The organism is Paenibacillus eucommiae (genome assembly GCF_017874215.1).
Classification (GTDB): Bacteria; Bacillota; Bacilli; order Paenibacillales; family NBRC-103111; genus Paenibacillus_AI; species Paenibacillus_AI eucommiae.
Genome location: NZ_JAGGLB010000002.1, coordinates 345,318 through 576,003 on the forward strand (window position 1 = coordinate 345,318; position 230,686 = coordinate 576,003).

At 44.4% G+C, this 230,686-nt stretch carries 215 protein-coding genes, 1 tRNA gene, 1 other RNA gene, 2 pseudogenes, 2 riboswitches and 1 other annotated feature; of the genes and pseudogenes, 70 read left to right on the forward strand and 149 right to left on the reverse strand.

Features of this window, described 5'->3' with window-relative positions; genetic code table 11:
* Positions 1 to 220 precede the first annotated feature (220 nt).
* Entirely contained in the window at positions 221 to 604 is a 384-nt protein-coding gene (locus tag J2Z66_RS03935) for a helix-turn-helix domain-containing protein (RefSeq protein ID WP_209970050.1), read from the forward strand.
* 4 nt (positions 605 to 608) lie between these two features.
* Here J2Z66_RS03935 and J2Z66_RS03940 read toward each other — a convergent pair whose 3' ends face one another.
* Positions 609 to 3,176, reverse strand: coding sequence for a hypothetical protein (locus tag J2Z66_RS03940; RefSeq protein WP_209970051.1), 2,568 nt, complete (start codon positions 3,174 to 3,176; stop codon positions 609 to 611).
* Positions 3,177 to 3,344: 168 nt separating this feature from the next.
* Between J2Z66_RS03940 and J2Z66_RS03945 the strand changes: the two genes are divergently transcribed.
* Positions 3,345 to 4,193: a sugar phosphate isomerase/epimerase family protein gene (locus J2Z66_RS03945; protein ID WP_209970052.1), complete on the forward strand. Its 849-nt coding sequence runs from the start codon at positions 3,345 to 3,347 to the stop codon at positions 4,191 to 4,193.
* Positions 4,194 to 4,375: 182 nt separating this feature from the next.
* Here the strand turns inward: J2Z66_RS03945 and queD are convergent, their stop codons facing one another.
* Together queD and J2Z66_RS03955 are read right to left on the reverse strand one after the other, a co-directional pair.
* Entirely contained in the window at positions 4,376 to 4,855 is a 480-nt protein-coding gene (queD, locus tag J2Z66_RS03950; protein ID WP_209970053.1) for a 6-carboxytetrahydropterin synthase QueD, read from the reverse strand.
* A 101-nt stretch (positions 4,856 to 4,956) separates the two neighbouring features.
* Positions 4,957 to 5,232: a hypothetical protein gene (locus tag J2Z66_RS03955; RefSeq protein WP_209970054.1), complete on the reverse strand. Its 276-nt coding sequence runs from the start codon at positions 5,230 to 5,232 to the stop codon at positions 4,957 to 4,959.
* 160 nt (positions 5,233 to 5,392) lie between these two features.
* On the opposite strand from J2Z66_RS03955, the gene J2Z66_RS03960 reads away from it, so the two are divergent.
* Positions 5,393 to 6,022: a nitroreductase family protein gene (locus J2Z66_RS03960; protein ID WP_209970055.1), complete on the forward strand. Its 630-nt coding sequence runs from the start codon at positions 5,393 to 5,395 to the stop codon at positions 6,020 to 6,022.
* Between the two features lie 685 nt (positions 6,023 to 6,707).
* Here the strand turns inward: J2Z66_RS03960 and J2Z66_RS03965 are convergent.
* Positions 6,708 to 7,781, reverse strand: coding sequence for a hypothetical protein (locus J2Z66_RS03965; RefSeq protein WP_209970056.1), 1,074 nt, complete (start codon positions 7,779 to 7,781; stop codon positions 6,708 to 6,710).
* 199 nt (positions 7,782 to 7,980) lie between these two features.
* Between J2Z66_RS03965 and J2Z66_RS03970 the strand changes: the two genes are divergently transcribed.
* A complete protein-coding gene (locus J2Z66_RS03970) occupies positions 7,981 to 8,070 on the forward strand; it encodes a YjcZ family sporulation protein (RefSeq protein ID WP_209970057.1) in 90 nt (29 codons plus the stop codon).
* Positions 8,071 to 8,194: 124 nt separating this feature from the next.
* On the opposite strand, the gene J2Z66_RS03975 is transcribed toward J2Z66_RS03970, so the two are convergent.
* On the reverse strand, positions 8,195 to 8,995 hold the full coding sequence (locus tag J2Z66_RS03975) for a Cof-type HAD-IIB family hydrolase (protein ID WP_209970058.1): 801 nt from the start codon (positions 8,993 to 8,995) through the stop codon (positions 8,195 to 8,197).
* Between the two features lie 311 nt (positions 8,996 to 9,306).
* Between J2Z66_RS03975 and J2Z66_RS03980 the strand changes: the two genes are divergently transcribed.
* Complete coding sequence (locus tag J2Z66_RS03980; RefSeq protein ID WP_209970059.1) at positions 9,307 to 9,516, forward strand: hypothetical protein; 210 nt, start codon at positions 9,307 to 9,309, stop codon at positions 9,514 to 9,516.
* A 20-nt stretch (positions 9,517 to 9,536) separates the two neighbouring features.
* Here the strand turns inward: J2Z66_RS03980 and J2Z66_RS03985 are convergent, their stop codons facing one another.
* The 4 genes from J2Z66_RS03985 to J2Z66_RS04000 all read right to left on the reverse strand — a co-directional run bounded on the left by J2Z66_RS03985 (position 9,537) and on the right by J2Z66_RS04000 (position 20,109).
* Positions 9,537 to 16,034, reverse strand: coding sequence for a PKD domain-containing protein (locus J2Z66_RS03985; protein WP_209970060.1), 6,498 nt, complete (start codon positions 16,032 to 16,034; stop codon positions 9,537 to 9,539).
* 32 nt (positions 16,035 to 16,066) lie between these two features.
* Positions 16,067 to 17,275, reverse strand: coding sequence for an S-layer homology domain-containing protein (locus tag J2Z66_RS03990; protein ID WP_209970061.1), 1,209 nt, complete (start codon positions 17,273 to 17,275; stop codon positions 16,067 to 16,069).
* 363 nt (positions 17,276 to 17,638) lie between these two features.
* A complete protein-coding gene (locus J2Z66_RS03995) occupies positions 17,639 to 18,382 on the reverse strand; it encodes a pseudouridine synthase (protein ID WP_209970062.1) in 744 nt (247 codons plus the stop codon).
* Positions 18,383 to 18,384: 2 nt separating this feature from the next.
* Positions 18,385 to 20,109, reverse strand: coding sequence for an RsmB/NOP family class I SAM-dependent RNA methyltransferase (locus tag J2Z66_RS04000; RefSeq protein ID WP_209970063.1), 1,725 nt, complete (start codon positions 20,107 to 20,109; stop codon positions 18,385 to 18,387).
* A 156-nt stretch (positions 20,110 to 20,265) separates the two neighbouring features.
* Between J2Z66_RS04000 and J2Z66_RS04005 the strand changes: the two genes are divergently transcribed.
* Positions 20,266 to 20,775, forward strand: coding sequence for a thioredoxin family protein (locus tag J2Z66_RS04005; RefSeq protein ID WP_209970064.1), 510 nt, complete (start codon positions 20,266 to 20,268; stop codon positions 20,773 to 20,775).
* Positions 20,776 to 20,897: 122 nt separating this feature from the next.
* On the opposite strand, the gene J2Z66_RS04010 is transcribed toward J2Z66_RS04005, so the two are convergent.
* The 3 genes from J2Z66_RS04010 to J2Z66_RS04020 are packed head-to-tail and all read right to left on the reverse strand — an operon-like array spanning position 20,898 to position 23,251.
* Positions 20,898 to 21,320 (reverse strand): DUF309 domain-containing protein, encoded by a 423-nt coding sequence (locus J2Z66_RS04010; protein WP_209970065.1) that lies wholly within the window; start codon positions 21,318 to 21,320, stop codon positions 20,898 to 20,900.
* A gap of 4 nt (positions 21,321 to 21,324) precedes the next feature.
* Positions 21,325 to 22,128 (reverse strand): GTP diphosphokinase, encoded by an 804-nt coding sequence (gene yjbM / locus J2Z66_RS04015; protein ID WP_209970066.1) that lies wholly within the window; start codon positions 22,126 to 22,128, stop codon positions 21,325 to 21,327.
* Positions 22,129 to 22,156: 28 nt separating this feature from the next.
* Positions 22,157 to 23,251, reverse strand: coding sequence for a quinone-dependent dihydroorotate dehydrogenase (locus J2Z66_RS04020; protein WP_209970067.1), 1,095 nt, complete (start codon positions 23,249 to 23,251; stop codon positions 22,157 to 22,159).
* Positions 23,252 to 23,457: 206 nt separating this feature from the next.
* Between J2Z66_RS04020 and J2Z66_RS43325 the strand changes: the two genes are divergently transcribed.
* The gene (locus J2Z66_RS43325) at positions 23,458 to 23,589 is read left to right on the forward strand and encodes a hypothetical protein (RefSeq protein ID WP_281068788.1); all 132 of its coding nucleotides are present in this window, start codon (positions 23,458 to 23,460) and stop codon (positions 23,587 to 23,589) included.
* Between the two features lie 47 nt (positions 23,590 to 23,636).
* Here J2Z66_RS43325 and J2Z66_RS04025 read toward each other — a convergent pair whose 3' ends face one another.
* The 8 genes from J2Z66_RS04025 to J2Z66_RS04060 all read right to left on the reverse strand — a co-directional run bounded on the left by J2Z66_RS04025 (position 23,637) and on the right by J2Z66_RS04060 (position 34,077).
* The gene (locus J2Z66_RS04025; RefSeq protein ID WP_209970068.1) at positions 23,637 to 25,208 is read right to left on the reverse strand and encodes a L,D-transpeptidase family protein; all 1,572 of its coding nucleotides are present in this window, start codon (positions 25,206 to 25,208) and stop codon (positions 23,637 to 23,639) included.
* A 170-nt stretch (positions 25,209 to 25,378) separates the two neighbouring features.
* Positions 25,379 to 26,116: an HD-GYP domain-containing protein gene (locus J2Z66_RS04030; protein ID WP_209970069.1), complete on the reverse strand. Its 738-nt coding sequence runs from the start codon at positions 26,114 to 26,116 to the stop codon at positions 25,379 to 25,381.
* A 309-nt stretch (positions 26,117 to 26,425) separates the two neighbouring features.
* Positions 26,426 to 28,030: a stalk domain-containing protein gene (locus J2Z66_RS04035; protein WP_209970070.1), complete on the reverse strand. Its 1,605-nt coding sequence runs from the start codon at positions 28,028 to 28,030 to the stop codon at positions 26,426 to 26,428.
* A gap of 23 nt (positions 28,031 to 28,053) precedes the next feature.
* Positions 28,054 to 29,946: a FecR family protein gene (locus J2Z66_RS04040; RefSeq protein ID WP_209970071.1), complete on the reverse strand. Its 1,893-nt coding sequence runs from the start codon at positions 29,944 to 29,946 to the stop codon at positions 28,054 to 28,056.
* A gap of 17 nt (positions 29,947 to 29,963) precedes the next feature.
* A complete protein-coding gene (locus J2Z66_RS04045) occupies positions 29,964 to 31,799 on the reverse strand; it encodes an adenylate/guanylate cyclase domain-containing protein (protein WP_209970072.1) in 1,836 nt (611 codons plus the stop codon).
* Between the two features lie 175 nt (positions 31,800 to 31,974).
* Entirely contained in the window at positions 31,975 to 32,208 is a 234-nt protein-coding gene (locus J2Z66_RS04050) for a ferredoxin (protein ID WP_209970073.1), read from the reverse strand.
* 70 nt (positions 32,209 to 32,278) lie between these two features.
* Positions 32,279 to 32,758, reverse strand: coding sequence for a molybdopterin-guanine dinucleotide biosynthesis protein B (mobB, locus tag J2Z66_RS04055; RefSeq protein WP_209970074.1), 480 nt, complete (start codon positions 32,756 to 32,758; stop codon positions 32,279 to 32,281).
* 23 nt (positions 32,759 to 32,781) lie between these two features.
* Positions 32,782 to 34,077, reverse strand: coding sequence for a DNA polymerase IV (locus tag J2Z66_RS04060; RefSeq protein ID WP_209970320.1), 1,296 nt, complete (start codon positions 34,075 to 34,077; stop codon positions 32,782 to 32,784).
* A gap of 364 nt (positions 34,078 to 34,441) precedes the next feature.
* Between J2Z66_RS04060 and cimA the strand changes: the two genes are divergently transcribed.
* Complete coding sequence (gene cimA / locus J2Z66_RS04065) at positions 34,442 to 36,061, forward strand: citramalate synthase (protein WP_209970075.1); 1,620 nt, start codon at positions 34,442 to 34,444, stop codon at positions 36,059 to 36,061.
* 414 nt (positions 36,062 to 36,475) lie between these two features.
* On the opposite strand, the gene J2Z66_RS04070 is transcribed toward cimA, so the two are convergent.
* Complete coding sequence (locus J2Z66_RS04070; RefSeq protein ID WP_209970076.1) at positions 36,476 to 37,015, reverse strand: TlpA family protein disulfide reductase; 540 nt, start codon at positions 37,013 to 37,015, stop codon at positions 36,476 to 36,478.
* Between the two features lie 139 nt (positions 37,016 to 37,154).
* Here J2Z66_RS04070 and J2Z66_RS04075 point away from each other — a divergent pair, with 139 nt between their 5' ends.
* The gene (locus tag J2Z66_RS04075) at positions 37,155 to 38,459 is read left to right on the forward strand and encodes an MFS transporter (RefSeq protein ID WP_209970077.1); all 1,305 of its coding nucleotides are present in this window, start codon (positions 37,155 to 37,157) and stop codon (positions 38,457 to 38,459) included.
* Positions 38,460 to 38,572: 113 nt separating this feature from the next.
* Positions 38,573 to 39,001 carry a M67 family metallopeptidase gene (locus J2Z66_RS04080; RefSeq protein ID WP_209970078.1) on the forward strand — a complete coding sequence of 143 codons (429 nt, stop codon included), beginning with the start codon at positions 38,573 to 38,575 and terminating at the stop codon, positions 38,999 to 39,001.
* Here J2Z66_RS04080 and J2Z66_RS04085 read toward each other — a convergent pair.
* The 3 genes from J2Z66_RS04085 to J2Z66_RS04095 are packed head-to-tail and all read right to left on the reverse strand — an operon-like array spanning position 38,995 to position 42,272.
* Positions 38,995 to 39,729, reverse strand: coding sequence for an exonuclease domain-containing protein (locus J2Z66_RS04085; protein WP_209970079.1), 735 nt, complete (start codon positions 39,727 to 39,729; stop codon positions 38,995 to 38,997). The two genes, J2Z66_RS04080 and J2Z66_RS04085, sit on opposite strands and share 7 nt — an antisense overlap.
* A gap of 37 nt (positions 39,730 to 39,766) precedes the next feature.
* Complete coding sequence (locus J2Z66_RS04090) at positions 39,767 to 40,846, reverse strand: DUF294 nucleotidyltransferase-like domain-containing protein (protein ID WP_209970080.1); 1,080 nt, start codon at positions 40,844 to 40,846, stop codon at positions 39,767 to 39,769.
* 43 nt (positions 40,847 to 40,889) lie between these two features.
* Positions 40,890 to 42,272 (reverse strand): ammonium transporter, encoded by a 1,383-nt coding sequence (locus J2Z66_RS04095; protein WP_209970081.1) that lies wholly within the window; start codon positions 42,270 to 42,272, stop codon positions 40,890 to 40,892.
* A gap of 635 nt (positions 42,273 to 42,907) precedes the next feature.
* Between J2Z66_RS04095 and J2Z66_RS04100 the strand changes: the two genes are divergently transcribed.
* Together J2Z66_RS04100 and J2Z66_RS04105 are read left to right on the forward strand one after the other, a co-directional pair.
* Positions 42,908 to 43,348, forward strand: coding sequence for a MerR family transcriptional regulator (locus J2Z66_RS04100; protein WP_209970321.1), 441 nt, complete (start codon positions 42,908 to 42,910; stop codon positions 43,346 to 43,348).
* A gap of 19 nt (positions 43,349 to 43,367) precedes the next feature.
* Positions 43,368 to 44,048, forward strand: a complete 681-nt coding sequence (locus J2Z66_RS04105) for a zinc metallopeptidase (protein WP_209970322.1) — start codon at positions 43,368 to 43,370, stop codon at positions 44,046 to 44,048.
* 87 nt (positions 44,049 to 44,135) lie between these two features.
* Here the strand turns inward: J2Z66_RS04105 and gltC are convergent, their stop codons facing one another.
* Positions 44,136 to 45,041: a glutamate biosynthesis transcriptional regulator GltC gene (gltC, locus tag J2Z66_RS04110; protein ID WP_209970082.1), complete on the reverse strand. Its 906-nt coding sequence runs from the start codon at positions 45,039 to 45,041 to the stop codon at positions 44,136 to 44,138.
* Between the two features lie 143 nt (positions 45,042 to 45,184).
* On the opposite strand from gltC, the gene tpx reads away from it, so the two are divergent.
* The gene (tpx, locus tag J2Z66_RS04115) at positions 45,185 to 45,703 is read left to right on the forward strand and encodes a thiol peroxidase (protein WP_209970083.1); all 519 of its coding nucleotides are present in this window, start codon (positions 45,185 to 45,187) and stop codon (positions 45,701 to 45,703) included.
* Positions 45,704 to 45,805: 102 nt separating this feature from the next.
* Here the strand turns inward: tpx and J2Z66_RS04120 are convergent, their stop codons facing one another.
* The gene (locus J2Z66_RS04120) at positions 45,806 to 46,195 is read right to left on the reverse strand and encodes a DUF1499 domain-containing protein (protein ID WP_209970084.1); all 390 of its coding nucleotides are present in this window, start codon (positions 46,193 to 46,195) and stop codon (positions 45,806 to 45,808) included.
* Positions 46,196 to 46,438: 243 nt separating this feature from the next.
* Here J2Z66_RS04120 and xylB point away from each other — a divergent pair, with 243 nt between their 5' ends.
* Positions 46,439 to 47,965: a xylulokinase gene (gene xylB / locus J2Z66_RS04125; protein WP_209970085.1), complete on the forward strand. Its 1,527-nt coding sequence runs from the start codon at positions 46,439 to 46,441 to the stop codon at positions 47,963 to 47,965.
* A gap of 208 nt (positions 47,966 to 48,173) precedes the next feature.
* Here the strand turns inward: xylB and glpX are convergent, their stop codons facing one another.
* From glpX to cshA, 5 genes are all read right to left on the reverse strand, one after another.
* Positions 48,174 to 49,202: a class II fructose-bisphosphatase gene (gene glpX, locus J2Z66_RS04130; RefSeq protein WP_209970086.1), complete on the reverse strand. Its 1,029-nt coding sequence runs from the start codon at positions 49,200 to 49,202 to the stop codon at positions 48,174 to 48,176.
* A 60-nt stretch (positions 49,203 to 49,262) separates the two neighbouring features.
* Positions 49,263 to 49,919 (reverse strand): fructose-6-phosphate aldolase, encoded by a 657-nt coding sequence (fsa, locus tag J2Z66_RS04135; protein ID WP_209970087.1) that lies wholly within the window; start codon positions 49,917 to 49,919, stop codon positions 49,263 to 49,265.
* Positions 49,920 to 50,027: 108 nt separating this feature from the next.
* Positions 50,028 to 50,209: non-coding RNA, 6S RNA (gene ssrS / locus J2Z66_RS04140), on the reverse strand.
* Between the two features lie 108 nt (positions 50,210 to 50,317).
* On the reverse strand, positions 50,318 to 51,127 hold the full coding sequence (locus J2Z66_RS04145) for a YesL family protein (RefSeq protein WP_209970088.1): 810 nt from the start codon (positions 51,125 to 51,127) through the stop codon (positions 50,318 to 50,320).
* Positions 51,128 to 51,279: 152 nt separating this feature from the next.
* Positions 51,280 to 52,881: a degradosome RNA helicase CshA gene (gene cshA / locus J2Z66_RS04150; RefSeq protein WP_209970089.1), complete on the reverse strand. Its 1,602-nt coding sequence runs from the start codon at positions 52,879 to 52,881 to the stop codon at positions 51,280 to 51,282.
* 420 nt (positions 52,882 to 53,301) lie between these two features.
* Here cshA and J2Z66_RS04155 point away from each other — a divergent pair, with 420 nt between their 5' ends.
* The 3 genes from J2Z66_RS04155 to J2Z66_RS04165 all read left to right on the forward strand — a co-directional run bounded on the left by J2Z66_RS04155 (position 53,302) and on the right by J2Z66_RS04165 (position 55,265).
* Positions 53,302 to 53,496 (forward strand): hypothetical protein, encoded by a 195-nt coding sequence (locus tag J2Z66_RS04155; protein WP_209970090.1) that lies wholly within the window; start codon positions 53,302 to 53,304, stop codon positions 53,494 to 53,496.
* A gap of 177 nt (positions 53,497 to 53,673) precedes the next feature.
* Entirely contained in the window at positions 53,674 to 53,859 is a 186-nt protein-coding gene (locus J2Z66_RS04160; RefSeq protein ID WP_209970091.1) for a twin-arginine translocase TatA/TatE family subunit, read from the forward strand.
* A 227-nt stretch (positions 53,860 to 54,086) separates the two neighbouring features.
* The gene (locus J2Z66_RS04165; RefSeq protein ID WP_209970092.1) at positions 54,087 to 55,265 is read left to right on the forward strand and encodes a putative glycoside hydrolase; all 1,179 of its coding nucleotides are present in this window, start codon (positions 54,087 to 54,089) and stop codon (positions 55,263 to 55,265) included.
* Positions 55,266 to 55,365: 100 nt separating this feature from the next.
* Here the strand turns inward: J2Z66_RS04165 and pfkA are convergent, their stop codons facing one another.
* The 4 genes from pfkA to J2Z66_RS04185 all read right to left on the reverse strand — a co-directional run bounded on the left by pfkA (position 55,366) and on the right by J2Z66_RS04185 (position 58,547).
* Positions 55,366 to 56,334, reverse strand: coding sequence for a 6-phosphofructokinase (gene pfkA, locus J2Z66_RS04170; protein WP_209970093.1), 969 nt, complete (start codon positions 56,332 to 56,334; stop codon positions 55,366 to 55,368).
* 112 nt (positions 56,335 to 56,446) lie between these two features.
* Positions 56,447 to 57,472, reverse strand: a complete 1,026-nt coding sequence (locus J2Z66_RS04175) for a tetraprenyl-beta-curcumene synthase family protein (protein ID WP_209970323.1) — start codon at positions 57,470 to 57,472, stop codon at positions 56,447 to 56,449.
* Between the two features lie 31 nt (positions 57,473 to 57,503).
* A complete protein-coding gene (locus J2Z66_RS04180) occupies positions 57,504 to 58,178 on the reverse strand; it encodes a hypothetical protein (protein ID WP_209970094.1) in 675 nt (224 codons plus the stop codon).
* Positions 58,179 to 58,232: 54 nt separating this feature from the next.
* Entirely contained in the window at positions 58,233 to 58,547 is a 315-nt protein-coding gene (locus J2Z66_RS04185) for a hypothetical protein (protein ID WP_209970095.1), read from the reverse strand.
* A 146-nt stretch (positions 58,548 to 58,693) separates the two neighbouring features.
* Here J2Z66_RS04185 and J2Z66_RS04190 point away from each other — a divergent pair, with 146 nt between their 5' ends.
* Genes J2Z66_RS04190 through J2Z66_RS04215 form a run of 6 tightly spaced genes read left to right on the forward strand, consistent with a single transcriptional unit; the run spans position 58,694 to position 65,116 of the window.
* On the forward strand, positions 58,694 to 60,022 hold the full coding sequence (locus J2Z66_RS04190; protein ID WP_209970096.1) for an MATE family efflux transporter: 1,329 nt from the start codon (positions 58,694 to 58,696) through the stop codon (positions 60,020 to 60,022).
* Positions 60,023 to 60,051: 29 nt separating this feature from the next.
* On the forward strand, positions 60,052 to 61,209 hold the full coding sequence (locus J2Z66_RS04195) for an MFS transporter (RefSeq protein WP_209970097.1): 1,158 nt from the start codon (positions 60,052 to 60,054) through the stop codon (positions 61,207 to 61,209).
* Positions 61,210 to 61,237: 28 nt separating this feature from the next.
* The gene (locus J2Z66_RS04200) at positions 61,238 to 61,930 is read left to right on the forward strand and encodes an ABC transporter ATP-binding protein (RefSeq protein ID WP_209970098.1); all 693 of its coding nucleotides are present in this window, start codon (positions 61,238 to 61,240) and stop codon (positions 61,928 to 61,930) included.
* Positions 61,927 to 63,309 carry an ABC transporter permease gene (locus J2Z66_RS04205; RefSeq protein ID WP_209970099.1) on the forward strand — a complete coding sequence of 461 codons (1,383 nt, stop codon included), beginning with the start codon at positions 61,927 to 61,929 and terminating at the stop codon, positions 63,307 to 63,309. Before J2Z66_RS04200 ends, J2Z66_RS04205 begins: the two co-directional genes overlap by 4 nt.
* A gap of 13 nt (positions 63,310 to 63,322) precedes the next feature.
* A complete protein-coding gene (locus J2Z66_RS04210) occupies positions 63,323 to 64,435 on the forward strand; it encodes an efflux RND transporter periplasmic adaptor subunit (RefSeq protein WP_209970100.1) in 1,113 nt (370 codons plus the stop codon).
* A gap of 30 nt (positions 64,436 to 64,465) precedes the next feature.
* The gene (locus tag J2Z66_RS04215; protein ID WP_245375256.1) at positions 64,466 to 65,116 is read left to right on the forward strand and encodes a nitroreductase family protein; all 651 of its coding nucleotides are present in this window, start codon (positions 64,466 to 64,468) and stop codon (positions 65,114 to 65,116) included.
* Positions 65,117 to 65,903: 787 nt separating this feature from the next.
* On the opposite strand, the gene J2Z66_RS04220 is transcribed toward J2Z66_RS04215, so the two are convergent.
* From J2Z66_RS04220 to J2Z66_RS04235, 4 genes are all read right to left on the reverse strand, one after another.
* The gene (locus tag J2Z66_RS04220) at positions 65,904 to 68,150 is read right to left on the reverse strand and encodes an MMPL family transporter (RefSeq protein ID WP_209970101.1); all 2,247 of its coding nucleotides are present in this window, start codon (positions 68,148 to 68,150) and stop codon (positions 65,904 to 65,906) included.
* Between the two features lie 556 nt (positions 68,151 to 68,706).
* A complete protein-coding gene (locus J2Z66_RS04225; RefSeq protein WP_209970102.1) occupies positions 68,707 to 69,447 on the reverse strand; it encodes a YebC/PmpR family DNA-binding transcriptional regulator in 741 nt (246 codons plus the stop codon).
* A gap of 143 nt (positions 69,448 to 69,590) precedes the next feature.
* Complete coding sequence (locus J2Z66_RS04230; protein WP_209970103.1) at positions 69,591 to 69,788, reverse strand: cold shock domain-containing protein; 198 nt, start codon at positions 69,786 to 69,788, stop codon at positions 69,591 to 69,593.
* Positions 69,789 to 69,892: 104 nt separating this feature from the next.
* Positions 69,893 to 70,609 carry a class I SAM-dependent methyltransferase gene (locus J2Z66_RS04235; RefSeq protein WP_209970104.1) on the reverse strand — a complete coding sequence of 239 codons (717 nt, stop codon included), beginning with the start codon at positions 70,607 to 70,609 and terminating at the stop codon, positions 69,893 to 69,895.
* 418 nt (positions 70,610 to 71,027) lie between these two features.
* Here J2Z66_RS04235 and J2Z66_RS04240 point away from each other — a divergent pair, with 418 nt between their 5' ends.
* The gene (locus J2Z66_RS04240; protein WP_209970325.1) at positions 71,028 to 71,219 is read left to right on the forward strand and encodes a hypothetical protein; all 192 of its coding nucleotides are present in this window, start codon (positions 71,028 to 71,030) and stop codon (positions 71,217 to 71,219) included.
* 289 nt (positions 71,220 to 71,508) lie between these two features.
* Positions 71,509 to 72,345 (forward strand): TerC family protein, encoded by an 837-nt coding sequence (locus J2Z66_RS04245; protein WP_209970105.1) that lies wholly within the window; start codon positions 71,509 to 71,511, stop codon positions 72,343 to 72,345.
* A gap of 59 nt (positions 72,346 to 72,404) precedes the next feature.
* On the opposite strand, the gene J2Z66_RS04250 is transcribed toward J2Z66_RS04245, so the two are convergent.
* Positions 72,405 to 72,563 carry a hypothetical protein gene (locus J2Z66_RS04250; RefSeq protein WP_209970106.1) on the reverse strand — a complete coding sequence of 53 codons (159 nt, stop codon included), beginning with the start codon at positions 72,561 to 72,563 and terminating at the stop codon, positions 72,405 to 72,407.
* A gap of 309 nt (positions 72,564 to 72,872) precedes the next feature.
* Here J2Z66_RS04250 and pepF point away from each other — a divergent pair, with 309 nt between their 5' ends.
* Together pepF and J2Z66_RS04260 are read left to right on the forward strand one after the other, a co-directional pair.
* Positions 72,873 to 74,663, forward strand: coding sequence for an oligoendopeptidase F (gene pepF / locus J2Z66_RS04255; protein WP_209970107.1), 1,791 nt, complete (start codon positions 72,873 to 72,875; stop codon positions 74,661 to 74,663).
* Between the two features lie 85 nt (positions 74,664 to 74,748).
* Positions 74,749 to 77,154 carry a beta-propeller domain-containing protein gene (locus J2Z66_RS04260; RefSeq protein WP_209970108.1) on the forward strand — a complete coding sequence of 802 codons (2,406 nt, stop codon included), beginning with the start codon at positions 74,749 to 74,751 and terminating at the stop codon, positions 77,152 to 77,154.
* Between the two features lie 265 nt (positions 77,155 to 77,419).
* On the opposite strand, the gene J2Z66_RS04265 is transcribed toward J2Z66_RS04260, so the two are convergent.
* Positions 77,420 to 78,226, reverse strand: coding sequence for a DUF92 domain-containing protein (locus J2Z66_RS04265; RefSeq protein WP_209970109.1), 807 nt, complete (start codon positions 78,224 to 78,226; stop codon positions 77,420 to 77,422).
* Positions 78,227 to 78,389: 163 nt separating this feature from the next.
* Between J2Z66_RS04265 and J2Z66_RS04270 the strand changes: the two genes are divergently transcribed.
* Positions 78,390 to 79,586 (forward strand): HD domain-containing phosphohydrolase, encoded by a 1,197-nt coding sequence (locus J2Z66_RS04270; RefSeq protein WP_209970110.1) that lies wholly within the window; start codon positions 78,390 to 78,392, stop codon positions 79,584 to 79,586.
* A gap of 286 nt (positions 79,587 to 79,872) precedes the next feature.
* Here J2Z66_RS04270 and J2Z66_RS04275 read toward each other — a convergent pair whose 3' ends face one another.
* From J2Z66_RS04275 to J2Z66_RS04285, 3 genes are all read right to left on the reverse strand, one after another.
* The gene (locus tag J2Z66_RS04275) at positions 79,873 to 80,511 is read right to left on the reverse strand and encodes a fumarylacetoacetate hydrolase family protein (protein ID WP_209970111.1); all 639 of its coding nucleotides are present in this window, start codon (positions 80,509 to 80,511) and stop codon (positions 79,873 to 79,875) included.
* A gap of 56 nt (positions 80,512 to 80,567) precedes the next feature.
* Positions 80,568 to 81,911, reverse strand: coding sequence for a CapA family protein (locus J2Z66_RS04280; protein WP_209970112.1), 1,344 nt, complete (start codon positions 81,909 to 81,911; stop codon positions 80,568 to 80,570).
* Positions 81,912 to 82,230: 319 nt separating this feature from the next.
* Positions 82,231 to 82,869 (reverse strand): O-methyltransferase, encoded by a 639-nt coding sequence (locus J2Z66_RS04285; protein ID WP_209970113.1) that lies wholly within the window; start codon positions 82,867 to 82,869, stop codon positions 82,231 to 82,233.
* Between the two features lie 149 nt (positions 82,870 to 83,018).
* Between J2Z66_RS04285 and J2Z66_RS04290 the strand changes: the two genes are divergently transcribed.
* Entirely contained in the window at positions 83,019 to 84,242 is a 1,224-nt protein-coding gene (locus J2Z66_RS04290) for a THUMP domain-containing class I SAM-dependent RNA methyltransferase (RefSeq protein ID WP_209970114.1), read from the forward strand.
* A 94-nt stretch (positions 84,243 to 84,336) separates the two neighbouring features.
* Here J2Z66_RS04290 and J2Z66_RS04295 read toward each other — a convergent pair whose 3' ends face one another.
* Positions 84,337 to 84,717, reverse strand: coding sequence for a hypothetical protein (locus J2Z66_RS04295; RefSeq protein WP_209970115.1), 381 nt, complete (start codon positions 84,715 to 84,717; stop codon positions 84,337 to 84,339).
* A gap of 178 nt (positions 84,718 to 84,895) precedes the next feature.
* A riboswitch (cyclic di-GMP riboswitch) is annotated at positions 84,896 to 84,988 on the reverse strand.
* Between the two features lie 252 nt (positions 84,989 to 85,240).
* On the opposite strand from J2Z66_RS04295, the gene J2Z66_RS04300 reads away from it, so the two are divergent.
* Complete coding sequence (locus J2Z66_RS04300) at positions 85,241 to 86,137, forward strand: TIGR01777 family oxidoreductase (RefSeq protein ID WP_209970116.1); 897 nt, start codon at positions 85,241 to 85,243, stop codon at positions 86,135 to 86,137.
* A gap of 99 nt (positions 86,138 to 86,236) precedes the next feature.
* On the opposite strand, the gene J2Z66_RS04305 is transcribed toward J2Z66_RS04300, so the two are convergent.
* Entirely contained in the window at positions 86,237 to 86,539 is a 303-nt protein-coding gene (locus J2Z66_RS04305; RefSeq protein WP_209970117.1) for an iron-sulfur cluster assembly accessory protein, read from the reverse strand.
* A 258-nt stretch (positions 86,540 to 86,797) separates the two neighbouring features.
* On the opposite strand from J2Z66_RS04305, the gene map reads away from it, so the two are divergent.
* Both map and J2Z66_RS04315 read left to right on the forward strand, forming a co-directional pair.
* Entirely contained in the window at positions 86,798 to 87,544 is a 747-nt protein-coding gene (gene map / locus J2Z66_RS04310) for a type I methionyl aminopeptidase (protein WP_209970118.1), read from the forward strand.
* Between the two features lie 52 nt (positions 87,545 to 87,596).
* Positions 87,597 to 88,691, forward strand: coding sequence for an AI-2E family transporter (locus tag J2Z66_RS04315; RefSeq protein ID WP_209970119.1), 1,095 nt, complete (start codon positions 87,597 to 87,599; stop codon positions 88,689 to 88,691).
* Positions 88,692 to 89,258: 567 nt separating this feature from the next.
* Here the strand turns inward: J2Z66_RS04315 and floT are convergent.
* Positions 89,259 to 90,878, reverse strand: coding sequence for a flotillin lipid rafts scaffold protein FloT (gene floT / locus J2Z66_RS04320; RefSeq protein ID WP_209970120.1), 1,620 nt, complete (start codon positions 90,876 to 90,878; stop codon positions 89,259 to 89,261).
* Positions 90,875 to 91,432 (reverse strand): NfeD family membrane protein, encoded by a 558-nt coding sequence (locus J2Z66_RS04325; protein ID WP_209970121.1) that lies wholly within the window; start codon positions 91,430 to 91,432, stop codon positions 90,875 to 90,877. Before J2Z66_RS04325 ends, floT begins: the two co-directional genes overlap by 4 nt.
* A 274-nt stretch (positions 91,433 to 91,706) precedes the next feature.
* On the opposite strand from J2Z66_RS04325, the gene J2Z66_RS04330 reads away from it, so the two are divergent.
* Positions 91,707 to 91,883: a hypothetical protein gene (locus tag J2Z66_RS04330; protein ID WP_209970122.1), complete on the forward strand. Its 177-nt coding sequence runs from the start codon at positions 91,707 to 91,709 to the stop codon at positions 91,881 to 91,883.
* A gap of 887 nt (positions 91,884 to 92,770) precedes the next feature.
* Here J2Z66_RS04330 and J2Z66_RS04335 read toward each other — a convergent pair.
* From J2Z66_RS04335 to J2Z66_RS04355, 5 genes are all read right to left on the reverse strand, one after another.
* Positions 92,771 to 93,571 carry a LutC/YkgG family protein gene (locus J2Z66_RS04335; RefSeq protein ID WP_209970123.1) on the reverse strand — a complete coding sequence of 267 codons (801 nt, stop codon included), beginning with the start codon at positions 93,569 to 93,571 and terminating at the stop codon, positions 92,771 to 92,773.
* A 178-nt stretch (positions 93,572 to 93,749) separates the two neighbouring features.
* Positions 93,750 to 95,306 (reverse strand): LutB/LldF family L-lactate oxidation iron-sulfur protein, encoded by a 1,557-nt coding sequence (locus J2Z66_RS04340; protein ID WP_209970124.1) that lies wholly within the window; start codon positions 95,304 to 95,306, stop codon positions 93,750 to 93,752.
* The gene (locus J2Z66_RS04345; protein WP_209970125.1) at positions 95,287 to 96,033 is read right to left on the reverse strand and encodes a (Fe-S)-binding protein; all 747 of its coding nucleotides are present in this window, start codon (positions 96,031 to 96,033) and stop codon (positions 95,287 to 95,289) included. Before J2Z66_RS04345 ends, J2Z66_RS04340 begins: the two co-directional genes overlap by 20 nt.
* Before the next feature lie 140 nt (positions 96,034 to 96,173).
* Positions 96,174 to 96,884, reverse strand: coding sequence for a FadR/GntR family transcriptional regulator (locus tag J2Z66_RS04350; protein ID WP_209970126.1), 711 nt, complete (start codon positions 96,882 to 96,884; stop codon positions 96,174 to 96,176).
* 154 nt (positions 96,885 to 97,038) lie between these two features.
* Complete coding sequence (locus J2Z66_RS04355) at positions 97,039 to 97,248, reverse strand: hypothetical protein (protein WP_209970127.1); 210 nt, start codon at positions 97,246 to 97,248, stop codon at positions 97,039 to 97,041.
* 228 nt (positions 97,249 to 97,476) lie between these two features.
* On the opposite strand from J2Z66_RS04355, the gene J2Z66_RS04360 reads away from it, so the two are divergent.
* On the forward strand, positions 97,477 to 98,178 hold the full coding sequence (locus J2Z66_RS04360) for a pirin family protein (RefSeq protein ID WP_209970128.1): 702 nt from the start codon (positions 97,477 to 97,479) through the stop codon (positions 98,176 to 98,178).
* Between the two features lie 14 nt (positions 98,179 to 98,192).
* Entirely contained in the window at positions 98,193 to 98,528 is a 336-nt protein-coding gene (locus J2Z66_RS04365) for a hypothetical protein (RefSeq protein WP_209970129.1), read from the forward strand.
* Between the two features lie 38 nt (positions 98,529 to 98,566).
* On the opposite strand, the gene J2Z66_RS04370 is transcribed toward J2Z66_RS04365, so the two are convergent.
* The 5 genes from J2Z66_RS04370 to J2Z66_RS04390 form a co-directional block, all read right to left on the reverse strand.
* The gene (locus J2Z66_RS04370; protein WP_245375257.1) at positions 98,567 to 99,445 is read right to left on the reverse strand and encodes a M14 family metallopeptidase; all 879 of its coding nucleotides are present in this window, start codon (positions 99,443 to 99,445) and stop codon (positions 98,567 to 98,569) included.
* A 214-nt stretch (positions 99,446 to 99,659) separates the two neighbouring features.
* On the reverse strand, positions 99,660 to 100,469 hold the full coding sequence (gene racE, locus J2Z66_RS04375; protein ID WP_209970131.1) for a glutamate racemase: 810 nt from the start codon (positions 100,467 to 100,469) through the stop codon (positions 99,660 to 99,662).
* A gap of 96 nt (positions 100,470 to 100,565) precedes the next feature.
* Complete coding sequence (locus J2Z66_RS04380; protein ID WP_209970132.1) at positions 100,566 to 101,603, reverse strand: polysaccharide deacetylase family protein; 1,038 nt, start codon at positions 101,601 to 101,603, stop codon at positions 100,566 to 100,568.
* A gap of 689 nt (positions 101,604 to 102,292) precedes the next feature.
* Complete coding sequence (locus J2Z66_RS04385; protein ID WP_209970133.1) at positions 102,293 to 103,591, reverse strand: alpha-glucosidase/alpha-galactosidase; 1,299 nt, start codon at positions 103,589 to 103,591, stop codon at positions 102,293 to 102,295.
* Positions 103,592 to 103,705: 114 nt separating this feature from the next.
* The gene (locus J2Z66_RS04390) at positions 103,706 to 104,143 is read right to left on the reverse strand and encodes a disulfide oxidoreductase (RefSeq protein ID WP_209970134.1); all 438 of its coding nucleotides are present in this window, start codon (positions 104,141 to 104,143) and stop codon (positions 103,706 to 103,708) included.
* 144 nt (positions 104,144 to 104,287) lie between these two features.
* Here J2Z66_RS04390 and J2Z66_RS04395 point away from each other — a divergent pair, with 144 nt between their 5' ends.
* Together J2Z66_RS04395 and J2Z66_RS04400 are read left to right on the forward strand one after the other, a co-directional pair.
* The gene (locus tag J2Z66_RS04395) at positions 104,288 to 105,151 is read left to right on the forward strand and encodes an AraC family transcriptional regulator (protein ID WP_209970135.1); all 864 of its coding nucleotides are present in this window, start codon (positions 104,288 to 104,290) and stop codon (positions 105,149 to 105,151) included.
* A gap of 266 nt (positions 105,152 to 105,417) precedes the next feature.
* Positions 105,418 to 106,068 carry a helix-turn-helix domain-containing protein gene (locus J2Z66_RS04400; RefSeq protein ID WP_209970136.1) on the forward strand — a complete coding sequence of 217 codons (651 nt, stop codon included), beginning with the start codon at positions 105,418 to 105,420 and terminating at the stop codon, positions 106,066 to 106,068.
* Positions 106,069 to 106,173: 105 nt separating this feature from the next.
* Here J2Z66_RS04400 and J2Z66_RS04405 read toward each other — a convergent pair whose 3' ends face one another.
* A complete protein-coding gene (locus J2Z66_RS04405) occupies positions 106,174 to 106,494 on the reverse strand; it encodes a YtxH domain-containing protein (RefSeq protein ID WP_209970137.1) in 321 nt (106 codons plus the stop codon).
* A 182-nt stretch (positions 106,495 to 106,676) separates the two neighbouring features.
* Between J2Z66_RS04405 and J2Z66_RS04410 the strand changes: the two genes are divergently transcribed.
* Positions 106,677 to 107,312, forward strand: a complete 636-nt coding sequence (locus tag J2Z66_RS04410) for a bifunctional 4-hydroxy-2-oxoglutarate aldolase/2-dehydro-3-deoxy-phosphogluconate aldolase (RefSeq protein ID WP_209970138.1) — start codon at positions 106,677 to 106,679, stop codon at positions 107,310 to 107,312.
* A gap of 168 nt (positions 107,313 to 107,480) precedes the next feature.
* Here the strand turns inward: J2Z66_RS04410 and J2Z66_RS04415 are convergent, their stop codons facing one another.
* Positions 107,481 to 111,341 carry an S-layer homology domain-containing protein gene (locus tag J2Z66_RS04415; RefSeq protein WP_209970139.1) on the reverse strand — a complete coding sequence of 1,287 codons (3,861 nt, stop codon included), beginning with the start codon at positions 111,339 to 111,341 and terminating at the stop codon, positions 107,481 to 107,483.
* 315 nt (positions 111,342 to 111,656) lie between these two features.
* On the opposite strand from J2Z66_RS04415, the gene J2Z66_RS04420 reads away from it, so the two are divergent.
* Positions 111,657 to 112,541: a helix-turn-helix domain-containing protein gene (locus J2Z66_RS04420; protein ID WP_312894391.1), complete on the forward strand. Its 885-nt coding sequence runs from the start codon at positions 111,657 to 111,659 to the stop codon at positions 112,539 to 112,541.
* Between the two features lie 268 nt (positions 112,542 to 112,809).
* On the opposite strand, the gene J2Z66_RS04425 is transcribed toward J2Z66_RS04420, so the two are convergent.
* The 3 genes from J2Z66_RS04425 to J2Z66_RS04435 form a co-directional block, all read right to left on the reverse strand.
* Positions 112,810 to 113,442 (reverse strand): helix-turn-helix transcriptional regulator, encoded by a 633-nt coding sequence (locus J2Z66_RS04425; protein ID WP_209970141.1) that lies wholly within the window; start codon positions 113,440 to 113,442, stop codon positions 112,810 to 112,812.
* Positions 113,443 to 113,531: 89 nt separating this feature from the next.
* Positions 113,532 to 113,993, reverse strand: coding sequence for a DUF86 domain-containing protein (locus J2Z66_RS04430; RefSeq protein WP_245375258.1), 462 nt, complete (start codon positions 113,991 to 113,993; stop codon positions 113,532 to 113,534).
* A 100-nt stretch (positions 113,994 to 114,093) separates the two neighbouring features.
* A complete protein-coding gene (locus J2Z66_RS04435) occupies positions 114,094 to 114,762 on the reverse strand; it encodes a tetratricopeptide repeat protein (RefSeq protein WP_209970142.1) in 669 nt (222 codons plus the stop codon).
* A gap of 180 nt (positions 114,763 to 114,942) precedes the next feature.
* Here J2Z66_RS04435 and J2Z66_RS04440 point away from each other — a divergent pair, with 180 nt between their 5' ends.
* Positions 114,943 to 115,221 (forward strand): hypothetical protein, encoded by a 279-nt coding sequence (locus J2Z66_RS04440; RefSeq protein ID WP_209970143.1) that lies wholly within the window; start codon positions 114,943 to 114,945, stop codon positions 115,219 to 115,221.
* A 216-nt stretch (positions 115,222 to 115,437) separates the two neighbouring features.
* Here J2Z66_RS04440 and J2Z66_RS04445 read toward each other — a convergent pair whose 3' ends face one another.
* The 10 genes from J2Z66_RS04445 to J2Z66_RS04490 all read right to left on the reverse strand — a co-directional run bounded on the left by J2Z66_RS04445 (position 115,438) and on the right by J2Z66_RS04490 (position 123,073).
* Entirely contained in the window at positions 115,438 to 115,956 is a 519-nt protein-coding gene (locus J2Z66_RS04445; RefSeq protein WP_209970144.1) for a VanZ family protein, read from the reverse strand.
* Positions 115,957 to 115,962: 6 nt separating this feature from the next.
* The gene (locus J2Z66_RS04450) at positions 115,963 to 116,184 is read right to left on the reverse strand and encodes a hypothetical protein (RefSeq protein ID WP_209970145.1); all 222 of its coding nucleotides are present in this window, start codon (positions 116,182 to 116,184) and stop codon (positions 115,963 to 115,965) included.
* Positions 116,185 to 116,444: 260 nt separating this feature from the next.
* Positions 116,445 to 117,239 carry a VOC family protein gene (locus tag J2Z66_RS04455; RefSeq protein WP_209970146.1) on the reverse strand — a complete coding sequence of 265 codons (795 nt, stop codon included), beginning with the start codon at positions 117,237 to 117,239 and terminating at the stop codon, positions 116,445 to 116,447.
* Positions 117,240 to 117,313: 74 nt separating this feature from the next.
* Positions 117,314 to 118,507 (reverse strand): VOC family protein, encoded by a 1,194-nt coding sequence (locus J2Z66_RS04460; protein ID WP_209970147.1) that lies wholly within the window; start codon positions 118,505 to 118,507, stop codon positions 117,314 to 117,316.
* A 19-nt stretch (positions 118,508 to 118,526) separates the two neighbouring features.
* Complete coding sequence (locus tag J2Z66_RS04465) at positions 118,527 to 118,949, reverse strand: VOC family protein (RefSeq protein WP_209970148.1); 423 nt, start codon at positions 118,947 to 118,949, stop codon at positions 118,527 to 118,529.
* Between the two features lie 193 nt (positions 118,950 to 119,142).
* A complete protein-coding gene (locus tag J2Z66_RS04470) occupies positions 119,143 to 119,466 on the reverse strand; it encodes a hypothetical protein (protein WP_245375259.1) in 324 nt (107 codons plus the stop codon).
* 79 nt (positions 119,467 to 119,545) lie between these two features.
* Entirely contained in the window at positions 119,546 to 120,298 is a 753-nt protein-coding gene (locus tag J2Z66_RS04475) for a DUF3891 family protein (RefSeq protein ID WP_209970149.1), read from the reverse strand.
* 12 nt (positions 120,299 to 120,310) lie between these two features.
* Positions 120,311 to 120,763: a DMT family transporter gene (locus J2Z66_RS04480; protein WP_209970150.1), complete on the reverse strand. Its 453-nt coding sequence runs from the start codon at positions 120,761 to 120,763 to the stop codon at positions 120,311 to 120,313.
* Positions 120,764 to 121,064: 301 nt separating this feature from the next.
* The gene (locus J2Z66_RS04485; protein WP_209970151.1) at positions 121,065 to 122,240 is read right to left on the reverse strand and encodes an aminotransferase class I/II-fold pyridoxal phosphate-dependent enzyme; all 1,176 of its coding nucleotides are present in this window, start codon (positions 122,238 to 122,240) and stop codon (positions 121,065 to 121,067) included.
* Positions 122,241 to 122,286: 46 nt separating this feature from the next.
* Positions 122,287 to 122,527 (reverse strand) — a binding site (T-box leader).
* A 198-nt stretch (positions 122,528 to 122,725) separates the two neighbouring features.
* On the reverse strand, positions 122,726 to 123,073 hold the full coding sequence (locus J2Z66_RS04490) for a YmaF family protein (protein WP_209970152.1): 348 nt from the start codon (positions 123,071 to 123,073) through the stop codon (positions 122,726 to 122,728).
* A gap of 240 nt (positions 123,074 to 123,313) precedes the next feature.
* Between J2Z66_RS04490 and J2Z66_RS04495 the strand changes: the two genes are divergently transcribed.
* A complete protein-coding gene (locus J2Z66_RS04495) occupies positions 123,314 to 123,631 on the forward strand; it encodes a winged helix-turn-helix transcriptional regulator (RefSeq protein WP_209970328.1) in 318 nt (105 codons plus the stop codon).
* A 15-nt stretch (positions 123,632 to 123,646) separates the two neighbouring features.
* Positions 123,647 to 124,564, forward strand: a complete 918-nt coding sequence (locus J2Z66_RS04500; protein ID WP_209970153.1) for a DsbA family protein — start codon at positions 123,647 to 123,649, stop codon at positions 124,562 to 124,564.
* 93 nt (positions 124,565 to 124,657) lie between these two features.
* Here J2Z66_RS04500 and J2Z66_RS04505 read toward each other — a convergent pair whose 3' ends face one another.
* From J2Z66_RS04505 to J2Z66_RS04545, 9 genes are all read right to left on the reverse strand, one after another.
* Positions 124,658 to 125,014, reverse strand: coding sequence for a VOC family protein (locus J2Z66_RS04505; RefSeq protein WP_209970154.1), 357 nt, complete (start codon positions 125,012 to 125,014; stop codon positions 124,658 to 124,660).
* 218 nt (positions 125,015 to 125,232) lie between these two features.
* Positions 125,233 to 125,649 carry a VOC family protein gene (locus J2Z66_RS04510; RefSeq protein WP_209970155.1) on the reverse strand — a complete coding sequence of 139 codons (417 nt, stop codon included), beginning with the start codon at positions 125,647 to 125,649 and terminating at the stop codon, positions 125,233 to 125,235.
* Positions 125,650 to 125,845: 196 nt separating this feature from the next.
* The gene (locus J2Z66_RS04515; protein WP_209970156.1) at positions 125,846 to 126,241 is read right to left on the reverse strand and encodes a GNAT family N-acetyltransferase; all 396 of its coding nucleotides are present in this window, start codon (positions 126,239 to 126,241) and stop codon (positions 125,846 to 125,848) included.
* A gap of 153 nt (positions 126,242 to 126,394) precedes the next feature.
* Entirely contained in the window at positions 126,395 to 126,973 is a 579-nt protein-coding gene (locus J2Z66_RS04520) for a histidine phosphatase family protein (RefSeq protein WP_209970157.1), read from the reverse strand.
* Between the two features lie 482 nt (positions 126,974 to 127,455).
* Entirely contained in the window at positions 127,456 to 127,941 is a 486-nt protein-coding gene (locus tag J2Z66_RS04525; protein ID WP_209970158.1) for a DinB family protein, read from the reverse strand.
* Between the two features lie 45 nt (positions 127,942 to 127,986).
* Positions 127,987 to 128,337 (reverse strand): VOC family protein, encoded by a 351-nt coding sequence (locus tag J2Z66_RS04530; RefSeq protein ID WP_209970159.1) that lies wholly within the window; start codon positions 128,335 to 128,337, stop codon positions 127,987 to 127,989.
* Between the two features lie 18 nt (positions 128,338 to 128,355).
* On the reverse strand, positions 128,356 to 128,844 hold the full coding sequence (locus J2Z66_RS04535; RefSeq protein WP_209970160.1) for a DinB family protein: 489 nt from the start codon (positions 128,842 to 128,844) through the stop codon (positions 128,356 to 128,358).
* A 6-nt stretch (positions 128,845 to 128,850) separates the two neighbouring features.
* On the reverse strand, positions 128,851 to 129,234 hold the full coding sequence (locus J2Z66_RS04540; protein WP_209970161.1) for an NUDIX hydrolase: 384 nt from the start codon (positions 129,232 to 129,234) through the stop codon (positions 128,851 to 128,853).
* 17 nt (positions 129,235 to 129,251) lie between these two features.
* On the reverse strand, positions 129,252 to 129,947 hold the full coding sequence (locus J2Z66_RS04545) for an IMP cyclohydrolase (protein ID WP_209970162.1): 696 nt from the start codon (positions 129,945 to 129,947) through the stop codon (positions 129,252 to 129,254).
* A 294-nt stretch (positions 129,948 to 130,241) separates the two neighbouring features.
* Here J2Z66_RS04545 and J2Z66_RS04550 point away from each other — a divergent pair, with 294 nt between their 5' ends.
* The 3 genes from J2Z66_RS04550 (at position 130,242) to J2Z66_RS04560 (ending at position 133,770) form a co-directional block, all read left to right on the forward strand.
* Positions 130,242 to 130,856, forward strand: a complete 615-nt coding sequence (locus tag J2Z66_RS04550) for a hypothetical protein (protein WP_209970163.1) — start codon at positions 130,242 to 130,244, stop codon at positions 130,854 to 130,856.
* Between the two features lie 354 nt (positions 130,857 to 131,210).
* Positions 131,211 to 132,902, forward strand: coding sequence for an extracellular solute-binding protein (locus tag J2Z66_RS04555; protein WP_209970164.1), 1,692 nt, complete (start codon positions 131,211 to 131,213; stop codon positions 132,900 to 132,902).
* A 19-nt stretch (positions 132,903 to 132,921) separates the two neighbouring features.
* Positions 132,922 to 133,770 (forward strand): phytanoyl-CoA dioxygenase family protein, encoded by an 849-nt coding sequence (locus J2Z66_RS04560; protein ID WP_209970165.1) that lies wholly within the window; start codon positions 132,922 to 132,924, stop codon positions 133,768 to 133,770.
* Positions 133,771 to 133,885: 115 nt separating this feature from the next.
* Here J2Z66_RS04560 and J2Z66_RS04565 read toward each other — a convergent pair whose 3' ends face one another.
* From J2Z66_RS04565 to J2Z66_RS04580, 4 genes are all read right to left on the reverse strand, one after another.
* The gene (locus tag J2Z66_RS04565; RefSeq protein WP_209970166.1) at positions 133,886 to 134,437 is read right to left on the reverse strand and encodes a hypothetical protein; all 552 of its coding nucleotides are present in this window, start codon (positions 134,435 to 134,437) and stop codon (positions 133,886 to 133,888) included.
* 177 nt (positions 134,438 to 134,614) lie between these two features.
* On the reverse strand, positions 134,615 to 135,058 hold the full coding sequence (locus tag J2Z66_RS04570; protein WP_209970167.1) for a DUF4362 domain-containing protein: 444 nt from the start codon (positions 135,056 to 135,058) through the stop codon (positions 134,615 to 134,617).
* Positions 135,059 to 135,337: 279 nt separating this feature from the next.
* Positions 135,338 to 135,730: a DUF6220 domain-containing protein gene (locus tag J2Z66_RS04575; RefSeq protein WP_209970168.1), complete on the reverse strand. Its 393-nt coding sequence runs from the start codon at positions 135,728 to 135,730 to the stop codon at positions 135,338 to 135,340.
* A gap of 19 nt (positions 135,731 to 135,749) precedes the next feature.
* Positions 135,750 to 135,938 (reverse strand): DUF5957 family protein, encoded by a 189-nt coding sequence (locus J2Z66_RS04580; protein WP_209970169.1) that lies wholly within the window; start codon positions 135,936 to 135,938, stop codon positions 135,750 to 135,752.
* A gap of 174 nt (positions 135,939 to 136,112) precedes the next feature.
* Between J2Z66_RS04580 and J2Z66_RS04585 the strand changes: the two genes are divergently transcribed.
* A complete protein-coding gene (locus tag J2Z66_RS04585) occupies positions 136,113 to 136,799 on the forward strand; it encodes a response regulator transcription factor (RefSeq protein ID WP_209970170.1) in 687 nt (228 codons plus the stop codon).
* Complete coding sequence (locus tag J2Z66_RS04590; protein ID WP_209970171.1) at positions 136,796 to 138,157, forward strand: sensor histidine kinase; 1,362 nt, start codon at positions 136,796 to 136,798, stop codon at positions 138,155 to 138,157. The genes J2Z66_RS04585 and J2Z66_RS04590 overlap by 4 nt, the downstream gene beginning before the upstream one ends.
* Before the next feature lie 40 nt (positions 138,158 to 138,197).
* Here the strand turns inward: J2Z66_RS04590 and J2Z66_RS04595 are convergent, their stop codons facing one another.
* Positions 138,198 to 140,033: a UbiD family decarboxylase gene (locus tag J2Z66_RS04595; protein WP_209970172.1), complete on the reverse strand. Its 1,836-nt coding sequence runs from the start codon at positions 140,031 to 140,033 to the stop codon at positions 138,198 to 138,200.
* Positions 140,034 to 140,274: 241 nt separating this feature from the next.
* Between J2Z66_RS04595 and J2Z66_RS04600 the strand changes: the two genes are divergently transcribed.
* The 3 genes from J2Z66_RS04600 to J2Z66_RS04610 all read left to right on the forward strand — a co-directional run bounded on the left by J2Z66_RS04600 (position 140,275) and on the right by J2Z66_RS04610 (position 142,247).
* Positions 140,275 to 141,129 (forward strand): helix-turn-helix domain-containing protein, encoded by an 855-nt coding sequence (locus J2Z66_RS04600; protein WP_209970173.1) that lies wholly within the window; start codon positions 140,275 to 140,277, stop codon positions 141,127 to 141,129.
* A gap of 179 nt (positions 141,130 to 141,308) precedes the next feature.
* Positions 141,309 to 141,737: an alpha/beta fold hydrolase gene (locus J2Z66_RS04605; RefSeq protein ID WP_209970174.1), complete on the forward strand. Its 429-nt coding sequence runs from the start codon at positions 141,309 to 141,311 to the stop codon at positions 141,735 to 141,737.
* A 72-nt stretch (positions 141,738 to 141,809) separates the two neighbouring features.
* Positions 141,810 to 142,247: a hypothetical protein gene (locus J2Z66_RS04610; RefSeq protein WP_209970175.1), complete on the forward strand. Its 438-nt coding sequence runs from the start codon at positions 141,810 to 141,812 to the stop codon at positions 142,245 to 142,247.
* 112 nt (positions 142,248 to 142,359) lie between these two features.
* Here the strand turns inward: J2Z66_RS04610 and J2Z66_RS04615 are convergent, their stop codons facing one another.
* Positions 142,360 to 142,629 carry a DUF2277 domain-containing protein gene (locus J2Z66_RS04615; RefSeq protein ID WP_209970176.1) on the reverse strand — a complete coding sequence of 90 codons (270 nt, stop codon included), beginning with the start codon at positions 142,627 to 142,629 and terminating at the stop codon, positions 142,360 to 142,362.
* A 414-nt stretch (positions 142,630 to 143,043) separates the two neighbouring features.
* Here J2Z66_RS04615 and J2Z66_RS04620 point away from each other — a divergent pair, with 414 nt between their 5' ends.
* Positions 143,044 to 143,976: a macrolide 2'-phosphotransferase gene (locus J2Z66_RS04620; protein ID WP_209970177.1), complete on the forward strand. Its 933-nt coding sequence runs from the start codon at positions 143,044 to 143,046 to the stop codon at positions 143,974 to 143,976.
* A gap of 100 nt (positions 143,977 to 144,076) precedes the next feature.
* Here the strand turns inward: J2Z66_RS04620 and J2Z66_RS04625 are convergent, their stop codons facing one another.
* The 22 genes from J2Z66_RS04625 to J2Z66_RS04730 all read right to left on the reverse strand — a co-directional run bounded on the left by J2Z66_RS04625 (position 144,077) and on the right by J2Z66_RS04730 (position 166,829).
* Entirely contained in the window at positions 144,077 to 144,475 is a 399-nt protein-coding gene (locus J2Z66_RS04625) for a DUF1801 domain-containing protein (protein ID WP_209970178.1), read from the reverse strand.
* A 30-nt stretch (positions 144,476 to 144,505) separates the two neighbouring features.
* Complete coding sequence (locus J2Z66_RS04630) at positions 144,506 to 145,582, reverse strand: ankyrin repeat domain-containing protein (protein WP_209970179.1); 1,077 nt, start codon at positions 145,580 to 145,582, stop codon at positions 144,506 to 144,508.
* 263 nt (positions 145,583 to 145,845) lie between these two features.
* The gene (locus J2Z66_RS04635; protein WP_209970180.1) at positions 145,846 to 147,282 is read right to left on the reverse strand and encodes a M56 family metallopeptidase; all 1,437 of its coding nucleotides are present in this window, start codon (positions 147,280 to 147,282) and stop codon (positions 145,846 to 145,848) included.
* Positions 147,279 to 147,638, reverse strand: a complete 360-nt coding sequence (locus tag J2Z66_RS04640; RefSeq protein WP_209970181.1) for a BlaI/MecI/CopY family transcriptional regulator — start codon at positions 147,636 to 147,638, stop codon at positions 147,279 to 147,281. The genes J2Z66_RS04635 and J2Z66_RS04640 overlap by 4 nt, the downstream gene beginning before the upstream one ends.
* Positions 147,639 to 148,091: 453 nt before the next feature.
* The gene (locus J2Z66_RS04645; RefSeq protein WP_209970182.1) at positions 148,092 to 148,505 is read right to left on the reverse strand and encodes a VOC family protein; all 414 of its coding nucleotides are present in this window, start codon (positions 148,503 to 148,505) and stop codon (positions 148,092 to 148,094) included.
* A 220-nt stretch (positions 148,506 to 148,725) separates the two neighbouring features.
* A complete protein-coding gene (locus J2Z66_RS04650) occupies positions 148,726 to 149,319 on the reverse strand; it encodes a TetR/AcrR family transcriptional regulator (RefSeq protein ID WP_209970183.1) in 594 nt (197 codons plus the stop codon).
* Positions 149,320 to 149,644: 325 nt separating this feature from the next.
* A complete protein-coding gene (locus J2Z66_RS04655) occupies positions 149,645 to 150,235 on the reverse strand; it encodes a TetR/AcrR family transcriptional regulator (RefSeq protein WP_209970184.1) in 591 nt (196 codons plus the stop codon).
* A gap of 15 nt (positions 150,236 to 150,250) precedes the next feature.
* Complete coding sequence (locus tag J2Z66_RS04660; protein ID WP_209970185.1) at positions 150,251 to 150,682, reverse strand: VOC family protein; 432 nt, start codon at positions 150,680 to 150,682, stop codon at positions 150,251 to 150,253.
* 163 nt (positions 150,683 to 150,845) lie between these two features.
* Entirely contained in the window at positions 150,846 to 152,234 is a 1,389-nt protein-coding gene (locus tag J2Z66_RS04665) for an ABC transporter substrate-binding protein (RefSeq protein ID WP_209970186.1), read from the reverse strand.
* Between the two features lie 20 nt (positions 152,235 to 152,254).
* The gene (locus J2Z66_RS04670) at positions 152,255 to 153,673 is read right to left on the reverse strand and encodes an ABC transporter substrate-binding protein (protein ID WP_209970187.1); all 1,419 of its coding nucleotides are present in this window, start codon (positions 153,671 to 153,673) and stop codon (positions 152,255 to 152,257) included.
* A gap of 51 nt (positions 153,674 to 153,724) precedes the next feature.
* Positions 153,725 to 154,141 carry a hypothetical protein gene (locus J2Z66_RS04675; protein ID WP_209970188.1) on the reverse strand — a complete coding sequence of 139 codons (417 nt, stop codon included), beginning with the start codon at positions 154,139 to 154,141 and terminating at the stop codon, positions 153,725 to 153,727.
* A gap of 401 nt (positions 154,142 to 154,542) precedes the next feature.
* A complete protein-coding gene (locus tag J2Z66_RS04680; protein WP_209970189.1) occupies positions 154,543 to 155,718 on the reverse strand; it encodes a hypothetical protein in 1,176 nt (391 codons plus the stop codon).
* Positions 155,690 to 157,177, reverse strand: coding sequence for a sensor histidine kinase (locus tag J2Z66_RS04685; protein ID WP_209970190.1), 1,488 nt, complete (start codon positions 157,175 to 157,177; stop codon positions 155,690 to 155,692). Before J2Z66_RS04685 ends, J2Z66_RS04680 begins: the two co-directional genes overlap by 29 nt.
* A 2-nt stretch (positions 157,178 to 157,179) precedes the next feature.
* Complete coding sequence (locus J2Z66_RS04690) at positions 157,180 to 157,872, reverse strand: response regulator (RefSeq protein ID WP_209970191.1); 693 nt, start codon at positions 157,870 to 157,872, stop codon at positions 157,180 to 157,182.
* Between the two features lie 49 nt (positions 157,873 to 157,921).
* Positions 157,922 to 159,070 carry an efflux RND transporter periplasmic adaptor subunit gene (locus tag J2Z66_RS04695; protein ID WP_209970192.1) on the reverse strand — a complete coding sequence of 383 codons (1,149 nt, stop codon included), beginning with the start codon at positions 159,068 to 159,070 and terminating at the stop codon, positions 157,922 to 157,924.
* A 29-nt stretch (positions 159,071 to 159,099) separates the two neighbouring features.
* Positions 159,100 to 159,906: a carbohydrate ABC transporter permease gene (locus tag J2Z66_RS04700; protein ID WP_209970329.1), complete on the reverse strand. Its 807-nt coding sequence runs from the start codon at positions 159,904 to 159,906 to the stop codon at positions 159,100 to 159,102.
* Between the two features lie 85 nt (positions 159,907 to 159,991).
* The gene (locus tag J2Z66_RS04705; protein WP_209970193.1) at positions 159,992 to 160,864 is read right to left on the reverse strand and encodes a carbohydrate ABC transporter permease; all 873 of its coding nucleotides are present in this window, start codon (positions 160,862 to 160,864) and stop codon (positions 159,992 to 159,994) included.
* Between the two features lie 378 nt (positions 160,865 to 161,242).
* On the reverse strand, positions 161,243 to 161,401 hold the full coding sequence (locus tag J2Z66_RS04710) for a hypothetical protein (protein ID WP_312894377.1): 159 nt from the start codon (positions 161,399 to 161,401) through the stop codon (positions 161,243 to 161,245).
* An 8-nt stretch (positions 161,402 to 161,409) separates the two neighbouring features.
* On the reverse strand, positions 161,410 to 161,640 hold the full coding sequence (locus tag J2Z66_RS04715) for a hypothetical protein (protein WP_209970194.1): 231 nt from the start codon (positions 161,638 to 161,640) through the stop codon (positions 161,410 to 161,412).
* A gap of 220 nt (positions 161,641 to 161,860) precedes the next feature.
* Positions 161,861 to 164,317, reverse strand: a complete 2,457-nt coding sequence (locus tag J2Z66_RS04720) for an excinuclease ABC subunit UvrA (protein WP_209970195.1) — start codon at positions 164,315 to 164,317, stop codon at positions 161,861 to 161,863.
* On the reverse strand, positions 164,314 to 166,026 hold the full coding sequence (locus tag J2Z66_RS04725; RefSeq protein ID WP_209970196.1) for an RNA polymerase sigma factor: 1,713 nt from the start codon (positions 166,024 to 166,026) through the stop codon (positions 164,314 to 164,316). The genes J2Z66_RS04720 and J2Z66_RS04725 overlap by 4 nt, the downstream gene beginning before the upstream one ends.
* A gap of 209 nt (positions 166,027 to 166,235) precedes the next feature.
* Positions 166,236 to 166,829 carry a 5' nucleotidase, NT5C type gene (locus J2Z66_RS04730; protein WP_209970197.1) on the reverse strand — a complete coding sequence of 198 codons (594 nt, stop codon included), beginning with the start codon at positions 166,827 to 166,829 and terminating at the stop codon, positions 166,236 to 166,238.
* Positions 166,830 to 166,907: 78 nt separating this feature from the next.
* Here J2Z66_RS04730 and J2Z66_RS04735 point away from each other — a divergent pair.
* Positions 166,908 to 167,243: pseudogene (locus J2Z66_RS04735) on the forward strand (Rpn family recombination-promoting nuclease/putative transposase); the annotation flags it as partial.
* 148 nt (positions 167,244 to 167,391) lie between these two features.
* Here J2Z66_RS04735 and J2Z66_RS04740 read toward each other — a convergent pair.
* Complete coding sequence (locus J2Z66_RS04740) at positions 167,392 to 167,982, reverse strand: hypothetical protein (RefSeq protein WP_209970199.1); 591 nt, start codon at positions 167,980 to 167,982, stop codon at positions 167,392 to 167,394.
* Between the two features lie 42 nt (positions 167,983 to 168,024).
* Positions 168,025 to 168,732: a helix-turn-helix domain-containing protein gene (locus J2Z66_RS04745; RefSeq protein ID WP_209970200.1), complete on the reverse strand. Its 708-nt coding sequence runs from the start codon at positions 168,730 to 168,732 to the stop codon at positions 168,025 to 168,027.
* 175 nt (positions 168,733 to 168,907) lie between these two features.
* Here J2Z66_RS04745 and J2Z66_RS04750 point away from each other — a divergent pair, with 175 nt between their 5' ends.
* Positions 168,908 to 169,525 (forward strand): NAD(P)H-dependent oxidoreductase, encoded by a 618-nt coding sequence (locus J2Z66_RS04750; RefSeq protein WP_209970201.1) that lies wholly within the window; start codon positions 168,908 to 168,910, stop codon positions 169,523 to 169,525.
* 95 nt (positions 169,526 to 169,620) lie between these two features.
* Here J2Z66_RS04750 and J2Z66_RS04755 read toward each other — a convergent pair whose 3' ends face one another.
* Positions 169,621 to 170,175, reverse strand: coding sequence for a PadR family transcriptional regulator (locus tag J2Z66_RS04755; protein WP_209970202.1), 555 nt, complete (start codon positions 170,173 to 170,175; stop codon positions 169,621 to 169,623).
* A 117-nt stretch (positions 170,176 to 170,292) separates the two neighbouring features.
* Here J2Z66_RS04755 and J2Z66_RS04760 point away from each other — a divergent pair, with 117 nt between their 5' ends.
* Positions 170,293 to 171,474: a serine hydrolase domain-containing protein gene (locus J2Z66_RS04760; protein WP_209970203.1), complete on the forward strand. Its 1,182-nt coding sequence runs from the start codon at positions 170,293 to 170,295 to the stop codon at positions 171,472 to 171,474.
* A gap of 79 nt (positions 171,475 to 171,553) precedes the next feature.
* Here the strand turns inward: J2Z66_RS04760 and J2Z66_RS04765 are convergent, their stop codons facing one another.
* The 9 genes from J2Z66_RS04765 to J2Z66_RS04800 all read right to left on the reverse strand — a co-directional run bounded on the left by J2Z66_RS04765 (position 171,554) and on the right by J2Z66_RS04800 (position 180,849).
* A complete protein-coding gene (locus J2Z66_RS04765) occupies positions 171,554 to 172,444 on the reverse strand; it encodes an RNA polymerase sigma-70 factor (RefSeq protein ID WP_209970204.1) in 891 nt (296 codons plus the stop codon).
* A gap of 20 nt (positions 172,445 to 172,464) precedes the next feature.
* Positions 172,465 to 173,751, reverse strand: coding sequence for a phytoene desaturase family protein (locus tag J2Z66_RS04770; protein WP_209970205.1), 1,287 nt, complete (start codon positions 173,749 to 173,751; stop codon positions 172,465 to 172,467).
* A 180-nt stretch (positions 173,752 to 173,931) separates the two neighbouring features.
* Entirely contained in the window at positions 173,932 to 175,671 is a 1,740-nt protein-coding gene (locus tag J2Z66_RS04775; protein WP_209970206.1) for an ABC transporter ATP-binding protein, read from the reverse strand.
* The gene (locus tag J2Z66_RS04780) at positions 175,652 to 177,496 is read right to left on the reverse strand and encodes an ABC transporter ATP-binding protein (protein ID WP_209970207.1); all 1,845 of its coding nucleotides are present in this window, start codon (positions 177,494 to 177,496) and stop codon (positions 175,652 to 175,654) included. Before J2Z66_RS04780 ends, J2Z66_RS04775 begins: the two co-directional genes overlap by 20 nt.
* Positions 177,497 to 177,603: 107 nt before the next feature.
* Positions 177,604 to 178,548 (reverse strand): ABC transporter substrate-binding protein, encoded by a 945-nt coding sequence (locus J2Z66_RS04785; RefSeq protein WP_245375262.1) that lies wholly within the window; start codon positions 178,546 to 178,548, stop codon positions 177,604 to 177,606.
* 137 nt (positions 178,549 to 178,685) lie between these two features.
* Positions 178,686 to 179,570 carry a helix-turn-helix domain-containing protein gene (locus tag J2Z66_RS43745; RefSeq protein ID WP_209970208.1) on the reverse strand — a complete coding sequence of 295 codons (885 nt, stop codon included), beginning with the start codon at positions 179,568 to 179,570 and terminating at the stop codon, positions 178,686 to 178,688.
* A gap of 110 nt (positions 179,571 to 179,680) precedes the next feature.
* A complete protein-coding gene (locus J2Z66_RS43330) occupies positions 179,681 to 179,809 on the reverse strand; it encodes a hypothetical protein (protein ID WP_281068789.1) in 129 nt (42 codons plus the stop codon).
* A gap of 81 nt (positions 179,810 to 179,890) precedes the next feature.
* The gene (locus J2Z66_RS04795; protein ID WP_209970209.1) at positions 179,891 to 180,163 is read right to left on the reverse strand and encodes a hypothetical protein; all 273 of its coding nucleotides are present in this window, start codon (positions 180,161 to 180,163) and stop codon (positions 179,891 to 179,893) included.
* A gap of 107 nt (positions 180,164 to 180,270) precedes the next feature.
* Positions 180,271 to 180,849, reverse strand: coding sequence for a TetR/AcrR family transcriptional regulator (locus J2Z66_RS04800; RefSeq protein ID WP_209970210.1), 579 nt, complete (start codon positions 180,847 to 180,849; stop codon positions 180,271 to 180,273).
* A gap of 166 nt (positions 180,850 to 181,015) precedes the next feature.
* Between J2Z66_RS04800 and J2Z66_RS04805 the strand changes: the two genes are divergently transcribed.
* Positions 181,016 to 182,245, forward strand: coding sequence for an MFS transporter (locus J2Z66_RS04805; RefSeq protein ID WP_209970211.1), 1,230 nt, complete (start codon positions 181,016 to 181,018; stop codon positions 182,243 to 182,245).
* A gap of 343 nt (positions 182,246 to 182,588) precedes the next feature.
* Here the strand turns inward: J2Z66_RS04805 and J2Z66_RS04810 are convergent.
* The 3 genes and pseudogenes from J2Z66_RS04810 to J2Z66_RS04820 all read right to left on the reverse strand — a co-directional run.
* Positions 182,589 to 182,804: pseudogene (locus J2Z66_RS04810) on the reverse strand (IS4 family transposase); the annotation flags it as partial.
* A 334-nt stretch (positions 182,805 to 183,138) separates the two neighbouring features.
* Complete coding sequence (gene dld / locus J2Z66_RS04815; protein ID WP_209970212.1) at positions 183,139 to 184,821, reverse strand: D-lactate dehydrogenase; 1,683 nt, start codon at positions 184,819 to 184,821, stop codon at positions 183,139 to 183,141.
* Between the two features lie 732 nt (positions 184,822 to 185,553).
* Positions 185,554 to 185,626, reverse strand: a tRNA-Ala gene (locus J2Z66_RS04820).
* A gap of 283 nt (positions 185,627 to 185,909) precedes the next feature.
* Between J2Z66_RS04820 and J2Z66_RS04825 the strand changes: the two genes are divergently transcribed.
* From J2Z66_RS04825 to J2Z66_RS04860, 8 genes are all read left to right on the forward strand, one after another.
* The gene (locus J2Z66_RS04825) at positions 185,910 to 186,272 is read left to right on the forward strand and encodes a hypothetical protein (protein WP_209970213.1); all 363 of its coding nucleotides are present in this window, start codon (positions 185,910 to 185,912) and stop codon (positions 186,270 to 186,272) included.
* On the forward strand, positions 186,238 to 186,627 hold the full coding sequence (locus tag J2Z66_RS04830; protein WP_209970214.1) for an ABC transporter transmembrane domain-containing protein: 390 nt from the start codon (positions 186,238 to 186,240) through the stop codon (positions 186,625 to 186,627). Before J2Z66_RS04825 ends, J2Z66_RS04830 begins: the two co-directional genes overlap by 35 nt.
* A gap of 84 nt (positions 186,628 to 186,711) precedes the next feature.
* Positions 186,712 to 187,713: an ABC transporter ATP-binding protein gene (locus tag J2Z66_RS04835; RefSeq protein ID WP_245375263.1), complete on the forward strand. Its 1,002-nt coding sequence runs from the start codon at positions 186,712 to 186,714 to the stop codon at positions 187,711 to 187,713.
* Entirely contained in the window at positions 187,706 to 189,430 is a 1,725-nt protein-coding gene (locus J2Z66_RS04840) for an ABC transporter ATP-binding protein (protein WP_209970215.1), read from the forward strand. Before J2Z66_RS04835 ends, J2Z66_RS04840 begins: the two co-directional genes overlap by 8 nt.
* 1,058 nt (positions 189,431 to 190,488) lie before the next feature.
* The gene (locus tag J2Z66_RS04845; RefSeq protein ID WP_209970216.1) at positions 190,489 to 192,831 is read left to right on the forward strand and encodes a helix-turn-helix domain-containing protein; all 2,343 of its coding nucleotides are present in this window, start codon (positions 190,489 to 190,491) and stop codon (positions 192,829 to 192,831) included.
* A gap of 194 nt (positions 192,832 to 193,025) precedes the next feature.
* The gene (locus J2Z66_RS04850; RefSeq protein ID WP_209970217.1) at positions 193,026 to 193,979 is read left to right on the forward strand and encodes an ABC transporter permease; all 954 of its coding nucleotides are present in this window, start codon (positions 193,026 to 193,028) and stop codon (positions 193,977 to 193,979) included.
* Between the two features lie 27 nt (positions 193,980 to 194,006).
* Positions 194,007 to 194,891, forward strand: a complete 885-nt coding sequence (locus tag J2Z66_RS04855; RefSeq protein WP_209970218.1) for a carbohydrate ABC transporter permease — start codon at positions 194,007 to 194,009, stop codon at positions 194,889 to 194,891.
* Between the two features lie 93 nt (positions 194,892 to 194,984).
* The gene (locus J2Z66_RS04860; RefSeq protein WP_209970219.1) at positions 194,985 to 196,601 is read left to right on the forward strand and encodes a type 2 periplasmic-binding domain-containing protein; all 1,617 of its coding nucleotides are present in this window, start codon (positions 194,985 to 194,987) and stop codon (positions 196,599 to 196,601) included.
* A gap of 834 nt (positions 196,602 to 197,435) precedes the next feature.
* On the opposite strand, the gene J2Z66_RS04865 is transcribed toward J2Z66_RS04860, so the two are convergent.
* The 5 genes from J2Z66_RS04865 to nrdR all read right to left on the reverse strand — a co-directional run bounded on the left by J2Z66_RS04865 (position 197,436) and on the right by nrdR (position 203,682).
* Positions 197,436 to 198,245, reverse strand: a complete 810-nt coding sequence (locus J2Z66_RS04865) for a CAP domain-containing protein (protein WP_245375264.1) — start codon at positions 198,243 to 198,245, stop codon at positions 197,436 to 197,438.
* Positions 198,246 to 198,250: 5 nt separating this feature from the next.
* A riboswitch (cyclic di-AMP (ydaO/yuaA leader) is annotated at positions 198,251 to 198,385 on the reverse strand.
* 296 nt (positions 198,386 to 198,681) lie between these two features.
* Complete coding sequence (locus J2Z66_RS04870; protein ID WP_209970220.1) at positions 198,682 to 199,614, reverse strand: SPFH domain-containing protein; 933 nt, start codon at positions 199,612 to 199,614, stop codon at positions 198,682 to 198,684.
* Positions 199,614 to 200,048: an NfeD family protein gene (locus J2Z66_RS04875; RefSeq protein ID WP_209970221.1), complete on the reverse strand. Its 435-nt coding sequence runs from the start codon at positions 200,046 to 200,048 to the stop codon at positions 199,614 to 199,616. The genes J2Z66_RS04870 and J2Z66_RS04875 overlap by 1 nt, the downstream gene beginning before the upstream one ends.
* Positions 200,049 to 200,208: 160 nt before the next feature.
* Positions 200,209 to 202,581 carry an RNA polymerase recycling motor HelD gene (gene helD / locus J2Z66_RS04880; protein WP_209970222.1) on the reverse strand — a complete coding sequence of 791 codons (2,373 nt, stop codon included), beginning with the start codon at positions 202,579 to 202,581 and terminating at the stop codon, positions 200,209 to 200,211.
* Positions 202,582 to 203,226: 645 nt separating this feature from the next.
* A complete protein-coding gene (gene nrdR, locus J2Z66_RS04885; RefSeq protein ID WP_209970223.1) occupies positions 203,227 to 203,682 on the reverse strand; it encodes a transcriptional regulator NrdR in 456 nt (151 codons plus the stop codon).
* Between the two features lie 104 nt (positions 203,683 to 203,786).
* Here nrdR and J2Z66_RS04890 point away from each other — a divergent pair, with 104 nt between their 5' ends.
* A complete protein-coding gene (locus J2Z66_RS04890) occupies positions 203,787 to 204,011 on the forward strand; it encodes an alpha/beta-type small acid-soluble spore protein (protein WP_209970224.1) in 225 nt (74 codons plus the stop codon).
* Between the two features lie 86 nt (positions 204,012 to 204,097).
* Here the strand turns inward: J2Z66_RS04890 and J2Z66_RS04895 are convergent, their stop codons facing one another.
* From J2Z66_RS04895 to polA, 5 genes are all read right to left on the reverse strand, one after another.
* The gene (locus J2Z66_RS04895; protein WP_209970225.1) at positions 204,098 to 204,682 is read right to left on the reverse strand and encodes a lytic transglycosylase domain-containing protein; all 585 of its coding nucleotides are present in this window, start codon (positions 204,680 to 204,682) and stop codon (positions 204,098 to 204,100) included.
* Positions 204,679 to 205,275, reverse strand: a complete 597-nt coding sequence (coaE, locus tag J2Z66_RS04900; protein WP_209970226.1) for a dephospho-CoA kinase — start codon at positions 205,273 to 205,275, stop codon at positions 204,679 to 204,681. The genes J2Z66_RS04895 and coaE overlap by 4 nt, the downstream gene beginning before the upstream one ends.
* Positions 205,276 to 205,329: 54 nt before the next feature.
* Positions 205,330 to 206,082, reverse strand: coding sequence for an MntP/YtaF family protein (locus tag J2Z66_RS04905; protein WP_209970227.1), 753 nt, complete (start codon positions 206,080 to 206,082; stop codon positions 205,330 to 205,332).
* Between the two features lie 65 nt (positions 206,083 to 206,147).
* On the reverse strand, positions 206,148 to 206,999 hold the full coding sequence (mutM, locus tag J2Z66_RS04910) for a DNA-formamidopyrimidine glycosylase (protein WP_209970228.1): 852 nt from the start codon (positions 206,997 to 206,999) through the stop codon (positions 206,148 to 206,150).
* A 19-nt stretch (positions 207,000 to 207,018) separates the two neighbouring features.
* Positions 207,019 to 209,670 (reverse strand): DNA polymerase I, encoded by a 2,652-nt coding sequence (polA, locus tag J2Z66_RS04915; protein ID WP_209970229.1) that lies wholly within the window; start codon positions 209,668 to 209,670, stop codon positions 207,019 to 207,021.
* Between the two features lie 138 nt (positions 209,671 to 209,808).
* Between polA and J2Z66_RS04920 the strand changes: the two genes are divergently transcribed.
* On the forward strand, positions 209,809 to 210,558 hold the full coding sequence (locus J2Z66_RS04920) for an HAD family hydrolase (protein ID WP_209970230.1): 750 nt from the start codon (positions 209,809 to 209,811) through the stop codon (positions 210,556 to 210,558).
* Positions 210,559 to 210,608: 50 nt separating this feature from the next.
* Here the strand turns inward: J2Z66_RS04920 and J2Z66_RS04925 are convergent, their stop codons facing one another.
* From J2Z66_RS04925 to J2Z66_RS04950, 6 genes are all read right to left on the reverse strand, one after another.
* Positions 210,609 to 212,402 (reverse strand): GGDEF domain-containing protein, encoded by a 1,794-nt coding sequence (locus tag J2Z66_RS04925; protein ID WP_209970231.1) that lies wholly within the window; start codon positions 212,400 to 212,402, stop codon positions 210,609 to 210,611.
* 36 nt (positions 212,403 to 212,438) lie between these two features.
* Positions 212,439 to 213,098, reverse strand: a complete 660-nt coding sequence (gene phoU, locus J2Z66_RS04930) for a phosphate signaling complex protein PhoU (RefSeq protein ID WP_209970232.1) — start codon at positions 213,096 to 213,098, stop codon at positions 212,439 to 212,441.
* Between the two features lie 53 nt (positions 213,099 to 213,151).
* On the reverse strand, positions 213,152 to 213,910 hold the full coding sequence (gene pstB / locus J2Z66_RS04935; protein WP_209970233.1) for a phosphate ABC transporter ATP-binding protein PstB: 759 nt from the start codon (positions 213,908 to 213,910) through the stop codon (positions 213,152 to 213,154).
* On the reverse strand, positions 213,911 to 214,768 hold the full coding sequence (gene pstA, locus J2Z66_RS04940; RefSeq protein WP_209970234.1) for a phosphate ABC transporter permease PstA: 858 nt from the start codon (positions 214,766 to 214,768) through the stop codon (positions 213,911 to 213,913).
* Positions 214,765 to 215,700 carry a phosphate ABC transporter permease subunit PstC gene (gene pstC / locus J2Z66_RS04945; protein WP_245375265.1) on the reverse strand — a complete coding sequence of 312 codons (936 nt, stop codon included), beginning with the start codon at positions 215,698 to 215,700 and terminating at the stop codon, positions 214,765 to 214,767. The genes pstA and pstC overlap by 4 nt, the downstream gene beginning before the upstream one ends.
* A 162-nt stretch (positions 215,701 to 215,862) precedes the next feature.
* Complete coding sequence (locus J2Z66_RS04950) at positions 215,863 to 216,795, reverse strand: phosphate ABC transporter substrate-binding protein (RefSeq protein ID WP_209970235.1); 933 nt, start codon at positions 216,793 to 216,795, stop codon at positions 215,863 to 215,865.
* Positions 216,796 to 217,038: 243 nt separating this feature from the next.
* Here J2Z66_RS04950 and J2Z66_RS04955 point away from each other — a divergent pair, with 243 nt between their 5' ends.
* Positions 217,039 to 219,024, forward strand: a complete 1,986-nt coding sequence (locus J2Z66_RS04955; protein ID WP_209970236.1) for a methyl-accepting chemotaxis protein — start codon at positions 217,039 to 217,041, stop codon at positions 219,022 to 219,024.
* 68 nt (positions 219,025 to 219,092) lie between these two features.
* Here J2Z66_RS04955 and J2Z66_RS04960 read toward each other — a convergent pair whose 3' ends face one another.
* Both J2Z66_RS04960 and J2Z66_RS04965 read right to left on the reverse strand, forming a co-directional pair.
* Positions 219,093 to 220,040: an aldo/keto reductase gene (locus tag J2Z66_RS04960; protein ID WP_209970237.1), complete on the reverse strand. Its 948-nt coding sequence runs from the start codon at positions 220,038 to 220,040 to the stop codon at positions 219,093 to 219,095.
* Positions 220,034 to 220,834: an SDR family NAD(P)-dependent oxidoreductase gene (locus J2Z66_RS04965; protein WP_209970238.1), complete on the reverse strand. Its 801-nt coding sequence runs from the start codon at positions 220,832 to 220,834 to the stop codon at positions 220,034 to 220,036. Before J2Z66_RS04965 ends, J2Z66_RS04960 begins: the two co-directional genes overlap by 7 nt.
* A gap of 236 nt (positions 220,835 to 221,070) precedes the next feature.
* Here J2Z66_RS04965 and J2Z66_RS04970 point away from each other — a divergent pair, with 236 nt between their 5' ends.
* On the forward strand, positions 221,071 to 221,535 hold the full coding sequence (locus J2Z66_RS04970) for a DUF2691 family protein (RefSeq protein WP_209970239.1): 465 nt from the start codon (positions 221,071 to 221,073) through the stop codon (positions 221,533 to 221,535).
* 339 nt (positions 221,536 to 221,874) lie between these two features.
* Here J2Z66_RS04970 and J2Z66_RS04975 read toward each other — a convergent pair whose 3' ends face one another.
* Together J2Z66_RS04975 and J2Z66_RS04980 are read right to left on the reverse strand one after the other, a co-directional pair.
* The gene (locus J2Z66_RS04975) at positions 221,875 to 222,636 is read right to left on the reverse strand and encodes an SDR family NAD(P)-dependent oxidoreductase (RefSeq protein WP_209970240.1); all 762 of its coding nucleotides are present in this window, start codon (positions 222,634 to 222,636) and stop codon (positions 221,875 to 221,877) included.
* A gap of 12 nt (positions 222,637 to 222,648) precedes the next feature.
* Complete coding sequence (locus J2Z66_RS04980; RefSeq protein WP_209970241.1) at positions 222,649 to 224,139, reverse strand: M81 family metallopeptidase; 1,491 nt, start codon at positions 224,137 to 224,139, stop codon at positions 222,649 to 222,651.
* Between the two features lie 176 nt (positions 224,140 to 224,315).
* Between J2Z66_RS04980 and J2Z66_RS04985 the strand changes: the two genes are divergently transcribed.
* Both J2Z66_RS04985 and J2Z66_RS04990 read left to right on the forward strand, forming a co-directional pair.
* Entirely contained in the window at positions 224,316 to 224,981 is a 666-nt protein-coding gene (locus J2Z66_RS04985) for a GntR family transcriptional regulator (RefSeq protein WP_209970242.1), read from the forward strand.
* A 776-nt stretch (positions 224,982 to 225,757) separates the two neighbouring features.
* Positions 225,758 to 226,237, forward strand: coding sequence for a DUF4871 domain-containing protein (locus tag J2Z66_RS04990; RefSeq protein ID WP_209970243.1), 480 nt, complete (start codon positions 225,758 to 225,760; stop codon positions 226,235 to 226,237).
* A gap of 70 nt (positions 226,238 to 226,307) precedes the next feature.
* Here J2Z66_RS04990 and J2Z66_RS04995 read toward each other — a convergent pair whose 3' ends face one another.
* The 3 genes from J2Z66_RS04995 to J2Z66_RS05005 form a co-directional block, all read right to left on the reverse strand.
* Positions 226,308 to 227,468 carry a mandelate racemase/muconate lactonizing enzyme family protein gene (locus J2Z66_RS04995; protein WP_209970244.1) on the reverse strand — a complete coding sequence of 387 codons (1,161 nt, stop codon included), beginning with the start codon at positions 227,466 to 227,468 and terminating at the stop codon, positions 226,308 to 226,310.
* Between the two features lie 64 nt (positions 227,469 to 227,532).
* Positions 227,533 to 228,609 carry a zinc-dependent alcohol dehydrogenase gene (locus J2Z66_RS05000; RefSeq protein WP_209970245.1) on the reverse strand — a complete coding sequence of 359 codons (1,077 nt, stop codon included), beginning with the start codon at positions 228,607 to 228,609 and terminating at the stop codon, positions 227,533 to 227,535.
* A 155-nt stretch (positions 228,610 to 228,764) separates the two neighbouring features.
* The gene (locus tag J2Z66_RS05005; protein ID WP_209970246.1) at positions 228,765 to 229,466 is read right to left on the reverse strand and encodes a PIG-L deacetylase family protein; all 702 of its coding nucleotides are present in this window, start codon (positions 229,464 to 229,466) and stop codon (positions 228,765 to 228,767) included.
* A gap of 222 nt (positions 229,467 to 229,688) precedes the next feature.
* On the opposite strand from J2Z66_RS05005, the gene J2Z66_RS05010 reads away from it, so the two are divergent.
* Positions 229,689 to 230,342, forward strand: a complete 654-nt coding sequence (locus tag J2Z66_RS05010) for a GntR family transcriptional regulator (RefSeq protein ID WP_209970247.1) — start codon at positions 229,689 to 229,691, stop codon at positions 230,340 to 230,342.
* A gap of 87 nt (positions 230,343 to 230,429) precedes the next feature.
* Here the strand turns inward: J2Z66_RS05010 and J2Z66_RS05015 are convergent, their stop codons facing one another.
* A complete protein-coding gene (locus J2Z66_RS05015) occupies positions 230,430 to 230,660 on the reverse strand; it encodes a YczO family protein (RefSeq protein ID WP_209970248.1) in 231 nt (76 codons plus the stop codon).
* Between the last annotated feature and the right edge of the window lie 26 nt (positions 230,661 to 230,686).

The following is a 230,686-nucleotide window of genomic DNA, read 5'->3' on the forward strand; positions in this document are numbered from 1 at the left end:
CCATTATATCACTTTATTTCACTTATGCAACCAAATTTGTTTACTTAAGTATTACACATTTCAGGAGTTATTCAATGAGAAATAACTGAAAGCTGATAGGAAAAGGCGATTGTCATCACTAATGTAAACTGTTATTATAGTATTGTTAACTAATGTTTACTTTATCTTATTTATCTTATCTATCTTATCTATCTTAATTATCTTAAATGAGGGTGACTCTATGTATTTTTATGATAAATTGAAGGATTTGCGCAAGATGAAGGGCTTCACCATCCGTGATTTAGCGGATCGCTCCGGTGTGTCTGCAGCGTACATCTCTCAGCTTGAGAATGGAAACCGCGGAGTTCCTTCGCCTGATGTATTGATGAAGCTTTCTGAAGGACTGAATACTTCCTATTCGGAACTTATGGAAATTGCCGGATATTTGGAATCTCAGCATACAGATCGGGAAGTAGTCAACAATCCGGTTAACTTGAGAAGGTTTATCCGCGAGAATCAACTGATGTTCGACGGCTCCGTACTTACTGACGCCGATAAGGAATGGGTAGAACGTATGCTGACTGTGCTTTTCTGGAAGGAACGGCATAGAAATGAGGAAGCCTGATGGATTACTCCGGGCTTCCTTCTTCATTTAGCTTATAGGTCATATAGGTACTTGCCGACTGCTTATCGTTTGTATTCACCGAATCGAAAAGCGATCTAAGCACAATCACATGATCTTCTCTAATTTGCTCTGTCGTAAAGCCAGCAGGAATTAGAGTCCTCCCGCATGTACCCGTGCTTGTTCGACAAGCAACCAGCTCATTATATGTATCCGCCGCTCCGTATCCGTTATTGGTATACAGCGTGAAATACAACACACCGCGATCAAGCAGCAGCTTTCCCAGGTTCGTCTGAAGCTGCCGGAATAATAGGCTCACCTCTCCGCTTGCCAAATCAATTTGCAAAACATTATACCCCTGAATCAAATAAAGTCTGCCCTGCTCCTCATCTAACACATAGGAATTCTCACCCGTAACCGTAGTTGCATAAATGGCATCCGGCCTCGTTCTTGGAAACAGTATCTGGCGCTGCCACTGACCTGAGCTGTTAAACACATGAATGCGGTCGTCAAGAACGACGAGCACTTGATTTTCATACAGGATCAGCTTGGGATGTCCGTAAAGATTAGACATAGGTCCGATAAAATGAGAAATCAAAGTTTTCTTCTCGCTATCTACAATATAAAGCCTGTCTTCAAACAAGGTCCATTCGATAGACGGGGATTGCTTAAAATAACTATCAGCTAAAAGCGTTACCTTTTGCATCGGGCTCTGTTGAATAGGTACTGCCTCCGCTTGTAATGACGTTTTAAGCTTTAGTTCGCTTGTGAAACGCATAGTTCCGTGAAGTCCCTTGACTTCAATCTCGCCTCTACCCAGATCCATGATTCCAGAAGGAACAGTTACATACGTCTCGCCCACAATATCCAGCTTTTCGTTCAGCTTAAGAATCCGGTTTCCGAAAGTATCCGCCACATACCAAAAACCATCCTGAAGGATATAATCCTGCGCCGCGGTGATCTTGACATCATTGCCTGTCGAAGTATGGGCCGATACTGGCAGCTGGCCTAATTCTTTGAAACCTGCTTTGTCCCATTGCTCCAGACGGTCTACGGTTAGTATGTACCATGCTTCACCAAATTTGCGGAGCTTATTGCGGGAAGCGAGATCTTCACTCCCTTTGCCGTTGCTATTGCTATTGCCATTGCGCTTGCCAAGCTCAGCCAGCAGAGCTTCAGGAGCTTGCCCCTGCTTCACTTGCTCAGCATGCAGGTCCAGCAAGGTTAACGGCAAGGAGATTTCCATTGTCACTGGCAATGGCTGTGCTTCGGAAGCGGTTTCACCAGGCAGAAGCTGCTTCATCCATAATGGCTGCGGATCCTTCATCCGGTTATTGATCAAATCATAATGTGAAAGAAAGACCCTCGCTCCATCCTGAACTCCTTCCCACATCGAACCTTTCCTGTTAAGATCAGTAATAGCACCTACAGACAAAGATATGACATGATCTTGTAGGGGAGATACCGCATCCTCAGAGGAAAAAGAAATGGTATCGATAAGACCATCAGCCGCTTTCACAAAGCTTAAACCGTTAAAGACCTCCCAGCCTTCCTCCAGCAGCTTTGGCTGATCTTCCATAATAAATGCTTGATTGGAGGTTAAAAGCACCATATTTCGTGCACCTGCATGATTATTTACCCTTAACAGTACATGCGCATCACTTGCAGCTCCTGAACGATAGCCCGCTGCCTGTGCGTGATCTGTACTCAACACTTTACTCTGTTCCAGCTTGAAGCCGGAAAATCGGTAGGCACCTGCATAAGAGCTGTTATTTTGATAAATCAAAAGACCTTCTGCATCTTCCATAACAAATAAATTTGTGCCCGTAACATTCAGTTTCGTCACTTTGTCAAAGGATAATGTCCCTGCATCCCGGGTAGAAGCTATCCATCGGTCCGTTGCTTCCATACTTTTGTAGGGAGAATAATCATTAATGAGCAATGGACCCTTGCCTGTAGAATCAATCATAAATTCAGCATATGTGCCATTATTATTAACAAGCACTGCCGCCGCTGCGGGTTCCTCAGAAATTGACATTGCAGCTACACGTGCAGGGGAAAGCGGGAGCTCACCCAATCTTTTTAAAGGATTTGGATTTTCGCTGGCAAGGTTGATCTCGTACCATTCGCCTTTTGACGACTCCTCGTCCGGGCCAATGGGAAACCCTATGTAAGCTACCTGTCCGCTTCGCCAAACGTAGCCATCCCTTTTAGTTGGAAAGACGATAGGAATGCTAGGATAGTTGGTTTCTCCAACCTTCTCATAGAGCAATTGATTACCTTGTAAATAAACAACCTCCCGGTTGCCCTGAACGAGGGTGATAGGCTCTATGGAATCTGTGGAAAATAGGCGGTCTGCCTGCTTCCAACTATTGATCTCATTCATGCGCACCTGCAAATTGGCCTCTGCTAACTCTCTATAGTCAGGAGTGGCTTCAGGCTGTACGGTTGATATTACAAGGGGAGGCGCTTCCAATTCAGGTTTCTCTTCATGCGATACAACGAAATAAGCCGTTATGCACGCAGCGACCAGAATCAAACCGGCCAAGCCACCTAGCCTTACTCCTAAATTCATATAAATCCTCCCTATTGGACAGGAAAAGTAATGGATTCATGCTTTTGGCGAAAAAATGAGACATTTTTAGAAAAAATGGCACGTTTTTCATCCGCTTATATTCTACCATAGGAACGAACAGGATAGGCGAAAAAAGATTAATAATTATGTAAAGGACTGGTGAATCTATTGATTAAAGGATTAACAAGAGCAGGAATTGGCAACGTTGGAGATTTCCAAAACTTCGTGAAGCTGGCCTCACAATACGGCTTTGCAGCCGTTGATGCCGCAGGCAGTGAGCTTGAAGCACTGATTGCCGATAAAGGGCAGGAAGGCGCTTCCGGGTGGCTTAAGGAGCAAGGCGTGCAAGTTGGCACTATCGGACTTGCTCCCGAGTGGAGAAGCACGGAGGAACAGTTTCGCAGCGGATTAATCCGCTTGACGCAGGATGCGGCCGCAGCCGCGGCGCTAGGATGCACAACATGCTGCACTTATGTGCTCCCTTCAACCGATTATAATGCAGCTCATTTTATGGCTCTTGCAACACGACGGATGCGCATTTGCGCTCAAATCCTAGGCGCTTACGGTATCAGACTTGGACTTGAGTTTGTTGGCCCTCATCATCTTAGAACCGCCTGGAAGCATCCCTTTATTTGGGATCTGGATAGTACCTTGGATTGGATTGAGGCAATTGGTGAACCGAACGTCGGCCTTCTCTTTGATGCTTATCATTGGTACACCAACGAGCATACACTTGAAGATATATACAAGCTTAAAGCCTCACAAATCGTACACGTACATATTAATGATGCAGCAGACCTGCCCATTCCTGAAGTGCTGGATAATGCACGTGTATATCCTGGAGAAGGCGTTATCGATCTCGGAGGCTTTCTTGGCGCACTGAAGCAGATTGGGTACCAGGGTGTCATTTCTCAAGAAATCTTGACCCGTGAGCCATCTGATGAGCCTGCCGAAGTGCTGCTGAAGCGTTCCCAGGATGGCTTTAACAAAGTTTACAGCCTAGCAGGACTGAATTAATCATCACTTTCCGTAAAAATCAAATCCACAACCGCAGTAAGCGAACAAGCTCTACCCGGTTGTGGATTTACTATTGCTAGGCAATCGGATCCTGGGCGCCAAGAAACCCTACACGGGTCTCTTCCTATCCACAATCCCGAAGATCGCTACCATTGGTAATTGGTATCTCCGAAAGAACCGCATCAAACCACTTCTTCTTCCTCCATCATCGCTCTAGTGACAGCAGCGTAGCTGGTAGGAGTTTCCCAAAGTCGCACTTCCTCAAGTTGAATGCTCGGATACAGGGCTTCCTCGACTAGAGCACCCTGAATTTCCTCATACATCCAAACCACCATATTTTCAGCCGTTGTGTTCATGGGCGGCAAAACCTCATTTAAATATTTATGATCCAAACGGTCGATAACCCGTTCCTTGGTGATTCTTTTGACATCTCCAAAGTCGATAGAGATACCTCTCGCGTCCGTCTTACCACGCATAATTACCTGTACCTTGTAAGTATGACCGTGCAAGCTTTTACACTTGCCTTCATAATTATGCAAATGATGTGCGCTATCAAAAGTAAATTCTTTGGAAACCAATACCGATTTGTTATGATATTTAAGTTGATGCTCTTGGATGTCGCGTCCCAACAATTCAATGTTTTTCGGGATTTCATAACCCATATCTCTCACCTCATCTATATAAAAACATCGAATAGAAATCAAATATGATTCATTGTATCACGGCACATGAAAATAAGGAATAATGAGAGTTTATCCTTCATTCATTCCAACGGTTGCCTCCGGCTTCTTGGAGTCCAGTCCAAGTGTCCCCTGATATCATGCCCCCTTTCATTCTCAATGCGCAGATCAGCTTCGATTTTGGCAATCAACTGGTCGATCTGGTCAACAACCATATCTGGAAGATCCACTTCTTCCAATGATTTGACGATATACAGCAGGCATCTCAAGGTTTCGTCCATAAGTCCCTTCTTCTTCCCCTCAATGACCACTTCCGTTAGAAAAATGAGATGATTCAGTTCCTCCTGCATAAGCTTCATAGGGCATGTCCCCTTTCTACTTATAATTATCTTACATTTTTCCAGGATTAGAAAGAAGCTTGACAACAAATACTGTAATACTTATTATTATATAAAGAATCTGTTATTGAATTGAGTACAGTTAAGAACTAATACAAAGAGAATGCTGGAGGGAAATAACATGTCAACCCAAGTTCATAATGAAATTATTAAGGTAATGGAAGAGCGGCACGCAGTAAAGGAATATCAAAAAGGAGTTAAAATACCTAAAGAACATTTGCAGCAGCTGCTTCAAGCTGCTACACTGGCCCCTTCCGCCTGGAATCTTCAACACTGGAAATTCCTTGTTATTGAAGAAGATGCCTACAAAGAAAAATTGCTTCCCATTGCATACGGACAGAAACAAATTGTAGAAAGCTCCGTTGTTGTCGCCGTTCTTGGCGATTTGCAAGCTAATTTAAAAGTTGATTCTGTATTTGGTCCGCTTGTTGAAGCAGGTTTTCTACCACAAGAGACCAAAGATGCTCTCGCCGGCCAAATTAATGGCGCATATCAAAATAGTCAGGTTGCTCGCGATGAAGCCATACGCAACGCTTCCCTTGCAGCCATGCAGCTAATGCTTGCCGCCAAAGGCCTTGGTTATGACAGCGGCCCAATGGGCGGTTTCGACCCTGCGAAGCTAATTCAAGAATTTAATATTCCTGAACGTTATTTGCCGGTCATGCTCATTGCAGTCGGGACTGCCGCAACACCAGCCAGAGCTTCATCAAGATTATCGCTAGATGAAGTAGTTGTATCCAATACGTTTTAATTAGCAAACATATAGCACATCAAAGGACGCCTTGCGGCGTCCTTTGATGTGCGTGTTCGTGACTTGGGTGCGTTGCGGAGGGAATGGCTGTAGGCTCCAGCCCTGTTAAAGATTTGTTACCTGAATGGAATGGATGAGTAGGAAGGAACAAATCATTAAAGGCGGACGCTACCGCTCTTCTGCCCACACCATACCCTCTTCTCAGCTACAATCGTTCGAATGGCACGAACACCAAGCTCAAACTTACTGCCAGCCTAGCGGCGCAGGCGCTGGAGATGAAGAGCCCGCGCAACTGAGAAGGAGCTGATGCTTTAATGATGTTTTTCATCGTTAAAAGCATCAGTTCCTCTCCACACCCTTACTTTAACGATGAAAAACATCGTTAAAATCCCTTTTAACCACCCTAAGAGGCCATCCGTCCTCTTTTAACGATGAAAATCATCATTAACGTGACGGATTGACCTGGAATTCTTGCTTTAGCGATGAAAAACATCGTTAAGTGGAGTACACGCTCATTTCGGCGGAGGGCGGGCTGCCAAAAGGATTCTACAATCGATCATCCTCCCCACATCACTTCCCGATCAGCTTCAAAGTGCCGAACGTGTCTCTCTCAAAAAGACGACTGCCAGCAGAAGTTGCTTTCCTGAGTTTTAAAGATGTTTGTTAAAAAGGATCTGGCTATCCCTCAATGAAGTTGGTCAGTTTCGAACAGAAGCTCATCAATCAGCTTGTTACGGAATAGAACTGAAATGTTAACCGATTCAAATTCCTTTTCTTTCTCCAGCTCTTCAAGCAGAAGCATAGTGATTAGCTCACGATCGTCAGCATTCCCCGGTTCACGCAGATCAACGTAGCCAGTTAACTGCCTGCGGCTCATATCGATTGTAGCCGTACCAATCGGCAGCCCACCATACGACTGCTGATAAATTTCATAAGTAATCGTATCTTCATCATCCCGGGCAAGAACAAACGTATACTCATTGCGATCAGGAGCGCTTCGGTGTTCAAGGATATCATCGATCTCATTATCCGTGTCTTCCAGGTCTTCCATGCTTCCTATAAATTCTAAATCCGTGGTGAGCTCATTATGCAGCAAATCATAAGTATCAATAATCTCAGCGTTAAAAATCATATTCAAATAATAAGAATCGATTTCATCCTCATCAAACTCTGATACGATGACCTCCGCTGCCCGTTCCATCTCTTCTTCAACCGGATACGTTTTCCAATTGATATTTCCAGAAATATCTGGCCCATGAATATAAAGCGTAACTTCGGCAATAAGCTCTGAATTGTGGTCATAGATATAGTATTCAACAGCATTGTTTTGTTCAGTAATCATGACCAGCTCGTAATCTGCTTCTGTTAGCTCCGTTTCCGCTATATCCATGTAATCACTGTCGTCGGGGTTAATATCTTCAAAGAAGGTTTCATCTTGAACCCACTCGAACGAGGCTATTTCCTCCGCTTGATTATCTATTGTCACGATATGATCGTAAGAGCTGCACGTAACCACTACCTCACAATCCATCACGCCAAGTGATTCAATTAAATGCTGCACATGAGTCTGCAAGAAATTAACAATATACGTCTTATCAGAGGCGGATAAAGATTCCTGCTCCAACTGAATCGCGCCGCACAACCGATCGGATTCTCTATATACAAGCGTTAGTGTACCTACGAACTGATTATTAAGTACAATATCACTAACTTCTCCTCCAGCAGTTTTCAGATTGGGTCTTAGCGTCAATCCGGTCATCTGTTCAAACGCCTCCTTTACATAATTTCAATCCGTATATTGTCCAATTAAAGCCCAAATTATTACTCCACGGGGCAAAAGACTATACACAAATGACTACAACCACATATGTTGTAATTAACCGACAACGATTATACGTGATAGACCAGTTCTACAAATACTAACTGTCGGAAACAATATGAGCAGGGGAGGTTTTCCAATGTCTGCTGTAGGAGCGCACACATCAACTGGAGCAATTCTGGTATTGTTCATTTTGTTAGTCATCATTTCCAGTTCATTCATGATCTAACCTAAGTAAATATCAACCAACCGTAGTCTTTCGGTGAAAGACCACTTTTATATTGGTGAAACACAAAGGACAGCCCATAGTGAGGCTGTCCTTTGTTTCAAGCTTAATTTACTGCTTTTACTGCTTATAAACAATATTTCACAATTGCCTCATACACACCATCATCGTTATTTGAAGCTATGACAGCATCCGCTGCCGCCTTGACACCATCAGGGGAATTTGCAACAGCCAAGCCTAATCCGGCGTAGCTCATCATCTCTATATCATTGTAGTAGTTACCAACTGCCATCACATGCTTGGCATCAATATTCCATGATTCCGCCAAATCCTTAAGCGCATTGCCTTTATTAGCCAAAGGATTCATTAAATCAATAAACAAGTCTCCACTTCGAATCATTCTCAAGCTTCCATAGAGCTTTTGCTCTTCCCAAACCTGCTGTACACGATCCAAAACTTCAGGCTGACCAAAGAGCGTAAACTTCACAATCGGCAGCAGCAGATCTGTCACATTAGCAACAATTTGCGGATCAATCAGAAATTTCTTGTACATTTGCTTCTCATACTCTTCCAGTTTTTCAATGTACATATCAAAAGGCGTATTTACATCAAAGTGGATATTTTCACTACGGACATATTGCAGCATCGATTGAATGTCATCCAAAGAAAAAGGATACTGATGAAGTAATTGCTTTCCAGAGGAATCCGAATGTACGGTTGCAGCCCCGTTATGTGTAATAACTGTACCCTCGAGCCCTAGCTCATCAAGTATAGGCAGTGTGCTCGCAGGTCCCCTGCCTGTACATAGTACGATCTGGCTGCCTTCTTCATGAACCCTGCGAATAATTTGCTTCGTTTTATCCGAAATTTGATAATTATCATTCAATAAAGTGCCATCGACATCCAATGCAATCAATTTGTAGTTCACTTTCTCTCCCGCTCCCTTTATCTTTATCTATAATTCTTCATGCTTACTTTGTCATATTGTATCATAAGAATCAGAATCAGATAACGAGCTAGCAAGAAACAACATAATTTGCTAAAGTAAAGCTATGAATTGAAACTAGGCTTCCACCCCGGCTTCTAACAGAACTTTTTTACTAAAATCCATCTTCTTAAAAGAAATGAGAGGCGATTACCATCGAAAGAATATTAAAATTTCTAAGCGCAGCTTCCATAATCGGAGCATTATTAACAGGCATCCTAATTGGACTTTACGATGGTACCGGTTATGGATGGTTGATTGCCATCACCTGGTGGGCGGGCGGAATCGTAGCAGGTATACTATTCTATGCATTTGCCATGATGCTGGAGCTGCTGTTAGACATATCTCAGGATTTAAAAGCAGTAAGAAAAAACTTCCCGAATACCAATATGCCGCCAAAGCTGGGCAACTCCAAAATGAAATTGGATTCACTAAAAGGTTATAAAATGAATGCCAAGGATTAATACATCCTGTCTTGATTCAATCAACGGACACGATGAACACCAAAGGATTTTTGCACATTTCCTATTATATGAACTGGAATATCCTGCTTTCTTACCGTCCCATTCAAATAGCGAATTTGAAAATGTATCATTTGTACTCCTGGAGGCAATCCTCCCGTCATAGATTGAAGAATAGGATCGAATAGCTCCCCTTTAAACTCCAATGGATCCCCAGAGGATACTAATATATCCTCTATAAATATGGCTTTGCCATCTAACCCGACTGTATCGAGCCAGGCTCTTGCTTCTGCAACGGGAGCCGGTGAACTGCGTGTAGCAACAACAAAAATCTCCCCGGAATAGAAATCCTTAGGCGGCTGTAATGTATTGTGTCCTCTCTCCTCGTGAAGCTGCAGCCATCGTGACGTGTATGTAACGTCAGATTGTATGGTCAATGGAGCCGTTTTAATGGTTTTCGTAATACTATGAACTGCAATTCCATCTGAAGCTGTCAAAGTAACTTTATAATCCCCTGGTAAATCAAAGCGATTTGTCCAATGTACGACATCGGTCATTACTACACTACTGTCCGGGCGGACTATCTTCCAGGTGTAAGTTAAAGCATCTCCATCAGGATCTGAGGATTGATTCGATAACGAAACCATGTCCCCCTCCCAAACAGGTTTTGGACTCCAATCAAAAGCTGCTACTGGCGGCCGATTGATGTACATCCAGGTTTGTGGCGAATAACTGGACCAAACATATCCATCGTGGACTCTTACCCATACGCGCAGCTTTACACCCGTTGGTAAATCGCTATTCACGATCCAGCTGCCCGTTGTGGAAGTGGTCGATTTGGCTATGATACCGGAATCTTTGACGATAACATTATTCGCTTCATTTGTTATTTGAACTTGAAATTGAGTAAAGGTCGTACCTGGATCTGGATCGGTCTGACTCCATTTTAGTTCTGGCCGCGTTGTACTGAATAGGGTCGGAACGGCTTGTTTACCGCTTGGAACAGTCATCGTCGCCGTTGGCGGCCGGTTCGTAATCATCCATCCGACATTCGACCAGTTTGACCAGGCGTTCCCATCACTAACACGAACAACGACCTGATACAAGGAGCCCAGGGTCAAGTTCTGACTTACTACCCAGGAGGCTGAATTCGCTGTCGTTCCTTGCGGTTTAGTCCCTGAGTCAACAAGCACTGTACCTGCCGCATTTTTAATTTGAACTTGATAGGCTGCAAAAGTCGTATTTGCATCCGGATCCGCCTGGTTCCAGGTGATCGTAGGCTGCAGTGTATTCACATAGCTTGGGTTTGCCTGCGTTCCGTTAGGAAACGTCAGAACAGCCGTAGGAGGGCTATTGGGAACAGGGATGTTGATATTAATCGTCTGCTCTACCCAATCGCTCCAGGCTCCATATTCGTCTTTCACAGCCAACCTTACTATATAGGTCCCAGTGATCTCAGGTCTTGTTAATTTCCCAAACTGAGTATTTCCAGCTGGATCCGTATAACTATACCTTCGGTCCACGACCCCTTTTGTTGTCCTGTAGTTAATCCCTGTCGCTTCGGTAGAATACTTAGTCGTACTTAGCCAACGATCAGGATCGTAACTATTATCTGTCCAATTGACAGTATTATCTCCTGCGACTGACAAAGTGAAAACGGCAATTGGCTTCCTATGAATTATGACGGTTTGTTCTGCCAAATCAGAATACTTCCTGTAGTCAGCAAATACGTTATTAGGAAATTTATAGCCAGCTGGTGCAGGATCATCTGGAATCTTGTAAGTTAACTTATACTTACCGACCTTATCTAATTCCAAATACGGTGAAGTAACCGTTTGACCATGCAATGCTGATAAACCAGAATAACCGTCCAATGCATCTAAGAACTTATTGGGTTCTGTGTGAGTAAATGACCAACTACTCAAACTAGCGATAGCCGGGTCATTCTCTGGATCAGAATAAGTTTTGTTATAGGTTAATGACGAGCCAACCAAACCAACATTCTCGATCAAAGAATCCGATCCCACATAGGTTGTTATAGCAAAGTTTCTAAATAAGCTATTAGCAGCTTCCGAGAAAGGTCCTATTTTGCCCGTCGTATACGTAGTGTCTGTTTTATCAATAATAGGTGTTCCACCTAAGTAGATACGTATCCTGGAACCATTAACTTTAACTTTTAAGCTATAGTATTGCTCATAATTTAAATTAAAGTTAGTCTCTCCTAAAATTGTTCTAACTCCAGCAACAACCTTAACAAGTCTTGTCTTTGTCGGTGTAACCTCGGCTCTATACATATTAAGATTATTAAAAATCTTAAAGCCCAAACCTATCGTTGTTGTGTCAGATTGCCTGGTGTTAAACTTGACATCCAAACTAGCTTCCCCATCTTTGAAAGTCACACTATCATTTATTAATTGCCCAAAAGAAGCTCTATCTGAGTCACCTGAAAAGACATCTGATTTGAACGACAGAACTGTAACACTAGTATCACTGTAAGAACTTTCAGCAGACCTAGACACTGTCTGATATTGCGCCTTCAATTCTCCGTCAGCTGAAAGAAACAAACTTGGCATAGGTAAAGTATGTCTAGAATTACTGCCATCTTGCCAACTAGTATCCCCGGGATCATTGCTCATAGCCGGAATATCCGCTAATTGATTTCCAAGTAGATCATAAACTAGAATATTTTTAAAGAAATTTTGTACAATAATTTTATTATCAGCTGAAACTATAGCATTTAGATATGGTAAGTAGTCAGCATATCCATTAGAGTAGGTTTCCTTACTTTTATAAGTTTTTACAAGATGTGTGGCTATTATAGCTCCAGTGGATGTGTTATAAAATCTAAGTTTTATCCTCATATCACTTCCCCAATAACTTATCGGTGGACTTTTCTCTGCAACAACAGATGTGTTTCCCACAGAAATAACGTGAGATAGTCCGACAGAGCTCATATCTGCTTGTGATTGCTCCACTAAAACAGTACCATTAGATCTCAATATTACAAATCCGCCTAATTGTGAGTTTGTTCCAATCGAGGGTGTTCCTAATACTATCCGGTCCTTTGTCCTGTGAAGCACACCCACTAAATGGTTACCAGTGTTAAATTTAGAGCTAGTAGTTATGGTTGTTCCAGAAGGATTAACAGTAAGTAATGAACAGATAAACCCTGTAGTAGACCTATGGCAATTCATATTATAAGAATTTCCGTTCTCATCCTTATCATAACCATAAGTACCATAATCCGTAAAACTACCAGTGTACCCAGTTTGGGAATCATAAAGCCTAACCTTCCCGGACCTCGGGGCTCCTGCAAATGGGAGTTCTGTAAATCTATCCGGAGGAGGATTGAATCCAGGCGGAGGAACTGTCCTATCTCCAGTTGTTGAAGATATAGGGGTTGGTTCATATGCGTTAGCCCATGTGGTAGGTATGGAATTTATGACATCAGATATTCTATACAAGTAATTTATATAACTGTAAACAAGAACACCGTTCACATAATAAGTAGTTGGGGCAGTCACCCATATTAACCCTTGCTCCCTATTCACAAACCTATAATACTCACTATATCCGTTTCCTATATTTTTACTATTAAGGGTCCCTGGAACTGGATTTGTTGCATAGGTTGCTGCCAGATTATGCCATTTCACAGCATAGCTTCCGTTATCCCATCCATACGAACCATAAATATTTGGTCCGATTTGCAATTGTGGTTGAATGGGCCCACACCCTTGTAACTGATATTGGGAGCAATACATGCTAAAGGTTGTTTTAACTACATTATTGGGTCCAATTGATTTGTAAGGCTCAATAGTCTCAGTTGTTTGAATCGCATTTTCAACTGAATTATACTTAAACCTTTTTATGTCCGAAATATCCTTCCAAGTTGTGCTAGTTGATAGCGTTGTAGCTGGATAAGTTGTAGTAGTTATGATTGGAGGCTCAGGATTATTACCACTAACAGTAAAATCAGCTGTAGGAGAATCATTAACCACCTCGAAATAAAAAGTGCCCGTTGCAGATTTCTGATACCCTAGTCCTTCCTTGATAAATATATCAATCTTACATTTCCCTACTTGTGTAGGCGTAAAATTGTACCTACCCTGCGAGTCTAGAGTCATATTCAACACCGTATCGTCTGCATAAGAACTATTATTGTTTTTATCGCAAGTGATCTTATGGGTTAGTGCTGATATTGGATCACCATCAGGACTGTGTGAGGTGTCCTTTATTGGTACAGCTGATCCACGAACCATCAAGCTCTGATAGTTTACTGATGCTATAGGAGGCAAATCCTCCTTTACTTGTAGCTGATGATTAGCAACATTTAATGATTTTAAACCATCACTATCATAAACCATCAGCGTAATATTTTGTGTTCCAGGGGTGTAATAAATATCTTGTTTATTAGTCCACTCATTCATACTATGATTAATGGATCGGCCCATCGGGCTGTAGCTCCCTGCAGCACTCCACGGTGTACTTATCGCTCTACCCTCTACCACGGTGCTAGGCCCAGAAATAACAGCCACAGGATTGGGTGGGACCACATTCAAAGTTACATATTTGGTTGGAGCAGCAGCACCTCTTGTATCGTTACCATTTAATACAACGGTATGAGAACCCAAAACATCTGCTTTAATCCACCCATAATATTCCTCTTTCTCATACCCAAAGTTATCCCAAAGAGACTTAATCCAGGGGTCCGTGCTGTTTTTGAAATCCCAATGATACATGATACCATCGCCATCTGGATCATAGGGCTCAAGTGGGTTCGTTGAGGGATCTTTAACAATTCCTAGGCCCACATAATTTCCAACTACCACTTCTTGAATCGGTGGATACGGGTACGTACTGCCTCCCATAAACCAACCACCACTAAAGACCGGCGGACGATTCGGGTTTGCTGGATCATCTATCATTTCGAACGTTTTGGGACCAATTACCTTGACGGTTCCACAAGTAGAAGTTATTTCTAACCTTACTTCGACAGTTCCTATGACTATATTTCCAGGGTAGGGAGGGCCATTAAAATCTTGTGTAGTGGGCCCACTCGGTTTTGTGCCATACCACCAATCCTTTTTGGTTCCTTGCTGCACTTGCCACTCGTAAGCACTTAATGTACAGCCCCCACCGGACACTGACACACCGACTGCAGTAAATTTATTGGTTTCCTTGTACTTGATAATAGATTTTTCAATCGTGAAATCACCTGTTATAGTTTCCGGTCCATTTGGTGTGGGTGTTGGAGTTGGTGCACCACAAGCCGCCGTTTGAGCCGTAAACGAATATTGCTCGTTGTTATCTGTTGTACTTTCTCCAGGTATGGGGTCTATCTTGATATGTATTGTCTTTGTTACGGTGTCGCTAAATATATAATTGAAGCTGCCACTCTTGGTGGCTCCTCCAGCTATATTGGAAAAGGGTATGGATACAAGTTCAGTAGATCCTATGAATATTTTAACATTGACTGATCCCGTATATGCTGTTGCCCCGTTATTGGTAAAGGAAAAATTGAATGTCTTCATGACTCCAGTTTGAACACATTGACCTGCTTGAGCGAGTGTGATGCTGCCGAGATCTGCTCCGCCGGTTCCGTTCTCGTAGGTTACGTAAACACGATCTGGGTATTGATAGGTGTGGGCTTTGAGGTTTACCTCAAAAGCTGCATAATAGACCATCATTCTTGCACCTAGAGCAGCGTGATCCTTATAATACCCTTCATGATTGAAGTTTTGGCTATACCTTACTGTAAATTGATCTGCACTAGTTGTAGTTACAGAAACAACTGTGGTAGTGGGATCGGAAAATCCAAAAGGAATCCCTGCAGGTCCATTAATCAAGATACCTGCTTTAGGAACTGCAGTATTTACAGCTTGACTAATGTTTACTACTGAGGCATCCATGTAATTTGTGGTCCCTTCTAAAACATACCCCTTATCCCTTACAGCCGGTACAGTTAAATTATTATCTGTACAATTTGGATACTTAGGCATGGCCACTCCAGCAAATACTTCGGTAGGAGCTCCAGCACCGCAAACGTTAGTTTCACCATTTGCTTTTTCCATGTGCCAATCAACTCCCCTAGTTCCTCCCGGAGAATACCTGTCCCAGGCATAATATCCCATGGCAGCAGTGTTCTTCATTGACTCAATACCAACTTTTTTGCCAGAAACATTTGGTATGTTTCCTGTCCAACTAGCATTACCGACCGCTCCTGCTAATGTAATGACCTGAGGGGCACCCATGTCTTTAGCCCACTTCACTTCTTTTATTACCTTCCCTGGAACTCCCTGGATAGTGAAATTATTGCTATTTAATGTGGTATTCTTATCATAAAATGATTCGTACCCAGCCTTCGCTGTTGTAGAGTTGTAATTGAATGTAACTACGGTATCCCCAGGAGCCGCATTAGCTTTATTCCACAGATTATCCAAGTATGAAATCGGTAAATTTTCCAAAACAATCAAACAAACAAAGAAAAAACAAATAATCCTTATATACTTCCTTTTATACAATTAATATCCACCACCTTCCATGTCTTTATTTGCTACTTTTTATTAATCAAAACCCGTAATATCATTTTAGACAAATAATTGCTTCTTGCAGGAGTATCAAGATTTATTGCCACGCTAGAATCGAGAACATATCCTTTTTTAGGGATGATCATTGCTGGAGTATCCCCTATTTGATTCTTAAAAACTAAAGTTGGTGTGTTGAGTGTGTTCTTATAGTAAAAAGCTTGTATGTCTGGACTGTTTATTCCGGACAAACTAAGACTAATATACTTGGAATAATCATTATAAAGAGACTTATCATTATTGTAGTCAACATGTGATTTGTAATAAAGGATGTAACTTTTTTTAAAGTCTTTAATATAGGGACTTGTTTCGTTACTCACATTGTTATGCCATTTCAACTTACTAATATCGCCCAATAATCCCAAATTAGGATCATTTGGATCCTCTAGGTCAATTAGAATAAGTTTGTCCAACGTGGCTTTATACTTTCCATCCTTAGACTCTACAAATAGATTACCAGGATTCCATTGACCATCTGAAAATTGCTCACCACCAAAAATCTCAGGTAGCATGCTGAAAATGTTAGTATTCTTCAAATCCAATTCTGCGTTACTCAAAGCATATTTATCGACCGGCAACTTACCACCTTCAGTGGTAGTTAAGATCCGCTCGATGATTGTAACTGATTGGGCACGAGTAGTTGGTTTCTCTGGGGCCAATTCGCCACGGGATAGTCCTTGAATAAGCCCCGTCTTGGTTGCGTTATACATGACAGATTTATCGTCAATTTGAACTGCCCTATCTTGAAATGTTTTATCAGAGGCACGAACAGAAACACGGGCCATTTCAAGGCGCGAAATTGGTTTATTGATATCTTCCAGGCGGAAATCATTGGTGCGCAAAATCCCCTTTTCTGTAGCAGCTACTATATAGGGCTCATACCATTCAGATCCTGTTACCTCGCCGGCGACTGGAAGCTTCATTGCTGTGACAGTCATTTTTATAAATTCTGCACGGCTTACATTTTTCTCTGGCCGGAAGGTGGCGTCTTCATAACCATCCACGTATTCCTTTTGGATAGCTGTGTGAATCGAATTTGCAGCCCAATGGCCAGTTACATCTGTCAGTGACACTGTCTTTTTGAGCGTTATGTCTTGAACAGAATCAGCAGCTATCTTTTGTGAATCACAAGCGGTTAGTAAGGAAGCAGCAAGTAATGCAATAAACATCTTTTTCATTTTTTTATCCCCTTCATTTGTGAACCAACATTGGTTGGTAGATTTTTTAACGGCAGTTGTCTGAACGATAACATATTATAAGCTTCCTCTTTCTTCTTAGAAGAAGAAATGCATATTTAGATGCTGATGTTTATAGTCAATTACCTCCTCAACTCAAAAATGGATAAATATTCAACTCTTCTAGTATGGCACAATATTTCAGGGAATGTATATCTAATTATCCATAAAAATACATAAAAAAACCACCCTTCATGCCGTTTAATAACGACACAATGGGCGGTTCCTCCGCACAATGTTTTCTTCACCATTTAAAATTATCATAAAATAACATATTTTTCAATACTATTTTATTTATTCTTATTGTCATTGCTTTGCCTGCTGAAGAGCTTGCAGTTCTAATGCAGTCAGCTCTCTTATTTCACCCAATGCAAGCTCATTATCTAATTGCAGTGGCCCCATCGATATACGTTTAAGGTACACTACTTTCTGACCTACTGCCTGCAGCATTCTTTTGATCTGGTGGAATTTCCCTTCCTTGATCGTCAGATGAATCTCAGCAGGTATTTGCTCCAAGGAGCTGCCTGACCGTAGAATAGCAAGTTCGGCTGGCATGGTGACGTAACCGTCCTCAAGGGTTACACCTTTTGCGAATGCCTCGATCTCTGCCTGTCCAACTTCCCATTCTACTTGCGCAAAATACGTTTTCGAGACGTGTTTACGCGGTGAAAGCAGATTATGAGCCAGCTTACCATCGTTAGTGAGCAGTAATAGTCCCTCCGTATCCTTATCCAATCGGCCGACCGGAAATAGCTCAAAGGACAGGTAAGCCGGATCCAAAAGATCTATAACCGTTCGATCACGATTATCCTCTGTTGCCGACACGACACCCTGAGGTTTGTTCATCATCAAGTATACAAATTCCCTGTAAATCACAGGCTCACCGTCAATAGTAATCTGATCAATCTGAGGATTTACCTGAATGCCACTGTCCTTGATCTTCTTTCCATTGACTGAAATCGAGCCCGATTTCGTTAACCTTCTCAGCTCGGAACGGGTTCCGAAGCCCATATGAGCAAGGATTTTATCAAGCCGCTGTGTTGTTTTCATTGTTATGTCCACCTCCAACCAGAAGGATACTCATTCTTCAGCATCCCTTCGCTCCATTTACCCCAACCGACAGCAAACCCATCGACACAGATGAGGCAGTAGCCACGGGCTCCCAATGCGGGGTCATCGCGAACAACTTCATGCTCGGCCACCTCAAGTGTCTCTCCTTTTAAATATCGAATCACTCTACCATCTGAGGTCAAAAGATTGATCGTACGCGTAGCGTCCTCCATCAAGAGACCCATAGCCATCGCATGGGATGGCTGAAAGCGCCCGCGGTGCAGCGCGCCCAAGTACCAGCCCGGCCTCACGATCTTCACGCCGTTCAGCTCGGGCAAGCCCTCCGGCGCCGCGTACGCGTGCTCGCCGAAACACACGAGCCGCTCGGCGGCTTCGGGCACCCTGCCGCTGCGCAGCAGCTCACGCCCGAACGCCTGCAGCGGCTCCAGGCTCACGCCCGCTTGCGGCGCTGCCGCGCGGGCTTCACGCAGCGCGCCTCCGCGCCCGCTGCGCTTGCTGGTTGCCGCGACAGGCTGCGCCGCGGCGCTTTCGACAACAGCTGCGCTTAGCGCCGCAGCTGTTCCCGTCTGCCGCAGCACGGCGACAAAATGGCCCTCGCCTTTAAGGCGATGGGGCCACAATCTGACCGTGTCGGCGACGGCCGCAACTGCTCGGGCCGAGTAAGCGCCCTCGCTGCACCAAGGCATACGCAGCCAGTCAGGTCTGCCTGAAGAAAAACCAACGCCAGCCGATTTTCCTTTTATTCTGTCTCTGATCTCGTCTCTGATCTCGTCACTGATTTTGTCACTGATTTTGTCATTGACTTCATCATTCATCCCATCATTGATCTTGCCTTTGAATTCATCATTCATTCCGTCATTGATCTTGCCTTTGACCTCATTATTCATCTCATCATTGACTTCATCATTCATCTCATCATTCACAAAAACCCTAACAACCTCAAAATCTTCGTGACTATCCAAAAATTCAGCAATCTGAGCCTCATTCTCCTCCGGTGAGAAGGTGCAAGTCGAATACACAAGCCTGCCGCCTGGGGCCAGCATCTGGGCAGCTTGTCCCAGCAGCTCATGCTGCATGAGCGAGCATTCCGTCACGGAGTGGCGCTCCCACTGGGCCATCATGCCCTCTTCCTTGCGAAACATACCTTCACCGGAGCACGGAGCATCAATCAGAATTTTATCGAAAAATCCGGCAAAAGGAGCCAGCATCCGTTCCGGCTTTTCATTCAGCACAACCGCATTGCGGACGCCGAACAGCTCCAGATTTTTAACTAATGCCTTTACACGGTCGGAATGATTATCATTGACTACAAGCACACCTCTGCCCTGCAGCTTTGCGGCAATTTGCGTTGACTTTCCACCCGGGGCGGCACATAGATCGAGCACACGCTCCCCGGGGTGTACATCCAGTAGTTCAACTGGAGACATCGCACTTGGTTCTTGAATATAGTAAAGGCCTGCATGATAATAAGGATGTTTGCCTGGCCTCTCTCCTTCTTCATAGTACAAACCTTCTGCAGCCCATGGAACAGACGTAACGGCAAAAGGCGATTTCTCCAAAAATTCATTCATACCAACCTTAAGCGTATTTACTCTAATTCCAAAAGCCCGAGGCTGCTCATAAGAATCCAAAAATTCCTTAAGCTCCCCGCCTAATAAGTCTTTCATCTTACTCACAAATAATTCGGGTAATTCACTTCTGCTCATCCCATCTTCCTCTCCAGCTTCCTTACCGGAAGCAGCATATCGGTATTATAGCTGACTTGTCACCAAACAGCCAATCTTTTTCTGATCCGTTAGAAGGAAACAGGACATTTGTATAGAAACTATAAATAAGTACGCAAATAACCAACGAGGTGGAACATGAAAAAACTACTTATTTATTTAGGTATTGTCGTTATTTTATTTGGAGCTTTATATGTCGTGAATCAGCAGTCCAAGAAAGTGGATGATGCTAAATATGCCGACAATCCTTACGGTGTAGCCGCTTCTAAGCTGAATCCCGCTACAGTTGCCCTTCTGAACGATCCGAATTACCAAGACATTATCCTGCCCAAAAAGCTTGAGGAAAAAATAGCAAACAAAGAAAGCTTCTTTGTCTACTATTTCAAATCGGATTGCTCTCACTGCATGATAACCACACCAGTTATTAAGCCAGTTGAAAAAGAAGCAGGTGTCACTGTCCATCAATTCAATCTTCTGGAGTATGATAAAGGCTGGCAGAAATATAACATCAGAGTAACACCTACACTCGTTTACTACAAAGATGGCAAAGAAGTAGAGCGTATGGAAGGCGGAGTACCCGAAACACCAGGTGGACCAGGCAACACCCCGGCAACTTTTAAACAATTTTTCGAAAAATACAAAAGCTAGGGAAATCGACCATAAAAAACAGCTTAACAGCCACAACAGCAGCAAAATAACAGCAACAACAAACACAAGCACCTTGACCACATTTCTCAGTGGATGCAAGGTGCTTGTTTTCTAATTATGAATCAGACAAAATCCTTATGTGGAGCTGGCGGATTGAGCTTCATGTCCACAAGAAGCTGTTCCAAGTTCGGGTCAAGCACCTTAATATCCAGATCGTAAGGCTCAAAGGGAGCCGAACTGTACTGCTGGAGCCTCTCTACATAGTCGCGGCTGTCGTCTAACAGCTTTTCAAGGTCAATACCCATAATGTCACGCGGATACGGACTCAGCTTCTCCAGTGCCGCAGTAAACAGCTTAAGAGAGCCATTGCTATTGCCGTTGAAATGATGATAAAGGCCTACTGCAACCTGCAGCAGACCTTGATATAACGTGTTGCGTCCTTCCTCCAGCCACAGTTCTTCCATCACTTCATGACACTCAAAGTAGTCTCTGGCCTCGTTAAAATAGTAAAGAAACTCCACATACAGACGATCATAAATAGCCATAAGGTCAAGCATGCTCCCCTTTTTTCGCTCGTGCAATCGCTGCTTCTATATCAGAAGACAATTCATTCAGACCTCTTGAGTCTTCTTGCTCCCATATTTCATTAAACCGAAGTTGAAATTGAGCTGCTTCCCTGATGCGCCGGTAAAAGTAAAGCTCCTGAATGTGATTAAGCACCTTATTGATCAGGCTGGAATTATCTTCAAAAAGCTTTTGGGCCTCCACAATTTCCTCGCGAATGCTCGACATCTCCTGATCCAGCAAAAAAGCCGCTTCACCCGCTTTACTCAAACGTATTCTTACATCATCGGGCAAGGTTTCTTTATATTTATAGTTCAATGAATGCTCTATCGTCGCCCAGAAATTCATGGCCAATGTCCGAATTTGTACCTCCGCCAGCAGTCTTTTCATTCCCAGCGCCGTTTGTACCGGATATTCGATAATAATGTGATAACTGCGATAGCCGCTTTCTTTTTTGTTGACGATATAGTCCTTTTCATAAACAACCTTCATATCTTGTCTAGCGCGGATGAGCTCAGTTAAATATTCAATATCCTCAACAAATTGACACATAATGCGGATACCGGCAATATCCTCAATTCCAGTCTCTAATTGGTCGCCTGGCACATTTAATTTTTTGGCTTTGTCCAAAATACTGGAAATCTTTTTAACACGGCCTGTAACGAATTCTATAGGAGAATATTCCTCACGGCTTTTCAACTCGCCGCGCAGCGTTTTGAATTTAACCTTTAGCTCTTCTATCGTTTGCTCATAAGGAAGAAGAAACTTCCTCCAGTCACGTCCATCCATTTATCTGCCTCCATTCCAGATGAAGTCACTACTGATCTGCACCAATTGCTTCAGAAATATGGGTAAATCCATCTCTTTCAAGCAGAGCCTTCAGCCCTTTATTCAATGTACCGAGAAGCTCCGGACCTTCGTAGATCAAAGCCGAATATACCTCTACGAGACTTGCGCCAGCCCGTATTTTGTCATAAGCGTCCTGAGCTGTGAAAATGCCCCCCGAACCAATAATCGGAAGCTTCCCTTCAGTAAGACGGTATATAGTTCTTATGATCTCTGTTGAACGCTTGGTTAACGGCCTGCCGCTTAAACCGCCTGCCTGCACCTGATTAGGATGGTTAAGCCCTGCCCTGCTAAGCGTCGTGTTCGTCGCAATGATTCCGGATATTCCATTGTCCATAATGGAGCGAACCGTCAGTTCCAGCTCTGCATCTGTTAGATCAGGAGCAATCTTGACCAGCACCGGCTTGCCAGGATGATTATGCTTATCCTTCTGCAGTCCCATCTCATCCCTTACGGCATGAAGCAGTCTGTTTAAATCATTCCCATGCTGCAGATTACGTAAATCTGGCGTGTTCGGTGAACTGATATTGACCACAAAAAAATCACCCCACTCAAAAAGCCTGCGAATGCAAGAACGATAATCATCCTCTGCATGCTCATTTGGTGTCAGCTTGTTCTTCCCAATATTGACAGCCACCGGAATAACCCGCCGGCCTGCCTTACGCAAATTATCGGCCATCTCTTCAATACCGACGTTATTAAAGCCCATTCTATTGATTAAGGCCTCATCCTCAGGTAAGCGGAACAGCCTTGGCAGCTCATTACCTTCTTGAGGCTTAGGCGTAATCGTCCCAACCTCCATAAACCCAAAGCCCAGCCGGGAAAATGCCTTGACCGCTTTCGCATTTTTATCCAGTCCTGCGGCTAGTCCAATTGGATTCGTGAATGTAATATCCCATAGTGTTTGCGATAAAACAGATGAATACGGAACCCCATACATCGATTGTATCAATTGTTTGCCACCAGGAAAAGCCCCAACCGCCTGAAGCCCGTTAAGGGTAAGATGGTGAGCCTTTTCTGGGTCCATTCGAAATAAAATCGGCTTCCCCAGTTTTTTATATAACATGTACACGCACCCCGTTCTTTATCAATACTCTAACAGTCAGTTTATCCGACTCCGGGAAATTATGCAATCATATTAGGCTTATTTATCCATACCAGAGACAACAGGGACGCATCATGAAAGCGCTAAACATTGTTGTACTAATCTCCTCCGGAAATGTGATATGATAAGCCTATATCCTCATTCCTACTTAAAGAAAGGTGATTGTCATGTCAAGAAGAAAACCTGTTCAAACTCAAAGAAAAAACAAAGATGAAATTAACAAAAAAGCGCTGATCTGGACGGGCTCGATCATGTTGGCTATCATCATATTTATGGCCCTGTCGTTAATTTTGAAGTAGCTTATTTTGAAGTAACGTAATCAACAGGCACTTTATAGTTTTTATTTTTAGTTCAGCCATTTGTATTTTTTTCGGGGGTTAGTTTCCTCTGTCTCTACAGGCAGCTGGAATGATTTGCCCGGTTTACCTACTCCCTTGTCGCCTTTTGATGGTTCTGGCGAGCCCGGGTTTGATGGATCTGAGTCTTCGGGAGAAAGCTTCTTGCCAATCTTCACCTTTGTCTGGTGAGGAACCATATCGTACAGCTCTTCAAGGTCCGCTTGCAGCATTCGCACACACCCAAGGGATTCATCTGCGCCAATGCTGCTGGGCTTGTTCGTGCCATGGATCGCATAGAGGGTATCCGACAGCGTCATGCCCCTGCTTCCAAACTCCCCGTTTGATTTACCATTCGGATTTCTAACCTTTTCAGAGATGATAAATTCTCCTTCCGGCGTCTTATCTCCTCCTAAACCAACCGGATAACTGCGAACGATAAAGCTGCCGCTGACTAACAGCAACCGATGCTTCTCTGTGTCGATGAGAATTTCTAACGGCTTCCCCAGTGGAGAAGACAGCATTTCCATGCTTTTGGCACTTTGTGGCTCTTTAGGCGGCTTCTCTTCCGTTGCAGCAGTGGGATCGTCCGTATTCGACTTTGGAGGCTGCCCGGAAGCTGGCACTCCGCTGTTCGTTTCCCGCTGCTCTTTAAGCACCTCAGGGAACATTGCTTTCATCCGCGGCGTCATGCCGGGCAGCAGATTTTCCGGATAAGGGCTGCTTAATTGTTCCGCTTTGTTAGGCATTACACCATTCTTTTGCTTATACGCCGTTATAGCCGAGCTTAACACGATAGCTTCTTCACGTTCCGCACGCCAATTTTCAACAACCGGCACAACCTCATCAACACTGCTTGCATCGCATGAGCATAATTCTGGATCGTAATACTGAACGAGTGATTGGCTTTTATTGTCCTCACTATGCTCCACTCCGAGTAAAATCTTCGGGGCTTTGAACCACTCGATCCATTGCCCATCGGCCGTTCGTTCACCTTCTACAACAAGCGCCTTTTCCCAAACCTTTTCCTGGGGCGCTATCATCTCCGCCAGCTCATCTTTCCAGCTTCTTTGGGAGTAGTAAATTTTCGCGCCCGTCTCCATGGGCAGTGGAATCACAGATTCAGGCTGCAGCACAGTAAGACCCGAATTTGTTGGTTCAACAGAAGGCACAGGAGCAGAGCTCCCTTCCTCCCTAGACTTTTCCCTGGCCATATCCATAGAAGCTGGAATATATAAAAATAGCAGCAATGCTGCCAAAATAGCCCATCGCCATCTTGAGCTCTGCTTTTGCTTCTGCTTGCTCTCAATTTGTAAATTTGCCAGTAGAACCTTATCCAGGTTATCCTTGTCAAAAACAATTTGCTGGCGCTCAAATGCTTCATAGATTTCACCAGCCTTGGCAAAGCAATAATTTGCCTTTGCTTCCTTGCCCTTTGCAGCGTATTCTCTACCGAGCAAATACCAGCCCATCTTATGCTCGGGATGTTCTTTTACATAATTTTTTAAATATAGAGGATCCTCGATCGGATTATGCTGAAAAAACCGTTCAACCTGCTGCAGATTTCTCCGCTTATCATTCATTGAATGTTCCTCCAGTCTCTAAATTGACTTCTACGTATCCTTTTATCAGTGAATGGGCGTCCGCGCGCAATTGCCCTTCTTTTTTTATCGGCAGCATTTGCTCATTTATGAAGAAAAAAGACGAGCCTCAGGGAGATCATGCCTCCTCCAGCCCGCCATACTTAGCCCCTTTAGTTATCCAATAAATCAGTTATTGAATGCCACTGCTCGTTGGTTAAATAATTCCGGTCTTCCATAACCAGAGCGAACGCGTTCACGACTTCCGGATCAAAATGTGTGCCTTTACATCGGATTAGCTCATGGACACCTTCCATATAGCTTCTTTCATTCGCATAAGGTCTAAAAGTAGTCATCGCATCAAAAGCATCTGCAACCGCAACGATTCGGGCAAAAAACGGGATTTCCGCCCCTTTCAGCTTATCCGGATAACCTGTACCATCCATTCTTTCATGATGATGCTTAGCAACCTGAGAGGCCTGTATCATTCGTTCCCTAGGCTCTATTTTGGATAAAATACGTGCTCCAATAAGGGTGTGTGAAATCATAATTTCAAACTCTTCCTCGTTCAGACTTTCGTCTTTAAGCAGCACACGATCTGGAACTCCAATCTTACCGATATCATGCATTAACGCAGCCCTGTGAAAATGACGGCACTCCTTCTCGTCTACACCCATGCGGCGCGCAATCCACAGTGAATAAATCGCCACACGTGAGGAATGCCCTGCTGTGTATGGATCTTTTGAGTCCAAAGCAAGGATCAGGGTTTGAATAGCACTCATAGAAAAAGTATGCGACTCTTTGCCAGCATCTTTTTGCAGCTCTAATGAAGATTCCAGCAGAAGCGTCAGTTCCCTATTTTTTTGCTCAAGCTCAACAATTCGCTCCTCAAGCTTCCTTACATGAGTCACAGGCTGTCCCCCCACTGTGCTAATCATTGTAAATATCATAATCTAAAGAAGCTGTTGTTGTGAAGCATAAATATGAAACGACAGCGCCTGCTCAGCACAGGATGTGTAGAGTAGGCGCTGCATATTTCATATATACATGGAACATTCATTTGGAGAAAAACGCCTCGTTGCGCCCTTTGAGGTGCGTGTTAGTGACGCAGTGCTTGAGTGGTAAGGGGTGTGGGCTCCAGCCGCTGTTAAAGATTTGTTCCTTGAATAGAATGGATGTGGGTTTCGGAGGGTGGGCTGCTGCCAGGTGCCACTATCACCTTATCGGATGATAGCTGTTCTATGCTGCTGATCCCACTGTACATCCTTGCCGATCTGTTCTGCGAAAAAGCGTACCGGCACATAGGTGTTGTCTTTCTTAATGTAAGGCGCTGCATCTGTAGCCAGTGAAACGTCCGGTTTGTTTGGTTCCATTCGCTTGATGCCAGTTTTGTCTATATACAGCTCAATCGTTACATTACCCTTCTTTAATTGAACTGTTCTGGCTCCGTTCACATTGGAATAAGTAACCTCGTAGCCAAGGGCTTCACTGATTGCCCTCACCGGAACCATTGTGCGTCCATTTACGATTTCGGGTTGAACCTCGAATTTGATCACACTGTCCCTGTGAACAACTTTAACCGAGTCATTTACAGGCAGGCTCTGTGGTAGCTGATACGGGGTAATTTGACGGATTTTATTATTAAAGGCATCCGCCACCAGAATCGTTCCATCTCCAGCAACAGCGACGTTGCTAGGATTATTGAATCTGGCTTCACCTTCGACGCCATTAGTCTCACCAGTTTCAATTGTTCCTGTTAATGTGGAAACTTTGCCATTTAGCAAATAACGAACAGCATGGTTGAGACTGTCTGCGATCAGAAGTCCGCCTTCAGAAGTGACAGCTATCCCTTTTGGAAAATCGAATTTAGCCTTTAGAGCATCGCCATCCGCATAATCTCCTGCTGCATAAAGGGCGTTGGCCGCGAATAAGCTTTTGCCGTCAACCTCCATGCCGGAGCCTGCTACTGTAGTAACTACTCCCAAGCTAAAATCAATATAGCGAATCCGTTGATTTCCAGTATCACTTACGAATAAGTTGCCCTTAGAATCAACCGCCAAACCGGAAGGCTCGTTAAATTTAGCTTCCTTAAGGCTGCCGTCTTTATAGTCACCTGCAATGACGGCTGCGCCTGGCCTAACCTGAATAGCCCGATCTGATGCTGAATTCAACGTAGATACTTTTCCATCCAGTGAAATTTTACGAATGACATTATTTTTAGTGTCTGCTACATACAAGGTTCCGTCTGCAGCGGCGACAACATCTGAAGGATGATTGAAACGGGCTGCCCCGCCTTCTCCATCAACCAGACCGAAAACACCATTACCTGCAAGTGTAGTGACTTTTCCTTTGCTATCTATTTTACGGATCGCATTGTTGCCTGCATCTGCTACATATACATTGCCTTTAGCATCAGCTGCGAGACCCATGGGCTCGTTGAAGAACGATTCAGAGGCTTGGCCATCTAGAAGCCCTCCTTCTGGAAAGCCTTGCTCGTTAAAAGTGACAACAAGCTCTGGTCCAGCAAATGTTGAGACTTGTCCAGCAGAAATTTTGCGGATCACATGGTCCCGCGTATCTGCTACGAGAACGCTGCCGTCTGCTAAGACGACGATGCTTCCTGGTGAGCGGAAGGTCGCATTCAAAGCATTCCCGTTCTTGAGATTGAAATCACCAATTCCGGCGTAGGTTGTAATATCAGCCATGATTCGACCATCAACATTCAGCAGGGCATCTGCTTTCAGGCCGGCAGCCCCGGCCACGGAGCTGCCCAAAAGAGCTGCAGCCAAAAGCGAAGAAACAACAATTTTTTTAAATGGTTTCATGTACTTCTCCTTTTTGTCTGTACTTAAGGTTCAAGAATAAAAGAACTGAAAGGTATAATCGTTTGAGTTGGAGACGGCAGTGTCACTGGGATACGAGTCCCATTCTTAGTAACGAGAATGATACCATTCGCAGGTATTGTTATTTTGCTTTCACTAGAGACACCAGGCCTGGAATCAGGGCTGATTTGGAAATTAAAGGTGACAAGCGTCTTTGTGCCGGAAACTGTGATCGCTGGGTCTGAATTATTATAATTTGTTATCGCGTAAACTAACTCTCTTAACTGAGCTTCTTGATTTTGAGGGTATACAGCAATGTGCTCCACACTATTTTGAGGCCCAAATACAGGGTTAGCATTGGTTGCGATATAAGAAGCATTGATCTTATCGGCGGTAATATTACCGTCATAAAGTAAATGAACCTCTGCGCCAAAAATGGCATTGGCACCGGCAAAATCCTTCAATTCCAAAGTCAGCTTAAATTTACCGAGACTATCAGGCTCTGTCGACTTGAAGCTCACAGTTGGCGTCAATACAGGTGGATTGGTCCCAGGGTCTGGATTTGGATTGGATGTTGAAGGCGTAGAAGGCGTAGTTGTGCTTTGATCTTTCTTATCCAGCTTCGCTTTCTCCTCCAAGAACTTCTTCTTAGCTTCATTATCCAGCTTCTTCAGCAATTCAGCCTCTGCCTTTGCTTTTGCTTCTGCTTCAGCTTTTTTGTTAGCTTCCTCAATTCTTTTCTTCTCTAACTCCAATTTTTCAAGAGCATCCTTCAACTTATTTTTCTGCTCCTGTAATTTCTTAAGCTCCTCTTCCTTCTTTAATTTCTTCTGAGCTTCCAATAGTTTTAGCTGTTCTTGCTTTTTCTTCTCCAGCTCAGCGTCAACACCTGCAGTTTTATCAATAGGCTTAACCTTATCAAGATCAAGCTTCTTAGCTGGATCTGTAATCAGTTTATTTATATCTTCAATAATTTTGTCAATCGCTTGCTTATCTACTTTTTTATCCGCTATAGCAGCTTTAACAATATTTCCAATCAGATTGTCAAGGTTTGCCTTCACTCTATCAAGCTCTGCCTGATCTTTAATAACTAGAGTAGAATCACCCAGCTCACCGATTGCTCCCTCGGCGATTTTTTTCTTCATTAGTGCAATGAATTCCTCATTTTCCAAGTCAATCGAAGCTTTGTCGCGAATAATAGCCTCAATTATAGAACTGGAAACCTGACTAATGAGGTCATTTACATCGACTATGGAAACCTTTAGTTCCAAATCATTAACTTCATCGCGGGAATCTAATGAAATCTGCTGCGAAGGATTTAGGATGGTAACACTATCTGATTGCTGCTCATCATCTTGATTGTCATTTTGAACCGTAGTTTCCACTTTACCGGCGGCAACACTAACATATGTTTGACCTGTTACTGGATCAACAGAAGTTAAAACCTTTGTTCCCCGGACTGCCATAACCGCAGTTGGTGTTTCCATTTCAAACTTGTCACTCGTGCCTGCAAGTGATTTCACTTTAACCCAGATAGAACCTGCCCACACTTTAAATTTTGACTTTTTACTGCCGTTTGAAGTAGATAAATCGGAAACATTTAATTCTGCATTGCTGCTTAATGTAACTTCAGCATCATTGCTGCTGACATTCAGCTTTACTGAACCATTCGAGCCTGTATACAACGTATCGCCCTGATTTAAGCTCATACCTTCATAAGCATCATACTTCTGGGAGCCGCCGCCCTTCTTAACTGTCACATCGCCACTCAATGAAGATACGATAGCGACACGGACTGTCTTGGCTTCTGCTGTTCCAGCCAGGGCGGATGATAGCAGCCCAAACACCAGAACACAGCTCATCAGCATGGCTACAAATGATTTGTTCTTAAAGCATCTGTTATGCAAAAACAATTCCACAATAAGTTCCTCCTCTTTTACAGCTCTCCCATGACTTCATACACCATGACAGGCTTTTCTTTCCCTTTTACTTTGATTTCCCCGACAGGTTCAATACGGAAAATATCCTTAACTCGGGCATATGTATGTTCACTAATTAGAATTTGGCCGGGCTTTGCATTGGATTCCAGCCTTGCAGATAGATTCACCGTGTCGCCGATGGCCGTGTAATCCAGCCTTAGGCCTTCAGATCCTATATTTCCTACAACAGCAGGACCGCTATTAATCCCTAATCCGAATTTAACCCCAATGCCATAATCACGGATAAGCTTCTGCTCTAGAATATCGGCCTGCCCTTTCATTTCAATCGCAGATCTAACGGCCATTTCGGGATGATTATCAAACTCTATCGGAGCTCCGAACATTGCCATTACACCATCACCCATAAACTTGTCCAAGGTTCCATTGAACTTAAAGATGGCTTTCGTGCATACATCCAGGTATTCATTCAACACTTGGATGACCTGTTCCGGCTCAAGCTTCTCAGACATTGGAGTGAAGCCGCGAATATCAACGAAAATCAGCGTAATATCTTTGCGGCTGCCGCCAAGCTTGACATCTTCTCCGGACTGCAGAAGCTCATCGACAACGCTTTTGGCTACAAAACGGCCAAAGATGCCTGTAACGCGCCCGCGTTCCTTGCGTTCTGCCAAGTAATGGCTGACAATCGACCAAATATAAATCGTGACCATGGCAAAGACCGGATAAATTAAGGGTGTAAGTATGGATACAAAGAAATACAAGCTGAACCAAAGCAGCGCATATAAGACCAAAAATCCGAGAAATACGAAGGTGGCTATACGGCCTTTAAATCTTTCAAACAGAAAAATAGATAGTAACGAAATGATAAAGATGATAGCAATACTTGCTGCCTTGCCGCTTTCCTTATAGAACTTATTCTCCAACAACGTTTGAATCATATTGGCATGAATTTCAATCCCAAACATCTTTACCGAGCTCACAGGTGTGGGGTATTCATCCAACATGCCGGTAACATAGGGGCCAATAAGAGCAATAGTGCCTTCTGGGAAGGGAATATCTTTATTTAATACATCCACAAAAGAGATGGTCTCATAGCCGGTATTCGCGTCAATTTCCTGGCGTGGTACCGAATAAAATTCAGTCGCAACCTGATGCTTGCCGCTGGTTGGAATGACTTTACTTCCGCGCATCCATTGTTCAGATACATCGTCCCATCTCACCTGTTCTTCTTCCGGAAGCACCAGGTTTATCAAGGCTGCACTAAATGCAAGAATCATATTATTATTTTCATCAGGTAATCCTACGGGCAATTTACGAGCCTTCCCGTCTTTGTCTACAAATACATTCACATGTGCCATTCTTTGTTTATCCGTAGTCAAGTTGGGAGATGGGTAATCGATCCTCTCGGGGATCAGCTGACCAGCCTCTAACTGCTTCGCAGGATAATTGATTTGTACAGGCATGATGATGTTATCGTAAGCTGCAAGAACGTCAGCTAATTTTTTGTCGTCATCTGAATTTTTGGAGGGCTCCGCCATCACAACGTCGAGCCCGATCGCTGCTACGCCTGCGTTCTCCAATTTTTCAATAGCCGCTGCGTAAACCGAGCGGTCCCAAGGAAACTTGCCTATTTCCTTTAATGATTTGTCATCTATCTTAATAATTTTGATCCGGTCGTCCGGCTGCCTCTCCGTAATCGATTTCGTATTTCGCATAGAGTCCTGCAAAGGCCCTTCTATAAAATACAATTTGTTCGCGGTGTAGAGAAATGTCGAAAAAAGCATCAACACCAAACCGGCCGCAATAGTCTGTAACCAGTTTTTCTTACTCATATGATCCTCCCTATTATTTACTAGCTTCATTGTAAAGTCACATCCTACAATTGGCAATGAATTGTTGTCTTAATCTACAAATTGTATCAATAAAAAAGCCCTGCTCCAGCTAAGGAGACAGGACTTCTTCTACATAATGTGACAAAATCTACAAATCAAGGAATTCATGGATTAATTAACTAAATGGAGAGTCAGCCACTTTAATGGAGTCAGTAGGACATCCATCTTGAGCATCCTGCAGGTCATCGTACAAATCATCCGGTATTTCTGTTACCCCTTTGTTATCATCACCTTCAAAAATCACTTCTGCAATCCCTTCATCATCATAGTCGTAAATGTCAGGGGCAGTAGCACCGCAAGCTCCGCATGCGATACAAGTATCTTTGTCCACATATGTGTATTTTGCCATTTCTCATTCCTCCTCCACGATAGCCTTAATGTACCCTCACACTAGAATATAATATAAAAGGTTCTAAAGTTCAAACTTTTTCAATAAAAAGGGCAATACTTTCAGCATCATCCAAAGATAGCACCCTAATATTGGAAGACTCATAATTCATATTTGTTGCAATAGCCAATGGGGCTGACTTCAAGTTATGAATAATTCTGCTTTGCTCCTCATTTCGAAATACGGCTATCTGCGGATAACTCTCCATCTTAAAGCCTTCTATTAATATATAATCCATGGCTTCCAGAGAAGTGATAATTGCTGCAAGATCCTCTGCTGCTTTCTTTTCAAAGCGATGGATGTAACCCGGAGAAACCGTAACGACAGTATCCGCGCCTTCTCCAATAAATAAAGAAGAATCTGTATGAGGAGCTTCTTTATAATGCCCATGTGCGTCATGTTTGATAACAGCAACCTGGTACCCCTTCTTCTTCAGAACAAGGAGGACATTCGCAATCACTGTTGTCTTCCCGCTATTGGCATATCCTACAAAACCAACGACAACTGCCATTTAGGGCCCACACTCCCCGCTCCTCATTTATTTTCATCCAAAGGGTTATTCTTGAGATGATCCATTTGCAGGGAAGTCCCTCTGGCTTTATGATTTCTTAGCAGAGTTGAAGGATCGTCACCCAGCATACCGGCCGTAAGTATGGCATCCTCGCCAAATTTATCGCGGAGCGAGTCCATAATTTGATTCAAACGATCTTTTTTGGGCTGCTTGTCAAAGTCAAACAAGTCCAATTGAATCGCTGTGTCTTCTTTTGCCGTCAAATTCTGCAAAGTAATCCCCAAAAGCCGGATTGGCTTTCCTTTACCCCAATGCTGATCAAACAGCCTGCAGGCCGTTTTGTATATTTCATCCATATGCTCTGTTGGCGATTGTAGTGTCAGTGAACGGGTAATTGTCTTCATTGCCGGGTCCCGAATTGTAATCTGAATGGTTGTAGCTACTAGCTTTTGTTTTCTAAGCCGTCTGGCTACTTGATCTGATACGTTCAGGAACACCCGGTATACTTCCTCGCTTTCCGTATAATTGCGAGGGAGAGTCGTAGTGTGACCTATGGATTTACTCTGTTCCTGCTCCGGATTTACCGATGAATGGTCTATTCCATTTGCTGAGAGCTTTAATAACGTCCCCATGACGCCAAAATGCCTGTTTAATGCCGCCTCGTCCGCTTTAGCGAGCTGTCCGATCGTATGAATGTTCAGCTTGGTTAGCTTATCAGCCGTTTTTTTACCAATTCCGTATAAATAGCCGCAAGGCTTGTCCCATAAAACGTTGGGCACGTCCCGCAGCCGTAACACAAAGATACCTTTGGGCTTTTTCATATCTGATGCCATCTTGGCCAGCAGTTTGTTGGGAGCAATGCCGATAGAGCAAGGCAGTGACAGCTCCTCATATATTTGACGCTGCATCATGTCGGCGATTTCAAGCGGTGTTCCAAATTGCTTGGACCCGGTAATATCTACAAAGCATTCATCAATAGACATGGATTCGACCAGCGGCGAATAGCTGTAAGCAATCTGCATGAACTTTCGTGAATACTGCCTATAAAGATCAAAATTGGGCTTTATCAGCGTTAAATTCGGACATAGCTGTAGCGCCTGTCTGACCTGCATACCGGTTTTGACACCCTTGGCACGTGCAGCATAAGAAGACGTTACGATAATACCTTTGCGAAGCTCTACACTCCCTGCTACTGCGATTGGTTTCCCCTGGTAAAGCTCTGGCTCCGCGGCTTCATGGACGGAGCAATAAAAAGCATTCATATCTATATGAAGAATTACACTACCCTGCTTGGGGTAATGCTCACTTCCCGGCTTCATGCTCAGCACGTACTATCTTCAATTCTATTATGGAAGGGGTGCGTATATATTTAATAGTAATGGTATCCAAATCTGGCGCCAATAATGTCCTTAATGGTTGAGTAGACAAAATAAAAACACCTCCAGATAATTAAAGCCACTTCCAGCATACAATTACACCGCTTCGAAAGCAAGCAAGCAGACATGGCTATTTTTTGAAATATCGGACAGGGTCCGCTTAAATATGGTATAGTTATTCATTATAGATTAACCTAATTCCCGGAATCTGTCCGACAAAACTAAAAAAAGAATGAATCATTTAGGATTGCTCATGGTTAATTGTTACGATGAAAGTTTTTCTGCGAAAAACTCAAGGAGGATACTTATGTCAAATTCAGTAAAAATCTTCGATACCACCCTAAGAGACGGGACCCAAGGAGAAGGAATCAGCCTTTCCGTTGAAGATAAAATTAAAATCGCCCGCAAGCTGGACGAGCTTGGGGTTCATTATATTGAAGGCGGCTGGCCTGGCAGCAACAGCAAGGACATTGAGTTTTTTGAACGGGCCAAGCAAATGACTTTCCGCAATGCCAAGATTACAGCCTTCGGCAGCACTAGAAGGAAGGATTCCAAAGCAGAGGAAGACATTAATTTAAACAGACTGATCGAATCAGGAGTCAGCGCAGCCACCATTTTCGGAAAGTCCTGGGATTTCCATGTGCATACCGCGATCCAGACAACACTTGAAGAGAATTTAGCGATGATTTTCGATTCGGTGAAATATTTGAAAAGCAAAGGTTTAGAAGTCGTTTATGATGCAGAGCATTTCTTCGACGGTTACAAAAACAATGCGGCTTACGCCCTGCAAACGATTCAAAAGGCACAAGAGGCAGGCGCCGACTGGATTACGCTGTGTGACACAAATGGCGGCTCGCTGCCTGGCGAAATCACTAGTATCGTAAGCGAAATTCAAAACCACATTTCAACACCTATAGGCATTCACGCCCATAATGACTGCGAGCTGGGAGTGGCCAATAGTCTAGCCGCGGTGACGGCTGGAGCCAGAATGGTTCAAGGCACTATTAACGGTTATGGGGAACGCTGCGGCAATGCTAATCTTTGCTCCATCATCCCGAACCTGCAAATCAAGCTTAATTTCGATGTGGTCAGCAGCGATCAATTGAAATCACTGACCTTGGTTTCCAGATACATTAGCGAAATTGCCAATATGAATATGCCTGTCAACCAGCCGTATGTAGGAAATGCGGCGTTCGCTCACAAAGGCGGCATACATGTATCAGCTATCCTCAAAGACGCCAGCACTTACGAGCATATCGTGCCTGAGCTGGTTGGCAACAAGCAGCGGGTTCTAGTCTCTGAATTAGCCGGACAAAGTAATGTTTTGGTCAAAGCCCAGGAAATGAATCTAGATTTCGGCAAAGAAACCCAGAAGACCAAGGCAATCATAGAAAAAATTAAGGACTTGGAGCATCAAGGCTACCAGTTTGAAGGGGCAGATGCCTCTCTCGAGCTTCTCCTGCGCGACGCTTTCGAAGGTTTGGAAGAAATTTTCACGTTGGAATCTTTTAAAATGCTGGTAGAGAAATCTGCTAACCATGCTGTTGTCTCGGAAGCAATCGTGAAAGTCAAAGTGCATGGCCATACTGTTTACACAGCAGCTGAAGGCAACGGCCCTGTCAACGCCCTAGACAACGCACTTCGCAAGGCACTTGTGCAGTATTATCCGGATATCCAACAAATCCACTTATCCGATTACAAAGTCCGTGTATTGGATGAGAAGGATGCGACTGCCGCCAAGGTCCGCGTATTGATGGAGTCTACAGACTCCAACAGCACTTGGAACACACTCGGAGTTTCCAACAATATAATTGAAGCAAGCTGGTTTGCTCTCGTTGACAGCCTGCGCTATGCACTCATCAGCAGAAAACGCATAGATCCCGCCAACAACGAAAACGTGGAACGATTTGGCTTGATGAACCATTAATCGCTTCAAACCACCAATATAAAAGCTGTAGAGTTGACCCGTCGGGTCAACCTACAGCTTTTTTGGCGAATTTTTTTAACGATATAAAACATCACTAAATAGCCACGATTGGGGTCTCTTCCCTCCATAACGATGAAAAACATCGCTATAGCGCCAAATTTAAGGTAAATGCCTACGTTAGCGATGAAAAACATCGTTACAGAAGGAAGAAAACCCTTGCTGGCTGTACGTTTGAACCGTAGCATGTTCGGCACTTTGCAGCTAAGAGAGGGAATGGCTGTGGGCGGAAGAGCGTCATCCATTCCATTCAGGGAACAAATCTTTAACAGCGGCTGGAGCCCACAGACATCCCCGCCCCAACGCACCCAAGTCACAAACACGCACCCCAAAGGACGCCGCAAACGCTTTTCACAATTAACTGCCTATTAATTCATTAATTTTCCGATCCATTTCTTCCATCGAGAAGACGTTGATCACCTCGCGGACCACTCCATCCCTATCAATTAAATAACTGGTCGGAATAAACAAAAAGCGATAAGAATCAGAAACCTTCCCCTCCTTATCCAGCAAGACAGGAAACGTAAACCCATGCTCCTTAACAAATTTCTCCACATTCTTTATGCTATCGCCTTGCGTTACATTAACGGCATACAAGTCAAATTTACCTTTATATTTATCGTACAGCTTCACCAAATCAGGCGCTTCTTCTTCACAGGGTCCACACCAGGATGCCCAGAAATTAAGAAGCAGGGGCTTATCCCGGGGTCCGCCAACTGCATACTCAGTCCCGTCAAGACTTTTCAAGCTGAAGGATGGCGCTAGAAAATCTGCTTTTGGCGCTTGTTCCGTTGGCGTGCTCACATTTTTAGATCTATTTTGTATATTTTGGTAAACGGCGGTACCTACAAGTATGCATATTAATGCCAGTACCAGCAAGTTTTTTTTCACACTCATCACCCCTTCTCTCTATTATCCCCAAAAACCCTAAAATGCCAACATCGAAATTGTGAAACATATCGCAAACCATGTATGGTTATTTGCCAGTAGGGAAAAAGTAAGCGTACCATTGAAACAAAGGAGAGTCCACCCACCCATGGAAAAAATAAAAACTGGAAAGCTGACTATCGGCTTTGAGAGTGACATTCCTGATGCAAAATCAGATTCTAAGAAAAGTCGAAGCGGATCCAGCTCCAAGGACAACAAAGCCAAAGGACATATATGGGAATTCATGGCCATAGCCACAATCCCTCTGGTATTAGTATTAGGCAACTCCATGCTCGTTCCGATTTTGCCTCAGCTGCAATCCCAGCTTGGCATTAGCCGCTTCCAAAGCAGCCTGATCATCACTCTCTTCTCGATCACCGCAGGGCTCGTTATTCCTGTCTCAGGGTATCTGTCAGACCGTTTCACGCGGAAGTCGGTAATTATTCCTTCATTAATCATATACGGTGCTGCGGGCGTTCTGGCTGGTTTGGGGGCACTTTGGAAATCCTACTCGATCATTATTATTGCCAGAGCGATACAAGGCCTTGGAGCCGCGGGGACAGCGCCGATTGCCATGGCCCTCGTAGGAGATATGTATAAGGGTGCAATGGAAAGCAAAGCGCTTGGACTTACCGAGGCATCAAACGGAACCGGAAAGGTCGTCAGCCCTATTCTAGGCTCGCTATTTGCCTTGATTGTCTGGTATGCCCCATTCTTCGCCTTTCCTTTTTTCTGCCTGATCTCGCTGTTAGCTGTTCTTTTTTTAATCAAGGAACCACCTGCTAATAAAAAACCGCCCAAGCTCGGTCCCTATATGCAGCAAATCGGCCACATTCTGAAAGAGAAAGGCAACTGGCTGATTCCCTCTTTTTTCGCCGGCTCTCTTGCCCTCTTCATTTTGTTCGGTGTGTTGTTTTACTTGTCAGATATTCTAGAGGCTCCCCCATTCGAAATTCTTGGTGTAAAAAAAGGTATGGTCCTCGCTATCCCACTGCTGGGCATGGTCGTAACTTCCTATACAACGGGAGCATTTATCAAAAAAAATGGTACGCTGATGCGCTGGCTAATGAATATCGGGCTAATACTTATGACCGTCTCGCTTGCACTAACAATTTTCTTCCTGACGAATTTATATCTCCTGATTGGCCTGTTAACCATTAGTGGGATTGGGACAGGATTGCTGCTTCCCTGCTTAAATACAATGATCACAGGCTCAGTCGAAAAAGAACAGCGCGGTGCTATTACATCTCTATACAGCAGTTTGCGTTTCATAGGAGTCGCATTCGGACCGCCCATTTTTGGCTGGCTTATGAAAATATCGGATCAAACTGTGTTTATCACAGTCGCCTCTCTTGCCCTGCTTACATTGGCGATGGTATTTTTCTTCATTAAACCAAAAGGCGAAATTGCGTGAGACTTGTTGTTCGGGCTTGTTCCGGCTTGTTAAGATGTGTTATTGCTTGTTATAGGACCTGTGAAGCTTGTATACTAAACATCACTTATACCTATAGCAGGAGATGAGAAACCATGACGGTTTTAATCAATGCTGCTTTATATGAAGGGCTTTTACAGTATTGCAGCAGTAAGCTGCCAGAGGAAGCGTGCGGATTTATTACGGGCAATACTACCGGAGACGGGTACATGGCTGTTTCTTTTATACCGGTAACCAATATAGCCAGCAACTCAAAGGAGCATTTTGAAATGAGTCCTGTCGAACTAATCCCGATTCTGTATCGTCAAGCTGAAGCCGGAGATTCTATAATTGGCATGTTTCATTCCCACCCGCTCCAGGAAGCGGTGCCCTCATCAGAGGACTTGAATACGTTATGGCATACGCTGCCTACTTATTGGATCGTATCCTTATCGGATTCAACACAGCCGCTGCTGCACATATACACAATAAAAAAAGCCCCACTGCTCTCCATCCACAAACTGGCGTTTGTGATGAATCAGTGATGACTCAAAAGTGAATATAGATCACCTAAGGTATCTACATTTCTGGCTTTAATCTCCTCCATAAACCGCGACCAAAGCCTGGCTGTCATTAGTGAATCTTCCAATGCGTGATGCCTAAGCGTAACTTCTATATCCATAGCATCCAGCAGGGAATCCAACCCATAGCTTTTATGCTTGGGCATCAGCCATTTAGCTATCATTATCGTATCGAGCACCCTATGTGACAGGCTGATTCTGGAGGTTTTCCAAAGCGCAGCATTAAGAAAATTTTTATCATGTGCGGTTCCGTGAGCTACCAATATTTTTTGCTGAACAAATTCCAGAAATTCTCCAAGCACTAACATCAGATCAGGAGCAGACTCCGCCATTTCATTCGTGATACCTGTTAATTGCTCGATTTCCCCTGGAATATTCCGCTTCGGATTGACCGTGCTGTAATAAGTCCGATCTTCTAGAACTTCCCCGCCTCTAACGTGCACTGCTCCAAAAGAAATAATTTCATCTCCATTATAAGGTGAAAACCCGGTAGTTTCTAAATCAAAAACAACCAGTTCCATATCATGAAGAGCAATATCATATAATGAATTTTTCCGCTGATCCTTAAGCATAGACCGTATAAAGGCCATCTGCTGGGCGCTTTGTACGTTGAACATCGAAGTAATTGCCGGCGTAAGCCCGCCCATTTTGTAGAGCTGCCACATCCGGCCTGCAGGATGCATTTCCTTCATCCTTTCTCCCCCTTCACATGTTAGCCCGGTAATCATGCTATTTTTTTCCTATCTGTTCCTCCACAACTTTTCTTACATACTTTTGCAAAAATGCTCCCGCCCGCAAGCAAGCCTTCAGCTCCTGCCTTAGCTCCTTCGTTAATTGTCCGGCAACGAGCTTTCCCCGGGTTGTATATAAACCATCCTCGATTTGAGAGGGTGTCCTATTCCTAAGCTTTAAGGCAATATGAAAAGCATCTATCCATTCGTGTCCAGCTTCAATCGTTATGCGACCGCCTGTTATTAAATGATCAAGACGCTCCAGCGTAGAAGACTCCCAAACTCCTGCTTGAATAGCTAAAAGACGTACACCGTTGACTATCGGAATATATGCTCCATACTTGATATCGAACCCGCCAGCATCCTCCCCATATCTTTCCGTGATAAGCTGGCCAAAGAAACCTAAGGAAATGGGATGATGCAGCGTGTTCGACAACAAAGCCTGGAGAATTGCAGGGTGCTGTCTTACATATTCAAACAGTTGCTTTTTCAACCCGGCAATCAAGCTTGCCTCTCCATACACACATCGCATATCCACCATAATTAAGACATAACGGACATTTTCCCATACCGGCTCCTGAAGCCATTCCAGCATCATGCTTTCATATTCGGAGTAAGGCTTTCGCCACTGCTTATTGCTGGAAACCACCTCACCTTGACAAGGTGGATAGCCCAGCATATCAAGGCCATTCAAAATATAGGAACTCAGCTTTTCGAAATATTCCTCTATGCGCAGTCTATCTTCTTTCAAAACGGGATCGGCAAAAATGCAGCCATTGTCCTGATCACTCCAGAGCGTTTGTTCTTTACGCCCCCCGCTTCCGAACAGCATAAAGGCGTAGGGAACCGGCGGCAGCCCCCAGCCATGCCCTACCATTTGCTTTTCTGACAAGAAGATAGCATGTTTGATCAAGCCATCATGAATATCATTGATTTGCTCCTGCAGCTCGGGAGAATAAGACAAAAGGAGATGCTCTTGAAACATCTCGTGAACTTGATCTCGAATCGAACGCAGCTCATCGAACCCTTCAGTCTGATTTATGCGTTCCAAGACTTTTTCCACAGAGAGATGATTCATGTTGCATCCCCTTCGCTCTCTTTTGCCTATTGTGAAGGCTTATTTACTGAGAAAGACTGTTGTTCCCTGATTTTTTCATTTGCTCCGGGTATCCGTAAGAGCCATGCTCCGACAAATCCAGTCCGATAATTTCTTCCTCTTCCGTAACGCGGAGTCCGACTACCGCTTTAATAATCATCAATACGATATAGGACAGAACAAGCACGAAAGCTAGTGCGCCAAATACGCCTAAGGCTTGCACTCCAAGCTGATGAAATCCGCCTCCGTAGAACAATCCCGCGCCACCAACACCCGCTTTTTCAGCAAGCTCAGGCGTTGCGAACAGGCCAGTGGAAAGTGTGCCCCAGATACCTGCAATACCGTGAACCGAAAAGGCATAAATCGGATCGTCAATACCTGCTCTTTCAAACCATTGTGCAGTAAAGAATGTGATAATACCAGCAATTGCACCGATAACTATAGCAGCCCAAGCATCTACAAAGGCACAAGCGGCGGTAATTGCTACTAATGCTGCCAATACACCATTTAACATGCTAGGAATATCCGCTTTGCCAAAATACATCCAGGAAACAATCAGTGCTGCAACCGCACCTGCCGCCGCTGCCATATTCGTCGTCATTGCAATATATCCGAAATAACCATCACCCATTGCGCTAAGCGTACTTCCCGGATTAAATCCGAACCAGCCGATCCAAAGAATAAACACACCCAGAACAGACAATACCTGATTATGACCCGGAATCAAATTTGGGGTTTTATCTTTGTTATATTTACCAAGACGAGGCTTCAATAACAACGTTGCTACCAAAGCTGCCGTCGCTCCTTGAAGATGAACAACTGTTGATCCTGCAAAATCCTGCATACCTAATTTACTTAACCAGCCACCGCCCCATACCCAGTGGGCAACAATCGGATAAATCACGATCGTAAAGAGCAGTCCGAAAATAAAGTATACGGGAAGCTTCGCTCTCTCTGCAAATCCGCCAAAAGCAATAGCCAGTGACACACCAGCAAAAGCAAGCTGGAATAAAAACTTAATGCCAATCGGAACATCTGAACCCGACAACGCTCCGAAAGCCCGTTGAGCCTGATCCTCCAGACCTGTTACAAAAAAGCCCGTCGTTCCAAAGAAGCTGTTACCATCGCCGAAAGCCAAACCAAAACCAAAAGCCCAGAATGCAATCGCACAAATTCCAAAGGTCAAAACTGTCTTACCGGCCACATGTCCGGCGTTCTTCATTCTAGTAGATCCTGCTTCTAATAAAGCAAAACCAGCTTGCATAAAAATAACCAGTATAGCTGCAAGCATGACCCAGACCGCATTAATCGCACCTTGAAGCTGAACCGGAGTGGCATCATCAGCAAATGCTAATGTCGGAAATAACAAGACCATGAAAGAAAAAGCTGCCAATAATTTTTTACCCATACGATCTCCCCCTTTCAATGTCATGTTTTATGACACATTATGAAATTCTTAATGTCATTATATACAGGATGAGCAACTTTGACAATAGAGTTTTTCAGAAATAGCTCTCATCTGGCAAATACCTGACATGAACATTTACTTAGCAATCCATTATCACATCAATTTATATTCGAAAAAAGCACAGAAGAGTATATAGAGAGTCGTGTTTAGAGGAGATTTCCTAGCGGGCGCAGGCGCCGGGGATGAACAGCGCGTGAAGTTTGAGAAGGGATTTGCTTGTTTAGCGATGTTTTTCATCGTTAAAAGCACCGGGTCATGTCCGCATCCTTATTTTAACAATGAAAAACATCGTTAAAATCCCTTTTCACCATCCAAAGAGGGCATTCACCTCCTTTTAGCGATGAAAATCATCATTAACGCGCCGGATTACCTAGGAAAAATTACTTTAACGATCAAAAAATCAAACATATTCACTCCAGGCTTCGCACCAAAAACTTAAATGCTAATTACACCACAAAAAATACAAAAGTATTACGTTTGACTGTATGGTTTGATATCAGGTATCATAATTGATATAGATTCAGATTCAATCGGATTGAAAGCTTACATAAACTAGGGGAGTAGAGGTGATTGCGATGGGGGATATTAAGCTCTTTAAAATTGGAGAATTGGCCCGTCTTGCCGATATTAGCCCACGAACCATTGATTACTACACCAAGATGGGTTTATTGGAGCCAGAGAAACGCTCGGACACTAATTACAGGTTCTACAGCGATGAAACTTTAACTAGGCTCAAACGTATTGAAAGTATGAAGAAAGAGAAGTATACCCTAGAAGAAATAAAAGTTAGCCTGGAGCAGTGGAGTAAAATCTCCCGTGATGATGTTGTGACAGATAAACTCACATCTTTACAGCTCCACCTTGAACAGTTGGCCAAAGAAGCACAAGAGCTTGGGCCGATCCTTGAAAAATTAAAGCCCAGTCAACTAAAAAAGCTCAGTAAAATGCTTACACAACCAACGGCAGCTTGCATAGAGGCTTTATTGCTTCTTCTGGGGAAAGGTCCTTTCACTTAAAATTATTTATTGGAGGGAAATCAGCATGCATCCTATGGATTTCTTAATCATTGCCGCCTTCAGCCTTTCCTTATGGGCCTCCTTCAGAGTCAAAGGAACCTTTACCCGCTGGTCACAGGTTCCCATCCATTCCGGCATGACAGGATATCAAGCAGCAAGAAGAATGCTCGATATGAACGGACTTTACGATGTAGCAGTTGAAGCTATTCCGGGAACACTATCCGATCACTACGATCCGATCGCCCGTGTAGTCCGTTTATCCGAACCAGTTTATCATCACAGCTCCGTATCAGCCGTTTCAGTTGCTTGCCACGAAGTTGGGCATGCCATTCAACACAAGGTTCACTATCCTATGCTCGTTACAAGGCACAAAATGTTTCCAGTCGCCAACTTCGCTTCCGGCGTAGCTCCTATATTGATCATTGCCAGCTTTTTCTTCTCAAGCGTTCCTTATTTACTAGGTTTAGGCATTATTTTATTCTCCGCTGCAGTAGCCTTTCAACTCGTTACATTGCCCGTGGAGTTTAACGCAAGCTCCAGAGCGCGTGAACTGATGTTGAAGGAAGGCTTTATCCATCAAGAGGAAGCCAAAGGCGTCGCCAAGGTACTCAATGCCGCTGCATTAACTTATGTTGCCGCAGCCCTTATATCGGTGCTTACACTACTTAAATACATTATGATTTTTAACGACCGCAGATAACATGAATTTCTCAACAAAAAGCTTCCCCTGCATAATAACTGCAGAGGAAGCTTTTTTTATTATCAGATACAGTTTTATTACATAAACCTATTTACTCCCCCCGCGCTTTGCTTGGAAATATTCGATTAAAAACCGCCGAAAAACTTCAGCAACCAGCGGCAGTTGATCTCCTCTTCTGCGAATCAAACCAACCGTACGCGTAACCCGCGGCTCGGTCACCCTCACTTTAGCCGGCTGCAGCATGCTGATTTCGGTGAGCGCCATCTCCGGGAGCAAGCTGACCCCCATCCCCGCGGCCACCAAACCACGAACCGTATCTGTTTCCTCACCTTCAAATTCGATTTTCGGGATAAATCCAGCCTTTTGGCAGGCAGACATAACAATAGTCCGAAGGGAATACTCTTCACTAAACACCACGAACGACTCATCCTTCAGCTGCTCAAGACGTATGGAGTTATAATCAGCCAAAATATGATCCGCCGGCAGAATTGCAAAAAGCTCCTCAGTCAATAAGATTTCACCCACAACCTGCTCATGCGACTCCGGAAACGGAGAAATAAAAGCCAGATCAATTTCCCCCTTGGTAATATCCCGAATTAAGCTGTTATAGGTTCCCTGGCGCAGCCTGAACTTAACATTAGGATGGTCCTTCTTAAAGGATGCCACGACGGATGGCAGCAAATTAAGCACAACGCTATGAGGAAAACCGATCCGAATCTCCCCGGCCTCAGGATCGGAAAATTCATGAATTTCAATTACCGCCCGTTCTAAATCTGTGAGAATACCTTCGATCCGATCCAAAAATAATCTGCCCACAGATGTAAGATGAAGATTCCGCCCTTTTTGAACAAATAAATGAACACCCAATTCTTCCTCAAGAAGACGAATCTGCCGGCTTACCGCCGACTGAGCCACGTGCAGCTCTTGCGCAGCCTGAGTCACATGCTGCTTCCTCGCCACTTTAACAAAATAATGTAACTGCCTTAATTCCACTACTAAGCCCCCTTATATACATAAAGCACCCGACAATAATTATAGCCTTGCCAAGCCGATTGGACAACAAACCTGGGAAAGGATTATAATGAAAAGGATTAATTCTATACATTTCAACGAAATATGAGGAGGAATTAAGGAATATGTCTCAAGAACGCACAAATGTTGCCACATTCAAAGGCAATCCCATTACTTTAGTTGGACCGGAAATAAAAGTTGGCGACAAAGCACCTGATTTCACCGTAAATCTTAATTTGGTAACAGACGCTTCCCTTGCCGACTATGCAGGCAAAGTGAAACTGATCAGTGTTGTTCCTTCACTGGATACAGGCGTATGTGATGCTCAAACCCGCCGTTTTAACGAAGAAGCAGCCAACCTTGGCGACAATGTAGTCATTTTAACCGTCAGCGTAGATCTTCCATTCGCACAAGCACGCTGGTGTGGAGCTGCAGGCGTAGATAAAGTAGTTACGCTCTCCGACTACAAAAGCAAATCCTTCGGACAAGCTTATGGGGTATTGATTAAAGAATTACAGCTTGATATGCGCGCCATTTTCGTAATTGACACTAACGACACCGTTCAATACGTTGAATACTTGTCCGAAATGACAAATGCTCCTGATTTTGAAAAAGCAATTGCAGCTGTTAAAAACCTGCTGTAATCCGTAAAAATTATTGCAAGCATTTACATATTCGCTGGTTAACAGCCAGATTTTCCCTATGTTAAAAAAACAGCAAGGAGGCATAGCTTCCCTGCTGTTTCTTTAATTGTTTATTTTGTAAGGCGCGAGCTTCCTGTCCAACTGCTTATAAATATCCAGAACGGTTCGGTAATTAGAACCCAGATCCCCCAATGATCCTCTAGACGCTGAGTAAATATCTACTGCTGATTTCAATGGATTAATTGAGAACAGGGTTAATGTAATATCTTGAGTCCGCCCCATCATCGTTCTTCTCTCAGCTACGATTTCACCCACATTTTTCACTTCATGCAGCAGCTTATAGCCTGGTGTTTTTTTGAGAACGGCTGTAACCTCGTCCCAAAGTTCGTCTTTCGAAAGCTTGTAGTACCTAGTTTTCAGTAATGGATCCTTCGCCTTCTCCCCGGTTTGCTCGTGGCTGCGCAGCAATCCGATTAATGTTCTTTTCAGCAAAAGCCTTTTCCCCCTTCGATGAAGTGCATAGACTGCTTGCTATTTCTACACTATTCTTTATCTTACCATTGTTTTCGCCCAAGAAAAAGAGGAAAACTAAAAAGAGTTCGAAAACATTTCACAAATGAAATGTTTTGCATAAAGCAGGAAATCGTTGCCAGACTGCGAATATATAAGTCAACAATCTTTGTATATCCACTAAACAAAGAAAACATACCCTTCTACAGTAGAGGAGTTAAGCACATGGTTTATTTTCTTGGCGTTGATTTGGGCACTTCTGCAGTCAAATGTATTCTCGTCGATGAGACAGGCTCTGTCCTCGACAGCCAAAGCGCTGCATATCCACTGCTGCAGCCCCATCCGGGCTGGGCGGAGCAGCATCCTGAGGATTGGTGGCAAGCCACTATTCAAGCCATCCGGCTGCTCATGGAGCAAACAAGTGTAAGCAGCTCGGACGTTGCAGGCATAGGCTTCTCCGGTCAAATGCACGGATCGGTATTTCTTGACAGCAAGCAGGAGGTCATCCGCCCTGCCCTCTTATGGTGCGACCAGCGCACAGCCGAGCAGTGCGCTGCTATTGAGGCGGCCGTTGGCAAGGATGAGCTCGGCCGGCTCACCGGCAACCGGTCGCTCACCGGCTTCACGGCGCCCAAGCTGCTGTGGCTGCGGCAGCACGAGCCGCAGTACTATGCGCGCCTTCGGCACCTGCTGCTGCCGAAGGACTACGTCAGGCTGCGCCTGACGGGCGAGCTCGGCATGGACATGGCCGATGCCAGCGGCACGCTGCTGCTGGACGTCGCCCGCCGCCGCTGGTCTCAAACCGTAGCGGAGCGGCTGTCCATTCCTATGGAATGGCTGCCTCCGCTGTTTGAGTCCGGCCAGGTGGCCGGCCGGCTGCAGCCGGAAGCGGCACGCCTGACCGGGCTCGCCGCAGGCACACCCGTCGTCGCCGGTGGCGGCGACCAAGCTTGCGGCGCCGTCGGCGTCGGCGTTGTGCGCCAAGGCATAGCCTCTGTGGCGCTTGGCACTTCGGGCGTCGTCTTCGTCCATGACGACGCTTATCAGGTGGATGAAGCGTACCGGCTTCATTCCTTCTGCCATGGGGTGCCTGGTAAGTGGCACCGTATGGGTGTGATGCTGGCCGCCGGAGGCTCGCTTCAGTGGTGGAAGAACCACTTTGCTCACGAGGAGCTGGAGCGTGCCCAGCAGGAAGGCCTAGATGTCTATGAGCTCTTGACATCTTTGGCGGAGACCGCTCCCCTCGGCAGCGAAGGCTTATTATTCCTGCCTTATTTAACCGGGGAGCGAACCCCCCATCCCGATCCGAAAGCCCGCGGCGCTTTTATCGGATTGAACCTGCGGCACGGCAAGGCTCATCTGACTCGTGCCGTGCTGGAGGGCATTACCTTCGGACTACGCGATTCGCTCGAGCTCATGAAGGAATCCGGCATCGAAATCAAGGAGCTGCGCGTAAATGGCGGCGGCGCAAAAAGCGCCTTTTGGCGCCAGTTGATCGCCGACATTTTCGGCATCCCGGTTGTGACCGTCAACTCCACCGAAGGACCTGCTTATGGTGCTGCAATTATGGCTGCTTCGGGTGTTCTGGGCAAGGATATTATCGATATCTGTGACGCATGGATCAAAGAAGTAGACCGCACCCAGCCACGTTTAGAGCTTTACGAAAATTATGAGGCTTATTATCAAATTTTCCGAAGCTTGTATGGAACCCTACAGACATCCTTCCATAAGCTGAGCGACTTAGCTCAGTAAAGTACCTAATCTAGGTAACAGTCACACGTAATGGTTATGTATAGTGGTTATACGTAATGGTCATATACAACGAATCGTACTCAATAAATCGTACTCAAAAATTCGCACAATAAAAAGCTCGCATCTCTAGAAAAGAGAATGCAAGCTTTTTTTCATATTCAGTATGCCTATTAGAGCAGCTTAGAGCAGCCTATCTACAAATGATTTTCTATAATTGATTTAAATCTTCTTCGGTTTTCACTACTGTCTTTGTTTCTGCTTCTGCTTCTTCTTCTTCATTCAGAAAAGGCTTGTTAGGCAAATAATGAATCGTCTGGATGTAACGGATTGTTTTTGTTTTGGCTCTCATCACAAGAGAATGGGTTTCAGCCCGTTCTCCCGATAAATAGCGTACTCCCTTAAGAAAACTTCCGGTAGTCACGCCAGTAGCAGCAAAAATAACATCATCCTTACCAACCATATCGTCCATCGTCAGCACCTTGTACGGGTCTTTAACGCCCATATCGATGCAGCGCTGATATTCCTGAGCATTAGTCGGCATAAGCCTTCCCTGCAGCTCTCCACCCAAGCAGCGCAAAGCTGCGGCGGCCAAAACGCCTTCAGGCGCTCCACCCGAACCAACAAAAAGATCAATACCGCTTTCCGGCATAGCTGGTGCGATAGCTCCAGCAACGTCACCATCACTCAGAAACTTAATCCGCACTCCAACCTTACGAAGCGCCTTAACTAAAGAATCATGACGTTCACGATCCAGCAGCATTACTGTCAATTCATTTAAATGCTTACCAAGTGTTTTGGCTGCAATCTTCACGGTATCTTCAATAGGATCTGCAATGCTCACTTTACCTACCAATTCAGGACCAACCGCAAGCTTCTCCATATACATGTCTGGAGCATGAAGCAAGTTCCCCTTATTGGCAATGGCCAGAACCGATATCGCATTATCCAGTCCTTGCGCAACAATGTTCGTGCCTTCCAAAGGATCGACGGCAACATCTACCTCCGGACCTTGTAAGTTCCCCAACTGCTCACCAATGTAAAGCATCGGAGCCTCGTCCATTTCGCCTTCACCGATGACTACCGTACCTTTAACGGACACGGAATCGAACATCACGCGCATCGCTCTTGTCGCGGCATCGTCCGCTTCATTTTTCTTACCGCGACCCACCCATTTGGATGCAGCGAGTGCAGCAAGCTCAGTTACCCTGATAACCTCTAAGGCAAGTTCCCTCTCCATTCACAGCCTCCTAGAAACATATTTAAGAAGCCTTTACAGGCTTCAGTCTTGATGGTTTACTTAAAAACCTTTTTGATTTGCTTGATTCCAATCATCTGTGAACTTTTGAATACCTGCATCTGTAAGCGGGTGCTTCATCATGGACTCAATAATTTTATAAGGAATTGTCGCAATATGAGCCCCAAGCAGTGCTGCTTCTATAACATGTGCCGAGTGACGCACACTTGCAGAAATAATCTGTGATTCTATGCTGTGCACTTGAAAGATTTGGCTGATTTCTTGAATCAAGTTCATTCCAACCTGATTAATATCATCCAAACGGCCGATAAAAGGAGACACGTATGTAGCTCCGGCACGCGCTGCCAAAAGTGCCTGTGTCGATGTGAAAATAAGGGTAACATTTGTTTTGATGCCTAAGGATGTAAATATTTTCGTTGCTTTCAATCCTTCAGCGGTCATCGGAACCTTAATAACGATGCCCTCTCCCAAAGCGGCGAGCTTTTTCCCCTGCTCCACCATCTCAGGCGCCTCTAAAGCTACAACCTCAGCACTGATTGGGATATTCCCAACAATCGCAACGATTTCTTTAAGTGTCTCAAAAAAATCCCTGCCCTCTTTAGCAACAAGAGAAGGATTTGTCGTAATACCGGAAATCACCCCAAGCTCGAATGCTTGCTGAATTTCGCTTACATTGGCCGTATCAATAAAAAGTTTCAACGTTCCCACCATCACTTTCATATTTTTTCACTATAACCTTATCAAATCTTCGCAAAAAGTACAACTTCCTATGTACAAAAAGAACTTGTTTACTGTCAAAAAGACACAAAAAAACCCGCATATGCCGTCCGATTTTCGCGTTTCAAACCCGCTCTCGCAGGTGGGTGTCCGCAGAATCGCTTTTGAAGTCCCCTTTCGAGGGCATTTCATCGTCAATTCAATGTAGGTCTCCCTAGAAACAGTCATTGGTTCAAAACAACTTAAAATCGTAACGAACATCGCAGGATTCATTTGTATGTATCTTATTATAATACCCCCGGCAGTCTTTTTCAACTGGCAGGTGCTGCAAATTAAAAACAACACTCTATAGATGGCAGGGTTAAGCTCTGCCCTGCGCTTTATTCTTTGTGTTTGCTTAAGCTGATTGTTGTTTCCACATCATTGTTGCGATCATCATCTCCGCCATTTTCTTTTGATGCTTCTTCATCAGCCAAACGCTGTTTCTCTTCCAGCTTCTGCTGCTTGAGTTGCAATTTCTGAAAGCTGCGGTGAAACTGCCAGAATGAAAATGTAGCTGCGATGCTTCCCATAAAAAAAGGAATAAGAAACGTAAACTTAAACAAACTGATATACACAATCACACCGTTGCATACTATTAATACAACAGAGTTAATCGGATTTCCAATGGTAAGCAAGATAGAGTTTTTAACTATTTGTAAAATCTTCATATGAAGATGTACCATGATGGAGAAGAAATTAAACAAAGCAGCCGAGATTACAAAGGTAAAAACAATGAAGAGCACAGATAAAAGCTTCAGGGTGTTGCCTTGTGATAAATAGAAGCGATAGTTTACAAAGATAATGACAAAAACGAGAATAAAGATAATCCCGCCGATCATACTTTGTAAGTAGTTTTCTTTGTAGCCGCGGAAAAACGTTTTAAATAGAGGAACATCCTCTTCATTAGTCACCCATTTCCTAGCCACAACAAACATCGCAGATGTCGCTGGAAACAATGTAAACGGACACAAAATAGCTATCAGCGGCAAGCTCGATAAGAGCACCCCTTCTTCTTGGCTGGTTAATGCCAGCAAGGCCAATAAAAATACTGGCACTGAACAAAGGACCCACAGCACGTTAATTACCGATAAACGCATAATCCATTCCGAGATCCTGTAAAATCCACCCATTACACCCTTAAACTCCAAAACTATGCCCTCCTCATGATCTGTTAATCATTATTATAGCTTATTTTCCAGCTGATAGGTAGCTAGCCTTTCCATCGGCCATTTCCCCACATTCATTAAGCAAAAAAGACGAAGATCGATTAAGATCCTCGTCTTGAATGCAAGCCAGCAAATTAATTGTTAACCATAGTTTCTTCGTTCTTGCGAGGCGCTTTGGAACGATCACGGTTCCCGCTGTTGTAATCACGACCCCTGGAAGAGGAAGAAGATGAAGATGAGCTCCGTCCTTCGCTGCTGCCATAATCTCTGGAGTCTTTACGCGGATAACGGGAGTTAGAGCTTGACGAAGAGCCATAGCTCGAACGGTCATTTCTCCGGTCACCGGAGCTGCTTGAACCATAACCGCCGCCAACACGTCTGCCTGAGCTGCGAACGTCGAATTTTTTCTTTCTTGCACGCATTGGCTCTTCCGGAGTAAGCTCGATTTGCACTTCTTTCTTTTCTCCAGTAAGAATTTTCAGCGCTGCAGCAAGTAAATTCACAGAATCATACTGCTCTAGCAATTGAATAGCTACACCTTTGAATTCACTGTGCTCATCAGCCTGGAGGGCATCAGTAATGCGCTCAGCTGTCATTTTTTGCTTGCCTTCAATAGCTTCTGTTACACTTGGCAAAGGTTTTTTGGTAATTTTATGACGTGTAACTTTCTCAATGAAATGAAGGTGATCAATTTCTCTTGGTGTTACGAACGTCCATGCAGTTCCTTGTTTACCTGCGCGGCCAGTACGACCGATACGGTGAACATAACTTTCCGGATCCTGAGGAAGATCGAAATTGATAACGTGAGTTACACCTGAAACATCGAGTCCTCTCGCTGCAACATCTGTCGCTACCAATACATCAATGCTGCCATCACGGAATTTTCTCATTACATTATCACGTTGATTTTGCGAAAGGTCGCCATGCAAGCCCTCAGCTGCGTAGCCTCTTTTTTGCAATGCTTCTGCAAGCTCATCAACACGGCGTTTCGTCCGTCCAAAAATAATCGCAAGATCAGGTGATTCCATATCGATCAAACGGCTTAAAGCTTCGAATTTCTGCTTTTCGTTCAGCTCAATGTAAGCTTGGTCAATCAATGGAGCACTAATGTGCTTAGGAATTACAGATACATGCTCAGGGTTGCGCAGGAACTGCTGTGCAAGCTTCTGAATGTTAGCCGGCATTGTAGCGGAGAAGAGCATAGTGTGACGCTCTGCAGGAACCAGCTTAAGGATGGTTTGGATGTCATCCATAAAGCCCATATCCAGCATTTCATCTGCTTCATCCAATACTACAGTTTGCACATCATCAAGCTTAATCGTTTTGCGGTTAATATGATCCAGCAAGCGTCCCGGTGTTCCAATGATAATTTGTGGCTTTTTCTTCAAGGCACGGATTTGCTTCACGATATCTTGACCGCCATAAATAGGTAATGAGCGAATGCCCTTGAAACGTCCAAGCTTTCCGATCTCTTCTGCAACTTGGATGGCAAGTTCCCGTGTAGGACACATAATCAGTGAAACAATTCGATCCTCTGACATGTTGATTTTATGAATTAACGGCACACCGAAAGCGGCGGTTTTACCGGTTCCTGTCTGCGCTTGGCCGATTAAATCACGGCCCTCCATAGCAAGCGGAATGGTTATTTCCTGAATCGGTGTCGATTCTTCAAATCCCATCTCCGTAATTGCCCGTAAAATCTTTGGTTCTAATCCAAATTCTTGAAATGTTTTCAATCTATCCAATCTCCTTTTGTACAGGGCAGGCTAATGCCTTGTGTCTTTTTTACCCTTAAGTACGACTTTCTATCCGTTTCTATAGTATTCCTTGTGGAATAGTCTTTCGATTCACAAAAACCATTATCCAAACGGCCGCCCTTAAGAATATCTTGAATATTATATCACAGTTCACTCATACATTTCCAGTGGCATCCACAATATCACAAACAATAATCTTATTATTAGCAAAACAGAAGTAATCAACAGTGCCTAATTGTGGAAAATCAAAATCAGGCATTACTTTCCACGCAAAAAATAAAACTGTCCCTTCAAAAGATTTGAAATTATGATATAATGGAATTTGTAAGCTTCATAGTTCTGGTTACATCGTATTTGTTCAGGCGTAGGTCTTTTTCTAATCTTCTGATTGGAAGGGTGATGCTTGTGGAGACAGTGAAATTATCCAGGATTGTGATGAAATTATCGCCGCAGTTGTACCCATTTCTTACCAGCAGCGAACTGAATTCCGAAATTGTCCTGCAGTACGGGATAGAAGCACTTCAGGCTCAAGACGTTATGGAAATCATTCAATTTAGTATTTCAGAGCATCAGAAGGACGCCCTTTTTCATTAAAGGGTGTTTTTTTTGTTTACTTATCCAGCATGAAAGCTGTTTTGATTTATACCACACAATCCCTTAACTCGAAAATATCGAAAAATATTCTTGTTAGGCCATTTTCTACTGTATATTTTGTAATAAAGTCGTGGTATGATGGATAGCATAAGACAACATAATATGGAGGTGTTTGGAATGGGTGCTTTTACTCCGTGGCATTTTATACTAATAGCAGTTGTTGCGCTTTTGCTGTTCGGACCTAGTAAGCTACCTGAGCTCGGACGCAGCTTCGGCAAGATGCTCAGAGAGTTCAAAGATGCTACTACCAGCAGTTCTTCTAAAGATGATGTTCCTGTCCGCAAAGAGCTTCAAGAAAAATAAAAGCTGTTTATAATAAACGTAGACAACCCCCTCGAAAACCTGGTTCTCGAGGGGGTTTTTTTGCTCTTTTTCCCGGGATCGTTTGCGTGTGAATCTGACACTGTCTGGCAAATCTCTACAAAATACCTATGTGCTTCCTCTTAGACTTGTTCTATAATGGTTAGATAGCTAATAGAAATGGGTAGATAGTTAATAGACAAGAAAGGTAAGGAGAGGAACTCATACACATGGAAATATTACTTGCTTCGCTAATGATGATCTGGGGAAACTTAACAGCGTCAAACCCGGACGCAAGCTTTGAACAGCTTATCCAGGCATCCTTGGACGCCAAAAACGCCATTGTTCAAACTGACCCCGTAAAGGAAGTTGATCCCTTAATTCCTGTAAACAAGATGGACCCGCAGAAAGATGCTCCCGTTGTTAAAGGTATTTACGTCACAGCTTATAGCGCCAACGGCAGCCGCATGAAGACCCTGCTTCAATTACTTGATGACACAGAGCTAAATTCAATGGTCATTGATGTCAAGGATGATCGAGGCTATATTACCTGGAAAACCGGCAATCCAGAGCTCGAAGCAATGGATACGACTGAAAAGATAATTGCCGATATGCCACTGCTTATGAAAACACTGAATGAGCATAAGATTTATCCGATTGCGAGAATAGTAGTTTTCAAGGATACGGTGCTAGCCAAGAAGAATCCCGAATACTCCTTTGTCAACCCTGACGGCAGCGTGTGGAATAATGGAAAAAAACCACCTGACAGCTTTGTAAACCCTTATGTGAAAGAAGTTTGGGATTACAATATCAAGGTGGCAAAAGAAGCAGTAAAAGCAGGCTTCAAAGAAATTCAATTTGACTATGTCAGGTTTCCGGAAGGCTTCGAGAAAAGAGCCGATATCCTCAAATACAAAAAAGACGAACGGTCTCGTATTGATGCCGTAGCCGGGTTTGTCAAATATGCTAAAGAAGAGCTTCAGCCTCTTGGAGCAAGAGTCTCTGTAGATATTTTCGGCTATGCCGCTTCTGTTCCTGCTGCTGAGGGCATTGGTCAGGACTTTGTCAAAATATCACAAAATGTCGACGTTATCAGTGCTATGATTTACCCGAGCCATTACAGCACTGGCTGGTTCGATTCCAAAGTACCGGACGCTGCACCTTATGCCACAATTAATGGCGCATCTATCGACACTCACAAAAAATTAGAAAGTCTGGAGAAAAACGGACTCAAGCCAATTATCCGCCCCTGGATTCAAGATTTCACAGCTTCTTGGGTCAAAGGATATATCAAGTATGGCAAGCATGAATTGGATGAACAAATTAGAGCACTCAAAGATAACGGCGTCGATGAATATTTATTGTGGAATGCCAACAATAATTACACCCCTGGAGTATCGTATAAGTAAAGTGCTGGAAACTTAAAACCCCTTGTTTAGTTAGTCCGAATGGAACTAACTAAACAGGGGGTTTTCATTTCCTCAAATTTATGATGACTCTATTAAACCTTTATTGGGATAATCGCTGAGCCAGCTCGTACAGCTCTCTGTTGAACGGACGTTTAGTACTCACTACCTGATGAATGTCTGTAGCAACCAGCTCGCCATTGATCACACCGCAGCCCTTCGAGGAATCTCCTTCTATTAATCTGCGTACAGCAAAATCGCCTAAGCGGCTGGCCAGAATCCGATCATTATGTGTCGGAGTACCACCACGCTGAATATGCCCAAGCACGGTAACACGTGGATCAATGCCAATACGTTCTGTGATTTGCTTGGAAATATCTTCTCCCCGGCCGACACCCTCTGAAATCAGAATGATACTGTGACGCTTGCCATGAGCAAAGTTATCCCGCATCCGGGAAGCCACTTCATCGATGTCATAATCGATTTCCGGCACAAGAATCGTTTCAGCTCCGCTGGCAAGTCCTGCGTAAAGAGCAATCTCTCCACAATGACGACCCATTACTTCTACGATTGACGAGCGCTCGTGCGAAGTCATTGTATCGCGCAATTTATTTATGGCATCGACGCAAATGCTAACCGCTGTGTCAAAGCCTATTGTGAAATCAGTAAAAGGAATATCATTATCGATAGTTCCAGGCAATCCCATCGTTCTAATCCCCAATTTGCTTAACTTGCTGGCACCTTGGTAAGAACCGTCCCCACCGATAACGACAAGTCCGCCGATTCCTCTTCTGCGCAGGTTTTCCGCTGCCAGCTCCTGCCCTTCAGGCGTCATGAACTCCTTGCAGCGTGCTGTTTGGAGAATCGTTCCGCCTCTTTGAATAATATCTCCAACACTCCGCAAATCCATTTGGCGAAGATCATCATGAATGAGTCCATAGTAGCCGCGTTGAACGGCATATACTTCGAGTCCATGAAATAAAGCGCTACGTACCACAGCCCGGACAGCTGCATTCATCCCCTGTGAGTCACCGCCGCTAGTTAATACTGCAATTGATTTTATGTCTGACATTTAGTTTCCTCCCTGGATTTCATAAAACCGGCTTCCGTGCAAAAGGAGATACACAGAGCAGTTTAATTTGGTTTTACATTTGGTATTAAATATTGATTTACCAAGCCCATATTCATGAAGTCTTTCGTATATACATACTATTCAACCAAAAGAAGATCCGGGTAAGCGGACTGTTTTTCATAAGCCTTTTGGACACCTGCCTGACCTGCTTTTGACTCCTTACCTTCGGATCAGATAAATAAAGCGCAAGTAAGCCTTCAATAATCATACGATGAAATCGTGTATGTTCCAAGCATAAAATTTTGGTTCGTGCTTGCTCAACCACAAAGGCAAGCCGCTCCACAGTGTGATCCTTGCTATCATAATAACTGCAGAAATTCAGGTCTCCGCCAGCTATATCCTCGTCCTGGTCAATCAAATAATCCAGCAAAATATGCAGTCCGCATACGTATGGAAAGTAGGCATCCCTGATTTTTTCCACTTCAGCTGTTGAAAGCACAGGAAAGCTTGCCGCCAGAAAAAGCATAAACATGCCTAAGGTTGAGCCCGTCGCTGCCGCGAATTCATACCAGGCTAACTGAGGAGACAGCTCTTTGTGCTTCTCCCACCAGCTTTGGAGTTCCTTTTCCCTCTGGCTCTTGTGGATATGCTTATAAACCTGAAGATCACAATACAGCCCTACCCATTCACGGACCAGCTTCTCAACCCTTGAATAGGACGGAAGCAGACATAAGCAGGACTGGCATGTTTTGACCAGCTCATTTAAATACCCCGCATCATCCGACTCCTGTCTGAAAGCATAATAATCCTGCAAGGGAGCGGATGGGTCTACCGCGTCGAGCATCGATTGATGCAATCTGCGAAAATCCCTTGGATCCAAGGAAGTACTCCGGTCACATAGGTTGTCTAAATAATCACTGATCGTTTGGAAAGCTACAATCAGTGGAATAATCACATGTCGCATAGACAAATTACCTGAGGCATATACAGCGCCACCTTCACAATGGAACTGTTTGCTGGCTATACTATCTAGTGCCTGTTTCCTTAATTCCAAATCTGGAATACTTGCGGCTGCTTCTCTCCAAAGCTGCAACTGGCTTCTCACATCTGGCAATACATAGCGGTAAACACGGTACATGAGTCTGACAGGACCCATAGATACAGATCTCTTACTGCTGCTCAATCGCTTCAATAAGCCTTCCTCCACAACCCTGCTCATAGCAATAATCGAGAATAAGCTTTATTTCAAACCGCTGGATGTGACGAAGCCATTCATCAGCTTTGGCATGCTGCACATCCATCAGCTGCAGCTCAACTGCATCGACAAATACCGCAGCATTCCATGCCGGATAAGAAACAAGCGCCTCCAGCTTGCTGCGCAGCGCATCATTATTCACTTCGGTTAAATCCTGCAATGACAAATAGTTTCTCAGACAGGTGACAAGCTGTGTGGAAATAGGATGCTGGCCGCCATCAGAGAACCAATACTTCGCATTGCTGAAATCACCTTCCATCCGGTGCATCAGACCATGTAAATAGCTTCCCGTGCGGCTGGTGATCTCCTGTGAAATGCTGTGGGATTTATCGAGGCTCTCATTGCATAGAAACAGACCTGCCTTGAAGGCTAAGCCAGCATTCTCTTTCTCCTTGGCTCCCAACGCTGCGCCTGTTTTTGTTCCCGGTTCAATGGAATCGACCATTTGGATGAAGGGTAGTGCCAGCGCCTCTATCCGATTGTCCATGGCTGGATCCCACACATCCGCGGGATTTAAAGCCGGTAAATACGTGATCAATGGCTTCACTATCGTTTGCAGCCAATCCGCTTGCTCATCTGCTTTGTACACTCCAACCATTCCTTCCGCAATTTCTTTTCTGCGTTATATACAAGCAAGCACCCTCTATTGATGAAGCTTCTCATCCACTTCTTGATTGACTCGAAACCACAGGTGCAGATCGTTTATCGTACTGGCCAGATCGGCAATATCAGAATTTAATTGGCAGGAAGCCGGGAAGTCATCCTCCCGATCCAGTTGGGACTGTTTGCTTCTAATAGCAGCCTCCAATTTGTGAATCCGGTCGGGTATTCGGCCTCTGATCTGTTCCCAGCGAAACAAGATGTCGGCACGCTCATGCAGGGAGTATTCCTCCCATTGATGCTTCATAACGGGCAGTTCAATTCCGAGCCTTTCATCAAGCTGAAAAAAATATCTCAAGCGCTTACCTCCAAACTATGTACGGCTTATCTTAACAATGTATCATTTCATGACGCTCTCTTCCAGCTTAAATTGTATGTCTGATTCATAATTATCTGGTATACTTAACTAATGTTTAAGCAGGTAGAGCCCTAGGAGATGTGAAGATGTCGGTAAAAATACGAACTAATCCCGTTTCTTTTAAGCAGCTGTGCTTCTTTTTTCTGCCACTTGGAATCTCGGCCACTCTGGTTACTTTATCGCATGTCATCATTAACAGTACGTTGGCCAGATCGGCAAATCCCGAGCTGATTATCGCCAGCTATGCGCTGCCAATGAGCCTGCTTGCCATCACAGAGAAACCAGCCATCTTACTCAGGCAAACATGCTCTGCGCTAGTAAGAGACCGCAAATCTTTCCGCGCCATGGCCGCTGTCAGCACCTATGTATTTACTAGCATAACACTTTTGGGCTTAATCATCTCCTACACGCCGGTCGGAAAGCTGCTGTTTTTATACTTTTTCGGCGTTGAGGCAGAGCTGCTGGACCCTATTATCAAGGTGTATCGCATTTTAATGTTCGTCAGCTTGTTTTCCGGGATCCGCTGTTTATTTCATGGTATTATCATTTACAACCTGCTAACCAAATGGTTAACGATAGGCATGCTTATCAGGCTTTTGGCGATGTACAGCCTCTCCCTCTATTTCATACATACGGATCAAGTAAAGACCGCAGAAGTAGGAGCGATTATTTTTCTGGTTGGAATGATGATTGAAGCTGCAGTAAGCGTTTGGGAAGGAAGATCCCTGCTCAAAAAAGTGATTCCAGAAAAAATGCCAGGGCATCCGATCGAGACTAAACGGCAGGTTTTGCAATTTTATAAGCCTATGCTGTATTCTTCCTTTATTGCCGTAATTGTAGGTCCTGCAATCAACGCCATGCTCGGTAAAACGGTGGATATTCACTTGGCGATCGCTTCGTTCGCTATTGCAGGCAGCCTTACACAGCTTGTTATCAGCTTTTTTTCGTATATGCACCAGATTGTCTTGAATTTCTATCCCAAAGACGCAAAAACCGTTCAGCGCTTCGCCTTAATGCTTGGATTCATTCCAGGAGTCTTAATTGCTATTCTCGGATATACCTCCCTAGGGCCATGGTTTATGATGAATGTGATGGGCGTAAATAATGAGCTTATGCAGGCAAGCCTTAGTACCCTTAGGGTCTTCATGATATTGACTTTCGTGTTCCCATGGCTGGATTTCACAAATGGTATTATTATGCTCAGGGGACAAACTAAGGTTATGATTAAATCACAGGCTGCTAATGTTATTGTGACCTTAACCACTTTGATTCTTACGGTTTGGTTGACACCTGGCTGGAATGGTATGATTGGAGCGCTCGCCCAGTCACTTGGCAGCTTTGCCGAGCTCTGCGTCGTGCTTTATGTGCTGTATGCCTCCTCTTCTTCTAAAGAACGCCTGGTAGGACAGCGCTAATTTCTGATAGAAATCGAGTGATGCGGTAAATGAGTGATCGAAATAGTACATGGCTGCTTAAAGGCTTTAGCTTCTCCAATTATATGACAATGGGCATTATCGTTTCCTTTTTCCCGCTTTACTTCGATTACAAAGGATATTCCAAGCTGCAAATCGGTATGCTCTATTCCATTGGTCCCTTAATCGGTATTTGTTCCAACCTGTTCTGGGGTATTCTCAGTGATAAATATCAAACTATTAAGAAAATCATGATCATCCTGCTGCTCGGCCAGTTTATTACGGCCGTTCTTGTTTTTAATACTGATTTATTTACTTTATTGTATGTGTTTTTGGGCATGTTCTTCTTTTTTCAGCAGCCTATCAATTCACTCAATGACTCTCAACTGATGCTCAAAGGGAAACAAACAGGCACAAGCTATGCCTCCTATCGGGTCTGGGGCTCGATTGGATTTGCTTTCTCAGCTGGCTTCTTCGGCTGGCTGCTTAAATTGAACGGCACGGGTATTACACCCATCCTATGTCTGAGTACGATACTCCTCACCTTCTCACTTGCATTGCTGCTCAAGGATGTACAGCGTGGCCAGAAGAAGATGGAATTCGGCGGCTTCATCAACATTATCCGTTCCGGGAAATTTCTTTGGTTTCTGTTTTTAATCGTCATTCTCTCTATCTCGCATCGCTTTAACGACGGTTTTTTGGCACTTTATATGAGACAGCTTGGAGCCTCTGACAGCCTTATCGGTTATTCCTGGATGATTTCTGCTTTAAGCGAAATCCCTATATTTTTTCTGCTCAGCACATTCGGTCAACGCTTCAGGGAGCTGCCGCTGCTTGCTTTTGCAAGCTTGGCGTACGCGGTCCGTTTTTGCATGATGAGCTTCGTACACAATCCGGTATGGATCATATATATCCAAATGATGCACAGCATAACCTTCGGTATCTTCTTATTTACAGCGATGAGATATATTCAACAAACGATTCCTGATGAATATCGGGCTTCGGGACAAGCCATTTTTGTGATCACATGGTCTAGCGTGGCCGGACTGATTAGCGGAACTATGGGGGGGTGGATTTTCGATGTTTGGAGCGGACAAACCGCTTATCTGATCGTATCCATGCTGTCACTGGCTGCAAGTATAGGATTTTTAGCTACTCATTTACTGCAAAAGCAAGAAAGTCTCACTTAATATTTTATAAGATTAGGAGGGTGAGGATGTGCTGGTTGTAGAACGATTATCGCATACCTTCCGTAATGGCAACGAGTATACTTCTGTGCTTCAGGATATTGATTTCCACATAAAAAAAGGTGAAATAGTCGCCCTTCTCGGCAGCTCGGGCTCAGGTAAATCTACCCTGTTGAACCTTATGGCAGGCTTAATGAAACCCACCGAAGGCAGCATCCGAATCGCTGGTAAAGCGATTGAGACTATGAACGAAAATAAACTAGCTGAGTTTCGCCGTGTACATATTGGCTTTATTTTTCAATCCTATGAACTTATTCCCCATCTTACGGTTCGCGAGAACATCGAGCTTCCACTCGTATTCCAAGGCATCTCAAGCAAGGTCCGCAAAGATCGGGCTCTAGAGCTTCTTCAACAGGTTGGCATAAGTGGCAAATCCGAGCTTTTCCCCTCTCAGCTTTCAGGCGGACAGCAGCAGCGCGTCAGTATTGCCCGCTCACTGATCACCATGCCAACTGTCGTCTTCGCCGATGAGCCTACCGGAAACTTGGATACGAAGACAGAGACAGAAATTATCGATCTGTTGATCGGATTAAATGAGCAGTTCGGCCTTACCTTCGTCATTGTTACGCATGAGCATGAGGTAGCCAAAAGAACACAGCGGATTCTCCAGCTTAAAGACGGCTATCTGATCGATGGGAACAGCAAGGCAGGTGACGAGGATTGAGAATAAAAGACTATTTCGGTCTTGGCTGGGATCAGATCAACCGCCGCAAGGTAGTCACCGCTCTATGCGCACTCGGCATAGCTATTGGCTCAGCATCCATTATTGTGGCACTTGCATTCGGAGAATCCATTCAGCATTACACCCAAAAACAGATGAGCTATTATATGAAGACAGATGAAATCATGATCTATGAAGGCGATTCAGGAAGAGCCGGAGATGCTTCAGGTAATCAAGGGAGCTCGTATAATTCCGGACGTGTCACCAAAGAGAAGCTTAACCTGATACGCACGCTGCCTCACGTAAAAGCGGTGGCCAGCTTCCAGAATTTACAGCAGCTTTCCTTTGAAACCGAGGATGGAAAAAAGGGCTATCTGGATGTCATGATTACTGAATTGGACACGCTGGCCGCATTCGGTTCGAATTTCAAGCAGGGTTATGCGGATGGCTCGGAAAACTCTATTATTTTGAATTATGGTGCCACCATGGGCGTAGTGGATGACAAAACCAGGCAAATCAGATCTACGTTGATGCAGCAAAATCCAAGCAAGGACATGTCCAATACCTTAAATCAGCTTGACAGCATTCCTGCCCCGCTGTATCAGAAGCAAATCAAGCTTAAACAGGAAAGTTTCCAACAGCCGGGTACAGTTAATGCCGTGCAAACAAATAATCTGGAGATTTCCTTACGCGTCACTGGCGTACTGCAAAAGGATCAGGGAATGCCTGATTTTATGGTAAGCAACAATAAAAAAGCGTATGTCTCTCCCGAAACGGGAGCAAAGCTGCTGGCCTCATATAAAGATCCCTATTCTGGCCAAAGTATGCTTTCTTATTCCGAGGTCAAAGTAAAAGTCGACAGCAGTATCCATGTCAAAGAAGTTGAAACCATGATCCAAAAGCTAAACCTGCGAACACAGTCAAACCTGTTTCAAGAGGACAGGATGAAAAATGAATTCGTAATTATAAGACTTCTTCTCACCGGCGTAGGACTCTTTGTTCTATTCGTTGCTTCCATCTCCATCATTGTAGCCATGACGATGTCTACCCACCAAAGGCGCAGACAAATCGGCATTATGAAGGTGCTTGGCGCCAATCTCCGGCAAATTCGCAATATGTTTATCGTAGAGTCTGCGCTGCTTGGTTTTTTAGGCGGATTACTTGGCATTTTACTATCCTATTGGGTCATTTGGGGCATCAATATCGTTGTGATCAAGTTTAGTAGCGGCATGTCCGGCGAAGATCTTGAAATTTTATTTATCAGCTTGTGGATATTACCAGTTGGCATGTTCTTCGCCCTGCTGACAGGCATTTTATCCGGATTGTACCCCGCTGTGAAGGCATCACGAACGGATGCTCTGACCGCAATTAAACGTGAATAGGAGATTACTGTTTATGAGTAAAAAGAAAATTTTCGGACTGATTCTTGCAGCAGTGATTGTCATTGGGATTAGCAGTACCTTGTATATCATGAGTCATAATGTATCTTCTGGTAATAATCAGGCCAACCTGGAACCCGCAATGACAATGCTTGAGTTCAAGGTCACCAAAGAAGATTTGGTCAGCACCCTGGAAGTTAAAGGAAAATCCTCTTACCAAAAAGAAACGAGAATCTACGCGCCTTTCAATGCCGCCGTGCTTAAATGGAATGTGACAGAAGGTGCTCAAGTCAAAAAAGGGGAGCCGCTGTTCGAGCTCGACGCGGAGTCTCTCAAAAGCGAGATCGCAGCCATCCAGGCCAGCCAAAAAAAGCAAAGCCTGGAAGCTTCGCTTGAGAAATTTACGGCTACAGCCAAAGCTGTGCAGGAAGGCCAAAATGATTTAGCGATAAGTGAACAAGATTCCCGTCAGCGTTATACGGATGCGGAGCGCAGTAAAATTGAGAAGCAGCTCAATGATCTGACGAAGGAAGCCACATCTGAATCACTTGCACTCTCCTTGAAGCAAAAGCAATCTAAGGTGTCGCAGGCACTCTTCAACTCACCGGAGGATGGTATATTTCTATATGATGACTCTTCCAAAATACCACAACTACTGCAGGAGAATGAGCGAATTGGTAAAATTGTTGATTTGACCAAGCTTCAACTGGTGTGTACAATTGGAGAGTTTGATATATTTCATATTCAAGCTGGTATGGCGGTTCAGGTGAAAGTAGATGCAATGAAGAATACGAAGCTGCAAGGAAAAGTAGAGAAAGTATCTAAATTTGCCAAGTCCGGCAGTGATCAAGGCACTGGGGCCGCACAGTTCGAGGTGATCATATCTCTTGAGCCCCATGAGAAGCTGATTGCTGGATTAAGCCTAACAGGATCTATTGAAACGGAGAAAAAAAACAATGCGGTTGTTGTGCCAACTTTGGCTGTCCAGCGTGAAAATGAATCCTATTTCGTCATGCTGCAGACCCCTCAAGGCACAGAAAAGCGAGTGATCGAAATCGGTATGGAAACAGCCGAGAAAACAGAAGTGATCAAAGGACTTGCTGAAGGAGACACCGTCGTACTGCAATAAGAACATATCTTGTAAAGGCAGGTAGTTAACATGATACATTATGAAACTGTAAAAGAAATTATTCAGGGAAGACGAAGCATTCGCCGGTTTACTGAGCAAGATGTCTCCATTGAAGATATCAAAGAGATTATTGATTGCGCCAGATATGCGCCAAGCGATACAAATTCACAGACTTGGCAGTTTATAGCGGTTATGAACAAGGAGAAAATAAAAGAGATCGAACGACTTACCTGGGAACAGCTCCATCTCCGGGCTGCCGCGGCAGAGGAGAAAGGATTAAACAAGGAAGCACGGCTCCTGACCAAATCCTTCGGTCCTTATGCCACAGCTTTCTCCAATGCCCCTGTGTTAATTGTGTGTCTCGCTACTCCTTATACCTCCAAGTTCAGGGATAAGATTTTTGATCCGATCAACTTTGTAGAGGAAGCAGTGTGGGCAGAAGAAGGCATCAAAAGCTCGTGTCTGGCTTCGCAAAACCTTATGCTGGCTGCTCATGCCAAAGGACTTGCAACTTGCCCGATGACAGGCCCTGTTCTGCTGGCCCAGGATCAGCTTAGAGAATACCTCAATATCCCTGCTGAGGAACAGATTAATATGGTCATATCACTTGGCCATCCTGCAGAGATTCCGGGCAAGCTTCCGCGCAAGGAAGTCGATGAAGTACTGCGGATTGTCCAATAGGCATGAGATGAAACCTTGCGGCGTCCTTTGAGTGACTTGTTCTTGACTTGGGTGCGTTGCGGAGGGAAGGACTGTGGGCTCCAACCGCTGTTAAAGATTTGTTCCATGAATGGAATGGATGTAGGGGTTGGAACAAATCTTTAAAGGCGGACGCTATCACTTTTCCACCCACAGTCCTTCCCTCTCTCAGCTACTTACTGTAGAACACGGCTACCTCAAACGGACAGCCAGCAAGGTTTTTTCTCTTGGCTGGAGGAGATGACTAGCGGTCTCAGGCTCAGACGTTGACTCGGGCGCTGGGGTTTGGATGAGGACTGAGTGAAGCTGAGATAAGCTGCTTGGAGCGGCTATGATCTGCTTGGACCTACTCTGTGCCGCTAGGGCAGCTAGGATTTGCTGGGATCTGTTTGCATCTACTTGGACCGACCTGCTCGGTGCCGCTAGGACAGCTAGGATTTGCTAGCAACTGCTATTTTAACGATGTTTTTCATCGTTAAAAGCACTGGTCGCCATCAAATACTTATTTTAACGATGAACATCGTTAAAATCCCTTTTATCCACCCACAGAGGCCATCCGTGCTCATATAACGATGAAAAACATCATTAAAGTGGCTGTTTGACATGGACACACATGCTTTAATGATGAAAAACATCGTTAAATGACGTACCGTTCATTTCTCAGGAGGCGGGCTGCTGCTAAATACGTTCTTATAATGAATAGTTAAAAAACCGTCTGGATCATCGCGATGATCCAGACGGTTTTTTTCTATCTTTCGTTTATCATCTTTTAGTTGGCTTTTGCAGCTTTTCCAGCCTCTGCAGGCTTCTCTGGCAGCGGCTTTATTTGTCCGGGCCAGAAGGACCATTTACCAAGCAGCAGCGTAATAGACGGCACCAGGAACGGTCTCACAACGAAGGTGTCCAAAAGCACTCCGATCGCACAAATGACACCAAATTGAACGAGAACTTGAATGGGCAGTGTAGCCAGCACGGCAAATGTACCTGCCAGAATAAGCCCGGCAGAAGTAATAACACTGCTCGTTTGGCTGACTCCCAAGCGAATCGCTTCGCGTAGAGGTCGAAGGTTGCGTTCCTGCCAAATACTGGATACCATAAAGATATTATAGTCTTCGCCAAGAGCGACTAGGAATACGAAAGCATACAGTGGAATAAGTCCTTGTATAGCTGTAGTATCCATGAAATAATGCAAAATCAACCAGCCTGCGCCAAGTGCCGAAAAATATGACAAGAGAACTGTGGCAATTAAATAGAGGGTGGCTATGATGGAACGTAAGTAAATGAGCAGCAGCAGCGCTATCACAGTAATTACAACCGGGATCACAATTTTTGTATCCCGCTCTACTACCTTTTTCGTATCGTATTGTGTAGCCGTCTCTCCACCTATCCATACTTTTGGCTCAGCAATTCCTGCTGCTTTCAAAGATTGCTCCGCAGCAGAGCGAATGTCAGGTATATGGCCAATGGAACCAATATCATAAGGATCTGATGAGAGAATAACATCAAATGCTTGCAGTTGCTTGTTCTCTATTCCTTCTGTTGGATCGGAAACCGATTCAACATAGGGCAAGCTTTCCAGAGCGGCCTTTACTCCATCAGCCTTGCTTTCGTTATCAACCATCACCTTCACTGGAGCCAGTGTGCCGGGTGAATAATGATCTGAAAGAAGGGTGAAGCCCTCGCGCGAAGGCATACTAGCCGGGAAAGATTCAAGCAAATTGTACGTAAATTTTATTTGTGGAGCAAATGCAGCTAATCCTATGAGGACGATCAGGCTGCTAACGAGCACAGTCCGTGGTTTTTCTGTGACGATCCGTCCTAATCCTGCACTCATAGAGCCGATTGATTTTTGCTGACGCAGCTTTTTGCCTTTACGGGCTTCTTTCTCTGCCAGCATTTCAGGTGTTAACGGTACAAAAGGGAAAAAGGAGGCGCGTCCTACTATAGCAAGAATCGCAGGGACCAACGTCAAGCTGGCTAACACCATAATAAAAATAGCGATGCTAAATGGAATGGCAAAGCGATAGTTGGAGCCGTACTGGGCAAACAGTAATCCTAATAAGGCCACAATGACAGTCAACCCGCTCATACCGATAGCTCCTGCTGATCCTCCAAGCGATTCACGCAGCGCACGATGCTTATCTTTAACTTCCAGCAGCACCTGCCGGTAACGGGCCACGAAAAACAAGCAATAATCAGTTCCTGCGCCAAAAAGCAGCACTGTCATAATCGAAATAATCTGGGCATCTACTACAATCAAGCCTTGCTGGGCCATTAAACCAAGCACAGGAGAAATAATACCGTAGGCAAAGCCAACACCGACTAAGGGGACAAGGGCTAGAATTGGCGAACGGTATAACAGTATTAAAAGCACCAATACCAGCAAGACTGTAGCAGCCAGTAGTGCAAAATCAGCTCCTTTAAAAAGCGCTGTTGCATCCGTTTGAATGCCTACAGGTCCGGTTACGCGGGCATGAAGAACATCATCATTCAGATTTGCCGTTGAGAAAGGATCTGCGCCTACTGCAGATTTGGTTATATCTTTGAGCTTGTCGATATTTTGGTTGAGTACATCCGTTTCTGTTGCTTCCATAAAGGTAACTGGAAGAACCAGAGTCGTCCCATCGTTAGAGATAACGCCTTTTACAGCTGGCAGTGGCATTTGATCCAGTGGGAGTATGCCTGTTTGAGATTCAAGCGGTGAATCCTGCAGTTGCTTGGCTACATTTTGTACAGCTGTAATATCCTCATCCTGCAGGCCCCCTGCGCGGTACCATACCACAAGAGCGGGCACTCCTTCACTGCTTGGAAATTGTTCCTTCTGGATTTTCGCTGCCATCAATGAGAGCGCATCGTCCGGAAGCTTCTGAGCCGCATTATTTTCTTGAGAATTGACGCCCGGCCATACGGCGGACAGCAGTCCAGTTAACAATATCCATGTGAAAAGCGTGACCCACTTACTTCGACGACCGGCAACAATCCCACCCAGCCTTTCAAACAACGAATGATTATGCATCTCTACTCTCCTTTGAACTTGTATGAATTGTTATCTTCGATTCTTATTTAATTATATATACCAGAAGGTTAATTAATCAATCATTTATTTTTATGTCATAGTTTACTACATTTTGGGAAAGTTATGCCACTTGTCCTCCCCATTGAAAACTGCAGGAAATAGCAAGAGCAGATGCAAAAAAAAAGCCTCTACCTCCTTAAACAAGGACAGTAAAGGCTTCTTATTTTCACGAGCTTAAGCACACATTTTTTCAATGGTATAGCAGCTCTGGATCATGCACCAGTTCCCGTTAGGGAATTCCCTCTATCCAAGTGAAAACCTTGTTGGCTATCCGTTTGAGAATGGCTTGTTCTGCAGTAAGTAGCTGAAAGAGGGAAGGACTGTGGGTGGAAAAGCGATAGCGTCCGCCTTTAAAGATTTGTTCCACCCCCTACATCCATTCCATTCATGGGAACAAATCTTTAACAGCGGTTGGAGCCCGCAGTCCTTCCCTCCGTAACGCACCCAAGTCAAGAACAAGCTCATCAAAGGAAGCCGCAAGACGTTTTTCTTCCCCTTATCCGACTCTCTCCATCTCTTCTTCGCTAATGTCAAAATTAGCAAACACATCCTGCACATCATCGTTATCCTGGAATGAATCCATCATTTTCAGCAGCTTTTCGGCATGTTCGCCTTCTACCTGAACTGTATTTTGCGGGATCCAGCGCACGGCCGCTGATGAGAAGCGAAGGCTTTGCTGCTCCAGTGCATTTTTCACAGTCTCTAATTCATGCGGGTGTGTAATAATTTCGAAGTTGTCTTCGGATGTGACAAGATCCTCGGCACCAGCATCCAGCACCTGAAGCATCAGGTCGTCTTCTTCCATTTCGAATTCTTCACGATCGACTACAAGGACTCCCTTTTCGTCAAACATGTAGGCAACACAGCCTGATTCGCCCATATTTCCGCCACGTTTGTTAAAGGTGGATCTGACATCTGCTGCAGTCCGGTTACGGTTATCCGTCAAGCATTTCACCATAATCGCTACACCGCCAGGCCCATATCCTTCATAAATGATTTCTTCATATTCAACTTCGTCGCCGCCGCCAGTAGCTTTCTTGATAGCACGTTCAATATTATCATTGGGCATTTGCACCTGACGCGCACTCGTTATCGCTGTTTTTAAGGCAAAGTTTGCATCGGGATTCGGTCCGCCCTTACGTGCAGCGACATAAATCTCCCTGCCAAGCTTTACAAATTGGTTATTTTTGGCCTGATCGGCTTTTCCTTTACGATCCTTGAATAATTTAAATTTCATCTTGTTGCCGCTCCCCTATTCATTTTTCTGCTTCTATTCTATCATTTGAGCCCACATTTGGTCAAAAAAAACAGCCCCGAATATTCGGAGACTGTTTTTTTTGTGCTATGACACACTATTTATAAGTGGTTTATTACAAATTCTTATAATTTGGTGACATTAGCTGCTTGAGGACCACGGTTACCTTCAGTAATATCGAATTCAACCTCTTGGCCTTCATCTAATGACTTGAATCCTTCGCCTTGAATAGCGGAGAAATGAACGAAAACATCGTCGCCACCTTCAACTTGAATAAAACCGTAACCTTTTTCTGCGTTAAACCATTTAACATTACCCTTCAAATGAACAACCTCCTAAAAATATCACCATCTGTGGCGAATATAGAAATTATATCACTTAAGCCCCTATAAATCAACTTAGAAAACATCATTATAACCATTTTTTCTTATTCAGGTTTACGAATTTTCATAAAATACTTGGAGTTTGGCAAAAATGGAAGCTCTGTTGTTACCAGTTCGACAAGATTGCCGTCCTGCTGCAGTGTTTCTAAAAGCTCATCCAAGCGGGAGTACTGCTCTGTACGGAAATTTAGAAGCGGATAAATGAGAACCTCGCCTCCCGATTTACAAATACGCAGCAGCTCCCCCACTGCTTCAAGATGAAAAGCAAAGTCAAACTGCTCCTCGTATAAAAATAGGAAATGACTGCAAAGCACCAAAGCAAACATTCCCTCTTCAAAAGGCAGCTCCGGCAGCCTCCCCCTGTGATAACGCAGCGCAGCATCTTCTCGTGCATAATCATCCAGAAACAATTTCAGGCTCTTCTCTCTACCTGCTTGATGCTGCGCAATATCCCCGTAATATTCCCAGTTATAAAGATGCTGCAGATCTCTCAGCTTTGCCGTTGAAACTTTAATTTCCTGCACTCCATGTTCCTGAATCTGTTCAACAGATTTGATATACATAGGATCTACAGCCTCTGCCAGAATACCTCTGCTGCATGCTTCCGCTGTAAAGGACGAAGCCCCGCCCGCAACATCGAGAACCCTCTCTCCCTGGTACAAATGCGGCTTTAAAGCAAACATACTCACATATTCCTCAAAGGTTCTGCAGGTCATTGCAACTCCTGATTGCTCGTAGAAATTTAATTTTTCAATACTCATCTCATCTCTCCTCTGCTCTGCTCTACGTTCCTCTACTTACCTCAGCTCTTCCTGGCACGCCTGGAAATCTCAATTTTGAATATTACTTCTTGCTATTCATTCAGGCTTGGAGGAAGTTTATCACCATTTCATCCTCTTGACAATGATTTCCTTCTTTTCTACGCATAAAAACAAGAAATAATGCAACGTTATATCGTATCCTGAGGCTTAAGTTGTTGCGGTCGGCATTGGAAACATGTACACTTTAAGCAAGGGATCGTGGAAATCGAACAGGTTCAAATCGAACGGATGCAGTATTAACCCTATCTTCAACCCCGTCAACTGTCTGTCTGTCCCCAAAATAAAACAAAGCGAGGGAAAAGTTTTGAGCAATCAGGGATTTAAGAAGCATGTAATTTACAAGAAAGACAAATGGAACATGATGAACGTAGAGGTACAAGGCACGAAAATTATTCTTACCGAAATCACCGACCAGTGGGGCGAAGAATCTCATACTTTTATAGGCCGTCCGGCCATGATGAATTGGGCTAAGGAGAGATTTTCCAAAGAGCGCTTTACTGGAAGCGAAGAGGAATGGGACGCTATCATGCTTGCTTTTAGCGAAGTTTAAGAGCTGGCAAATAGCCATTAACAGCGGTCTTGACATTACGCTTGTCCGTTACTTATACTAAGAATAACTTCATAGTCGTCACTCCAAAGGGGAGTAGCTAGTAACAGTAAAGTCGTCAATTCGGGTCCATATGGTCCCCGGCTTTATTGGCAGCGTGAAATACGTTGTTAGCAAGACCTTTGCCAAACATTTTGGTAAGGGTCTTTTTTTGATTCGAAAAAAGCCTTTACCTATGCCCGGTGACAGGCTTTTTCAGGCTTCAACCCCAAAAACAAAGGAGCGGATACGTATGGAATGGTTCTCGGCGGAAATGTTAATGGCGTTAATCAGTATCATTTTGATCGATCTTGTACTTGCAGGAGACAATGCCATTGTTATCGGGATGGCTGCCCGAAATCTGGAGAAAAAATTACAAAAAAAGGTCATTTTGTGGGGCACTGCAGGTGCGATCATCATTCGTGCAATCGGAACCTTGGCTGTAGTCGTCCTGCTTAAAATTCCTGGACTTATGCTACTGGGAGGACTACTGCTGCTCTGGATTGCCTATAAGCTGCTTACGGAGAAAAAAAATCACGCCACTTTAAATGTCCAAGGAAGTGTGTGGGCTGTCATCCGAACCATCATCATAGCAGATGCAGTGATGGGGCTGGACAACGTAATTGCAGTAGCTGGTGCGGCTCACGGACAATTCGTGCTGGTCGTGATTGGCTTGCTGGTCAGCGTGCCCATTGTTGTCTGGGGAAGCACCTTGTTCATCAAGTGGATTGAGAAGTACCCGTGGATCATTTACATCGGATCAGGCGTACTTGCCCTTACAGCAGGTAAAATGATTACACATGAGCAGTTCCTCTCTCCTTTCTTCGATGCAAGTCTACTGGCTAAGTGGTTGTTTATCTCCTTCCTGATTGCAGGCGTACTGGCAGCAGGCAAATGGACCAAAGCGGCAGGCTTCCTGGTTGAGGTCAATGACCGCGGACAAATGACACTGCCCAAAGAGCTGAGCGAACAGGCAAATATGGAGCCTGAAGATCAGTACACGGTGAAAATGGACTCACGGGGCAAGCTAACACTTGTTAAAGTGGATCCAGATGCGGATCCCGATCAAAATGTGCAGCATGCCGGATAAAGAATCCGGGCAATCTCGCCAGGCTAGAAGGGATTTCAAGCTTTAGCATCGAACACTAACTAGAGACCATATTTCAATCTGAACGAGGTGATTTCCATGACGGACTCAGGGTCCATACTTACTTTTATTATCGTTTCCTTCTGCCTGGCTTTCATATTAATATTAAAAAAAGACGCGATTCCGTCCCAAATGAAAAGATACTTGGCACTTCTCGCCATAGTCATGGTCTCCATGTCCTTTGTTTTAATTTTACTCAGCTTTCTGAAAGCTATTTAAAGAACCTGTCCAAATTTACTTCACAGCAGCTTTCTCATATAATGGTAAAGAATCGCTCATCGGGCCATACTAGGTAAAAACCATCATCAGGATGGATTCTACCTAGGAGAGTGGCCGGAATGCGCTGGTTATGCTTCATTGTTGCTGCTGGGGTCATCATCAGTACTTTCCCTACAGCTAAATTGCAAGCTCTTGAAGCTGCGAAACCTCAGGGGCAAGCCCCTTTGAGGCAAAAAGATAGGAGGGCACCAATGGGTCAATTATTGGAACGCAAAGAAGTACCGGTTGAGCATCGCTGGAATCTGGAGGATCTTTATCCGAATCAGAAAGCATGGGACCAGGATTATCAGAAGGTCAAGGATTCTCTTGCTAAGATTAGCGCTTTTGAAGGCAAGCTTAGCGATCCTGCCGCTGTGAAGCAATGCTTTGAGCTGGAGGATGAAGTTTCCATACATACGGAAAGACTTTATGTGTACGCGAACATGAAGCATCATGAGGATACAGCAGAGCCGACTTACCAGGCTTTATCAGATAAAGCCAGGAAGATCAGTGTTGAGATGGGAGAAGCACTCTCCTTCATTTCCCCGGAAATATTAAGTCTCTCTGAAGAACAATTAAAGAACCTGGTCAACCATCCTGATCTTTCCTTTTATAAGAAATCACTGGATGATATGATTCGTCAAAAGCCACACACGCTTAGCAAAGAGCAGGAAGCTCTGCTTGCGCAAGCTGGCAATATGTCTGGAGCGCCAAGCACCATATTCGGCATGCTGAACAATGCGGATCTTAAATTTCCAAAAATCAAAAATGAAAATGGCGAAGAAGTGGAGCTTACACATGGAAGCTACATCCAGTTCCTGGAAAGCCGTAACCGTGAGGTCCGCAAAAATGCTTTTCAAGCTGTATATGGCACCTATCGGGGTCAAAAAAATACGATAGCGGCAACATTAAGTGCCAACATCAACAAAAATATGTTTTATGCCAAAGCGCGTAAATATCCGTCTGTTCTGGAAATGTCACTATTCGGCGATAAAATTGACAAAGAGGTTTATACAAACCTGGTCGATACGATCCATGATTCCCTGCCTGAATTGCAGCGTTACCTGAAACTTCGCAAGAAACTGCTTAAAGTTGATGAGCTGCATATGTATGACCTTTTTGCGCCACTTGTGGAAGAATTCAAGATGGACATTACCTACCAGCAGGCTAAAGAAGAAATCAAGAAAAGTCTTGCACCTCTCGGAGACAATTATCTCAAGATTCTGCAAGATGGCTTTGACAACCACTGGATTGATGTATATGAGAACAAAAACAAACGGAATGGCGCATACAGCTGGGGAGCTTATGGCACCCATCCTTACGTGCTGCTCAATCACAAGGACAATCTGAACAGCATGTTCACCCTTGCTCATGAAATGGGCCATGCCATACATTCGTATCTCTCCGATGAAACTCAGGAATACCGTTATGCACAATATACGATTTTCCTGGCTGAAGTAGCTTCTACTCTTAATGAAGCATTGCTGATGGATTATCTGTTGAAACGTGTAACGGATCCCAAGGAAAAGCTGTATCTGCTTACCTATTATGCCGACCAGTTCCGTACGACAGTGTTCAGGCAAACCATGTTCGCCGAATTCGAGAAGATTACTCATGAAAAAGCCGAGCAAGGCGAAGCCCTTACACCACAGGAATTTAGTCAAATCTACTATGATCTAAATAAGCTTTACCATGGCAAAGATATGGTGGTCGATCAGGATATCGAGATGGAGTGGGCACGTATTCCCCATTTCTATAACAGCTTTTATGTCTACAAATATGCTACCGGCTTCTCAGCAGCTACCAGCTTTGCGAAGCAAATTCTGGATGAAGGGCAGCCTGCGGTAGACCGCTATCTAGGTTTCCTGAAAAGCGGCGGTAGTGACTATTCGTTAAATATTCTGCAACGGGCTGGTGTGGATATGTCATCACCAGAGCCCATCAAGCAAGCTATGAGCGTATTCAGCTCGCTGCTTGATCAAATGGAAGAAATCACAAAATAATTCTTTGTATACATGCAACATACATTCCCCCTTTCACGTTAGTAGGAGTAAGAAACTGCTAATTTTTGGAGGGGGATTTTTTATTATGAAAAAAATGCTGCTATGGAGCTTTCTCGTAGTGGTAAGTGTCAGTCTGATTGCCACCTCATCATGGGCCGGAGAATCACCGGTCAAAAGATCCAAGGGACCCATTCCGATTGAATACAAAGGTAATCAGCTTACTTTTGTACATGAACCGCAAAATAAAAACAATCATTTGATGGTGCCTGCCAAGGAATGGGGCGATTATTTGGGTATTCAAATCGAATGGAATGCCCAGCTGCGAACGGTTACGTCAAAAAGCGGCTCAACCACAGTCGTCTGGACCCTGGGAAAAACCGAGGCTGCAGGCAGCTTAGGCAAGCTTGCTCTAACAGAAGCACCGTATTTACATAATGAAGTCTTTATGGTGCCGCTGCGGGCTTTTTCTGAGGCGTTCGGCTTTTTTACGCTGTGGAACGAATCCAGTAAATCGCTACTGCTGCAAAAGGAAGACAGCGATCTGCCCATTGTCGGCTCCGCGGCAAAGCTCTCCGCTCTTTTGGAACAAAATCCACAATATAATTTGAATACAATGGTAATGAAAACAGAAGCGAGAGCGATGAATAACGAAATGGCCATATCCCCTGTTGCCGAATCAGCTGCCCCTCTTACCGGATCAGATACCGGATCAGCCACAAAGCAAAAGGAAGATTCCGCCTATTCCACGACAAATGTACAAGTTGAAGGTGTAGACGAAGGAGATGTAGTCAAAACAGATGGAAGCTACATTTATCAGGTTAACCGGCAAAAGATCATCGTCAGTCAAGCTCAGCCTGCAAATGAAATGAAGGTCATCAGCACCCTTGAATTCCCTGAGCAAAGTATGGTGCCAACTGAGATTTACGTAGACGCCAAGCATTTGATCGTTATCGGTAATTCCTATATCAGTAATTCCATAGCTCAGCCTGAAGCTTCCCCTAACATATCCAACCGGGCAGAGAAGAAAATGCTGATGCCCATACCTAATTATGGCAAACAAATGGTTAAGGCGATTATTTATGACCTGACAGATAAAACCAAACTTAAAAACATTCGCGAGCTTGAATTAGAGGGTTACTATATTTCATCTCGTAAAATTGCTGATTCACTCTATCTGGTTACCAACAAAGGAATCGATATGCAAGTCCTTCAGCAGAGCAAGAGTGAAGATAATCTCCTTGGGGCGCCTCAGTATCGGGATTCCTTGTCTGGAGACAGCTTTACTACCTTATCCTATGATCGAATTCGCTATTTCCCTACATCCGTCACTCCAAATTATGTGCTCGTTGGCGGTATCGATTTAAGTGCTCCTGAACAAGCGCTGCAGGTTGCTTCTTATGTAGGATCAGGAAATAATATTTATGCTTCTGAGAATCATTTATATGTAGCAGTCAGTGAATATACGAATGATCAGCCCGAGCCGCAAGAAGACGCAGCAGCTAAGAAAAAAATCGCGAATCGTGGCGAATCGTCCCAAATGAATACGCTAGTGTATAAATTTATGCTTGAGAAAGGCAGTGTCCGTTCCGTTGCGAATGGCAAAGTGCCAGGCACGATCCTGAATCAATTTGCCATGGATGAGCATAACGGCTACTTCCGCATTGCCACGACTACCGGGGAAATGTGGCGTGACGATGAATATACCTCCAAGAATAATGTGTATATTCTCGATGGAATGATGAACCTGTCCGGGAAGCTCGAAGGTCTCGCTCCTGGAGAACGTATCTATTCAACCCGGTTTATGGGCGATCGCGCTTATATGGTAACTTTCAAAAATGTAGACCCGCTCTTTGTACTGGATCTCAAAAATCCGCAGCAGCCAAACGTTCTAGGAAAGCTGAAAATACCTGGCTACAGCGATTATTTACATCCCTACGACGAGAATCATCTGATTGGCTTCGGTAAGGATACGCAGGAAGTTAGCATTAAGGGTGACCCTACAAATACCACTGCTGCTTATTATCAGGGCATGAAAATTGCGCTTTTCGATGTTACTGATGTTGCGAATCCTATTGAGCTGTACAAAGAATCTATTGGCGCCAGAGGAACTGACTCAGAGCTTCTGGGCAACCATAAAGCACTTCTTTTTGATAAAGAAAAGGGGCTGCTGGCATTTCCAGTCACTGTAACGGAAAAAGCTTCTTCATCAAATAGCACGAAAGAGAATGAAGCCAGTGAATATGGGCAATTTACTTTTCAGGGAATGTACGTTTATAATCTGAGTCTTGCTCAAGGCTTCCAGCTCAAAGGAAAAATAACTCACTTGTCTCAAGAAGATATCGCAAAAGCTGGGTCAGGCTGGTACGAAAGCGATCTGAACATCCAGCGCGGGCTTTATATCGGAGATGTGCTGTACACTTTGTCACGTGGTTTAATTAAAGCTAACAAGCTGGATTCCTTGCAAGAAGTTGGCCAATTAAAGCTTCCTTAACAAAAGCGTCTTATTGAATAAAGCTCAGGTTTTTATAATACAAAACAACCCTGAATACTCAGGGTTGTTTTGTACAGTTGAGTAATCTACAATGTATAGATACTGCAACATATAAATAAAAAAGGTGATGAATTCAATGACAGCTGTATTGGCAATTGGTTTTTTTATCGTAGTAAGTATGCTTGGACTGCTCACCTGGGTGCTCGGCAAGTCTTATTCCCGAAGAGATCACTAAACCAATACACCCACGTACTCACTTAGAAAGTTAGAGAATATTGAACATATAGAAGAACAAAATAGATGCAGCACCTCCAGCAAGAGAGCTTATGGCATTGACAGCATCATTGGTCATCCAGGCAGCCCCTCTTATTCGGGTGCATGAAGCTTCGCAGTGCGTGTGCTTCTCTACTTCTTTGCCACAAACACTGCAGCGGTACATCACTTGCAAGATTGCCCCAAGCCATGAATCAGACAGAGCACCGATTAATCCCGCCATCATTCCAATGAACAGCAAGGGCACCAGTTGCACTGCATCTAGATGGGCAAAAAGCCACACCATGACTCCGATAAACAAACCTCCAACCGCTGAAGCTCCCGTTCCGAGCCAGGTAATACCTCCCGAAGTTCCTGCTGCAACCTGCTTTCCCGTAATGACCGATCGAGGAAGACTCCGGCTCAAACCACCGATTTCTGTCGCCCAAGTATCGCTTGTAACGGTCGCCATTACACCTACATATGCAGCCCACCATACCGGATCCGGCCAAACAGCATTTATTATACAGAGCAGCAGCCCTATTCCTCCATTCGCCGCAACCTGTGCCGCATCCCTTCTTCCACTCTTCGCATATCCACTCTCTGCTGCAGCTTTCAGCTTTCGCTTCACACTGGAAAGCAATGAGGATGAAATAAAAAAAGCGATTAACGTTCCGAACCATGCCAAGCTTCCGAATACATACATAAGTGTTCCTAATATAACAGCCGCCAGTGCTCCAGAGACAGATAAAGAGCGTTTGCGATAAGCAAGCAGAGAAATGGTCAAGCTGCCCACTAAACCTATCAGCCAATCGGTCATTTGTAAGCCTCCCTCCTTTTATGAATATATATGGAATCTACATCCTGATTGTAAAAAAAACAAAATACATTCCTCTTCATTTGTGCAGGAAGTTTCCATACCTACAGGGAATAATAGTAGCATAAGAAATTGGGATAAGGCTATTCCTGCTTAGGAGGAACTCATGGAAGATGACATAATAGGCTTGGAGCCGCAATTAAAGCAGGAATTAAAGCAGGAATTAGATCCCGAACAAATGCTTCGGATTATTTTTGATTTTGCAGCCAAAATCGCTAATGAGCGAAATCTCGACAACGTGCTAATGCTGATGGCCGATATGGGAAGAGATATGATCGTGTCTGACCGTTGTACAGTTTGGCTGCTGGATAAGAACAAAAACGAGCTTTGGTCCAAGGTTGCTCATGGCATGACAGAAATTCGGATACCTAGTCACGTCGGACTCGTTGGTCATGCCGTCACTTCCGGCGAAGCGGTTTTCATTGATGACGCCTATAAGAATGAAGAGTATCGTGAGTTCTTGGAGAGTGGTGCTCTCAATGTAGATAAGCAAACGGGATACCGGACAAAAGCACTGATGGTGATACCCTTCCGCAATAATGAAGGGGAGATTATCGGAGCTTATCAGGCTGTTAATAAAATGACTACAAGTGGCCAATTCTCAGCAAAAGACATGGAATATCTCACCCTCACTGCCTCCTATGCCGGCAAGTCACTGGAGTCTGCTTTATTAACGAATGAAATTGAAGAGACGCAAAAAGAGATCATTCTCACAATGGGTGAAATTGGTGAAAGCCGCTCCAAAGAAACCGGAAACCATGTAAAAAGAGTCGCTGAGTACTCTTATATTCTTGCATTAGGTCTGGGGATGAGCCAAGATGAGGCTGACTTACTGAAAATGGCATCGCCCATGCATGACATTGGCAAGGTGGCCATACCCGATGAGGTGCTCAAAAAACCGGGCAAGCTAACGAAAGAAGAATTCGAAATCATGAAAGCCCACACGCAAATCGGCTATAACCTCTTAAAAAACTCCAATCGCCACATCCTCAAAACAGCTGCCGTGGTAGCTTACCAGCATCACGAAAAATGGAACGGAAAAGGGTATCCCTGCGGAATAGCAGGCGAGGAAATCCACATCTATGGGCGTATTACAGCCATCGCGGACGTGTTTGACGCATTAGGAAGCGAACGAGTCTATAAGAAGGCATGGAGTCTGGAACAAATTCTTACCTTATTTCAAGAAGAGCGCGGCGAGCATTTTGATCCCAGAGTCGTTGATGTGTTCTTTAAACAGCTGCCGCTTATTATTAAGGTCAGAGATTTATATGCTGAGAAAAAAACCTTCTTGGGCGTCCTTTGAGGAGCGTGTTCATTACGTGGTTGCAGGAGGGAGGTAAGGACTGTGGGCTCCAGCCGCTGTTAAAGATTTGTTCCCTTGAATGGAATGTATGTGAGGATAGAACAAATCTTTAAAGGCGGACGCTAGCGCTCTTCCTCCCACAGCCCTTACCTCTCTCAGCTACTAAGTGCAGAACAAGCCATTCTCAAACGGACAGCCAGCAAGGGCTTCCTTCCTTTGTTATTACAGAAAGGATCTAGCAACAATATTTACGGAAAGAGTCAATATGTAAAAAACGGAGGGGAAATTACCCCTCCGTTTTTATTAGAGTTCCACCCAAGAGCTGGTCCCCCCAATAAAGCTCCAATCGATCTCCGTCATGAACGGCGCCCACTCCCTCAGGTGTACCCGTATAAATAATATCTCCTTCGCCAATTCCATATTGTACTGCGATGTAATCTACCAGTGTTTGTAAATCAAATATCATCTGACTCGTATTGCCTCTTTGTTTGGCTTCTCCATTGTGGAACAGATGAAAATCTGTCTGCAGGAGCGCTGCCGCTCCTGGAAATGGAAGAAAATCCGTAATCACTGCTGATCCAAGGAAGCCCTTGGCTGGAAGCCAGGGCAGTCCCTTCTTCTTCAGCTCGTTCTGTACATCCCGCAATGTGAAATCAATGCCAAGCGCAAATTGATCAATCAGCTCGTCAACGGAAATACCTGCAGAGTAAGTCCTGCCAACTCGAAGTACAAGCTCCGCTTCATAATGAATGGCACCACGATTACCAGGAAGTTTTACCGTTTCCTCCTGCGTATGTACTAATGAGTGGGTAGGTTTAGTAAACACCAGGGGTGAAGCAGGGACTTCGTTTCCCAATTCGGCAGCATGAGCCCGGTAATTGCGTCCGATGCAATATATATTACGAATAGCAGTTGGAAGCTTCATAGCAGATTCGTCCTCCCCCTATTTTATAACTCTACTGAAAAGATGCGAACCTTGCCTTATTTCTTTACCTTTTGAAGCGGTATAACTTTCCCGTCTTTATCCACTTTCGACTTGATGGACAGCTTCGTCAATCTTTCAAACAGCGCCGTTCCCAGCTCTGGGGTCATGATTTCAGGTCTAGCCAGGGTGTTCTTTATCGGTACTAATTGCAGGTTGCATTCTCTTTCCTTGCTGCATGTTGCTTCCAGAATAGCACTCTCCCAAGTTTTCTGAACTTCATTCAGTGTGAAAATAAAGTTACCCAGGCTGTAAGCAATCCATTTTCCTTTGTAGCTTTCCAAGCCCTGCAGAACATGCGGATGACTGGCCACGATTAAATCTGCACCTGCATCAATAAAACGGTGAGCAAGATCCGTCTGATGCTCCACCGGATAATCAGTGCGCTCTACTCCCCAATGGGGAATAACGACAACCAGATCAGCTTTCTCCCGGGCTTTCTTTATTTCTTCGACAGGCCTTTCGTGATTGTAAGCATCTGCTACTCCCGGATTATCAAAAGCTGCTTTCCAAGAACCTTCGGGAACAAAGCGGCTAAAGCCTAAAAAAGCAATTTTGATCCCCTGCTTTTCTATGATGACCGATTTAAAAGCATCGTCGGCATTTTTGCCAGCACCCACATATTTAATTCCCATTTTGTCGAGCTCTTTGAAGGTATCGAACAGTCCTTCTTTGCCGTAATCCAGAATATGATTGTTAGCAAGATTAACCAAATCAAATCCGGCATCCTTGAAGGCCGGTAAGGCAAGCGGTGAGGAGCGGTACACATATTTTTCCTTGCTCTGTGCCTCTTCCCTTTTGGTTATGGGTGTTTCCAGGTTGGCGATCGTCAAATCGGCTTTCTGCAAGTACTCTTTTACGAATGAATAAGGATAATCATAGCCATTTTTTATTAATTGCTCTTCTACTCTATCAGCGAACATAACATCTCCGACAAAAGTAAGCTTTACTTTCGCGCCTGAAACAGGCGTTTGCGGCGCCACGGTTTGAGTGGGCTTAGCCGTTGGAAGCGGCACTGTCGTTGCACCTGCCGGTGTAGTTGCAATAGCAGTCGCTTGTGGAGAAGGCTTCGCTGACTCAGATGGCTCATTAGTCGGCGTATTGGCCGGAGCAGTCTGTTCGGGCTCTTGTGAAGACCCTGGTGTGTTCGTGACATGATCCGTTGCCTGCGGATTTTCTGGCAGGTTTTCATTGTCCACAGCTTGTTTGGAACGATTGGATTCATAGATGGAGAAAAGGACAATAATCAAACACAGCGCCGCAATGGATGCCCAGGCAGCCAGCCGTTTCGCTGGAACAGCGACTTTTGCTTTTTTACGTTTACGATCTGATCTGGATAACATAGCAAACCCCTTTATACATAGCTTTTATTAGTATTTTTTCATCCTACTGTCAAATTATATCAGAAGTGAGCGGCAAAAGTAACTTCTACTCCAGACCTAATCTTCTTTAATTTGAAGAAATCGCTTTTTGGCGTCTGGTTTCTGAGCGAAAGAGAGAGTGACGATAAGGAAAATGGGGACTTCCCCATAGATTCTATGAGTCAAACACGCACTAAAAAAAAGAAAGCACCCAATCTAGTAAATTGAGTGCTCTGCTCAAAAATTCCGTATACACTAGTTTACTACAAGTTCATTCGGTGCTAGGGTTTCAGCTTCATCGTTACCCGCGTACACGGGCGATAGCAAGACCATCATAGGCAGGTATAATCGTGCTATCCAGACGGTCATCCTGGGCTATCTGCTGATTAAATAATCGCATAGCCTGAATGGAGGCTTTCGTTTGGGCAGGATCCTGGACACGTCCATGCATCAGCGTATTGTCGCCTACAATAATTGCACCCGGATTAGCAAGCTTCAGCGCCCACTCTAAATAATTCGGATAATTAACTTTGTCGGCATCAATAAAGAAAAAATCAAATTTTGCGCCTTCCTCCTGCAGCTTTTGCAAATGGACGAGCGCTTCCCCAACACGATATTCAACCAAGCTTCCCAATCCTGCATCGCTCAAATGCTGCCTGGCGACATCAGCAAACTCCTGCTTAAGCTCCAGAGATACGAGCAAGCCGTCCGGATCCAAGCCTCTGGCAATACATATGCCGCTATATCCTCCCAATGCTCCTATTTCCAGTGCTCTCTTGGCTCCATTCATCTTTACAAGTAACGTCAACAATCTTCCATATCCGGGCGCTATCGAGATTTCAGGCATATTGCGGGTACGGATTCCTTCTTTCACCTTTTCCAGTACTGTATCCTGAGCAAATAATGCTTCTACATAATCTTCAGCAGTTTTAGATTCCATCTTATTATTCCTCCTTAAACGACCACCTGTGAGGCTTGGGGAGATTGTAAATCAGCCCCTTTTGTCCTATACTTGATTGTATGGTTTTTTACGAGGAAGTACAACTGTGTTCGCGAACGGATACGGATAGATAGGAAGGTATGTACATCATGTCTCAGTTTGATCTTATTGCAACTACCCCCATGGGGCTTGAAGCCGTTGCAGCCCGGGAAATTCGTGATTTGGGCTATACGGATGTAACCGTTGAGAATGGCCGCGTCATTTTCAAAGGAGATGAGCTGGCGATTTGCCGGGCAAATTTATGGCTGCGCACAGCGGATCGTATTCTTATCAAGATGGGCCAATTCGAAGCCCGCACTTTTGATGAATTATTTGAGGGGACCAAAGCTCTAGCCTGGCCTGATTGGATACCCAATGACGCGGAGTTCCCTGTTCAGGGACGCTCTTATAAATCGCAGCTTTCCAGTGTACCTGCCTGCCAGGGCATCGTGAAGAAGGCGGTTGTGGAAAAAATGAAGCTGCGCAGCGGCACCGAGTGGTTCGCCGAAACGGGCGCCCGCTATGTGATTGAAGTCGCGCTGCTGAACGACGTGGCGACGCTGACCATCGACACCACTGGCCCCAGCCTCCACAAGCGCGGCTACCGTAAGCTTGTGACCGAGGCTCCGCTCAAGGAGACTATGGCTGCAGCTTTGGTGCTGCTTAGCCGCTGGCGGCCTGAGCGGCCGCTCTACGACCCGTTCTGCGGGTCGGGAACGATTCCGATCGAGGCGGCGATGATCGGTTGGAATATTGCGCCGGGCCTCCGGCGCGACTTCCCCAGCGAGCTGTGGGACAACATCCCACCCGAGCTGTGGGAGCAGGCCCGCGAAGAGGCCTACGACTCCGTACGCGACGATTTCCCGCTGGACATCGTCGGCTCTGACATCGATAGCAGCGCCATCGATGTCGCCTTGGCCGCCGCCAAGGCGGCCGGGCTTGCCGGACAGCTCCACTTCCGAGTGGAGCCTGTGGCCAAAGCCCGCCCGCGCGGCGACTATGGCTGCCTGATCACCAATCCCCCCTATGGGGAGAGGCTTGGTGATCAGCAGGATGCCCTGCAGGCGCTGCGCCAGCTAGGTTCGCTAACGAAGAAGCTGCCTACGTGGAGCGTCTTCGTGCTAAGCCCGGACAAACAGTTGGAGTCCAGCATGGGAGGGCGACGTGCCGATAAGAAGCGCAAGCTGTTCAACGGCCGCATTGAGTGCAATCTCGCGCAATTTCTGGGGCCATTGCCTCCAAGAAATTTCGTCCAGTCAGCACAAACTCACGCTTCTCAAGCTTCTGAATCTCCTCTATCTCAAACTGCACAAAATTCTGAGGGCAGGGATTGATTCCTACATCCAAACAGATTAACAAAGAAACCGCACCAGGACTCGAAGTCCTAAGTGCGGTTTCTTTGTTAATGCAACTCCAGCTTTTGCAAGACTAGCCTAAACTTACAGATCTTGATTTGAAATTCAAGCATTGATAGAGACGGACCAGAAATGCTTCAACCTGCGACCAGTTAAATCCGCGATCCGCTGTTTTCTTCTCGGACTCGGCAGTGTCCTGACTATGTAAATCCAGCAAATTGGACAGTGGAGCGCACTTGACGGAAAGCTTAACCTCGCCCTTCCAATAAAAGATCAGCATACTGCTTTTCCTGCCGTGAAACATCTCCACATCCCAGCAGGTCTCTTTCAAAGAATACTCCTCACGATTTATCAGCAGCTTGGGTCCTTCTGATGAAGGAATCAAGCGGGCAACGCTTTTACCGCTAAGGGAAGTCAATACTTCCTCACTATGATTCATCCATTCTGTCTGCATGCTGCAAGCCCCCTTTCTTACAATAAAATATTCATTAAAATAATAAAGATGAGCGCTCCAAGAGTTTACGCAGCACAACAGCGCTTTGAGCACAGTCGGCTTCGTAAATCTTGATTTTTCCCGCTAAAATAGCCCCACACACTTCTACAGGAGGGGTCCTAGTTATATTACCCTATCCTTCGGTAGCTGGCTGGCAGCACAACCTTGTCGGTCGAGTAAGCCCCTAATAGCTTTGCGTCGCTGGCTTTCGCCAGGTATGCCATTTATCGAGAAATATGATTAACGCATCATTACCCGGTCTGCGAAAGAAATACTACACTTAAGAATACGGGAAAATAGGCAACAGAAACATGGTCCATTTGCTCCATTTTGTATACTTTAGTATAGTCTATTGGAACTGGATTTGCAATTAAAGTCGGAAAATGTTATCGAACAACCTTTATAAAACAGACAACGCTATTTCAACTTGGTAATTTTTGCTGGAACAGCATATAATAAGATCAAAGAAAACGGAGGTGAACCTATGAAAATTATGATCACAGGAGGCTCTGGCTTTGTTGGTGGTCACTTAATCCCCTTCTTGCAAAGCAATGGGCATCATGTGATTCTGGTTTCGCGGTCAGCTTCCACAGATTCAGGACTTGATGTTACGAAGGTGACTTGGAATCAACTGCGAGAAGAATCAGCTGCTTTGGAAGGCATTGACGCCATTGTTAATCTAGCAGGTGAATCAATTAATCAGCGGTGGACCCCTGCGGCCAAGAAACGTATCCTTGAATCCCGCCTTCAAGCTGCGGGACAGATTAGCGATTTCATTAACCGTCTCAAGGTCAAACCTAAGGTTGTCGTAAATGCATCCGGTATGTCTATCTACGGAGATTCGGAAACAGAAGCTTTCGACGAACGTAGTCCCCATCGCGTTGTAGATTTTTTATCAGGTATTGTCGAAAAGTGGGAACAGGCTGCTGATCAAATCAAAGGTACCCGGATTGTCAAAATCCGTATCGGTGTTGTTCTGGGCAATGACGGGGGCGCTTTTCCAAAAATGGCCCTGCCATACAAGCTAGGAATTGGCGGAAGAGTAGGCAGTGGTAAGCAGTGGATTTCCTGGGTTCATATCGAAGACATGGTCAGATTGATCGCTTATTGCATAGAGCACGAGACGATTAACGGCCCCGTCAATGCAACAGCGCCAAGCCCGGTAACGAACGACCAATTCGGAAGAGCGATAGCGAGGTCGCTGCGTCGGCCGCATTGGTTTCCGGTCCCTTCTTTTATGATGAAGCTTGTTTTTGGTGAATTATCCACCCTCTTGTTGGATGGTCAGAAGGTTATCCCCCGCGCACTTCTTGAGCATGGCTTCACCTTTAAGTTTCCAGGCGTAGACCAAGCTTTGCAGGATCTCGCAGCTAACCGCTAAGCCGGGAACTGGCTGGAGGCGTAACGCTTCTCAGTAAAAGAGCCTCCGGCTGGAGGGCTCTTTTCGTTTCACTTTATGTATTTCGCGGCTTTCTGGGCATTAATGGTCTCCGTGATTGCCCTTGCTCGGATTCGTAATCATAAAGCCTTCCTTCGGCAAATAAAAATAATCAATACGTATGCCGTCAAGCAATGGCTCGTCCTTGTCCAACAGGACATCAATGCCCTTATCGGTGCTAACAACAACGTCATTGTCCGATTTATCATCAAGACCAAGGCTGTAATGAGCATGATCTCCATGTTTATGTGTGACCTGGATACGAACCATCAAGTTTTGGTTCTCTTCATTCTGTAGCTCCGATAGAAGTACTTTTGCTGCACTGCGGGAAATTTTGACGTTCATTGTTCACATCTCCTGAAACATGTTTTATTCTTATTGTAAAGAATCTGGGGATCGAAATCAACCATTGATCAATTGTCGATCTATGATTCATCATTCATTCACCAATCTTACATCAATGAATGACCAGCTATTGAGCAGCTATTGAACAACTAATTTAATACGAACTTGTCATTTGAACTGTATTTATTTAGTATGAACAGTAGGATATTTTCGAAAGCTCGTAAACATGCAAAGAGGAAAAGGAGCCACACAAACAAGATGATAACTATAAAAACCAAGGAACAAATTGACAAAATGGGTGCTGCAGGCAAGATTCTCGCCGCCTGTCATCAGGAAATTGCCAAGATGATACGCCCTGGCATCGACAGCTGGGAGATTGACCAATTCGTTGAAGCCTTTCTCGCCAAGCATGGGGCAACACCGGAGCAAAAAGGCTACCGCGGCTACCAATACGCTACCTGCGCTTCTGTCAACGACGTGATTTGTCACGGCTTCCCGAGCAAAACGCCCCTTCTTGAGGGAGATATCGTTACGATCGATATGGTCGTAAACCTCGACGGCTGGCTGGCCGATTCTGCCTGGTCCTATGCAGTGGGAAATATTTCTGCAGAAGCCCAAAAGCTGCTTGATGTGACCAAGGAATCCCTTTTTAAAGGCATTGAGCAAGCAGTCATCGGAAACCGTATAGGTGACGTATCTCATGCTATCCAAGCTTATGCCGAAGCACAAGGCTTCTCCGTCGTCCGTGATTTTATTGGGCATGGTATTGGCCAGCTGATGCATGAGGACCCACAGGTGCCACATTACGGCCCTGCTGGAAGAGGCGTCCGTCTTAAGGAAGGCATGGTCTTTACGATTGAACCTATGATTAACGTAGGCAAGTATTTTTCCAAAGTCGATTTGGATGGATGGACAGCGCGCACTGTGGATGGCAGCCTTTCCGCTCAATATGAGCACACAATAGCAATAACGGCCCAAGGACCGCTTATATTAACTCAGCTGTAACTCGAATGCTCAAATACAATCAGGAACTTATCAGAAAACCGGAGGGAATCAAGTGATTTCTTTTTATCGAAAATATTGGAGAACGGCCTTTGACATCGCCTTAATCGTTCTTACTGTTTACTTGTTCATGCTGCTTTTTAGCTATCTCTACAAAATTGCTACCCCTATATTTATGGCCTTTCTTATTTTTTGGATGATTGAACCACTTGCCCGGTTTCTGAACCGCCGGGGAATTCGCAAATCCATTGCTTCCGCTATATCCACCTTTGTGTTTATTACAATTATTTTAGGCGTCATTTTTGCCGCGAGCGTTATTTTTATTAATCAGATTACGACCTTTGCCGGTAAAATCGATGATTACAAGCTCGTTTTTCAAGAACAAATTGTTCAGCGGATTGGCGATCTCCAGGTGCAGCTTCAAGATAAGCTTCCTGCAGACATTGTGGATAAGGCAACGACCTACGCCTCGAATTTCACTGAAAAAGCGTCCGGTTTAGTAGCAGGTTTTTTCTCTGGCCTGATCGGTATGGTCACTTCCTTCTCCACCTTTATTATGAATTTTGTGATCGGTATCATCCTCGCCTATTTTCTCAGCATCGAGATTGATTCCTGGAAGAGGATCGCTACTGATAAGACACCAAAAACATTTAAAAGCGTATTTTTCTTTCTCAAAGAAAATGTGCTTAAAGGGATCATCTTTTACATTAAAGCGCAATTTAAGCTGATCTTTCTTACCTTCATCGTTATTTTCATTACACTACTGCTGCTCAAAGTGAATAATGCATTCTCCATCGCCTTGCTTGCGGGCCTTTTCGATGTTCTACCGCTGCTTGGAGTGTCCACATTATTTATTCCCTGGATTGTGTACCTGTTCATTGTCGGCAATACATCTCTTGCTATTTGGCTTAGCGCTGTGCTGCTCGTCGTCATTTTGGTCCGGCAGATCATGGAGCCGAAAATAACAGGTGAATCCTTGGGTGTATCCGCATTTACTACACTGTCCTTTATGATTATTTCATTGTCCATATTCGGGATATCCGGCCTGATCCTGTCGCCTGTACTGATTATTTTGCTAAAAGCACTTTATGATCAGGGCTATCTGCAGCGATGGATCCACAAGCCTGAAGAAGAATATCCAACTCAGTAAAACACGCCTTGTGATGTCCATGGGTGTGTTTGGGACTTGTGGCGCTTAGGGAGAGAATGACTGTGGGCTCCAGCCGCTGTTAAAGTTTTGTTCCATTAAGCTCAAACGCAAATTTCAAACGAACAGCCAGCAATGGTTTTTCTCTTAAGTTTAGAGGAGATTTCCTAGCGAGTGGGGACTGGGAATGTAGACCGCGTGCAGCTGAGAAGGACCTGATGCTTTAACGATGTTTTTCATGTTTTTCATCGTTAAAAGCATTAGGTCCTCTCCACATTCTTACTTTAACGATGAAAAACATCGCTTAAGTGAAGCACATGCTCCAAAGCTGGTCCCTTTCCACTTCAGGCATCCCAAAAACTTATACTTTCTAAACAAGTACAAAAAAACACAAAATAAGGGCTGTCTCGCCAGTAGCAATGCTACTTCTGAGACAGCCCTATTTATGCTAATTTATCTTCAGCCATATCATGTTTTCTGTTTTATAGCTTCTGTTTTATGGCTTCTGTTTTATGGCTTCTGTTTTAGTTACTTTTTGTTGCTATTTGCTGTCTGCTGACTTCTTGCTCCCTACTCTACAGAGAGATCACCAGGCTTAACTGGCGCTTGCTCTGCAGAAGGAGCTGGTGTTACTACAGCAGGAACTGCCGGAGCTATGCGTTTAGGCTTGGAGGATCCACTAGGCCCGTTATTTCCACTGGCTATGTTAGACCCGTTACCTCCCGACGAACGCTGTGTCAAATTCTTGATCAGCCCTTCGACATCGATGCCTGATACACTTTTGAGCATCTCAGGAGCCGTAGCCATTAGAGAGGTCACATAGTTGCTTATACGTGCCGCCCCTTCTCCATTGCCTGTATCCACTACTGTAAGCTTATCAATTGCACTAATAGGCTCAGCAATTTTACCAGCAAGCTCTGGAAGCATCTTCACAATAATATCGAGGACTGCTGCTTCGCCAAATGATTCGAACGCTTCTGCCAGCTTTTGCTTGGCTTCCGCTTCGGCAAGACCGCGCAAGCGAATCACTTCAGATTCGGCAGTACCCTTCGCTCTTTCCGCATCAGCCTCGGCTTGACCGTTCAAACGCTTCTGCTCCGCATTCGCTCTCGCCTCAGCTTCGATCCGGTAACGCAAAGCATCTGCTTCGAGGAATTTACGGGCTTTCTCAGCTTCCGCGGATTGCTCGACAGAGTAACGATCAGCATCTGCTTTCTTCTTCACTTCAGCATCATACTGCTTCTCGCGGCGCAAAATCTCCTTGCCTTCGAGATCAATTTCACGCTCTTTGCGTACGAGCTCAACCTTCATCTGCTCTTCCACAACGCTCTGCTTGGAGCGTGCTTCCTGAATATGATAAGCCTGATCCGCTTCGGCCTTGGCTGTGTCCTGTTCTCTTTTGAATGAGGCAACCTTCAATTCCTTGGACTTCTCTGCCTCGGCGATGTTCGTATCTCGAAGCAGCTCTGCCTTCTGCCCCTCTTCTGCAGCCTTCGCCTTCTGGACTCTCGCATCCCGTACCGCATCAGCCTCAGCTATTTCCGCATCCCGCTTAACTGCCGCAATACGAGGCTTTCCTAACGCCTCCAGATAGCCCTGCTTATCGCGCAGATCCTTGATCGTGAAGGAAACAATCTGCAGCCCCATTTTTTTCAAATCCCGCGCTGCCACGCCTTGAACTTCCTGAGCAAATTTATCACGATTTTTGTAAACTTCCTCCACCGTCATCGTTCCAAGAATGGCACGCAAATGGCCTTCCAGAACTTCCTGGGCTTCCATTTTCAATGATTCTGTAGGCTTGCCCATATACTGCTCTGCCGCTGTGGATACATCTTCGATGGAACCGCCAATTTTGATAATCGCAACTCCATCAGCCATAACCGGAACCCCTTGCTCCGTATAAACCTCAGGCGTTGATACATCTAGCTTATGGGAAAGCAACGACAAGAATTCAGCCTTCTGAAAAATAGGAAGAATAAATGCCCCGCCACCGCGAACAATTTTCACCTTGCGTCCCATATCGTCATCAGCTATATGCTGATTGCCCAAAAAAGAGCCAGTCACAATCATCGCTTCATCCGGACCTACCGTCTTATATCTGGCCCAGAATGCAAGTCCCAAAATAATAATAACGGCCACTACAATAGCGGGTATTACCAATGCGTCGGATTCTAATAATTTATTAATCATGTAGATGTGTTCCCCTTTCCGTCAACAAAAGTATGAGTACGTTCTTCCAGCAGCGTTACAAAAAGCACCTGCTCTTTTACTTCAACTACGACAACTCTTTCCCCGTCTGCAATCGCTGTTCCTTCAAAGCCTGCCGCAATCTGATTTGTAATTCCAGAACCGACTTTGATCATCACCTCACCGTATCCTCGATCCGGAATGGGAACAACCACTTCGCCGATCCGTCCAACCAGCTCTTTCATCGAAAAACCAGTTGAATTTTCACTTCGCTGTACCGGTTTAACATAAAGAAACCATAACAACGCTGAAAGAAATACAGCTAGAATTCCAGCAACAACCAGGGATAGAAAACCTCCGAGAGGCGAATACTTAAGGAGCAGGATACCAGTCCCGCCAAATGCTGTAACCCCGCCCACCCAAACTACAGGCTGTAAAAAAGCAATAGGATGACCTGCAAGCGTATCTGCCCAGCCACTCAATACTTCCCCAAATAAGAGTGTGACGATCGTAAATAATATACCGGTAATGAAACAGCCCCAAAAGAAAGTTTCCATTTCATTCCTCCCTTGTTCATATGCTGTTGAAGCCTTATGTATGTTCTATACGTCTGACCCCTTCAATAGTTTCAAAGCAGAAGAAAGTAAAATATCAGCTGCAAATAAGCATAAAATATTGCAAACCAGGATAGATCCCCTTGCCACACCTAACATAATATGTTATATTAAAAGCGTGACACATCAACCTTTTCCCTCTTATTCGCACCAGAATTTCTGGATAGAACGTTCACTGATCGGCAAGTCCCATTAGATCAAAGAGGAGTGAAGAAGTATGAATTCATCGTTGCACATTCCGCAAGGAGACGAAGTTATTTTCGTAGAAATGACAGTTAAGGAAGCACTAGCTTTGGCAGGGGCCAAGTTCCCGCAAAACCACCAGCTTGAAACCACCGCCATCAAGAAAGTAAAGCAGTCCATTGAGAACAAGCTTTTAACCACAAATCATTAATCACTTAACACTAACAAGTATCTATACACAAATCATTTATAAAATATACAATACATGAGTATTACAATATCTAAGTTTTAGTTGAATGACTGGCCTTGCAAACGATTGTGAAATCGTTCGTGAGGCTTTATTTTATTTACATACTTAAAAATAAATCTCCATTCAAAAATCTACTTTCGAAACAGTGCTTGAACTAGCGAAAAAAGGTGTGTTTAGCGAACAGTTTTATATCTGCGAAAGCTCCGTGCTCCATCCCATCGCCATATCCACCCTACTTATCAAGGAACCAAGGAAAACTACTCCCATAAAACGTACAGTCAAAAAAGATTTTCACTTAGTTGGAGGTGATTTCCTAGTAAGTGCGCGCTGGGGATACTGAGAGTGGGATGAACTGCTGCTATAACGATGTTTTTCATCGCTAAAAGCACCCGGCCGTCTCCACAACCTTACTTTAACAATGAAAAACATCGTTAAAATCCCTTTTGCCTTCCCAAAGGGGGCATACGGCCTCTTTTAGTGATGAAAATCATCGTTAACGTGACTTATTAACTGGAAACACTTGCTTTAACGATCAAAAACATCGTTAAGTTCATAAAGATATCATTATAGTTCATTAAATCAAAGCAACAACACCAACAACCAGTAACACCGATAAATTTGGCAAATATGGGACTGCTCCCAAGGCCTCTTCCCTAAAAAACTCAAACTTTTTCAGTTCAAATGGAGAGGGTAACCCTCTGTTATACTTTCGTACGTCGACGCACCTTAACTCTCTATATTAAAAAAAAGTATCTGAGGAAGCTGTGCAAAACAGCCTCTTCAAATACTTTAATTGTTCATCATTTAATCCATTTAACTTTCCATTCTGCTAAGTCACAGAAAAATATTTATTCTATGATCACTGCATAAACCTTGCCGGGACCATGGATACCTATGGTCAGATCGTTCTCGATATCGGCACTGCGGCTCGGGCCGGTTATCATGTTTAACGAGGAAGGCAGCAGCTCCGGATTCGGATAGGTCTCCCTTACCCGCTGCAGCATTTCACCCATGCGGGTAACGAGTTGGTCGGCGCGAAAAACGGCGAACAGGATATCAGGCAGGAGGCTGACCGACCTGCCTTTGCCGCCACGCGCCAGGAGCGTCAGCGTGCTGGTATTCGCGATGGCGTAATCCGGCCACACGATGCCCATCTGGCAGCGTTCGGCCGCCCGCAAGAGGGCGCTGCGCGCCGCCCACTTGCTCGCTTGCGCCGCCTGCGGCTGCTCCGCAGCTGCGCTCGCGCTGGCCGCGGAAGCGGCCGACGCAGGCGTCGGCGGCGCTTCCGCGGCTGGCTTGCCGTCAGCATCGGCAAGCTCGCGCCACGGCACAAAGGCTACGCCTGCTTGTGCCAAGGCCACATCGAGCCCGAGCGCAGCGAGCTGCTCGTGGTCCCACATCGTAGCGGCGCTCACGCCGAGCTCGCCGCATACTTCCCGGAGGTACGCCGAAATGGCTGGCCCGGCTTCCTCCGCTTTTACGACCAGAACCTTGCCGCTTAACGCGGTCCAGTTCTGGATGAATAGCTCAACATTCTCCTCCTGCGTCAGGGAGATGGAGCTGTAATGCTCCGGCACGCCGATAACATCGCGTTTTGGTGCTGCTGCCAGCGGCTGCTTACGGCCGAGCCGGCTGGCAATATTTTGCATGAAAGCCTCCCGTCCCGTTTCCGTTCCCCTCGATGTAATGCTGCCCGGAATACCCCCGTTATTTGCATTTCCTGCACTCCCTGTGTTACCTGCATTACTCGCATTTCCTGCGTTTCCTGCATTCCCCGCTTTACTTGGCGTACCTGCAGTTGCTCCGCCTTTATTCGAGCTGCTAGTCTTACTCATTTCCGCCACCTCTTTTCCCTGAATCCTGAGGGGGTGCTGATGCCTTTGCTTTTTGTGCCTGCTCCACATTAGGAGTGACCTGGCGCTTAGGCTGCTGCTTCATCTCTTGCTGTAGAGCCTGCCATTTGTCGCGGAACGATTGCTTGGGCTTCATTGGGAGGAAGCGCGATTGTGTCCAGCCTGACAGCGGGCCGATTCCTTTTTTGATTTGTCCCTTATGAACCAATGGTTTTTGCATGTAATACGCCGACTTGATCGCCATCTTATACAGCGTAACATTACCGAAGGCCGTTTGGAACGTCCGGAAAGCCACTCGTTCTGCGAGCGATGTCATTTTCAGCTTGACCTTGCGATGACGAAGGTGGACGAGCATATCATGCAGCGGAATTTTTACCGGGCATGCTTCATAGCACGCTCCACATAAGCTGGATGCATAAGATAGCTGTCCGGCTTCCTTCATATCCTGCTGGATTAACGGAGTTAATACGGCTCCAATCGGGCCGCTGTACACACTTCCATAGGCATGACCGCCAATATGGCGGTATACCGGACATACATTTAAGCATGCTGCGCAGCGTATACAATTCAGAACTTCTTGAAACATCGGATCGCCAAGCTGTGAGGAACGCCCGTTATCAAGAATAATGACATGAAGCTCCTCAGGACCGTCAAGATCCTCCGGTCTGCGAGGTCCGGTTATTAGCGAAGTATATGTGGTCAGCTTTTGTCCAGTCGCACTGCGCGCCAGCATATTAAGCATGACCTCCAGATCATCGTAAGTAGGCACAAGACGTTCCATACCCATGATCACAACATGCGTTTTTGGTAAAGTAGATACCATCCGCCCATTGCCCTCATTAGAAACAAGCGTGATCGACCCAGATTCTGCGACTCCGAAGTTACACCCAGTAAGACCGATATCGGCTTCCAGGAAATAATTACGAAGCTTTTGCTTGGCATAAGCAGCTAAAACTTTCGTCTCTGGCATAAATTGGGTTCCGGAATCCTCCGTGAAAAGATCAGCAATTTGCTGCTTGTTTTTATGAATAGCCGGAATAATCAGATGCGAGGGGGTTTCCTTCGCCAACTGCAAAATATATTCGCCTAGATCCGTTTCAATCGCTTCGATCCCATTTTCCTCTAAATGGTGGTTAAGATGCATTTCCTCTGACACCATTGACTTGCCTTTTGCTACTAGCTTGGCTTTCTTAGCTTCCGCAATCTCCATAAACTGTTTGACCGCCTGGTCGGCAGTCCGGCAGAAGTAGACATGCCCACCCGTTTTGACGACGTTATCGGTGAACTGGGATAAATAATAATCCAAATAACTGATCGTATGGGTGCGAATCTGGCTCGCTCTCTCTCTCCATACTTCCCAGCTTCCAATATCGGCCATTGCATTTAAGCGGCCATTTTTCAGCTTATCAGTCGTGAAGGCAACTGCTTTGCGCAGAAACTCATCGCCAAGCGCAAGCTCGGTCCGCCTCTTTAACCCTGTACCAATCAGCTCCAGCTCAGCAACACTACCTTTACTTGCTTGCCCGCTCATTTGCAATCACCCCTTTCTCCAGCAGCTCTGCCAGATGCATCACCCGAATAGGCTTGCCTTCCTTGTTCAGCCTGCCATCTATGTTCATCAGACATCCCATGTCCGTCCCAACCAATACCGTTGCACCTGTTTCTGTGACATTCTTGGCTTTCTCGCAAACCATAGCTTCTGACATATCTGCCATCTTCACAGCGAATGTGCCCCCAAAGCCGCAGCAGTCCTCTTTATGCGCTAGATTTACAAATTCCAGACCTCTAACATTGCTCAGCAGCTCAAGTGGTTCTTCCTTAACTCCCAGCAGTCTCATTGCATGGCAGGAGGGATGATAAGTAACCTTCTCCGTGAATACAGCATCCAAATCCTTAACGCCCAACACCTTCACAACAAACTGCGAAAATTCGTATATTTTCCCGACCAGCGCTTCTGCTTTTGCCTTCCACTCTGGCTCGTCCTCAAATAAATAAGGATAAAAATGATGAACCATTCCCGTACAAGATCCTGAAGGTGAAACTACATAATCACTATGCTCAAAAGCGCGAATCATATTCCTGGCCACTTCTCTGGCCTCATCCTGATAGCCGCTGTTAAATGCAGGCTGGCCGCAGCAGGTTTGCTGCTCAGGAAAATCCACCTCACAACCGTAACGAGTTAGCAAGCGAACTACGCTTTCTCCGACCTGAGGGTACATCACATCCGCCAAGCATGTAACAAATAAAGAAACCCGCATGAAAACACCCCTTTCTTTAGCCCTTTTGTATACCTATCAGGTTATCAGATAAGTTGGATTTTGAAAAGCGGATTTTTCAAAATTTTGAATGCTCCGCTTCTCCTTATGTATGCTCGTATGACCGGGCTTCCAGTCGCCTTTTATTTTAAATAACGCAGCAGTACGCGCTCTACGTGAAACAAATGCTGCTTCATCTTTTCTTGCGCCACATTAGAATTACCTGCTTGAACCGCTTCAAAAATTTCCTGATGTTCTTTCCACAGCTGTAAAGATACCGATTTGTTCGAATACATTTGCAGTCTGCGGGTTTCCCGGATGGCAAGCTCCATTTGAGCAGATATCGTTTCCAGCAGTCTGGCCATAATCGAATTATGCGTCGCACGTGCCAAGGTCAAATGAAAGAGCATATCTTCCTTTTCCCCCTGCTCCTCATCCCCAAGACTGTTCTTCATACGTACCAGAATATCTTCAAATGCCAGAAGGTCCTCTTCTGTCCGCTTCTCAGCGGCAAGGCCGGCGTTGGATACCTCCAGTGATTTGCGCGCCTCCAAAAGCTCCAAAATGGTTGTCCGGCTCATTAACAGCGCATCCAGCGAGGGCATTTCCAGATCAGAGGGGTTAATCTTCCGGACGTAAATACCTTCACCCTGATGAATCTCCACAAGTCCCATCGCCTTGAGTGCGCTCAAAGCCTCACGTACCGTAGACCTGCCAACCTGAAAGGACTCCGACAGCTCCCGCGTGGAGGGAAGCTTATCTCCGGGAAGCAGCTTTCCGCTGATGATTTGCTGCCTGATTTGGGCAGCGATCTGCTCATAAATTTTACTTGAGGCAACCTTAATGATTTCCATGCTATCACTCTTCCTCATTCTTTATCCATTTATAGTACCATGTTTTATCGCATAATCCGAATTTCCATCCGTCTTATTTACATTTTCATCCTTTTTTACTATATAACCTGGAAGCAAAAAATACCGTTGACAGCTCAACGGCATCATATTGGGTTTAAGTCACCCGTTTTCTTGTCAATATGCAGGGTACTCCTTTTCCTAGAGCACCTGGTTCCGACATCTTGGCCAAGTAACGCAAACCACGCTCGCACTGCTGCTGGCATACGGCGCAAGTCGAGGATTCGACCAATCGCATTGTATACTGGAGTCTGGATGAACCTTGCAGCTTCTTTTTGATTTTACTTCCTTTGCCCTTACCCGCCATCTCTCACTCCTCCTGAGCGTTTTCCAGAGGAAAACTTCTTCGTAAGCAGCTGCTGCATCCAGCTTCAGCCTATCCGGCTTCCTCTGTATACGCTGCATGCTTCGTATGGAACAGTATATGAGTGAGACATTTATCGGTTCTTTGCCAGACTGTCTTTTCGTGTCCATTTTTTCAGACCTGTGCTACAATTATTGAAGTAACTTACTATGATGAAGGAGGCCATTCAACATGCTGACCTTATATCCCGCTGCTTCCCGGCATTCGTTCGATCGGGGCTGGATTCGCGGCAATTACAGCTTTTCATTCGGTGATTATGAGGACCCGAATCATCATCAATTTGGCCCGCTTCGTGTTTTTAACGATGATACGATTGCTCCAGGGCGCGGATTCGGAGCCCACCCTCATAGCGATATGGAAATTGTTTCAATTGTGCTTTCCGGACAGTTACGACATGAGGATAATCAAGGCAATGAAGCAGTTACTTCTTTTGGTGAAATTCAGCGGATGTCAGCGGGCAGTGGAATCATTCACACAGAGCACAACAGCTCGGAAACTGAAGAGCTTAATTTGCTCCAAATGTGGTTTATGCCCAGCAGCAGAGGCCTTGCTCCATCCTATGAAATGACCCGCTTCGATCCAGCTCTAATGACCAACAATCTTTTACCTGTTGTGGCCCAGCAAGGCTCAGCACAGGTTGCAGCCATTCATCAGGATATGACGATATACTTAAGCAAGCTGGACGGGAGCAAGCAGATTTCCTTCACTCAAGCGGAAGGTCGCAAAGTGTTTATCTTTGTGATTGAAGGACATTTGACGATCAATGAACATCATTTGCTGGAAACCCGGGATTCGGCTAGAATCACTGATATCCCCTGCCTGGAGCTTGGCACCAGCAGCTCTGCATCCTTCGTCCTTATCGATTTACCCTAAAGGAGGCTCACTTAATGCCCGAACATACCAGATTCATGGTAAAGCATGCAGTAACCGGAAAAATGCTGCTTGATTCCGATGGACAGCCCGTCAAATATACGCTGGATCCCTTGCCTAACGACGGCTGGAGGTTTACTGTCAACGAACTTGATCACTCTCAGGTAGAGCCTATTCTAGAGCTTCAGTCTGAGCTTAATGTATTTTTGTTTGAGACCAGTGACGATCAACCGATCGTCAAAAACTGGTATTATGTAAAAAGCGGTGGCGTAGAGTACGACTCTTCCCAAAGAAGCTTAACCATTACCGCAGATTCACGGATTCGTTACCTGCCTTCTGACTATTACGAATAAACTTTACAATGATTAAGCATCTAGACCGGCTTGCCATCTTAAGCATCCAAACCCTCCAACAAAATAGGAAGAGCCTCTTCATACAATTGTGGAAGCATTTCTATAGGAAGAGGGTTCGTGCCCAGACCGATTTCAACGGTAAAGCCGGGTCTTTTAAATTGCTGAATAAACCAGTCCTTATAGCCGGCATCACTACCACTGAGCCTAACCGATTTATACCCGCTTGCCGCGGCGAATAACGAAGCTATGCTTCTTGAACCAAGAGGCTCCATATCACGATAATTCCAGTAAATTTCCTGACCTTGCGTATGTAAAGCGATGACCAGCTCAAAATCATGCATACATGTAAAATGTGCCATTGCCGCAGCCTCAGGCTCTGAGAGCGGTGATGGCCCCCCATAATCTCTTTCCCCTGGCCCCAGTGAAGCTCGGCGCAGACGTTCCTCCTCCCAATGTGCAGGAAACTGGTCGTTAAGATCAACCCCGCGAATATTCGACTTCCAGTTGCGAAAATCAGCCGAACCCCCATTCCAGTCCAGCAGTTCCTTGTAGTACGGTTGGGAAAAATCAGGACCATCCAGCACAAGATTAACACCATCCGGATTTACCATCGGCACAAACCACAAAGTTATATGATCACATATCCGTCGCATATCTTTTCCCCTAAAAGTTTTCCCCTGCTCGCAAGAAATCGCAGCTTCCTCGATAAATTTCATAAGTATGGGAGTGGTAATCCATTCATTGGCATGCAAGGCAGCATTGTAATGAATTTTCCGCCTGCCAGTTCCAAGACGGACTGCCGGAATTTCTTTGCCTAACACACTACGCCCTATGGATTCCATCCGCAAAAAAGGATACATCCATTCTAGTCTCTCAAGATCCTTTCGCAGTTCATCATAATTGTAACCTTTAGTCATGTAAGTCCAGCCTCCCCGATGAGTAAACTTTATTACATCATATGCGCAGGAACTCATCAGTAAAACCCTGGGCGTATTCGGGTACCGTTAACCATATTTCCATATTTCCTTCGCTAAGCATTTCCATCGTTAAGCGCGGCAAAGTTATTTGGATAAATTAAATGACCAGGCGTAGGCCTGGTCATTCTTGTCTTCACTAGCAAATATGCTTGCTTCAGATAATATTCGGGACTTGCCAGACGATCGGCGTAGAGGAAATATGCTCGTTTAGCCAAATTTGCGCAATTCGCTTGAAGAGCTCAGGCTCGCCGCTGCAAAAGAACTGGTGAAGGGGAATAACACCTGTAGATGCCAGCATTCCCCGATGATAAAGGATTGTGCTGATTTCCCGGGCAGTTTCTTCTGCCGAAGAAATTAATCGGACTTTAGGGCCCATCACCTTGGAAATCGGGCCCACCAGAAAGGGGTAATGGGTACATCCAAGTATCAAGCAATCCAGAGCATTCTCAATTAGAGGTGCTAAGGACTGCTCTACGATTTGCAGGGCTTCATCGCCATCAAATAATCCGCGCTCCACAAGTGGTGCCAGCAGGGGACAAGCCTGACTGTACACCTGGATATTGGGGGATATTTTTTTCAATGCCCGCTCGTAAGCCTCACTTCGGATAGTGCCTTCTGTACCTATAACGCCCACATTACCACTCCGTGAGGCTTTAATTGCGGCGCGCACCCCTGGGGATATAACACCAATAACGGGCACGGAAACCTTGGCGCGTATGTCTTCAATGGCAAAAGCCGTTGCTGTATTGCAGGCGATTACAATCATTTTGGGATTGAATTGATTGAAATAATCGACAATCTGCGCAGTAAATCTGCGCACCTCCTCGGGCGGCCGGGAGCCATATGGACTGCGGGCCGTGTCGCCGAAATAGAGGATTTTCTCCTGCGGGAGCTGCCGCAGGACTTCCTTTACGACTGTTAATCCTCCTACACCGGAGTCCAGTATTGCTATCGCTTGCTGCACAAATACACGCTTCCTTTTTCCGTTGATGGTTGAAATATCTATGGTTAGAATATGAACGTTCAGGTTCTAAGGTACTAGGTAAAATCATCGATTTTGTTAAAGCTCGTTCACCAGCCCGAATTCATAGCCCGCTTCTTTAATCGCTTTACAGATACGGTCCAGTGCTTCCATGTTTTCTTTGGAGCCTTGATGCATCAAAATAACATTGCCCTCATGTAAATTATTCATGATATCGTTATACGGATCATCGGCCCCATTTTTGCGGGGTTCCCAATCTCTCATTGCCGTGGACCAGAAAATTGACTTATACCCCATACTGGATACCAGGCTCAAAGCATGCATATTATATTTGCCATAAGGAAAGCGGAAGTATTTCTCAACTTCTTGGCCTGTAGTCTCCTTGTACAGCTTCTCAAAGTCGGTCAGTTCCTTTTTAATTTGCTCATCCGTAAGCTCGTTGAAATCCTTATGCGTCATCGTATGATTGGCAACAAGATGGCCATCTGCGACTACTTTCTTTAAATAGTCCGGGTTTTTCTTAATGGTATAGCCGGCAATAAAGAAGTTTGCTTTGACATCGTTATCTTTAAGGGACTTCAGCATGAGATCGACATCAATGAGAGGTCCACCCGCATCAATGGTTAAATAAACCTTCTTCCCCGTTCCAACCCAAGCGGCTTTCTGATCCTTCGTATAGCTCTTCGTTTCACGCGGAAAGTCGGGAACCTGGCCCTTTCCTTTTTTCATATAATACCAGGAAAGAGCAGTTCGCTCACCTACAGCAGGCTTACCTGGTGTATCCTTTTTGGGTACAGTGGATGATGTTGGAGCTGGCGTAGTGCTGGACGTTTCTTTGGGTGTTGGAGCAGGTTTCTCTGTTGGTGCTGTCGTTGGTGCTGTCGTTGGCGATGCTGTTGGTTTTGTTGTTGGTGTGGGCTCTGTTGTTGGCTTACCAGTAGGCGTTGGCTCTGCTGTTTCTGTTGGAGCAACAGTTGGTTCAGGCTTCGCTGTGTTTGTAGCGGTTGGAACTGTTGATTCCTTAACTCCCTCCGAGCCTGTTTGAGTCGCAGAGCAGCCTGCAATAGCTGTGCTGAGCAGAATGACCAGAGCGGCGTTCAAAGTTGTTTTTCTCATGGGTGCACCTCTTAATTGGGATGGTAAAGCTGTTTTCATGTCAGTATTTGATCAATCATTTCTTTGACGTTTATACACCTCTTTTAGTTCGACATCGCCCGACAAAAACCTGCCTGTCCTGTCATGTACAATTACTGCACAGATGCGTGTTCGTGACATGGGAGCGTTGCGGAGGTAAGGGGTGCGGGCTCCAGCCGCTGTTAAAGATTTGTTCCCTTGAATGAAATGGATAAGGAGGTAGGAACAAATCTTTAAAGGCGGACGCTATCACTCTTCCACCCACACCCCTTTCCTCTCTTTAGCTACTATCGCAGCAATTCTAGGTCCATACCCGATTTCAGGTGAAAAATCCTGCACTTTCGCAGGTTTTACTATGGGTACCATGGCTTTGGCCTACAAAGGCAGGGTGAGCCTCCAGGGCTGCTGAGAAATCTACTCCAGGCATCCCCCAAAACTTATACTTTAATAAAACCACAAAAAATCCCAAGCCACTTAGATAGTGGAATGGGATCGTTATAAGTGTGGTACAACGACCGCAATGAAAAAACGGTCTTTTTTTCGGGTCTAAGTCAGCCTCGATAGTAAACCTGCGAAGGCTTATGCATCTTTTTTTGCCCCCACAGCAGGTTGGACTCGATTTTAAGTGCGTTCAAGACCTTATGTTCGAGATCGTTTGTCCGCTATTGACTTTACACGTATTTAGGCAGCCAGTCACCATGTGCTTCAATCAAGTCATCGCAAAGGGATACGATATCATCAAGCGAAAGCTCTGCAGCTGTATGAGGGTCCAGCATAGCCGCGTGATATATATGTTCTCTTTTGCCAGTGATTGCCGCTTCGATCGTCAGCAGCTGGGTGTTGATATTCGTGCGGTTCAAAGCGGCCAGCTGAGGTGGCAAATCTCCCACATAAGTAGGCGTAACCCCGCTCGCATCTACTAAACAAGACACTTCCACACAAGCTTCTTTCGGAAGATTAGTTATCAGGCCGGTGTTCATCACATTGCCGCCAATTTTGTAAGGTACATTCGTTTCGATAGCTTCGAAAATATAAGATGCATATTCATGAGAACGCTCATGCTCGATGTTCTTATTGTTCACAAGCTCTTCGCGCATCTGCTTCCAATTAGCAATCTGATTCACACACCGGCGAGGATACTCATCTAACGGAATATTAAACCGCTCGATTAGCTCCGGATAGTTCTTTTTGATAAAATAAGGGTGGTATTCTGCACTGTGCTCTGATGATTCCGTAATATAATAGCCAAAGCGGTTCATCAATTCATAGCGAACCATATCGTCATGCTTTTCTTTTTGCTTCTCTGCAGCGCGGCGCTTGATTTCCGGATATAAATCCACTCCATCCTTTGTAACCTCAAGCAGCCATGCCATATGATTAATACCGGCAATTTTGGTTTGAACGCCCTCTTTGTCCAATCCTAAAGAATCAAATAAATGAGGCATACATACCTGCACACTATGACAAAGTCCAACTGTCCGGACGCCGCCGTATGTGTTCATTACATTGGTTAAAACGGCCATCGGATTCGTGTAATTAAGGAACAAGGCATCCGGGCAAACCTCTCTGATATCCGCTGCGAAGTCCAGCATGACAGGAATGGTCCGCAGGTTTCTGAATAAACCGCCAATTCCCAGCGTATCGGCAATCGTTTGGCGCAGGCCGTATTTCTTAGGAATTTCAAAATCCGTTATCGTACAAGGATCGTAGCCCCCAACCTGAATGGCGTTCACTACAAATTTAGCTCCTCTGAGAGCTTCCTTTCTATCGCTATAGGCTTTCACCGTGCAGCTGCTTCCGGCTCCAGCTTTAAGGTTGTTCAACATATTCTCGGAATCCTTCAAACGTACCGGGTCGATATCAAACAAAGCCAGTTCAAAGCCTTGTAGCGCTGGGGTCTGCATGCAATCCCCCAATACATTCTTAGCAAAAACACTGCTTCCAGCGCCTAAAAAAGTGATCTTGGACATGGACGATTTCCTCCTGTAAAATAAAAGTGAGATGCTCTACACAAAGAATATACCTCTAAATCAGGTAAATTCATATGGAGACATCCCACATTCATATGGAATATTGTAGTTATCTTAATAGCTGCTGCGCGTTGCACGCCAAGTAAGAAACTGTACGATGGCAATCAGCAGAAACGCCGTGCCCGCAAGTACTGGAATCGTGATAAAGCCTAACCAGTTAATATAATCCACATCACACGGAACCGGACCACAGGAATTCGCCGCTTCCTGAAACCACGTTGTTTTTTGCATGAGAATATGATAAATGGAAATACCCGCGCCCCAGATTGCCATGGGCAGAACATAAATCGTTTGCTTGTAATCCTTCTTTACCGAAGCAATTCCCAGGATGATAACGAGTGGATACATAAGGATACGTTGATACCAGCAAAGCTTGCATGGCAGGTAATGCATGACTTCCGAGAAATATAAGCTCCCTACTGTAGCAACAAGCGCAATTAGCCACGAGATATGCATCCCGTTGTTTTTCATAAAGTGTTTCCAGCCAGCCATAAATGTGCTCGTCCTCTCTAGTGTTTTGCTTTACCTAAACTGATTTCATAAGCAAAAGCTCTTCCACTTATTATAGAAAAAAGCAAAAAGGAAGTCGAGTCGAAATTACCAAGAATCCCATATCATTCTGAAAGGGTGACATTTATGTTAAAACCTCCATCGTATTCCGTAGCGATCAATCCTTTTCCCGGAAAGGGAGAACTGGTTATCTTATTCGGCGGACATGCACAGACTGACCCATTGCATCAGGTGGGCTCACAAATACTCGACTATCATCTCGTTCATTCTGTTTCATCGGGGAAGGGCAGCTTCCGCTGTATGGGCAATGAATACGAGCTTAAGAAAGGGGATCATTTCTTTATCTTTCCAGGCGAGCTGGTCAGCTACACCTCGGATGCCGAGGATCCCTGGAGTTATAAGTGGATTGCATTTAAAGGAACGCATCCCGATCAATTCCTAAGTTTAATGGGTATCTCGCCTCATAAGCCGATTGTTCATACCGGCAATAACCGCAGGGCTCCAGCTCTCTTCTCCCGAATTGAAAATGTCCTCCGTGAGGCCAGTCCATCCTGTGACATGCAGGCAGGCGGTTATTTGCGGATTCTGCTTGGCGAATATGCGATGGAGCATATGCCCGCCGCTGCACAGGAGAAGGCAATAAGCCCGCAGCAGCAGCAAATGCAGCAAGCGATTCGTTGGCTCACCCTTCAGTATACACAGCCGATTTCGATCGAACAGATGGCCAATGATCTGGGTTATCATCGCACTTACCTGTCCAAAATATTCAAGCAGTTTACCGGCATGGCTCCGACATATTTTTTGTTGAAGCTTCGCATGGATCGCGCCAAACTGCTGCTGCAAGAGCAATTAACTATAGAACAAGTCGCCTCCTCCGTCGGCTTTACGGATGCCCTCTATTTTTCCAAGCAGTTTAAAAAGTGGTCGGGGCTTTCCCCCAGCGAGTTCCGTTCCCAAGGATCATTAAACGCTTATGACTGCACTAAATAATTTTTTTTGCATTTAATGTTTCTTTTGACCCACTTATGGGTAATACAGAGTACGAACTATGTAGAGAGCTTTGAATACAAATAAACAACTCCTTCTGGAATTGGCAAATCCCTCAGCATTAACTGAAGACTCCTTAGCTGGATTTTGCAAATAGTCATCCGTTCCATAATTATACACATTTGGATAAATATTTCGTTCATTTGTGTATTATTGATTTTCAATTTATCTGAAATCATATACAATACTCTTATATAGGGGGATTTTTCATGAAACAGTTAGAGGGATTTGGTAAATTTCTAGAGGTTTTGCGCGGGAAAATGTCGCTGCGGGAAGCTGCCAACAAAAGTGGGCTTTCCCATGCATATATACGTGATCTTGAATTGGAGCGAAACCGCTCTACTAACGATAAAATCAAGCCTTCGCCTGACACACTCAAAAAATTATCGGAAGCCTACAATTTCTCCTATACGGATTTAATGATAAAAGCAGGTTATCTGGAAAAGCAGCGGACCAAAAAATCAGCTACTCCCGACATTGATTTGAAAGAGATCCTCTTCATCGAAATTGAGGCAAAGGAAATAGCCTATCATACTGCAACTGCGAAATTAATGCGAAATGTCAACTCGCTTATTGATTTTAGCGGTTTTCTGGATCTTTTAGATGAGCATATGTTCAAAAAAATGGATACCAATCTCTTTGTAAATATCAATCATGTACAGAAATATATTGAAAAAGAAGGCAAGCTGTTTTTTGATGAGCAAGCTCAAGGAAAGTTTGTAACTCTTTCAGCCTTGCGGCAAAAAAAATATCATTCACTTATTGTACAGACCTTGGCAAGCAAAAACGGAACCAGCCTGGAATATAACTATAACCGCAGCTCCGCAAAAGATTCCCCTTTATTTTTCTTAAAAAATTAAACAGAAATCAGAAACGGCCTTGCTTGCTGCAAACAACACCATGACTTTGCAAAACGGTGTTATTTGCATGAAGCAAGGCCGGCGATGATCACCGTAATCTCAATCTTAGTTCGAGCTGGCTTTACGGTCGTTCAATACGATTAAATCATCGATCAATTCAAACTCTTCGCTTTCTTCAGTCTCTTTTACATCTACAGGTTCTGATTTCCTCCATGAACGAACAGATTGAACTAATTCTTGTGTCTTCTCATTAATTACACTTGCTGCTTGCTGTGTTTTTTCCGTTACCGCGGAAACCTGCCCCGCGATATCGCTCCGCAGCTCACGACCTGATTTAGGGGCTGTCAGCAAAGCCGTGATGGCTCCGAGCACACCACCAATAACAGCGCCGAGCAGAAGATTTTTTCCTTTTTGTTGATCCGTCATGCCCAATCACTCCTTCATAGGTTTCATTTTCTATGTTTCTGGACTCATGCCCATAAGATACTACATTATAAGTAGGTACATCGTATTTTGACACAACATTTTTGCAATATTCCTAAAAACATTTCGCAAGTACCGGACAACTGTGGCATAATAAAGATATACTTAGTCATTTGGAGGCATCTATGAATCGAAAACAAGGTATTGAAGAACTCGAAAAAACACGAATTATCGCCATTGTCAGGGGCGTAACGGAAGAGCACATATTCGGCGTAGCTGCTGCACTGCTTGCAGGCGGAATTACGGTTATGGAGATAACACTCAATACTCCCGGAGCATTAAATATGATTAAAAAATTGAAGGCCGAGTTTGACTCCCAGATGTATATAGGAGCCGGAACCGTGCTCGATTTAGCCGATGCAAGCAAAGCTCTCGAAGCTGGCGCTTCCTTTATCGTAACACCTAACGTGGATGAGGCGGTTATTCGCTTATCCAGAGACAAGGACATCCCGATTTTCCCCGGCGCTATGACGCCAACTGAAATAGTCAAGGCTTGGAAGGCTGGAGCTACCGCTGTGAAAATTTTTCCTAGCGCAAGCTTAGGACTCGGATATATCAAAGAGCTTATGGGTCCTTTCGATCAAATTCCGTTGGTTGCCGTTGGTGGAGTCACCGAAAGTAATATTAGTGAGTTCTTAAAGATCGGCTGTTATGGACTCGGTATCGGGGGGTCCCTCATTAATTTAAAGGAAATTAATTCAGGAAATTACCAATGGATTACTGAGAAAGCCACCAGTTTGATCGCGGCCTCACAGAAATAAAATGAGTAAGACACCTTGCGGTCTCCTTTGAGGAGCGTATTCGAGACTTGGGTAGAAGATTATGAACATATGATGTTAACGAAAAACAACGAAAAGACCGTTTAAAGCCATTTCTCAGGCTAAAAACGGTCTTTCTGCATCTTGGTTCAAAATAGGATGGTTTTTACTTTACTTGCTCTTGTGTGTCAACATGTTCTGCAGTACCGTTACAGCCTCGGCTCTTGTCGCATGGTCTTGAGGCGCGAACTCGTTATCGCCTTTACCTTGCACGATGCCTGCTTGCTTCACGTAAGCAACGCCTTCTTTCGCCCATGCTGGAATGTTCTTATCATCCGCAAAGCCTGTTGCAGCATACGATCCGCCATGCTGACCCAACGCATTGGCAAGGATAACCGCCATCTCAGCACGTGTTATTTCTGCATCCGGACGGAAGCTGCCGTCCTCATATCCTTGGATAATGCCTGCTTGCACCGCTTGCGCAACCGCTTGCTGTGCCCAAGCTCCAATCTTCGCTGTATCCGTGAACGTGAGTGCCGCTCCTTCTCCTTGCGGCTTGAGCGCATTCATCAGCATCATCACGAATTCCGCACGCGTCACGGTTTTCCCAGGCTTGAACGTTCCGTCTGGGTAACCGCTAACGACTCCGCTGCTTACCGCCAACTTGATGTTCGCCTCAGCCCAGTGTCCAGAAATATCGGTAAACGTACTATCCGGTTTCGTATTTGTCAGAGGTGCTTCACCTACAATGAATACCGCAAATTTAGTGAAGTGATTAACCTCAACGGTGATGGTGGAGCCGTTAATCTTACCGCCCGTGACTTCCACCCATTCCTTCTTCGCTTCATCATAATAGTGTACTGCTGCCCGTTGATTGCTCTTCACTTTGTTCGGATCAAAAGTAAAGGTTAGGGTCACAGTTTTTTTGAAATTGTCCGATATGTTTTTCAAAATTTCAAAGACCGGACTGGCTAGAATGTCTTGATTCGTTAGCAATTTTTGAATGTCCGCTAATTTGTCTATCGTTATTTTCAATTCTTTGTCTGTTACATCAGCAGGAATAACGATCGTAACCGCATCTCCCAAACTAACTTTTCCTTTTTTACCTACAGGAAGTGTTAGTTTGCCATCTATAGCGGTAACGGTGTTGTCGCTTGAGGATGTTGAACCAGCGCTACTATCACCACTACTACTGCTGCTGGATGATCCCGCGCGAGTCACTGTAATCCCATAGGTCTTCGTTGTGCCATTCTGAGCCGTCACTACAATAGTAATGTGGTTATTGCCCACGCTCAAGTTAATGGCTCCGCTCGCTTGACCGCTTTCTGTTGGAATTCCGTTCACCGTCATCGTGGCGTTACTATGGAACAAACTCCCCGTTACAGTAAGGCTCGCAACACCATTAGCCACACTGGACGTGTAGGCCGTTGTCTCGGATGCGAATGCGGGACTTATTGCGCCGCTCGATAACGTCAGTCCGCTCAAGTCGGCGTTGCTACTTGCTTCTACGCGTTCGCGCAAAATGATGTCATCGATGAAAAAATAATCGGTGCCTGCCTCCCTCTTCGCGTAAACCTCCGCGCTGCTGTAGTCGGACGGTACGACGAAGGAGACGGACCCTTTGCTGTAATCCTCCGCTTCAAGCTGAAACGATTGTTCGCTCACGACATTGCCCTGTTCATCCTTCAAGACGATGCCGACCTGCGCCCGGTCGTCTTGCGCCAATGCTTTCCCCCACGCGCTCAGCATGTATTCGCTTCCCTGCTTCAACCCGGTAGTCAGCTTCTGCTTCGCCGCTCCCTGCTCCTTGCCGATGACGAGCGCGTCTGCATCGGAGAACGCCGTCAAAGTCGACCCGAGAGCGTGCATAATTTCGGCGCTGCCGGAGAGATCCCAGTTGACATCGTCAAACTCGAATCCGCCGTTGTATATCCGGTTCGTTCCGGTCATTACGTCCGCGACCGCTTGTCTCGCTCCGATGACGGCGTCGAACCATTCCTGGCTCATGCTCCCGGGAATCAACCAATGTCCGCCCGGCGGTTCGGTATAGTACCAGACCATCTCCTCGGTGGAACGGAGCGCGTTTTCGAGTGTCGTTCTCATAATTTGCGGAGTCATCGGATAGTTCTTCTGCCATGGCATATTGTAAACGCCGAAAGCCATGTTTACGCTATCCACGAAATCTTTTCTCAATTCTTCCGGGATAAAATCGTTGCTGCGGTAAGAATCTGCCAGCTCGTATTTGCGGAACTGGAGGGCGTCTTCAAAATCCCCCTCCGATCGCGTCAAATACAATTCACCGCCGTCGACGAGCTTTGCTTTGTTTCCGGCATTTTTAACCGCCTGCAGCATGCCGATGAAATACGGTCCCATCAAGTTTACGGTTCCGACAACATTTTTCGTAAACCAGTCCGGCTTATTCCGATCCGACAAATACGGACCGTGAAGCACCAAAACGGTGGCATCGGGTATTTCACTGACGATGGCATTCATGATCTGCTTTCCGCGTTCACTAGCTTTGTCCTGATATTCTTTTAACGATTTCTCTTTATAGTAGGAGTCTTGAGGGTAGGAGGAAAACCTGCGGAAATACTCCTCATTGTCGTAAAGAATACGCGTAATTCCGACCTCTTTAGCAGCGCGGGCAAAATTTCTTACGTTTTGCTCGACAATGGACCACCCTTCGTCGTCGAATAGATCGCCCGATTTTGAGGCGGTGTTAACGCTATCGCCCATTCCTGTTGGATCGTTCGGATCGGCGGGCCGGTTCGAAAAAAATTCCAAGTAGTTTTTATCCATCCGCTTAAACAATCCTTTTAATACTTTCAGCTCGTCATAGATCGTCTCGTATGAAACCTGTTCGCGCGACATCAGCTTATACGAGAAGGTTGGGGTGATCATCATGCCGTCGAACGGCAGCGATTCGATATATTCGATGTTGTCCTTCACTTTTTCCGGAGTCGTCGTGTTGGCGTCCGGCTGCTGCATCAACATCAAATACGGCTGCGGTTTCGACTGTTCCGACAAAATCGTTCGATCGTTTCGTTTTGGCTTCGGTTCCTCGCTCTGAGCGCTCCATTCCGTCAGTACAAAATCGTCCACGTAAACCCACCCGGTGCCGATGTCTTTATAGACGACAATGGTCGCTTTCGAATAGCCTGCAGGTGCAGTGAAATAAACCGTGTACTCTTTATAATCGGTGGAGTTGACCGTAACTCGGGTCCCCTGCAAGCCGATTCCCGGAACGTCCCAGAAATTGATGCCGACCACATTCAGTTCCTCAGGTCCGGTCCTTTTCGCCCGAAAGGTCATTTTGTAGCTTTGGCCCGTCACGATGTTTACCGTCTGCTCCCGACTGCTCGCATTTACTTTCAGCGCTTTGCTTCCGCTCGCCGCGTCGCTTGTAATGCTTTCAACGGTGTCCTGGAACGACAAGTCCCAGCCGGCAAGGCCGTCTTCGAAGCCGGGGTTTGCCGCTAAATTCGGCAGCTCGTGTAACGTCACATCATCCACATAAACCCAACTAGTGCCGGGAACTTTAAAAATGACAATCGTCGAATAGGAAAAACCGGCCGGAGCGGTGAAATAAATTTCATATTGCTTGTATTCGCTCGAATCGACCGATACACGAGCCCCCTGTAGGCCGAGCCCCGGAACGTCCCAAAAGTTGATGCCGACCACATTTAGCTCCTCGGGTCCGGCCCTTTTCGCCCAAAAGGTCATTTTGTAGCTTTTCCCCGAAACAACCGGCACGGTTTGCTCCTGACTGCTCGCATTGACTTTGATCGCTTTGCTGCCGCTGTGCGCCTCATCCGTAATTTCGGCCACCGTGTCCGGAAAAGAAACGTCCCAGCCAGCGAAATCGTCTTCGAAGCCGGGATTTGCGATCAGGTTTGGAACATCCTCGTTTGCCGAATACGCAGGTTCTTTTCCTTCGGCGTTCACTTCCGCGAGCGGCAAAGAGACGAGGATTAGCTGCATGACGAGTAAAACGATGGCCCATTTCGATTTCGATCTAATTGCGCGTATCAATAAAATTCCTCCTTGTCCATTTTGTGCAAATATTCTTTGACGTGTAGTCTTAAAGTCTGTACGATATAAATATTACCTTTACAAGAAAATACACCCATTTGATTTAAAGCGGAATCCACCTCCAATCGAGAAATTGTCTTTTGAAAGCGATTTCTCCATTCTGAGCTTCAGTATATCAGGTTCAAATTCGGGTTTCTTTGCATTATAAATCTCAGTTTTTGTTCATTCGTTCAGAAGGGAAACCGCTGAAAGAGAAGAATACATATAAATACTTCGTAAACGTTGATTCGGAGCGGAAAGGAGACTTCTTCATTGGTGCTGAGAATGTTGAAGTTGCGGGAGACAGTCGTTGTCGATAAAATCGTAAGTTTCCACTACAAAGAGCTGCCTAAAGATTACGTTGAAGATGTCGGGCTGGACTACTCATTCTGGCAATTTCTCTACGTGGACAAAGGGGAAATCGAACTGATCACGGAGCAGACGGAATTCCATATGCGGCAGGGCGGCATTTTGTTTTTGCCCCCGCATCAGCTTCGCAGAGGAAGAGTAAATCCGAAAAGCCCCCCAAATCTGCTGATTGTTTCCTTTGATTGCCGCACCTCTTCCTTGCAACGTCTGAGAAACAAGTACTTTCAGGTCGACGACGGCAAAAGGAACTATTTGACGCAGATGGTCAATGAAGGACGGAACACCTTTGATCCTTCCCCGCTCGAGAAGCAGAAGGAATCGATCGCGCGAAGAAAAAATGCGCTGTTCGGCTGCGAGCATATGGTGAAAAACTATTTGGAAATTTTGCTTATCAGCATGATCAGAGAAAGCGAGTCACACCTTCCTTCGGGTAAGCTGACATCGACGCAAAAGGAAAAGCAGGAGAAGGAAATCGCCACCCGCGTCGTCGCGCACATTGACGCCCACGTACAGGCGAACCTCTCCTTAGACAGCATCGTCAGCGCGTTTTCCATCAGCAGGACGCAGCTATACTACATTTTCAAGAAGGAAATCGGCTGCAGTGTTACCGAATACATCAAACGGAAACGGATCGACAAAGCAAAGACGTACATACGCGAGGAGAAATACAATTATACGGAGATCGCCGATTTGCTCGGCTACAACAGCGTCCACTATTTTTCCAAAGATTTCAAAAAAATGACTGGCATGTCTCCTTCGGAATATGCGAAAACGATAGTCGCCCGGATTTGATCGTTCTAGGAATCCATACTATAAAAATAGGAATACAACAAAAAAAGAGACCTCCGAAAGAAGATCTCATCTGTCTACTAATCCACTATTGGTTATTGCTCGCGGGTGGATCAGAATGGATATAGTATACTATATCCTTTTATAAATGGCTGGCAACGATTCACACAAAAGGGGCATTCGTTCTGTAATCTAAGGACGAACCCCTTTTATTCATCAGAAGAGGCCACTGAAAGATACGCCACTGACGATTCTTTCTTATATTTGTACGTTAAACCGGCCTGCCTTGGATCACGTACACACATTTCGTGCCTCCCTTGGCGAGGCATTCCGTTCTTTCAACTTCTGCATCCAGCAAATTTTGAAATAAAGAAAGCTCACATTGGCAGGCCTGCTCGAACTGGACAGCTACCTGGGCAATTGGACAGTTATGCTCGCTTACTATAAAGCCTTCTTCTTGCTGCACCCAATCCACCATATACCCGTTCTCATTCTGAATATTAACCAGCTCTGAGACACGTTCCTTAAGGCTATCCGCCTGCATTCTGGATTGATATTTAGCAGTTAGCTTGCTCTCTCTTCTCTTGAACAGGAACTCGATTCTTTGCTGACCTTCTTCCTCCAGCAGCTCTCCGAGCAAATCCAAGGTTAAAAGCTCGTAATTTTTGGGAAACAAGCTGTCAGCACGATCCGTAAGAAAATAAAGATTAGCGGGTCTTCCCATCGGTTGATGGACTAATCTCGTATTTAATAAACCTTCTTGTTCCATAGTATTTAAATGTCTTCTGACCGCCATCTTGGTAACACCAAGCTGCTCGGACATATTGGCAACACTTAATTGACCTTGCGTCTTAAGCATAGAAAGGATCACTTTACGCGTGGATGTCTCTAAGTCATGGTTCATAAGCTCACCTACTTCCAGCCTTTGCTTAGCACCATTTTACCGCACTCGCTAGTATAAGTAAATTAATTGTTAACACAAAAATTAACCATTTATGAAAGCTCTTTATCCATAAAAACACGTATCTGCGCGGTAAACTTCGGCAAAGCCTCCGGCATTTGGCTTATGATCGGATGAAGCTGACTGCGATCCCAACTCATGAAATCCTGGACAAGCTGTTTTCTCAGCTTCACAAGATCAAGCAGGAGCGCAGCCAGCCTATGATCAAATGCATCTTCTCCCTGCACAATTTCAATAATATCCTCATAACTGCTGGCATCCCTCAGTATAAAGGCATCAATCAGCAAGCTGCATACATCTGTTACCGTTTCGATAGCAAGGTGAAGCACTCTCTCCTGAGCTAGCTGTGTGAGAAGTGTAGAATTACCGTCTTGCTCATCTTTGATAATACGCTCGCATGCTTCCACGATGACGGCAAGAAACGAAAGTCTCTGATCGATTTGCTCATGATCAACGAAATACATAGCCGCTATCTCCGCCCCTTTTTCTTCCATTTACTCCAACCGAGCATCCCGATAAAGGTCAGGATAACTAGAAATATGAGGAGAACTGCTTGCATCAAATATTCAAATTTCATCATGCATCATCCTTTAATTATAATGACTTCAATCTGGCGAGTATCGCCCATCGACGCTGCTTTCTCCGGCTATAACGCGGCAGACCTCTATAGATATCCAAGCTGCTTCGAAAAGCCTGTTTAGCGTCTTGAGCGCGTCCCAGCTGCTGATAAAGCTGTCCAAGCCGGTAATAGGCCTCGCAAGACGAAGAATGAATTTCTTGAAATTGCTCCATATAGGAGACTGCCTTCTGTGGATTGCTCGTGGCCATAGCCTCTCCCATCCGCAAATACGGATCTCCATACCTGACTTTAGGATTTAACTCCAATGCCTTCAACATGAGTCTTTCTCCTTCAGCAATATCGCCCTGTCTTAAATGGCATAGCCCTAGCTCATAATGAACATCAGCCGAATTTTCCATTGTGATCATGACTTGCTCAAGAAGACCCGTTGCTTCGCTGTATTTCTTTCTTTCAATGAGTACTCTGGCAAGCTCCAGCTTAGCTGAAGTGTTATGCGGATTCGCACGGTGTTCCTGCCTCCATTTTGCAGTACGACGGCTAAGCTGGAAGGGTCTGAAAATATTAGGTGTGATCCCTACAAACCTTCGATCAAGCAGGTAGAATATAATCACAAGGATGAGAATCGCAAGAAAAGGACTGCCCGTAAGAAACCACAGTAAAGGAAACAACAAAAATTTACCCAAAGAATCCTACCTCCCTTCAGGACTTGCTTACGTATTACCTTAACTATATTACCATATTCCAGTCGACTAAGCATTTTTCAATTATTGCTCGCACCAGTATTCGATTGGTCATTTTCTTTGTCCAATGTTATACTTTTGTGAAAGCTCAAAAAAGGTTGATGTAGGCTAAAGGAGATGCGGATGATGAACGAACAGCAGAAAACAAATTGGAGAAAGAAAAGAGAACTGGGAAGATCCAAATATTTATTATTCTACGGGGTCCTGCCATGGAGTCTCTTACTTACCCTTTTCTTCGGAACCATCGAATTCATTACACAAGGTGAAATCCGCATCATTTGGATTCCCATTCGCTTGATTATATTTGCCATTGTCGGCTTTTTCTTAGCCAATTCGAGCTGGTACTCGAAAGAAAAAAATTTCGGGGCGGCTAATCCCCAGGCAGCCAGAGAACAAAAATAAAAGTAATAACAAGTTTCCCCAGATCGGTCGATATGACCGTTCTTTTTTTTTTGCACTTACTGAAACGTTAAATTTGTTGATGGAAATCTGGAATAAATACTTGAAGATTGTCTGTAAGGACCATCCATGTCTCCATGTATTTAGCCTCTCCCGATATATATGCGTCATAACCACTGTATTATCCATGGATAAGCTTTATCGCATTTAGATGCTTTTTTAACGGTAGCTGTAGCTGTATCGGTTACGTTTTCTTTTGCGGTACTCCGAATAAAATAGCCAAATGAGCACAAGTAAAACACCAATGGAATCCACACCCACATCAATGGCATGCCCTGTCCTTCCTTCCACAAAGGATTGGTGCCATTCATCTGAAGCGGCATAAAGTACAGAGATCAGGGAAGATAACAGAATCGCTGTCGAGCTCTTTATGGGTCTGGCCAGGAAGGCGTAGCCCAAGAGCAGGGACAAGATCGCATAACCGACGACATGTCCTCCTTTGCGGATGAAAAATTCCAGCATCCCATAAGGATCCCTCCAACTAACTAACCCGCCATCATAGGTAAATTCCAAGGGGGACAACCAACTGGACAAGTCAGGATCTGATATCCAATCTGCAAAAAATGGAAGCAGGCTTTGCTCCTGATAGGACTCGGCAGATTTATAGAAAATAACCGCCATCCATAGGATAGCGGCGCCGAGCAGTAAATAAAATCGACGGGATGAATAACGGGTCATGATTCGCTAACCTTTCTCTGAAGTGGATTTTTGACGCATACTTACGAGCGCAAACAATTCCAGAACGATAACATTTACACAAGCAACTGCATAAAAAACAGCGCCAAAGACTTTTATAAACGAATCTTCATTCACTGAGTACCACCAAAGCACCCCTGCTCCGGTAAGCACAACATTCACAATAGTTGATACCCAGAATGAAAAGTTCAGCCTCTTCGTTCTTCTCATAAGCAAGATCCCCAAAAGGGGCGGCACTACACACACTAGACCTAAATAAGTCCAATATATTAAGTTATTCGACATATAAGTTGTCACTCCCATAAAGGATATAATCCTCTATTAGGTTAGCATGAAAATAATGTTTAAACAATGTACAAAAAAAGAAGAAAATGCCCTCATCCCGGCAGTCCAGTCAAGTTCTCTCAAAATCTTAACAAGATGAAGGCAGTCTAGCACTTGTTACTCAAGCTCCAGACTGCCGTTATTCTTTATTGCTTTGACTGAACAATCGTCAGGATGTTGCCGTCTTCATCGCGCATGTTGAAAAAGGCCATTCCGGGAAAATGTTTAATTCCATAAACGATTTCAAAGCCAAGCGGAATCACAAAATCGTGGGCAGCATCGATGTCGTCTGTATGTATAGTGAATAATACAGGGCCTGGTGCAGGCGGCGGTACCGGGATGTGTTCCATCCCATTGGAGTCAAGTGCCAGGTCCGTACCATTCTCCAAATGAAATACGTGCATATGCCCGAAGTAACGATCCTCTGGTGAAACGTTCAAATCGAGCAGCTTTGCATATCGCTCTGCTGCAGCATCAAGATTGCGTACCCAGAGGGTTACCCCGGAAATGTGAGGGCGCAAGGGACTGCGTCGTCCACCCGGCCTTCCATCTACACCACCAAAAGCAAAGGCATATCCGTCCGGATCACGGACGATAAATTCCTTCCACGGCCCTCCGTCCGGGTAGGTGACGATATCTTGCGCTATGTCTGCCCCTTTTCCCTTGAACTCTTTCAGCAGCGATTCCAACTGATCCCATGTGTCCACATAGGCGTAAACGTCCACGCCGATTGCTGCCCCTTTGGCTGGGGTATTCGGTCGCACATCGTCCACGTGATCCGCTTGAAACATTTTAAGCGCGAAACCGTTCAAGCCGTCCCGCTCCACCCACCAATCTGTAACATTAAAGCCAAGTACATTCCGATAATACTCATGTGAACGTGCTAGGTCGCTAACCATGAGAACAGGCAGCGTCGAGCCAATTGCCCTGGGATTCGCCAAACAAAACAGCCTCCTTAAAATGATAAAAATATGTCACTTTACCCGACCATATGTAGCTTATTCAAACTTGTTAGTCACGACTGGTTGACACAAATAAGATGGCCGTCCGGATCATAAAACTTCACATATCCACCACATGGCTCGACGAAATAAGGCTCTGCTTCGATACGTATGCCCGCGCGAACAAGCCTGCGATGCAAAGCTCGAACATCGCGGCTGTGCAGCTCAAGCCCATGAACTGGCTGCTCACCGCGATACCAATGATCGTGCTTGTACTCATCACTCTCCACTTCTAATAAGTGAAGTCCAGGCCCTTGCCCGGAAAGGGTTCGCAAAAATGCGTGCTCCTCGATAGGCCGCTCTGGATGCTCAAGGATAAATCCGAGTACATCTCGATAAAACGAGACCGCACGTGGCAAATCTCTAACCGGCAGCTGGACGAGCGTATAGCCGTCGATGATTCCAGAAGGTTCCTCTCCATCCTGGCACACCATTACAAGGTTGTTGTCCGGGTCGCGAAGCGTGAAAAACTTCACACCAATCCCCTCTATGCCGTGAAACACATCCATTCCCTTCTCAGAGACATATTGGAACGCAGCTTCAATATCGTCACATGCGAACATGAACGGAATTTCATAATTCTCGCCTTGCCGGAAGCGATTATCGTCGAGCAGGATGGCCGCTCCAGTCGTCGTCGGTACCGTATAAATCGACTGGATTGTATCTTCCTCCCGGCAAGCCAACCCCAGCAGACCACTGATCCACTTCGCCGCGGATTTCATATTACGAACGTTTACAAATACGCCGCCGATGCGTGGACGAATCGGGCTTGTGGTCAAAGGCTCATTAGACTCGTCCAACTCAGACCCCGCTACCCCATTGCTCCAACACACCATATACGCACGGCCATCAGGATCAAGGAAGTTAAAATATGCCATGCCCGGGTGATGCTCGGGCTTCATAAGCGGTTCGCCATGCTCCGTCACATATGCATACGCCTCATCAATATCTTCACAGGAGAACATAATAAGCGGTTTCATTTCCTCCCGCCAATCCGGATTCAAGCGATTGTTCGCATTGTTATCAAGGATCAGTCCTGTTCCGGGGATATCGAACCAGTATACGGGCCCACCATTCAGCCGTTCCTCCTTTACCGGCAGCCCAAGCAATTCACTGTACCACTCCGCTGCACGCCTCAAATCAGTTACATGCACGAAAATGCTCGCCACACGATTCTGGATCGGAATTTTGTTTGCTGACGTTTTCATCTAACACCCTCCGCGACTGTTATTTGGGCTGCTGCCAAGCCTGAAATTTATTGCCGTCCAGATCCTTGAACGTAACCGATAATCCACAGCCGGACTCATCTACAAAGTCTTCCTCTTTCCATGCGCCTGCGGCTTGGAGTGATTCATTCAGCGAATATATGTCTTCCGTTTCGAAGCAGATTGCAAACATTTCAACCGGAGTATCATCCTCCGCCCAACCGGTTGTCGTGAATGTCAGCGGAATCGCATTGGGGCTTGGCAGCAGGAACAGCCATTGTCCGTCTCCCATAATCATGATCGCACCGCGCCCAGGCTTTATAGGTGAGCGCAGCTCCAGACCCAGTACACGCTCGTACCATTCTGCCGCAACTGCTGGATCAGCTACCGGTACGTAAGCACAATCAATTCGCTTTAGCATTTTCTTCTTCGTGTCAATGCTCATTTGTATCGCTCCTTCATGGTTTTGTTACTTTTTTGATAAGAAGAACGTTTCAAATAAAGAACATTTGTTCTCATTTTAGAATAACAAATTTTATCTGTAATTACAAGTGGTGGAATACATTTAAATGCAAAAAAACACCCTCTTCATGCAGTCAGAAGGTGCTTCTAGGTGAATGATATTCAGGAAATATGAGTTACTTTACCCAGACCATATAAACATTGGTGTTATCAACAAGCTTTTCATCCGCATAAACCTTCCTTGTTTCTGTTCCCAGCGTATTTGCTCGAATTAAGTGGTAAAGAAGGGCATACGCCAATTTAGGATCAGTCGTCTTATATCCATCATAATCATAACCAATTTTATTAAACGTATCGCTATAAACCCATTCATCCGCTTCACGTAAAGTTTCAAAAGTCATGTTTTCTTCATACCAGCGGATTAAGGGAAGATCATCTTTTTTTAAGTTTTTATTCGTATTTTCAGAGCGTATGATTTCGGAATATTTTTGTTCACCCATGTCCCGGTTCCTCTTCTCTACATTTAAGCAGATTCCCTAAAGCATCACGCCATACAAGTCTTTTCGATCATTAAATCTATTACTTAACAAAATGTACTTCCTGCTCCGAAAAAGGAGTCTGGCTGTAAGCCAACGCGATGCCCAACTGAAGAATGAGCTGCTTCGGAACCCGTTTTAATCTAATAGATGCTGTAAATTCCTTTTTGAATAAAAAGGGTGTTAAACGAATGGTTTCTGTGTTCAGCCAATTTGCTGCGATTGCCTGGTCATCAACTATAGTTTTTAAGCCGTCCTTATACCAGGGATGCTCATTTTCTTTGCTGGCGCCTTCTTCATTCATGCAAACATACAAAGAAATTTCATCACATATTTGTAACAGCTTGAAATGCTTCTTGACCAACTCTTCTGAAAGATTCAACTTTTTCATAATCCGCTGCTGTCTTGCCAATTCTTGATCATAAAAACTCACAGCTTCTACTTGCTTGGAATCCCTAATCGGTTGAAAGGATGAATAATAAAGACTGCACAATAAAGCAGCATATTCATTCCTGCTCTCAGTCTCATCTAATCCATAGCTGTATAACGTTAATTTAGGTAAAAAAGGATAGTCCGTAAACGAAAACGGTGCCCTAATGTGATCATTCCAAACAGGAGTCTCATCTAAACGGATCCAGCTTCTATCATGTTCATAAATAGCAAATAATACATCCTGGACGTAACTGTCATTAATAAATAGTTGCTCCTTCAAATTGCTCGCTGCTTCACCCGACAGAAACGCATGATCATGCTGTTGATACAATACAAAGTCATGTTCTGTTTCACGAACAATCATCCTTGTGGCCCCCTATTTATTCACTGTGCTTCCCCGATAAATAAAAACTACTGCAGCAAGAAGCAGCATTACACCCATCACCCGATATCCATTGATCGGCAGCCTCTGACTCTGGAACCAGCCATAATGATCAATCAGCATACTCATCGTCATTTGGCCGCATATTACAGAAATAACAGAGATGCTCACACCTACTTTAGGCACGGCATAAGCGAGTATAGAAATATAAATGGCGCCGAGCAATCCTCCAAGAAGCTGCCATTTAGGCACCTTAAACACTTCAAGCAAGTTCCCTTTCCCAAAAAATAATACCAACAGGATAAGCCCGATGGAGCCAATGAGAAAAGAGATCAATGCAGCCTCCATGGCTCCGGTATTTTTGCCAAGCCCTCCATTAATTGCTGCCTGAGAGCTCAGCCCGAGCCCCGACAAAATAAGCATAACAACAAAAAATAGCTGGCTCATCTTTTAATTACCAGGGCTTTATGCTGCTTGTGATTACGATGTAGATGCACGGATTCTATAATTATCCATTTACTCATTATTCAACATCCTCCAGTGTCGTTCCATAAAAAATCCAAGCATCCACTAAGTTAAATGTATCATCCATTTGATCAACCTATTCTAGGAAAATAAAGAAATAAAAGCAAGTTTCATTAAGCTGACCATGGTATTTATTATATCAAATTACTGAAAAAATCGATACTCACACGCCCCTAAGTACCTAATCAGGGATAATAATGAATATTTTTGAAAATCTATTAAATCATAATCGATTCATAAAAGTTCCCATCCGTTCCAAAGCCTTCTGAAGCTGTGAAAGCGAGGTAGCATACGAACATCTAACAAATCCTTCTCCACCTGGACCGAAGACATCTCCGGGGACCGTAACCACCTTCATCTCATTAAGCAGCCTCTGTGCAAATTGTTCCGAGCTTAATCCCGTGTGTGAAATTGATGGAAATGCATAAAACGCTCCGAAAGGCTCATGACAGGGTAAGCCGATATCCCTTAGCCCCTGAATAAACATTTGCCGGCGTTGATTGTAGGACTCGATCATATGATCCTTCTCCTCCAGTCCATTTGCTGACAGAGATTCGATTGCTGCAATCTGCCCAATGATAGGTGCACACATCACGGTATATTGATGAATTTTCAACATGGCCGAGATGATTTCCCGATGACCGCAGGCATACCCCACTCTCCAGCCAGTCATCGCAAAGCCTTTGGAAAACCCATTGACCAATATAGTCCTGTCTTTCATACCTGGAAGCGAAGCGAAGCTCACATGTTTCCGGTCGTACGTAAGCTCCGCATAAATTTCGTCGGATATTACGATTAGATTATGCTGCTCGACTATTCTCGCAATAGGTAACCAATCCTCATATGACATTACACCCCCGGTCGGATTATTCGGATAGCAAAGGATGAGTACCTTTGACCGGGAGGTGAGATTGCTCGTAAGTGCTTCAGCAGTAAGCTTGAAATTATCCTTAGCAAAAGTTTCGATTTCGACAGGCTTTCCTCCGCCAATAGAAGTGATCGGGGAGTATGAAATGTAGCAGGGAACCGGTACCAAGATCTCATCGCCCTCAGTAATGATAGCCCGTAAAGCAAGATCAATCGCCTCACTGCTTCCAACGGTAACCAATACTTCATCAGCCGGTTCATATTGGACATCAAAGCTATTGAACAAATACTCTGCTATCGCTTCCCTAAGCTCCAATAGTCCGGAATTAGGCGTATAGGAAGTTTTGCCCTTCTCCAGTGCGAGGATACAAGCATCTCTAACATGTTTGGGTGTGACGAAATCAGGCTCCCCTATCCCAAGTGAAATAATATCCTTCTTGCCATCGATTAAATCAAAAAATTTGCGAATACCTGATGGACGCATTTCCCGTACTGCTGGCGAGATAAAATCTCCCATTGAATGATTAGTCATCGTTAGTTCCTCCCTTTTTTGGAAAACAAAAAAAACCCGCCCCTGTATAAGGGACGAGTTTTGCACCCGTGTTACCACCCTAGTTTCACCTCAAAAAGAAGTGACACTCAACTCACGTATCCAACAATACGTGTTCCAAGTAACGCAGGAAATGCGGCAGAGCTTACTAAATTTCAGCTTGCTTCTCGGAGATGGCTTTCAGTTAACACCTGGACGTTGGTTTTCAGCAATCCCAACTCTCTGTTAGATCAGATGTGCAACCTACTATTTCTCTTCATCGAATTTTGTGTTCCGATATGAAATTTAAACCAATCATAAACATACTTCACCCGTTTGTCAACTTTTTTTTCTCAAACGGAAACGATCAAAAACATCGTTAAGTGTGAGTCACACGCTCCATTTGGGGGAGGCGGGCTGCTGCTTTGGCTGCAAAACGGAAAACGCAAACAACCGCAATATGACAGTTGCATGCGTTTAGGATTTTTTTAGACGAGCGGTTTCTGAATTAATGTAGCAAAATTAAACTGATGAACATGACCATCATTAAGAGTTGTTCTTCCTGTAACAAAGTGTACATGCTTGCCGTTGCCAACAGGAATTGCACGTCCGGTCCTTATTTTTTTGAGATTATGAAAATGGTTCAAGAAATCGGTATGCGTCAAATCTATTTCATGGACATGACTGTTGCCTACCGGGATCACTTGACCTGTAACACCTGCAAATCGATGATTATGCCTATCTGCACCCTGTTCTGCTAATTTAGTGCTGCCTTCAAATTCATGTAGATGAGTTTGTTTTTTCGTTTTTCTTTTCGCTGATTTCCGTATACTCATATGAAAAATCCCCCTTCGATTTAGTTATCATAGTATATTTAAAATTGAAGGGATTTGTGATAGCTAGTTAACTAGAATCACAAGAAATTTCTAAATTGTGTGTAATCACCACTAAAGAATCTGTCGGCGCTTTTATATAGCAGAAAACGAAAACTAAGAAATTTTCATGGTGATATATTTTTTATACTTGATATATTTTTTATATGAGATATACTATATTCATAAGGGGAGGCGATTTCAATTCAAATTTGTCCCTATTTGGAATATTCATTTAGCATATTGGGAAAGAAATGGAACGGTTTAATCTTGCATTACCTGTCACTTTGTCAGAATGGCTCGGCCCATTTTTCTGAAATAAAAAGAGACCTTACGGATATAACACCAAGAGCCCTTTCGCTAAAACTGTCAGAGCTCGTCGATTACGAATTAATTATTAAGAGAGTAACGGCAGCACCAACCGTCATTATTGCGTATGAACTGACGGAAAAAGGACGTTCCTTAACAGCCGCTCTCGAACCTATTCAGAAATGGGCCCTACATTATCAAAATCAGCCATGAGAAGAGGAGAGCACTATGAATAACAACAAGATGATTTGCGATTTGGAAACAGGTGTATGCGGGGAAGCTGGCGAGGATGCCTTGGAAACCATTGATCTCAATCAGCCCCAAAAGGTAGTTCATGTATACTATGTCACTGACCCGATCTGCTCCCATTGTTGGGCGTTAGAGCCGGTTTTGCGCCAGTTTGAAGTGCAGTATGGGCAATATGTTAAATTCCACACTGTGATGGGTGGTTTGCTGGCAGGCTGGGGCGGTTTTGCCGATGTGAAGAATGGGATTAATAATCCTGCAGATGTAGCCCCGCACTGGAGGGAAGTTGGAGAACATTCGCGCATGCCGATAGATGGCTCATTGTGGCTCAATAATCCGATCCAATCATCATATCCGCCTTCACGTGTATTTAAGGTTATACAGCAAATAGATGAGCAAATGGCTAAATCTTTTTTACGCAGGGCAAGGGAAGCTGTATTTGCTTTTAATCTAAATATAGGAGAAGATCCCGTTCTGATTGAAATTGTAAATCAAATAGGACTCGACGGAGCAGCCATCGTGAAAGAGGCAAACCTTCCAGCGGGACAGCAATTGTTAGATGAGGATTTCGCTCTCTCTAAGTCGCTAGGTGTACGTGGATTCCCTACGATCATTATGGTAAACGAGGAGAACAAGGGTGTGAAGATCGTCGGCGCAAGGTCACTGGATAACTACGTGAAGGGACTGCAGCAAGCTCTGCAGAATGAAGCCATTCAAGCTAAACCAATCCCCGCACTAGCAGAGCTCCTAGAGAAGGAAACACGTTTGTTTTCAAAAGAAATAGAGGTTATGTATGATCTTAATCAAAATGAGGTTGCCTCTTTTATACAAGCAGAGCTCTCGCCCGATGCTTATACACTAAAAGAAATTCTTGGAGAAGCCTATATCGAAAAAAGATAATGCAGCCATGCCAATAGAAATAGACCTTCCAGCAGGAAGGTCTGTTCGGTAGGTCAACTCAGTAGGTTCACTCTGTAGGTCAACTCTTTAGCTCTATCCTTCAGAAATATGCCAGCAAACGCCTGATGGATCAATGATGTTGATTTCGCGCTTCCCCCAAGGGTAGACAGTCGGCTCTTTCATTTTAATCGGATACTTCTTATCAAGAGCAGTTGTTTGCAAATGCGTCCAACAACTATCAAGATCTTCGACAACCAGTTCTACCATGAAGTTCTCCTGAAACTCCTGGTTGTGGAAGTTTTGCAGATAGAATTCCTGTTCCCCCATTCGAAAGATACTCAACGAGTTATCTGAGTACACTTTTTCAAAACCAAGATCTTCAAAAAAGTGCTGTGCGAGCGTGTAGTCTTTGCCTGATGGAATAAATGGACGAAGTTTAGTAGCTTTCATAAGTAACCCTCCGCTCTAAGTGCTCAATGTTCCGTTCTACGCAAATAGTGTCACTAAGTTGTTCTGCTTATCATACTCTTTATATTACCAAAAAAGAAATATAGCTATCAAGAAATTGAAGGCATCCTGTATTCGCATGAAAAAAGCCCGAAAGCCAGCAAAATAATCTGCCAGGATCTCCGGACTTCTATGATTAAAGTGATAAATTAGATTCCAGCTTAAGCCTGCTCGGCATCACCTTCGGCCATATGCATGAACTCCCAGAGATGACCGTCTATATCCTGAAAGCTTCCTACATACATAAAGCCATGATCAATGGGGTCGTTTGAAGGCAGTGCACCTGCTGCCAGCGCCTTATTTACAAGCTCATCTACTTTTTCTCTGCTTTCAACATTCAGGGCTACAATAACTTCAGTGGTTTTTGTTGCATCTGAAATTTCTTTTTTGATAAATGTTTTAAAGAAATCTTCAACCAAAAGCATAGCGTATATATGCTCGCTGATAACCATACACGTTGCATTGTCATCGGTATATTGGGGGTTAAATTCAAAGCCTATCTTAGTAAAAAAATCAATGGATTTTTTCAAATCTTTCACTGGTAAATTCACAAAAATTTTATCTGCTTTAGCTGCCATGGGTTATCACCTCTAAGTTTATTTATGCTGCGTGACACCTAATCAAAGTGGACAACTTACCATTGAAATATCCGGGGCGTTAGCGTGGTTCTATTACCTACTCCTTCCCTTGATAAATCGTTTCATCCTCCACTATTATAGCAAGAAACAAACATTGGGATTTCTTCTAGATTGCTATATTATTTGCTAGTGTGATTTATTTCTTCCTTCCTATTACAAAAGCTTTATCCGCTCTAGCAAAACCTATTCGCGGGTAATATTCAACAGCTCCTGGAGCTGCCAACAGTACTAAAGAACATTCATCTCCGATTTTGTCCCTTAGTAATTTTACCAATTTCCTTCCAATTCCATGTTTTTGGTAATTTATATCTACGGCAAGATCAGATAAGTAGCAACAATAGGCAAAGTCGGTTAATGCTCTGGCTAAGCCTATCATTTTTCCATCCATCCAGGCGGTTATCAGAACATCCGAATTATCTATCATTCTCTGTATTCTATCATGATCTTCATAAGGCCTCTTAATTCCTGAGTTCTTGAAAACCTCCGCAACATCCTTGGCATCTTGAACTTTTTCTTCTGAGTAGATAATCATAGGATTTCACCTTTCTTTACCTGATCAATGGACAGGTTCGCATCTGGCGCCGTTCTTAAGATCATTATGTTCTTGGATGCTGAATACTTGTATTATTTATTCAATATTATATCCCATTTATTTGAAAACTTCTGTTATTTATTTCACAGATAATCATTTCCATAACCTTGAAACTTTAACTAGTTTATCACCGTTAAACTCCAGCTTATATATGTCAGGCATCGTTGTTGACTTCCAAAAATCAAAGTTAAATCTTGAATCAAAGCAGCTCATCATTAGCGTCATTATATCTCCGTGTGTACCAATGACCATTCTTTTTCCATTAAACTTTTCCATATAACGCTGCAGCACCTTTACTGCTCTTTCCTGCGCTTGTTCGCTTGATTCTCCGCCAGGAAATGAAAGCTTTTGATTTTCAAAAACCATTCGCTTCGATTCCATAAAATCAGTTATGCTGAAATCTTCTCCTGATAATTGCCGCTCCCGTAAGTCCTCTTCCAATAAAATTTCTTTATTCAACTCAAGTGATAATGCTCTGATGGTCTGGATCGCTCTCTCAAAAGAACTTGAAATCAAAATATCAACCTCTTCCTGCATGAGGATGTCCTTGATCTTTTTGGAGTCGACGATTCCTTTTGCCGTGAGCCCTCTTGAACGCTCTTTTCCTTTAACATATAACGATTCAGCGTGTCTCACAAAATATATAATTGTTTGATTGTTCACAACTACCATTTTGCCCTCCTTAAAATACAAAAGATCGTTAATGAACCAATTGTACATGAATTGCATGTAACATTGCAGGCTTAAAAAATAAAAAAACGCCTTGCGGCGTCTTATGATGTGCGTGTTCATGACGTGGGAGCGTTGCGGAGGTAAGGAGCGTGGGCTCCAGCCGCTGTTAAAGATTTGTTCCCTTGAATGAAATGGTTGATAGGGTAGGAACAATTCTTTAAAGGCGGACGCTATCGCTCTTCCTCCCACACCCCTTACCTCTCTTTAGCTACAACCGAACGAACACCAAGCTCAAACGGACAGCCAGCAAGGGATTTTCTCTGGATGGAAGGAGATTTCCCGCGGGGGCCAAGCCGCTGAGACTGAAGATCGGCCCCGCCAGCGGGCACAACCAAGAGGTTCTGCTATTTTAACGATGTTTTTCATCGCTAAAAGTACCAGGTCGACTCCACAACCTTATTTAACGATGAAAAACATCGTCCTTAAGTGATTTTCTTTTTAGGCAATGTCGTCGTAACGTATTGATCATCTAAAATTATTTTAGCTATATATAATATTTGTCCCATATGTTCTGAAAAATGTGCTGCGCATTGAAATAACATGTCTAAATGGGTTCTCTCCCTATCTCTAACTACTTGCGTTCTCAAAAATGCAGTTTCCGTCATATTCCGTGTGGTATCCTTTAATTCCTCAAATGATTGTTCGAAAATATGCTTTAATTCCGCTTTAGTTCTATACATGTTTTCAAATTCTGCATCTCTATTTCTTATAAAATCTTTATTATTTATCCCTTTACTTATTCGCTCATGGATGTTTTCTGAAATATGTACAATTAAGTTTGTTATGCTATTACTGGCTTCATTAGGACTCCAATTGACTTGTTCATCGCTTAACTGATCTAGAACTAATAGAGTTCTCTTCTCAATCTCGATAAATTTATCTACCAACAGGTTTATAATGTTCTCCATAAAAATCACCTCACTGAAGATATTCCTTCTTCACTTTAAGCCAAATCAATAGTCCTTTATTTCAATTCTATTTCCCTCCGGATCAATAATGACTCCGATTGTTCCCCAATTAAATCTATGAACTTGTATTGATAAGCCTCGATTTTCAAGCTCTTCAATTGTTTGGTCAAAGTCTTCTACTTCTATTCTTATGACAGTTGGGTTTTGAGCCCTATTCTTCTCCGTTTCATTTGATATACCCTGATGCTCAACCATCAAGTAGCTTCCACCAAAATCCAATTTAGATAAACCTTCTTTTCTTTCTCTTATTGGAAGACCAAGCTTTTCAGTATAAAACTTTACATTCTCTTCATAATTTTCTAAAAACAAAATAAACCCTGATTCTTTTATTCTCATTAGATTTAAGCACCTCAATCATGCATGTATTGTTTTTAAGTATTCCTTCAGCGGCACCATATGATGCTGGTCATGCCAGATAAAATCCTTTAGGTATTGCGGGATACTGAATACATGGCCACTACCGTCTAAATAACTCCGATTCACGGTCTCTTCTGATAGTGAACTTATATCACCAATGATCTTCTTGCGATAAAATACGGCCTTCTCCAGTAATTCATTCGTTGTGATAGTTTTACCATACTCAATTGCCTCGCTATTAAAATCATCATAGTTTAAATGTCTAAGCGTAACTGGCTTATCAGAGGCAATTTTTTCAATGGCTTCTTCATAAAAATACTTGTCCCACAGCATGATGTGACTGACTATGTCCTTAACGGTCCACTTCCCCTGCTCAATGCTGGAGTTCCAAGTTTCTTCCGATATTTGCTGCAGCAAATTTGTGAACGAAATCCATTCTTCAAATGATGCGATGAGTTCTTTCAATTCTTTGAGTTCAATTGACATCGTTAGTCACTCCATCTCATTCTTTAGTTGGCCGGATAAAATACCCGCTTTTCTAATAACTTCTATTCGCTCTTCTCTTCCTTCTATTTTCTTCATCATGTCGATTGCCGTTTCAAAATTCATAATTACATAACCTGTTGTCTCATAACCTTGGGGCATTTCAACAAACTTCTTTACCCGTGCTAAATAGTACAATCGATAGGCGTCATATTCTTTCCAATACCAGCTTGCAAAAAGAGTTTTTTCTTCTCCTAATTCGATTCCAATTGTGGTCAGCACCTTTTCTTCCCGATCCCAAACCACCACCACATTCCCATTGTCTAATATCGGGACGCAATGCACGCCACCTATTTGTTTATCTGAGGATATCTCAGAAATGAATTCCAGCATCTTTTGCCCTCCTTTTCTCAGATCTGGTATTTATTTAATATTGTTATTTCCGTATCACCATTTCTGGTATCGATAAACTTTACTAACAAGGAGATGCGATTCTCAGGGTTTAGTAATTTCCAATAATGATCTCTCACATCTTCAATTTCATCCATCAATTCCACTTCAAATGGTTCACCAGTAAAAGGGGTTAAGATGCCATCTATTTCGCTGCTGTATGTATGAATACAATGCCCGATTCCAGAAACAAAGCTATCATAATGATAAAAATATCTCTGGCAGCCTACTACGTGGGTATGTGCTTTTTTTAGAATAGATAAGGAGTAGCGGCTTTCTGAAGTGTCTATAAGTCCAGATATTCTAGGCGTATAATGGGGGGCATCCGGTTCATACTCCCTCTTAAACAATGATTTCTCCAATGATTCTCCAGCTTTAATGCCTTCCAAAATAGTGTCGGTCTGATCTCCATTTGTTATTATATGGTAATTACCAATGCTCTTGATGGGGTAATAAATGATTAAAGAAGGGTCTGTCATCTTGCTTTCATCGAAGGCGATATTTCTCACATCATTATTTTCTTTTTGAAATGCCCGATTTCGACTGTTCTCACTTCTCCCCATAATCCAATATACTTGTACAAAATGGGAACTTGAGGGTGTCATACCGATAATCATACCGCGGCCAGGATATGGATTAGATTGTAGCTGTTTCATATAAGTCTCCTTGAAATTGTTATAGTCTTTCTGCGTTAAGCGGAGGAAGTATGGTTAAAGTATGGTTGTATTTAGAGACTCGCTCAAAAATCTTTCCAGCACTAGTCCTACACCATCATCTTTACTTAAGGTAATTTCTACAATTGGATAACTCTACCATACCATAAATTGTAAGCCCTTGTTCAACAAAAATTCTGCTGCTAAGTTGTTGATCGTTGAGCAGGTTTTCAGCAGTTTCGTGGAGAAATAATCAAATAAACTCTGCCCGTTAGAGTGAAAAGTGGAGGTGTAGCAATGGACATTATTAATAAACTTGCATACAATAAATCATTTTGGTCGGATTACCTTTGGCTGACAGAAGTTGAACGGACCTATCCCGAGCTAGAGAATTATATGGTAATCATGCCAGTCCATGATCAAATGATATTCAAATTGGAGCTGGATGAGGATTTCTCGCTGCTGTCCCTGCTTTTGGCAACGAAGGCTGATGATGAAGGACTGGAGATTGCTTGGGATGATCAGGCCCATCCCCATCCATATGTGTTTCGATTTGAAGAACTGGAAAGAATCAGTGACGCCATTGGTCGCCATCCGGACTATAGAGGACCAGTTGCCCTTCCCTTCCTACTCTTGTTCCGATTTACTGCCGTGCTGCCGGAAGAGTGGGATCGCTTTGCGCAAGTGGTGAAGGAATCATTCCAATCCTTGTACATTTTTAATGAGGAGGAACTCGCGGAGTTGCTTGCACACATCGTTCGAATTAAGGGGCTAGAATTCCAGTGGATTCAGGAAGAGCAGGGTTGGGTATTAGTCGGAGAAGACGCTTATTCGTCTCGCAATCGTCATAATCACGAATTCCCCTTTGCATTGTTAGAGAATTCAGGAAGTTCCTTGGGCGGATCTGATTGATGGATAATCGGCGTACCTTCAGACAGAACCACGCTCGAAATCGACTTTATCTTCTTTGGCTGTTTGAATAGCCTCCTCGCCTCCAAACCATTCTACATAATCCAAAGTAAGAGATTATGTATCATTTTCTGCTCCTTATCTTCATATTCCTTTGTAAATCAATGCGGAGATTGAAATATTCAATTGCCGCTTTTTTATTCACAAACCATTCAATCTTGCTTAAAAGCGTGAAAAGGTTCAATACATCCAGAATTGCTGCTTTTAAGGCAGAAGCCCAAACCATAAGATAAGGGTAAGCAAGCCGGCTTCGGACTTGCGACGGTACCAGTAAAATATGGTAAGGGAGGAAAGAACATGAACTTAACGAGGGGCAAAGGTGTATCTCTGCTGTTGTTATTTGCACTTGTGCTTGCAGCGTGCAGCAGCGGGAAAGGCAGCAGTAACGGAGATGGGAGCAAGTCATCACAAGTTCCGGATTTGACAGCTGCACAGCAAATTCCGAAGAAGGCTAATTTGCCAGAGGGCGGTAAATACGATCCGCCAATCGAATTAACGACTGTACGCGTGCAGCAACCAACGGTTAAGTTCGCCAATGGCGACTCCATGGAGAACAATTATTGGACTCGGGCTTACGAAGAGAAATACGGCATTAAGCTGAAAACCTTATGGGCAGTTGATCCAAGTCAATTTGAACAAAAAATGAATCTGTCGATCGCCTCCGGCGAAATTCCTGATTTCTTCCAGGTATCGGCTGTCCAATTCATGCAGCTTGCGGAAGCTGGTATGCTTGCGGATCTGACGGAGGTTTATGAGAAGCATGCTAGTGATGGCGTTAAGGCATTGCTGACCGAAGAAGGAAACATTGCGCTGGATTCGGCGACGATTGACGGCAAGCTGATGGCTATTCCGTTTACTTCACCAAGCCGGGAAGGGGCTCAAATGCTGTATGTACGCGTTGATTGGCTGAAGAAGCTCAATTTGCCGGAACCGAAAACGATGGACGATGTCTTGAAAATCAGCGAAGCCTTTACCTCACAGGATCCTGACGGCAACAAGAAACAAGATACGTACGGACTAGCAGTCGATATGGATTTCTATTTACTGACAGGATTCTTCAACAGCTTTCATGCTTATCCCAGGATGATGATCAAGGATGATGCGGACAAGCTGACCTACGGTACGATCCAGCCCGAAATAAAGACAGCTTTTGGCAAGCTGCAAGAGATGTTCAGAGGCGGACAGATCGATCCCGAATTTGGCGCCAAAAATGCAAACAAAGTATATGAATCAATTGCGAACGGCAAGATTGGTATGTTCTACAATCCTCCTTATGCCGGCTTGTTTCCATTGCAAGCGGCTAAGGAAAAGGATCCGTCGATGGAATGGAAGGCGTTTGCACTTACCTCAGCAGATGATAAGCCGGCCTTGTCCCAGGCTGAGCTGGGCGTTGCCGCTTACTGGGTTGTAAAGAAAGGCGTTCAACATCCGGAAGCAGTGCTCAAGCTGCTCGACTTCTGGCGGGAAATCAGTTACGAGAATAACATCGACGACATTTTCAAGAAGCAGTATATCGAAGCCTCAAATGAAGACGAACAGGTTTGGCTGCTTAACGCGATCTCCGCTTACAAGTCGTTCAAAAACATCGAGGTGAGCTTGCGGGTTATTCAGGCACTGGAAACTTCCAATACGTCCGAATTAACGACTGAGGAAAAAAGTGTATACGATAAAATTCAGAAGTTCCAGGGCGGCGACAACAGCAATTGGGGCTATAATCTCATATTCAACAAAGGCGGCTCCATGTCGGTAGCTGATTATTACCGAAAAAACAACCTTTATCTCAATAACGAACTGACGACTGCACCATTCCCTTCAATGGTAGAAAATAACGCAACGCTTGCGAAGATGGAAACAGAAGCATTGACCAAGATCATTCTTAATTTGGCGCCGCTTGATTCGTTCGACGATTATGCGGAACAATGGCATAACCTGGGTGGAACCAGTATCCTGAAGGAATTGAATGATTGGTACGCCGCTAAAAGTAATTAATTGATAGGAGGAAAAAACGATGCATCAAATCAAATCGTTAAGCCGGCAGTTTAAAGAAGAAGGGTATCTCATTTTTCCGGAAATATTTGTTGGTGACGAGCTGCAGCGGCTGTTGACCGCGTGCAATTATGTGCACGACCAGTTTGCAGCGGAGCATGACAGGCTGCATCCTGGCGTGGACTTTATCAGCATGTCCCACATGAATGATTCCCGCTGGCACAGCGACACCAGGGAACATTTCAAGACGATTATGGAAACGGTTGCCGACCCGCGCTGCCTCGGCATCGTCGAGCAAATATTCGGCAGCCCATCGTTGTTTCGCAGTATGCAATATTTTGTTAATCGACGTTATACAAGCTCGGAAGGCAACTGGCACCGGGATTCGCAGTTTGGCGCGAAGGACGATGCGGAAGAACGGGCAAATCTTGATCGAATATGGAAAGGGGACTACTCGCAAGGCTACGGATTACAGTTTCAAATTGCACTCGTGGATAACGACGATGTTGAATTTGTGCCCTATTCCGGTAATCGGTACGATTCGCCAGAAGAAGCTTACATTCGTCTCGCCGGTCAGAAGAGTCATAATCTAGAGGATGGGATGCCCAACGCGCTGCGGGTGGAGCTGAAAGCTGGGGATGCGCTCATTTTTAATCCTTTTGGTTTGCACCGCGGCCGTTATTACAAAGAAATACCGAGACGGACACTGATGCTTACCTACACGCCGGAGGATTATCCGACATATGACTCCTTCTCGACGCAGCCATGGTTCGAAGAACCTGGATATTTGGACGGTTTGTCTCCCCGGGCAATCACTTATTTCCAACAGTTCATCGATGTTTTCAGAAATTTCTGGAAGGAAGGAAAATAACGGTGACTAAGAAGGGCTAAATTCAGGATCTCTGGGTTTTCTTTTCCGGAGATCCTTTGGTGCTTCATGTCCCGAAGATGTTTTTCAACCTGGGATCTTGTCTTTTACAAATCGATCAAGGTCGATACTGCTCTTCTAATAATACAAGCTCATTGTTTACAAAATGTATATTAAACAGCCTATCGCTATTCTCAATGGAGTCCTTCTCATTAACAAAGTCTTGAAAGCCCACATATCTTGATTTTGTCCCGTCCAATTGGTAAATAAGCAGATCTTCCTTGGCTGTTACTTTTTTATTTTCTATCTGTTTATTTCTTATGTAAAAACCATTATTTAAAGAGGCTGCATCTTCAGCTTTATCTTCTTTGGCTGCTTGAACAGCCTCCTCGCCCCCATACCATTCTACGTAATCAACAGTAAGGGAATATGTATCATTCTCTGCTTGCAGCTTTTTGATATAAGCTAACTTCTTTGTAACCTGCGGCAGCTTTTCAAAAATTCGATTCAATTTATACACTTCGTCTGAAAGTAGCGATTCATTATATATTTGTGCTTCTTCATTTCTTGTCCGAGCATCCACAATTTCTTGTTTTTGAGATAAGCTTGTAGTGTTTAATTCATTGTATTTTTTATCTACGTCGTTCATATTGTTTATTAATGCATCCATTTGCTGCTCCATAGTTTGTAACGAAGTTACTGTGGACAGGTTCGATATCTTTACTGCTCTAATTTGATAAAAATATACGATGTTTAATAGTATAGATAGACAAGTAATGAAGATTAAAACAGTTATTACGTAATAAAGCCTTTTTACTTTCACTCTACATACACACCCCTACCTTCTTTAATTTAGCCCTTTAATTATTCCTATGGGTAGTTCAAAGCTCTCTCCCAAATCTTTATGATCTCCGTAGCATCCTTCAAGTTTATAGGCTTCTCCTGCATCACTTTTACCTATAAAAAGAGATTTGCAATTTGTGCTTCTTATCCTTTTTTTCCCGTGCTTATCTTTAGAGTTATCATAAGTCAGCTTAATATCTGTGCCATTGTAGGCTAAATTATAAAAGATTGGGTCTCCCTCTATGGTAAAGCGGGTAATTCGCACCTTGTCCTTTTTTTGGAGATTCATGTTAGTTTTAAAGGTGTCCAGTCTTTCCATGTTATTCATGTTCCCGTGTAAATCAACGATATCCCCATTTTTAATGGCAGTTTCATAGTCATATACGGAATTACAAGAGGTTAGAAGTGCACTACATAGTAATATCAAAAATACAAATCGGACATGCATGAATGGATTCCCCCCTTTCTCTTGCCTTTGTTTTTATTTCGACGTCCCTGGCTATAAACCTCCTCTTGGTTGGAGGAGATTTCCTAGCGGGCAAAGACGCTGGGGATGAAGAGCTGCTACTTTTACGATGTTTTTCATCGTTAAAAGCTTGAGGTTGTCCCCACAATTTTACTGCACTTAAACTCTCTTAACTAAACAAAAAACGGACAGTTCCCTCAAGGAAATGTCCATCATTGTTTATTCGCCGATAACAAGCGCATTGCTTCATTCAACTCGCTCCTATTTTCTGACTGTATAAGAACGGTAAGCTCTTTTTGCAGTAAATATAGACAGCAGGATTAACGCTAAGGCCATAACTGGATGAAGTGCGCCTGCCGCGGGCAAATTAGCGGTGAAATACTGGAAATAAATAAGACCAAACAAAGCAAAGCTCAGCCAGCCTGTTCCTTTGGGCAATCGGCCCGTAAAGGCAAAAATAATCAATAAAAGTGGAATAAATTCAAAAATATGCACAAAATTCACGTGGGTTATCCAATGACTAGGCGCATTAAAAACCGCCATCCCGGCTATATAGGTTTGAACGACAATACAAGCAACTAGCGCACAAGCCAATATAAGAAAGATTAATCTTGAAAGCCGCACACGATCACTTAGCTGAGCTTCTTCTTTCATTTGTTTATCCCCCCTCGTTCTATTTTTTTCGTACAATTATTATGGCTATTGCTGCACAAATAAATGGCAAAATAAGCGGGAGATATTTAATCCCAATGGCCTGATCGAACAACAAGAAGCCCGCCGCGCCAATCACCGATGAAAGCACGAAACCTCCAATCACTCCACCCAGCATAGCCACGAGCACGATCATGATCTTTTTATTCATAATGCCTCTTCCTCCATTCAATTTTTCATCTTTCATTACTTGATTGCTATATTAGCACCCAAATGTTGCGAACTTATGACGAACATTTACGGATTCCGTGAAATTTTCCACATTGTTTAAGAGGCGTTATATAATAAAAGGGTGTTGGGAACCACAGAGGAAAGGAGCACGAAAATGACACATAGCTTGCTGCTCGTCGATGATGAGAAAAAAGTACTTGAATTTATGGAGCCCTTTTTGCAACAGGAAGGATATCATACATTAACAGCCAGAACCGGCAAAGAAGCATTGCGACTAGCAAAGGAAGTCAGACCCTCTTTGGTCATTCTTGACTGGATGATGCCGGAAATGAGTGGAATTGATGTGTGCAGGGAGCTGCGCAAGCTTGGCCAGATGGGGATCATTATGGTGACTGCCAGAATCGAAGAAAGTGACAAAATCATTGGGCTTGAGGTCGGAGCTGACGATTATTTGACAAAGCCTTTTTCCTTGCGGGAGCTGGTTGCACGTATTCGTGCTGTACTTCGGCGTATAGAAGGCAATGAGAGTAAGGAAACTACGATGGAGCGCGGGGAACTGACGATTTCGGAATTAGAATGCCGTGTATGGAAACGGGGAATGGAAATTCAGCTAACACCTACGGAGTTCAAATTATTGTTAACACTAGCCTCCAGGCCTGGAATTGTCTACAGTCGGCTGCAATTACTAATGACAGCTATGGAAGACGATATTCTAAATGATGAGCGAACAACAGATGCCCATATTAGTCGTATTCGCAAAAAAATCGAGGATGACCCTTCAATGCCCGTCTATATCAAAACCGTATATGGATTTGGATACAGGTTCGGCGATCGGCCATGAGCGTTAACCGCAAGCTATTTATTGCGATGGCCTCATTCATTGTAGCGGTAAGCCTGGTATTTATTTTAATTACACACGTAGTCGTTCGGGAATCTCTCGGAGTCATTACAGAAATGTCCAAAGGAGAGGATATCGATGGCTTGTCCAGGGACTTTGTTCGCTACTATATAGAGAATGGACAATCTTGGGAAGGCATTGCTAAATTTGAACCCAGCATTGATAGCGCCGAGAAGGATCTATTCGTCAGCTACGTAATAACTTCCAAAGCACGGAAAGTACTGGCTGCCGGAGGAAGCGCTGAGGAAAAGCTGATCATGAACCTTGGGATCGAGCGAAGCTTGCAGATGGATGCTGCGACGATTGGTTATCTGCATTATTACGATCCAGAAGTAGCCAATCTATCCAAATTACGAATAGGTATCCCAACATCAGTCACTTTTCTGCTTTCAACTAGCTTAATTGTGTTTATTCCTGTTGCTCTTTTGGTCGCATATTGGATTTCAAGACGGTTTACTGCCCCTTTAAGACAGCTTGTTCCAGCTATTGATCGTATAGGGAATGGAGAGTATGGCACCCAGGTTCAAATTTCCTCCAAGGACGAATATGGCAAGGTCGCCGCGGCTGTTAACAGCATGTCTTCGCAGCTGCAGCATGCAGAGGAGATTCGGCGCAATCTCGTTGCCGACGTATCGCATGAGCTGCGAACGCCGCTCACCGTCATTCAAGGCAAATTGGATTTTCTCCAGCAGGATGGAAGGCTTATTGCACCAGAGGAACTGCTAACTCTGCAGGATGAGCTGATTCGTTTCACCCGCCTCGTGGACGATCTTCACCAGTTGTCACTGGCAGAAGCCAGGAAATTAACTTTTGAATACAAACAGACCGACGTACTTGCGCTGATGAAACGTACAGTGGACCGCGCCCTGCCCGGGGCACAGGATAAGGACATTGAAATCGTGCTTGAATGTGAAGCGCCTGATTCGATTATTCCTGTTGATCCCAATCGGATGAGTCAAGTATTTCTTAATCTGCTTGTGAATGCTGTTCGATATACCGCGTTCGGCGGTTCTATAAACATCCTGTTGAAAGATGAAAGAGATCCGTCAGCAAAAGCTTCATCAGAGAAGAACATGCTTTGCATTTCCATTACAGATAATGGTTCTGGTATCGCTCCCGAGCATCTCCCTTTCCTTTTCAACCGATTCTACCGGACGGATGAAGCGCGTACACGCAACAGCGGGGGAATGGGACTTGGACTAGCGATAGCCCAAGAATTCATTCTCATTCATAATGGAACCATTCAGGTGGAGAGCAATCTTGGCATCGGGACGACCTTTACAGTCAGGCTGCCCTATTAGGCAGCCCATGATTGCTAAAGTCAATATGTGAGGGATAGACTCAGTTAATGTTCACTCCACCCAAGCTGGCCCCTTGGACAAATAAACGTTCGATCTTCTTCTCTATACTTGGGTCGGGGATTAAAGGTGGTGCTTGATGGGGTTTGATCCGGGCATCGATAATCACAGTATCACATGCCCAATGCTTATTTTCATAATGACTGTTCACACCATAAATATCATGAGAAGGATTACTGCGGGTAAAGGTGGCCCAAAGAAAGTTTTTAACTGTCTCACTCATAAAACGGCTGTCATCACAAAGTATAATCATTGGACAGGTTGGAATTCCTCCCTTATCCTGAATAGCGATGCATAAAAGCTGCAGTTCTTCCTGCGCTTCTGCGTAAGTAATAAATTCAGGACCTTGAATAGCAATTATACCCGGCATCACCATACTTGCGTGTTCATAGCCTTGCAATTCTCTTAAAACACCTGGCACCTCTTTGCATAATTCTCTTTTTTTATCTCCATAAGCTGCGAAGACTACCTTGCTTCCGCTATTTAATCCGGTACCTGAATAATCAAGGGTATCTATAGTTGTATTCGTATAAAAATGAAGATCACGCCGAAGATCGATACGTTCCAGGATATAGGTTAAAAAATCCACTTCATGATGAGTATCTAAAAGCTGCTGCTCTTCTGCCGTTATAAATAAATATTTGGCCAGGCTCAATTGCCCTGTTCCTAAAATCCGATTGGCGATGGTCAGCATCTCGGCCGGCTGTTTGACTTGCTGATAAGGAGTGTAGCGTTCACTGCCAATGGCAAAAAGCAGAGGATGCACGCCTGCAGCATCTACAGCATGAACTTCTTTTACACCAGGAATTTCCTGCCTGATCGCATCACCTGTTATTTCATGGATAAGCTCTCCGAAGACGGTATCCTCTTGCGGCGGCCTGCCAACAACAGTAAATGGCCATATGGCATTTGGTTTGGCATACACCTTGTGCACCCTCATTAAAGGAAACGGATGGGTTAGGCTGTAATAGCCCAAATGATCGCCAAAAGGCCCTTCCGGCTTAGTTTCGCCTTGATGAATTTCTCCTGTTATAACAAAATCAGCATCATTACTAACACAGTAGCCATCAATATAGCTATAGTGGAAACGACGTCCTGAAAGCAATCCCGCAAAAGTCAGCTCACTGAGGCCCTCCGGCAAGGGCATAACGGCTGACAAGGTGTGCGCCGGAGGCCCCCCTATAAAAATGCTTACTTTTAAAGGAGCTCCCTGCTTGTTCGCTTTGTCCTGGTGGACACCGATGCCCCGATGGATCTGATAATGCAAGCCGATTTCTTTATCGATTTCATATTCATTGCCGCTCAGTTGGACCCGGTACATGCCCAAATTGGAATTCATAATGCCAGGCTTTTCTGGATCTTCTGTATACACCTGAGGCAGAGTAACAAAAGCACCGCCATCCATCGGCCAGCTTTGAATAAGGGGAAGGTCAGATATATGGATTTCCTGCAGCGTAGCTGGAGTGCCGCCGGATTGTTTCAAAGGCAGAGCCTTCCATGCAGCTAGCCCGGTCCCGATATGTTTAAACGGATTTTTTATTGCTTTTATGGGATCGCTGCGCAGAGTCATCACATTCTGCACCGCTTCCCATGTATCTCGAAATATAAACTTGCTGCGCTCTATGGTTCCGAAAAGATTGGACAACGCCCGAAATTTTGTTCCTTTAACATTTTCAAATAACAAGGCAGGGCCGTTCGCCTCATACACTTTCATATGAATCGCAGCCATCTCCAGATAAGGGTCCACTTCTTCATGAACACGAATTAAATGCCCATTTTTCTCCAAATCGATGATGCATTCTTCTAAATTGCGATACAATGGAATGGCTCCAATCTCTAAGTGGTTTATGTACAGTTATATATAGTAAAAACAAATTCAAGGTAGTTGTCAATCAAGCAGCGTGTTTCTTGCATTTATTAACTTAAAATAGCTTAAGTTCTTCTTAATTCTTAAGTTCTCCTGCAAAAAATAAAATTCTGCAGTATAGTAATACTAACAGCTACGTTGAGCAAGCGAGTCTTATGCAGCGTAATATTGAATTTTGGAAAGGAAATTTTTCATGCTATTTCATCAATTTCTGCCCCAGCCTCAATGGAGCGAACACATAGACAGCATTCTTGTTCAAGAAGACTTTAGCACGATCAACTTTGCCAACCGGAACCCGGTGAAGGTTCTGCCTTCCACGCTGGCAGTAATCGGGATTCAATATGGCAATCCAATGAAAGTTGTGACTAATAGTAGGGAGGATTTGTTGAGCACAAGCGGCATTACAGGCCTGCAAACTACTTACAAAACCTATAAAAGCACAGCCAGCATCGGAACAATTCTCATCCGTTTCAAGCCCGGTGGATTGACTTCATTTACTCCTTATCCTATTCATGAATTTCGAGACGCAAATGTAGATCTTAAGCTCATCTTCCCTGCTCATTTCGTTTCTGAAATGGAGCATCAGCTTCATGAAGCTGTTAATATGTCGGAACGCTTAACCATTGTGCATAAGTTTCTTTTATCTGTTTACAGGCATCATAAAGCGGATGAAATGATCAGGCAAATGTCCAGACAAATTCAGCAGCAATCAGGCCCTATATCCATTGGACAACTCGCTGGACAATTTTTTGCAAGCAAGCGCACAGTGGAACGGAGGTTCAAGGACTTTATTGGGATCTCTCCGAAAAAGTTTGCAAATATTGTGCGGTTCCAGCAAGCGATTCAACTCAGAAAAGCGGGAACCAATTATTTAGATATTGTGCATGCTTGCAATTTCAGTGATCACGCCCATTTCGCACATGACTTTAAAACTTTTACGGGATGCAGCCCTGAGCGTTTCTTTGGCAGCGAAGTCCAGCCGGAGCTGGCTAGACATTTCAATGACAACCATACCAAACCACTCATTCAACATACCATGTATCATTAGCAATCATGTACGATCTGCTAAAGAGTATCGCCACTTGATCGTGATCGGCAATTGATCGTGATCAAGTGACGATACTTCTTTTACGTTCAATAATGTCGCTTTTTTACAATGAGTATATCAGTTGAAATGATACGCTTATAACCATCAAGCACAATTTTTCTGAAGGAGCTGCATCAGCAATGTCCAGTACCGAAACTTCTCCCATTCGGAAGGATTTTCCTTTCGAATCCCGTTTCCTTGAAGTGGGTGGCTATAAGCTGCATTATATCGACCAGGGGAGCGGAGATCCTATTTTGTATTTGCATGGCAATCCGACCTGGTCCTACACATGGCGAAACGTGATCCCCTATTTTGAAAATTCAGCGCGCTGCATTGCGGTAGATCTCATCGGAATGGGCCGGTCAGATAAACCGGATATTGGTTATACTTTCCTTGAGCATGTCGAGTACATGACCCGTTTTATCGAAAAACTGGGCCTGAGAAATGTGATTCTCGTAGGTCACGATTGGGGTGTAGCAATCGGACTCCACTATGCCATGCTTCATCCGGGCAATGTGAAGGGAATCGCGATGATCGAGCCCCAAGCCTTATATCCTTCTGCGGACTGATCCGAATTTTCTCCACCGGAAGCGCAAGAGCTTTTCCAAATGCTTCGCGATCCTGAGAAGGGATGGCCTTTTATGCGGGAGCATAGTGTGTTCATTGAAGGAATGACTCGGACCATCATCCATCGGTCCATTAGCCCTGAAGAACACGACCATTTTCGAGAGCCCTTCAAGGATCAGGACAAACGTAAGCCCATGTGGGTGTTTCCAAATCAAATTCCAATCGGAGACCAGCCGAGTGAAGTCGTTGAGGCTGTCCATACACGTAACGCCTGGTTCACTGGGTCGCCCATCCCTAAGATCCTATTTTACGCTGCCCCTGGCTGCAATTTTCGCGAGCCACATTTGAATTGGTGCCGGACCAACTTGCAGAACTTGACTCTTTTCGATACCGGTGAGGGATATCACTATTTGCTTGAAGAGAATCCGCATGGCATCGCACAAGAACTCCATCGCTGGTTTCTTCAAATCAACGCGGCGAGCCATGACAACCATCTTTCTGAACAAATCTAAACCAAACTAAAACCAAACCACAAAACAACCTGAATCGCCCTGTTCATTGTTCATGACCAGGGCGATTCAGGTTACTATCGAGCTGAGAATCTAGATGTTTAAGCTTCCTTCATCAAGTCCTGAATCTTTTCGCCGATTTGATCCGGGCGCGCTCCATTTCAACGATGCGATTGCGAGGCTCTGCTTGGGTCTCCAATGTATTCAGCAGCTTTTGGGCAACAACTGCCACCTCTGAGACAGCAAGATTGAATGCTGCTTCATTCACCTTCGAAGGCTTGTTGAAGCCGGAAAGCTTCCTTACGAACTGGAGCGCAGCTGCCTGAATTTCCTCATCCGTAGCTGGTGGTGCGAAATTAAATAGCGTCTTAATATTTCGGCACATGATAGTCTCCTTTTGACTTTTTATTCATCTTACTATGCTTCTTTAGCCTTTTCCACCTTTTCACCGATTCAAATTGCCTGTTCGTTATTGATTTGCTATACTAAACTTACTTCAACAGAACGGAGGGGTTACGTGTGATAAATTTTTCCCGATTGAGAAAGTCATGCAGCTAATTGCTTGCTTTTCTTCTCAGCTTTGCCTGTGTGCAGAGTAATCGGGATTGGTCTGCCTATCCACGGACACCCCAGTTTATTTATAATGCAAGGAAAGAGGACTTTTTCTGAAGAAATTCGGAAGCTGTCCCCTTCTCTATTTTGCATGATGAATGGCTCTGGCATTCCTTTTACGATTACGACAAACACAGGCAGTGATGCGTCTGTGTTTTTAATTTTTTAATAAAAGGAGTGCATGCCCATGACACATTCAAAAGAAAATCTGGATATTATTGATGAAATGGTAGCTATAGCAAACCAAAATGGCTTGCGGGTGAACGCTGAGCATGTTGAAATAAATGAATCCGGTATGGATTTTCTTGTTGCTTTTGCAACGGATGAGGCCGGCGAAGCGTGGGTTCTGCGTAAGCCTAGACGGTCAGATGTATTTGAACGAGCCTCAAATGAATACAAGGTACTACTGCTTATTCGCGGGCAGCTTTCGATCCAAGTTCCGCAGTGGCATCAGTTCACGCCAGAGCTTATTGCATACCCACTGCTCAGCGGTCGGCCGATTGCCATTGTAGATCCCGCAGGTGGCGGGTACTTATGGCAGTATGAGCAGCATTCGCTTTCGAACACCTTCTTCGACTCGTTCGCACAAGCTTTAGCCGATCTACACAACATTGATCATGCACTGGCAGTTCAAGCAGGCGTTAAAATGAAAAGTCCACAGGAAGCGCGCGAAGCTTTCAACAATAATATGGAGGAGATTGCGCAAAGCTTTACGATTCCTGATAGTCTTCAAGAGCGTTGGAATGCCTGGTTGGCAGATGATTCTTACTGGCCCCGGCATTCCGTGCTAAGCCACGGCGATATGCACCCTCCTCACATACTTGTTGATGAGACGCAGCGCGTGACAGGTTTTCTAGACTGGACGGAGGCTGAGATTACCAATCCCGGAAAAGATTTTGTCATTTATTTTGCTCTTTTCGGCGAGGTTGGGCTTAAGGACCTGCTCGTAAGATATGAGAAAGCTGGAGGCAAAGTATGGACTCGCATGCATGAGCACATTACCGAACAGTGGGCTGCCTATCCAGCATTAGTAGCAAAATTTGCGCTGCTTACTGGGAAAGAATCCGATATGGAAATGGCCAGAGGCATGCTGGAGAGCTGGAACACACATTCATCCTGACCGCTAAACTTATAGCTATAGCCTGTACTCTGTCACAAAGTTATCAAATAAACCACACCTTCAAAAGTGTGGTTTTATTTGATAACCTAAGCATATCTCCCTACAAGCTTGTTACTTCTATCCACTTATTTATGATTTCCACAAGCTTTTCTTCCTTAGCCTTCACATCATTCATATCAGTAAATTTCACAATAGCTCTGTCGGCAGCTGCCCAGTCCAATAACCCTGTAGTGTCATCAAATAAGGGTCCCTTTCCCGGGTTATCCTTCACCTTGGCTCCACAATGAAAAATAAGCCGAAAAAATCCTTTACTATGGAAATTAAACGTGAACCTGTCTTCATTGTTATAACAGAAACTTGGGGCATTCCATTTTATGTGTTCGCTCAAATGATTGTTAGCGCTTAAAATGATTTTACGGACTTCTTCAATTTCCTTCTTTTGGGGATGCTCAAAATTGTTCATATACTCAGCTACTTGTTGTGTCTTATTCATTTTCATATTTATTTCTAACTCCTTTGCTTTTGGCGATTAAAGTTCTCCCTCCAGTATCTTCTCCAGATACAGTTCAGGATGAGCAAGAAACTCAGCAAAGCTGCATACATCCGCATACTCCTGATGCTCCTCATCATAATAGCCTACACATTTGCTCTTCGGGTTCCAGACAATCACGATATGGGAGTAGTTATCTACTTCTGAGGACAGCCGCAGCAGCTTTTGCCGCCCAACCTTCATCTCAATCGTATCGGTGAAAGAAAAAAAACGCACATATTCAATGCCTAAATCGTTATCCGGCAGCCCCACATTAAGCTTGTCTCCCTCAAGAAAGGTCGTGAGGTCCTGAGGCAGCTTATAGCTTTTTAAAGCATATCGCTTATTTTCCAGGCTATGAAACTCCAGCGGTTCCAGCGCTTTCAAATAGTCGGCCATTTCCGTATTCCTATTGCTCACAGCAATCGTATAGGCGCGATCTCCGCCCTTTTCAGCAATTGTAACATCTGCGCCGTGCTCGACAAGGTACTTTACCATTGCAAAATCATTATTTCTTGCCGCAACCGTTAAAGGAGTAGCTTTATACGGATATACTTGATCCGGTTCATTATAATTAATATCCGCGCCATGCTCGAGAAAAAAAGCTGCTGTCTTTATATCATGATCGGAAGCCGCCATTCGCAGCGTTTTGCCGCCATGCTTTTGAATATCCAGACCGAGTTCGTGAATGAGCGGGATGTTCTTTTTGTTTCCGTAGTAGGCTTGTTCATAGGCACCAGACTTCAAATGATTGAGCACATGCAGATTAGCCCCGTGTGTATGTACATAACGGACGATTTGCTCTCCGCAATAACGTACAGCGGTTAAGATGGCTGGGTTATTGGGGGTATTTAAATTAGCTCCCTGCTCCACCAGCAGCTTTAAGACTTCCTGCTGTCCGGTAATAAGTGAAATATCCAGCGGGCTTAATTTGGTATGCTTGCTGAGCTCGATAGATTCCTCGATATTCCAACCGTTGGCAAGTGCTTTATTTAGAGCCGGAATATTCCCTTCGTAAATTTGCATCGCAATTTCGGGAAGAGATCCGAAATTGCCGATATCCTTTAGTTTGATCATGTCCGCTCCCTCTCTCTGTTGCGTTACCAGCTTTATTTTTCATAATGAGTATGCTATTTTATTATATACTACGAGTATAGCAAACACTAGTTCCTATGTATAGCTTAAACACCCCCGGCAAACAAAAATGTTGGGAGTGCTTACACTGCTTACCCGCAGCAGGAATCGCAGAGGATGAAGGATCACCCTGCATGTGAAACCGGCTTGACGGATGTATCCACAGGTACTGTATATCTTTCCTGGTCCTGCTACCACCGTAATACTTAGTTTAATACTCCGTTTAGCCGATCAATAAGGTTTTTAAGGGACTCGATATTGTCTGCATAATGCCGCACATCGCTGCCCGCCCATTTGTCCGCTTGTTCTCTGTTAAAAGTAAAGTTATAGGATGCTCCATCAAAATTTCCAGTATTATCGATGATTTTATAGCTAATATTTTCTACATTATCAATCAAGCTAAAGAGCAGTATGGAATTTCTATTAAAAGCATCCCCGCTTATAGCTCCAGATACAGCAGTAAGCTCGGAAGCATCGCTCATCATTAATTGAATCGTTATACCGAAGGGAGGATTCGCTGTTTGAAGCTCCACAGTTCCCCGCTTGATACCAACCGGTAAAGGCATAGCGTCAATGAGCGCAACAACTTTACTGTTATTGCCTACATACGGTGTTTGATTATCGATTAGAGCCTCTATCCCGTATCCTGAATAGGATGATTTTGCAGGTAAATCAATCTGACTTTTCGGATTTGCCGTGAATGCTGTAAGCAGCGAAACTGTTGCAACGATGGTAAGGGCAGCAGCCCATACAGCCGGTTTTCTATATGAAAGTATGTTTGTAATCCTTGATTTAATATGGCTCTCCCCAAAGGCAAGCGGACTGCCCATATGCAAACCGCTTCTTTTAACGGAAATTGAAAGCAGTGAATTTGAATAGCCCCCCTTGCTGTCCATGCCCATTTTTTTAATCACATTTTCATCGCAAGACATTTCCATATCCTTACTCATCAGCACAAATGATAACCACATGATAGGGTTAAACCAATGAACAATCAGCACTAAAAACGAAAAAGGTTTCACAAGATAATCCCATCTTTGGATATGGGTTTGTTCATGCGCTAAAATATATGGCCATTCATTTGCAGAAAGATTTACAGGCACATAAATTTTAGGCCTAATTAAACCAAATACAAAGGGCGTGTCGATTCTGTCTGTTTCAAAAATGTTATCACGAACCAAGGTAGCTGTTCTGATCTTTCTGATCACTTTAAGATAGGAAATCACACTGTAGCCAAGCAGCACAACAATCCCGAGTATCCAGACGCTGCTTATCAAAGACATGTAAACTTGCATCGGATTTGCGCTTGCCGTGGGTGTTGCAGCAGGCAGGAGGTTGTTGACTACTTGATTGATGCTGGTAATGCCCGTTTCAATACTTGGAATTTGCATGAGTCCTATATTGTAAGGAAGATACTCTATTATCCCTGTATCGCCATGTACCTTTGGCTTAATAAAATTTAGGAAGCTAATATCAGAGGTAAAAGAAACAGGACAAACAAGTCTAATCAGCACAGCAGACCAAAGCACATACGAAAATATTTTGGGCAACCTTCTTATCAATAAGCGAATAAGCAGCACACCTAGCGCTATATATGAGGCAGTAATGCTCATGTTTAATACGGTAGTGAATAACATACTCATTTTGTTGCCCTCTCTATAATTCCCTTAAGCTCATTAGCCTGCTGCTCAGAAATTTTTTTCCCTCCTAAGAATGCTGTTAAAAATTGAGGAAGCGAGCCGTCGAAAGCTTTGTCTATGATAGCATTGCTTTCATATTTCTGCGTGTCTTCGCGCTTTAATAGTGAGCTTACCATAGAATTCTCGTTTTGCAGTATTCCTCTCTCACATAATTTGCGCAGCACCGTGTAAGTAGTGGATTTCTTCCATCCCAGCTTCTCCAGGCAAAGTCTAACCAGCTCAGTTGAATTCACTGGCTCGTTATCCCATATGATGTTCACGAACTTATATTCTGCATCAAAAAGCTTATACGGCTCCATCTTTTTCTCCTCCTTATAAGATCAACGCTTTAGCGGCCTTGTATAACAAAAAGGTCTATCACGATAGACCCTCCCTGGAGTTTATCGCAATAAACCTATTTTGTCAACACGACCCTAAGATTACTCCGCCGTAAACGTATATGTGGACATAGATTGGATGTCCTTGATATTTTCCGCGTATGACTTCAACAGCTTTGCTTCAGATCGAATTTGTGATATTAATTTTTCTGGGATATGATCCAAATCTTTAAGTTCATTTAAATAATCCGATAAAGTTATATCGATTTCCCATTTGCCATATTGCAAACTGTGGAATCAATGATTTCTTCTTTTATGATATTCCAGCCGGCATTTGCAGCTAATTCTTGAATATCACCTGGAGTAAACAGGGTGCGTATATTGTATAGACTGTTTTCTTTAAAACACTCATACTATGGTGGAAAAAGGTTTTCATTACTCCTGAGGCATTTGACTCATATCCATATACAGGACATTCCAGCGATGACCATCCAAATCAGTGAAACCGGCGCCGTACATCCAGCCCTGCCCTTGAGGCTTGCTATAGGCTGTGCCGCCTGCGTCTACTGCCCTTTGTATCATTTCATCTACTTCTTCTCTGCTCTCAGCATCAATGGAAAGCAATACTTCGGTGCCTTGATTCGTATCTGCAATTTCATTCCCCGTAAAACCTTTGAAAGCAGCCTCCGGAAAAAGCATCACCATTACATTCTTGTCTCCAATAATCAGGCCAGCCATTTCGTTACTATTCATATGCCGGGGATGAAAAGAAAATCCAAGCTTGGTGAAAAACTCTTTAGACTTCTCAAGATCCTTCACTGGAAGATTTAACCACAATTCTTTAGTCATAGTTATGACTCCTTCACCCTAGTATAGTTTATTTACACAACCTGACAACTTCATAGTATCATAAAAAATGGGCCGCGGCTTCTTCTGGATTGCTATATCTATTTACAGAGAATTGGAAGCCTGAACAAGAAGGTTAGCTAGTAATACTCCGGCATTTGGCCATCGCGAATTTTGCTGTTACATCCTGATTCGTAATAGATAATTTTAGAATTCCTAGAAGCTACTCATCCTTTCCGCTTATTCCATAGAAAAACAAATAATTTAATTCTTCGACGAATTGTTCTATATCCCCATGCTCCTTGGCAATGTCCAGCAATTGTTGGGAGTGCCTAAAAAACATATCAATAAAGGTTAATATAGTGGGGGTGGAAATCTTACTGGACATCTCCCCCCTTTCTTTACCCTCGTTGATGAGACGAATCATGATCGGCATGACCTTTCCCTTGTACTCTTCAATATAACGATACAATTCAGCATCTTCTGTCATTAAATCTCTTAACACATTATAGGGTAGCGTTTGAGACGCTCCTTTTCCGCGCATAATGCTGTACTGTACGATTTCTTTCAAGGAATGCTTTTCGTCTATATAAGCCTCAAATTCAGCAGTAGTCTTGTTCAAATAATCCTTAAATACTTCACGTAAAAGCGCTTCTTTGCTGCCGAAATAATTGTAAATCGTGACCTGAGATACATTTGCTTTCTTTGCTATATCTGCTACCCGTATCCTCTTAGGCTCCCACGTTTTTAGCATTTCGAATGTGTTCTGTATGATCTTCTCTTTAATCCGCTCGGCTCTTTTCTCGAAACCATTCATGAGATTCTCCCCTTATCTGCAGCTAAGTTGTGATTTCGTGAATTTGATGAACTATATCGCAAATAAATTTCATTATTTAATTGACATTATTATTGCTCAAGCGTATTATAACATATGAAATATATGTTTCATAATAGTTCATTATTTTCCCGCGGACTGAACCCCGGAAACCATACCTAGGCATTCCAGCAAAAAAGCAGAAAACCACATTACATGGTTTCTGCTTTTTTTATTTAAACCTAAACATCTCAGATACTTAAGCATCCAACTGAAAGGCAATATCCTAAAATCGCCAATGATCTGGAGTGAATAAACATAGGCTGGATCAACGAATACCGTTAAGCAGCATTCGCAGAGTCTGCAAACAATCTTCCATAGCTTCGGCAGCGTCCGCCGCATCCGGTATTTGGGCAAGCCAAAGTGCCGCCTCATTCATTGCGCCTGAAAGCAAATGTGTGGCTGCCTCCAGCCGGATGTGTTTGAGATAGCCATGCTGCTGCACCAGCTCCAGCTGTCCATGCAACAGCCGCATAGACTGCTGCTCATCCAGCAGCCGCCACTCCTCCCAGCCAAGAACGGCTGGTCCATCTACAAGCATAATCCGCTTGTTTTTTGGCTCTGTTGCCACGGTCACAAATGCCCGGCAACCCAGATACAATTGCTCCCACAGATCATCACTGAGCGCAGCCTCCTCCTCCAGCCGCTGTGCCACTTCACTCTGAACAAGCTCCAGCACTGCACGGAACAACCCTTTCTTGCTGCCAAAATGATGATATACAGCACCGCGGGTCACCTCAGCGCTTTTGGCTATTTCCTCCAATGAACAGTCGGCATAACCTTGCTGGGTAAAATGATGCCGCGCAACTTCCCGCAGTTTATGGATGGTCTCATCTGTATCTTTCTTATTTCTTCTCATCCGTCTTCTCCTCTGTCACACAGATTCCAAATCCAAATAATTGGATCTCTCTTCTTCCGAGGGTGGAATCATGGCAATTACATCTATCAATACACCGCTTGGATCAGAAAGGATAAAATGCCGCTGCCCGAAATCCTCATCCCTAATATCCTGTTCCAGCGTCAGCTTGGCATCCAGCACCAATCGCTCGTATTCGCTATCCACATTATCAACTTCCATGTTCAGAATCAACCCCTCTGCCCTCTTGCGATAAGTAGCGGGAATCGTCGGATGCCCCGCATCCAGCAGTGCCAGCTCATACGATCCCTGCTGGTCTCCTCTTGTCCGCAAACTCACATACCAATCCGACTCATATACAATTTCAAACCCAAAGTACCGTTGATAAAATTCAGCGCTTTTCGCAACATCCGGTGTCATGATAACTGGATAGAAACTATTGATTTTCAAAATTAAGTTCCCCCTTGTAAGAATGGTTTTACAGTATAAATGAATTTTAATATACATACTGAATGTATGTAAATGTACAATCCTACTTTTTTTCTTACTGCTTTATGCTCCTCAGCCAGGAATCACTTCTGTATTTCCTCCGGGCTGCGGTAATTCTCCAAAATCATTCATTCAAATAGGTCGATACCCTGTTTTGAATCAGCTTCGCTACCAGTTCAGCCGATTTTTGCCCGCCAAAAAAAGCTGCGGATTCCTCCGTAATAATTTCTTCCACCTTGGAAGGCCTATACTCCACAGCATGGATCGCATCGTAAAGATAAGATTCCAGGTCTTGAATATGTGCTTCTGTGACCTTAAACTCCTTGCCTTTCAACGCTCCTTCTTCATCAGCCTTTACAGACCCTACCTGCAAGAGCTGCTGTACCTGCTTTTTATAAGCCTGTTTATTTAGTGGAAAGCCTCCTGGTTCTGTCTCTTCCGAAATCAGATACTTGATGAAATCCCAGGCTTCTTTTTGGACCGCAGATTTGGCATGGATACCGATGGTTGTCTCCGTCCGGAAAAAACCTCCGGCTTGCTGCCCTTCCGCCTTTGGTTTACTATACAGCTTGGGTTTGTTGTACATCTCCATATATTGCGTACCGGCAAGTATATAACTTCGGATGGAAGTGATCGTATCCATTCTAAAAAAAGTATCTGAACGACTCTGGTGATTCACTACTTTTTCATCGATCATCGTTTTTACCTGCTTCATTAAACGGGTGAACGCTTCGGATTCGAAATTCGACTTCCGGTTTACCGGATCCACAAATTGGCCGTAGGTCTCATTCACCATTTCATTCAATAAGACAATCGCATCACCGAAAAATGCATATTCATGACCGCCTTGCTGCGCCAGCTCCTTCGCTGTCTGGATGAACTGATTCCAAGTCCAGCTGTTGTCATCGAAGGTTATGCCGGTTTTCTTAATAGCTTCTTCATCACCGATCAATCCATACAAATAGAATCTGACAGGAATCCCGTAAACGCTGCCGTCCAGCTTCACATTGTCCAGAATGTTAGTGAAATACTGCTCTTTTTGAAACCCGGGGTCCTTTTCCATCATCTCGCTCAAATTCATCAACATTTTCTTATTCACATACTGACCCATGGGCAGCTGGTCCATCTCCAGCAGATCCGGTCCTTTGCCTGTCAGCATTTGTGTATTCGTTGTTTTAACGAACTTTTCATGGTTGGCTTCCCAGTTGGCATCATCGCCAATGGCATGGGCATAGGTTAACTGAATCGCAATGTTCGGATGCTTCGCTTCATAATTCTTTACCGCTTCTTTTAAAAAGTCACTTTCATAAAATGTTGAAAAAACAATGGTTTTCCTGCCCTCATTTGAAGCGGCTGCCAGGGCTTCTTCCGTTTCTGCAGTTGTCTTTTGTGGGGTATCCTTCACGTTACCATTATCCGGCTGTTCCACATTTTCACGATCAGAATTACTGCTGCACGCCGCCATGGTGAAGAGAAGCAAGCAGCTTATCAGAAGCAATCCGTATTTGTTCATCTCGATCTCCCTCTCAGAATTTATTCATTCAAGACCGTAGTAACCCTATTTTGAACCAGCTTAGCTACGGCTTCAGCCGATTTTTGTCCATTGAAAAAAGCTTTGGATTCTTCTAAAATGATATCCTCCACTTTGGAAGGTTTAAATTCAACAGGATGAATCGCATCGGAGATATAGGAATTCAGCCTTAGAATATCCTCTTCTCTCACCTTAAATATTTGACCATGCGCTTGTCCTTCTTCATCGGCTTTCACCGATCCTTCTTGTAAAATTTGCTGAGCCAGCTTCTGATAAACATTTTTGTTCAGTGGAAAGCCTCCCGGATTTACCTCATCAGAGATGAGGAACTTGACAAAATCCCAAGCCTCCTTTTTTACAGATGAGTTGGCATTAATCCCAATCGTTGTTTCCGTGCGGAAAAATCCCCCTGGCTTTTGACCCTCTGCTATCGGCTTATTATAAAGCTTTCTTTGTTTGAATGTGTTCACATTTTGTGTCGTACCAGAAAGAATAAAGTTCCGGATAGAGCTAAACATATCCTCTATGAAGTATGTATCCGGAAAATCATAAGCCCCACTAATCACTTTTTCATCGAACATCGTTTTTATTTGTTTCATCAGGCTGGCAAATTCACCGGAGTCGAAATTTCCTTTGCGCTTTATCTGATCCACATAGGCTGCGTAATCGCCCTTTACCATTTGACTCAGCATGTACTCCGGTCTCCCCATAAATGCATACTCACGATCTCCTTTCTGTTTCAGCTCCTTCACCGTCTCGATGAACTGACTCCATGTCCAATTCTTATCGTCGAACGTTACTCCTGTTTTATTAATCGCTTCTTCATCGCCAATGATTCCATACAGGTAGAATCTCACAGGCATGCCATAGACACCGCCATTAAGCTTCACATTATCCAAAATATTTGTGAAATACTGCTCTCTTTGGAACGATGGATCGTTATCCATCATTTCGCTCATATTTGCAAGCACCTTTTTATTCACATACTGACCGATGGGCAGCTGGTCCATCTCCAGCAGATCGGGTCCTTTGCCAGTCAGCATTTGCGTATTCGTCGTTTTTACGAACTTTTCATGATTGGCTTCCCAATTGGCATCTTCGCCATTGGCATGGGCATGGATCAGCTGGATCTCAAAGTTTGGATGCTTCGCTTCATATTTCTTTTTGGCCTCTTTCAAAAAATCACTTTCATAAAATGTTGAAAACACTATGGTTTTCTTACCCTGACTGGGCGAGTTTGTTACATGTTCTGACTGATCTCCAGTTGCCTCGGGCGGCAAAGTTTCTCTAGTCCCGCTATTAGATTTTTCTACTTCTCCACGATTTGACTGGTTGGGTTTTCCACTATCCGTACTGCTATTGCAGCTCGCGATTAAGCATACAAGCAAACTAATTATCAAGAATAGCCCCATTTTTCTCATGCCTATCGTCCTCTCTATATGTTCAAGCGATCTCGAATTCATCATTACTTTTTATTTCAAAGCGGGCCTGGCTTCTTCAGTTGATCCCGCTCTTTGCGATGGTCTAGATTCTCCCGTTGATTTAACTCTTGGTGCTGGTCTAGCTTCTTCTGTTGATCTCACTTCCTGAGCTGGTCTAGCTTCTTCTGTTGATTCTGCGCTTTGCGCTGGCTTAGGCTTTTCTGTAATTCTAACTCCTTGCGATGGTGTAAGTTCTGTTGGTGATGTGATTTCTGGTGTTGATGTGTTCTCTGGTGTTTCGGTGTTTTCTGGCGACAACGTAATTGTTGGTGATGGTGATACGGTTGGTGATGATGTGATCATATCCTCTTTATTCCCACTGCTGCTATCGCCCCCATTGCTATTATCGCAAGCAGCCGTAAGTATAATTAAAGCGAAGCTCAAATACATAAATCCCATTTTCCTCATGTCTCTCATCCTCTCTTAGCCGTTTCTATTTATTTGCATACCTATTTCCCTCTCACTATCATTTATAAAGCAAGGATGTTAATAACACTTCTCTAATTTGTAAACAAAATGTATCTAAAAAGTTTCATTGCCAGCGCACAGAAAAAATCCCTGAAACGCAAATAGGCATTCAGGGATTTTTGTCTGTTTGAACTTTGTGCTCGTGCGGTTGTAGCTGAGAGAGGGAAGGGCTTTGGGTAGAAAAGCGAAAGCGTCCGCATTTAAAGGTTTGTTCCAACCTCCAGATCATTTCAATTCAAGTGAACAAATCTTTAACAGCGGTTGGAGCCCACACCCATTTCCTTCCCCAAGCACCCAAGTCACGAACACGCTCCTCAAAGGACGCCACAAGGCCGTCTATCTCATTTAAATTCAATAATAAAAGGCAACGGATTAGAATCAATACTTTCCTGAGCGGCAGGAGCCGGAGCAGCTCTGCTAAAAAGCTTCCTGCCAGATAACAAAATCTTCTTATTATCCGGACTCCATTGTATTTGAAATGGAATCAGGCCTTTGTAGATCGACTTTTCATTAATTATCGTATTCCCTTGTAATTTGGCCACAAAAATTTCTTCCTGATTTTTGGAATAAGCGATATATTTACGATCCATGGAAAGCTGAAAAATACCAATACGCTGCTCCAATAAAGTTGTTACTGTAGCATTTCGCCGGTCAAACAATTGTAAAGAGCCTGCTGAATTGACGAACAGAATTTGATCATTAAAGATATAATCAAATGTACCATCATCTATGTTTAGAGGATGCTCAGATTCGCTGATGAATTCACTTCCCACTAACTTTCCACAAACGAGAGTATCCTGTCCTTCCACTGTTTTAATCCAAAGCGCGCTTTCCCCATCATCCGAAATTTTAACGCCAAAACCCGCTTCTCTTATTCGCCAGTCTGGAATCAAATATTTTTTTGTAGTCTTATGCACCCTATCATACATATAAAGGCTTCCTTCTGTTCCTCTCTTGCCCCCTATCCCAAAAGAAACAAATTGGCTATTGCTCGACCATTGGATAGGATCGTTAAATGAAAGTCCTTCCTCATTCCCTTCGATGACAACTTCTTTATTAGTGGCAAGATCGAACAGCATTAATTTTTTTCCTGCATCCTCATTTTTAAAAAAGGCAGTATACTTGCCATCTGGAGACAGCTGGACGCCCTCCACGTTTCCAGTTAATTTCGCTGCTATTTGGCGGGAATTGAATGTATAATCTACTCGTTCAAAGCTGCGCTCCAGCTCTTCACCATAAACACCAAGTAATTGGTTCTTATCGATCCACCCAAGGATATCTCGATTCATAACTCCTGTGTCAGATAGGGTATATATTTTACTCACAGTAAAATCTTCATTAACCTTCTCAGGCTCACTGCTCGCTTCCGTGTCAGGGATAATCACCGTTTTGGATTTCAGCTCTTTGGTGCAGCCAGACATTAAGAGACTAAGAACTATGATGGCCAACATCAACCGGGATGTCAACAGGGATGTCATCCCGAATGTCCTACCGGTACAACGGGTCCAACGAATCATAACTGTCCCCCTCTGATCTGAAATATGGCAGTTGAATGCACACATCCGACTGTTGATTCGCACTCACAATCTGAATCGTTCCCCGATGATCGTCGACGATTGCCTTGCATATACTAAGCCCCAAGCCACGGCTCCCCTCTTCTTGAGGCCTCCTGTCATCAGCCTGGTAGAACGGCTCAAATATTCGCTCCATATCTTTCCGGGAGATTTCCTCCCCTTCATTACTGATCGTAAATTGCACGGCATCTGAAACATGCTCCGCCTTTACTGTAATCGTAGAATGCGCCACCCCATATTTGATTGCATTATCAATGATATTGATAAATAGCTGTCTCAGCTTAGGCGCACTGCCAAGGACTGATAGCTCCTCCTGCGCCTTACATTGAATAGTCTTTGTGTATCTAGCGGCTTTAATGGTCATTCCCTCGCATACATCCAATACAATTTGACCTACATCTATGGCTTCAAATGTTTCCTGCCCCGACGTTTCCATGGAAACCTCTAATAACTTCAACACCATTTCATGAAGTCGTCTACTCTCATCGATTATATGGTTCATGCCCTTGTCGAAAAAAAACGCATCGCTCCATCCATTTTCCTTAATCGTTTCCGCATAGCCCAAAATAGTAGTCAGCGGCGTTTTTAATTCGTGGGTAACATTGTCAAAAAATTGCTTACGGTGCTGATTCAGTTCTTCAAGACGATCCCTGTCCTTTTCGATCCGGTGGATTTGGACTTTGATTTTCTCAATCATTTTGCTGAAATTATGAGCCAGCTTTCCGATTTCATCTTTTCTTTTCAAGCTAAATCCGACGTTGAGATTTCCATTTGCAACCTCCGTCGAAGCTTTCGAAAGGTTTACGATAGGAATCGTTATGTTTCTCGATAAAATATAAGAAAATAAAAACGCCGCGGCAAAGATCGCGATCGTAACATAATAAATGAAATTTAAAATCTGCTTGCTTTGCTCGTGCAGCAAAGAGAAATCCTTGGCAAATCGTAATATCCCTACTGCTTCGCCTTCAATAACGACTGGATACGAATAATAAACTTCCGCCAGGCTGTTCACATAAGAAATCATATAAGCTGTCTTTCCATTCAAGGCATGCTCCAGGTCCTCACGGATGACTTCGCTAAACTTGGAGGCATTAGTCTGGTACAACAAATCTCCCTTTATGGTATAAGCACTAATTTCGCTCGAAGTGACAAGACGCAATTCATCTGCCATGTCTTTAGCCGTTTGCTGGAAGTAAATTTCATCATTATTAAAATGATTGATCATAAAAGTTTGCTTCACATATACATTGCTGTTTTTCTTCATACCGATCAAGTCCTGCGTAATGATTTTCTCATTGCTGGTATCAATAATACGCACAACGAAATGGTTTAACAATAACAGTGATATGGAAAAAATAATAAATAGCCCCAATAAAAATTTGACCTTTATAGTTAGGAACATTCCTAGTCCACCTGTTTTTCGAATTTATAGCCTACCCCAAAAACGGTAATAATTACATCATTAGCTTCCAACTTTTTGCGTAATCGTTGGATATGAATATCTACCGTTCGAGTATCGCCAAAATAGTCGTATCCCCAAACAAAATCCAGTAATTCGCTTCTGGAAAAAATTTTTCCTCTATAGCTGTACAAGGTGATCAAAAGATCGTATTCTTTCGGAGTAAGCTCTATAATTTGATTATTTTTCTTAACGATTCTTTCACTTGTGGTAATTTCGATATTTTTAAAGCGAAGTGTAAGATCAGCAGGTTTAGCTGCTGAATGATTGGCATGCACTCTGCGAAGAACAGTACGGATTCTGGCAATAACCTCCCGCAAATCAAAGGGTTTGGTAATATAATCATCCGCGCCGAATTCCAAACCGACAATTTTGTCCGTAATATCCGATTTGGCGGTGATCATAATAATCGGGATATTGTGGATGGCCGTTACTTGCTTGCACACCTCAATCCCGCTTAAATCCGGGAGCATCCAATCCAGCAAAAGCAAATCCGGCTTGAAGGTATGGACTGCATTCACACCATTAGTTCCATTAAGGGCAATCATCGTCTGAAATCCCTCTTTATTCAATCTATAGGCAAGCAGATCTGCGATCGCTTTCTCGTCTTCGATGATTAGAATCTTGGTCTTCTCCAAATGATTCACCCCGCTTTATCACATGTTAACATATCCGATAAACAAGTTGCTATAGCCGTACCCTCTCGCCTTCCTGCAAGGGCTCACTGCTCTCTATAATGACTTCCTGCATATTAAAAATCCCCTCCTGCACGGCTGATTGATTTTCATTAGCATCTACGACCTTAATATAGGACTTCCCCACATAAAAGCCATTGCCAAGCGTTCCCTTTCGCTCCTCAACCACATACACGTATTTGCCAGTTTGATCCTCATGTATAGCTGCGTTGGAAATAAGCAGGGTATTCTTTTCAGTGGGAACTGTTATTCGCAGATGGATGCTTCCGATTTCTCCACCTTTCAAGCTTTCATCCTGCAATTGAATATGGATGCTTTTGGCAGGCAAGCTGCTTTCCTTATTATTCATTGACAAGGATTCATCTGATTGAGTAGGTTCGATTTCAGTTATCTCGCCTTCTACTATCTTTGTTTGCTTCTCATCCTTTTCTTTCTTTTCCTTCACCTCTACTTCAATCGTATCTCCGATATTTAACAGGGAAGCGTTATTGGCATCCAGTGTCACCGATAGGCCAAAGCCTCTACTCGTATTAGAGAGAAATAATGTAGGGGAAGGAACACCTTCTGTTGCATTGACTTTTGTGACGATCCCAGCATAAGGAGCAAGCATTTGCCGATTATTGGCCAGTTCCACTTGCAGGGCTTGTATGCTGCGTTCTTGAGCTTCGATCCCCAGCTTGTACTTGTCCACCTCGCGCTTTGCAGCCTTGATAAGCGAAGCATCTCCATTCCTGCTCGCTTCCACGTAGCTATCAAAAAATCCTTCGAGTTGCAATTTTTGCTGTTTAAGGGCTGTTTGCTCATTTAAAATTTGCAGCTCTGGTGCTTTGCTGTCAAAGGTGATCAGAGCTTGTCCCTTGACCACGCTATCGCCATTTTTCACGTTCAGAGTCGCGACTTTCCAAGCAGTATCGCTTCTTAGCTCTACTGCTTCCAGGGGACTGAGAATTCCGCTCCCTTCAATAGTATGGCTAAGACTGCCTTGAACAGCTTGTTGAGTCAGCACTTTTGGCAAAGTGAGGGATAACAAGGTATTACTAAAAAATGTGCATATAAACAAAACTCCAAAGAAAAGTCCGGCAATGATTTTGATTGTCTGCTTTTTTCCAGCCTCAGCTCGTTTGTTGATACCCGATTCCACTGCTAAACCTCCCTAATCTCTTTATTCCTCTATCCCTTGATGCCTGTCGACTGGATTCCTTTGATAAAATACGATTCTGCGTAGAGAAATAACAGGACAATCGGGCTCATATACAGTAAAGATGATGCGAATCCAAGCCCGCGTTCATCCTTAAGAATAAAAGCGAGATAGAGCGATAACGGATACTTGAGTGGATCCTCGAGAAAAATGAGGGGCTGCTCCACCATATTCCAATAATCAACAAACAATAAAACAATCAATGCAGCCACCCCAGGCTTCACAAGAGGGAGGACTATACGGATGAAAATTGTGAAATGTCCTGCCCCATCTATTCTCGCAGCTTCTATTAACGGACCGGGTACATGTAAAAAAAATTGCCGCAGCAGAAATACACCATAAGTAGCAAAGATTCCAGGTAAAATAATCGCGGACACATGATTCAAAATGCCCAGTTTATCAGCAATCATATAATTCGGCACAAGCGTAACTTGAAACGGCATCAGCATGGCAATGACATAGACCAGAAAATGGGTATCCCTCCCTGGGAAACGAAGCATGGAAAATGCATATGCAGCAAGTGCCGCTACTACAAGCTGGCCCGCAATGATGGGAGTCACCAGCAGTACAGAATTCCAGAACAGGAATAAAAACTTGGGAGATTGGATCAAAATCTTGTCAAATTGGGCAAATGACACCCAGTCGGGTATGAGCTTCAAATTAACAAATCCGGCTTGCTGCCCCAGCTCCGTAATTTTGCCGATTAAATGGTAGTTTAAATCAATCTCTCGTTCTGTCATGAACGAATTAGTAAAAGTAATTACAATAGGAAACAGCATGACCAAAGCAAGCAAGAACAATACCAAGGTTAATGCCGATTTACGAAATAAAGCTGCCACTATGCATCAACCTCTTCCCTGATGTTCATTCCATAAAGTTACGGAACCGCCGTTCCATCCCATAGAGCGCCAATACAATAATAATAATGCTTCCGACCATTAAGCTTGCAGCAGCAGTCAGCTTTTGAATATCAAGTGAAACAAACATATTGTTCATATAATGCTGAAGCATATAAATGCTGTCATACGGATAATCGCCTGCAATGAGGTACGTTTCGCGGAACACCTTGAACGAATTAATAATTGACATCAGAACAACAAAAAACATCGTGGGCATTAAATAAATGAGTGTAATTCTCCGCAATTTAGTGATAGGTCCCGCTCCTTCCAGATTTGCAATTTCATAATAGCTCTCTGGAATATTTTGAATGCCTGCTAAAAATAAAATGATATTATATCCGATGTTTTTCCAAATATAAATAACCGCAACTACAACAATCGCCCCATCTGATTTCATCCAATCCACCCGCTGCATCCCTAAGCTATGCGTCCAGGAATTGATCGTTCCGTTCCAGTCAAACAAGGCCTGCCAAATAAAAACGACAGAGGCTACGGGCACGACAAGCGGCAAAATATAGGCCGTTCTCAGCCATTTGCGCATAAAGACACTCTGATTTAGAAGCAGTGCAAGCAACAAAGAGATGCCCAGCATAAGCGGCACACTAACGAGTGTAAAGAGAGCTGTATTTGAGGCAGCCTTCCGAAATGAGGAGCTTTCAAGCAGCACTTGATAATTGTCCAAGCCTACGAAATTTCCAGCGATTGTACTATCCAAAAAGGAATATATAAAACCCATTACAAACGGAACTGCATAAAAAAGTGCAAATCCCCCCACACTCGGAGCCAGAAACAAAAGTGCTACTACAGTCTCCTTTTTTATTAAAACGGGAATTCTCATGCACTCACCTCTATATCTCTCTGTATCAATATACCCTAGTTATAATAGTTTAAAGATGTAAATAAAACTTCTCTAACTTGTAAACAAAATGTATCTAATGGATGGAGTCAAACAGTAGAAGCCAACTGGAACAGCGAAGATGTTACGACCCGCTTCAAGCTTTTGCGTGCACTCCCCGACATGCTGCAGCATAAAACCTCCTCACCCCTCCATCACACCCTCCATCTTCTCGTCCATGAACGAAGCGGATAGCGGGGTAAGCTAACCAACCGGGGTTCCCTCCCTTAGGGGCGCAAATAATAAAGAAAGCCGGTACCAGAAGGTACCAGCTTTCTTTATTATTTGGCCTAGGAGGATCGAACCCTGACCTGATTAATTTTAATAGAATGGGAATAGTTTACTTACGTTTTCATCCTTCAACCAAAGTCCTCCCCAAGTAAACACAGCTAAATAAACCGGAAACAAAATGTGACTAAAAAGCGCGTTATCCATCCGAACATGTGTAGCAATCACTCCCCCGAAGTAACCGGTCAACAAAATTGCTCCTAAAATGGAAGTGCACGGAATGGCATAAAGAACGATTGATATTCGTGCAGTCCACAGCCTACTTTTGGTTTAGCTACAATCGCATGAGCACCAAGCACAAACAGACAGCCAACAAGGTTTTTTCTCTTGGTTGGAGGAGATCTCCTGGTGGGCTCAGGCGCTGTGGATGAAGAGCGGCCCACCCAGGGCACACAACCGAGTGAATCTGCTACTTTAACGATGTTTTTCATCGTTAAATCCCTGTTTTCCACCCTGAGTGGGCCATCCGACCTCTTTTGACGATGAAAATCATCATTAACGTGCTGACTGACCTGGAAACACTTGCTTTAACGATGAAAAACATCGTTAAGTGAAGCACATGCTCATTTCGACGGAAGGAGGGCTTCCTCTAGACGCTACTATCACTAAGTTCATAAGAAAAACGCCTTGCGAGGTCCTTTGGGGTGCATGTTAGTGACTTGGATGTGTTGCAAAGGGTAGGGATGTGGGCTCCAGCCGCTGTTCGTTTCGGACTTTTTGATTTGTAGACCTATTTAAATATAGGCCGATTTTTGACTTTGGATCAAGGGAAAGCATTTCTGGAGTGCCTTCAGTAATTAGCTTTCCTCCTTCACTACCTCCATGGGGGCCCATTTCAATAATCCAGTCACACCAGGATAATATTGCTGTATCATGCTCAGTAATAATCACTGTATTTCCTTGCTCAGTAAGCTCATCTAGTAGTAGGATTAGTTTCTCAATATCTGGAAAGCTTAACCCGGAGGTTGGCTCGTCAAGAACATACAGCGTATTTTTCTTCTGAACTTTGCCCAGCTCTTTAGCTAGCTTGATTCGCTGCGCTTCTCCACCGCTCAAAGTTGGAGCTGGCTGTCCGAGGGAGATATACCCCAATCCTACTTTGATTAAGGTTTGGAGCATGAGAGAGATAGCCTTTAATTCGCTGAATAGCTCTAGTGCCTCCTCAACACTCATTAATAATACATCATGAATGCTCTTTCCTTTGAAGGTAACCTGCAAAACCTCCTCTTGATACCTAGTCCCCTTACATGAAAGACAAGGCCGTTTGATCAATCCGAGAGGCCCCATATCCACGACTTCCACCCCATCTCCCTTACAAGAGGGGCAAGCTCCCTGATCTGTGTTAAAGGAAAAGTTACTGGAGGTATAACCTCGATTAACCGACTCTTGCTGCTCAGCAAAAATATTCCGAATTTTATCCCAGATTCCTACATAAGTAATCGGCATAGACATTTTGGAGCGCCCGATCGGTTCTTGGGTTACTACAACGCATTTCTCTAACGATTGCCAGCCCTCCAAGGTGCCAATTTCATGCAGATTGGATGTTGGTTTGTCGAGTAGTTCGTCTGTTTCTACGAAGTCTTCTTGTTCCGTGTCAAAATAATGTCTAAGCAAGGGAACTAGAGTGTCTGAGATCAGTGTGCTTTTTCCGCTTCCGGAAACACCAGCCACCCCCACCATAACACCTAGCGGAATTGCGGCAGTCACGTCTTTTAAGTTATGTAGGTTTGCATTACGGATAAGCAGCTTTGGATTATGTTCAGTGATGTTACGTCTTTGCTCCACTTTTTTGTATGGCAGAATTTTTTTCCCTGACAGATATGGACTTATACCTGATGTCTCAGAAAGCAGATAGGAATCTATGGCTCCTTGAAATATCAATTGTCCCCCGTTTTTTCCAGCTGATGGTCCCAACTCTACGATATAATCTGCTTCCAACATGATATTCGCGTCATGTTCTACCACGATCACCGTATTTCCGGAAGTAGTAAGAGATTTCAATTTATGCAATAAAATATGCTTTTCCGATTCATGCAACCCCGCTGTAGGCTCATCAAATACATAAAGCAAGGAATCAAATTGAGACTGAAGATGGAACATCAGATAGAGCCGTTGGAGTTCACCTCCACTTAAGGTAGGTATGCTTCTTAAGACCGTTAAATGAGACAGCCCTACATCAAGAATCAGATATAACTGCTTTGTCAGCCGCTCAGCAATTTTTCTGCCTTGTAGTGTGAGATCCACTTCTTTTTGCAGAACATCCATAAATCTCGAAAGGTCCGTCATCGTCATACTGCAAAGTTCACCTACGTGCTTCCCGCTGATAAAAGTTCTCCGTGCCGTTTCATTCACTCTGTAACCCTGACAATGTTCGCATTCAATACTGGAGCCATACATTTTCTCCAAGTGCTGCCGTTGATTCGGCTTATTTTTAATCCGGTTTCGAATCCAAGTGATAACTCCTGTAAACCCCTCTTGGCCATATAATACTATCTGTTTTAATTCACTGGGTAGTTTCTCGTAGGGGATTCCAACCCAAACAATTACATTCTCTTTCGATAACTTTTGGATTTCCCTTGTTAAAACAGTGCTTATAAGAGCACATATTTTTTCGGTTGTTTTGCTCGGGTCTGGAATAATTTTGCCTATATCAATATCAGTTATAAAGCCGCGTCCATAGCAAGTCTTGCACATGCCAGATTGTAAATTGTAGGCGAAGGCTTCAATGGGGAGGTTGGTTCGCCTCCCATTCGATGCTTTTCCTTCCAGAGCAAATAATAATTTGATGTAATCGAGAATTTTGGTCTTAGTGCCTACCACACTTCGGGGATTGGATTGCAGAATCGTATTCTGCTCGACCGAGATCGCTGGAGGAAGCCCGGAGATATCGTCAAAAGGTTCAAGATCATCCGCGCCTCCACCGCGCAAGTTCAACCCAATAGATTGGAGATATCGCCGTCTCCCTTCCTCATATAAAATATCGAAAGCCAAACTTGATTTCCCTGAACCACTTACTCCGGTAAAAACCACGAACTTCCCTTTTGGAATGGTCACATCAATATTTTTGAGGTGGTGGATACGCGCACCTCGTACTTGGATGTAATTCATTGAATGTCTCCGACTCGCAGGGATATTATGAATTCACGCATTTGTTTCAATGCCAGTAAACCTTTTGTTTCTGCACTTTTGGCTTTTTGAAGAAGTTGTACCGCTTTATCGATGTTTTGCACATCCTTGGGATCTCCGCCTTCTGGAAAAGGAAACAGGTTTGCAAGACCTTGAAGCTCAGCAGTCACCGTTTCATAATGAACAACTGCATCACAGATGCATGTGTTATCATGATCCTTAAATTCTTCCTTTAGTCCACGGAGAAATTGTACAGCAAACTGTCGTAATTCTGAATAAACAGCAATGTTATAGGCATTAAAAAAAGGTACAACTCGCTCCCCTCGATAGGCTTCGATCCATGCATCATAAGCAGCAAGTCCTTTTGTAAGTTCTCCATCACCATGCTTTATGGAATCTGCCGTGTTCCCATGTTCCAATATCATATCCAACATATTGCGTAATGCTGTCAGTCGGTCAATTCCGTTAGGCTCAGATATTGCAATGAGACCAATTTCCGAGGTCTTTCCCTTTCCTAATTGATCATATGTGACAGGAGCTTCTTTCAGTTTGTCCAGTGCATTTAGCTGCTGTTTGTTGTCATCGTACCCGTACACTAATCCGAATTCAGCATGGAATAGATCCCATATGATAGCTGGAATACCTTTATCAATAGATCTGTGAATCGTGTTAAGTACTTCGCCGATGATGGTTGGTTCAACTGGAAGAAAGCTTAATACTTTAAAATCAAAGCCGAGATTGGCCAAAGCTTGCGGGAATTGCTCTTCACCTGCATGAATGAACGGCCCCCCAATATGAATCGTTTCTTTAAAAATGTTTAAACAAAATGCATATCCCGTCAGTGCATTGACTTCCGCAAGTGAAACCTCCTTCTTCCCGGTATACTGAAGCAATCCCCATATACAGTAAGTTACCGATGGTCTGGAGCCCAGAAAGTGGCTATCGCTTACCCGTTCTGTATAAACAGCGGGCCGTTCCAATAATTTTTTTGTCATACATTTTTTCTCCCTCCGCTGGATAAGATGTTCATTAATATAAACTCGAATGCGCTCATGTTGGAGCTTTTGGCGGGTACGGGAAATCGTTTTATAGACACTTGTCGTTGTGATATCGAACATATTTGCAATTTCTTGTGGCGAGAGATGCTTGAAAAAGAAGGCTTCAAATATTCCTCTTTCACGATGGTTTAAGCAGGAGAAGAGTCCGAGTATCGTCTCCAGAGTCTCTTTTCGAACGAGAAGCTCTTCTGGATTGCTGTGAATTTCATATTCCTGCTCCTTGTTTCTTAGCATATAGGTGAGAATGCTCTCCACGTTTTCCCAATCCACCCGATCAGACCGGATAGAGGTCTCAAAACTGGTGAACGGCCGCTCTTTCCCATACGGTCCTCCACGTCTGAGTTTCATCATCGCCTGATTGTGTACAATTGTGCGCAACCATGGAAGAAAGCGAGCGACATCAACTAATGTACCAAGATGCATAAAAGCTTTTATCAGTGCATCCTGCACAATATCATCTGCCATATATGGATCCTGAGTAATGCCTGTAGCCCACGCGTGCGCCTTTGACCGATGTCGACGAACAAGCTCGCCGAAGGCATCGTGATCCCCTTGTTGCGCTCGTTCAATTAACGCGGCTTCCTTCTCTTCCTGATCACCAGTAATGGATGGTCCAATCACAATTTCCTTCACCTTTTGGCTCCTTCACTACTCAGCATTCAGCTATCTAGAGTATAGATGCCATAACGACAATCTTTTTGACATGTATTTAAAAATAGTTCTAGTTATATTTTGGAAATCCTGCCTGCTACGTTAATCTGACTTCGCTTCTGGCCATGAGTGCCGCAAAATGAAAACGAAAAAAAGTCCACGATCTTAATCGCAGACTGTATCTTTTTAATTTACTTATCTAATTTTGGAACAGTAATATCCAATCTATGTAGTTTAGATTCTAAGAAATCAATATGCTTCTTTACCTCAATCCAATTTGAAGCACGATATACAAAGTCATTAGATACGGATAAATTATAAGGCTGGTCATATAAAATAACGGGCTTATTTACAAGAGCAAATTCCTCTGCATAGTGTGGGCCATCATCAATCAAGACATCTACCTTTGAATTCATACACACTTGTAGTTTGTTTTCAATTAGTTCTATATTGTGATAATTAATCTTATGTAATTTAAGCCATTCAATGGTAACCTCACGATAAAGTAAGGGCCTAGCTGTAATAATTGAAATTTGATGCTGATTAAATAGCTGCTGTAATATTTCTACTGCCATAGGTAAAGGTGATGAGTTCCAATGAATGTCATGCCCATATTGACTATATACGACATCCATTTCGGCTTTATCCCATCCATATAAACGGTAAATATAAAAATCATTCACATCGTCGGGTGTTAGCGATAATCCAGATGCTATATTATAATAATGTAAATGGGCTGAAGTGGCGTCAAGAATTGTGTTATCTAAATCTACCCCAATATGCAATGTTTAACAACTCCTAACTTAAATTAGTAGCTTATTGCAAACCCATTATACCATCCAAAGCTGATTGAAACTAGAGTCGAGGTGCTGAAGATGAATGAACCGACATTAAAGAAGGCGATGGATACGCTGGAATTTCTGAGCCAAGATCGTGAAGCTCGCCGTTTGTATGAGGAACGGCAGAAGTTCCTGTACGATGAAGCTTCTATGATTGAATGGGCAACGGAAAAAGGCCTTCAGGAAGGTAGAACTAAAGGACGGGCTGAAGGTCTAGCTCAGGGTTTAGCTGAAGGAGAGCGAAAGAAGGCCCCTGAGATCGCCAAGAATATGCTGGCACTTGGGATCGAGGTTTCAGTCATCGCCAAAGCAAGCGGACTCTCTGAATCAGAAGTTGAGTTATTAAAACCAATTCACTAATTCTCTTGCTTATCCACTGACCACCTTACAGTGAAGTATCAGTAAGAGTTGAACTTAAGTGAATCATCACCTTGTCCTTTTTTAAAAAGGCAAGGTGATTTTTTTTACAAGAAACATCTAAATATATTTGTCTTCTACTACTATTTAGTTACAATTTAGTTTTATTATCTAACCATTCCTGAAATTGAACCGGTGTTCTCACGTTATCGTCCAAAACAGCCATATAAATGTCATAGCTCTTCACTTCTTTTCCGTACTCAGCCCGCGTTGCCCAAATATCTTTGATTCTCAGGATTGATTCCCGCAATTCCGGGGTGAGCCTGTCAGGCATCGTCCTAACATGCATAAGATCGGGTTGTTTTTCCGGTTCGTCTACGAACCAAATATCAAGTTTCCAATCCATACCACTGAGGGCTCTATACTTTAATCCAAGGTATAGCCCGTCAGGATAGGAGGAATCCGTATTCCAGACACCAGAATCATTAAGAAATTTAAGCTCCCGCACACCTTTGCGGACCATTAGTTCAGAAGCGATTTGAACAACAACATCTATGTCGAGCTTGGAACATACTACGGTAATATCCAGATCCCTCCAGACCATCAAACCAAGCGCAGCGCTTCCTACTCGAACCGGATCGCCCGCTGAAGAAAGCAAATCATCGATTTTTAATTCTTCTCCTACCGCTCTGGCTTCGATTTGCAAATCATCTTGTCGTGCCAACAGTTCGTTTTCATCCATTTTTCGCCACTCTCCCACAACAAATAATCACTCCAACTCAGATTAATCAAAAAACGCGACTTGAAGCAAATCCTTTGCCTTCTTCAGATTCCGTGCATCTAACTGTTGAAGCATGGAAAGGATTTCTCTTATAGCAGTTCCCTCTTGAGAAGCGTGCTCGGAAATGCCTGGAGCGGTTTGTGCGTTCTTGGCAGTGTCAGAGTCATCTTCGAAGGATTCCGTTTCAACCCATGATGCCTCTGAAGTGTCTTTCATGCACTGAACAAGAAATTGCATCTGATCAACGTCATACCTGCGCAGGAAATTCCGTACATTTTGTTCAATATGAAGATGCAATTGTTTATGTAATTTATAAATGTGTTGACCGATTGAGGTTAAATGAAACAACACCTCTTTTTTGTTATCAGGTAGAAATTCGGATCGGATTATTTTTTGCTCCACCAGTTTTCGTGTGATTTTCGAAACGCTTCCCCTTGGGATGCCAAACTGTTTTGAAATCGTAATGCCGTTTACTGGCTCTAACTCACCTATGGCATCTATCACATGAAGCGTGATTACAGAAGATTCTCTTAGAAATTCTACAATTCTAGAGTCACTGGTTTTTGTAATCATCCAGCTTCTTTCCTCATCTTCGCCTTCGGCTTGAAACCGTTTTTGCAAATTTGCGACTTGCTGCATCATTTCCTTCAGTAATATTTCTTTCTCTATGTTTTCTGTCTCATTAAATTGTGGGTCCGAAGAACGGGTCATCGAGCATTCCCCCTTTATGCAATCTGAACTCAGTATAACAATTAATCACAACGAAATAAATATTCCCAAAAACAATATTGACAACACGGAAATAAAAACATATTATTGTTTCAATGAATAAATATTGATTCCAAGAATCTATATTTATTCATAATCAAAATAGAGGTGATTGGTTATGAACTGCGTGATCGTCTTTGATCATCCTTACGGAGCTTCTGCTTCTGAAAATATCCCGCAGCGAAGAAGTTACTCTGCAGCACTTTTATCCGCAGTTACACGAGGTCTGGCAGCTAAGGGCCACAGCATTGATCTTATCGACCTGCACACGGATGGATTCAACCCTGTCACATCGGCTTCCGACCTTGCTTTATGGAGGCAAAAACAAACGAATGATCCTCTTGCGGCCAATTATCAGCAGCGGCTTATGGCCGCGGATCACATTATTTTTATATTTCCAATCTGGTGGGAGTCCATGCCCGCGCTTACAAAAGGCTTTATAGATAAGGTATTTGTAAAAGGGGTTCTCTTCGATGAGCCTAAACCTGGACGTCCGTTTGTTAGTTTGCTTCCCAGATTAAAAAGAGTTTCATTATTGACCGTTATGAGCACACCTAATTTCGTATACAAGTGGATATTCGGAAACCCGGTTACAAAAATATTGTTTCGCGGTACTTTTCGTAAAATGGGGATTAATAATCTGAAGTGGTACAACTATACTGGAATGGAAAATCGAAGTTTGGAGAAACGCCAGCAATATATATTGCAAACGGAACGTTTGTTTTCGAATCTATAATTCAGTAACTTTGAGTTCAGGTGTGGTCTAAATCTCAATGCTGTCAAACCTATGAATGTGGCAGGCATTGAGATTTCAGTTATCACTCCAGCGCTTCAGGACTCCATTCCATCTTTGACATTTTGGAGTTCCCCAAGAAGACCCTCAAACCATTCTTTGGCGAAACGGTGCGTTTGAATTCCATAATCAAGCGTCTTTAATTGATATACAAACACCTCCTTGTATGAATCTTGAACCTTGAATTGCTGGTACGCTTCATCCATATGCTGGAGTTCTGCTGCTGCCAATTGAATTTGATTGATGATCCTCTGAATAATTCCTTGTTTTTTTAACTTTCCATCGATCAATCCCAAAAAAAACACCTTCGACAAAGCAGTGGACTCTAATCTACTTGCCGGGAGATCCGCTTCCATCCATTCCATAAAAGCCTCTTTACCCTTGCCGGTAATATAATAAACCTTCTTATTACGCCCCGCATCCACCTCTTCTTCAAATCCAATGTACCCTTGTTGCATTAATTTCTTAAGAGCTGTCTGCAAACTGCCATAACTTGCCCTATAAAACAACGCAATTCCCTGTTGAAAAGCTTTATTCATCTCATAGATGGTTTGACTTTTCAAAATCAGTAAACCGAGTAAGACGTATTCCATCGTTTGTGATCTCCTTTTAGTTATTGACTTTATTCTTGTCCTCACATTACTATTAGGTATATATCTAATAGTAATATAATTCTATACAAAAATCTAATTTATTTATGGAGGATGCTTATGCAAACATTGGGTATTGTCTTAATCATCGTAGTATTGGCTTGCTTAATACTGTTCGCTTTATACCGGCAATCTTCAAAATCAATGAGTGTAGAGCAAGTAAAAGCACATCTTGATACGTATTTAAAGAAATCGCTTAAGAACAGCCGCCAACAAACAGGTCTTCAAGTTCTTGTTGAACATAAAGGGTTCACGTACAGCTTCGCCGGAGGTACTATTTCCGCACTGAACGGTGCTTCGATAGCCCATGATCAGCCCTTTCACACAGCTAGCATTGGAAAAGTTTTTACCTCCCTATTAATCATGAAAATGGCTGAACAAGGAGATCTTTCGATCCACGATCCAATTGCTAAATATTTGTCACCTTCCGAGCTACAGGACCTTTTTGTGTACCAAAAAGTGGATTATGCGAATCAGGTAACTATCAAGCAGCTTCTAGCGCATACTTCAGGTATTGCCGATTATTTTGAAGATCCTGCGATAAATTCACAGCCCTTCATGGAACTTATCATCTCCAAGCCTGATGAATTGTGGACTCCCGATAAATTGATCGATTTTACGAGGCTATATCAAAAACCTGCCGGAATCCCGGGCACACTCTTTCATTACTCAGATACGGGGTACATTTTGTTAGGCCAAATTATTGAACGTGTCACTGGTTCTTCCTTTAGCGATAATCTCCATAGTAAAATATTTGGACCCCTACATATGAACGATTCTTATCTGATGTTTTATTCCGAACCTACAAATACTCCTAAAAAACCAATTCAAGATGTATGGTTAAATGGAGTTGATATAAGCCGTTTTCAAAGCCTAAGCTGCGACTGGGCTGGTGGAGGCATCATCACAACGCCAAAAGATCTTATGATCTTCCTAAAGACATTCAGAAACGGACCATTTCTCAGTACAAATTCGCTGCAGGAAATGGAGAGCTTCGCTCACAAGTTTCGAACAGGCATTTATTATGGTCTTGGATGGATGGAGATTCATTTTGAGGAATTCTTTTTTATGCTGAAAGGCCTGCCACGCTTAAAAGGGCATATCGGAATTGTTGCCACTCATATGCTTTGCGATCCTGAAACAGATACATATATCGTCATGAATTTCGGTTCTAATACCTCCATGGTTAGAAGTTTTAAAGCATTAATTCAAATTGTCAGTACTTTAAAAAAAATGCCTTAATCAATACTCCATATATAAGTCTTCACATGCATATATGAAAGGCCCCTGACACTGAAGCTAGGGACCTTCCATTATTTCTTCACAGGTTCAGATGCCGAAGCTTTTCCGGGTTTCGCAAAATGTACATAGTAGAGATGCGTCCATCTTTGATTTGGAAGCTGATCACCGCGTTATAACGATCCCCTGGACTGCTGGTGATCAGACCAGGGGCCCCATTAACAATTGCAGGACGAACCTGGGTTTGTTCGTCCATTTTTGAAGCGAGTCCTAGCACGAATGCCGCGACTCGCTGCGCCGTTCGAATCGGACGTGTCGCAGCATGCACTTTGCCTCCACCGTCGGTGTAAACCGTAATATCTTCGGTCAGCAAAGAGACAAGAGCGTACATGTTTCCCGTAGAAGCCGCATGAAGAAAACGATGAACGAGCTCTTCAGACTGCCCTTCATCATTCGGCGAAGGATCAGGTTCAGCTTGAATTTTGCGCTTCAAGCGGCTGTACATTTTGCGGCAGCCAAGCTCCGTCTTGCCGATCGTATCCGCGATTTCGCGATAATTGTAATCAAAAGCTTCGCGGAGTATGAAGACTGCCCGCTCTATGGGCGAAAGCCTGTCGAGCAGGACGAGAAAAGCATATGAGATCGTGTCCTCCAGCATAATCGTCTGCAGAGGATCTTGACTGGGTTCGCGTGAATCATACTGAACAAGAGGTTCAGGCAGCCATGGACCCACGTATACCTCCCTTTTCCGGCGGGCGGATTTGAGGAAATCAATACAGCGGTTAGTGACAATTTTGCACAGGTAGGCTTTCTGGTTGAGAATACTGCCGCCTTCTGCACTCACCTCCCATTTCCGGGCTATGACAAACACATCCTGCACCAGGTCTTCGGCATCAGACACAGATCCGAGCATCCGGTATGCGATGGATAGAAGCAGCGGCCTATAGCTCATATAAGCAGAATCAAGTTCCATCCGCGTCCCCTTTCTTCCTTTCATTCTTTGTCTTCTATTATACTTAACGCGGCGCTTTTAGCGCTAGCCAGCGATGCATTAAGCAGCATCCCCTCTGCCCCCACCCAGTCTCCCGCGACGAACAATCCTGCCCTTCCTTTGACGGCGGGGCCGGGCCTCCCCGAATACCCGCCTCTTTCGGCAGAGACGACATCATGGGAGACAAGCATATGCGGTAGAAAGCGGCGCTTAATCACATATTGACGCCAGAGCGGTTGAATCAGATCAAGAAAACGTTCCAGCTCGTGTTCGTCCTGCAGGGCATCCGATTCAACTCCTGGACGCAAATATTTCATGACATGGACGACCGAATGCTTCGGGTTATCGGAGAACTTCGCGACGGCCGAGTGGTTGGAGAAATACCATGGATAATCGGCTCCAATCGCAAAAATCGTTTTGGGCCGCGGCATTCCATCCACAACCAAATCCAGGCAGGCCGCCCGAACAGGAACGATCTTCTCGAACATCGCGGCTTCCGCCGGCAGCAATGCTGGATCGAGGAGCGCCAGGGTTTCTCTGGGTCCGATAGTAGAAAGGACGCGGTGCGTCTCCAGCATCGTTCCGTCTTTCAGGCTGACCCTCATTTCCGGCTCGCTTCCCGCAATACTCCGGACTGCAGAACTGCACTCGATTGTTACACCTGCAGCCAGCGCTTGTTCTTTCAATTGATCCACAAGAACACACCAGCCTCCATCCACATACAGCACTTGCCCATCCTGAAGCTGCGCAATCGCCGCACCAGCACTAAGCATATCCGGAGCGTGGCAATATGTGGCTGTGCGTACGAGTGCAAGCACAGCATTGCGAGCGCGTGGACTGGGTAGGCGGGTCTCCAAATATTGCTGCAGACTGATACTCTGTAAGGCTGCAGGGTCGGCTTTACGCATCTGGGTATAGAATCTAATCAACTGGGTTTTCTCGGACCAACTAAGGAATGATCCCAGCAAAATTTGAAGCAAAGGAAGGGCGGCATCTCCACCTTTGCTTGTTTTGTAAACAACCAGAGCGTTAGGTTTCGGCATAGCTCCCTTCGGTGTAACGCCAACTTCCTGCAAAATCCCGCACGCACTCTTATAGAGCGCATGCGGACCAAGATTAACCCGCGCGCCGCCCATGTCCGTCGATGCAGCTCTGCCGCCGGTCTGAACCGCTTTTTCAAGCAGCATCACCTTTCGTCCAGCCCTCGCCAAATAAACAGAAGCCGTCAACCCTGCAATTCCGGCTCCAATGATCACAACATCCCATTTTATCTCGTTGTTATTCATCATGCTGCACACTTCCTTTATTGTTTGTATGCTAACAAGACGATTTAGGGATAAGATTCGTGACCGTATTTGAGATTTCCAATTCACCTAGCACATGCGCATCCTATGCTGGCTTTTTGTAAGCTCGGAGCTTATGCTCCATATTTTTTCAGCAATATGAATATCGGTGGTCAAACACACACTTTATTTGACCCTCCATCCGTCGGAATCATGCTGCAAGCTCCACAAATTTGCATAGAGTCCCTCCTTTGCGCACAAATCGCTGTGTGTGCCAGCTTCAATGAGTCGTCCCTGTTCAAGTACCAAGATTTTATCCGCATTTTGAATCGTCTTCAAACGATGCGCAATGATCATCACCGTTTTTCTTGCGACCAGTTCATTGATAGCCTGCTGCACAGCGGCTTCATTTTCCGGATCGAGTGATGCAGTCGCTTCATCGAGCAGTACAATCGACGCGTCCTTCAACAGGGCGCGGGCAATTGAAATTCTTTGTTTCTCACCTCCGGAGAGTGTTGATCCCCCCTCCCCTACCGGAGTATCATAACCTTGCGGCAATTGGGAGATAAATTCGTGGCAGCAAGCGCGCTTGGCCGCCGCTTCAATTTCCTCTTGTGTCGCATCCATTTTGCCGATCCGAATGTTGTTGCCAATCGTGTCCTGGAATAAATAAACATCTTGGAACACCATGGATATATGTTTTAAAAGGTTCTCCGGATCGGCATGCTTAATGGATTGCTCCCCAATCTTGATCGAGCCCTGTTGGACATCCCAGAATCGGGCAATCAAGCGCGTTACCGTGCTCTTGCCGCTGCCTGATGGTCCGACTAAAGCAGTGATGGTATTCGGCTCAATCGTAAAGGACAGGTCCTTAAGGACGGGCGCATTGGCATCATAACCAAATGTAACCAGGTCAAAAACAATCTGCCCATGAGGATCGATGCTTCCGGTTCCATCCATCGTCTCTTCACGCTGAACGTCCATAATGCGCTGCGCGCTATAAGCCGAATACCGCATTTCGCCATAGCTCATCAACACCACGGTCAACGGCTCGAAAACACGGCTTCCCACCAGCAAAAATAAGAGAAACACAGGAAGCGAAAGCGTACCGCCAACAAGCAGATAACTCCCGGTGAAAATCATAATTGTCATCCCGGAGCGTGTCAGCAGCATTGCTCCCATAATTAGTGGCCCCATGACACCTTCCAAACGGATGGAGGCTCGCATCAGCCGATCAAAGGAAAGGCGTAATCGCTCAAATCGTTTACCTCCCATATTATGGGCTTTGATCTCGCGGATGCCGGCCAAATATTCCTGCAGCCGACTGGCGGCCTCGTTCTTGGCTCTGACATGATTTTCGCTTAAACGTGCCTGGAGCGCGTCCGTCAGCCAAAGCAGAAGTACGCCGAACGGAACGGCGACGAACATGGCGAGTGCCATTTTCCAGTCCAGAAAGACAAGCCCAACCAGAGCTAGCAGCGGCAGCATAATCGCGCTAATGAGCTGAGGCACGTTGTGCGAAATCGTGTGCTCGACTTGCCCGTAGTCACTTAATAATAAGTTGGTCATATCCCCCGGGTCACGTTTGCCGAAATAGCCTAGCGAGAGATGACGCAGGTGTTCGGCAAGTTTCAACCGTCCAGATGCTGCCAGGCTGTAGGCCGCTTTGTAGGATTTGTCGTAAAGCCAGGCGTACGCCGCATAGGACACAATCAGCCAGACAAACAAAATAGCACATACTGCCCACAATCGTTCGGTGTTCAAGCCCGTCTCCGGTTCGGCAAAGGATCGGTAAATCGTATTAAAAATGTCGACCAAAAGCGCTGCAGGGATGACCTTGGCGATCCCGTCCAATAGGGCTGCAAAAGCGGAAGGCCATAAACTTTTCGTATTTCCTCCCGAAATGTTATAGAAGTATCGATTCATCCCCTTTGACCTCCTTTGAAGCATTAGATTGATGATCTGCTCCCAGTTTCCAGACAGCTGCGCTTATATGAGCTTGCCACATTTGCTCGTATAACCCCTTTAAACCCCGCAGGTCTTCATGTGTTCCCCGCTCGACAATTTCTCCTTGTTTAACAACCAGAATTTGTTCCGCAGCACGTATGGTGGACAGACGGTGGGCTATGATGAGAACGGTTTTTCCTTTTACGAGCTCAACCAGGCCCTGCTGGATCTTCTTCTCATTCTCGGCATCTGCATAGGCAGTTGCTTCATCTAACACCAGAATGGGCGCATTTCTCAAGAGCGCCCGGGCAATCGCGATCCGCTGTGCTTCTCCGCCGGATAAATAGGTGCCGCCTTCTCCGATTTTTGTATCGTAACCGTGCGCCAACTTTTCAATGAATTCATGACAACAAGCCGTCTTAGCGGATGCAATAACATCCTCATTAGAAGCAGTCGTATTCCCCATCCTGATATTCGCTTCGATCGTATCGTAGAAGAGATGAACATCCTGAAACACGAAGGAAACCGTATCCATCAGCTTTTCCGTCCCCATATCGCGAATCGGAACGCCGCCTATCGTGATAGTTCCCTCCTGTACATCCCAGAAACGCAGCAGCAGATTGGCAATGGTCGATTTCCCGCCGCCTGATGGTCCGACTAACGCGGTCATCTCACCCGCATTGGCGACAAAATGAATATCCTTCAACACCGGTTTAAAATCCTTGCTCTCTTCATTTTCATAAGCAAAGGAAACATGTTGAAAAGCGATATCATACGCGGTAGGAACTTGAGATAATTCCGGTTCTTTTACAATCGCTTCTGCGAAAATGGCTTCAATCCGCTTGTTGCCTTCTACAATTTCTCTCAATCCACTTCCCACGTACATGAGCTTCAATAACGGCACCGATAAGCTTGGAGTAATGATCAGAAACAAAATAAGTGTAATTGCAAACGATTGGTTTTCAGAATGACCGCTTGCTAATAAAATGCCGATAGGCACAACGAAAGTAAACAAAGAGCTTACAAGAACGAAAAAAAGACTGTAAGGTGTTTTGCATAAATCTGTTATTTTCAATGAAATGTCGCGATAGTTGGCAACGGCTTGTTTAAACGTTAAAAAGGAATCTGCCTTAATACCGAATATTTTCACTGCCGGCATGCCCCTGACATATTCGACCCCGGTTGCATTCATTTCCTCCACAGCGTATTGAAACTCGCGATACGCCTTTTGTCCACTCTCGCTTCCAAACAAACAAGTCTGCAGCCAAAAGCCGAGGCCAATCGGAAGGAGCAGAACCAGAGCAAGGCGCCAATCCAACCAAAATAAATAACCCAATAGCAGAATCGGTATCATCACTGCACTAACGATATCAGGCAATTGATGAGCAATGAATTTCTCAATTTTTTCAACACTGACCTCGATTATTTTTTTCATTTCGCCTGTAGCTGTTTTTGTATGATAACCCATTGGCACTTTGGCAACATGGTCAACCAATCTCACACGAAGCTGATAGAGGATGTTAAACGCGGCGATATGCGAACACATCCCACCGATATACAGAGCAACCAAGGCCCCAATCCAAGCCATAAAAGCAATTGCGCCCCAATACAGAATAATTTCCTTGTCTATACTTCCTGGACTTTGGGCATGGTTCAACAATTCCTCAACTATCTTATACACCGCGACAAAAGGAACGATTTGAAATAAGCTGGAAAAAATCGAAAAGATGCTTGCGACCGTCAATAACCCTTTCTTCTCGGCAGCAATACGCAACAGGCCTGACATTTCGGATTTGGAACTCATCTGCACCCCACCCCATTCATAAACTTATACTGAAAAAACGAAATCGTCCCTGCCTGATAATCAGACAAGGACAATTGGAGCAAGCTACCCGGCAAAAGCGGATTTTTTTATTCGACGCTTTTATGGTTTTCTTGAATTAACGTTCCGATTCGGTCCAGCATCTCCATACGCCCCATCGCTGTGAATGAATAATTGTAATTGTCAACATTTGTGATTTTATAAATATTTCCATTTCTCACAGCTTTAAGATTGCTCCAAACTTTACTGTCGTTCATTGTGTTTTCGCTGTTCTCCATCAAAATCAGATGATCAGGATCTATGGAGGCTAAGGATTCAAGAGTTATCTCCAGCCCTCCCCAGCTTTCAGGTTCTGGAATTCCAGGTGTACGCTTTAGTCCCAGATCCTGATAAATAAGTTCAGCGGTTCCGGAAGAGGAGTAGATGACAAGATTTTTAGGATAGGTTTCGATTACAGCAAAAGTTTCGTTCTTAAGAACAGACTCTAATTTCTTCTTCCATTCCTCTACTTTTTTCTCATAATCTGCTAACCACTTATCCTTCTTTTCTTCTTCCCCAAAAAGGTTCGATAAAAATGAAAAGCGGTTTCTCCATTCATAATAGGGATATGGCACGATGACTGTTGGGGCAATTTTGGTAAGCTGCTCGTACAGATCCTCATTAAATAAAGTCCCCAGAATTATCAAGTCCGGTTTAGTGGATGCGACTAGTTCCAGGCTTATCGGTTCGGCGTACCAGCCTAGATTGACTGTATCAGCGCTTAAAATATCCTTAATTGTTGGAGAGAACACAGTCTTATTGCCAAAATCCACATTTCCTGAGGCAATCGGTGTTATTCCAAGTAACAGAAGCTCCTCCGTTGATCCTGATAGATCGGCGATGCGCTTAGGATGGATCGGAATTTTCACCTTTTCACCATTGGAATTTTCAACTTCTTTAAGTTTTTGCTGATCTTCCCCGCCACTGGCCGGATTTCCACATGCTGTTAAAATCATAATAAAGCATAGGAATACAAATACGGTTGCACGTTTCATTGTCTCTCCCTTTCAGTTTTAGATAACGATGATAATCATTATCATTGTTTTTGCTATCCCAGACAGTATCTCACTCCGCTTATTGAGCCTGATACCCAAATCGGGAGCGAACCACACAAAAAAGGATTTTGTTCTTTCTAATGCCGAAGCTGGCTGAAATACTCAGAGGGGTTAACACCGTATTTTCTTTTGAATTGTTCTGAAAAATGACCGGCCTTGCCAAAACCTGCTGCATAAGCGGCCTCAGTAATCTTCATGCTGCCTTCCTCCAACAGGTCGAAGGCAACTTCCAGCCTCCGGCTGATCACATAAGCATGAACTGGCAAGCCAAACAGCAGTTTAAACCCTTTTTTTAGTTTGAATTCGTTCAGATATGCAAGTTTGGCAAGTTCACTCAGACTGGGTGGGGAGATCAGATCGGCATCCAGTATGTCCTTGGCCCGTTGAAGATTCGCGATGTCCGTTCTGGACAGACCAAGCAACGGTGAGGGGGAGTTCTTTTCCAAAATAGCTTCATTTAGATATACGGCAAATAGTTCCAATACTTTCCCTTCCAAATAAATATGCTTGATATCACCCTCGTAATGGCAATGAATGATATCATGAACAATACGTTTCATACTAGATGTCATTTGTCCGCTATTAAACAGTCCTGAATTTCCCGATAATGCGGCCGACATTTTGTGTAAAGGGAGATGCTGGAGAGCGCCAATAGATTTCATGTGATTAAGTTTTAAGGTTAAACCTTGAAAGTGTCTATCGACGTCATACTGACACCGATTGCTAGTTTGAAGGACGCCGTAAGCAGAGACCTCCCCTGGATCGAGTCCAAATTCACCCTTTCTTCCCTCAGCGCTCCAACGGATGCTGTCTCCCAGACAAAATCCGAGGTTTATATTATGTTCCCCTTCCTTGCTGCTCATGGTCATTTTTTTATGAAAACGTACGTCGCAAATTACTATATCTATAGAAGAATAAGTTCGAATACGTTGCCAGTACCCCTCACCCATTTCCTTTGGCACCTTCACTACCTGCTCAGAGGAGCAAGCACGATACATTTCATTTAGATTGCCTGTCAGCGCACATTTTCTATTTACTGCATTCTCAATTTCACAATAACGCTCAGTACTATTCATACAATCAGCCCCGTTTCGCTAGTTGGGTCATCAGCAAATTTCCTTATTGTTCGTCTCTCCCTCACCAATTGCGAGATCGTGGCTGTCCGCTCAGGGCCAACACGTACCACTTGTTCTTCTGTCATATGGTTCAATCCTTTCATTTTGAGAAAAGTAAGTTCAAAGCGCACGTTAATGAATATGTAATTCTAAGGAATATAACTTCATCATACATAGATAATGATAATCATTATCACTTTATAAATCAACGAAAATTTGCACAGTGAACAACAGCCCACGACTTCACGTTTGTCGTAAAGTTGGGGGCTGCTGCTTCTACTTCTTATTTTAGCGCGGCGGCGGCTTCGCAAAAGATGCACCACAGCATGACACTGATCTCCTGCCTGCTCACTATTATTGATCAAATCGTTCAAAACCTTCTCATCGAACTCCTTGATCCAGCGCTCTGCTTCTTCTTGTTTTCCCAGAATATCGCCCATTAGGGTTATATCCTTCACAGGATCATAGTAAGGCTCAATGACAAAGGTAGGCGCAACCTTAGCAAAAGCCTCATAACCACCTCTTCTAATTAATTCTCAGTGCAGCTTCATGTCGAGCGAATTCCTTCAAAAACCTGGGTTACCAACTGCCTCACATAATTACTGTCAAGCAAATCACCCGTAACTAACAAGCGGTAGAAAATCGGTCCATAAATGAGATCTGTGCATAATCCGATATCGAGATTCTTCCTCAACTCTCCGCGCCGAATCCCCTGATCCATAATACCATAAACCTCCAGCCGGCGAGGCTGTATATATCGGGTCCGATATGCTTCCGCCAATGCAGAATCAACCTGCCCTTCGCCTATGATCTCAAGAAAAAGTGAGCCCTCACGGCTTGTCATAAACAGGGCCATATTCGAAGCATGTTCCAAAGTATCCTGGAATACCGAACCTGTATCCGGCACAGGCAGTCTGGCAGACGCAGCGGATAGAAAACCGTCCATCACCACTGCAGCCTTGTTAGGCCACCATTTATAGATCGTAGCTTTGCTGACCTTGGCACGATCAGCTATTTTTTCTACTGTAACCGCTCCAAAGCCAATTTCCAACAATAAATCATAGGAAGAGGAAAGGATCGAGTTTTGCGTTTCAATGTTGCGCGGACGCCCTCTTTTTCCCTGCATATGAATCCCCCTTGGTATCTATTCCGTGTCCATCAATAAACAAATCTATACGTTCAGTATACAAAAAATAAAAATTTAAATAAAGAACTATTTACAAAACGATACGTTCAGTATATTATTTAATTTATAATTACAAAACTAAACGTTCAGTATTCAAAGGAGGATTATGATGCGAAAAGAACAACCCAATCAAGCCAGAAGTATATCAAGTTGGATGATGGTTCTGTTGGCAGCCGCGTGCGGGCTTATCGTCGCTAATCTTTATTACGCTCAAACTCTGGTAGGACCTATTTGCGATGCAATTGGCCTTACTTCTACTGCAGCAGGCTTAATTGTTACTGTGACTCAAATCGGCTACGTTGTCGGGCTGCTGTTCATCGTACCGCTAAGTGACGTCATTGAAAATCGGCGGCTCACGGTTTTCATGCTTTTAGTTGCAATTGCCGCACTGCTAACTGCCGCATTCGCACCTAATGCGTCGTTGTTTTTGATCGCATCACTTTTTATTGGAATTGGATCTGTAGTAGCTCAAATTCTGGTGCCCTTCGCCGCATATTTAGCATCTGAAGTTCAGCGCGGCCGCGTGGTCGGTAATGTGATGAGCGGCCTCTTACTGGGAATCATGTTTGCCCGGCCGTTGGCAAGCTTCATAACCAGTCTTTGGGGCTGGAGAGCCATATTTATTTTATCTGCGATTGTGATCTCTCTATTGACTGCTCTGCTATCGTATGTTCTTCCGGAGCGCAAGCCGACTCCTATGGTACGCTATGGAAAACTAATTCTCTCTTTAGGCGCTATATTACAACAAACACCTGCATTGCGACGCCGCGCATTATATCAAGCTTGTTTATTTGGAGCCTTCAGCCTATTTTGGACAGTCGTACCTATACATTTGGCTGATAATTTTGGAATGTCTCAGAGAGGCATTGCATGGTTTGCGCTAGTTGGGGTGGGTGGTGCGATTGCTGCGCCGATTGCCGGAAGATTAGCGGATAAAGGTTGGGGTAAATGGTTAACGGGGCTTGCCATCATCGTAGCCGCCTTGTCTTTTTTGCTCATCCATCTGTTCCAAAGCTATTCAACCCTTGCTCTGATTCTTCTCTTTGTATCCGCATTTACACTCGACATGGCCGTATCGGGAAATCTTGTAATTAGTCAACGTGCGATTTATTCGTTGGGAAGTGAAGCGAGGGGACGCCTAAACGGATTATTCATGTCTATTTTCTTTGCAGGCGGAGCCATTGGATCCTTTCTGGGCGGTTGGTCTTACACCCATGGGGGCTGGAAGCTCACATCTCTCATTGGAACGATCTTGCCGCTCTTAGCTTTGGTTTATTTTTTCACTGAGAAAAGAATGACCAGGGTAGGTACTGATTCGAAAATGCAAGGAAGCTAAGCTCGTTCCGTCTGCATGGACTGAGCCCCGGGGTACGTTGCCCCCTTATCAAGCTCCACCAAAACAACAAAAAACCACTTCAGATGAAGTGGTTTTTTTGTTGTTTTGGTGGAGCCTAGAAAGATGTATGAATCTTGATTGTAGGCTAACGAAGCTTTGTCGAGGAGGACTTTTAGCGGTCGATTCAGACGCCGTGCTCCTACATTGAGGTCTTTCTTCGTAGTCGATTCCTTCATTCCATCCGCGCGGGCGAACCCCTGACCTCATCGCTGCAAGCGATGCGCTCTCCCACAGATGGTCATTAGCACACCCGTAAACATAAATTGGAAAATGACTTATTAACTCAACTTTCACAGCCTGAAATCGGCAGATAAGCCTTGATGTAGCTGGGCAAAGCGGGAATCCATTGCTGGAGCTGACGCTGAATAAGGGCGGAAAGCTTCTTACCGGCTTTCGAAGCGACTTCCTGGATCAACTCGAGTAGTTGTTGCAAAGCGATCGTCCAATCAAGTGTGCCCACTTCGTCGCATAGCAAATAAAACAACCCGCCAAACGAGCGTGTGCAAGCGTAACCGAGTTTCTTCCTGAATCCCGCGTCACGTAAGTATTTCAACACTTTCAATTCTTGAAGTGCCGGTTTGATTTCGTTTGGTAGTTGATCGAGAGATTGCTTTTGATCTATCATAGAGAAGACACCTCTTCTGTGTGGTAGTGATTGGTCGCACTTTCACTTTACCAAACGAAGAGGTGTTGTTCTATTTTCATCAAGCTCACTAACAAACGACCTTCAAACCTATGGCTACATCAGTTGCTTCGCCGATTCTGGCTCTGCGAAAGTTAAGTTGATGAGCTATAAAGTTTCCAGAGCTTGCGATCGCGCCTCGTTGATCTTTTCAACCCCAATGTTTCAGTTTTGAGGTTTTCCCGATGCCAGGGTTGAAGCTGTTGGTGGGATCGCCTTTTTTATAATGGTTGACGAGTGCGGGGGCGGCCTTATAGAGATGGCCGACATTATGCTCCGCCGGATAGACCGCACCGCGTGCGTCTAGAAGCGCCAGCATTCGTTCCTTCAAGGCGTGGGCGTCGACTCCCTTTTTCAGGATGTAGTCCTGATGCAGGACATGGCAAAAGAAATGTCCGTAGTATAGCTTATGTTCAATCTGACTTAAGATTTCCTCAGGCAACTTTTCGAACCAATCGATGTCGTTGCGCCGCAAGGCAATGTCAAGTGCCAAAATATCATCGAATTTATCCTGATGCACTTCCTGAAAGCGAATGGCAGCCCCAGCCGCCACAAAGCGATGCAAGAATGCAGCGGCACCTTCTTCTGGTGTACATACGAAGAAATCGCCCTCAGCTTCTTTAAAGTACTCCGCCAAATAGGCTTCAGCCTCTTCACTTCCTGAGCCTGACATCTTCAACAAAAGATGGTGTTCATATTTATCGCGGTATTCTTCCATTCTTTTGGGCAGATGGTTAGGGAACAAATAGCTGAGTTTCTGCAAAATTCGATCTGGAAGATAAGGCTTGAAAATTTTCATTTTGTTGAAAATCCGCTCCGTATTCGCTTTTAAGGCGAATAAATGAGGTAAAAAATCAGTGCCCAGTTTCTGGATGACGATGAATGAATCTTTACCGTATTTTTTGGCAATATCGTAGATTTCACGGTGCATGTATTCACCAGCAACAGGGAGATTATCGAACTCCGCTAATATTTTTCTTCGAATGGATTGAAGCACATTTGGCGTATTGGTTCCAATGTAGAAAACCTTCTGATTCTGTTCCTTCAGGAATGTGTCGAGCCGCACTGAAAACACCGCAACCTTACCGGAAGAACCTGAAGCTTCATAGAGCTGATCAGGGTTGGCATTGTATCTCGCCGGACTGTCTGCGTCAACGTCTCGTACACGTGTTTGATAAGTATGATCATGCCCATGCTTTGGCGATTCCGGGATCGCATTCGGATCAAAGTTACCCGAATCCAGATTAGCCAGGATTTGCTCCGGCGTATCGCCTAAGTCGATACCGAGATGATTCACCAGTTGCAGTTCGCCGTTCTCATCAATACGGGCAAAAAGCGACATTTCGGTATAGGCCGGACCGCGTTTGACAAGTGAGCCGCCCGAGCTATTGCATATTCCGCCGATGACCGACGCACCGAGACAAGACGAGCCGATGACAGAATGGGGCTCTCGCCCAAGTGGTTTTAACGCATTTTCAAGGGCATAGAGTGTCGTGCCGGGAAAGGATAAAACTTGTCTGCCTTGGTTGATCAGATGGAAATCTTTCATTCGTGTAACGGAGATAATAACGACCTCGCGATCATAACCGTCCGAAGGCGTGGAGCCCTCTGTTAAACTTGTATTTGACGCCTGCATAAGGATGATAATGTCAAATTTGACCGCCACCTTCAGAACTTGCCAGAGTTCGGTCAGATTTTTAGGCTTGACAACAGCCAAGGCATCGCCTTGACCCGAGCGATAGCCCTTGCGATAACGCAATGTTTTCGAAGGATGGGTTATGATATATTTACGCTCTAAAATCTCTTCAAGTGCTGTGATAAATGGTTTTTTCATATGTCCTCCCAAATACGAATGAAACTGCTTATCTTATTTAGTACTCCTGATTCTATCTCATTTCTATATTTACATGAAGCGCAAGCCTTGTCAAAAAGTATTTATCATGAAATCCATAGGATTCCATGCTCGCCGTTATTTGCAGGGCACAATTTGAACAAGCCATTAAAAATCGAAGCTCAAGTCAGATACGTGAGAGCCGACGGCACAATATTGTGGATATTAATAATCAGAAAACACTGATTGTTCATGTGGCATGGAGATGATTCGACATACAGGATCGGGCACCATCCGATATATAGACAGACAAGACTAAAGGATATTATAAACCTAAACAAAAAGGCCAAGAGCACTACAATGGGCGAACAAACCTTACTCTTAAAGAGGCGGCTAATCATTTTCGCATAAGCACCGCCACGATAAATGCTCTAATAAAAGAAAATGGCATGCCGCATTATAGAATACGCAGCCAGTACTCTAATGTCCTCGAGGAAGCTGAAACTTTTCTTTGGCGCGAGACGGCAAAAGAGTACGCAATCACCGGCAATGTCTAGTTGAAGCATATTTTAGAGAGACTTGATTAGAAGAGAGGAATAGGAAAGCGGAAATATCACCCAAAAATTTCTTAGTGTTACCAAACGTGTGACCACGCCCTCAAATCATCCCTATCTAAGCATAACAAAAACCCGCCAAACACCCGGAAATCCTTGTGTTTAGCGGGCTCTTTAAGTATGGAGCCTAGGGGGATCGAACCCCTGACCTCATCGCTGCCAGCGATGCGCTCTCCCAGCTGAGCTAAGGCCCCATGTTGTTGTTCAATGCTTATCTCTCAAGCGAACTTTTTTATTATACAACCCTCCGCAAATTTTTGCAAGCAAAAAAATCCGAAATGTTATTATGCTTTAAAAACGTCACCTTAAAGACATAACTCAGGATAATTTTAAGCAGAATACGTGTACTCAAGCCGAAATGAAGAAAGTTCAATTCTACCATGCTTTTGTCATAATTTCATTATATTGGTTGACTTTTTATATAACGATTACTAATATATGGTGAAGAGAGATCAACTGCTGAAAGGGGAGAACTATTTGATCCAACCTCCAAAGAGACATATCGCAGAAGTCACTGAGGACGAGCCTTATCCACTAATGAAGGTGTATCTATGGGCGTTGTCGTTTCTCAGACCTTATCTTCATCTCTTTTTCTACCTCGTAATGACAACGGTTTTGATATCAACGGCTGAATTACTCATACCCAAGTTTATCCAGCTTTTTATTGACAAAATCATTCCGAACAAGAATCTCCACTTATTCTATCAACTTATTACAGGCTTAATCGGTGTGTTTATCCTAGTGCTCGCAGCTGTCATGCTGCAAAACCTCATTCGGCGGCATCTCCAGGAAAAATCGGCCAGGGATGTACAGCACTCTATCTTTCAACATTTACGCTAAGCTAGGGTTTGCTTATTATGAGCAGCATCCGGTGGGGCAAACGCTTTCCTTTCTAAACACTGAAGTTGGAGCCTTGCAAAGCTTGTACAGGCAGCACCTTCCCTGGCTGATTCAAGACCTTGTTTTTTCAATCATTTCCGTTACCCTTATGGTCTCAGCAAGTCCACAGCTATCCATTATTGTTGTACCTTGCTTTTTGCTGTATTACATATTCGGTCCCACCTTGGAGCGCAAGGCTTCCATTAGCGGTAAAGAAATGGCTGACCAACGGGTAGCTGCTAACCAGAAGGTATATGAGAGCGCATCCGCAATCACAGAGTTACGTGCTTTTTCGGCGACTTTATGGGATTTATAACGTTATTTACAGAAGATTAGCACTTTAAATGCCAGCTTGATTAAGACCTATTGGTACGCTTATTTACGGGGAACCAACCGCAGAATGACTTACCAGATTGGCGGCATAGCCATATTTATTTATGGCTATTACTTGCTTCAGCAAAACCAGCTTTCTGTGGGAGCATTCGTTTCATTCCTAATGTATTATTTTACAGCTATGCATTGTTTGACTGTTGTTGTCACTAATATTACGGAACAGAAGGTGCTTATGTTTCAAGTGGAGCGGCTCTATCGCTTTATACGACTGCAGCCGCAGGTTGAAGAAGCGAATATGCCCGAACATCTGGATAAGGTAATAGGAGAGATTGTTTTTCACAATGTTTCCTTCGCTTATACCGCTGAGCTGCCCGTGCTGCATAACTTCAATTTGGCTATTTCTCCAGGCGAAAGGGTCGGGATCGTTGGAAAAAGCGGCAACGGGAAATCCACCACGTTGAAGCTGATTGGTCGTTTCTATGATGCCGATCAGGGATACATTTCGATTGATGGAATCCCCATCCATGAATTGTCCCTTTCCTCACTTCGTACGTCCTTGGGGTATGTTTTTCAGGAAACTTATATTTTCGGATCCTCAGTTAAAGATAATATCCGCTTCGGGAAACCCGACGCCAGTGATGACGAAGTCGTTGAAGCTGCTAAATCAGCTTATGCACATGAATTTATCTCGGAGCTGCCAGAGGGCTACGATACGCTTGTAGGAGAACGTGGTGTGAAGCTATCTGGCGGACAGAAACAACGAATTGCTATAGCGCGAATGCTGATCTATAACCCTGCGATTGTGCTGCTTGATGAGGCGACTTCTGCGCTGGATAACACGAGCGAGGCTGAGGTGCAGAAGGCTTTTGAGACGCTGCTTAAAGGAAGAACCGTTGTTGCTGTGGCCCATCGCTTATCTACGATCAAACAATTCGATCGAATTGTCTTCATAGAAGATGGCGGGATCGAAGAGATGGGGACTTACGACGAGCTGTTAGAACGAGATGGCATTTTAAAACGATTATCCACTGGCGTCAATGACCAGCTTAAGGAGGCAGCTAATGGATAACCTTAGATGGATGTGGTCGCATGCACGAAGGATTAAAGGCTTATTAAGCCTTGGAATGGTACTCATGGCGCTTGAAGCGCTATCCAATTTAGCATCTATCGGGTTTCAGCAGACGATGATTGATGATGTGTTAATGGGTGGCCAGTCAGAACGGTTCTGGCCGATCTTGGGCGCCATCGGTGCGGCTTATCTGGTGTACTCACTGTTGTTCACATTCGGCCCTCATGTGATTCATCTGGCCATTGCCAAGTTAAGCTATTCTATGGGCCGCCAAGTGATGGATCACTTGCATCACCTCCCCACCCATACGATTCAGAAAGAAAGAACGGCTGATTATGTGTACCGTTTGACGAATGATTTGCAGACTTGCGCAGAAACGGGCGCCAGTGACCCGCCTCGTCTGATTCAGCAGCTGGTAACTGCTGGAGTCATTGTCTTCGTTATGGCTAAAGCCAGTCCTTATATGTTAATCATCATGCTCACTTTTATTGGACTCTACATTGTGATGGGCAAACGTTTCGGGCCTGCACGCAAGCAAATCTCATCGGAAGTAAGTCGAAATCGTTCCTCCTTGCTTGTTCATCTTGAAGAAGGTGTTTCTTCTACACGTGAAGTTATTGCTTTTAATCGGGAGGAATGGGAAGCAGGCATTTACCGTAATAAATTCGCTGCTCTCTTCGACAGTGTTATGGCGGAAGGCAAATTGATGAATAAACAAGTGCTTCTGAGCGATCCATTGAAATGGGGAGCCCATTTGTTTGTTCTATTCTTCGGAGGCCTTCTTGTTATGAACGATCAATTATCACTGGGTATGTTTGTCATTGCCGTACAATTCACTAGCAGGATGATGGAGTCCTTTAACAGCTTGTATCAGTTTGCTATGGATCTCGCAGGTAAGGTAGCATCTATGGAACGAATTACGACCGTTTTAAGGGGGAATACCATCAAAGAAGGAACTAAAATAGTACAAGATCCCGTGCATTCTATTCAGTTTCATTCGGTATCCTTCAGCTACGGCTCCCAAAAGGTGTTATCAGAAATTTCTTTTACTATAGGCAAGGGTCAAAAAATTGCTTTTGTGGGTTCAAGTGGCAGCGGCAAATCGACCATCTCTAACTTGCTGGCGCGTTACTTTGAGCCCTCTGGTGGGGAGATTTTTGTAAATGGTATTCCGATAAGTGACTTGATGCGCTCCGATTGGATGAGCAAGATTACCATCGTATTCCAGGAGCCCTATTTGTTCCCTGATTCGATTCGAACCAATCTATTGCTGGGACGAACAGATATCACCGAAGAACGAATGATCGAAGTATGCCAAGCTATGCTGATCCATGAGTTTATATCCGGGCTGCCAAATGGTTATGAGACGACTATCGGGGAGCGCGGTGTAACTTTGTCTGGGGGGCAAAGGCAGCGGCTCACCTTGGCCCGCGCTGTATTGAGAGACACTGAAGTGCTGATTCTCGATGAAGCCACCTCCTCTCTCGATATGGAAACCGAAAGGCAAGTGCAAGCGAATCTTGATCTACTTCGCAAGGATCGCATCACGATCATTATCGCTCATCGATTATCCACGATACGCAACTCAGATCATATCTTTGTGGTTAACTACGGCAGTATTATGGAGTCAGGTACACACGAGGATTTACTACTTTTAGATTCTGTCTATCGAGCGCTAGTAAGTAAGGAGCGAAATGAGGAGCAGATGATCTCCTGATCCCACCGAATCCCCTGCCCCCTTTCCCCGCGGGGTTAAAGAAAGCAAATCAATCGCCTTGCCCTATTGATTTGGGGCAAGGCGATTTTATATGAACTTTTATGGCTCAACACCACAATCAGTGCTTGACAAATGAATGGGTAGCTAAAACTGGAAAAACATCTGCCAATCCTGTACGGTTGAAAGCCCTACCCAACAACAAAAGAGGAATGGACTATGAAGAATCCGTATATCACAACGACGGAAGATATCTTCCAGATACGGAAAGGACCTGTCTCTAACGGTCACCGCTGACCTTTAGAGGCTGATTTTTACCTATTCACGATTCTACCGGACATCCGCGACCTTTAGAAGGCGGTTTTCCCCACAATCGCCCCTTTTTCAGCCTGTAAGGGACATCCGTGACTAAACTTGACCCACAACGCTTCCAGAAAAATGGGATTTCATATTAGCTCCATATGAGCGTTGTTCAAGAGCGGAAAATATACTATTTTACCAATATATGATGAAATTTGATCTCTCCTCGTAGAGCCCCAGCTCTATTTTCTGTAAAAGAGCCGCTTTCATGTCGGGGGTCCGCGGCAAGCCATAGCTGTTTTTAGTAATTTTGTTCGTTCCCAGTGCTTTTAAAAGGGAAAAATTATTATTATTGGGCTCATTTGGATATTTTTATTTATATAAAATCAACTTAATTTCCAATATTTGATGTTTCCATAAAATTGGAAGCATAGTGGGGCAAGTTTAGACATCCGTGACCGTTACAATCTCATTTCGCTGCATTTCCGCTTCTAACGGACTGCGGTGACCATTAGCGCACGTGTTATCCTCGCCGTGCCGCTATAAAGCTGGCATTTTGGTAGAATTTAACCGCCATCGTATGTTAGCTTTGACTGTCAAGCACTGATTATTAGGTTGAGCCACTTTTAAATTTCGCAATTATTCCGCTGTTACTCCCCAAAAAACTGTTGACGAAAAGCCCATCGCTTTCTATAGTTAAATATATGGTTCCGCTTTCTAATTAATAATCAATATATTGAACTAAAGAAGGGGTGGCCTAGATGTCCCGGAAATTATCCAGTGTTTTTTACAAGCTGTTCTTCTCCTATACGATTCTGCTCATAGTTACAACGTTGATCATCGGCACGACTTCCTACTTGTATTTCACCACTAATTTCAATCGGGAGATTGAACGTATCCACAGCCGAATGCTGGCGCAAACGAATGAATTGATGCACATCAGTATTTTTCAAAAGGCAGAGAAAATTTACGCGGAGCTGATTATGAATCCGGCTTATCAGCCTGCGATCCAGTTATTCGATGCCCCTTTGGAAAGCAATTACAGCACGATTAATGAGGTGTATAAGCAGTTGAAGGATATTTCTTTGTCAGATCAGGATTTATTAGATTATATCTCTATCTATTACAAAGAAAACAATATGCTAATTTCCTCCAAGCATGGCGTGAGCTTCTTTAACGATACTTCCGGGCGTGCTGCAGCGGATAAAGATTGGATTGTCCGGATGGATCAAGCCCGTCAATCCACACTATGGATTGAAACCAGGAACGCAATTGAGAACGCTTCCAGCTACAATGTGAGTGAAAGCATCTTTTCTTATGTCCGGGCCTTCCCTGTCAATGTGAGAACGGAAAGCGCCAAAGGATACATAGCGGTTCATATGAAGGAAAAAGCCATCTTCGAGATGATCCGTTCCAAGGAACCATCAGACCGGGGCAGTAATCTGGTCATCGATGGTGAGGGCCATTTCATAGCTGCTGCTGACAGTAAACTAGCCGAAATCGTGCTTTCAGATTCACATATTATGGCCTCCCTAACTGGAGATGTCCCCGAACAAGGTGACTTCATAGGCTCCATTGATGGCATAAAATCCATGATTTCCTATACGACCATTCCCGCTAATGGCTGGAAGCTTGTTTTTACAACACCGATAGAATCATTCTATCAAACATCCTCCATTGTGCAGCGCACCTTAATCGTGATCTGTTTGGTTGCCATCATCATTGGGATGATTATTTCCAATGTGTTCACATTGAATTTGTACAATCCGCTGCGCAGGCTGCTAAATTCAGTACGCCAAGTGTTCGGCCCTTCTGTGGCTGCCCAGGAAGGTCATGCTAATGAGTATGCTTTTATCAACTCAACCTTGAATCACGCCTCGGCGAAAATGCTGGAGCTTGAGACCGCGGTCAAAGCCAACGTCCCTCTAATCAAGCATAATTTGGCGATAAGCCTGCTGAGCGGGACACTGAGTACAGAGACTGAGCTGCGCGAACGGCTGGAGCTGCTTCATTTGGCACTCGAAGGCCCTTATTTTTGTTCGATTCTTTTTAGCTTTGAAGAGGAAGTTATGATCAACCTGAAGGTGGAAAATAAACAGATCATTATTTACAATGCCCTACGTTTCCTGGAAAATCTCGAAATTCCAAACGTTCAGCATCTCGCGGCCGCCTTATCTGACCTGGAGGTTGTACTTATCATCAGCAGCAAACAAGAGAGTCTGGACCAGAGCCATGACATCCATCAGTTCATTTCACTGCTAACCTCCTACACTTCCGGGCAATTTGGCTTCTTTCCACAGGCATCCGTCGGGGATTGGGTAAATAATCCGTTAGCCGTCAAGAAGTCGCATGAGCAGTCTCTGGCTTTCCTGCAGTATAGCTATTGGTTTCCAGAGCTTAAAGTTTTTACAGGCACTTTATTTATGGAGCGGGAACTGAGCAGGGCAGAAATGCCCGATGCTTTACTCGAAGCGTTTGCGGATGCCTTAAAAACCAGAAACCGCGAAGCTATCCATCACAGTGTCGATGCTTTCGTCAACCATATCCGCGAGGGCTGCTATTCTTCAGAGCATAGTCATGAAAAATTGCGAGCGCTTATTACGGTACACCGCAAATATGTTTCCGATATGCAGCTTCATACCAGAGATATTGTGAGCGAGCAAGTGCTGGAACATATTAAAAACGTCCACAACCTGGATCAATTCCGCAATTGGCTGCTTGAAATCGTTGATATCGTGATTCAATTTATTGACGATCTGGGCACCAACAAATCAAGTGAAGTCGTAGAAAGAGTAAGGCTATTTGTTAGGGATAACCTGAATCAGGAGACCAGCTTACAGAGCGCCTCCGAACTTGTCAATCTCCATCCCCGTTACCTCAGCCGTTTGTTTAAAGAGGAGACCGGGATCAATTTCATCGATTACATTACGAGCATGCGGATGGAGAAAGCAGTAGATTTACTGCTGGGTACAGAGATCACTATGGAGGAAATCGCCGAGCGCGTCGGGTATAACAGCTCTGCCTATTTTATCAAAAAATTTAGAGAGCAGTACGGGATCCCCCCTAAAACTTACCGTTCCAATCACAACGCCAAGAACCTATAAAAAGCTGAAAACAGTCCGATTCCGGGCTTTTTCCTTTTAATAAGGCTAAAATTCACACCTAGTATCACAGAAACTAGCTTAAATCTTCGTTTAGTTACACCAAGTGCAAACATTCATATTGCCCACAGAAGCAATGGATAGTAATGTTGGCAGCAAGTCATCCATCAACACATGGACAAAGGAGCTTCTGGATAATGAATGAAATGCCACATGCCGTACAATCAAACCGTTTAAATCTGAAAAAAAAGAACAGCTTCAGCGCTTATTGGAAATACAAGTATCTTACCCTGATTTTTTTGCCTGCTATTATCTATTACGTTATTTTTCATTACGTTCCGATTTATGGGGTGCTCATCGCCTTTAAATCCTACAAGTTTAGCCTCGGTATACTCGGCAGTCCCTGGGTTGGATTCCAGCACTTTCGTGATCTGTTCGCCTTTGACAGCTTCTGGCAGGTTTTTCGCAATACTTTTCTTATTAGTATATACAAGTTAATTTTCGGGTTTCCTGCTCCTATTGTCTTTGCCCTTTTGCTTAATGAAATCCGGCTTTCGATATTTAAAAGGCTCGTTCAGACCATCAGCTATTTCCCGCATTTTTTATCCTGGGTTGTGCTTGGAGGACTTGCGGTTCAATTTCTTTCGCCCTCTATCGGTCCGATCAATCTGCTGCTGCAAGCCATCGGTCTGGATCCGATCTACTTTCTTGGGGACTCCAAATGGTTCCGCACCGTCCTCGTAGGTACCGAAGTATGGAAGGGGCTGGGCTGGGGAACGATTGTGTACTTGGCAGCTATCGCTGGCGTAAACCCTGAGCTTCATGAAGCGGCTACTGTAGATGGTGCAAACCGTTTTCACCGCATGCGCTATATTACGCTGCCATCGATGATGCCAGTCATTACAATCATGTTGATTTTCGCCATAGGCGGTATGGTCAATGATGATTTCGATCAAGTGTTCAATCTTTATAATCCTGTCGTTTATGAGGTCGGTGATGTGCTCAGCACTTATACGTACCGTATGGGTCTGATCAATATGGAATACAGCTTTGCTACCGCGGTCGGCCTTTTCAAAAATGTCATTGCCTTTGTGCTCATTCTCAGTGCCAATGCAATTGCCAAGAAAATTAATGACTACGGCTTATGGTAAAAAAATCGCACAGGAGTGAACATGATCATGAAACCTTTTGCTAGGAAGCTCCACACCATCAACACCTTCGATATCGTCAATGCGCTGCTTATGCTGCTCATATGTATCGTAACCCTGTATCCCTTTCTCTATATACTTTCACTGTCGCTCAGCCCCGGGGATATTTCCTTTGCGACCCTGCATATCATACCTCCGAAAATCACAATGGCTAATTTCCACAAGGTGTTAACGAATGATTTTGTGATCAGCGGGTTTGTGAACACGATTATCCGTACTTTCCTTGGTACTGCCTTAAGCTTGATGGCGACCATTTTTGCGGCTTACACGTTATCGAAGAAATATTTTCCGCATCGTTCCTTTTGGACCGCTTTCGTCGTATTTACGATGTTTTTCAGTGGCGGGTTGATTCCGAATTATTTGCTGGTGAAAAGTCTGGGACTGATGAATTCAACATGGGCTTTGATTTTACCGGGACTGATCAGCACCTTCTCCATGATTATTGCCCGTAATTTTTTTATGGCGCTGCCGGAAAGTCTTGAGGAATCTGCGAAAATAGATGGGGCTAACGATCTGCATATTCTTTTTCGGATTATGATCCCTATATCGATGCCGATTATTGCCACCTTGACGCTATGGATCGCTGTAGCCCACTGGAATGCGTGGTTTGACAGCCTGATCTATATTACGGATGCGAGCAAGCAGGTGCTGCAAATCGTCATGCGGAGAATTGTGCTCGAGGGCACACAGCAGATGATGGATTTAAACGCGTTCGATGATAACTCCTTGGCGGTTAATCCAGAAACGATCAAGGCCGCGACGATTCTCGTCACGATCATTCCGATTATTTTATTTTACCCATTCCTGCAAAAATATTTCGTCAAAGGTGTTCTCGTGGGTTCCCTGAAAGGGTAACCGTGCTTAACCGGGCTTAACCTGGTATTACCGGTATCGCGGATGAGCGATCATCCTGGATATAGATGTATACATGAAATAGGAGGTCTTTTTATGAAAAAATTGAAATCCACACGGTTCACCACGGCTATGGCCGCATGCGTTGCCCTCACCATGCTTGCAGCAGGGTGCAGCTCTTCCAAAACCACGACTGACAGCGGAAGCTCCCAAACGCCGCAGTCCACCAGTACCAGCCAGACAGAACCGGCAACGGATAAGACGTATCAAATATCGTGGTCTGTCAATAATCTTCTTCAACCAGTAGATAAGGATGCGGAAATGGTTAGATATTGGAACGATAAATTCAATATCAACTTGGACATTTGGAACATTGAAAGCAATAACTATCAGGAATTAATCAACCTTAAATTTGCGTCGAACGAAATTCCAGACCGGCTGTCCGTAGGCAGCTTTCAAGATTTGCAGAAATATGTGGATCAGGATATTGTAGCCGAAATTCCGCTAGAGATGCTGCAAAAATACGCGCCTAACATTTACGCCAAAACAGAGAAGGAATTGCCAGGAGCTTTCAACTACGCCAAAGTAGACGATAAAATATATGGCATACCTAAGCTGATCCACCAGGCCCGTTTCCGTGAGCCCGTTATTTGGCGCGGTGATTGGCTGAAAAATGTCGGCATCGAGAAAAGTCCTGAAACACTGGAGGAATTCGAGCAGGCACTGTACAAAATCGCCAATGAGGACCCGGATAAAAACAATAAAAAAGATACGTATGGCCTCTCGAAATCAGCGCTGAACATGATCTATGGTGCTTTCGGCTACCTTCCCACACAATGGGCTGAGAAGGATGGCAAGCTTGTGTACGGCGCCGTTCAGCCGGAAATGAAACAAGCTCTGGCACTTCTGAACAAGTGGTTCAAAGATAAAGTGATTGATCCCGAATTCGTTACAGGAGAAAATCAGGGCGGATACTGGGCGCTCTCCCATGCCTTTATCAACGGCCGTATTGGCCTTACAGGGCTTGGCGCTTATTACCACTGGAAACCGCTGCTGTTCGAGGGTGATGGAAACTCGCATGACTACGTGGAGCTCAAAAAAGTAAATGCCGCAGCTGCAGACTCCCTCGTTTACGGCATGCCGCCCAAAGGCACCGATGGCCTAATGGGCACGACCCAAGCCAATTTAATTAACGGAACCTTTATTGCCTTCGGCAAGCAATTGGAAAAAGAACCCGATAAGCTGGCCAAAATCCTGCAGGTCATCGACGGCATCAGCGCAGATTCCTATGAAAACTATTTAACAGCCACTTACGGAATTAAGGGAAAAACATGGGACTTCGACGCCAATCAAATTCCTGTATACCTAAATGGCCTAACCATCACCGAAACTTCCAAAATGGGTGCCGGCAATACGATGGAATCGCTGGAGCTGATCGAATTCGTCGCCAAAAGAAATGAAAAGGTCGAAGGCTGGGCCAAAGAAAACAATTACACAGAAGGCGGGAAAAAGGACAGTTTGCTCGCCCCGCTCCCTTCCGGCAGCAAGTACCTGGTTGAGCTCGATAAAATCAGAGAGCAGGCTTATATCGCTATCATTACCGGTGAGCAGCCCGTTGATTATTTCGATGAGTTTGTGAAAAAGTGGAAAAGCAACGGTGGAGACCAGTTGGAGAAAGAAGCGAATGAATGGTATGCGAATGCTGCGAAGTAAGTAGAAGTAATCAGAAGTGTGTAGATCGGCGTAGATGGGTGCAGATCGGTGCTGATAGAAGGGTGCAGATCGTGCATGCCGATCGATGCTGATCGCAGATTAGCAGATCCAAGCAGATCGGTTCAGATCAGTGAAGATCGGTGAAGATCGGTGTAGATGGGTGTAGATGGGTGTAGATGGGTGCAGATCCGTGCAGATATGGCGTTCTAAAGGGCGTAGATAAGGACTTTCTTAGCAATTTTCAGTACGTCTGCCCACACCTGATGTCCAGTCAATATTACCAAAAGCTGCGTATATTGTTGGGGTAACGACATTTTTTCTGTGAAAGGAGTGGCGAAAATGTCCGAAATTCTTCATCATCGTACAAGAACTGCAGAAATTCTAGTTCTCTTCATTCTTTTGGTAATCATCGCTTGCTCGTTCTGCTGGTAACGTAAATTCAAGCCCCCCACTAGCATCCTTGTGGGGGTACATATGACACCAGCGACAGCCAGCAAAGGTAATTCTCTGGCCGAGGGGATTTCCTAGCGGGAGCAGTCACTGGGGATGAAGATCTGATCGATCTGAGCAGGATCTGCTAGTTTAGCGATGTTTTTCATCGCTAAACTAGGGATTCAAATCCACAACCTTACTTTAACAATAATAAACATCGTTAAAATCCCTTTTAACTACCCAGAGAGACCATTTGTCCTCTTTTAACGATGAAAAACATCATTAAAGTGCCGATTGTCCTGGGAACACTTGATTTAACGATTAAAAACATCGTTAAATCAAGCACAAAGCTAAATAACAAACAGCCTTCCCCTAGTAAGGGAAGGCTGTTCAAATTGTATATTAGTTGGCGATAAATTCTTGCACCCATTCACCTTTATAGTAGGCTACGCCGATTTTTGTAAAGTTAGGGCTCATAATATTTTGACGATGTCCCTCACTGTTCATCCATGCAGTCATAACTTCCTGTGGTGTACGTTGGCCCTTTGCAATATTTTCCCCAGCATAAGAGTAGCTTATTCCATAAGATCTCATCATATCAAACGGCGAACCGTAAGTTGGTGACGTATGATCAAAATAATTGTTATTGTACATATCCTTAGCTTTGTCCAGCGCCATTGCTGCCAAAGCAGGATCGCTTGTCAAAGGATTCAGACCACCATTAGCCCGTTCCTTATTAACTAAATCAACAACCTCACTCGCAAAAGCAGAATCTCCTTGGCTCACTGTCCCTTGATCCGGAGTTGGACTAGGGGCTGGACTTGGATCCGGGCTCGGTGTAGGAGCTGGAGTAGGAACTGTTGGAGTTGCTGGAACTGTTGGAGTTGTTGGAACTGTTGGAGTTGTTGGAACTGTTGGAACTGATCCATTGTCAGTACCAGCATTACCTTCATTACCACTACCATTACCAAATTTAAAACTATCATCAAAACCAGGAATATTTAACTTCATTCCTTGAAAAATCAGATTCGGGTTAGCAAGCTGAGGATTAGCTTTAATCAAAGCATCCAAGCTGACACCCTGCTTCTGTGATATAGTCCATAACGTATCGTTACCCGATACCGTACAAGGCGCCGCATAAGCTGCACTTGCTCCGATAACTGGAGTTAGCACCAGTACACCAGTCATAATCCACTTCGTAAAACGATTCAAAAAAATCCTCTCCTTTTCGCGGCCTGCGAGGTTAGCTGACGGATTCGGGTCAAAGGGCAAGCACCCGGCCACTAAGCGTGGCTTCACCCCAATAACGGGATCCCCCGTGCTTCCTTTAGAAGCTTCGGCCTTTTTTTAATGCTCTATCATTCTACCATGGCTTTTACGAGATTTCATGGTACAAAGTCTTCCAAAAGAGCACACAACGAAAAGAAGAGAGACCTCTTATTCAATAAAAATCAGCTCTCAACTGCAATCATACCGGGTAATAGAATAGAAAAATGGCTAAACTCCGAGAAGCTTAAACTGCGATAAAAATACTTTATTTAGATTATATTACATTAATATACATATCATACGAGAGAGAAACTACATTTGCGTCATTAACCAAAAAAAATCCCCTGGGCTCATTTAAGAGTTCAGGGGATTTCGCATTTTAATCCATCTTTTTCAATTTGAACATTTCACCAATGGCTCCGATACTACCAAGCGTCTCAATGGCGCTAGTAGGAATAAATACTTTATTCGCTGGGCCCTTCGCGACTTCCATCAGTGCTTCGAACGATCTGTAAGCAAGTACGTTCTCGTCGAGGCCTGCAGTTCTCAGCAATTCGATCCGAATTTTCTCAGCTTCAGCAATGGCATGAATCGCCTTCGCTTCCCCTTGTGCTTCCAGCTCCTGTGCTTGTCTCATACCTTCTGCTTGGCGGATACGTGCTTCTTTATCCCCTTCAGCCTTCAGGATTTTACTTTGCTTGTCGCCTTCCGCTCTCAGGATCATATCCTGCTTAGCGGCTTCAGCTTCCAGAACAACAGCCCGTTTCGTACGCTCAGCCTTCATTTGCTTATCCATGGCTTCTTGAATATCTAGCGGTGGCTGAATATCAATGACCTCAACACGCTCGATCCGAACGCCCCATTTTTCTGTAGCTTCATCCAAAGCGATACGAATTTCCGAGGAAATTTTCTCACGGCCTGACAAAGTTTCATCCAACTCAAGCTTACCAATAATTTGCCGCATTGTAGCTGTACTAATATTACGCACCCCATACACATAATCGGAAATCCCATAAGTAGCTTGCTCAGGTCCAACAACCTGATAGAAAATAATCGTATCAATTTGAACTTGAACGTTATCCTTTGTAATAACCGTTTGCGGTGGAACGTTAGCTTGCTGAATCCGCAAATCATGGTAGATCCTGACTTGGTCAATGATCGGAACCAGAATGTTCAGACCAGGTGTTAGCAGCCGGTGAAATTTACCGAGTCTTTCGACAACGCCGACACGCTGCTGCGGAACGATTTTGATCGTTAATGCAATGAATACAACAACAATAACTAAAATTGCGATAGTAATAATAATACCCATTAAATCACTCCTCCCCATTTTTGAACTTCCAATGTAGTGTTACCGCGGCTGACCACAATCACGCTATCATTAATAAACAAATGCTCGTTGGAGAATGCGCTCCATGTTTCATTGCCGACTTTTACCACCCCATACTTGCCTTCAGAAATCTCTTGTACAACAATTCCTTGTTTGCCAACCAGATCGTCAATTGCATCCTTAAAGCCTTCCGCTTTTCGAATACGACGGGTTAGCGGCTTCGAGAATATAGTTAGCAAAAGGGCAGCTATGCAGCCAAAAAGCACCTGCAATAAAAATGAATCCGGAAATATTAACGCGATTGCAAAAGCAATCAAGGCTCCTACGCCAAGCCAAAGCATATAGAATGTTAATGTTAGCATCTCAGCTACAAGTAATACGCAACCTATAATGAGCCAAATCGCCCAGAGTTCCATCGAGCTTCCCCCTTTCCATGCCATGATATCATTTATATACGTATGAGGATACAAAAAGTATTCAAAATCCACTGAAAAGCGATTAAAAACTAATTAAACGTATTTAAACGCATCTAAAACGCTCTAAACACTCTAAAAGCTCTAAATGCTCTAAAGCCATCTAAGATAGTAGATAAGTTTCTTCACCTTGCAAAGTAATGAACGGACTGGGCTCCCCAAGGGTAAAAATATGCAAATGATGCATCGCTCTCGTACATGCCGTATAAAATAGCTTCCTTTCGCGCTCATGGCTGTACTGCTGCTTGGACCCGTTATAAATCATTACTGCATCAAACTCTACACCTTTAGCTAAATAGGCGGGAATTATAACTATGCCTTTAACAAAATTTTGTGAAGGAGAGGCAATGAGATGCACCGGCAGCATATCCTTTAATGCTTGGTGGACATCCCTGCTTTCCTGTGCGGTTTTGCAGATCAGAGCTATTGAAGCATATCCTTCAAGCTGCAGCATACGGATATTGTCAATGATACGCTTTTGCAGCTCACTCTCATTATCCGCGATCGTTACCTGAGGCTTGCTGCCACTGCGATTAAAAGGCTCGATGGCCTCACCGCCAGCGACCATGCCTCTTGTAAACTCGACAATTTCCCGAGTCGACCTGTAGCTCTGCTGTAGACGGATGATTTCCGTCTCCTCTGCTCCATACAGCTCAACGATAGGATCAAAGCTGCTAAGAATAGAAGCATGCGCATAGATCGCCTGATTCAAATCTCCAAGCGCAGTCATTCTGCAGCGGGGAAACAATTGCTTCAAATAATGCAGCTGAAAAGGCGAATAGTCCTGCGCTTCATCCACGATAACATGACGGATCGAAGTATTCACTTGAAAGCCCTGCATCAGTTCCTGCAAATAAAGAAACGGAGTGGCATCTTCATAAGCAAGCTCGGAGCTTTCCAGGCGATGGACTGTCATTTGACAGATGGTCTGGTAATCTTCCGGCAATGCTTTCAGAGCATCAGCATCTCCTGCAACCTGCATCAATAAGGACTCATCAGCAAATAGCTGTTTGTATAACGAAACAATGTCAATGAAATTTAGTGATTGAATATCGTCCAGGAGCGGCCTAAGCCTTTGTTTAATTACCATCTTGGAAAGCAGCTCTTTTTCCTTATCAAAATCTTTAAAAGTTTCCCTTTTCTTTTTATTTTTTACTTTTAATTGCTTAAATGCACGCTGGTAATCATCCGAATCGAGAAGCTCGATTTCATCTTCTACCCAAGCTTCCTTCCAGGCTGTCTCAGCAAATGACTTCAAGCTGGCAACTAACCATTCGCGAAGCAGCTGCATCCTGTTCACCAATCTAATTGAAGGGTCATAGGCATAAAATTTTTCCTTTATCTGTTCCGCTGAAACAAGCACACGCTCTTCAAAGCACACGGAGTGAAACCTCATTTGCTCCCGCTCCAGCAAGCTCCGGTAAGCCATAATCATATTCAGAAATTCAAGCGAAGATTTGAAAGCAATTCCGTTTATTCTTGCTGCATAACCAGGGGCATGGACCTCTCCATGGACATACTCGATCTGCGTGAATGGATCTTCCACAGCAAACTGGCTGCTTAAACGGTGTTCCAGATATTCCTGGAGCGTAGTTTGCTGCATATTCTCCTCGCCAAGCTCAGGAAGTACAGTGGAAACATAGCTGTTAAACATGGGATTCGGCGAAAATAAAACCAGCTGATCCGCACGCAGCGTCTTTCTGTGCTTATATAATAAATAAGCAACGCGCTGTAAAGCTGCGGATGTTTTGCCGCTTCCAGCGGCACCTTGTACAATCAACATACGCTTGTCATCATTGCGGATAATACGATTCTGCTCCTTCTGAATAGTCGCCACAATGCTTTTCATCTGGGCGTCCGAGGTGCGGCTCAGCACCTGCTGAAGCAGCTCATCGCCAATCATCAAATTCGTGTCGAACATTAAGCGAATGCTGCCATCCTGAATAGCAAACTGCCGCTTCAACTCCATGACTCCGGAGATCTTTCCTTCAGGTGTAGTATATGCTGCTGTACCCGGTGAATAGTCATAATAAAGACTGGAGATTGGCGCCCGCCAATCGTAAACCAGGTACAGTCCGCTTTCCTCATGCAAATAAGAGGCAATTCCAAGATAGATCCTCTCCGGCTCTTCCGCCCCCCTGGCACCATCCTCCTTGAAATCAATACGGCCAAAATAAGGAGAACGGATCAATCGTGTGAGCCTGCTGAGCATAACACTCGAATGACGATGACGGAATTCCCGTTCAAGCAGTACTTCCGCCTGCTGCTTCATGCTGGAGTACGTTTCGATCAAATCGCTGCTATTACTTAAGTTAATGCTGACATCATCCCAGAAATGTTTACGGATGCTAACAACTTCACCCCTCACCTTCCCAACTTCCTGTTCAAGACCAGCAATACTTTGTCCTATAAGACCAATTACTTCATCGACACGTGTCTGCTCTTGAAGCCAAGCTTCTTCCCGCTCTCTGCTCATGGAATCTCTCCTTTTTGGTTGAATGATCTTTAGTTGACTACCTGTATGAACTAAAATTTTGATAATTATTTGACATCTCCATATTAATGTGATATGATTAAGGAGAAGGATGAATGCGTAAATTTATATATTCCATACTATTCTTCATTGTATCAAGAATTGACTATAAAATCAAAAAGACCATGGCTAATGCCAGGTCTTTTTTTAACATTTTAGAACGTGCAGCAATCCCGTAGAAGTCACTTAGCAGCTTACCTACCGCCTCCACCCCGATTGAGCATCCTCTCTGCTGGTCTGTCTGCACTACTTAACGATGTTTTTGATCATTAAAACAAGGTTTTCAGGTCAATCAGCCACTTTAATGATGTTTTTCATCGCTAAATGAGGACGGTCGGCCTTTCTGAGTGGATAAAAGAGATTTTAACGATGTTTTTCATTGTTAAAGTAGGGTTGTGGACGTGACCTTGTGCTTTTAACGATGAAAAACATCGCTAAATCGCCAAATTAGCAGATCCTCTCAGCGGGCGCTCCCTCTTCATCCCCACCGCCTAGGCGTCGCCAGAAAATCGCAATCGCCTCCAACCAAGGAAAGATCCCAGATCAAATGCCAAAAGGCAGCCAACGGTAATCCCGTTAGCTGCCTTCTTATTCTTTACCAAGAATCTGCGTAAGCTCCTTAAGAAACATGTTGATATCTTTAAACTGTCTGTATACAGAGGCAAAGCGGATATACGCAACTTCGTCCACCGGATACAGCTGTTCCATTACGATTTCACCAATATCACGGCTGTCGACCTCAGGGTTAGCCGTGTTTCGCAGCTGCATCTCTACAGCAGACACGATTACCTCCAGCTGCTCCATGGAAACAGGACGCTTCTCACAAGCTCTGATTAAACCCCGCAGCATCTTTTCTCTGCTGAATTCCTCGCGGCTTCCGTCCTTTTTGATAACGATCAGCGGCGTTTCTTCAACCATTTCGAAAGTCGTAAAACGTCTCGTGCATTTCTCACATTCCCGGCGGCGGCGAATCGATTTATTTTCATTCGCGGGGCGTGAATCAAGCACTTTGGTACCAGAGTAGTCGCAGAAAGGGCATTTCATAAGCTTCTCTCCTTTACAGTTGGCGTTATTGCCATATCTTACATCTCATGATCTTCGTGAAAAAGAACATAATAGTAGTACCAACGACAAGGAGGTGAACAGACATGGGTGCAGGTCAATCTCGCAGCAGCAATGTATTAGTAGTTCCTCAAGCAAACCAAGCGTTGGATCAGTTAAAATATGAAGTAGCACAAGAGCTGGGTATCGCCATCCCTCAAGATGGTTACTACGGCAATATGGCTACTCGTGACACTGGGGCCATTGGTGGCCACATAACACGTAGACTGGTTCAAATCGCCGAGCAACAACTAGCTGGTCAATTTAAATAATGACAGCTAAGTAACACAAAGTAATAAAAAGCAGTAACTGAAGCATTGATCTTCTGCTCTTAACCGGGCAGAAATCAATGCTTCTTTCATATGTCAGAAGGCTGTGGCCATCTGTTGTCGTACAAAGTTTGATACTTTTGATAATAATACAGCACCCGCTGCACATAATGCCTAGTCTCGCCAAAAGGAATTTCGCTAATCCCTTCTTTCGTCCCATCCCAAATCTTGTTCTTCTTCCACTGGTTCACATTGCCTTGACCGGCATTATAGGCAGCTATAGCATAGATGAGATTGCCATTATAATGCTGAGTGAGCCAGTTTATGTACCACGCACCCAGATTGATATTCACATCTACATCAAGTAAATCTTCCCGGGACGTAAGCTTGAATTTTGCAGTTTCTGCAATCCATTCTGCTGTGTCGGGCATAAGCTGCATAATGCCAAGAGCGCCTTTTTTGGACTCCCTGTGATGTTGATAATTCGTTTCTACCCGAATCATAGCAGCAAGCAAAAAGGGATTTATGTTATGATTCTCTGCGCCCTCCCCAATCTCCTGCTGATAATAGATCGGATAGATCTTTTTTCCAATAAAATCGCTATTCATAAAGAGGAAAAGGAGAAAGGCAAGCAGCAAAACAGCAAAAACCCTTTTTTTGCGCAAAAATTTCATGTTAACCCCTTCCTGAGCCAGAATTCGTTAACAAGCCGCTCTGTTTCCTCCATCGTTCCTTGGTTATCAATCACAATATCAGCCCGCTGCTTTTTGAGCTCAATCGACATTTGGGCAGCCAGACGTTTCTCCGCCTGCTCACGGGAAAGCTTGTCCCTCGAAATAAGCCGTTCCATTTGGACATGAGGAGGTACATATACAACCATTACCTCACTAAACATCGCTTGCAGCTCCGATTCATACAGAAGAGGTACATCAACAACGACCAGCTTGTCTGGATGAAGCAGTTCTGCTGTATGCATTCTTTCCTTCATCATGGCCCGGATTGGAGGATGCAGCAGTCCTTCCAACCGCTTGCGGGCCTCAGCATCAGCGAAAACAATCTCACCAAGCAGCTTGCGATTTAGTGAACCATCAGACTGCAGAACAGCTTGTCCAAACTGCTCCGCAACCTTCAACAGCGTTGGACTCCCGGGTTCAACAACCTCACGTGCTATCGCATCCGCATCTATTAGAATCGCACCGCGGCGAACAAGCATGGCGCTAACCGTGCTTTTGCCGCAGGCTATACCTCCTGTCAAACCGATGTTCATTGTACAACGCTCCCGCATTTTCTTTTCTTCCCAATTTTGTCTATCATCAAATCCTTACCCTTGCATCAGCTTCAAAATTCCCATAAGAATAAGTACACAACCTGGCAGTACAGAAAGCTTGCGCATCCAAGCTCTTTGAGCAAAGCGCAGACCGACCCGAAGACCCACAGCAATAAACGTACCGCTGGCAAAAGCAATTACCGAAGCCGTGAGCAGCGGTGTGAAACCGATCAAAGCAGCTCCAATGCCTGCTCCAAATGCGTCCAAAGAAAGCGCAACACCCAGCAAAGTAGCCTCGGAAGCAGAAATATAACCGGATTTGTCTACATCCGCTATGGATGGTGTTCGCAGGATTTGAATAACAAGGCCAAAACGCTTCAGCTCAATGTAAACAATCTTTTTTGTTTTTTGAAGCGCATCTGCAACAGTATTCTCTGCATACCCTGTCGTTAAAACGCGGGGATTGGCTCCGGCTTCAGATACTGGCCCTGCATCACCTTCAGACAATACCACGACTGCGTTGTCGGATTCCTGGTGTTTCTGCTGAAGCATCTGTATCAGTGCCCAAATCCCAATTCCGATTAGAATGACGGCGCCTATGGATTTGGCGATTGCAGGCTGCAGCAAAGAAGACATGAACACCCCTATTTGCATCGATCCGAAAATAATAATACCCGACCATAACGAGATAATACCTATGGACACATAGGGTATACGAATTTTGCGCAAGCCGTACATCACGCCTACACCGAATCCATCCAGACTGACGGCGAACGCGAGAATAAGCAAAGAAATCACAGGTAACATGATACCCCTCCTCCAAAATGCATACAACACATCATATGGAAGGAGGGAGTGAACGGTGCCTATCTTTACTGGTTCTTCTTTCTTGTCCGTTTAAGGGGCTGGCAGGTCAAGCAAATATGAGTACCACGACCACCAACAACGGTCTTCTGAATTTCGCTGCCGCATGCGTAGCAGGCTTCCGCTTTACGTCCATAAATACGCAGCTGATGCTGGAACATGCCAATCTCGCCTTGACCGTTGACGTATGATTTCACAGAGGAGCCTCCGACCTCTACAGAATCACGCAGTGTCTGAATAATGGCTTCATAGAGCACTTGCAGCTCTTTAGAAGTCAACGAGGAAGCTTCACGTTCCGGATGAATACCTGCCAAAAATAAGGACTCATCCACATAAATATTCCCGATGCCTACAATGTATGCCTGATTCAGCAGCAGCGGCTTGATCTTTGTCGTTCTCTTGGCAATCTGCTGACGAAAAGCTTCCAAAGTAAATTCGTCATCCAGCGGCTCCAGTCCCAGCTTGTGAAGCGGAGGCTGGACCAGCTCCTCACCTTTAGGGAAGAGATGCATCGTACCGAATTGTCTAACATCCTTATATCGAAGATCTGTACCATCTGTAAAATGAAATAAGACATGTGTATGCAGCTCAAGCGCTTCCTCTGAAGGATATAAGCCGTAACGGCCTTCCATCCGCAGATGGGAGACCAGCACGTAATCGCTTAGCACAAATCGCAGGAACTTGCCTCTACGTTCAATCGTTTGAATCGTTTGGCCCTGCAATAGAAATTCGAACATGCGAATGTCCGAAGGCTTTTGAATAATTCTAGGCAGTAGAACCTCTACCTCTTTGATTGTTTTCCCCGCTACTAGTACATTAAGCGTTCTTTTCACGGTCTCTACTTCTGGCAGCTCCGGCATTCGCGTTAAGCCTCCGTTCCTATTTCGTTTCGTACCAGGTTAGCCCATAGTTGACATCGGCCCTGAGCGGCACGTCCAGCTTCAGTGCGCCAGCCATAACCTCTGGAACGATGCGCTCCATGATCTCAAGCTCGTCCTCAGGTACCTCAAATACCAGCTCATCGTGCACCTGCAGCAGCATCCGGCTTTGCAGCTTGTCCTGCTGAAGACGCTGTGACATTTGCACCATGGCAAGCTTGATGATATCTGCAGCCGTTCCCTGGATAGGCGTATTCATCGCAGTCCGCTCAGCAAAGGATCGAATATTGAAATTCGATGCCGTGATTTCCGGCAAATAGCGGCGGCGCTGCAGCAATGTGGTTACATACCCGTTCTGACGGGCTTCCAATACAATATCGTCCATATATTTACGAACTCCCTGGAACACGGCAAAGTATTGCTCGATGAAAGTCGCTGCTTCCTTCCGTGTTATACCAAGGTTCTGGGATAATCCATAATCACTGATGCCATAAACGATTCCAAAGTTAACTGCTTTGGCCTGACGGCGCATATTCGAATCAACCTGATCCGCGGCAACACCAAACACATCCATTGCGGTTTTGGTGTGAATATCCATATTTTGCAGAAAAGCTTCCTTCAAATTATCATCCTGGGAAATATGAGCAAGCACGCGCAGCTCAATCTGTGAATAGTCTGCTGCAAGGATCTGCCAGCCGGGCTTGGAGGGAACGAATACCTTGCGGATTTTGCGGCCTTCCTCAAGCCGGATCGGAATATTCTGCAGATTGGGAAATTGGCTGCTCAGCCTTCCTGTTGCAGCTATGGTCTGTCTATAATACGTATGCACCTTGCCTGTTTCTTCACGTACTTCCTTAAGCAGCCCTTCCACGTAAGTAGACTGCAGCTTGGCGATCTGACGATAATTCAGAATTTCTGCTATGATATCGTGATAAGGCGCCAGCCTTTCCAGAACTTCAGCGTCGGTGGAATAACCGGTTTTCGTTTTTTTATAGGCAGGAAGCCCAAGCTTCTCGAACAGAATCTCGCCAAGCTGCTTCGGTGAATTAATATTAAACTCCAAGCCAGCATGCTCGTAAATCCGCTTCATCATGCCCTCAAGCTGCTTGGATAGCTCCTCGCCAAAGAGCCTAAGGCCACTTGCATCCACCTTGATGCCCTTCATTTCCATTTCGCTCAGCACACCTGCAAGCGGCAGCTCCAGCTCAAAGAAGAGGTCACGCATCTCGCTCTTATCCAGCTCCTGCTCAAGCACAGGCACGGCGCGGCGGATCGTATCCGCCTTGCGGCACAAGTGCTCGCTCAGTGCAGCCAGCTCAGGCAGGCGAAATTTCGCGCCTTTGCCGAACACATCCTCGTCTGCCCTAATGGCGGGCAGAGCATGCTTGTACGCCATGCCATTAAGCGTAAGTGTCGACTCTGTCGGATCGAGCAAGTAGGCCGCAAGCAAGCAATCGAAATTAACGCCAGCAAGGGGAGTGCCCTTCCAGGCCAGCGCCAGCCTCGCCTTGTGTGAATCGAAGAGCTGTTTCTTCTTCGTCTCATCGGCAAGCCAGGATTTAATCCCTGCTCCACCTTCACTGAGCAGCAGCTCAAATGGCAAGTACCAGCACTTGTCGGACGCAAAAAACGACAGTCCCACAATATCAGCTTGATGCGGATTCTCGCCTATCACTTCCACATGCAGCGCCGCGCTGTCACCAAGCGATTCAGTAAGCTCGGCCAGACTATCTTCCGTAACAGCGATAAATGCCAGCTTTTCTTCCGCCTGTCCCAGTGAGTCTTCTCCCTCACCGGCAGGCTCCATCTTCTCAAGCAGTGATTTGAACTCCAGCTTACGATAAAAGGCTCTTAAAGCTTGCGGGTCAATGCCCGGGTACTGAAAGGAATCCCATTCGGAAGACATAGGAACCTCACGGAAGATCGTGGCCAGCTCTTTGCTCATAATAGCATCCTGAGCGTGCTGCTCCACCTTTTCTTTCATCTTGCCCTTAAGCTCGGAGGCGTGGCTGAGTACCTCTTCCACAGAACCATATTCCAGCAGCATCTTAAGTGCTGTCTTCTCTCCTACACCAGGAATTCCGGGAATATTGTCTGAGCTGTCGCCCATAAGTCCCTTCAAATCTATAATCTGCAGCGGCACAAGTCCGTATCTTTCTTTGATTTCCTCAGGATTATAGAGCTCTACATCACTGATCCCTTTGCGGGTTAATGCAATCGTAACATGATTGGAGGCTAACTGCAGCATATCCTTGTCCCCTGATACGACCAGCACTTCTTCACCCTTCTCATCGGCAAGCCGCGTCAGGGTTCCTATAATATCATCTGCTTCATAGCCTTCCAGCTCAAACTGCGGAATGCGAAAAGCTCTAAGCAGCTCTTTAATCAGCGGAAATTGTTCGGACAGCTCAGGTGGAGTCTTCGTGCGTCCTCCCTTATATTCCTTATAATCTTTATGACGAAACGTGATTTTGCCAGCATCAAAAGCAACGAGAAAATGCGTCGGCTTCTGCTCTTCGATTAATCTGAGCAGCATCGTCGTGAAGCCAAATACCGCGTTTGTATGAAGCCCGCTTGAATTGCTAAGCAGGGGGAGGGCATAGAAGGCCCGGTTTGCTATACTATTGCCATCAATGATCACTAATTTATCCATAAGCTCACACCCCGATTTTAGACATACTACCTCCATCATAGCATACGAAACTTAAATAAAAAAACGATTCCGAACATAAACATAATAAGGAAAAATAAATGCCGATTCGAAAATGGCTTGGTAAGGAGGAATGCCGCAATGAGCCCTTTGTTTTCCCCTTCGCAAAAAAAGGTTATTTTTTTTGATATGAACAATACGCTGGTCGACCGTCGTCAATGCTTTGACTCCGCCTTTGTTAAAGTGATCGACGAATACACCGCCAGGTGGGAGCCGGACGATTTCACCTGGACCTCGCAGGATGCCCTTCACAGCTATAAGCTGGAATGGAGCCGGCAGCGCCGGTTGTCGCCCCGGCAGCCGGTCTCTCCGGAGGAACTCAGGCAGATCTGCTTGCAAAAGGGGCTGCAGCCTTTTCCCGTCGCAGTCAATCCGGCCTTCTCGCGCAGCTTCTTCTCCCGGGTAGAGCAGGAAGAGGACAGCTATGTCACAGTATTTCCTGGGGTTATGGAGACGCTTGAGGCCTTGTCAGAGCGTTATAAGCTGGCTATTATCAGCAACGGGGAACGGACCAGGCTGGAATCGAATTTAGCCAACCTGAAGCTCGACAAGTGGATTAGCGAGGATCGCTTGTTCAGCTCCAAAAGAGATGGAATCCGCAAGCCGCAATCTGCTATTTATGAAACGGCTATGGAGGCTATGAAGGTTACTCCTGAGCAATGCGTAATGGTCGGAAACTCCTGGAAGAATGATGTCGTAGGTCCTACAAAATGCGGGATGGATGCCATCTGGATTCATGCAGCCCACATCAAAAAAGTTTCCCAAAAAAAGCTAGGGAAACAAAAGGTCATTATTATTCGCGCCTTCAAGCATCTGCTTGATGCCTTCTAGGTACATTCTAGATACATTCTGGATACATTCTGGATGCCTTTAGATGCCCTCTAGATAGCAGCCCCCGCGGCTCCGATATGGTGGGAGAAGTAGACGCTTCCGTTATAAGCTTTGGCTTTCTTCTTCAGAATGGCTGATGCATAGGATATTTGCTCCAAAGATACCGGGGATTCGCATTGGCAGACTACAAGAGATAGCGACAGCGTCACTCCTTCGCTCTGGATACGGTTCCCGCTTCTGTCTTCTATGTAGTCCCAATCCTCCCCGCCATAGAAGCGATGCACGCCCTGCTCGAAGCGGCGGATCATCTCTTGGCAGAGAAGCTCAGGATTCGGGATCATGGAAATGGCAATAAAATCGTCTCCGCCGACATGCCCGACAAAATCGTAGAGTGAACCGCATACCGCAATCGCCTGCTGCAAAATATCAGCGGTAAATTGAATCAGCTGATCTCCCTTTTGAAATCCGAAGCGGTCATTGTACCATTTGAAATAATCCAGATCAGCGTAAATGACACTGAAGGTTTTCTGTTCCTTCAACCGTTTATGGAGATCACGGTTAATTTGCAAATTACCGGGCAAGCCCGTTAATGGATTGGCTACCCGGGCAGTTTCCATCCGGACATTCGTAATGCTCTCCAGAATCGTTCGGATGGAAGCTACCCCGGCCATTTTATTGCTGCTTGTGATGATCACCAGATCATACAAATTTTGAATAGAGCGTGAAGTAGCCATCTGGGATACCAATTCCACGGCCATTTGTTCATCCACAATGAGCGGAAATTCATCCATCACATGATCAATCGTACGGTTCCAAAATAACGAAAACCCATACTGGGCCGAAAGCTGCCTGAACAAATGCTCGCGCATGATCAAGCCTACTGGTACATCATCGCTGACAATAACAGCCCCAACCGCATCCACATTTATTTTAAAATAGTTGGCCACCTCGGAAATGATCGCTTTGCGGTCGAACATTTGGATCGGTGTCACAAGATCGCCAATGGACCATGAAGTTCCGCCGCTATGCAGCTTACGATACTCAAGGATCAACCCGCGCTGATCCTCAGAGATGGAAGCAGGATGAAGCTCGGGTTTTCCCAGCAGGTAGCCTTGGGCATAATGAATGCCCATACGCGTTAGCTTCGTTAGCTCATCGCGATGCTCTATACCTTCAGCAATAAGCTGGATATTCATTTTCTGAGCGAATGTGACGAAGGTTTCCAATATATATTCCTTGATTTTATTGGTGTGAATATCCTGAATAAGTGAACGGTCAATTTTCACAAAATCCGGGTGAAGCTCGGCAATAGCCTGTAGAGAGGAGTATCCGGCCCCTGCGTCGTCAATGGCAATGCGATAACCCTGCTTACGGTAATGCTCCAATATTTTTTTGGCCAGAGCAAAGTCTTCGATAGAACTTCGTTCTGTAATTTCAAATACTACATTGCGGGGATCCAATCCATACTTCTGTAAAATTTCCAATGTTTTTCCTGGGATAAACTGAGGATCATAAATGACTTCTGATGAAATATTAATAAATAATAGCTGCTGATCATGATCTAATATGGAGCCTTGTATGGCTTTTTCACGAGCCATCTTATCCAGTGCATACAAGGTTCCTGTCTTTTCGGCATACTTAAAAAGCTCCATTGGAGAATGAAAGATGCTGTTGCGCGGACCACGCGTCAAGGCTTCGTACCCGTAAACGGCTCCGTCTTGCAAGGAGACAATCGGCTGATATACACAATAGATGGCATGCTGCTCTATGATGCGGCGAAATTCTGTACTCAGCTTTTCGCTAATCGAAGAATTGGGCTCTCGTATATGCCGCTCAGGGTTCATTCTTCATCATCCCTCACCTATCGTGTTTCACTTGCTTTAAATGTTGAGATCTTTTCGTTTGCCTGCGACCATATAAATGACGCCTTCGCCAATATTCGTCACATGGTCAGCTACACGCTCCAAATAATGCGCCACAAGGATTAAATGCGTGAGCTGGCGGTTGCGGTTATAATCTACACCCATCATGGAAATTAATTCCTGCATCACATTGCTGTATAATTTATCCACAAGATCATCTTTTTCCGCAAGGGTTGCAGCTCTGTGAACGTTACGCTCCGTGTAGGAAATTAGACTCTCCCGCAGCATTTCCTTGGCAATTTCCGCCATTTGCGGAATCGTTTCCAGCGGCTTCACCAGCTCTTCACCGGAGAAACGCAGGGTAATTCTGGCAATATCGACAGCATGATCGGCTATTCGTTCGAGGTCTGTTGCGATTTTGATCGCTGTACCGATGATGCGAAGATCACTGGCCATGGGCTGCTGCAGCGCAATAAGCCGGAGACAGAGTTCATCAATGGTTGTTAAGTAATCATCAATATGATCGTCACTCTCGATAATATCATGGGCTAATTTCTCATCGAGGCGGGTTAATGAATCTACGGCTTGGTGAATCAAATTTTCCACACTATTTCCCATTGCCAATAATTCCGTTTGCAGCAACTCAAGCGACTGATGAAACCCAGATCTCGTGTCCATATACATCTCCCTTAGTTTGGTTTTTTATATGCAGCTTGTTTTCTTTGCAGCTCTTAACCAAATCTGCCAGTAATATAATCTTCTGTTCTTTGGTCGTTTGGGTTGGTGAAAATTTTGTCTGTTTTGTCCGTTTCAACCAGTATCCCGTTCAAGAAAAACGAGGTCATATCCGATATCCGCGCCGCCTGCTGCATGTTATGAGTCACAATAATAATCGTATAACGATCTTTCAATGTCTGTGTCAGCTCTTCAACTTTCAGCGTAGAAATTGGATCCAGTGCTGAAGTCGGCTCATCCATCAAAAGCACTTCAGGCTCAACGGCCAGAAGGCGGGCGATACAAAGACGCTGCTGCTGGCCTCCGGACAAGCCCAGTGCGGATTTGTTCAACCGGTCCTTGACCTCATCCCAAAGTGCAGCTTGAACCAGGCTGCGTTCCACAATTTCATCCAGCACAGCTTTCTTCTTGGTTCCATGAATGCGTGGACCGTAAGCAATATTATCGAAGATGCTCATTGGGAATGGATTTGGACGCTGGAACACCATACCTACCCGCTTGCGCAAGGACACAACATCCGCATCAGAGTTGTATATATGCTGGCCATCCACAATCACATCTCCGGTAATACGTACACTATCGATCAAATCATTCATCCGATTCAACGTTCTTAGAAAGGTGGATTTACCACAGCCCGAAGGTCCGATCAAAGCAGCAATCGAATTCGATTCAATTTGTAATTGGATATCATGAAGGGCGTGGTTATCACCATAATAAAGATTTAATTTATCTGCTTTAATTTTTGTCTTCTGCATTTATTTCCCTCCAGATAATCTTTTTTGTAAAATTCGGCTAGGTATAGCCACCAAAAGGTTGAACACAAGAACCACAATCAGCAGCAAAGCCGCGCTGCCTTGGGCGATTTCTTTGGCGTCAGGCACAAGGGATTCGGCTTGAACATACCATAGATGCGTGGATAACGTTTCCCCCATCTTCAGAGGGTTAAAGTCCGGGAAAATTCTTGATACAGAAAGACCGGCGGTATAAATCAGAATAGCTGATTCCCCTAGCGCCCTGCCTGCAACAAGCGTAATCCCCGTGATCAAGCTTGGCATAGAAGCCGGAATTAATACTTTGCGGATGGCCTGCCATTTGGTTGAACCGAGCGCAAGGCTGGCTTCCCAATAGGATTCGGGCACAGTGCGAAGTGACTCCTCGGTTACACGTACCAATACGGGCAGATTCAGCAGGGACAGTGTCGCGGCGCCGCCAATAATCGAGAATTTCAGGCCCATCAAATTAACGAACAACAGAAATCCGAACAGCCCGAACACAATCGACGGTACCGAGGACAAAGCCTCTACAGAAATTCTGATTAAATCGGTGAATCTGTTTTTTTGCGCATATACCGCTAAATAAATACCTGCACCAAGTCCAATGGGCAACGAGAAAGCCAGAGACAGGAACAGAATGTAAAAGGAGTTAAACAGCTGAGGTCCTACCCCGCCTCCAGCTTTCATTTCTTCAGGCTTACCGAAGATAAAGTTCCAGTTCAAGTAGGGAGCACCTTCACCCAATATGCGAACCAGAAACCAGGCCAGGATCATAATAATAACTACGCCTGCCGTCCAGAAATAGATGGTCGCCAACCGGTCTGCTGATTTGCTGGTCATTTCAATTCACTCCTCTTGGACACGATCCGGATAATCAGGATAAGCCCTAGCGATATTAGTAACAAAATAAATGACATCATGAACAATGAATTGTTCCATGTGGTTCCATAATTCGTATTCCCCATGTCTTTCACAATCGCTGTCGTTAGAACGGTTGTCGAATCCAGCAAGGATTTCGGCATTTGCGGTGAGTTCCCGATGACCACAAACACGGCCATGGTCTCTCCTATCGCTCTACCCATACCAAGGATAACTCCCGTCATAATACCAGGCCTTGCTGCCGGAAGCAGCACCCGCCACATCGTCTGCCATCTGGTCGCCCCTAGTGCCAATGAAGCCTCTTCCAGCCTGCCAGGGAGCGCACGGATAGCATCTTCAGATATGGACAGGATTGTCGGCATGATCATAACGGCCAGAATGATGGCCGCTGGCAAAATCCCATAACCAATGCCCCCTGTTACTTTGGCTATGAACGGAATGATGACCGTAAGCCCGATAAATCCGTACACGATCGAAGGAATACCTACAAATAAATCGGCAGCAGGTCTGAGAATTTCACGTGCCCATTTGGGAGCAATTTTGGCCATAAATAGAGCACCTGATAAAGCTAGTGGTACGGCCAAGACGACTGAAATAAGCGTAAGCAGCAATGTGCTGTAGATAAACGGAAATGCTCCAAACTTGTTCTGCGAAGGTGTCCAGTCTGTAGAGAAGAAAAACTCCCAGGGGCTGACTCCCTCAAAGGTTCTTAGCCCTTGCATCCCGACAAAAATAATGACGGAGAAAATAACTGCCGATACCAGGACCGCACTGCCTACAAACACATATCGCATCAGGTTGTCCTGTCTATACTGACCTTTCGTCCATTTCGTCTTCACCGGTTTCATGCTGCGTTCCCCTGCTTTCATTAGCTTGTCTGCCACCGATTCCAATGGTAGATCCCCCTTTTCCAAAATCTCACTATAGCTTATGATAATCGATGATTGTAAATCGACAGTCCAACAATTGTTAAGCGAATGTAAATATTTTTGAGACCACCTTAGGCAAAAATAAGGACAGTGCGTGTGCACTATCCTTATTTCCATCATCTATGATTACTTCTTCAAAATATCAGCAGGTAAGAATCCAAGCTCTCTAACTTGGTTTTCTTGGAACTCTTTGCTTAGGATAAAGTCGATAAATGCTTTTGTTATGCCTGTAGCTTCACCTTTGGTGTACATATGCTCTACACCATAAAGCGTGTAAGAGCCATTTTTAATGTTTTCTTCAGTAGGTTCAACACCCTCCATTTTCAAAGCCTTCAAAGACTCATCCACATAAGGTGTATCGATGTAACCAATAGCTCCAGCAGTTTGGGATACTGCAGTTCTCATGGCACCACTGTTTTCTTGCGTAATTCCGTCTTTTGTAAATTCAGCACCATCAAGAACAAGTTTTTGTACAAGCTTGCGTGAACCGGAACCGTCAGGACGTTGAATCAGCGTAATTTTCAGATCACTACCGCCAACTTCTTTCCAGTTCGTAACTTTACCAGTAAATATATCAGCAGCTTGCTGCTTAGTCAGATTATCAACAGTAACATCTTTGTTAACAATTAATGCAAAAGGTGCGATAGAAACGATATGATCAACAAGGCCTTTATCATTGTATTCTGCAGAATACTCCACATCGGAGTTTCCGATATCAGAATTACCGTCTGCTACATCTTTAACGCCTTTACCGGAACCGCCAGCAGTTGCGCTAACGGATACTTTCGGATGAAGATCCATGAAATCTGTAGCGGCTTGCTTAACCATTGGAAGAAGTGCACTGGAACCCGATGTTGTAATTGTACCGGAAAGCTCTTCACCAGCTGGTGTGGTTGATGCCGATGGTGATGGTGAAGCAGTTGCCTCCGTAGAAGCACTTGGTGTAGGCGAGGCAGCATTTTCATCTTCTTTAGCTTTACCGCAGCCTGCTAGAACCCCCATTAACATAATCGCGCAAAAAACAATGGCTAGACCTTTTTTCGAAATGAACTTTGACATATTCAGTATGTCCTCCTTTTTATTTATCATCCTAAGTCATCTTATCAAGCAAATGTAAACTCCAAACCCACGAAACGTAAACGTAATGTAAAAGTTTTTTCACGGCTTTCATTTACATACTTTTACATCCTTCTAACAAAGAGGGAGGCTTCATTTAATAGAAAGAGCTTATAGTAATAGAAGGATCCTGGCACTTAAGTAAAAGATGTCGGGCGGATATATATAGAAGCGGAGGACATACAGATGGGAAAGAGAAAACGAACGATTACATTCCGGGTCAAACTGATTGCCAGCTTTGCCGGTGTGCTGCTTGTCTTTCTTGCCGTGGCTTTGTTTAATTTGAATCAGGTCGCGCAGATTAAGTTAAGTATGTACAACCAGAATGATAAGGTAGGCTTGAAGGTGATGGCGCTCGAGCTTAAAGAAATGGTGCAGGAGCTCAACATTATTGCATCCGGTTTGGAAATATCCAAAAATGCTGAATACATAGAGAAATATAATAGTAAGAGGCCTATCTACAACGAAATGGTGAAAAGGATCGGAGAAACGGCCACTACGCCTGAGCTGAAAAAAACAAGAAGCTTAATGATCCAAGCGTCCGTAGATTATATCGATAACTTCGATAACGCTGCGCGACTGGTTCAGGACACAAGTATGAAGCCTTCTGATCTGGAATCTAATCTGTTTCATCTATATACGGAATCTCAAGCTCTAAAGGAAACGATATTCGGGTTAGTCGATAAGTTTTATGTGACCTACGCTGGAGATGCAGAGCAAGCCATTGCCCTTTCCACAACTAAGCTGAATGAAACAAGCCGTGTCATGCTGATTGTAGCTTTCCTAGTCTTTTTCGTTACAGTAGGAATTGCAATATGGCTAATCCGCTCCTTCCTAAGACCTATAGTCCGCTTGCAAAAGGCGGTTGCGCTCATTGCTTCCGGTGATTTAAGACATCAGATCAATGCAAGCTCTCAAGACGAGCTGGGACAACTTAGCAGCAGCTTTGACAGCATGGTCGGCCAAGTCCGTCATATGCTGACCAATACGCAGCTAATTGCCTCATCTTTAACCGACCATGCTCATTCCTTTCATTCATTTTCCCGGCACACAGCCTTGGCTAACACAAATTTACTCAAAGCCATTCATGAAATTTCTGCGGGGGCGGATGAACAGGCGGTGCAAACTGAGCGAAGCACGCACATTATTACCGAGTTGGAAACGAAGATGATCCACATTACCGAATATACAGATGTAATGAGACAGACGAGTGCCTCAGCATCCTCTAATACCCACAAAGGCTCCTCGTCTGTCCGGGCCCTGAAAGATTCTCACGAGCACTCCCAGGAAGTTATGCACAAAATCAACACCGCTATGAATACTCTATCGTCGAGCTCTATACAAATCGGTAAGATTGTTCAGTCCATTACTGAAATATCTACCCAGACGAACGTCTTGGCCTTGAATGCCGCTATAGAAGCAGCACGGGCAGGTGTTCATGGCAAAGGCTTCTCCGTTATCGCTAATGAAGTCCGTCAGTTATCCCAACAAACCAATGATTCTTCCAAAAGTATTGCGAGAATCATCCTCTCCCTGCAAAAGCAGATTCTAGATCTGCAAAGCATCATGCAGGAAGCAGGAGAAAGTGCACATATCCAAAACACTAAAGTCGAAGAAACACTGGATTCCTTCGAAATCATTGAACAATCGATGCTATCGATCGCTTCCCAAATCACACAAATTCATGAAAAAACAGAACAAGCCCGCTTAAAAAATGACGAGCTTGTAGAGTCCGTTCAATTAGTTTCCGCGATCGCCCAGCAAACCGCTGCCGGTGTCCAGGAAGTGAACGCTACTTCGATCGAGCAAAATGCTTCCACGCATCGAATTGCTGAGGAGTCCGACGATATTCTGGATTTATCGCAAAAGCTTTTTCAGGAAATCAGCAGGTTTCTGATCGATACAGACGACGAGCGTGCCGCGGCGCATCAATTGGTGCAATTGGAAAATGAGAGCAAAGAGGAATCGATGAATCAGAACGTAGAAGAGGCGGAGGTTTTGGCCGTGAACGATATGGTGATTGATAGGATGTATGATAGTGGTAGTAGCGCGGCGGGAAATGTAGATCCAATCGAATCAAGAGGCGAGAAAAACAGGGATCAGAGTTCAGAGACTCTTAAAGATGAAGATACTGCAGGAAAAAAGGAAGAAAAGACTTTAATCAGCGTCTAATAAATATGGAGATTCGGGGGAACATTGGGTCCCCCGTTGATTTTACACATGCATCAATCCGACATTCATTATTTCCACATTGCAGGCGTAACAAGCAGCTTTGGAACTTCCTTGAAGGTCTGGTCAATCAGTTCTCTAGTTCGCTCCGAAATGGACGGTCCAGCAAGTAAATCCAGATTATTCGCGATCTGCTGCGCATTCTCCGCTCCTATCACAAGGCTGTGAACACCTTCCAAATCACGGATGTACGAGACTGCAAGCTGAGCTAAAGATATGCCTTCCGATAGCGCGATATCATCCAGCTTTTTAAGCATAGCACTTCCATCTGGTCGCAGATTCTCTGGCAGCGTTTGCCTATCATGAAAGAAAAGTCCTTGTAAAAATACGCTCCTGATGACAACTATTTTATGCTCCTTCTTAAAATCCTCCAAGGCACCACAGTGAACCAAGCGATGATCAAATAAATTCATAGGCGCTTGTATCAGCTCAATAACATCATCTTTAATTAAGTCAGCGCATTCTTGATAATGCTCACCTGAATCCGCGTCCAAAGATAAGCCGCCTCTTTGAATCAAGCCATCCCGCTTCATTTTATTTAACACTTGTATAACTTTCTCCCCATATGCCACCAACGTATAAGGCTCATGCAGCAGCAGGGCTGGGAGCGACTTTATTTGCAACCGTTCCAGGATCGACTCGGTCTTTGCAATCATTTGCCTCTCGACCTCATCTAATGAAGTAAGGTTAAGGTCAATTTTCAGCTTCGATGCAATAAAGGGGGTCTCTTTCCCTTGGAAGAACTGTCCAATCTTCACTTCCGCATCTCCATAGATGTGCGCAGTATCATAGCAATTGATGCCTTTATTTTGACAATATGCTAAAATAGCTTCGGCGTCCACAACCTCGGCCCGATTATTGACACCGTATCCGGCTAGCCCCAACTGTGCCGTGCCAAGCATCAGCTTGGAAAGAGTCAGCCCATTTACACTGCTGTAAGTTGTGATGCTTTCTACCAATTACTCCACCCGCCATCCACCACGAGATTGTGTCCGGTTACATATTTGGAAGCCTGAGACGCTAGGTAGACTATCGCCCCTTTAATGTCATCTTCGTCAGCCATTCGTCCTAGTGGTGTACGAGCTGTGTAATTACGCAGGAATTCATCTGAAGCAATTTCCTGATCAGTACCAACCGGATTATAGCCTCCCGGGCTAATACAGTTCACCCTTACATTATATTTACCATAATAGTTGGCCAGCCATTTGGTCATCCCGACCATGCCCCATTTAGCATACGTATATTCGATTCCGCTAGTCATACCTGTATCACCGTATACTGGAAAATGAGGTCCAAGTATGCCTTGAATGGAGGAAATATTAATAATACTTCCTTCCTTACGCTCTCTCATCGTTGTCACGACTGCTTTAGTAAGCAGCATAAGTCCGAGTCCGTTCACCTGCTGTGCTTGAAGCCAGCCTTCAGATGTTGTTTTCTCAATATCGTTCAAGCCATCTCTGGACACGGAATTATTGATCAGAATATCAATACGGCCATACCTGCTTATGGTTTCCTGCACAAACTGTTCGATATTTTGCTCATCAGCCAGATCTAGTGCAATGGCTCCTGCTTCAAAGCCCTTCTCCCGCAGAACAGCTGCCTGCTTCTCACAGCGCCCAAGATTTCGAGATGCTACGATCACAGTCGCCCCAACCTCTGCTAACGCTTCACAAATATGAGAGCCATATAAGCCCGATCCTCCAGTAACAACTGCTACCTTTCCATCCAATCGAAACATGTCCCCAACGCCCATTCTGTCATCACTCCACCTTAGAAATATTGTTTTTTAGACACTTCAACCTTATTTCCTACCTATTTACATGACCATTTTTTCACTAATATTCAATTTGGTTAGACCATACTATATCTTATATATTAGCTTAGCGATTCGTCAATTTCTTGTCAATATTTTTTATTATCGCCGCTGCTACAAAATCAATTAGAATGAAGGAAACCGAATACGAATAACGAATTGGGAGCGTGACATTTATGAACAGAGGAATTGCTTTTGAAATCCCAAATGAATACGGCTCTTTTCTTGGAGACATACTCAAACCCTTTGACACGAAGGATTTCAATTGGCAGCTTGGTAGAGAAGAAGCCTACATAATTCTGGAGGGGGAAATAGGAAACAATCTTTTCGCTGAGGATATATCAACTATTGAGGGCACTGTTCTCAAAAATCTGCTAGTAAACAATACCTATTATATTATTTTCGCTGACCTGCAAGCCTATCCAAAGGGCCATACTATTTCCAAAATGGAGACTTATGAGGAGTTTACACAAAGTGAATGTGAACTTGTTCTGTTGGTAGCAGATAGTTGCTATTCAACCCTCTATTGCAAAAATAAGGGAAAGCTCGAATTGCTATTTAACCATGCACACGATTGTGGTTTTATAGATGTTCAATATATTACTGATGAAAATGATACAAGAACGAGGCTATCGGTATGACATCTGCAAGACGCTGGGTATGAAGAGCTCTACTTTAGCGATGTTTTTCATCGTTAAAAGCATGAGATCGCCTACACAACCATACTTTAACAATGAAAAACATCGTTAAAATCCCTTTTTACCACCCTGAGCTTCCATCCGGCCTATTTAAACGATGAAAATCATCACTAACGCGGCTAATTGACTGGAAGAACTTGCTTTAACGATGAAAAACATCGTTAAGTGATAGAAACCAGATTCCCTCTTAAACTTTCTATTTGTAAAAAAAAAGCCAACAAGATCACTTCGCAGCGATCCTGTGGCTCCTATGATCTTGTGGCTTATATTTAGAATAATGAATTAATGCATCACCCAACCGCCATCAACATTAAGCGTCTGCCCTGTAATAAAGTCACTATCCGACGAGGCAAAAAATACAAAGGCGCCTTCCAGATCAGCGCTGATTTCACGGCGGGAGAAACATTGTACACCTGCAAGATACTCATCCACACCGTCGATAACTTCCGTTCCGACCTTTTCAATCTCCGTTTCGGTGTATACAGCCCCTGGGGTAATACAGTTTACTGTGATGTTCTGCGCTCCTACCTCACGGGCCAAGGCCCGGGTGAAGCCCACTATGGCACCTTTGGATGTCACATAATGAAGGAAATTCGCTTGCCCGGTAAAATAAGTGACCGAGGAGACGTTAATGATTTTGCCATAGCCCTGAGCTTCCATCGAAGGAAAAACAGCTTTTGCACACAAAAACTGCGATCTCACATTGACTCCCATGATGTAATCCCATTCTTCTGAAGTAATTTCATACCATTTCCTGCGCGGATCCATGGCTGCATTATTCACCAGAATGTGCACCGTTCCATAGCGGCGAACCGTTTCTTCCACCATGGCATTTACTTCTTCTTCTTTAGATACGTCAGCACCATATGCGAATGCTTCTCCGCCCAGGCTAACAATCTCATCGACTACCTGCTGGGCAAGCTCTGGATGAGAACGGTAGTTCACGACTACTTTAGCACCTTCCGCGGCATAACGTTTGGCGATGGAAGCCCCGATGGAGCGGGATGAGCCCGTAATAATAGCAACTTTGTCTTTTAGTCTCACAATGAATTCCTCCTATTTAGCTTGCTTCCAATTAAAATTATCCTCAAACGGAAAAAATGGTTTTTGCAGCTTATGAAAAGTTAGAGACGTTAAATTGGCGGTGCTGCTGCCCGGAGTGTCCAATATGTAAATATGCTTGGAAATCCCCTCATAATCAGCCCGGAATTGATTGGCCGATTTAACAAGCACAATGTCAGCCTGCAAAGGTTCAAGCCCGACAGAACGGTACATCCCCGGATCTCCTGTAAAAACAGCCATTTCCTTCAGGAGCACAGATATTCGTCCTATTTTCAAAACGACGCAGCGTCCCATGTGGCCTTGTGTATTTTTGGCAACAGTGCCGCCTTGAAAGTAAAAATTGCCGTCGCCTATTATAGAAACAATTCCCGTAACTGTGAAGGGCTCCCCATAACCTGGACTGAGTGTATGACCTACAGTTAATTCTACCTGCTGGCCTACGCCTGCAGCAATAGCTTTATCAACAGCAGGAGCGTCTACCATGGTTAGCAGACAGGAAAGCTGATCTTGAACACCAAGCTCAAGCAGCTGCCGCAGTACATAATTGCTGTCCCCTGTTGAACCTGCACCCGGACTGTCAGCCGAATCGGAGATAACGAAAGGGCCCTCGCCTTTCTCACGTAAAGCTAATTGAACGATGTCTGAAACTTGAACAAGCTTGATATCGAACTCATGCCTTTTATTCCAAAAAAGCTCAGCCAGCCGATCGGCCTCCTGCTCTGCCCTCGCCTGATCCTCGCCTACTACTACAATGGCAGAGCCCATCTCTTCGATATCCAGCCAAGGCTGCACGGGGTACAGGGAAGTAGCCAGTGAATCGCCGCGCTGTTCCCCTGCTTCCGCTTCTTTCCATAAATCTGCGAAGGGACCACGCATAGTCTGACTGTTCTCTGCAGGTACGATCATCGGAATTTTACGCAGCGCAATGCTAGGTTGCTTTTCTTTACTTACAATAGAAAACAGCAATTTCCCGGCAGCATAGCCAGTTTCGATAAAATCAATGTGAGGATAAGTCCGGTAGCCTACAATCCCGTTCACCAGACCAACCATCCGCTGCGTTACATTGGCATGCAAATCAAGCGAAATGACGAGCGGGATGTCGCTGCCAATCACTTGCCTGATTTCATGTATCAGTTCCCCTTCCACATCATCACAGCCCTCAGCTACCATGGCACCATGCAGGGCAAAATAGACACCGTCACAGCCAATAGCCTGCTTCACCTGCTGCCTCAGCAGCTCCTTTAATTGTTCAAATGACTGTTTTTCAAAAACACCTGACGAGACTGCCTGGCATAAAAATCCTGGCGTATATGCCGCATTTACTTCAGCTGCAGCTTGGCGGAAGCCATTGAATTCATTTGAAATAGTGACTTTCTCCAATTCACTGCCCACAAAATAAATATGACTGTAGAAATCGTCCATTGAAGCTTTTTTCGGACTAAATGTATTGCTTTCCTGAAGAATGCCGCCTACCCATATCCGCATACTCTTCTCTCCTTCAAAACCAGGTTTAATAACAATACTGAGCTATAATGGTTAAAGTATAAAATATAATTGTACGATTGTCTACAATAATAAGTTGTAATGTTTACTTCGTCCTTCTTTTCCGCTAATATAGGTAATAATAGAAGCAAGTTCAAAATCGGCAAGGAGTATGATGAATGATGAGTGACTTTCGTTTTGAAGAACAAAAGATGACTTCCTTACGCCATAAAATTACTGACGATATCCGCAAAGCGATTTTTCAAGGTAAATTAAAGCCCGGAGACCGCCTCCGTGAGGTAGATATGGCCAAACAAATGGGGGTTAGCCGCGGACCGATCCGTGAAGCCATGCGCATGCTGGAGCAGGAAGGGGTTATCAACTCCCAGCCTTACAAAGAAACGATGGTCGCTGAGATCTCCGCTGAGGAGGTTATGGAAGTACTGGTTCCCATTCGGCTTACCATTGAACTATTTGCCATTCGCAAAGCACTGCCGAACATCCAAGAGCCTCAGATTGAGCGCCTTACCCAGATCATTGCCGACATGAAGGAAGGGGCCGCACAGAAGGATTTGCATAAAATTGTGGATTGCGATCTGGCTTTTCACGAGTATTTGGTCACCCTCTCCAACGTGCCTAACCTGCTTGGCATCTGGACTACGATCTTCAATCGGATTCGCCTCCACTTTATCGTTCAGGGGCAAACATACGAAGATTTCAACGATCTGTGGCATAACCATGAGCTGCTTCTCGCCAAAATCAAAGAAGGCAATCTCGCTGAAATTTACGAAGAGCTAACTCGTCATATCGAGGATTTCAATAGTGGCTTTTTAGAGGATAAATAAAAAAAACTTTTTGCGGCGTACTTTGATGTGCGTGTTCGAAACTTAGGAGCGTTACGTGAGGGAAGGGCTGCGGGCTCCAGCCGCTGTTAAAGATTTGTTCCCTTGAATGGTATAAATGAGGTGGTAGGAACAAATCTTTAAAGGAGGACGCTACTTCCGCCCACAGCCCTTCCCTCTCTTTAGCTACATTCGCACGAATCGTACGAACATCAAGCTCAAACGGACTGCAACCAATTTTCTCCTGATTAGATGAGATTTCCTACTGGGTACAGGCGCTAGGGATGAAGAACGAGCGCAGATGAGAAGGATCTCGAAGGATCTGCTACTTTAGCGATGTTTTTCATCGTTAAAAGCACGAAGTCGTCTCCACAACTTACTTTAACAATGAAAAACATCGTTAAAACTCCTTTTCCCCACCCAGAGAAGCCCTCCGCCCACTTTTAGCGATGAAAATCATCATTAAAGTGACTGATTGACCGCAAACCCTTACTTTAACGATGAAAAACATCGTTAAGTCAACTTGAATTTTCTTACCTGTTAAAAAAAGGCCATCGGGTGTATTCAATCCAATGGCTTTTTTTGGTTTACATATGGACAATCCGTATTAGAAGCACGTTCATTTGTTGATTGTGGGCAACTTATTAACATTTGAAGATCATCAGTAAATGGGTTATATTGGAATTAAATATGCAATATTGCTAGTAACTATCTAAGAGGCTGCAGACTATACTAATACTCGTTTTATTATTTGAATGAATGGAGGTGTTTAGCTGCACGTGCAAAGAGTATCATTAGCTGTTTTCACTTTCTGTTTGATCATCATCCTGATTGGCTGTCAAGAAAAACAAGCAAGTGAGGAAATCAGCCCCTATTTTATTAGCGGTAATTTTAGACTTCAGGGGATCGAAGGAAGAATAGGAGTTTTAACTGATGGATTTGTCGCTGGTAAAGGAAATAAATATATGTGGCATTTTTGGTTCAATAATGAAGAAGAAATTAACCGCGAAGATTTTAAAGTTGAGGGCGTTGAACTCAAAACAGGAAAGGTAGAAAAAGTATTAGTAGTGGGATCAGGGACAGATGATCAGGAAACCGTGTGGAAATATGAAGGGAAATTAGGCGGGCCTAACAATGGAGCGGATGCTCACATTCCCTCTAGCATAGAAATTCCAACTCCAGGATTGTGGAGGCTGGACGCCTATTTGGGTGATGTTTATTTTGGAAGTATTACTATATTGGCCAGGGGAGATTCGTAAAGATTCGTGATCAAGTAAAACGTAAAAAGCGTGCGCCGATTGAATATCGGCACACGCCAGCTGCACAAATCTATAAAATTTGTCCGGTACGAGGCTGGAATCCTGAATCTTCCTTGTCATAGAACACCATTTCGCGCACAAGATCTTTACTGTATTTCGCGAGCTTATTAAGATCAAGGTCAATACCGAATCCAGGCTTGTCGGGAACCGCAATCTTAGCTTGCTTGAATTCTAAAGGATTACTAAGGATATCTCCTGTCATGAAGTCGAGATGTGTATCATTGGCAAAAGGGAAATTTCTTGACGCAGCAATCAAATGAACGTTACCCAATGTGCCAATCCCGGTCTCTGCCCAGCTTCCTGTAATACACCAAACGCCAGCCTGTGTGGCTAAATCGGCAATTTGCTTCACTTTCAGCAGTCCCCCAGCTTCGGATGGATACACGGTAAAGCAAGCACAAGCCCGTTTGTCGATCAAACGCAGCGCATCCTCCAGCGTAGCACAACCTTCATCTGCCGTAATTGGCACATCCACCGCACGGGCAACAGCGGCCATGGCCTCCACATCATGATAAGGAGTTGGCTGCTCGACCATTTGCAGGTCATATTTTTCCATTCTGCGAATCGCCCTGACGGCTGTTGGAACGCTCCAGTTCTGGTTCGGGTCGATGCGGATCTTGATTTTGGGACCAACGGCTTCACGCACAGCTTTTACACGTTCCACATCCAGATCGACATCTCTGCCCACCTTCAGCTTTAATTCGCGGTAACCGCGTGATGTGAAGGCAAGCGCTTCTTCCACGTTTTTCTGCGGTGTATCAATGAAAATGTACCCGGCAAACTCCACCTCGGATTTACATTTGCCCCCAAGTAGATTGTAGACCGGTGTATTTAAAATTTTACCACGCAAATCAAGCAGTGCCATCTCCACACCAGCCAAGCCATAATAAGCGATTTGTTTCCAATTCACACTGTATTCCTCAAGCTGATGCAGAATCGATTCCAGTTCCATTGGGTCGCGTCCAATCAGGAAGGGTGTAAACTCCTTTTCCACAACCGCCTGAATCACAGGAATTGTCGGACCTACGGATTCACCGACACCAATTAAGCCTTCGTCCGTTTCAATTTGAACAATGAGGGATGGAGCACTGTATCGCGTCCCGCCAGACCATTTCTCTCCTTTATGAAAAGGAATTTGAATCGCATGTGTCTTGATTGCTGTTATTTTCATCGTATTTCCTCCAATTGTATGATTGTAAGATATGATATAAGTTAGAGAAGCTATTGTCTTTTTTTTACACCGTAACTATAATCTTCACCGTTTCCGCAGGTTCATTTCTCGCAAGAGAAATTGCCTGGTCCAGCTGATCAAAAGTAAATGTCTGCGTAATCAACGGCTTGACCCGTACTCCGCCGTCTGCCTGCAGCTGAACTACACGCTGCCAAACGTCAGGGGCGTTAGTCGTCCCAATCAGCCGCAGCTCCTTCAAAACGATTTGCTGAATGTCAACCGGCACCGGATTCGCCGGCAGCCCGAACAACATCAGCTGCCCTCCCTTGCGGAGAAGACGTATGGCAAGTGCAATCGAAGCTTCATTGCCCGCAGCGTCAATCACAATATCGCAGCTTTCCTCCAGCTCCAGCTTCTGCTCTTGCAGCTCTTCCTCCAGCTCTTGCTTCTGCATCTGCCCCGGCTCCGACCTCTGCTTCTGCGCCTCATCCGCAAAAATCGTAACGTCCGCTCCCAGCTCCTTGCCCAGACGCAGCCTGCTTTCCTGCCTTCCAATCAAAGTCAGTTTGCTGATTCCTGATGCCTTCAATAACTGCAGGAAGTACAGGCCAGTCGGACCGTCGCCAATGACGGCTGCATGCATTCCCAAGCGGATATCCAGCTTATCGATCCCGCCCAGGCAGCAGTGCAGCGTTTCGGCTTGCGTCGCTTCTTCGAAAGTAACTTCGTCTGCGATCCTGTACAAATTGTCAGCTGGCACATGGAGAAATTGCTGCCAGCCACCCGGAATGTGCAGACCGATTTCCACTCCCTCCGGGCAGCGGTGCTTGCTGCCGGATAAGCACTCCATGCAAACGCCGCAGCCGATCAGCGGATCTATGCACACGCGTGTGCCTGGCACCCAGCCGGCTACATCCTTACCGACTCGTTCCACAACACCCGAAAGCTCATGACCAAGCGGCTGCGGCGGACTGCCAAAGGGAAAGTGACCATCCATAATATGTAGATCTGTTCCGCAGATACCAATAGCTTTAATGCGCACCTCGACCTTTCCGGCTCCGGGCTCATCACGTTGAACCTCTCTGGACTCTACTTTATCGAGACCCGTCCACTCCCATATTTGCTGTGTGCTATGAGACATGTGAACCCTCCTTTCCAGTCATGCCAAAAACCAATTTTCAAGCGAAAATCTCGTGTTAAAATTTCTTGGAAATTTCGAATGAAGTTTCGTATGAAGTTTTGAATGATTTTCGAATGAATTTTCTATTTAATGTTTCCTGCACTTATCCCTTAAGCCTAAGGAAGAAGATGTGGGCCTCCAGTTACCGGATACATTGGAAGACTGCGGAAAGCTTCTGCATACTTGGCGCCGATTGCCATTCCTCTCATCGCTGCAGGTCTGGCGAGAAACTCAATATAATCCATGCCATACACATGCTTGAGCCAAATGTCCTGGCTTTCATGACATTTCAGCATTTCACTTCGTTTATCGAATGTATCGCTAATATCCACATAAACCTCTGGATCAAAACCGATTGAACCAATGTTATCCATAATAAAAACATGTGGAATTTTACTCATAGGCGGGTATTCAGTTTCAATTAATGGAACTGTAACAGGGATTCGGCAATCGATAGCAATTTCCCCAGCGATCCGATGGTCGGGATGATAATCGGTTGATCCATGGACAATCATGAAATCCGGATTTGCCTTACGAATCGCATTGATAAAGGCAAGCCGGGTTTCCCGGTCATGAAATAAGAATTCATCATCAAATCCCATCCAAATCAGATCCGCGCCTATAAGTGCAGCAGATCTTTCTGCCTCTTTTTTGCGGATAGCAGCAATTTCCTCTTTACTTAAAGTCGGCGAGCCCACATTGCCATTCGTAGCAATCATCATCGTTACTTGATCGCCTCTTGCCGCACATTTTGCCAGCGTTCCTCCGCACAGTCCTTCAATGTCATCCGGATGCGCCCCAATTGCCAGTACTCTCATATCGTTCCTCCTAAAAGTTTTGCTGGATAATAGTCTCTTCTGCATTTTTTGAATATTATTAATAAACTTCCTAATCTCATTAAATACCGATATTTAAATATTGTCAACAATATTTATTTAAAAATATTTCCGTTGTTATTTCAATATTGTTGACAAAATCACCTCATCCCGCTAAGGTAAAATGACAACGATCTTTTTTCTCAAATACGGAGGGCAGTTTCTATGACTAGTTTCACCTTTAATCAGCAAAGCAATATTTCCCTTCGCGAGAAGGTTACCAATGATATAAGAAATGCCATTCTCAAGGGTGAGCTGCAGCCAGGTAGCAGATTGAAGGAAATTGATATCGCGGTTCAGATGGGCGTCAGCCGGGGGCCGATTAGAGAAGCGATCCGTCAATTGGAAAGAGAAGGACTGTTAATCACATATCCCTACAAAGAAACGGTAGTTGCGGATATTGATGTGGAGGAAGTGAAGGACATCCTGATTCCGATCCGGTTTCATTTGGAATGGTACGTAATTAAGAAATACATTCATCAAATGAATGAGGCCTTTTTTGACCAGATGCAGCAAATCATTGAAAGTATGGACGTTAATCTCAAGGAAAACAATAGAGACCGGCTCGTTGAGCTCGATGTCCAATTCCATGAGACTATTATTGGCTTAGCTCCCGAAAGAACGGTTATTCTTACCTGGAAAAGCATTTTGAATCAAACTAGACTGCATTTCATCAAAAATGTCGGCTACCATAACAACGATAAAATTGTGAAGGATCACCAGGCATTGCTCGATAAGCTGATCACCAAGGACCTGGAGCTTATTCAGCAAGAGCTTCAGTACCACATGGAAGGGGAAGAATCGTTTCTTTTTTCATAGCCTTGAAGATAAAAAAATCGCCCCCGGCTGATGAAGTGCAGCCATTCGGGCGATTTATTGCGATAAATCATATAACTCATAACGATTTTATTCAAAACCACTTTTATACTTATTGGCACTGGATGAATTGCTTTTGGTTTCATCTTTCCGTTTCTCTTCCTTTTTTTCCATAGTTAAATCCTCTACCGGAATCGGATCTACCGTCCTCTGGCTTTTATATAAGTCGAATAAGCTTTCATTTTCCGTCGGATACTGCTCCGGGTGGTCTCTGCTGCCCTGCTGCTTCACCTTTTGAGAATTTTTTTCCCACTCGTTCATGCGCTCACCTCCTTTTTCCCTGATAG

Coding starts and splice junctions, on each gene's coding strand:
- J2Z66_RS03935 (WP_209970050.1), top strand. CDS start 221: ATGTATTTTTATGATAAATTGAAGGATTTGCGCAAGATGAAGGGCTTC.
- J2Z66_RS03940 (WP_209970051.1), bottom strand. CDS start 3,176: ATGAATTTAGGAGTAAGGCTAGGTGGCTTGGCCGGTTTGATTCTGGTC.
- queD (WP_209970053.1), bottom strand. CDS start 4,855: ATGGGTTATGAAATCCCGAAAAACATTGAATTGTTGGGACGCGACATC.
- J2Z66_RS03955 (WP_209970054.1), bottom strand. CDS start 5,232: ATGAAGCTTATGCAGGAGGAACTGAATCATCTCATTTTTCTAACGGAA.
- J2Z66_RS03960 (WP_209970055.1), top strand. CDS start 5,393: ATGTCAACCCAAGTTCATAATGAAATTATTAAGGTAATGGAAGAGCGG.
- J2Z66_RS03965 (WP_209970056.1), bottom strand. CDS start 7,781: ATGACCGGATTGACGCTAAGACCCAATCTGAAAACTGCTGGAGGAGAA.
- J2Z66_RS03970 (WP_209970057.1), top strand. CDS start 7,981: ATGTCTGCTGTAGGAGCGCACACATCAACTGGAGCAATTCTGGTATTG.
- J2Z66_RS03990 (WP_209970061.1), bottom strand. CDS start 17,275: ATGAAAAAGATGTTTATTGCATTACTTGCTGCTTCCTTACTAACCGCT.
- J2Z66_RS03995 (WP_209970062.1), bottom strand. CDS start 18,382: ATGAAAACAACACAGCGGCTTGATAAAATCCTTGCTCATATGGGCTTC.
- J2Z66_RS04000 (WP_209970063.1), bottom strand. CDS start 20,109: ATGAGCAGAAGTGAATTACCCGAATTATTTGTGAGTAAGATGAAAGAC.
- J2Z66_RS04005 (WP_209970064.1), top strand. CDS start 20,266: ATGAAAAAACTACTTATTTATTTAGGTATTGTCGTTATTTTATTTGGA.
- J2Z66_RS04010 (WP_209970065.1), bottom strand. CDS start 21,320: ATGGCTATTTATGATCGTCTGTATGTGGAGTTTCTTTACTATTTTAAC.
- yjbM (WP_209970066.1), bottom strand. CDS start 22,128: ATGGATGGACGTGACTGGAGGAAGTTTCTTCTTCCTTATGAGCAAACG.
- J2Z66_RS04020 (WP_209970067.1), bottom strand. CDS start 23,251: ATGTTATATAAAAAACTGGGGAAGCCGATTTTATTTCGAATGGACCCA.
- J2Z66_RS43325 (WP_281068788.1), top strand. CDS start 23,458: ATGTCAAGAAGAAAACCTGTTCAAACTCAAAGAAAAAACAAAGATGAA.
- J2Z66_RS04025 (WP_209970068.1), bottom strand. CDS start 25,208: ATGAATGATAAGCGGAGAAATCTGCAGCAGGTTGAACGGTTTTTTCAG.
- J2Z66_RS04035 (WP_209970070.1), bottom strand. CDS start 28,030: ATGAAACCATTTAAAAAAATTGTTGTTTCTTCGCTTTTGGCTGCAGCT.
- J2Z66_RS04045 (WP_209970072.1), bottom strand. CDS start 31,799: ATGAGTAAGAAAAACTGGTTACAGACTATTGCGGCCGGTTTGGTGTTG.
- J2Z66_RS04050 (WP_209970073.1), bottom strand. CDS start 32,208: ATGGCAAAATACACATATGTGGACAAAGATACTTGTATCGCATGCGGA.
- mobB (WP_209970074.1), bottom strand. CDS start 32,758: ATGGCAGTTGTCGTTGGTTTTGTAGGATATGCCAATAGCGGGAAGACA.
- J2Z66_RS04060 (WP_209970320.1), bottom strand. CDS start 34,077: ATGAAGCCGGGAAGTGAGCATTACCCCAAGCAGGGTAGTGTAATTCTT.
- cimA (WP_209970075.1), top strand. CDS start 34,442: ATGTCAAATTCAGTAAAAATCTTCGATACCACCCTAAGAGACGGGACC.
- J2Z66_RS04070 (WP_209970076.1), bottom strand. CDS start 37,015: ATGAGTGTGAAAAAAAACTTGCTGGTACTGGCATTAATATGCATACTT.
- J2Z66_RS04075 (WP_209970077.1), top strand. CDS start 37,155: ATGGAAAAAATAAAAACTGGAAAGCTGACTATCGGCTTTGAGAGTGAC.
- J2Z66_RS04080 (WP_209970078.1), top strand. CDS start 38,573: ATGACGGTTTTAATCAATGCTGCTTTATATGAAGGGCTTTTACAGTAT.
- J2Z66_RS04085 (WP_209970079.1), bottom strand. CDS start 39,729: ATGAAGGAAATGCATCCTGCAGGCCGGATGTGGCAGCTCTACAAAATG.
- J2Z66_RS04090 (WP_209970080.1), bottom strand. CDS start 40,846: ATGAATCATCTCTCTGTGGAAAAAGTCTTGGAACGCATAAATCAGACT.
- J2Z66_RS04095 (WP_209970081.1), bottom strand. CDS start 42,272: ATGGGTAAAAAATTATTGGCAGCTTTTTCTTTCATGGTCTTGTTATTT.
- J2Z66_RS04100 (WP_209970321.1), top strand. CDS start 42,908: ATGGGGGATATTAAGCTCTTTAAAATTGGAGAATTGGCCCGTCTTGCC.
- tpx (WP_209970083.1), top strand. CDS start 45,185: ATGTCTCAAGAACGCACAAATGTTGCCACATTCAAAGGCAATCCCATT.
- xylB (WP_209970085.1), top strand. CDS start 46,439: ATGGTTTATTTTCTTGGCGTTGATTTGGGCACTTCTGCAGTCAAATGT.
- glpX (WP_209970086.1), bottom strand. CDS start 49,202: ATGGAGAGGGAACTTGCCTTAGAGGTTATCAGGGTAACTGAGCTTGCT.
- J2Z66_RS04155 (WP_209970090.1), top strand. CDS start 53,302: ATGCTTGTGGAGACAGTGAAATTATCCAGGATTGTGATGAAATTATCG.
- J2Z66_RS04160 (WP_209970091.1), top strand. CDS start 53,674: ATGGGTGCTTTTACTCCGTGGCATTTTATACTAATAGCAGTTGTTGCG.
- J2Z66_RS04165 (WP_209970092.1), top strand. CDS start 54,087: ATGGAAATATTACTTGCTTCGCTAATGATGATCTGGGGAAACTTAACA.
- pfkA (WP_209970093.1), bottom strand. CDS start 56,334: ATGTCAGACATAAAATCAATTGCAGTATTAACTAGCGGCGGTGACTCA.
- J2Z66_RS04175 (WP_209970323.1), bottom strand. CDS start 57,472: ATGTACCGTGTTTACCGCTATGTATTGCCAGATGTGAGAAGCCAGTTG.
- J2Z66_RS04190 (WP_209970096.1), top strand. CDS start 58,694: ATGTCGGTAAAAATACGAACTAATCCCGTTTCTTTTAAGCAGCTGTGC.
- J2Z66_RS04195 (WP_209970097.1), top strand. CDS start 60,052: ATGAGTGATCGAAATAGTACATGGCTGCTTAAAGGCTTTAGCTTCTCC.
- J2Z66_RS04210 (WP_209970100.1), top strand. CDS start 63,323: ATGAGTAAAAAGAAAATTTTCGGACTGATTCTTGCAGCAGTGATTGTC.
- J2Z66_RS04215 (WP_245375256.1), top strand. CDS start 64,466: ATGATACATTATGAAACTGTAAAAGAAATTATTCAGGGAAGACGAAGC.
- J2Z66_RS04220 (WP_209970101.1), bottom strand. CDS start 68,150: ATGCATAATCATTCGTTGTTTGAAAGGCTGGGTGGGATTGTTGCCGGT.
- J2Z66_RS04225 (WP_209970102.1), bottom strand. CDS start 69,447: ATGAAATTTAAATTATTCAAGGATCGTAAAGGAAAAGCCGATCAGGCC.
- J2Z66_RS04235 (WP_209970104.1), bottom strand. CDS start 70,609: ATGAGTATTGAAAAATTAAATTTCTACGAGCAATCAGGAGTTGCAATG.
- J2Z66_RS04240 (WP_209970325.1), top strand. CDS start 71,028: ATGATGAACGTAGAGGTACAAGGCACGAAAATTATTCTTACCGAAATC.
- J2Z66_RS04245 (WP_209970105.1), top strand. CDS start 71,509: ATGGAATGGTTCTCGGCGGAAATGTTAATGGCGTTAATCAGTATCATT.
- J2Z66_RS04250 (WP_209970106.1), bottom strand. CDS start 72,563: ATGGCGAGAAGTGCCAAGTATCTTTTCATTTGGGACGGAATCGCGTCT.
- pepF (WP_209970107.1), top strand. CDS start 72,873: ATGGGTCAATTATTGGAACGCAAAGAAGTACCGGTTGAGCATCGCTGG.
- J2Z66_RS04260 (WP_209970108.1), top strand. CDS start 74,749: ATGAAAAAAATGCTGCTATGGAGCTTTCTCGTAGTGGTAAGTGTCAGT.
- J2Z66_RS04265 (WP_209970109.1), bottom strand. CDS start 78,226: ATGACCGATTGGCTGATAGGTTTAGTGGGCAGCTTGACCATTTCTCTG.
- J2Z66_RS04270 (WP_209970110.1), top strand. CDS start 78,390: ATGGAAGATGACATAATAGGCTTGGAGCCGCAATTAAAGCAGGAATTA.
- J2Z66_RS04275 (WP_209970111.1), bottom strand. CDS start 80,511: ATGAAGCTTCCAACTGCTATTCGTAATATATATTGCATCGGACGCAAT.
- J2Z66_RS04280 (WP_209970112.1), bottom strand. CDS start 81,911: ATGTTATCCAGATCAGATCGTAAACGTAAAAAAGCAAAAGTCGCTGTT.
- J2Z66_RS04285 (WP_209970113.1), bottom strand. CDS start 82,869: ATGGAATCTAAAACTGCTGAAGATTATGTAGAAGCATTATTTGCTCAG.
- J2Z66_RS04290 (WP_209970114.1), top strand. CDS start 83,019: ATGTCTCAGTTTGATCTTATTGCAACTACCCCCATGGGGCTTGAAGCC.
- J2Z66_RS04295 (WP_209970115.1), bottom strand. CDS start 84,717: ATGCAGACAGAATGGATGAATCATAGTGAGGAAGTATTGACTTCCCTT.
- J2Z66_RS04300 (WP_209970116.1), top strand. CDS start 85,241: ATGAAAATTATGATCACAGGAGGCTCTGGCTTTGTTGGTGGTCACTTA.
- J2Z66_RS04305 (WP_209970117.1), bottom strand. CDS start 86,539: ATGAACGTCAAAATTTCCCGCAGTGCAGCAAAAGTACTTCTATCGGAG.
- map (WP_209970118.1), top strand. CDS start 86,798: ATGATAACTATAAAAACCAAGGAACAAATTGACAAAATGGGTGCTGCA.
- floT (WP_209970120.1), bottom strand. CDS start 90,878: ATGATTAATAAATTATTAGAATCCGACGCATTGGTAATACCCGCTATT.
- J2Z66_RS04325 (WP_209970121.1), bottom strand. CDS start 91,432: ATGGAAACTTTCTTTTGGGGCTGTTTCATTACCGGTATATTATTTACG.
- J2Z66_RS04330 (WP_209970122.1), top strand. CDS start 91,707: ATGAATTCATCGTTGCACATTCCGCAAGGAGACGAAGTTATTTTCGTA.
- J2Z66_RS04335 (WP_209970123.1), bottom strand. CDS start 93,571: ATGCAAAATATTGCCAGCCGGCTCGGCCGTAAGCAGCCGCTGGCAGCA.
- J2Z66_RS04340 (WP_209970124.1), bottom strand. CDS start 95,306: ATGAGCGGGCAAGCAAGTAAAGGTAGTGTTGCTGAGCTGGAGCTGATT.
- J2Z66_RS04345 (WP_209970125.1), bottom strand. CDS start 96,033: ATGCGGGTTTCTTTATTTGTTACATGCTTGGCGGATGTGATGTACCCT.
- J2Z66_RS04350 (WP_209970126.1), bottom strand. CDS start 96,884: ATGGAAATCATTAAGGTTGCCTCAAGTAAAATTTATGAGCAGATCGCT.
- J2Z66_RS04355 (WP_209970127.1), bottom strand. CDS start 97,248: ATGGCGGGTAAGGGCAAAGGAAGTAAAATCAAAAAGAAGCTGCAAGGT.
- J2Z66_RS04360 (WP_209970128.1), top strand. CDS start 97,477: ATGCTGACCTTATATCCCGCTGCTTCCCGGCATTCGTTCGATCGGGGC.
- J2Z66_RS04365 (WP_209970129.1), top strand. CDS start 98,193: ATGCCCGAACATACCAGATTCATGGTAAAGCATGCAGTAACCGGAAAA.
- J2Z66_RS04370 (WP_245375257.1), bottom strand. CDS start 99,445: ATGACTAAAGGTTACAATTATGATGAACTGCGAAAGGATCTTGAGAGA.
- J2Z66_RS04380 (WP_209970132.1), bottom strand. CDS start 101,603: ATGAGAAAAACAACTTTGAACGCCGCTCTGGTCATTCTGCTCAGCACA.
- J2Z66_RS04385 (WP_209970133.1), bottom strand. CDS start 103,591: ATGTCCAAGATCACTTTTTTAGGCGCTGGAAGCAGTGTTTTTGCTAAG.
- J2Z66_RS04390 (WP_209970134.1), bottom strand. CDS start 104,143: ATGGCTGGCTGGAAACACTTTATGAAAAACAACGGGATGCATATCTCG.
- J2Z66_RS04395 (WP_209970135.1), top strand. CDS start 104,288: ATGTTAAAACCTCCATCGTATTCCGTAGCGATCAATCCTTTTCCCGGA.
- J2Z66_RS04400 (WP_209970136.1), top strand. CDS start 105,418: ATGAAACAGTTAGAGGGATTTGGTAAATTTCTAGAGGTTTTGCGCGGG.
- J2Z66_RS04405 (WP_209970137.1), bottom strand. CDS start 106,494: ATGACGGATCAACAAAAAGGAAAAAATCTTCTGCTCGGCGCTGTTATT.
- J2Z66_RS04410 (WP_209970138.1), top strand. CDS start 106,677: ATGAATCGAAAACAAGGTATTGAAGAACTCGAAAAAACACGAATTATC.
- J2Z66_RS04425 (WP_209970141.1), bottom strand. CDS start 113,442: ATGAACCATGACTTAGAGACATCCACGCGTAAAGTGATCCTTTCTATG.
- J2Z66_RS04430 (WP_245375258.1), bottom strand. CDS start 113,993: ATGGAAGAAAAAGGGGCGGAGATAGCGGCTATGTATTTCGTTGATCAT.
- J2Z66_RS04440 (WP_209970143.1), top strand. CDS start 114,943: ATGATGAACGAACAGCAGAAAACAAATTGGAGAAAGAAAAGAGAACTG.
- J2Z66_RS04445 (WP_209970144.1), bottom strand. CDS start 115,956: ATGACCCGTTATTCATCCCGTCGATTTTATTTACTGCTCGGCGCCGCT.
- J2Z66_RS04450 (WP_209970145.1), bottom strand. CDS start 116,184: ATGAGAAGAACGAAGAGGCTGAACTTTTCATTCTGGGTATCAACTATT.
- J2Z66_RS04460 (WP_209970147.1), bottom strand. CDS start 118,507: ATGAAAACGTCAGCAAACAAAATTCCGATCCAGAATCGTGTGGCGAGC.
- J2Z66_RS04465 (WP_209970148.1), bottom strand. CDS start 118,949: ATGAGCATTGACACGAAGAAGAAAATGCTAAAGCGAATTGATTGTGCT.
- J2Z66_RS04470 (WP_245375259.1), bottom strand. CDS start 119,466: ATGGGTGAACAAAAATATTCCGAAATCATACGCTCTGAAAATACGAAT.
- J2Z66_RS04475 (WP_209970149.1), bottom strand. CDS start 120,298: ATGATTGTTCGTGAAACAGAACATGACTTTGTATTGTATCAACAGCAT.
- J2Z66_RS04480 (WP_209970150.1), bottom strand. CDS start 120,763: ATGAGCCAGCTATTTTTTGTTGTTATGCTTATTTTGTCGGGGCTCGGG.
- J2Z66_RS04485 (WP_209970151.1), bottom strand. CDS start 122,240: ATGACTAATCATTCAATGGGAGATTTTATCTCGCCAGCAGTACGGGAA.
- J2Z66_RS04490 (WP_209970152.1), bottom strand. CDS start 123,073: ATGAGTATACGGAAATCAGCGAAAAGAAAAACGAAAAAACAAACTCAT.
- J2Z66_RS04500 (WP_209970153.1), top strand. CDS start 123,647: ATGAATAACAACAAGATGATTTGCGATTTGGAAACAGGTGTATGCGGG.
- J2Z66_RS04505 (WP_209970154.1), bottom strand. CDS start 125,014: ATGAAAGCTACTAAACTTCGTCCATTTATTCCATCAGGCAAAGACTAC.
- J2Z66_RS04510 (WP_209970155.1), bottom strand. CDS start 125,649: ATGGCAGCTAAAGCAGATAAAATTTTTGTGAATTTACCAGTGAAAGAT.
- J2Z66_RS04515 (WP_209970156.1), bottom strand. CDS start 126,241: ATGATTATCTACTCAGAAGAAAAAGTTCAAGATGCCAAGGATGTTGCG.
- J2Z66_RS04520 (WP_209970157.1), bottom strand. CDS start 126,973: ATGGTAGTTGTGAACAATCAAACAATTATATATTTTGTGAGACACGCT.
- J2Z66_RS04525 (WP_209970158.1), bottom strand. CDS start 127,941: ATGGAGAACATTATAAACCTGTTGGTAGATAAATTTATCGAGATTGAG.
- J2Z66_RS04530 (WP_209970159.1), bottom strand. CDS start 128,337: ATGAGAATAAAAGAATCAGGGTTTATTTTGTTTTTAGAAAATTATGAA.
- J2Z66_RS04535 (WP_209970160.1), bottom strand. CDS start 128,844: ATGTCAATTGAACTCAAAGAATTGAAAGAACTCATCGCATCATTTGAA.
- J2Z66_RS04540 (WP_209970161.1), bottom strand. CDS start 129,234: ATGCTGGAATTCATTTCTGAGATATCCTCAGATAAACAAATAGGTGGC.
- J2Z66_RS04545 (WP_209970162.1), bottom strand. CDS start 129,947: ATGAAACAGCTACAATCTAATCCATATCCTGGCCGCGGTATGATTATC.
- J2Z66_RS04550 (WP_209970163.1), top strand. CDS start 130,242: ATGGACATTATTAATAAACTTGCATACAATAAATCATTTTGGTCGGAT.
- J2Z66_RS04555 (WP_209970164.1), top strand. CDS start 131,211: ATGAACTTAACGAGGGGCAAAGGTGTATCTCTGCTGTTGTTATTTGCA.
- J2Z66_RS04560 (WP_209970165.1), top strand. CDS start 132,922: ATGCATCAAATCAAATCGTTAAGCCGGCAGTTTAAAGAAGAAGGGTAT.
- J2Z66_RS04565 (WP_209970166.1), bottom strand. CDS start 134,437: ATGGATGCATTAATAAACAATATGAACGACGTAGATAAAAAATACAAT.
- J2Z66_RS04570 (WP_209970167.1), bottom strand. CDS start 135,058: ATGCATGTCCGATTTGTATTTTTGATATTACTATGTAGTGCACTTCTA.
- J2Z66_RS04575 (WP_209970168.1), bottom strand. CDS start 135,730: ATGAAAGAAGAAGCTCAGCTAAGTGATCGTGTGCGGCTTTCAAGATTA.
- J2Z66_RS04580 (WP_209970169.1), bottom strand. CDS start 135,938: ATGAATAAAAAGATCATGATCGTGCTCGTGGCTATGCTGGGTGGAGTG.
- J2Z66_RS04585 (WP_209970170.1), top strand. CDS start 136,113: ATGACACATAGCTTGCTGCTCGTCGATGATGAGAAAAAAGTACTTGAA.
- J2Z66_RS04590 (WP_209970171.1), top strand. CDS start 136,796: ATGAGCGTTAACCGCAAGCTATTTATTGCGATGGCCTCATTCATTGTA.
- J2Z66_RS04600 (WP_209970173.1), top strand. CDS start 140,275: ATGCTATTTCATCAATTTCTGCCCCAGCCTCAATGGAGCGAACACATA.
- J2Z66_RS04605 (WP_209970174.1), top strand. CDS start 141,309: ATGTCCAGTACCGAAACTTCTCCCATTCGGAAGGATTTTCCTTTCGAA.
- J2Z66_RS04610 (WP_209970175.1), top strand. CDS start 141,810: ATGCGGGAGCATAGTGTGTTCATTGAAGGAATGACTCGGACCATCATC.
- J2Z66_RS04615 (WP_209970176.1), bottom strand. CDS start 142,629: ATGTGCCGAAATATTAAGACGCTATTTAATTTCGCACCACCAGCTACG.
- J2Z66_RS04620 (WP_209970177.1), top strand. CDS start 143,044: ATGACACATTCAAAAGAAAATCTGGATATTATTGATGAAATGGTAGCT.
- J2Z66_RS04625 (WP_209970178.1), bottom strand. CDS start 144,475: ATGAAAATGAATAAGACACAACAAGTAGCTGAGTATATGAACAATTTT.
- J2Z66_RS04630 (WP_209970179.1), bottom strand. CDS start 145,582: ATGATCAAACTAAAGGATATCGGCAATTTCGGATCTCTTCCCGAAATT.
- J2Z66_RS04635 (WP_209970180.1), bottom strand. CDS start 147,282: ATGAGTATGTTATTCACTACCGTATTAAACATGAGCATTACTGCCTCA.
- J2Z66_RS04640 (WP_209970181.1), bottom strand. CDS start 147,638: ATGGAGCCGTATAAGCTTTTTGATGCAGAATATAAGTTCGTGAACATC.
- J2Z66_RS04645 (WP_209970182.1), bottom strand. CDS start 148,505: ATGACTAAAGAATTGTGGTTAAATCTTCCAGTGAAGGATCTTGAGAAG.
- J2Z66_RS04650 (WP_209970183.1), bottom strand. CDS start 149,319: ATGAATGGTTTCGAGAAAAGAGCCGAGCGGATTAAAGAGAAGATCATA.
- J2Z66_RS04655 (WP_209970184.1), bottom strand. CDS start 150,235: ATGAGAAGAAATAAGAAAGATACAGATGAGACCATCCATAAACTGCGG.
- J2Z66_RS04665 (WP_209970186.1), bottom strand. CDS start 152,234: ATGAACAAATACGGATTGCTTCTGATAAGCTGCTTGCTTCTCTTCACC.
- J2Z66_RS04670 (WP_209970187.1), bottom strand. CDS start 153,673: ATGAGAAAAATGGGGCTATTCTTGATAATTAGTTTGCTTGTATGCTTA.
- J2Z66_RS04675 (WP_209970188.1), bottom strand. CDS start 154,141: ATGAGGAAAATGGGATTTATGTATTTGAGCTTCGCTTTAATTATACTT.
- J2Z66_RS04680 (WP_209970189.1), bottom strand. CDS start 155,718: ATGATTCGTTGGACCCGTTGTACCGGTAGGACATTCGGGATGACATCC.
- J2Z66_RS04685 (WP_209970190.1), bottom strand. CDS start 157,177: ATGTTCCTAACTATAAAGGTCAAATTTTTATTGGGGCTATTTATTATT.
- J2Z66_RS04700 (WP_209970329.1), bottom strand. CDS start 159,906: ATGCTGTTTCCTATTGTAATTACTTTTACTAATTCGTTCATGACAGAA.
- J2Z66_RS04705 (WP_209970193.1), bottom strand. CDS start 160,864: ATGAGAATTCCCGTTTTAATAAAAAAGGAGACTGTAGTAGCACTTTTG.
- J2Z66_RS04715 (WP_209970194.1), bottom strand. CDS start 161,640: ATGAAAAACATCGTTAAAGTAGCAGATTCACTCGGTTGTGTGCCCTGG.
- J2Z66_RS04720 (WP_209970195.1), bottom strand. CDS start 164,317: ATGAATTACATCCAAGTACGAGGTGCGCGTATCCACCACCTCAAAAAT.
- J2Z66_RS04740 (WP_209970199.1), bottom strand. CDS start 167,982: ATGGATGAAAACGAACTGTTGGCACGACAAGATGATTTGCAAATCGAA.
- J2Z66_RS04745 (WP_209970200.1), bottom strand. CDS start 168,732: ATGACCCGTTCTTCGGACCCACAATTTAATGAGACAGAAAACATAGAG.
- J2Z66_RS04750 (WP_209970201.1), top strand. CDS start 168,908: ATGAACTGCGTGATCGTCTTTGATCATCCTTACGGAGCTTCTGCTTCT.
- J2Z66_RS04755 (WP_209970202.1), bottom strand. CDS start 170,175: ATGGAATACGTCTTACTCGGTTTACTGATTTTGAAAAGTCAAACCATC.
- J2Z66_RS04760 (WP_209970203.1), top strand. CDS start 170,293: ATGCAAACATTGGGTATTGTCTTAATCATCGTAGTATTGGCTTGCTTA.
- J2Z66_RS04765 (WP_209970204.1), bottom strand. CDS start 172,444: ATGGAACTTGATTCTGCTTATATGAGCTATAGGCCGCTGCTTCTATCC.
- J2Z66_RS04770 (WP_209970205.1), bottom strand. CDS start 173,751: ATGATGAATAACAACGAGATAAAATGGGATGTTGTGATCATTGGAGCC.
- J2Z66_RS04775 (WP_209970206.1), bottom strand. CDS start 175,671: ATGAATCGATACTTCTATAACATTTCGGGAGGAAATACGAAAAGTTTA.
- J2Z66_RS04780 (WP_209970207.1), bottom strand. CDS start 177,496: ATGAGTTCCAAATCCGAAATGTCAGGCCTGTTGCGTATTGCTGCCGAG.
- J2Z66_RS04785 (WP_245375262.1), bottom strand. CDS start 178,548: ATGAAACGTGCAACCGTATTTGTATTCCTATGCTTTATTATGATTTTA.
- J2Z66_RS43330 (WP_281068789.1), bottom strand. CDS start 179,809: ATGACAGAAGAACAAGTGGTACGTGTTGGCCCTGAGCGGACAGCCACG.
- J2Z66_RS04795 (WP_209970209.1), bottom strand. CDS start 180,163: ATGGGCGATATTCTGGGAAAACAAGAAGAAGCAGAGCGCTGGATCAAG.
- J2Z66_RS04800 (WP_209970210.1), bottom strand. CDS start 180,849: ATGCAGGGAAAAAGAGGGCGTCCGCGCAACATTGAAACGCAAAACTCG.
- J2Z66_RS04805 (WP_209970211.1), top strand. CDS start 181,016: ATGATGCGAAAAGAACAACCCAATCAAGCCAGAAGTATATCAAGTTGG.
- dld (WP_209970212.1), bottom strand. CDS start 184,821: ATGAAAAAACCATTTATCACAGCACTTGAAGAGATTTTAGAGCGTAAA.
- J2Z66_RS04830 (WP_209970214.1), top strand. CDS start 186,238: ATGTACAGCACTCTATCTTTCAACATTTACGCTAAGCTAGGGTTTGCT.
- J2Z66_RS04835 (WP_245375263.1), top strand. CDS start 186,712: ATGACTTACCAGATTGGCGGCATAGCCATATTTATTTATGGCTATTAC.
- J2Z66_RS04840 (WP_209970215.1), top strand. CDS start 187,706: ATGGATAACCTTAGATGGATGTGGTCGCATGCACGAAGGATTAAAGGC.
- J2Z66_RS04845 (WP_209970216.1), top strand. CDS start 190,489: ATGTCCCGGAAATTATCCAGTGTTTTTTACAAGCTGTTCTTCTCCTAT.
- J2Z66_RS04850 (WP_209970217.1), top strand. CDS start 193,026: ATGAATGAAATGCCACATGCCGTACAATCAAACCGTTTAAATCTGAAA.
- J2Z66_RS04855 (WP_209970218.1), top strand. CDS start 194,007: ATGAAACCTTTTGCTAGGAAGCTCCACACCATCAACACCTTCGATATC.
- J2Z66_RS04860 (WP_209970219.1), top strand. CDS start 194,985: ATGAAAAAATTGAAATCCACACGGTTCACCACGGCTATGGCCGCATGC.
- J2Z66_RS04870 (WP_209970220.1), bottom strand. CDS start 199,614: ATGGGTATTATTATTACTATCGCAATTTTAGTTATTGTTGTTGTATTC.
- J2Z66_RS04875 (WP_209970221.1), bottom strand. CDS start 200,048: ATGGAACTCTGGGCGATTTGGCTCATTATAGGTTGCGTATTACTTGTA.
- helD (WP_209970222.1), bottom strand. CDS start 202,581: ATGAGCAGAGAGCGGGAAGAAGCTTGGCTTCAAGAGCAGACACGTGTC.
- nrdR (WP_209970223.1), bottom strand. CDS start 203,682: ATGAAATGCCCTTTCTGCGACTACTCTGGTACCAAAGTGCTTGATTCA.
- J2Z66_RS04890 (WP_209970224.1), top strand. CDS start 203,787: ATGGGTGCAGGTCAATCTCGCAGCAGCAATGTATTAGTAGTTCCTCAA.
- J2Z66_RS04895 (WP_209970225.1), bottom strand. CDS start 204,682: ATGAAATTTTTGCGCAAAAAAAGGGTTTTTGCTGTTTTGCTGCTTGCC.
- coaE (WP_209970226.1), bottom strand. CDS start 205,275: ATGAACATCGGTTTGACAGGAGGTATAGCCTGCGGCAAAAGCACGGTT.
- J2Z66_RS04905 (WP_209970227.1), bottom strand. CDS start 206,082: ATGTTACCTGTGATTTCTTTGCTTATTCTCGCGTTCGCCGTCAGTCTG.
- mutM (WP_209970228.1), bottom strand. CDS start 206,999: ATGCCGGAGCTGCCAGAAGTAGAGACCGTGAAAAGAACGCTTAATGTA.
- polA (WP_209970229.1), bottom strand. CDS start 209,670: ATGGATAAATTAGTGATCATTGATGGCAATAGTATAGCAAACCGGGCC.
- J2Z66_RS04920 (WP_209970230.1), top strand. CDS start 209,809: ATGAGCCCTTTGTTTTCCCCTTCGCAAAAAAAGGTTATTTTTTTTGAT.
- J2Z66_RS04925 (WP_209970231.1), bottom strand. CDS start 212,402: ATGAACCCTGAGCGGCATATACGAGAGCCCAATTCTTCGATTAGCGAA.
- phoU (WP_209970232.1), bottom strand. CDS start 213,098: ATGGACACGAGATCTGGGTTTCATCAGTCGCTTGAGTTGCTGCAAACG.
- pstB (WP_209970233.1), bottom strand. CDS start 213,910: ATGCAGAAGACAAAAATTAAAGCAGATAAATTAAATCTTTATTATGGT.
- pstA (WP_209970234.1), bottom strand. CDS start 214,768: ATGACCAGCAAATCAGCAGACCGGTTGGCGACCATCTATTTCTGGACG.
- J2Z66_RS04950 (WP_209970235.1), bottom strand. CDS start 216,795: ATGTCAAAGTTCATTTCGAAAAAAGGTCTAGCCATTGTTTTTTGCGCG.
- J2Z66_RS04955 (WP_209970236.1), top strand. CDS start 217,039: ATGGGAAAGAGAAAACGAACGATTACATTCCGGGTCAAACTGATTGCC.
- J2Z66_RS04965 (WP_209970238.1), bottom strand. CDS start 220,834: ATGGGCGTTGGGGACATGTTTCGATTGGATGGAAAGGTAGCAGTTGTT.
- J2Z66_RS04970 (WP_209970239.1), top strand. CDS start 221,071: ATGAACAGAGGAATTGCTTTTGAAATCCCAAATGAATACGGCTCTTTT.
- J2Z66_RS04980 (WP_209970241.1), bottom strand. CDS start 224,139: ATGCGGATATGGGTAGGCGGCATTCTTCAGGAAAGCAATACATTTAGT.
- J2Z66_RS04985 (WP_209970242.1), top strand. CDS start 224,316: ATGATGAGTGACTTTCGTTTTGAAGAACAAAAGATGACTTCCTTACGC.
- J2Z66_RS04995 (WP_209970244.1), bottom strand. CDS start 227,468: ATGAAAATAACAGCAATCAAGACACATGCGATTCAAATTCCTTTTCAT.
- J2Z66_RS05000 (WP_209970245.1), bottom strand. CDS start 228,609: ATGTCTCATAGCACACAGCAAATATGGGAGTGGACGGGTCTCGATAAA.
- J2Z66_RS05005 (WP_209970246.1), bottom strand. CDS start 229,466: ATGAGAGTACTGGCAATTGGGGCGCATCCGGATGACATTGAAGGACTG.
- J2Z66_RS05010 (WP_209970247.1), top strand. CDS start 229,689: ATGACTAGTTTCACCTTTAATCAGCAAAGCAATATTTCCCTTCGCGAG.
- J2Z66_RS05015 (WP_209970248.1), bottom strand. CDS start 230,660: ATGAACGAGTGGGAAAAAAATTCTCAAAAGGTGAAGCAGCAGGGCAGC.